This is a genomic window from Pseudomonas sp. MPC6 (assembly GCF_006094435.1).
GTDB lineage: Bacteria > Pseudomonadota > Gammaproteobacteria > Pseudomonadales > Pseudomonadaceae > Aquipseudomonas.
Window position 1 is genome coordinate 3,303,172 of record NZ_CP034783.1, and the last position, 230,686, is coordinate 3,533,857.

Here is a 230,686-nt window from a genome sequence, read left to right on the forward strand (position 1 = left end):
ACTCTCAGCTCCACCGATCCGTTGGGGCTGGGTGCCGGCCTGGGTCTGTTGCCTGTGCGTACGGCGCAGACCGGTATTGTCTATGACACCCCGAGCAAGGGCGACAGCATGAGCGCCACCGGTGACACGCTGCACTGGACGCTCAATGGCCTGTGGGCTTTTCCCAAGACACCGCTGTTCAATTCGGCAAGCCTGCTCACCGAGCTGTATTACAGCAATCTGCTCAAGCTCGATAGCAAGAACGCGGCGCTCTACAAGGGCAACGGCAGCTACCGTGGCATCGATGCGCCAACGCGGGACAACTGGGGTATCGCTGCCAACTTCACGCCGACCTGGACCCAGGTGCTCCCGGGTGTCGACCTCAACATGCCGATGTCCATCAACCTGGGCCTTGCCGGCGTATCACCCGTATCCGCCGGCGGTGCGAAAAACACCGGCAACTATTCGATCGGCGTCGGTGCCGCTGTGTACAACCAGTACTTTGTCGACCTGAAGTACGTGGACGCTTTCGGCAAGACCGAAAAGTGCAATACCAGCGGCACGAATAGTGGTGAAGACAATTCCGGCAGCGGCGACGGCTCCACGCCCAGCGTGTTCAGCGGCAACCAGAACTATGCGTGTTATGGCGGTGGCTATTCGAGCTTCTCCGGCGGTAGCGCGAGCATTCAAGACCGAGGGGCCGTGTACCTGACGCTGAAGACCTCTTTCTGATTCACGAGTTGCCTGGGCTACCAGGCAGGAGAATAACAAGATGAAATTCGTGAAAAGTCCACTGGCTGTGTCGCTCATCATGGCGCTGGCCATTCATGCCCAGGCTTCCGTGTCGAGCCAGGAAGCCGCTCGGCTGGGCGCCAGCCTGACCCTGACAGGTGCCGAACAGGCCGGCAATGCCGATGGCTCCATCCCGGCTTATAACGGTGGCCTGACCACCGCTCCGGCCGGTTTCAAGGCGGGCGATAACATGCGCCCGGACCCCTATGCCGGTGAAAAACCGCTGCTGGTGATCGATGGTAGAAACGTCGACCGGTACAAGCACATGCTCACCGCCACCACCGCGCATTTGGCCAAGCGTTACCCTGGCTACCGTATCGACGTGTATCCGACCCATCGAACCGTGGCACTGCCACAAACAGTGCTGGGTAACAGCCAGATAAATGCCACCAGGGCCAAGTCCCTCCAGGGCGGGTTGGCCATCGACAACGTACTGCCCGGCGTACCCTTCCCGATTCCGCAATCGGGGGCCGAGGCAATGTGGAACTTCTTGCTGCGCTACCAAGGGGTCACCATCGACTCCAAGTACGATTCCTGGAGTGTTGACTCGGCAGGCGTGTCGAGCCTGATGGTCACCGGCCGGGCACTCGTCTCCTTCCCGATTTATGAAAATCTGTCCAGGCCCATCAACAACACCGACATTTACTACCAGATGAAGTTGTCCTATACCGGCCCTGCGGGCCGGGCCGGCGAGTCGATCATGCTTAAAAATGCCGCCAACCCGGTGCAGCAGGCGGGCCGCGCCTGGAAGTACCTGCCTGGCCAGCGTCGCGTCAAACCGTTATCGATCCTGGCCTTCGACACGCCTAACCCCGGTACCGCCCGCGCCATGGAGCTTTACGACTGGAATCTATTGGGCAAGCAAGAAATGATCGTGCCCTACAACACCTACAAATTGACCTACGCCCAGGATCCCAAGTTGTTGACCACGCCCAACTTCCTCGCGCCCGACTTCGTACGTTGGGAGAAACATCGCGTCTGGGTGGTGGAGGGCACTCTCAAGGCGGGGGCGCAGCACATCTTCCAGAAGCGCCGCTTCTATCTGGATGAAGACAGCTGGGCGGCTCTGGCCTCCGATCAGTACGGCGCGAGCGACAAGCTTTATCGGGGTTCCTTCGCCTTCCTCAGCCAGAGTTACGACCAGCTGGTTCCGGATGCTACCCCTTTCATGACCTACGACCTGGTGCGCGGTTCCTACAACATCAATGGCGTGGTAGGTCCTCACGGCGGCATCAAGTACATCGATCCTTTGTCGACGGCTCAGTGGTCGCCGGAGTCCATGGCGGGTACCGGTATTCGCTGAAGGGGTGCGCAAGACACCGCTGGCATGAGTAAAACCCATGCCGGCGGAGTAGGGGGACCCTGCCCCTCAGCGACCAGGTGGGGTGAGTCAGATACCGATGCACAGGTATTTGATTTCCAGGTAGTCCTCGATGCCGTACTTGGACCCTTCGCGGCCCAGGCCCGAGGCCTTGATGCCACCGAACGGCGCCACTTCGTTGGAGATGATCCCGGTGTTGACGCCGACGATGCCGTACTCCAGCGCTTCGCCCACCCGGAACACACGGCTCAGGTCACGGGCATAGAAGTAGGACGCCAGGCCGAATTCGGTGTCGTTGGCCATGGCGATCACATCGGCTTCGTCCTTGAAACGGAACAGCGGTGCCAGCGGGCCGAAGGTTTCCTCCTTGGCGACGGCGGCGTTGCGCGGAACATCGACCAGCACGGTCGGCTCGAAGAAGGTGCCGCCCAGGGCATGCGGCTTGCCGCCGGCCACCACGCGCGCGCCTTTGCTGACGGCGTCAGCGATGTGTTCCTGGACTTTGGCCATGGCCTTGGCATCGATCAGGGGACCTGTAGTGACGCCGTTTTCCAGGCCGTTGCCAATGTTCAACTTGGCCACGGCCGCGGTGAGTTTTTCGACGAAGGCGTCGTAGATGCCGTCCTGGATATACAGGCGGTTGGCGCAGACGCAGGTCTGGCCGTTGTTGCGATACTTGGAGATCAGCGCGCCTTCGACGGCGGCATCCAGGTCGGCGTCGTCGAACACGATGAACGGTGCGTTACCGCCCAGTTCCAGCGAGACCTTCTTGATGTCCTTGGCGCACTCGACCATCAGCTGACGGCCGATTTCGGTGGAGCCGGTGAAGGTCAGCTTGCGCACGATCGGGTTGCCGGTCAGCTCGGCGCCGACTTCGCCGGCACTGCCGGTGACCACGCTGAACACGCCTTTGGGAATACCGGCGCGCTCGGCCAGTTCCGCCAGGGCCAGGGCCGAGTAGGGCGTTTGCGAGGCAGGCTTGAGGACCATGGTGCAACCGGCGGCCAGGGCCGGGCCGGCCTTGCGGGTGATCATCGCCGACGGGAAGTTCCACGGCGTGATGGCGGCGGTGACACCGATCGGCTGCTTGAGCACCATCAGGCGCTTGTCGACCTGGTGACCGGGGATCATGTCGCCGTAGACGCGCTTGGCTTCTTCGCCGAACCACTCCAGGAAGGAGGCGGCGTAAGCGATTTCGCCACGGGATTCGGACAGTGGCTTGCCTTGTTCGAGGGTCATCAGGCGGGCCAGGTCTTCCTGGTTGGCCATCATCAGATCGAACCACTTGCGCAGCTTGTTGGCGCGGTCCTTGGCGGTCAGGGCGCGCCAGGCCGGCAGCGCCTTGTCGGCGGCTTCGATGGCGCGACGGGTCTCGGCCGCGCCCATCTTCGGCACGCTGCCGATGATGTCACCGGTGGCCGGGTTGTTGACCTTGAGGGTCTGGCCGTTGTCGGCATCGCCCCATGCACCATCGATATAGGCTTGCTGGCGGAACAGTTTCGGATCGTTGAGTTGCACGCAAAATTCCTCGCTGCTGGTTACAGTGGCTGCTGGTTACAGTGACTGGGTGGTTGCGACGGATGCCGCCAGAGGGGCGGGCCGAGCGGCGTTGACCGGTTTGACGAAACTGGCGCCGGTGCTGGCGAGCTGCTCGCGGACCTTGTCGACGATGTACGCGCCGATCGGAATGGCCGAGGTCGCAGCCGGCGACGGGGCGTTGCAGACGCTGACGCTGCGGGCGGTGTTGACGAACAGGAAGTCGTCGATCAGCTTGCCGTCCAGCGAGACCGCCTGGGCGCGGACACCGGCCGGGTAGGGGGTCAGGTCGCTCTTGACGATGCTCGGGCAATACTTCTGCACCTGCTTGAGGTAGCCGCCCTTGAACAGCGAGTTTTTCAGCTCGATCAGGCCGGGGCGCAGGTTCTTCTTCAGCACCTTGAGAACGCCCGGGGTGGTCAGGGTTTCGAACATGTCGGTCAGCGAAAAATCGGTCTTGCGATAGCCTTCGCGCTTCATCGCCAACACTGCGTTGGGGCCGACGGTGACGGTGCCGTCGATCATGCGGGTCAGGTGCACGCCGAGGAACGGCATGGCCGGATCCGGGATCGGGTAAATAAGGTGGTTGACGATCTGGTTGTGTTGCTTGGGCAGCAGGTAGTACTCGCCCCGGAACGGGCAAATGATGAAATTGGGCTCGATTCCGAGCATGCGCACCACGCGGTCGGCCATCAGGCCCGAGCAGGTGATCAGGAAGCGGCCATGGTGCTCCTGGTTGCCGGTGCGCAGCACCACTTCATCGGGACGCTCATCGATGGCGAGCACTTCACTGTTGTAGCGGATCTCGCCACCGGCGGCTTGGAATTCGCGGCCCATGGCGGCGGTGACCTGGGCGTAGTTCACGATGCCGCTCGAAGGCACGAAGATACCGCCCAGGCCGACGATGTTCGGCTCGCGCTCACGCAGTTCGGCGGCCGTCAGCCAGTCGCGCTTGATGCCATTGGCTGCAGTGCGCTCCCACAACGCACCCATACGCTCCATTTCCAGCGCGTTGGTGGCCACCAGCAGTTTGCCGCACTCGTCATAAGGGATGCCGTGCTTGTCGCAGAAAGCCTTGGTGGCCTTGTTGCCTTCCAGGCAGAAGCGCGCCTTCAGGCTGCCCGGGGTGTAGTAGACGCCGGCATGGATCACGCCGCTGTTGTGGCCGGTCTGGTGCATGGCCGGGCCGGACTCTTTCTCCAGCAGGAGGATTTTTGCGTCGGGGTAAACCTGGGTCAGTTGCATGGCCGTGGACATGCCCACAATGCCGCCGCCGATGATGATGAAGTCGTACACAGCCATTGGATTGCACCCACCTGGATTAGGTTTTCGTTGGAAGCACGACCAGGGCCACGGGGGGTGGCCCTGGTCAGTTCAGCTCAGCCTGGCAAACCTTACTGACCACGCTGGTACAGGGTTTTCTGGTAGCTGATGTAGCCACGCTGGCGCATCAGTTCACGACGCAGGCCCTGGTGGGCGGTGAAGCGGTCGCGGCCGTGCAGCCAGAACATGTTGTTGACCAGCACGAAACTGCCGATCGGCACCGGTACCGACAACTTCTGCGGGCAGCCTTCCAGGGATTCGCTCATGGCGTTCAGCCAGATACCTTCCTCGAAGTCCTTGGGCTGCACGAACTGGTCGATGTAGCGCATGGTCGGGCGACCTTCGGCATCGTTGTCGAACACCGCGTGGAACACGTCTTCACGCACGTTCTTGCTCGGCGGTGCGGTGAAGCGCATTTCACGGCGGGCCAACGGGTGAGTGTAGTAGTGCTGCAGATCTTCCCAGTCGTCCAGGTGCAGCAGCAGGGAGTTGCCGCCTTCCATGTTCTGCTCGTCGATCTTCATCATCATCACGTAGTCGGTACGCTCCTGGACGAAGGTGCCGTCGTTGTGCAGTTCCATCACCCGGTGTGGCTGGCGCAGGTAGCTGTCGGAGTTGTCGGTGTTGACCACCACGAAGCGCGCGTAGAACTGGCCGCTCATGGCATCGAAGTTGGAGCGGCCGATCAGGTGGGCGACGGCCGAGGAGAACTTGACCATGTCATCGGCCTGGGACACGTCGTCCAGACCTTCCGGCGTGATCAGCATGCCGCCGGTGGAGCGGTCCAGGATGGTATTGACCAGCACCGGGCGCAGGGTGCCTTCGCACAGCTCGTCAAGGATCTGCGCGACCCGAAAGCGCAGGAACGACTTGTACTCCAATGCCTGGACCGGCCATTCGGCCACCGCCTTGATGAACGCGTCGACGGTTTCCTTGTTGAACTTCAACTCCAGCAGCCGCGGCGACTGGCGGGAGGGGGCGAGGGTGAAGCCCTTGCTGTCGGATGGCAGCGGCATCACAAGGTCCCGAATCTGAGTAAAGGCGTTCATGGCGGCTCCTGGGCAAAACGTAGTGATTGGCGCCTTCCAGCAGGGGTCTGGATCAGGCTTGGAGCAAAAGTATCGTCATAAATTAAAAATGTCTACATTTTTATGTTTAGGCGACAAAACCGATTTTAGTCGAAAGTTTTTCGTCTGATAGATGTTTGGGTATGATTGGTTTTTGGCGATTTTAGGAGCAGCACCTTGGATAGCCTCACCCCCAGGCTTAACTCTGCATTCAGCGGGTATGAGCGGCTCAAGCTGGACATCATCCGTGGCGTGTTCAAACCCGGTGAGAAACTGCTCATGAGCGGGCTCAAGGAGCGCTATGACCTGGGTGTCGGCCCGCTGCGCGAAGCCCTTTCGCAACTGGTGGCCGAGCACCTGGTGGTGGTCATCAGCCAGAAAGGCTACCGGGTCGCGCCCATGTCGCTGCGAGAGATGCAGGATATCTATGATGCCCGCGCCAATCTGGAAGCCATGATCGTCGGCCTGGCCATCGAACGGGGGGATGACGCCTGGGAAGCCCAGATCCTGGCCCAGTCCCATACGTTGTCGAAAGTCATGGACGTGACGACCCGTGAGAGGGTGCTCGACGTCTGGGATGAACGGCACAAAGCCTTCCACAGCGCCATTGCCGCCGGTTGCGGCTCCAGGCATTTACTCCAGGCGCGCACCTACCTGTTCGATCAGGCCGAGCGCTATCGTCACTTGTGGCTGACGCAAACGGTGTTCTCCGAAGAAGCCCTGGAGTTGAAGCGCAGGGAGCATGCCGCGCTGGTCGAAGCCATCCTCGCCCGCGATACCGCGCGGGCGACGAGCCTGATGCGCACCCACCTGATGTCGCCCGTGCCGATCATCGTCGAGGTGATGCAGCGTGACGAGTGGGCGAAACTTGCCTGAACCCGCTCAGGGCTCCCCCCCGTAGCACGGTGTCATCAAAAGCCGCGCTGTCATCAAATGCATTGTGACTGTCGCTCAATGAGAAGCAGTCGACGCCTCCATGACGATACTGGTTTGCTCGCCGACATCGAACAGTCGAGCAAAAACCACTGACAGATGCCTCTCCGTGCTGACGGGAGACTGTCAGTTGCATCCGGTGAACAATCATGGAGAGCGTGCAGGATGAAGTTCAGTTTTGTGGATAACGCCGCGCCGAGCCGTCGACGCATTCTTCGCGATGCCTTGACCCTGGCTTTGGCGGCCTCGCCGTTGGCAAGCCTGGCCAAGGCCGCCGCCGAACCCGAGGCGGCCGACGAAAACGCCGAAGACGTGACCTTTGCGGCTGGCCCGCGACCGCTGGTGCAATATCCGCAAAAACGCCCGCTGACCCTGGTGACCACTCGCCCGCCACACCTGGAGACACCCTTCGCGGTCTTCAACGATGGGCCGATCACGCCCAACGATGCCTTTTTCGTGCGTTACCACCTGGCCAATTTCCCCACCAGTATCGATCCGGACAGCTACCGCCTGACGATCAAGGGCGCGGTCGACACGCCGCTGTCGCTGTCCCTTGCCGAACTCAAGGCCCTCGCCGAACCGATAGCAGTGGTGGCCGTCAACCAGTGTTCGGGGAACAGCCGGGGCTTCTCGATGCCGCGGGTGTTCGGTGCGCAGTTGGGAAACGGTTCAATGGGCAATGCCCGCTGGGTGGGGGTGTCGCTCAAGACGGTACTGGAAAAAGCCGGTGTGAAAAATGATGCCCGGCAAGTGACATTCCGCGGGCTCGACAAGCCGGTGCTGCCGAGCACGCCGGAGTTCATCAAGGCCCTGGACATCAGCCATGCCATGGACGGCGAGCCCATGATCGCCTGGTCAATGAACGGTACCGACCTGCCATTCCTCAACGGTTACCCGATACGCCTGGTGGTGCCCGGTTATTTCGGCACCTACTGGGTCAAGCACCTGAGTGAGATCGAAGTCGTCGACCACACCTACGAGGGTTTTTTCATGGCTAAAGGTTATCGCGTGCCGGACAACGACTGTTTTTGCATCGCCCCTGGCACCACGGCGGCGCAAACCCTGCCGATTGCCAAATTGCCGGTACGCAGTTTCATCACCAGCGTCAAACACGGCGCTGTGTTGCCGTTGAACAAAAGCGTGGAGCTCAAGGGCATTGCGTTCGACGGCGGTGCTGGCGTTAACAAAGTGGAGGTGTCGATCGACGGCGGAAAAAACTGGCGCGAAGCCAGGCTTGGGCAGGATCTGGGCCGTTTCTCCTTCCGCGAGTGGACGCTGCCGATCACCTTTCACCGCAAGGGCGCCACTGCGTTGATGGTGCGCGCCAGCAACCGTGCGGGCGAGACGCAACCGCTGCGAGCCGACTGGAACCCCGGTGGCTACCGCCGCCACGTCGTCGAAACCAGCCACGTCACCGTCGCCTGAGGAGGCCCGCATGAAACCCATGACCACCTTGCTGTGCGCGGCTCAGTTGTGTCTGGCTGGCATGGCCAGCGCCGCGCCCCTGTCGATCACCTTGCCGCCTGAAACGGCGGCGTTCAAGCCCAGTGCGCTGCCGGGCTATGCGTTGGCCCAGCAGAAATGTTCCACCTGCCATTCGGCCGATTACATCAGCTTCCAGCCACCCGGCTTGACCCTGGCGCAGTGGACGGGTGAAGCGGGCAAGATGCAGCACGTGTACGGGGCGCCGATCAGCGATCAGGAGGTGAAGATTATCGGCGCCTACCTGGCCGTGACCTACGGCAGTGCCCGGGCGAGCGATGCCGAGGTGCAGGCGGCGTCGAACCCGTCGGCGGGCCAGCCCCCGGCCGCGCCTGCAGCAACAGTCGACGCCATGGCCTTGCTCCAGGGCAACGGTTGCCTGTCCTGCCACGCGATCGATCACAAGGTTGTAGGCCCGGCCTATCACGATGTCGCGGCCAAGTACGGGAGCGATCCGCAGGCACTGGCCACGTTAACGTCCAGCATCCAGCACGGTAGTAGCGGTAAATGGGGGGAGATCCCCATGCCACCTTACGCGCAGTTAAGCCCGCAAGATCTGCAAACCCTGGCGACGTTCATTCTGCACCAGTAAGCCCGGTCCCGGCTCGGCCGGGTACCTTCTGCGGCCAATCGTCCCCGGGCGTGCGGCAATGACAACAACCGTGATCCTCGCAGGATGATCCATGGAATTGCACTCGCTCGTTATCATTCTGGTCGCGGTGGCCGTTGGCAGCTACCTGCAAGCGTTCACCGGGTTCGCACTGGGCATTGTCGTCCTGGCGATTGCCGTACTCACCCACGCCGCCCCGATTGCTACCGTCGCCACCACCATCACCATCGTCGCGTTTCCCAGCATCGTCATCGCCCTGTCTCGCCATTGGCGGCACATCGATCGGGCATCGTTCTTCCAGACGTTCATCGGCCTGGTACCGGGCACCCTGCTGGGCCTGTGGTCACTGGGGGTCATGGGCGAAGAGCACACCGCGCTGCTGCAACTGTTGCTGGGCGGGTTGATTGTGGCCGGCGGTATCGCCTTGTTCATGAAACCAAAACCGCATCCGTCCCGTTCCAGCTCTGCGAGCTTCGTCCTGATGGGCGTGCTCGGCGGCCTGTTGGGTGGCCTGTTCAGCGTACCGGGGCCGCCGATGATCTATCACTACTACCGTCAACCGGTGTCCATCCAGGCCATCCGCACCAGCTTGCTGGCGCTGTCCGGCGCGATGTCCCTGGTGCGCTTGATCATGCAGGGCCTGCAGGGGCAGTTGAACGCCGAGGTCATGTCGATGGGCATGCTGTCGATCCCGGTCGCCATGCTGGCCAGCTGGCTGTATGTGCGTTTTCCGCCGCAACTGTCTGACCTGAGCATGCGTCGCGGCGCCTTCGCCCTGTTTGTCGTGATGGGCGGTTTCATTCTGCTCACCGCGGTGCTGCCGAGCAGCCTGGCCGCACAGTGAAACACCTGTCAGCCGAGCAGGTCTTCGTTGTTGCCCAGGGGGGATGATTGACTGGCGCACTCGCGTAACCAGTTCATGAACACCAGCAATCGTTTGGGGAGGGAGTCGAGCGGCGGGTGAACCAGATAATAATCATAGTGGCCCGAGCGGCTGAAGCCGGCGAGGGGCAGCACCAGTTCGCCGCGATCGACGCGCTTCTGCACCAGCTGTTGACGGCCAATCGCGATACCGGCGTGGTTCATGGCGGCCGTCACGCTCAAATCGGAGCGATCGAAGGTCAAGGTACGTTTGGGCAATGCCGCGAGCAGGTTGTGCTGCTCTGCCCAGAGCGTCCACTCTGCGTCATAGGCCGCGTGATCCCAGGCCAGGGAGTCATGCAAGGTGGTGCAGTGCCGCAGGTTCTGCGGGTTTTCCGCCAGGCGGTGGCGTCGCGCATAGTCGGGACTGCACACGGGGGCGAGCTGTTCGCGCATCAATCGATGGCTCGTCAGCCCGGGGAATTCGCCGTTGGCGTAGTACAGGGCCAGGTCGATTTTGCGGGTGCGGAAATCGACATTGTCATTGCCTACCCGCAGGTCCAGTGACACCAGGGGGTAACGCTCGACAAAGTCCGCCAGCCGCGGAACCAGCCAGCATTGGGCGATGGAAGGCCTTACATAGAGCGCGATGGAGCCCGCCACTTCAGCTTGTGACGATTGCTCAAGGGCTTCGGACAATTCCCCCATCGCATTCTGCAGTATTTCAAAGATCCGTTCGCCTTCATCGGTCAGGCTGACCTGCCGGGTCAGGCGCTGGAACAGCTTCATCGCCAGCGCGGTTTCCAGCCGGCTTATGCGGTGGCTCACGGCGCTTGCGGTCAAGCACAGTTCCTCCGCCGCACGGGCGAAGCTCAGGTGACGCGCGGCGACCAGAAAGGTGTGAAGGTTCGCAAACTGGCTGCTGTTGAGCCTGGAACTGATACGAGGAGGAAGGTTGAGCACGACAGTTTTCCCTCGAGCACAAAAGCCGCCGGGTGCAGGATGCAGTTCCAGCGGTCAAACGGACCCGGATGTGGCAAGTCGTTCATCTTGCCACATCCGGTTTTGCGCTTGAATCAGCGAGCACCCGGGCGCATTCCTGCCGCGCGGGTCCCTAGCGCCCGATCAACCCTTGCCGAGCAATTCACGGCCCTTGGCCAGATACGCGTCCATCTCGTCGCCAGGCACCATGTTGCCGCCCGTTGCCCACACCAGATGGGTGGCTTGCACCATGGCCTGCTCGTCCAGGCCCGCGCGGGCCAGGTAGCCTTGCCGGTCGGCATGGACTCGGGCAATGCCGGGCACGCCGGCGAGCGCGGAGGGCTCAAGACGCACACCTTCGCTGCGCTCCAGCAGTGCCAGCAAGCTGTACATTTCCTCGTCGCTGACGGTGTAGAAACCATCCAGCAAACGCTGCATGGCCTTGCCGACAAAACCTGAAGCGCGGCCGACGGCCAGGCCGTCGGCAGCCGTCACGTTGTCAATGCCGAAGTCTTGCACGCTCACTTCGTCGTGCAGCCCGGTATAGACGCCCAGCATCATGCACGGCGAGTGAGTGGGCTCGGCGAAGATGCAGTGGACGGCATCCCCGAAGGCCAGCTTCAGGCCGAAGGCCACGCCGCCAGGCGCGCCACCCACGCCACAGGGCAGATAGACAAACAATGGGTGTTGCGCATCCACGGTGATATTGGCCTGCGCCAATTGCCGTTTCAGGCGCTCGGCGGCCACCGAGTAACCCAGGAACAGGTTGACCGAGTTTTCATCGTCCACAAAATGGCAGGCGGGATCGGACTCCGCTTGTTGGCGGCCTTGCGCGACGGCCACGCTGTAATCGGAGGCGTACTCGACAACCGTGACGCCGTGCGAGCGCAACTTGTCTTTCTTCCATTGGCGCGCATCCGCCGACATGTGCACGGTCACCTGGAAGCCCAGCGCAGCGCCCATGATGCCGATGGACATGCCGAGGTTACCGGTCGAGCCGACGGCAATTTTATACTGGCCGAAAAACGCCCGCGCCTTCTCGCTGTCCAGCACGGCGTAGTCGTCGTCAAGCGTCAGCAGCTTGCCGGCCAGCGCCAGGTCCTCGGCATGCTTGAGCACTTCATAGATACCGCCGCGCGCCTTGATGGAACCCGAAATGGGCAGATGGCTGTCCCGCTTCAGCCACAGCGCCCCGGCCAAGGCCAGGCCGTAGCGCTCGCTCAGCGCTTGCTGCAGGTGTGGCACCGGCACCACGTCCGACTCGATAATGCCGCCACTGGCTTGGGTTTCCGGGAACGCACGGCTGAGGTAAGCAGCAAAACGCGCGAGGCGAGCGCTGGCATCGGCGACATCGGCGGCGGTCAACCCTACATCGCTGATCGCTTCCGCGACCGGCGCCACGCCAGGATTGAACCAGGTGGTTTCTTGCAGCGCGACCAGATCGCGAATCAAAGGATGACTGGCTTGCCAGCTTTCAAGGGTTTTTCCCAAAATCATGACGTGGTCCTTTTAAACAGATAAGGCTGAAAATACGGGTTGATTCAAACGAAGTTCGACAGCAGCAGGGTCAGGCCCAGCGCGACCAGGGACGCCAGCACGGTGGCCAGGGTGAATTTCTTCAAGGCTTCGGCCAGCGAGACCCCCAGGTATTCCTTGACCACCCAGAAGGCGGAGTCCGTCACATGGGTCCAGCCAATGGCGCCGGCGCCGATGGCGATGCAGATGATTTCCTTGCTCACGCCGGGATGCGCGCCCAGCATCGGCAGGACCATGCCCGCCGCGCTGATCATGGCCACTGTTGCCGAACCGACGGCGAAGTGCATCAACCCGGCCACCAACCACGCCAGGACGATGGGATTCATGTTCAATTGCGTCAGCGAACCGGCCAGCGCGTTACCCACGCCGCTGTCGACCAGGATGCCGTTGAATGCCCCACCGGCACCGATGATCAACAGAATGCTGGCCAGTGGAGGAAAGCTCTTCTGAGTGTGCGCGAGCAAGTCAGGCATCGATAAGCCGCGACGCAGGCCCAGCGCCCAGTAGGCGAACACCACGGCAATGGACAGGGCAATCAGCGGCGTGCCGAGGAACGAAATGACACTGAATGCGCCCGAGTCATGGGGCAGGGCGGTCGCGAGGCTTTTCCCGACCATCAGCAGCAGTGGCAACAGGATGGTCAGCAGCGTCAAACCGAGGCCTGGCAAGTCCCGGGTGGTGCTGTCATCGCAATGTTCGTCGAGGAACGCGGCTTGAGTGTCAGGCGCTTCACTCTTGCAGACCAGCTTGATCCACAGCGGCCCGGCAATGATGGCGGTCGGCAGCGCGACAATCAGGCCGTACACGATAACCTTGCCGACATCGGCGCCCAGCATCCCGGTAATCGCCATGGCGGCGGGGTGCGGGGGCAACATGCAATGAACGGCCATCAGCGATACGGCCAAGGGCACGCCCAGGTACAGCAGGTTGATTCTGGTCTCTTTCGCGACCACATAGATCAGCGGAATGAGCAGGACGAATCCCACCTCGAAGAACACGGGGATGCCCGCAATGAATCCGACGAGCATCATGGCCCATGACGCACGCTCTTTACCCATGGCGCTCAGTAGCGTGCGGGCGATGCGTTCCGCGCCACCGGATTCTTCGAGCATCTTGCCGAGTATGGCGCCAAGGCCAATGACCGTTGCGAGGAACCCGAGTGTTCCACCGACACCTTTTTCATAGGAAGAGGCCATTTGCGCCAGTGGCATGCCTGAACCGATCCCCACCACGAAACTCGCTGCGGTCAAGGCCAGGAAGGCGTGGAGGCGGACTTTGACGATTAGGAAAACGATCAGAAAGATGGCGCAAAACAACACCAGCAAAAGAGTGGGACCGCTGTGCATGGTATCTCCTGGAAGAGCTTTTATTGTTGAAATCAGTGATAGGGATCACTGGCTTCGCGGCATTAGAGGCCACTCTTCAGGGACTGACAAAGGATGGATCATCAAGGTATGGATGACCTGGGATCATCTATAAGGGGGAGGGCAAGCCTGGCCCGGCCGTCCAGAATCGGTGCGACAGGGCCTGGCTTGTTGCTGCCTCAGACCAATTTGAAGCGGCTGACCATGGTTTGCAATTCGCCGCCCAGGCGCGCCAGATCACTGCTGGCGGCAGCAGAGTCTGTTGCGGCGGCAGCCGACTGTTCCGCGACATCGCGAATACTTGCAACGCTGCGATTGATCCCTTCGGCCACCGAACTCTGTTGCTCGGCGGCGGTAGCGATCTGCTGATTCATCTGCTGAATATTCGACACGGCAGCGTTGATCGTTGCCAGGACCGCACCGGCTTCCTTGGCCGACCCCACGGTATGGCCGGCTTCGACGCGGCTCATGCCCATCATCTCTACCGCTCCTTGCGCTCCGGTTTGCAAGGTGCCGATCAGGCCTTCAATCTGCGCCGTCGATTCCTGGGTGCGGCGGGCCAACGCGCGAACTTCGTCAGCCACCACGGCAAAACCTCGACCGGCATCACCCGCGCGCGCGGCTTCGATAGCCGCGTTGAGGGCGAGCAGGTTGGTCTGCTCGGCGATACTCTTGATCACATCCAATACCGTGCCGATGTTGGCGCTGTCATGGTTCAGGCGCTCGATGGACTGCGCGGAATGCTCCACGGTCAGGGCCAGTTTCTCGATGCGCACTATGGTCTGCTGAACCACCAGCGTGCCCTGATTCGCTTGCCGGTCGGCCTGATCGGCGGAGCTGGCTGCGGCTTCGGCGTTGCGTGCCACATCCTGCACGGTGGCGACCATTTCGTGCATGGCGGTGGCGACCTGTTCGGTTTCCAGCTTCTGCCGGGTAATGCCGGTGCTGCTCTGTTCCGTGACCGCGGACATTTCCTCGGCAGCGGTCGCCAGTTGTTCAATGCTGCCGCTCAGGCGAGTGAGCAGGTTGCGCAAGCTCAGGGTCATGGACTGCATGGCTTGCATCAGCATGCCCAGCTCGTCTTTACGGTCGCTGAGGATGTCTTGCGAAAGGTCGCCGTCAGCGACTTTGCGGGCCAGGCCCACCACGCGCTGCAGCGGCACGACGATCATCCGGGCAATCAGCAGGGCGGCCAGCAGGCCCACGATGAAACCCACCAGGGTCGCTACGCCTAACAGGGTCTTGGCTTGGCTGGCCTGGGATTCGAGGATTTTCAGCTGCAGGTTCACCGCGTCATTGGACGCGGTCGCGGCCTGTGTCGCGCGCTCATTCATTTCAGCCTGGGTCGTTTTCAGCGTGCGCAGGCTTTGCTGCAGTTCGCCAAAATCCGCCTGGTAGCGTGAGAGCTGGCGCAGTGCGGCGTCGATGTTGCCTTGGGTGGCAGGGTCGATCAGGCTATTGCGCAATTGCTTGCCGGACTTGTTCACTTTTTCGAAGTGGGCCAGCAACCGATCGGCATACTGCTGCTCGCCGCGCAGGATGAAGTCTTTTTCACTCCGGCGTGCATTCAGCACGTCCTTGGTCAGGTCGCTGGCCTGGCGAGCAAACTCCAGGGAGCGAAGGCTGTGCTCATCGGCGTTTTCGCGAATTTCACTGACCGCCGTCGCCGCGAGGCTGGCCTCCAGAGCGTCGAATTGTTTCACCGCCTCCCGCGCCGACACTTCCATGGCGGCCTGGGTTGCACGATTCTGGATCGACGCCTGGCTGAGCTCGAGCAATTTATCCTGGTAGTGGTCGACGTCCTGGCTGACCTGTTTCATCAGGGTGATGGTCTGCGGGACGAACATGACTTTGAGGCTGTCGGCAGCGATCCGCCGGATCTCGTCGAGGGTGACCACGGCGCTTTGGATGTCCCTGTCATCCCCGCTGATAATGAAGTTCTTCTCGTGTTGCCGCACCTGGTAGAGCCGGGTGTCGAGCTCCCTGACCTTGAGCACGGTGTCAAAGCGCTTGAGCGTGCGATCAAGGGCATCGAAACTGACCAGGGCCACCAACAGGTTGACCGACAACACCAGGCCGAAGCCGGTGAGCAGTTTTTTACGAACGCTCATGTCAAGGAAAAAGCTGGCGGAAGCAGAGGCCATGGTCAAATCCTGTATGGACACATTTATTATTCTGATGAAGGGGCCGATCGTGGCGGCCCCTTGTAGGAGCTGGCTTGCCAGCGAAGGCGTCGTCACTGCCAGCAAATATGCTGACTGACACGCCGCTTTCGCTGGCAAGCCAGCTCCTGCATCAGCATATTCAATGGCACAACGATGGCATCGTCCAAACAGCCCAGGACAGAAACGAAAACAGCGTTCAGGCACGCGGCGACCCAGCCGCCCCCATGCGACTGGCCACCACATGGATCAACGCACCGCTGACCGCCCCTATCAGCCAGCCCCAGTCGCCGATGTTGAACATCAGCCCGAATGCGCCCAGCAAAGCCAGGCTGATCGACAGGCTTCCCGAAACGATCAGCGCGAACAAGGCCTTGGTGTTCCAGCCGCCCTTGAAGTACAGCGAGCCTTCGGGAGACAGGGTGTACAGATCCTCCAGCTTGATGATCTGCCGCTTCACCAGGTAGTAGTCCGAGACCATGATGCCGAACATCGGCCCCAACACTGCGCCGAAGACGCTGACGAAAATCGTGATCGCCTGCGGACTCGACACGAACAGCCACGGGCAGACCAGCACCGACAGGATCGAGGCGATCAAGCCCCCCAGCCTGAAGTTGATTTTCTGCGGCGCCAGGTTGGCGATGTCATAGGCGGGGGAGACGAAGTTGGCCACGATGTTGATGCCCATCGTGGCGACGATGAACGTAATGGCGCCGATGATCGAGACGATCGGGTTATTGATTCTTTCAACGATCAACACGGGGTCCATGATGGCCTCGCCGAACACTTGTATCGAACCGCCAGTGACAATGACCGTGATTAACGCAAACAGGATGAAGTTGACCGGAAGGCCCCAGAAGTTGCCCTTCTTCATCACGGACTCGCTCTTGGCAAAGCGTGCAAAGTCACCAAAATTGAGGAGCAGGGCCGCAAAGTAGGCCACGATCAGCATTGCCGCGTTAGCCATCAGGCCAATGGACTCCCATCCGGTGAACTGTCGGTGGGCCAGCTGCATCGAGAAACTGTCCAGGCCGGTCTTCGAGATAATCCAGCCGGCCAGCACGAACATCACCAGATAAATGACCGGACCGCAAAAATCGATGAATTTGCGAATCGTCTCCATACCCGCCAGGAAGATCACCAGCTGAAAGAACCACATGAACGCAAAGCTCATCCAGCCCAGCGTGGACAGGCCCAGCAGACTGGTGTGGGTCAACTCCGCAGCCGAGGGCATCAAGGTGATGACCAGCACCTGCACCGCCTTGGAAGCGAAATACGTCTGCACCCCGTACCAGACGATGCCGACGATCCCGCGCACGGTCGCCGCCAGATTGGCGCCCATCACGCCGAAGGACAGGCGCGCGACCACTGGAAACGGAATGCCGTACTTTTGCGACGGCCTGCCGATCAGGTTCATCAGAAAGTAGACCAGCGTGATCCCGGCAGTCATTGACAGCAACACCTGCCAGCCCGCCAGCCCCAGAAAGAACAGACTGGCGGCAAAGGTATAACCCCCGACCGAGTGCACGTCGGACATCCACATCGCGAACAGGCTGAACGTGCCCCAGGTTCGCCCCTCCGGCTGAGTGGGGGCGAGGTCCAGGTTGTAGAGCTGGGTGAGCGTGCTCGGGATATCCACGGCCGGCGCGTAAGGGGGGTCGACGGGTACTGGCGTGATTGCCATGTTTTTCGCCCTCTGATGAGCGCCATTCGCGGGCAACGAAATTAGTGTGGCCGTATTTCCCGCAGGATGAGAACACGACTCCAAAACTGATAATAGCTACCTATACTGAAGCCATGAACGATTCTGGAACCAAAAGCATCGTCGATCGTGTCCTGCAGGTATTGGCCTGCGTGGCCAAGGCCGGACGGCCGATGGGTGCCAAGCGCATAGCCTCGCAAGTGGGGATGCCGTTAAGTACGGTTTACCGTCACCTTGCGGTCCTGAAGAAGTGGGGGCTGTTGCAGGAGCACATGACATCGGGCCTCTTTGCACCGGGGGCCACGGGTGTGCAACTGGCCTGGGGTTTTGATCAGAACTCGAACCTGATCAACCAGAGCCGCGACGAAATCAGCGCACTGGTGGAACGGACCGGCGAAAGTGTCGGCCTGCTGGTGTACAGCAACGAACAGATGGTCTGCATTGCGATGGAAGAGTGCAACCGGTCGCTGCGCTGCTCCTTTACCAAGGGCCGCGCGCATTCGTTGATGCATGGCGCATCGGCAAAGAGCCTGCTGGCATTTCTGCCCGAAGAGCTTCGCCAGCGCCTGATGCAGGAGCAGTTGGGCGACTCGCCGCAATGCCTGCAGGCATTGGAAAAGGAAATCATTGAAATCCGCAGGAACCGTTTCGCCACCAGCGACAGTGAAGTCGACCTGGGCGTCTGGGGGGTCAGTGTGCCACTGATTTCCCATGATGAAAGTCTCCAGGGCACCATCACGTTGATGGCGCCGTCGCTACGAGTTGGATCACGCGAAGCTGAGCTGATCAGCCTCACAAGAAAAGCAGGCAGCCGTATCAGCAATCGGTTCTAGCCTGTCGCTTGCCCACTGTTCTGACCCTTTTCAGAACTCACCCTCGCCGAGGACCCCTTGATGAATGCTTCCAAGTTGCTAAGCCCGATCGCTGCGGTATTTGCCCTGCTCACCATGATCTGTATGCCTGCCCAGGCGGCGGATGAGGTGATGCGAGTCGGCACCGATGCCACATTCCCGCCAATGGAATTTATCAAGGACGGTCAGCGCACAGGCTTCGATGTCGAATTGATCGAAGCCTTGGGCAAACAGATGGGCAAGAAAGTTGAATGGGTCGACATCGGTTTCAAAGGGCTGATTCCCGGCCTGATCTCCAACCGGTTCGATGTGGCGGCCTCGGCCATCTACATGACCGACGAACGCCGCCAGGTCGTCAACTTCACCGACTCCTACTACCGTGGCGGTCTGGCGGTGCTGGTCCTCAAGGACGACACCACGATCAATAAACCCGCCGACCTGGTGGCCGGCAAGAAAGTCACCGCGCAGGTAGGCACCAAATCGATCGAGTTCCTGAAAAACCATTACCCGGCGGTCCAGGTTGTCGAAGTCGAGAAGAACCAGGCCATGTTCGACCTGCTGACCATCGGCCGGGTCAACGCCGCCGTCACCGGACGGCCAGCCGCGGTGGAATATGCCAAGTCCGAGCCGCGGGTTCGGGTACTGGATGAAGGCCTGACCACCGAGTTGTATGGTTTTGCCATCCGCAAGAAAGACACCGAACTGGCTCAGCAAATGAACCAGGCGTTGCAAACCCTGCGCAACAACGGTGAATACGCAGCACTGACACTCAAGTGGTTTGGCACAACAAAAGAATAATGACCTGATCGCCGTCCTGCGTATTCGCGCCGGATGTCTTCCAGTGGCTTAACTTGCGGAGTACATATATGGACCTCGATTTTTCCCCGGTCTGGGCGGGCTGGCGCGCGCTTTTGGCGGGCACCGGCGTCACCCTCGAAATCACGGCTGCAGCGCTGGTGCTCAGTTGTATTCTGGGTTTGTTGATCGGGCTTGGTCGGCTGAACAAAGACCGCGCGATCATCTACGGTTTCTGCACCACCTACCTGACACTGGTACGCGGCACGCCGCTGCTGGTGCAACTGTTCATCCTGTTTTTCGGCTTGCCGCATTTTGGCATTCAGTTGCCTGCCTATGTGTGCGGCATTTTCGGCCTGGGTATCTACAGCGCGGCCTACGTGTCGGAAATCGTCCGCGGTTCGATTCAGTCGGTCGAAAAAGGCCAGATGGAAGCCGCGCGCTCGCTGGGCTTGCCGTACCGAATGGCGATGCGCAAGGTCATCCTGCCCCAGGCATTCGTCCGCATGATCCCGGCACTGGGCAACGAGTTCATCGCCTTGATCAAGAACTCTGCACTTGTGTCGTTGTTGACCATTGCCGACGTGATGCACGAAGGCGAGAAAATCATCAGCGTGTCCTACCGCTCGCTGGAAGTGTACCTGGCCATCGCAGTCATCTACTTGATACTCACCGGTACCACGACATTGATTCTGCGTAGAACCGAACAAATGCTGCGTGCGGACGGGAGAGTGTGATGAGTGCAACCATTATCGACATCAAGAACCTGAGCAAATCCTTCGGGACGCACCAGGTGCTGCATAACATCGATTTTTCCGTGCAGACCAGCCAGGTGGTCGTGGTGATCGGGCCCAGCGGCTCGGGCAAGAGCACCTTCCTGCGCTGCATGAACGGCCTGGAAACCGCGGAAGGCGGCACGCTGCACGTCTGCGGCCACACCGTGGTCGAGCAGGGCCAGATGATGTCCGAAGCGAAACTGGATGAAATGCGCAGCGAAGTGGGCATGGTCTTTCAGTCGTTCAATCTGTTCCCGCATCTGACGGTGCTGGAAAACGTCACGCTGGCGCCCCTGTCCCTGCACCGGAAGTCGCGCAAGGAAGCCCATGAGCAGGGCTTGCAGCTGCTCGACAAGGTTGGCCTGAAACACAAGGCCGATGTGTATCCCGGCACCCTGTCCGGCGGCCAGAAGCAGCGAGTGGCCATTGCCCGCGCCTTGGCCATGGACCCTAAAGTGATGTTGTTCGATGAGCCGACCTCGGCGCTCGACCCGGAACTGGTGGGTGAAGTGTTGCAGGTGATGCAGACCTTGGCCGCCGAAGGCATGACCATGATCATCGTCACCCACGAGATGGGATTTGCCCGTGAAGTGGCCGACGTGGTGGTGGTCATGGACCAGGGCGCGATCGTCGAGGCAGCGCCGCCAGCCGAGTTGTTCACCGCACCCAAGGAAGCGCGCACCCGCAGCTTCCTGCAAAGTGTCCTGGCCCGCGACGCTTCGCACGCCGGCTGATCGGCCCGTTCCTGTCTGTTTTTTGCGAGGTTACCGTGAAGCCCGATGTCGATGTAAATGCTCCCATGGATCGCGATTCAAATCCTGATTTGACCCATCGCAGCCTGTTTGCCGAACGTGCACTGCTGCCTGGTGGATGGCACGACAATGTGCTGTTGCGCTGGGACGAGGCCGGCGACCTGAGCGAAATCCGTGTCGATGCCACCCGCAGCCCGGACATGCCACTGGCGTCCGGGCCAGTGGTCAGCGGCATGCCGAATGTGCATTCCCATACGTTCCAGCGCGCCATGGCCGGCCTGACCGAAACCATGGGCGACCCGGCCGATTCGTTCTGGAGCTGGCGCACCTTGATGTACCGGTTCGCCCAGCGTCTGCAGCCAGAACATTTGCACGCCATCGGGCGCCAGCTCTACATCGAGATGCTCAAGGCCGGTTACACGTCGGTGTGCGAGTTTCACTATGTGCACCACGGCGCCGACGGGCAGCCTTATGCCAATCCGGCAGAGCTTGCGCAGCGCATCGTCAGCGCGGCGCAGGAGGTCGGAATCGGCATGACGTTGTTGCCGGTTCTCTATCAGTACAGCGGCTTCGGGCAGACCGAGCCCCTGGCGCACCAACGACGCTTCATCTCCTCGCCGGAGTGGATTCTGGCGCTGCGCCAGCGGATGAAGGCCTCCATGCCCGAGAACGCCAATCTGCGTTATGGCGTGGCCCCGCATTCGTTGCGCGCGGTGTCCGAGACGTCGCTGTCGACGCTGCTCGAGGGCCTGGATGCCGATGACGACCAGGCGCCGATCCACGTTCATATCGCCGAGCAGACCAAGGAAGTCGACGACTGCATCGCCGCCCTCGGCCAGCGTCCGGTGGCATGGCTGCTGGCGCGCCAGCCCGTGGACAGCCGCTGGTGCCTGGTGCATGCCACGCACATGAACGACAGCGAATACGCCGACCTCGCGCGCAGTGGCGCCACGGCGGGCCTGTGCCTGACGACCGAGGCCAACCTGGGCGACGGTGTGTTCGATGCGCAGCGGTACCTGGCGGCCAACGGTCGCTGGGGGATTGGCTCCGACAGCAATATCACCGTCAACCCCTGGTCCGAACTGCGCTTGCTCGAGTACGGCCAGCGCCTGCTGCACCGCCGCCGCAACGTACTGGCCGACGTCAACGCGCCGGTGATCGCCGACCGGTTGTTCGGCCAGGCGGTGATCGGCGGCGCCGCCGCAACCGGTCGGCGAGTCGCGGGGTTGTCCGTGGGGCAGCGCGCCGACTTCGTCGTGATCGACCGGGATGCGCCCAATGTCGACCCCGACAATCCGCGCCAACTGCTCTCTGCGCTGGTGTTCTGCGAGCACGGCGGTAATCCGGTGCGCGACGTGTTCGTCGGCGGGAACAAAGTCATCGATAACGGCCAACATGCGCTGCAGGTCAACGCTCTGCACGACTACCGCGCCACCCTTGCCCAATTGTTGAAGGAAGCCGTATGAATCACGACGCCGTATTTACCCTGCAGCAGGGCCAGGGGCCGCTGCTGATCTCCATGCCGCATGTGGGGACCCATCTGCCCGACGACCTTCGTCCCCGGTTCAGCCCGACCGGGCTTGCCGTGGACGACACGGACTGGCATATCGAATCGCTGTACGACTTTGCCGGCGCTCTGGGCGCATCCGTCCTGCGGCCGCTGTGCTCGCGGTATGTGATCGACCTGAATCGCCCGACCGACGGCGAAAACCTGTACCCCGGCCAGAACACCACCGGCCTGTGTCCGCTCACCACCTTCGACGGCGTGCCCCTGTACCTCGATGGGCAGGCGCCAGACGAAGCGGAAACGGCGCGGCGCCTCGAGCTTTATTGGCAGCCGTACCACCGCGCCCTGCAGGCGGAACTCGAGCGAATCAAAGCCGTCCATGGCTATGCCTTGCTCTGGGATGCCCATTCGATTCGATCGGTCATTCCCCATCTGTTCGATGGCGAACTGCCGGTGTTCAACTTCGGGACGGCCAACGCAACGTCCTGCGCCGCCGGCATCGCCGAGACCCTGCTGGCCTCGGCCAAAGACGCTGTGCCAGACTTGCCGGCGGTGTTGAACGGCCGCTTCAAGGGCGGTCACATCACCCGCACCTATGGCAACCCTGCACAACGGGTGCATGCGATCCAGCTCGAGTTGGCACAGCGCAGCTACATGCAGGAAGTCGCCCCCTATGCGCTGGACGAGGCGCTGGTGGCCCGGTTGAAGCCGGTGCTGGCGACGCTGGTGCAGCAGTTCATGGGGTTCAAACCCAGCTGAGTCTCACCACAAAAGCGCCTCATCTGTAGGAGCGAGCTTGCTCGCGATGGACTCCGGAACACCGCGGTTATCCAGCAAACACGCGTTATCGTTGGCGACCATCGCGAGCAAGCTCGCTCCTACACATCCAGTGCGACCACCAGGCGCCCTCGTACCTGGCCAGCCAACAGTTTCTGCGCCATCGGGATTATGTCTTTGAGCGCGACCGTCTGGGTGATCCGCTCGAGCAGAGTGCGGTCCAGATCGCGATCCAGCCGATTCCAGGCGTCGATCCGGTCCTGTCGAGGGCGCATCACGCTATCGATCCCGGCCAGGGTGATCCCGCGCAGAATGAACGGTGCCACGCTGGCAGGGAAGTCCATCCCCTGGGCCAGTCCGCACGCGGCCACCACACCACCGTAACGGGTCGCGGCACAGGCATTGGCCAGGGTGTGGCTGCCCACGGAGTCGATCACGCCCGCCCAACGTTCCTTGACCATGGGCTTGCCCGGCTCGCTCAAGCTGGCGCGGTCGATGATGTCGCTGGCGCCCAGCGCCTTGAGGTAGTCCGATTCCTCTGGTCGGCCTGTGGACGCGACGACCTGATAACCCAGGCCGCTCAACAGTGCGATGGCGAAACTGCCGACCCCGCCATTGGCGCCGGTCACCAGGATCTCGCCGCTTTCGGGCGTGACGCCGTGGCGTTCCAGGGCCATCACGCAGAGCATGGCGGTGTAGCCGGCGGTACCGATGGCCATGGCCTGTGCCGCAGTGAATCCGGCGGGGAGGGGGATCAGCCAGTCGCCGTTGAGTCGTGCCTTTTGCGCCAGGCCACCCCAATGGTTTTCACCCACGCCCCAGCCATTGAGCAGGACCTGGTCGCCGGCTTTGTAGGCCGGGTTGTCGCTGTGCTCGACGGTGCCCGCCAGGTCGATGCCCGGGACCATCGGAAACTTGCGCACTACCGGGCCTTTGCCGGTGATGGCCAGGGCATCCTTGTAGTTCAGCGTGCTGTAGTGCACGCGCACCGTGACGTCACCCTCGGGCAACTGAGTCTCTTGCAGGCTCTGCAGGGTGGCGCGATAACCCGCGTCGTCTTTCTCAATCAGAATGGCGTCAAACATCGTTCTGCTCCTTTTAGACTGATCGTCTATAAATAGTGCAAAAAAAGTCAGGCTTTAAGTCCTGACAAGAAACCGCGCAAGAAAATATCCAACGGATGCGTGTTGCCAGTCAGCCGCGCACGCAGTACCGCACCCTCCCAACCGATCCAGAAAAACGCCGCCTGGTCCTCGCAATCCACCGCCGGGTTCAGTTCACCGCAGGCCTTGGCCGTTTGCAGGCAACTGCTCAAGCGCGCTTGCCAGGAATTGATCACGGCGTCCAGGCGTTGTTTGAAGCTGGCCGGCAGCAAGGTCACTTCCTGGCCCAGGTTGCCCACCAGGCAGCCACGCTTGAATTCATACTTGGTCATGCCGCGTTTGGCGTCTTCGACGAAGGCGGTTATGCGTTGCAGCGGCGGCAGGTCTTCGTTGAGGAAATGCCGATCGAGGCGCCGTGCGAAATAGTCGGCGTAGTTGTCCAGCACGGCATGCCCGAAGGCCTCCTTGCTTTCGAAATAATAGTAGAACGAGCCTTTGGGCACGCCGACCTGGGTCAACAGCAAATCGATGCCGGTACTCATGAAGCCCTGTTCGGTCAGCAGCGCGGTACCGCTGCGAATCAACGCATTGCGGGTGTCGGGATTGGTGCGGGGGCTTTTCGGCGGACGCCCGCGGCGTTTAGGCAAGTCGGTCATGGCATGAATATAGACCGATCGTTTATTAATGCAAGTTGAAAAAATGACTTGCGCCTGATGGCGTTCAAGAGTGTCCGGCTAGAGGTCCGGACGCAATGAGCGTGGTGACCACCCGGCGAATCACTTGGCGACTTCGGCACTGGCCCGGCGCGATCATGGAGCTGGCTTGCCAGCGAAGGCTACCTCAAGCCTTGCAGTGACCATGCAGACGCCTTCGCCAGCAAGCCGGCTCCTACAGGGTTTGGCATTGACCACCATTCATATATACGCCGGTGATCCCTTGTAGGAGCTGGCTTGCCAGCGAAGGCTACCTCAAGCCTTGCAGTGACCATGCAGACGCCTTCGCCAGCAAGCCGGCTCCTACAGGGCTCAGTGTTTTCCATAGTCCACCCCGCCGGGACCGGCCGCAGTGGTGTGACACACTGCGGCCGTTGAAGCATTGTCAGGCGATTACGGGTCGGGCAATTGCATTGCCCGGGCCTGTCAGAAGGGCAGGGCCAGCGCTCTCATTGCTTGAGCGCCTTGATCGTTGCGGCAAAGAAGTCGTTATCCTGGACGGTGGCCATGCGTTGCGGCTTGGGCAGGGCGCTCCAGACCACTATCACCACGTTCTCCTTCGGGTTCACGTAGACGTGCTGGCCGAAGATACCGCGTGCTTCGAACGCGCCTTCGTTGGGTGTACCTTCGGCATCGGGGATCGGCCACAGCATGTAGCCATATTTCACCTTCTTGCCATCCACGATCTTCGGCGACCCGGCTTCTTTCACCCAGTCCTTGGGCAGAATCTGCTCGCCATCGGCGACGCCGCCATTCATCAGGAACAGGCCGAAACGCCCGTAGTCGCGCAGGCGGGCGGACAGGCCGCTGCCGCCGACTTCCAGGCCATTGGGCGATTCCAGCCACCAGGTTGCGTCAGACTCCATGCCGACCTTGCTCCAGATGCGCTGGGACAGGTAGTCGCTGACGGGCATGCCGACCGCTGCGCGCACCAGTGCACCGGCGACGTGGGTCTCACCCGTGCTGTAGTTCCACAGCGTACCCGGTTCGGCGACCCGAGGCAGCGAGGCCATCAATTTCAGGACGCCACCGGGAGTATGCGCATTCTGCACCTCCAGCATGCGCCGACGATCGGACTTGGGATCGGTGTAAGCCTCGTTCCAGCCCACCCCGGAAGTCATCTGCACCAGGTTGCGTACCGTCACGCCATCGTAGGCACTGCCCTTGAGTTCAGGCAGGTAGCTGACGATCTGGTCATCGATGCTCTTGATGTGCCCGTCCTGGATAGCGGCGCCGATCAGCGTGGCCGTGATGGACTTGACCACCGACATCGACATCCATCGTGTCTTCTCGGTGTTGCCCAACTGGTAGGTTTCATAAGCGATCCGGCCGTCCTTGATCACCAGCAAACCACTGACCCGATTCAGCGACACGTAGTCGTACAGGTCATAGTCCTTGCCATTGGATTGGAACTTGAAATTCGCCAGCGGTTTTCCGGCCGGCAGCGCCAGGACCTTGCCGTCATGCTTGATGGTCCGGGTCGGGAACAGGCGATCGATGTTGCGGAACGTATTGGCCTGGACGTCGGGCATCAAGGCGCCGTCATAGACTTGCTGCACCGTGCCGATGGTCTCGGCGGCATGCGGGTTGACCACATTGCCGGCCAGAGCCAGGGAGGTGGACATGGCAATGGCAGAGGCCAGTACGATTTTTTTCAGAGGTAACGAAGCTGGAAGTACGCGCATTTTGTATTCACCAGGATTGGGCGGATTCAACCGGTCGCCGCAACACCTCAATCAAAGGTGTTGCGACGACCGGATGCCGCCGTGTTTTCGTCAGTCAGGTATAGCAGGCAGCAGCCTGCCAATTCCGGGTCAGTTGGGCGCCTGGTAGACAGATTGCCCTTCTACGATCGTTTCGAGCACCTTGATGTCCTTGATGGCCATCGGATCGACTGTCGCGATGTTGTCCGACAGCACCACCAGGTCCGCAGACTTGCCGACCTCGATCGACCCACGGTCCTTTTCTTCAAAGTTCTGGTAGGCCGCGTTGATCGTCGTCGCGCGAAGGGCATCGGCCACCGGAATACGCTGGGCGGCGCCGAGGACCTGGCCGCTGGTGGTCACCCGGTTCACTGCGGCCCAGATCAGGCGCATCGGTTCCATCGGAACGATGGGGGTATCGGTGTGGATGGTGTAGATCAAGCCCCGATCCTTGGCCGATCGGGTCGGGCTGATACGTTCCGCGCGGTTTTTGCCAAGGAACAGGTCGCGGTGCCGGTCACCCCAGTAATAGGTGTGCAGCACAAAGAAAGAGGGGATGGCGTTCAGTCGCTTGACCTCGTCCAGCTGGTCCTCGCGCATCATCTGCGAATGGATCACCACTTGCCGGGCATCTTTGCGCGGGAACACTTCTTGCGCTTTGCGGTAGGCATACAGCACATCGTCGATCGCCGCATCGCCATTGGCGTGAATCATGATCTGGCGGCCGGACTTGTGGACCTGCAATACCCGACTGGCCAGATCCTCACGGGTGAAGCGTGGGAATCCGCGGTAAGCCTCGTCGCCATGGAACGGCGTGTGGTAGTGCTCGCCGAGAAATCCGGTATAGCCTTGAATCGACCCGTCCGAGAATTCCTTGACCCCGCCGACCTTGATCTTGCCGCTGGTTAGCGCCACCTTGTCGACCGCGTCCATGGTGTCGAAACTGCTCCAGGTCACCACACGGATCGGCAGTTTTCCAGCCTGCGCCGAGTCGTCGAGCATTTTCAACAGCACTGGCGTGGTCCCGGCCCCGTGATTGGCCGTGGTGACACCGTGCGCCGCATACCACTGCCCGGCCAGGCGGATGCCTTCCAGCTGTTGCGCTTCGGTCAGGGCAGGCCTGAGCTTGCCCACCAGGGGCAATGCAGTCTCCTCCAGCACGCCATTGGGTTCACCGTTGGCATCCCTGCGGATGACCCCGCCAGGCGGGTTGGGAGTGTCGGCCGTGATGCCGGCCAGTTTCAGTGCCGCGCTGTTGGCGACCGTGAGATGACCGGATACATGGGTGATGTAAATCGGCTGGGTGCTGGACACCTTGTCGAGGTCGGCGCGGGTGGGATGGCGCTTCTCGGCAAGCAGCGTGTCGTCGTACCCCGAACCGCTGATCCACTCCTGCGGGCCGACCTTGGCCTGTTGCGCCTTGAGTAACCCGACGAGGTCGTCGATGTTGCGAACGGTACCTATGGGCGGGCTGTTCAGGTCGGCGACGAAGGTCCCGGTGATTCTGGAAATCGCGAAATGGCTGTGGGCATCGTAGATCCCGGGGATCATGGTTTTCCCCTTCAGGTCCACCACCCGGGTGTTCGCCCCGATGTATCCGGCAAGGGCCTTGGATGCTCCCACCGCGAGGATTCTGCCGTCTCGGACCGCCACCGCTTCAGCGGCACTGTTGTCCTTGTCGACCGTCAGCACGTTGCCGTTGGTATAAACCACCTGGGCTTCCAGCTTGGACGGGTCTTGAGCGGCGTAGGCGTTGGCCGTCAGTGTGGCAAGCAGCGCAAAGGCAAATGTGTGGTGCATTGAAAATCTCCTTGGGTATCTGTTGCAGGGGGGCTGCAACAGAACGGAAAGTCATTCAGCTCATGGAAAGAGGATGGCGTTGTCGACCACGGCCTCAGTCAATCCGGACGTTGGCCATGGTCAAGCGCAGTGCGAAGCGTCGGATCAGGGCGTCACGAAGGCGGCTGAACCCTGCTTGCGGTCGGTCCCGTTCTTGGGGGATGGGCCGCTGTCTTCAAGCGCGCGCTCATCGGCGTCCGCCTGTTCCGCGGTCGAGAGATCCGAGGCCGTATGGCCGATACGCTTGAGCAGCAGGAGCATGCACACCAGGGAAACCAGGGCATAGGACGCGGAAGCGATCGCCACGCCGATGATGCTGCCGGTCGAGTTGAGAATGCCTTGGGCCAATACCGGTGTCGCGCCGCCGACCAGCAGCGAACAGAGCTGGTAGGAAATCGACAGGCCGCTGTAGCGCACCTTGGTCGGGAAAGCGCGCGCCAGGATGCCGCCCACGGCACCGTAGAACATTGAGTGTGGAATGGTGGCCAGGCACATGCCGAGCGCCGCGATCCAGTAGATCTTGGTTTCCACGGCGAAGAACATCGCCGGCATGAGGATCAGTTCCGGAATGATCATCAGGGCGACGGCCTTGCGCATGTCGATCTTCGACACCAGCAGCGCACCGAACGGCTGGACAATGAACTGCACGACCAGGGACATGATGATGACGCTGAGGAACGTGCTTTGGGCGTACCCCAATTCCTTGGTGGCCCAGGACAGGGCGAAGGTACTCTTGAAGTAAGTGACATGGATGATCGGCAATACGCCGGCACCCAGCAGCACGATCTGCCAATGGTTGCGCAGCACTTCAAGGATCGGCAGCTTGACGGTTTTCTTCTGCTTCATGAGACGCTTCATGTCATCCGACTCTTCCAGCTTGAGGCGAATGACCATGCCGACGATCACCAGGGCAGCGGACAGCAGGAACGGAATGCGCCAGCCCCAGAGCATGAAGTCCGATACCGGCAGGGCACTGAGCCCGAAGAACACCAGGGTCGCCAGCAGGTTGCCCGCGGGGGAGCCTTGCTGGGCGAAGGCGGCATACATGATGCCCTTGCCCTTGGGCGCGTTTTCGCTGGCGATGAGAATGGCGCCACCCCATTCACCACCCACCGCGATACCCTGGATGATGCGCAGGACCACCAGGGCAATCGGGGCCCAGATGCCTATCTGCAGATAAGTGGGCAGCAGGCCGATGCAGGTGGTGGCCACCCCCATCATGACCAGCGTGATCACCAGGGTAGTCTTGCGGCCGATTTTATCGCCCAGGTGCCCAAAGATGATCCCGCCTATCGGCCGCGCGACAAACCCGGCCCACAGTGTGAGGAAGGACAACAAGGTGGCGGTGCCCGGCGCAAGGTCGGCAGGAAAGAACACCTTGCCGAAGACCAGGGCGGCGGCAATGCCATAGGCATAGAAGTCATACCACTCGATGGTTGTTCCGATGAACGAAGCCACTCCCGCCTTGCGGGCTCTCTTATGCTGCGCGGCAACTTCCTGGACGGCATTCATATTAAGTTCCTGCTTGTTATTATTTTCATATGACCCCTCGAAAACGGTTAAGAGGTTTGTTGATGTATCGGCGCCCCCGGCGCTGGCAAGGTCCGATAGGTTGGAGCCTATACAGACGCAACGATAAAAAATAATGATTAAATTTTATTGTGTGATACGGGATTTCATATGGTCGAGCCGACTTGCACGCCAGGCGTACCCGGCAGTTGCAGGGCCTTGAATACTTCCAGGAAGCTCTGCGCAGCGGCGGACGGCAACACGGCCAGACGAATGGCGTGGATCTCGGAAAGTGCGCCGGTGCCGTTGATTTCGCAGTAACGGACTCCGTCCTTCCAGGTCGTGGCTAATGTCTGGGGCACCAGGGCTACGCCCATGTCGTAAGCGACCATGGTCACCACGGTTTGCCAAAGGCGGGTCTCATGGCGGATGCGCGGGCTGAAACCGGCCGCCACGCAGCGGGCGATGATCAGGTCGTGATAGTGCGGGGAGACCGTGCGGGGAAACAGGATGAAGTCGTCGTCCGCGAGGGACGCCAGGTCGATTCGCGATTGATCCGCCAGCCGATGAGAGGAGGGCAGGCAGCAGAGAAATGGCTCGCGCAGAATCAGCTCGCAGCTAATGCTTTCGGGAAATATGCTCCAGTGCACGAAACCGATATCGATCTGGCCGCGCTGCAACGCCTGCGCCTGTTCGGCACTGTTCATCTCCGTCAGGACGATCTCGGTATCCGGGTGGTCCCGCTCGAACGCTTTGACCGCCTGAGGCAGGCCGCGGTACAGGATCGAGTTGACGAAGCCGACACTCAGGCGCCCGGCGAAACCCTGGGCTGAACGCAAGGTCAGGCGCTTGGCCTGCTCGGCGCGCAGCAGCAGGTAACGCGCCTCGTCGAGCAGCACCTGGCCGGCGTTGGTCAAGCTCACCGACTTGTTGTTGCGATTGAGCAACTGGATGTCCAGTTGGCTTTCGAGCTTCTTGATGTCGAAGCTCAAGGCCGGTTGGGAGATGAACAATCGCGCGGCCGCTCGTCCAAAGTGCAGCTCTTCGGCGACGGCGACAAAGTAACGAAGTTGCTTGAGATCCATGCTGATCTGCCTCGTTCTACGATAAGTTTTGATTATCGTAGTTGATTTACTTTGTATTAGATAGTTATCGGCGGCGCCCCTACTCTTGGCTCACAAGAATCAGGAGAGCCACTATGAATGCCCCGTCAGTACGCGACCACGACCCACTGAATATCCCCGATAGCCGGGGGCTGAACCTGTTTGAATGCGATACCGGTCTGGCCGCCTTGCTCAAGGTTTATCTGCCGTCCGAACGCTATGCCCAATGGCTGCCGACCTGGCAGCAACTCGGCGCCCGCGCCGGTGGCGAGCTCGATGTGCTGGCGCTGTCGGCCGACAAGAACCCGCCGAAACTGTTGCCGCGCACCCGTCGGGGTGAAGACATCCAGAGCATTCAGAAGCACCCGGATTTCGTCGAACTGGAGCGGGTGGCTTATGCCGAGCTCGGCCTGGCTGCGATGAGCCACCGCGACGACGGCACGTTGCCGCTGACCAAGTATGCCTTGACCTATCTGTTCGTACAGGCCGAGTTCGGCCTGTGCTGTCCGGTGAGCATGACCGACTCCCTGACCCGCACCCTGCGCAAGTTCGGTTCCCCCGAGTTGGTGGCGCGGTACTTGCCGTCGCTGGTCTCGCAGGATTTCGACACTCTGTTCCAGGGCGCCATGTTCATGACCGAGCAAGCGGCGGGCTCCGATGTCTCGCGCACTCAAACCCGGGCCAGGCTGACGGACGGCGAGTGGCAGCTGTTTGGCGAAAAGTGGTTCTGCTCCAATCCCGATGCCGACCTGGCCATGGTCCTGGCGCGCCCGGAAGATGCGCCGGAGGGTATGTCGGGCGTGAGCCTGTTCCTGTTGCCCAAGCTGCGCCCGGACGGTTCGCGCAACGCCTACCGGATTCAGCGTTTGAAAGACAAACTCGGCACGCGCTCGATGGCCAGCGGCGAGATCACCCTGGAAGGCGCCACCGCCTACCTGATTGGCGAAGTCGGTCGCGGCTTCCAGCAAATGGCCGACATGGTCAATATGTCGCGCTTGTCCAACGGCGTGCGTGCGGCCGGCTTGATGCGCCGGGGCGTCAACGAAGCGATGTACATCGCGCGTCATCGTCAGGCCTTCGGCAAGCACTTGATCGACATGCCGCTGATGCAGCGCCAACTGCTGAAAATGATGTTGCCCACCGAGCAGGCACGCTCGATGTTCATGCAAATCGCTACGCTGCTGCCCAAGGCCGATGCCGGCGATGAGGCCGCGCGCAAATGCGTGCGCATCCTCACCCCGCTGATCAAGTTCCGCGCCTGCCGCGATGCGCGCCGGGTCACCGGCGACGCCATGGAAGTGCGTGGCGGGATCGGCTACATCGAAGAATGGAGCGACGCGCGACTGGTGCGCGATGCCCACCTGGGTTCGATCTGGGAAGGCACCAGCAATATCGTGGCGCTGGATATCGGCCGCGCCGTGACCCGGGAGAATGCTCTCGAACCTTTGCATCAGCATCTGGCCAACGTGCTGGCCGAGGCCGCCTTGCCGGCTGCGAGCCATCGCTTGTTCGAGTCCGTGCTGCAACGGACCGTGGCGCGACTGGCCGAGGTCGCCCATGAGCGCCGCGACGAGCAGATACGCCAGGCCGGCAGTTCGCTCTATCACATCGCCACCGCGATTTTCATGGCCTGGGAAGCCAGCCGTCAGCCCGATGATGCCCGGCGCCTGGCCTTGGCCCACCTGCTGCTGCAACACAAACTCTTGCCCCGCGATCCGCTGAATCCAGAGCCTGCGATCGACGCCGGACTGCTGTCGCGCCTGGCCAACGAAAGCCCGCTTCTGCAAGCCGAAGCCATGCAGTTGTTGCCGGCCTGAACGGCCCTCACCCAATTGAGCAGAGTGTACTTATGAATCCTTCCAAAGGGGCCCTCGAGGGCCTGAAAGTGATCGACCTCAGCCGGGTGCTGGGCGGGCCTTACTGTTCCCAGGCACTGGCGGACCATGGCGCCGAAGTGATCAAGCTCGAACCCTTGAGCGGCGATGAGACGCGCGGTTGGGGCCCACCCTTCGAGGGCGCGGACGCTTCGTATTTTCGCGGCGTCAACCGTAACAAGCAGGGGATCGCCGTGGACCTGTCCCGGCCTGAAGGCATCGAGCTGCTGATGTGCCTGCTGGAAGGCGCCGATGTGCTGATCGAGAACTTCAAGCCCGGTACCTTGAAGCGCTGGGGCATCGATTACAGCGAAGTCCTGAGCCAGCGTTTTCCCAGGCTGATCCACTGTGCGATCTCCGGCTTCGGTGGCGATGGCCCCTTGGGTGGCCTGCCGGGTTACGACGCGGCGATCCAGGCGATGGCCGGGTTGATGAGCGTCAACGGCGAAGCCGACAGCGGTCCGCTGCGCATTGGCCTGCCGATCGTCGACATGGTGACTGGCCTGAATGCCCTGGCAGGGGTTCTGCTGGCACTCAACGAGCGGCATCGCAGCGGCCTGGGGCAGTCTCTGGACATCACCCTGTACGACTGCGGCGTGTCGTTGCTGCATCCGCATGTGCCGAACTACCTGGCGTCCGGCAAGACCCCGCAGCTGACCGGCAATGCCCATCCCAATATTGCCCCCTATGACAGTTATTGCACGGGCACCGAGCGGATTTTCCTGGCGGTGGGCAACGATGGCCAGTTCGCCAAATTGTGCAAGCAGCTGGGCGCCGACGACGTGCTGGAGGATCCGCGCTTCGTCAACAACGGTACGCGCCTGGGCAACCGCGATGCGCTGAAACAGGCGCTGGAAACACACCTGGCCCGGCATGACGGCGCGGCGTTGGCGCAACAGCTGATCCGGGCCGGGGTGCCTTGCGGGGCCATCGCGACGGTCGACACCGTGGTTGCCCACCCGCATACCGCGCACCGCGGCATGTTGGTGGATATCGGTGACGACTATCGGGGCATCGGTTCCCCGGTGAAGCTTTCGCGCACCCCGGCCACCTACCGCAGTGCGCCCCCGACGTTGGGGCAAAACACCCGTGAAGTCCTCGAAGGCCTGGGGCTGGATGAGCAGGTGATCGAAAAGCTGTACGCGACGGGCATCGTTCGCGGTTGATCCGGGCCTGGATAACGCCAGCTGCACAGCGCACTGGCACCCAGCCTGACCCTTACACCCTATGGCAGGAGAAATCATGAGCCACCAGACCGATAGTCCTGAACCCTTGGTCCTGCTGGAGCAGCCCGCGCCGGGCGTGGCGCTGCTGCGGATCAATCGGCCCAAGGCGCGCAATGCGCTGAACATGGCGTTGCGTGAGGAACTGGCCGGACACTTTCGGCGCCTCGATGAGTGTGACGCTACCCGCGTCATCATTCTCACCGGCAGCGACACGGTCTTCGCCGCTGGCGCGGACCTCGGCGAGCTGGTCGACGCCACGGTGATGGACGTGTATGCCCGGCACGCCGAGCGTCATTGGCAAGCCATTTCCGCGTGCAGCAAACCGGTGATCGCCGCGGTCAATGGCTTCGCCCTGGGCGGTGGCTGCGAGCTGGCGATGCATTGCGACCTGATCATCGCCGGCAGGTCGGCGCGTTTCGCCCAACCGGAAGTCAAGGTCGGGGTCATGCCGGGTGCCGGTGGCACTCAGCGGCTGGTGCGTGCCGTCGGCAAGTTCCAGGCGCTGCGCATGTTGTTCACCGGCTGCCAGGTAACGGCCGAAGAGGCGCTGCGCATGGGCCTGGTCAGCGAGGTGGTGGCGGACGCCGAGACCCTGGCGTCGGCCCTGGCGATCGCGGTCAGCATCGCCGCCATGCCGCAGATCGCCGTGGCGCAGATCAAGGAAGTGGTGCTCGCCGGCATGGATCTGCCGCTGGAGTCGGCGCTGGTGCTGGAGCGCAAGGCCTTCCAGTTGCTGTTTGCTTCCAGCGATCAAAAAGAGGGCATGCAGGCCTTTCTGCAAAAACGCCAACCGGAGTACATCGGTCGATGAACCCACACGCATTGCAGCGCATCGGTGTCGTCGGGACGGGCGCCATGGGGCAGGGCATCGCCCAGATCATGGCCCAGGCCGGGTTGGACGTCTTGCTGTTCGATGCTCGCGAAGGTGCGGCGAGCGCGGCGCGAGAGCAACTGGCGGCGACCTTCGCCAAGTTGCAGGAGAAGGCGCGGATCACCCCGCAAGCGGCCGCCGAGGCGCTGGAGCATTTGCAGGTGGTCGATAGCCTGCAAGCCCTGGTGGATTGCCAATTGGTAGTCGAGGCGATCGTCGAGAACCTTTCGGTCAAGCAGGGTCTGTTCCGGCAACTGGATGAGTTGCTCGACGCGACGACCGTGCTGGCGAGCAATACCTCGTCACTGTCGATCACCGCGATCGCCTCCGTCTGCAAGCACCCCGAGCGTGTGGCCGGGCTGCATTTTTTCAATCCGGTACCGCAGATGCGCCTAGTCGAAGTGATCGGCGGTATCGCAACCCGGCCGGACGTCATCGAGCAACTGCAGGCGCTGGTCAAGCGCATCGGTCATTACCCGGCCATTTCCAAAGACTCCCCGGGGTTCATCGTCAACCACGCCGGTCGAGCCTTCGGCACCGAGGCGTTGCGCATGCTCAGTGAGGGCGTCGCGCCGGTGGCGCTGATCGACGCGGTACTGCGCGACGGTGCCGGCTTTCGCATGGGGCCGTTTGAATTGCTGGACCTGATCGGCCTGGATGTCAGCCTGCCGGTGATGGAGTCGGTGTATCGACAGTTCTATGAAGAGCCTCGTTACCGGCCCCATCCGCTGCTGAGCCTGATGCAAGCGGGCGGGCACCTGGGGCGCAAGAGCGGCCAGGGGTTTTACCAGTACGAAGGGCAGGGCGCCGCGCCGCGCCGGGTTCAGCCCGTGCCGCAGTGTCCACAGCTGCCGCCGGTGTGGGTGGCGGGCGATGATGAAGTTGGCAAGACGCGCTTGCTGGCCTTGCTTGAACACCTGGGCGCCGAGATCGAGCGCGGCCCGCGGCCGTCCGCCGAGGCCTTGTGCGTGCTGGCCTCGCTGGGTGACGACACCGCCGAATCCGCCCTGCGTCACGGCACGGACCCCGCGCGCACCGTGGCGATCGATACCTTGCTGGAACTCGACAGCCTGCGTTGCCTGATGGTCAGCCCGGCGACCCGGCTGGACATGCAGAACGCCGCCCATGCGCTGTTCAGCGCCGACGGCGGCACGGTGGCGATGATCCGTGACAGCTGCGGTTTCATCCTCCAGCGCACCCTGGCCTCGATCGTCAACCTGGCCTGCGATATCGCTCAGCAGGGCATCGCTTCGGTCGCCGACATCGATATGGCGGTGCGCCTGGGACTGGGTTATCCGCAGGGGCCACTGGCGTGGGGCGACCAGTTGGGTGCTGCGCGCCTGCTGCAGATCCTGCAACGCATGCATGACCTCACCGGTGACCCGCGTTACCGCCCCAGCGGCTGGCTACGCCGACGGGCGCGCCTGGGCATGTCCCTGTGCCAGCCGGAAAACCTGATGCCGGCCTGATTTGTCTCAACCCATTTTTAGCGGAAACATTGCCATGCTTGATGCCTATGTTTACAGCGGTTTGCGTACACCTTTCGGTCGCCATGCCGGCAGCCTGTCCGGGGTGCGCCCGGATGATCTGGTCGGGGGCCTGTTGGCCCGGATTATGGAAGCGTCGAATTTCCCTGCCGAAGCGCTGGAAGATGTGATTCTCGGCTGCACCAATCAGGCCGGTGAAGACAGCCGCAATGTGGCGCGCAATGCTTTGCTCAGTGCCGGTTTGCCGTTCAGCGTGCCTGGGCAGACAGTCAACCGCTTGTGCGCCAGTGGCCTGTCGGCAGTGATCGATGCGGCGCGGGCAATCACCTGCGGTGAAGGTCGGCTGTACCTGGCCGGCGGCGTCGAGAGCATGTCGCGGGCGCCCCTGGTGATCGCCAAGGCCGAGAGCGCTTTCAGCCGGACCCAAGAGCTGGCGGACAGTACCATCGGCGCACGTTTTTCCAACCCGAAGCTGGTGCAGCGTTACGGCAACGACAGCATGCCGCAGACCGGCGACAACGTTGCCCTGGCGTATTCCATCAGTCGCGAGGACGCTGATCGTTTCGCCGCCGCGTCTCAAGCGCGTTACCAGGTCGCCTTGCAGGCTGGCGTACTGGACGACGAAATCCTGGCCATCGACGTGCCGACCGGGCGCAAAGGACAGACCCAGCGCGTCAGCCACGACGAGCACCCGCGACCACAGTCCGACTTGGCGGCATTGTCGCGGTTGCAGCCGCTGTTCCCGAACGGCGTCGTCACCGCGGGCAACGCCTCGGGAATCAACGATGGTGCCGCCGCCGTGTTGCTGGGCAACCGCGAGATCGGCATTGCGCATGGGGTGCAACCCATGGCACGGATTCTCTCCTCGGCAGTGGTCGGGGTAGAGCCCCGGATCATGGGCATTGGCCCGCACCGGGCGATTGAAGTGGCCTTGCAGCGCGCCGGTATCAGCCTCGCCGAAGTCGATCTGATCGAGATCAACGAGGCGTTCGCCCCACAGGTGTTGTCCTGCCTCAAGGCGCTGGAGCTGAGTTTCGACGACCCGCGGGTCAATCCCAACGGCGGCGCCATCGCCATCGGCCATCCACTGGGCGCCTCCGGAGCCCGGCTGGTGCTGAGTGCCTGTCGCACCTTGCAGCGCAACAACCTGCGCTACGCCGTCGTCAGCCTCTGCGTCGGGGTGGGCCAGGGCGTGGCCATGGTCATCGAGCGCGCCTGAGCCTGGAGCTCGGCGCAACCCCCTATATCAACAATAAAAAAGGGCGCTCAAGCGCCCATGGGATAGCTTTGTCATGAATCAGACTTCAACCCTGAAACGCCTGGCACTGGGCGTCTTCACCTGTTCCGTCGGCCCGCTCGCCCATGCCGACTTCATCAAGGACAGCCATGCCACCCTGGCCTTGCGCAACATGTACCTCAACCATGACTACCGCGATCAGCCGGGCCCTGCCGGACAGAGCAAAACCGAGGAGTGGGGCCAGGGGTTCATGCTCAATTACACCTCGGGCTTCACGGCCGGGAGCCTGGGTTTCGGCGTGGATGCCATGGTGCTGCAGGGCGTAACCCTGGACAGCGGCGCGGGTGATCATCGCGGCAGCTCGATGATTCCAAGCGACGGCGATGGCGCCGCCGCTGCATGGAGCCGTCTGGGCGTGACCGGCAAATCGCGCCTGGGCAAGACCGAGGCGCGGCTGGGCACACTGACGCCCAAACTGCCGATCCTGCAGGCGAACGACGGTCGCCTGCTGCCGCAGACGTTCGAAGGGGCACAACTCACCAGCCAGGACATCGACAACCTGACCGTCACTGCGGGCCGCCTGGACCAGGCCACGTCACGGGCGTCCAGCGACCGTACCGGCCTGGCGGTGGGTGGCGGCACCCGGGAAAGCGATGAATTCCTGTTCGCCGGGGCCGACTACAAACTCAGTAAAAACCTGACCGCACAATATTATGTGGCCAACCTCGAGGACTATTACACCCAGCAGTTTTTCGGCTTGCAGCATACGCTCGCGCTGGGCGAAGGCCAGTCGATCAAGACCGACCTGCGTTACTTCGATACCGGCTCCAGCGGCGCCAACGGCTCAGCCCGCGGCCGCGCCGACGGTTACCGCGTCGGGGGCTATACCCCGGACAATTCCGGCGAAATCGATAACCGAACCTGGAGCGCGATGTTCACCTACTCCGTGGGTGGCCATGCGCTGACGGGGGGCTACCAGCAGGTTTCCGATGGCAGCAACTTTGTCCAGCTCAACCAGGGCACGCTGCCCGGCAAAGGCGCCCAGGGCGCGAGCCTCTATCTGTTTACCGATCGCCTGCTCGCCAGCTTCAACCGCGCCGGCGAACGCACCTGGATCGGTCAGTATGCCTATGACTTCGCTCCGCTGGGCGTGCCCGGCCTGCGTGGTTCAGTGAGCTATTTCAAGGGCGATCACATCAAGAGCGCCACCCACGTCGACCAGCAGGAATGGGAGCGCGACCTGGCGCTGGACTACGTCATCCAGAGCGGCCCGTTCAGCGGAGTGGCCCTGGGCTGGCGACACAGCACACTGCGCTCGCAGCTGGCTCCCGCCCAAGACCTGAATCGTCTGGTCGTCAGCTATACCCTGGCGCTATTCTGATTGCCGGGGCACCGTTTGTAGAAGGGGCCAGGCCGCAAGTTCGGTTTATCATTGAGCTCGGCAGTTTGCCGAGCTTGACCCAGGCTTGCCGGTCGTTCTTATAGTTAGTGTTCCATCAGGGAGTGGTTCAGGCCTATCAGGCCGATTGATAAGGAAGCGTCATGACTCAACGGCTACTTCAACTTGATCAAGTGTCGTTCACGCTGCCCGACGGGCGCATGCTGTTCGATCGCTTGAACCACACCTTCAGTACCAGGGCCACAGGAATCGTGGGCGCCAATGGCTGTGGCAAGTCCTTGCTTGGCCAGCTCCTGACGGGGGAGCAACTGCCCACCAACGGCATCGTCCGCCGCGAAGGGCAGGTTTATGCCGTGGCGCAGTTACTGGAACCCGAGCGCTATCCCAGCGTTGCCGCGCTGACCGGGGTCGAGCCTATTCTGGCGGCACTGGAGCGCATAGCCCAAGGCAGCGTCGACGATGACGACCATTTGCTGGCGGTCGACCAATGGGATTGCGCCATGCGCCTTGAGGTGCAACTGCAGCAGGTCGGCCTGGGTCATTTGAACGCCGACTCGCGCACCGACGCACTCAGTGGTGGCGAACGGCAACGGGTGGCGCTAATGGGGGCGTGGTTATCCAGGGCCGACTGGCTCATTCTGGATGAGCCCAGCAACCACCTGGATATTGATCAGCAACACAAGCTGGCGCAGCAGATCGATCGCTGGCCCAACGGCCTGGTGTTGATCAGCCACGACCGCGGACTTCTGGAGCACGTGAGCGAAATTGTCGAGCTTTCGCCATTGGGGCTGGCGGCCTATGGCGGCAACTACAGTCAGTATGCGGCGGCGCGCGAGCAAGAACAGCAGGCATTCCAGTCGGCATTGCAAGGTGAGCGGATGCAGGCCAAGCGTGAGCAACGTGAGATGCTCGTGCAGATGGAGCGCCAGCAACGGCGCAATGCCCGCGGCGACCGTCAGGCCCGCGATGGCAATCAAACCAAACTGATCACCAATGCCCAGAAAGAGCGCAGTGAAAACAGCCAGGGAAAATTGCGCCTCAATCAACAGGTGGCCCGGGAGCAGCAGCAACAGCGGATCGCCGAGGCCCGGGCGCGGTGCGCACCGGAGATTCAACGCATGATGCTGTCTCCGGAAAGCGTAGTGCCCAATGGCAAGCTGATATTGCAGCTCAACGATGTCGTGCTGCCGTTCGGTCATACGGCGCCGATCAATCTGACGCTGACGGGGCCTAGGCGCATGGTGATCCTGGGCGCCAACGGCAGCGGCAAGTCGACCCTGTTGCGAGTAATCGCTGGCCAACTGCCGGTGCGCGGAGGCGAACTCATCTGCAGTTGCCACGTCGGCTGGCTGGATCAACACGCCGGATTGCAGTATCCCGAACGCACGGCGGTGCAGTGGCTCCATGAGAGTAATCCGGAGTTGCCCGAAGCCGAGGCACGAACCCGGCTGGCGCAGATGGGGATCGATGCGGATCGTGCGATGCTCGAGACCTGTCAGTTGAGTGGCGGCGAACGCCTGAAAATAGCCCTGGCGGCGCAGCTGTATGCACAGCGACCCCCGCAATTGCTGTTGCTGGACGAGCCGGATAACCATTTGGATCTGCCCAGTCGAATCGCGCTGGAGCAGATGCTTGATCAGTATCAAGGGGCCTTGATCGTCGTCTCTCACGACAGTGCTTTCCTGCAGGCCCTTCATCTGGATGCTGAGCTCCAGCTCAACAGCTAGAGGTTGTTGCCCAACCTCTTACAGTTTATGGATAGAGTTCATCGAGCACCTGCATCAGCGCTCGCTTGCGTGGGTTTTCCAGGCCGGTCCAGGCTACGCCGATGCCGATGCCGATGCCGATGCCGATGCCGATGCCGATGCCGATGCCGGCGCCGCTCATGGCCAGTGTCAGGGGGCGGGTCACGACTCCGATGGGCAGCGCCGATGCGGCACCGCTGGGCAAGATGCCGAGGCCCAGGCCGGCGGCCACCAAGGCCAACAGGGTGGTGAACTCGCCCATCTCCCGGGCGATCGTCAGGGTGACCTTGCGTCGGTGAAAACCCGCCAGCATCTGGTCATACAAGCCGGGCGCGAACTTGCGCGCCAGCACCAGCATCGGGCATCCGGCCAGATCCTGAGGCTTGATACGACGCTGGGTGCACAGCGGGTGGTCTTGCGGCAGCGCCACCACCAGCGACTCCTCGAAGAGCATGCGCGTGTGCACGCCAGCCACATTCAACGGCAGGCGTACCAGGCCAAAATCCAGGGCGTTGTCCAGCAAGGCCCGGGCCTGCGGCAGCGTGGTGGCGACATCATTGCCATCTCCATCCCGAATCCAGACAGTCAAGCTTGCTCTCAACACATGCACGATGCCGGCGTCGTGCTCACCGCCACCAATACGCTTATGGCAGAGTTCGGACAGGATTGGTCTACACCTATCGGACAGCAGATGATTGGCTTGTTGTTCAGCGATGTATTACCGGCCTTGGGTGCTGGCATCCAGTAAAACGGCGAACCTGTCGTGCTGCCCAAAGCGCGTGGTACTTTGGCAGTGCGACGGTTCTCTGGGCTACTTGGCACGCTGCGTACTGAGAGTGCCGTGCTCCAGTATCGTTGCTATACGTGAACATCACTTCTTGTCCAGGGAGGACAAATGAAAAAACCCTACATCTCGCTTGCTGCATTGGTGATTTTTTCGTTGTATACGGCGGGTACCATGCTCTTTGCCGAGCAATCGCTCATCGACTTTGGCCTTGGGTTACTGTCCAGCCCAGACACTGCCCAGGTAGTCATTGATCTCTACCTGCTGGGCGTCCTCGCTTGCGTCTGGATGTATCGGGATGCTCGTTCCAAAGGCCGATCTATGGCCTCTCTTGTGCCTTATTTCCTGATAACAGCCGTATTTGTATCGATCGGCCCATTGCTCTACATCGTCATCAACGGGTTTGGCAGGAAAGCACCGCGGTAGGCATGTTTGATACGGATATCCTCACGCACCCAATTACGGTGTCTTGAGTATGAACGGGGGGAGGCATCACACGTTTGGAGTCTTGATCCTGTGCATCAGCAGCAGTCGGCAGGATCCCAAGGTCCCGCCAGGCTGCTGCTGATTGCCGCTTCTACTGTTTTTGCGGATCGAATTGCTTGTCCTTGATAAACAGCGCGGGAATCACGCCGCAGATGAAGTAGGCCGCGCCCATGACGAGGAAGCCCACGCCGATCGAGCCATGCGAGGCGAGGAAGCCGATAGCGGCCGGCGCAATCGCCGCGCCCAGACGCCCGATATTGTAGGCACCGCCTACGGCGGACCCGCGGAATTTGGCCTCGAAGCTTTCGGTCATGTACGTGGCGTTCACACCATAAGGAATGCCGTACAAGAAGCCGAACACCACCAGCATCCACAGGATGTTGTCCTGGCTTTGGAACAGCACGATCACCGGCAGGAATATCGCGGTCCCCAGGGCGCCAAAGGCGAACACGGTACGCCGCCCGATACGGTCAGCCGCCAGGCCCGCCAGGATTTTGCCGAGGATCATCGCGGTGTAGGTGCCGACCATGTAGCCGGTCATGGACTTGAGGTTCATGCCCAGTTCGCTTTCCAGGTACGTCGGCATCCAGTTGTTCACACCGTAGTAACCGAACTGCAGAAAGCCGGCAGTCAGGGCCCAGAAGATAAACATCCGGCTGGCCTGCGGATCACTGAAGATCAGCTTGTACATGCTCTCGCGCTTTGCGGGGATTGACTGTTGGGCGCCGCTGATTTTTTTCCGGGCGCGCTCGGCCTGGGCGTTGATCCAGGTTTGTGGCTCCGGCACGAATCGTTGCATCACCACGGCCAGGATCACCGGGATAATGGCGATGTAGAACAGCCAGCGCCAGCCATGCACTGGCAGTATCCAGCCCGCCAGCAGGGTCGCCACGATATACCCCACCGACCAGCCTGCCTGCAGGGTGCCGAGGACGGTGGTGCGGTAGCGGGTGGGCACGTATTCGGACATCAATGTGTTGCAGGCCACGTACAGTGCGCCGATCCCCAGCGAGGCCACGAACCGGGTGATCGCGAATTGCCAATAGCTGTGCGTCAGGCCCAGGACAGCGGTGCCGACGGAAAACAGGACGATACTCCAGACCACGGTTTTCACCCGGCCGAAACGATCGCAGGCCCAGCCGCCGTAGATGCCACCGATGGCCATCCCGGCCAGGGTAAAGCTACCCAGGCTGCCGGCCTCGACGTTGCTCAGGCCGAACTCGGCCTTCAGGCTACTGAGGCTGTAGGACAGCAGCATCAGATCGGCACCGTCGATCAACAATCCAAGAAAGCAGAAGATGAAGACCAGTACCCAGGTACTGGTTTTGGCGTGCGTCGTCGCACTCGCCTGAGCAGCAGCGTCCATAGCGTAACCCTATTGTATTTATGGGAAGGGGATTTGAGCCGGAAATTGAAAGCCCGTGGCCTTAGCCTTGCGCGTCGCGGATCATGTTGCGGGCAATGACCAGCTGTTGGATCTGGGTGGTGCCTTCATAAATGCGGAACAGGCGAACATCGCGATAGAAGCGTTCAATGGCGTATTCGCTGACATAGCCGGCGCCACCATGAATCTGTACGCAGCGGTCGGCGACCCGTCCGCACATTTCAGTGGCGAACATCTTGGCGCAGGAGGCTTCCGTGCTGACGTTACGTCCGTCGTCACGCTTGCGCGCGGCATCGAGGACCATGCAGCGGGCTGCATAGATTTCCGCCTTGCTGTCGGCAAGCATCGCCTGGATCAGTTGGAACTCGGCAATCGGCTTGCCGAATTGCTTGCGCTCAATCGCATATTGCAGCGAATCGGCCAGCATGCGCTCGGCGGCGCCGACGCTCAGGGCGGCAATATGCAGGCGACCTTTATCCAGGACTTTCATAGCGGTTTTAAAACCCACGCCTTCAACGCCACCGATCAGTTGGCTGGCGGGAACGCGGGCATTTTCGAAGATCACGTCGCAGGTGTGAGCGCCTTTGTGGCCCATCTTGTGATCGGTTTTACCCAGGGAGATACCGGCCGTATCACGCTCGACGATGAACGCACTGATGCCGCCGGAACCCTTGATGGCCGGATTGGTGCGCGCCATCACGGTGAAGATGTTGGCGTGGGGCGCATTGGTGATGAAGCGTTTGGTGCCGTTGAGGATATAGCTGTCGCCGTCACGCACGGCCGTGGTTTTGAGCGAGGCCGCATCAGACCCCGAATCGGGTTCGGTCAGGCAGAAGGCACTGAGCAGCTCGCCACTGGCCAGCTTTGGCAGGTACCTGGCTTTCTGCTCCGGGCTGCCATCGAGCAGAATGCCGATAGAGCCGATGCCGTTGTTGGTGCCGATGTAAGAACGAAAGGCCGGGGAGGTGCGGCCCAGTTCGAAGGCGATGTTGACCTCTTCTTCCATGGTCACGCCCATGCCGCCGAACTCTTCCGGCAGGGTCAGGCCGAACAGCCCCATCTCTTGCAATTGCACGACGATGTCGGCCGGGATGTTGTCGGTCTCGGCCACCTCGTTCTCACGGGGAATCAGCACTTCGCTGACGAACTGACGAAGGGAATCCAGCAGTATCTGCAGGGTTTCGGTATCACGGATCATGTGCGCTCCCAAGGCTCGCGAGCGAGCCGGTTGTTTAGGGCGCCGTTACTCCGTTGCGTCAGCGAGCAGCGGCGCCAATGTTATTGACCATGTTGATCAGGCGAGGCCCGATATCGTCCACGAGCTGCTCACGGGGTAGCTGAAAGCTCGGTCCACCGCAGTTGAAGGTCAGCAACCCGTACTGCGGGTGCAGCAACGGCACTGCAACGGAGTTGACGTCGCGGTGCCACTCACCCACCGACAGGCAGAAGCCGTAGTCGGCGTAATCCCTGAAGGCTCTGTCCAGGCCCTTGCGGATGGCTGGCCATTGCTCCGTTTCACGCTGGCGAATGTGGTCGAGCAGAAATTCCCGCTCGGTTTCCGGCATCGCCGCCAGGCACGCCCGGCCCACCGAGCTCTGTGCCAGCGGCAAGTAGCTGCCGATCTGCCGACGCATGGTCATGTTGCCCTGACCCTGGACCACATCCAGGTACACCATCTGCAGTCGATCGCGGGCGGCCATGGCGACGGCCGCCTGGGCGTGATTGGCCAAACCCTCCATCAGGGGATGCGCCACCGTGCGAATCGCCAGGTTCGACAACATGGCGTAACCGAAACCCAATACGCCGACGTCCAGCTGATACTTGCCTGAATGCACTTCACGCTTGAGGCAGCCCAGGCGCATCAGCGTATTGGTCAGCCGCGTCACGGTCGGTTTGGGCAGCCCGGTCATCCGCGCCAGGTCCTGATTGCCGAGCACGTTGTCCCGCGGCGTGAAACACCGCATCAACTCAAGCCCGCGGGCCAACGCCGTCACGAACTGGCCAGTGCTTTCGTCATCGCTCAGCGCGCTGGCGGGATCGAGCATCCCCATCTTCAGCAAGCCGATTTCATCCGTTCCTTTCGCCTGGTCCACGGCCTGGTGATCTGCCTTGTTGCGACCCATGGTAGAACCTCGCTTTCGAGAAATGCAAGAAAATAAAATACAGTTTCGCCTGACGAAATTGTATTCGCTGCTTCAAAAAAAACCAACCAATTTATGGATTGCTTATAAAGCATTGTATTTAAAGGCTTAAATAAGATTTATCAGTTTACCTGTTTACAGCGATTTATCAGCGTCTCTATGATTGAATGTAATTACGGTATTCGGTTTCGTCTAGCGAAACAAAAATAAGAGGTAAGTATGGACTCCCAGCCCAACGCTGTAGTGGCTCTGCACATTCGCGATGACGCCGTCGCTGTCGTACGGATCCAGCGGCCCGAGGTCAAGAACGCGCTCAACAGCGCAGTGCGCGAACAGTTGGCTGAAATCTTTCGCGCCCTGGCCGGCAATGAACGGGTGCGTGCGATCGTTCTCACCGGTGGTGAGCAGTGCTTTGTCGCCGGTGCCGACATCCGCGAGTTCGCCGAGGCCAGCCCGATCGAGATGTATCGCCGCCACACGGAGTACTTGTGGGAGGCCATCTCTCGTTGCCCTAAACCGGTGATCGCCGCGGTGAACGGTTTTGCCTTGGGCGGCGGCTGTGAACTGGCGATGCACTGCGACATCATCGTTGCAGGGCAGTCGGCACGCTTCGGCCAGCCGGAGGTCAAGCTTGGCCTGATGCCGGGCGCCGGTGGCACCCAACGGCTGATTCGCGCCGTCGGCAAATTCCAGGCGATGCGTATCGCACTCACGGGCTGCCTGGTCGCGGCCCCCGAAGCACTGGCCATGGGCATGGTCAGCGAGGTGGTGAGTGACGAGCGCACAGTGCCGCGCGCCCTTGAGCTGGCCGCTGAAATAGCCGCCTTGCCGCCGCTGGCTGTGGCGCAGATCAAAGAGGTGCTGCTGCTCGGCGCCGACTTGCCCCTGGACAGCGCCCTGGCGTTGGAGCGCAAGGCGTTTCAGTTACTGTTCGATTCCAGGGACCAGAAGGAGGGCGCTACTGCCTTCCTGGAAAAACGCCAAGCCAACTTCTCGGGAGAGTGAAGCATGACACGCGAGATCAACCGTATGGCGGTGGTGGGGGCTGGCATCATGGGCACCGGCATTGCCCAGATTGCAGCCCAGGCCGGTATCCAGGTCCTGTTGTTCGATAACCGCGAAGGCGCCGCCCAGGCCGCTCGCGATAACCTTGAACAGACGCTGGACAAGCTGGCGAGCAAGGGCAAGATCCTCGGCGCAGACGCACAGGCCACACTCGATCGCCTGCAGGTAGCGACCGCGCTGACCGAGCTCAAGGAGGTCGAGCTGGTCGTCGAAGCCATTATTGAGCGCCTCGATGCCAAGCAGTCGTTGCTCGCCCAGCTTGAAGCGGTCGTCGCTGACGATTGCATTCTGGCCACCAATACCTCGTCGCTGTCCGTGACCAGCATCGCCCGGGAATGTCGGCGTCCTGAGCGTGTCGCGGGGTTCCATTTCTTTAACCCGGTGCCGCTGATGAAAGTCGTCGAAGTCATCGACGGCCTGGCCAGTGATCCGCTAGTCGGTGATCGCCTGCAGGCGTTGGCGGCGCGCATGGGCCACCGGGGTATCCGGGCCAAGGACACGCCAGGTTTCATCATCAACCATGCGGGGCGTGCCTACAGCACCGAAGCCCTGCAAATACTCAAGGAAGGCGTGGCCGAGCCCGCCGAAATCGACCGCATCCTGCGCGAAGGCCTGGGTTTTCGCATGGGGCCGCTGGAGCTGTTCGACCTGACAGCCCTGGATGTCTCGCACCCGGTGATCGAGTCGATCTACAACCAGTTTTACCAGGAGCCTCGTTATCGTCCGGCAGCGCTGACCCGGCAAATGCTTGAGGCCGGGTTCGTCGGGCGCAAGGTCGGGCGGGGTTTTTACCGCTACGCCAACGGTCAAAGGGTCGATGCGCCCCCGGCGCAGGCAGTGCCGGTCGTGGAGACGCTACCGCCGGTGTGGCTGGGGACCGAGAACGCGGCTGATCGTGTCGGCCTGATGGCGTTGCTGGAGCAGCTGGGCGCGCAGGTAGAGCAGGGCGCCACGCCGTCCAGCGCAGCACTCTGCCTGCTGGCGCCCTATGGCCTGGATGCCACCAGCGCTGCGGTACGCTTTGCCACCGACCCGACTCGCACGGTCTGCATCGACCCGCTGCTCGACAGCACGCGCTACCGCACGCTGATGCCGACCCCGGCCACCCGCGTCGACATGCGCGATGCCGCGCATGCCTTGTTGGCGCGCGACGGCGTCGGGGTCAGCATGATCAACGACAGCGTCGGCTTCGTCGCCCAGCGTGTGCTGGCGATGATCGTCAACCTGGCCGGCGATATCGTCCAGCAGCGCATCGCCAGCGTCGAAGACCTGGAGGAGGGCGTGCGCCGGGGGCTGGGTTACCCGCAGGGGCCGTTGGCCTGGGGCGACAGTGTCGGCAGCAAACGCTTGCTGACCATCCTGGAACGCATGAGCGAATTGACCGGCGATCCGCGTTACCGGCCGGGCCCTTGGCTGCGCCGACGCGCGACCCTCGGCCTGTCGCTGTGCCACGCCGAATGCACGCAAACAAAGGTGAAATGACATGGGTGCTTTGACTGGATACCGCGTACTCGACTTGAGCCGTGTGCTGGCCGGCCCCTGGTGTGGCCAGACCCTGGCCGACCTGGGCGCCGAAGTCATCAAGGTGGAACGACCGGGGGTGGGTGACGACACCCGCGGTTGGGGGCCGCCATGGATGAAGGGCCAGCACGATGAGGCGACCCACGAAGCCTCCTATTACCAATCGACCAACCGCGGCAAGTTATCGGTGGCGCTGAACCTGGCAAGTGCCGAAGGCCAGGAACTGGTGCGTGCGCTGGCCACCGACTGCGATGTGCTGATTGAAAACTACAAGGCCGGCTCGTTGGCTAAATACGGGCTGGATTATGCCTCTTTGTCCCGGCTCAACCCGCGGCTGGTGTATTGCTCGGTGACCGGCTTCGGGCAGACCGGGCCACGGGCTGCGGAGCCGGGTTATGACTTCATCATCCAGGGCATCGGCGGGCTGATGAGCATCACCGGCGAGCGCGATGACCTGCCGGGTGGCGGGCCGCAGAAAGTGGGGGTGGCATTCTCCGACCTGATGACCGGGCTCTACTCCACGGTCGCCATTCAGGCGGCATTGCTCAGCCGCGAGAAAACCGGAGTGGGTCAACACATCGACATGGCGCTGTTGGACGTGCAGGTCGCCACCCTGTGCAACCAGAGCCAGAACTACCTGGCGTCCGGCAAACCCCCGGGCCGCTACGGCAACGCCCACGCCAACATCGTGCCGTATCAGGTATTCCGTGCCAGTGATCAGGACTTCGTGATCGCCTGCGGCAACGACTCCCAGTTCGTTGCGCTGTGCGAGGCGATCGGTCTGACGGACCTGCCTGAAGACCCGCGCTTTGCGCGCAATGCGGACCGAGTGACCCATCGGGAGGCGATCATCGAAATTCTTACCCGGCATTTCCTCAGTGCTACGGCCGATGAATGGGTGCGACGCATTCACCCGCAGGGCGTGCCGATTGGGGTGATCAACAGCATTGCCCAGGCGCTGGATGAGCCACAGGTGAAGGCGCGCAATATGGTGGTGAACATCCCCCATCCGCTGAAGGCCGATTTCGTGACCGTGGGCAGTCCCATCAAGATGTCCGGCACGCCAGTCGAGTACCTGCGCCCGGCGCCGATGCTGGGTGAACATACGGACGAGGTGCTCAAGCGTCAGTTGGGGCTGGACGATGAACGCCTGGCGGAGTTGAAGGCACGGGGCGTCATCGAGCAGCTAGGGGAGCGCTGACAGGTATCGCCTGGCACGCCGCCTGAGTTCATCAGGGGGCGTGTGCCCGGCGTACTGCATCACCGAGGCTGAAATGCTGGCGTGAAGGTGGTAGAGGCGGTTGGGAGGGAAAGTTTGATGATGTCGAATATTCAGGCCGTCGAGCATCTTGAATGGGCTCCATTCAATCGGAGAACAACTCAAACATCAGCTGACGCAACCAACGATTGGCCGGATCCTTGTTGTATCGCGTGTGCCAGAACAGATTGATCTCGATGTTCGGCAACTCCAGGGGCGGCGCAAGTACTGTGAGTCCGAAGGGTTGTTCGCAACTGAGGGCGAAGCGTTCGGGCACTGTCGCCAGCAGATCCGTGCGTTGAAGTATGTGGCCTATCGCGACGAAATGCGGCACCTCCAACCGAATGTTTCGCTCGATGCCTTCACGGGCGAGGAAGGTATCAACGACGCCGTGCCCGGTGTTCGCTGCTACTACGCGAACGTGGTCATAGCTGCAAAAGCGCTCGAGCGTCAACGGCTCCCGGGTGGCTGGATGGCCCTTGCGGCACAGGCAGACGTAGCGATGATGGAACAGGCGTTGTTGAAAAAAACCCGCTTGCAGGTGAGGAAGCAAACCGACCGCAAGGTCGATCGCACCGTTCTGCAGACCTTCCGCCAGGGTATCGGTGTTGTTGCGCAGCGTACTGATCGAGCAACCCGGAGCGCGTTCCGCCAGGGCATCCATCAGCCGTGGCATGAAGTAGATTTCACCGATGTCCGTCATTGCCATGGTGAATCTGCGATTGCAAGTGAGTGGATCAAACGTGTCCTGGCGACTGAGTGCATCGCGTAGCGTCTGAATGGCCAGAGCGACCGGCTCGGCCAGTTGCCGGGCATAGGGGGTGGGTTCCATTCCCTGGTAGGTGCGCACGAAAAGTTCGTCGTTCAAGGTGGTACGCAACCGCTTGAGCGCGTTGCTCACCGCCGGCTGGGTCAATTCAAGATTATCCGCCGCAGTCGAGACCCTGCGGTCGATCAGCAGTTGGTTGAACACCAACAGAAGATTGAGATCCAGCTCCCGTAATTCCATAACGCCTCGTGCAGGTTGGCTCATGCCAGGGCAATCAACCCGTTGCCCGACCGTGGGTCTGCACCGCTCGGAAATGGCCGCTGCAAGAGCCGCAAGCCTATCAATTGCGGTAGCGTCGCGTCCATCGCATTGGTTGCGCGGCTGTTACTCGTCCCTGAGCTGTATTCACACTCGAAATAACAGGTATGTGGATCACTGCATTTATCACGCTAGACGCCTTGGCCATGATCGCTGCATTGCCCAAATAACCTCCGCGGGTCTATGAACCTGCGGCTCTATAACAATGACAAAAAAGAGCGATGCCATGCGTACGATCGATGTATCAGCCCTGATTGACGGGGCACGTTTCAATGCCTTCCACGCGCGCGTACTGTTCTGGTGCGCGCTGATCATCATCTTCGACGGCTATGACCTGGTCATCTATGGCGTGGTGTTGCCCTCACTGATGGCCGAGTGGGGCCTGAGCGCATTGCAAGCTGGAGCCTTGGGGAGCTGTGCGCTGGTGGGCATGATGTTGGGGGCACTGTTTTTCGGATCATTGTCCGACCGGATAGGCCGGCGTAAAACCATCATGATCTGCGTCACCCTGTTCAGCGGGGTGACCGCGCTCAACGGCCTGGTTCAGAGCCCGGAGGCGTTTGCCCTGTGCCGGTTTGTGGCCGGTCTGGGGATTGGCGGGGTCATGCCGAACGTCGTCGCGTTGATGAACGAGTATGCGCCCAAGCAATCGCGCAGTACCTTGGTCGCCCTCATGTTCAGTGGCTACTCGTTGGGCGGAATGTTGTCTGCCGGCCTGGGCATGGTGCTGATTCCCCTGTGGGGATGGCAGGCTGTGTTTTATGTGGCTTTGATTCCACTGTTGGCATTGCCATTGCTGATACGACAGCTGCCCGAGTCGATGGATTTTCTGCTGCGCACCGGGCAGACGATCAAGGCCCAGGCGCTATTGGCGCAGGCTGTGCCGAGTTATGTGCCAAGCGCAGCCGACCAGTTAAGCCGCATCGCCGCCAAAGGCTCGAACGTGTCGATTTCCGAGCTATTCCGTGATGGGCGCAAGTTAAGCACCTTCATGCTCTGGCTGGCGTTTTTCTGCTGCCTGCTGATGGTCTATGCATTGAGCTCCTGGTTGCCAAAACTGATGAGCGCCGCCGGGTATGGATTGAACTCGAGCCTGGCGTTTCTGGTGGTGCTGAACCTGGGTGCGATCATCGGCGCGGTCGCCGGCGGTTGGCTGGGCGATCGAATCGGCATTGCCAAGGTCTTGTTCGTCTTCTTCTGCTGCGGGGCGGCGGCCCTGAGTCTGCTGGCGCTCAAAGCGCCATTACCGGTGCTCTATTTGCTGATTGCCGTCGCCGGTGCGTGCACCATCGGCACGCAAATCCTGGCCAACGCCTGCACCGTCCAATATTACCCACCGCAGATACGGGCCACCGGCCTCGGTTGGGCGATGGGTGTGGGTCGCACCGGTGCAATCATTGGTCCGCTGCTGGGCGGCGCCTTGCATGCCTCTTCGCTGCCGTTACAGGCGAGCTTCCTCATCTTCGCCATTCCGGGATTGGTCGGGGCCATTGCCATCCTGGTCTTCCTGATCCAAAACGCATCGAGCCGCCAGCGCTCAGCGTCCAGCCAATATTCACATTGATGATGCTGTGTATTGGAGTTGCTGTATTTATCAATAGCACACAGTTGGCGATGATTCAGCGACTCAAATAACAAACAGCCACACGGGTATCTTGCTATGCATTCTTCTCACTCGACCTTGCACATCGGTATTGTCGGCGGTGGTATCGCCGGCGTGGCACTGGCCCTGGATCTGTGCCGCCACTCCCATCTCAGCGTGCAGTTGTTCGAAGCGGCATCGGCCTTTGGCGAGGTCGGTGCAGGTGTCTCCTTCGGCGCCAATGCCGTGCGCGCCATCGCCGGCCTGGGCATTGCCGAACCCTATCGGCAGATCGCCGACCGCGCGCTTGAGCCATGGCAGGATATCTGGTTCGAATGGCGCCGTGGCGAGGATGCCGGCTACCTCGGCGCCAGCCTGGCCGAAGGGGTAGGGCAGTCTTCGGTGCACCGTGCGGATTTTCTCGACGCGTTGGCCAGCCAGTTGCCAGAGGGCATCGCCCAATTCGGCAAGCGCGCGGTTAGCGTAGAGCAGGATGAGCAACAGGCCCGCGTGTTGTTCACCGATGGCAGCGAACATCGTTGCGATCTGTTGATCGCCGCTGACGGCATCAAGTCTTCGATTCGTGATCATGTGCTTCAAGGCCTGGGCCACCCCCTTGCGGCACCCCGCTTCAGCGGCACCTGTGCCTACCGCGGGATGATCGACAGTCAGCAGTTGCGCGCGGCCTACCGGGCCCGGGGTGTCGATGAGCACTTGGTCGACGTCCCGCAGATGTACCTGGGACGTGATGCCCACATCCTCACCTTCCCGGTCAAACAAGGCCGACTGATCAACGTCGTGGCCTTCACTTCCGACCGCAGCCGGCCTGACCCGGCCTGGCCGAGCAATTCCCCATGGGTTCGCAATGCCACCCAGGAAGAAATGCTGGCTGCGTTCACCGACTGGGGTGATGCCGCGCGCGTGCTGCTCGAATGCATTCCGGCACCCACCCTATGGGCGCTGCATGAACTCGAAGAGCTGCCAGGTTACGTACACGGCCGCGTTGGGCTGATCGGCGATGCGGCGCACGCGATGTTGCCGCATCAGGGGGCCGGCGCAGGGCAGGGCCTGGAAGACGCCTGGCTCCTGGCCCGCTTGCTGGCGGACCCGCAAGTGCTGGCGAGCCGGCCCCAGGCTGTGCTGGAGGCCTATGACGCCATCCGCCGCCCACGCGCCTGCCGTGTGCAGCGCACCTCCTGGGAAGCCGGCGAACTGTATGAACTGCGCGATCCTGTTGTCGCCGACAACGAGCAGATGCTGGGTAAAACCCTCGCGGAGCGTTTCGAATGGCTGTGGGAACACGACATGCAGTCCGACCTGCAACAGGCTCGCAATCAACTGGGCTGGAAAGTACAGGCCTAGGGCTTGAACCGGCATGCGCGAGGCAGGGTGGAACCCAACGTACTCTTCACAACTTCATAGGGTGAGCTGTGCGACCACCTCGAGTGGGCTGAGTGTGCTGCAACGAACCTTTACCAGCAACTGGATGAAGTGCTTCCCGGCAGAGTGCGATTCGGGTTTCCTTCAAAAATGCCCACCGTGGAAAACCTTGATGGAAGGTATTCGGTAACGGCCTTTGATCAAGTGATCCCATCGCTCCCCACGCGCAACGCCGGAACCTGCACCGCCGCCTCCTCAGTCCAATAGTACAAGCGGGCCTGTTTCGCGATGATCCAGGCGAATGACAACTCCTCCCGCGCATCCGCCTCGAACTCCTCCGGTGTGAACACATGGACGTCAAGCGGGTGCATCACGCCGAACAGATGCCGACAGATCGATCGGCGTCGCGCTGACTTTGCCAGTGGTGTGCGCAGGATGACGAACAGGTCGAGGTCGCTGTCCTCGCGTGCGAGCCCGACCGCGTACGAGCCAAAGGTACCGGCCGCGATGGGCTGGCACCCCTGGACGATGCGCGTGACGATGCGCTGAATGTCGGCGTCGCTGAGCATCAGGCGATCCCGTAGCTGACAATCAGCAGGATGTCGTTGAACTGCGAGGCGTCCAGGCGTGCATGCCCATTGAGCGTGCTGGCGATCGCCGGCGCAATGCCGGACTCGGGCACGGTCAGCGAGTAGGAACCCGGTTGTCCTGACTGGCCCGTGACGACGCCAAGCGCCGCGACGGGGTCGCCGCCAGACGGAGGCGGCACCTGGTTGATCGACATGGCAACCGCGCTGCCGCCGGTTGGCCCGAACGTGGCGTTGGTGATCTGGGTGCCGGCGGGCGGCACCTCGGTCAGCATCAGGTTGATCGAAATATCGGTGATGGAAGCCGCGCCCAGATTGGAGAACGGGAAGACATTGGCCAACAGCGGCAACGTGAGCACCTGCTGCGTGGCCTCTGGGTCGGCGGGGTTGAAGAAGGCGTAGTAGGCGTCGCTGAAACTGCTGCGCACGCTCAGGAGAAACTGCCGCGGGCCCAACGGCTTGAGCGCCTGGCGTACCGCCTGGGGGTCTCCACCGGCCGCGCGCGCCGAATAGCGCAAGTGCAGGACGACGTCGGTAATGGTGGAGACATCGAAGCCGTTGTCGCGGGGATCGAGCTCCAGGGTCCATGTACTGATTGCACCTTGCCCTTCAAAGGGCAACCAGCGCTCGTCGTGCAGGTTGACCTCGAACAGGCCCGCATCGTCCTGGCCATGACTGGTGCTGATGCTGGCGGAGGCCGCCGGCAGGCTGGCCGCGAACGCCGGGGCCGCGGCCACATCCCGCGCCAGTGCCGGTGAGTACGGCGCAGTGGGCGGCTGCACGCGAACCTTGGCCTGGGCGAGCGTCAAGTTGGCGTTCACGCCACTGTAGGGCCCGGTGACGCAGGGTACAGTGAGTGCCACCGAACGCAGCCGACGGAAATACTGCCCGGGGTGATCGCGATCGAACAGCGCTTCGTCCAGTGCGATATCGCAGATGCCCGTCTGCAGCAATTGCACCAGGGCCAGGGGTTGCACCATCGCCAGCGAGACATGCTTGACCAGCTCGATCTCGCGGGTATTGGCTTGCAGGTACCGGGCCTGCATCCGGCGCAAATCGAAGAGCAGGCTTTCCCCGGCCGTGAGCCCTTTGAGTTGGGTGTCCCAGTAACCGAACTGGACGAAGGCGTCCTGGCTGCCGAGTTCGTACTGATAGGCGGCCTGGGCCTGCCGGGCGAGGGCGAAGGCCAGCTGGTAGGCCTGGGTGTGCACCGTCGTGAGTTGCGTCAGCATCCAGCCGTACAACTGCTCGTTGGTATATTTTTCGTTGAGGAAGTCGCCAACGGCGCGGGCGTTGGCGATCTGCCGCGCCTGCAGGTTGACTTCGCTGTTGGCCATCGCCAGTCGATCGTTGGCCATGGCGATCTGGGTCTCGAGCTGGATCAGCTCCGCGGCGGCGAGCTCCTTTTGCAGGTTCCATTCGTTCATGCGTCGCTGGTAGCTGCCCAGGGTCGCCGTCATGCCCGCGACCTCACTGAGGACCCCGGCAGTGCCGCGCTGGGCGCTGGCCGAGGACGCGAGCGAGGCCGCCACCTGGTCGCCGCTGACTTTGACCAGCGAGGTCGGACTGCCGGCCCAACCCGTCGCGCCGAAGGTCATTTCCGGAATCAGGTGGGCGCCGCTGGCGGTGAGGTCCAGGGGCACCGCCAGGCCATTGATGATCGCGGCCTGGATCTGCAGCGCACTCGCCGCGACTTCCCACGGGTTCATGAAATCGATGTCGGCATAAAAGTCGTGGCGGATCTGCACCGTGGTTTTCTGGTTCTGCAGGGCCGTGACCTGGCCCTCGGCTTCCGCAACGGCCCGGGTCTTGATGTCCAGCAGCCGGGTCTGGATGTCGAAGTCCTGATTGGCGCGCAACACGCCGAGCGCCTCGGCATCCTTTTTCTCCAGAGCCGCCAGCACGGCGGCGCCGTAGCCGCGCACATCGTTGGTCAACTCCAGGGCGCGCTCCAGGTAGACAGGGAAGCGGTACACCGGGGTGAATGGCGCCGCGGCACCGATCGCTCCGGCGCCATAGGCGGCTTGTCCGCCCATCAGTTGCAACGGATTGATCGGCGGGGCGTACAGCGGCAATGGCTGGGCAACGCCCTGCAGGTTGAGGCAATGACGGATCTTGTACAGGCGGTCGGCGACCGTGTCCCAATAGGCCAGCAGCTGATCGTTGGGCGGTATGCAGAAAAACAGCGTGGACAGCTGCGGCAGGTCCGGCGCTTCGCTCACGGCGTCTTGGGCGTCCAGCGCCGGGGTCGGCGCCGCGATCACATTTTCGATGGCGACCAGCACATCGGAGAATGCGTCCAGCCCGTCCTGGATGGCGGCGTAGGTGGTGGCGTCCGGCCGGGTGGCGAAATCGGCGTCGCGCAGGCGCACCTGTTCGGGCCGGGGACCGAGGATCAGGTTCGCGAGCACATAGAGCTGCTCGGCCTGTGCGACCTTTTCCATGGTGTACTGGGCGTACAGCGAGTCACCCCAGGCAATCAGGTTGTCGAGGAACTTCATGACAGTCGCCTTGGCGTACGCGCCGATGCGCAACCGGGCGATGCGGTGCGGATCGAAAGGATGCGCCAGCCAGTCCTGGAGCGCGGCGGCGGTGTCCGGGTCCGCGGTGCCTTGCTGTGCGTTGGCCGCCAGTGTCGCCAGGATGTGCTGGATCTGCTGGGCCAACCACGTGTCGGCATTCATTTCGTAGAACGGCCGGGTGCGCCAGAAGTGCCCAGGTACCGGCGCGGGGTTCGGGTCGGTCGGATCGAACACGTATTTGAGCCATTGCATCGCAGGCTCGTGTTGCTGGTTGCGCATCAGCTGCGTCGCCACCAACATCGGCGCGTGATAGAAAAGCTCCCAGTTGTAGAGGGCGTAGGCACCCGATACGCTGAAATCGACGTCCTCCCGGGGATAGGGTGTCATGACCGGGGGTTGCGGCTGGTACGTTGTCGCGAAGTCGAAGTTGCCCTGGCCGCGTACCGATTGCGGATCGGTCTGCAGCTGGCGCGACATCAGGCGGTCGGTACCGCCCATCTCCAGTTCGCGCAGGAAGGTGCGCGCGTAGGGGTGATAGAACGGGGTAAAGGCATAGCTCGTGGTCCACTGCGGGATGTAGGCGAGATCGTCGAGCTCCTGCGGCGAGCTGGATACGGTGTAGTAATGCGGGCAGACAAAGAAGGTGCGCAACGAATCGGCGGCGAAGAACGGATCCGCGGAATCGAACACCCGGTCCTGCATCGGCACCACCACACGCTGGTTGTCGATGGTGCCCAGCAGGGTCAATGCCGCCGGGGCGCTGTGGCTGCCGGCCAGGGCCAGTACCGTCAGCGGGTTGGCCGGCCCCGGATGGGGGCCGTAGCTGCACAGATCCTGGCCGCGGAACCTGTAGTTGGCGGCCGTCACCAAGGTGTTGGGGAACTGGTACTTCAGCGTGATCAGCGCGTAGCTGGGTTCCTGCGACTGATCGACGGCAGAGGCGGCGGGCAGCGAGTTCTGCGAATAAATGGCCAGCGCTGAATCCGGCATGGGCAACTGGCCGGTGCCTACCAGGACACTGGACCAGGTGCCGTAATTGAGCCAATGCACACTCAGGTAGATCTCCAGCTGCAACGTCGACTGGGCGTCCGCGAACGCGCGGAAGGTGAAGTCGAGCGCCGGGTTATCGGTCTGGACATAGCTTTTTTCGGCGTAGGTGCGCTTGGCCTGCCATTGCCCCGCACTCAACTCGCTCATCGCGAATTCGATGGACCAGAATTTCCTCGCGGCCGCTGCGGTATTGGGTGTCGGCGCGCCGTTATTGGAGGTCGGTATGCTTTGGGTGCCGGCCTTCTCCGAAATCTGCTTGAAGATCGGCCAGACCAGATGCAGTCGCTGGTCCCACACCAGCGGCACGAGCTGATCCGAGGCGATATCCAGGTTCAGCGCCTGCCATGGACTCCAGACGCCGCTGCTCAGCGAACCCTCGGACCGGCTGCGGTAGTACCATTTCGGCGGCGCGCCACGGGTGCGCGCGAACACGTGCAAGACCCGGGATCCGTCGGCGCGAGTCTCGCGGTAGTGCGCGGCGACGGTCAGGTGCCTGACTTCCACCAGTTTGCGCACATAGTTCTTCAACGCCGCCGTGGTTGCGTCGGTGTCGCAGTTGCTTTGCTTGAGTTCGTTCTCGAGGTCGGAAAAGAACGGCGAGCGGTCGCTGCGCAACTCCGGAAGCAGATAGTTCTCGGGGTACAGGAAGACCTGGCGGTTGGCCTGCCAGAGCCTGAACTGGCTCATCCACGCCCATTGGTTCCAGCCTGGGTCGACGGTCGAATCCACCGGGACGCCAGGGACCAGGCCGAGGAAACATTGCTGCACGAATTGCTGAACCGCCAAGGATGCCTCCAGCAGTCGCGTGGTGATGCCGCACGCGCACATGCCGGGGTCGATGAGAAAGCCATTGAAAATATCGTCGCTGCTGAGCAACGGCGGCGTCAGCGCGACGGCCGGGCCTGGACCGAGGAGGTAGGCCACCAAGGCATCGCGGCGCATTTCGCGCAATTTGTCTTCCACCGGCTGCACGGCACCCAGCCAGGCCGAAGGGGCGTAGCGGGACTGGAAGGTGCCCATGGCGGCAGAGGCGGATTCGACGGTCGGCGGTGCGGCCGCCAGTTGCAGCAGCGCAGCCGCCCCGATGTGATATTGCGCCATGGCGTCGAGCGCCGTGCCGAGCGCCGTGAGCATGCCCATGTCGGCGAGCGTGCCGGTCTGGGTGCCCGCATCCAGGGTGGGCGTCGTCGCCGCCAGTGCGTTGGCCAGCACGGTCAGGTCAGTGACACCGGTATTCAGGGCGGTGGCCAGGGCGCCGGACTCATTGCCGATGGCGCCGGCCAGGTCTGCGGGCAACACCTGTACCCAACGGCCCAACACATCGAACAATCTGGGCGCGCTCGCCGTCTGGCGGCGGTTGAGTTGCAGCGCCTGCAGCAGGCGTTCGAAGGGCAGATAGACAGTGCCCGCAGGCGGGGACAGCGGCAGCGCGGCCGGATTCAACCAGTTGAACGAGGCCGCGTGCTGGATCAGGAAGGTAAAGCTCGACACGGTCGGTCTTAGTGCATTGAACAACGCGGCGGCCTTCGCCACGCGGGTGATCCCGTCCACCAGCGGCTGGAAGGGTGTCGGGTCCACGCCATTGGTTTGCCCGAGCAATTGCGTGATGGTGGTGGCAGGCAGTGGCAGGATGCCCGTGCTGGTAAGCGCGGGCGCCACGACGTTTGCGCTGACGCCAGTCGCCGCGGCCAAGGCGCTGACAAACAAGGTTTGCACAGCAGTGGGGTCAGCCAGTGCCAGCTTGGCGAGCGCATCGCGAATCGCCTGCAACACGGCCGTCGCCTCTGCCGTGGTAAACGTCATTTCGCTGCGGGTGGCCGATCCGTTGCGCAGCAGGTAGTCCAGGTCGGCGAGTTTGATGCCGGTTCCTTGCAGGAGCGCCAGTCTGCGCAGGAACTCGGCCGTGTCGGCCGGCGTGCCGCCGAACGCGGCAGCGGACCCGGAAGGCAACGCATCGCAGAGTGTCATCCACAGCAACAGGTCGGGGACGGTGAGGGATAAAGCGGCGGCGAGCCTGGCGTGCCGGAGCAACAGGTTGAGGCCGTCGAGCGACAACTCGAGGGTGACGCCTGTTGCGGCGCCAATCGCTGCAAGGTCGTCGGCGCTCAAGCCCAGTGCCGCCTTGATCGCATTGGGATCGATCGGCCCTCCCGGCAAGGCACCGGCAGCGACAAAGACCCCGGACCAGGACGCCAGCAACGTCGGACTGCGGAACACCCGCTCGTATGTCGATGCAACGAGGGTATCCACCTCGCCCAAGTGGCTGTTCACGTCATGGGTTGGCATCGGGCCCCAAAAACTCAGCAGCTCCTGCAGCGGCAGCCTGAGTCGCTCGCGCAAGGCCAGCGCATCGGCCATGAACACCAGGAACCCGTCGTCCAGGTTGCCGTTCGCCGATTCAAGCGCCCAATCCAGCTCCCACATTTGCAGCCCGGTGGCCGTCCATAGTCGCAGGAAGCGATTGGCCCGATCCAGCACGGCGGCATCGAGCCCCTCAAAGGTCATGAGCGCCGTGTCGCAGCTCGCGATGTTGAGGGTGTCCTGGACGGTGAAACCCAGCTTGAGGGTCACGTTGCCGCCCGTCACCCAGGCCACTTCCAGCAACTGGCACAACTGGGCGAAGTCCAGATGTGCCCGCCCCAGCAGCACGGGCACCCTGGATAAGGCGGCGACCCAGTCGGCGGGTGCCGGGCTCAGCGGCTGCCTCGTCTTGGGGTCATATACGTTCGCCGGGTTGGCCTGGGCCTCGAATCCCCAGCGCTCCCAGGGCGGGTGCGGGTCGGTCCCATTGATTAACGCCTGCAAGGCGGGATTGAGGCCCAGTTGCGCGGCAGCACGCGCCGCCGCACTGCCGCTGCCGCACAGGCGCATCACCTGGTCGAGTCGAGTGCCCATCGCCTGCAGAAACGCCGAAGTCCGGGCGAAGGACAGATCGAAGGGCAGCGTCAACGGGAAGACCGCCACTGCGGTTTTATCGTACGCCGCCTGCGACACGTGCTGGGGCAACGCACGCCGCTCCGCGGAGGAGCCCGTGGTCGCGAACAGCGTGAGCGGTGCAGCGGGCGGTGCTATCGCCGACTCCAGCAATTCATTGACCAGGTCGATGTAGGGCAACGTGACGTCGGTGTTGTCGCAGCCCAGGGCGATGAAGGGCAGATCGGGCCGACGGGAGAGCAGGGCATCGAGGGCGCCGCGTTGTTTGAGAAATTGCAGCAAGTCGACGAAGTAGGCCGCGGGGCTGAGCACCGAGCGGCATTCGCTGCATTCACAGTAGTCGAGCGAACCAAACAGGGCCTGCAGGTCCGGCAGGTTGGCCAGCGAGTCCGCAGCAGGCACGGGGGAGGCCATCAACGCCACGGTGGTGCCATTGAGCGCGAGGTTGTAGCGGCCGAAAGCGGACAACGCGCTGGCGTAGCGCGCTTGCGCACGCAACCAGGCCGCCTCGGCTCGCGGTTGACTGCCGAGCAGCGGCGCCATTTGCGCGACGAAGGGCGCGCGCCCGCTGAAATAGACGGCTTGCGCCGAGTGGTAACCCGCGCCTGCAAGGGCTTCTACCGTCGCGTAGCGCGTCGACAGAAAGGACAGCCGTTGCAGGGTCTTCAGTGAACCCAGGGCCTCGGTCGACAGCTCGAGGTTGTTCCTGGCGACGTAGCGGTCGATGTTGGTGCGGCGCAGATTGAGTCGCGGGTTCGCGGCCAGCACCGACACCAATTCCTCCCTGGCGGCGAAGGCGGATCCCGCAGCTTTGCTCAGGCTGCCAAGAAAGGTCGTTGTCAGGTAGCGCGACTGGAACCGTTCGGCCAAGGCCTTGGCAAAACGGGCGATGCGCTGTGCCGGCGTGTCGTCGGGCAACACCTGGGGAATCGTCGAGGCCTGCGGATCGAGTCGCTCGATCCTTGCGACCCAGTCGGCTTCATCGAGCAGGGCGAGATTCTGCACGCTTGCCAGGTCCCCTCGGGCCAGGCGCTGCAGGGTGTCTTTGACGAGTACCAGGTTGCCGCCGAGCAGTTCGCTGGCGTTCAGTGCGGTGTTGAGCGTCGCCAGCTGTTCCTTGGTCAACGCAGGGTCGGCACGCAGCAGCTTCCATGTGGTGCGCAGACGTTTACCCGACGCGGCGTAGGCCTGGGTGAAGGCAGCACTCACCGCAGCCTCGACGCCAGCGGCACTCAACACGTCGTTGAGCGGTGTCTTGCCGCGGATGTAAGGCGTCGCGCCGACTCGCTGCGTGCGCAATGCGCGCAGCTGCGCCAATTCATCTTTCTGTTTTACCGCATAGGTGGCGGGCAGCACATTGGCCGCGACTGCGGCGTCGAGCGTTTGCGCGAGCGAGGCGTCCGAATGGGCCAGCACCCCCGTCAGCACCTGCGCCACGAACGCGTCGTCGATGCCGGCATCGGGCAATTGCCCCAGCGCCGTGTCGAGGGGCGCCGGAATGCCCTGGCTGAACAGGCCGTACAGCGTGCGTTCATCCAGCTTGCCCGGCACTGCCAGGCGTCGCGCGATGTACAAGCGGGCCACGTCGGCAAACGGCACGCCGCCGGCTTTGGCGACAAAATCCAGTTCGCGATGATCCTTGTTCTGTTTCAGCTTCACCAAGGGCGTCTTCAGCAATTGACTCGCGACCGTGCTGCTCAGCAGCGTGTGGGCCGACGGCGCAGGCACCCGGCCGACGCCTGCCGTTGTCAGGTCGATGTCGACATGCGCATCGGCCGCGAACAGGATCTCGGATTCGGCGATGACCTTGCCGTCGGCGTCGAGGGCTTGCACGATCAGGTTGACGGCTTTGGTGCGCCGATAGGTCAACAGGAACCCGCCCGACTCATCCGTGGCCGCCGAGGCGAGTTCCGATCGATCGCGTACCCGCTGCGCCAACAAGGAGATGCGCGCACCGGCGATGGGGGCGCCGTCAGCGTCGACGAAGGTTCCCTGGACGCTGCCCTGGCCGTCGCCGGCAGCGCCTGGTGTGAGTTCGATAGGCATGGAGCATCCTCCGTGAATCAAACTGTCTATTGCGAGAGTCGATCAAAAGCACGACTGAGTTGGGCACAAACACCGCTGTGGCACCACGCTGCATACACGTCATCGCCAGAGGTCAGGACGGTCTTGAGCTGCATGTCCGACAACAGCTCGGCATTGAGCACGCGCACGCCGGGCGCATGTCCGTTGCGGCCGATGACATTGATGTCCGCGTTCAGGAAATGCCGCTGTCCTCCAATATTGGGATCAAGATCATCGGCGGTCTGCGTCAACATTCGCCCTGTCTCGTCGCCATGGGGGCCCGACAGAATCGTCAGCCTTCGCCCCGTGCGGCCGAAACGGCGTATCGCATTCAACAGGCCGCCCTGGGTCACTGGGCCTCGGCTCAGGATGAGTTGAGTCCCCCCGCGTATCCACCTCGAGTACCAGCGATTGTTGGTCAGGTTCGCCAGGACGCCTTCGGAGTCCGCCAGATAAAGCGGGCCGTTTTTGACCGCAAGGTAATTGTGCGGTCCCCTGACATCATTCGCGCCGGGCACGGGGGCCTTGGGTTTGGCGGGCATGGCCGACATCGTCAGGAAACCCATGGCAATACCCTGGAAAACCTGCACGTCGGTGCTCATGCTTTCGGTCATGATCGCACCGGTCATCATGTTCAAGGCGTTGGGCTTGACCGCCCATTCCGGGTGGTCGAGTTTCATGCCCCAGTAACGTTTATTCGCGTCCGAGAGGGCATTCCATTGTTTTTCTCCCAACTTCATCTCCAGAAGCATGTCGGCGATCATGTGCACGATGATGGAGGCGTCGAGGGAGTCGCCGGCGTCGTTCAGCTTGGGTATGAGGGTGCGCAGCATGTCGATCCGACCCTGGATCTTCCCCCTCTGCGTCGGCGTTATCGGCGGGCCCTCGGAGTTCCAGCGAGGCAGGTCCGGGGTCAGCATGTCTCGGATTTCTTTTGCACGAGCCTCGATCTTTGCGATGTCCTCGTCACTTGGGCGGCCATCAGTCCCGGCCGGATCGGTCAGGCCAGTGGGGCAGGACATGACGTATTCGTACAAGTTGAGGCCGCCTTGCAATCCGGTGGGATCGCAGCTCGTCCATCGACCCAGCCAGGCCGCGTAGTACCTGGCCCCGTGGTAGCTCAGCCCGCTTTCCTCATCGCGCTCCATGCGGGTGAAGCGATAGCGCTTGCGGCTGACTTCCACCGCGCTGCGTCCGGCCTGGTACGAAGTGTTGCCATAGGGACAAAATTCTTCGTAGGAGATCACCTGGGCCGCATCGTCCAGTTCCAGCACCGCCGAACCCAGGTGATTGCTGAACTGATAACGCACCAACCGCGCGGGAGAGCCATCGTTGCCCTGGGTCCGCGTCTCTACCTGCGCGATGCGTTGCCGGTCATCGGCCACGTGCAGCGTTTCGCGTTGCAGGGTGAGGGCGCCCGCGTTGTCGTACTCCACATACACTTCGAAGCCGTCCAGGTAGAACCGCTCCTTGCGCTTGATGCCAGCCGGCGACTCGGTAATCTTGCGGGCCCGTTGGCCTGTCCCGTCGTACACGTAGTACGTGCGCTCGCCTTGGTGCAGCGCGCCATCGGCATCGTCGGCATTCACCGCCTGGCGCTGCGACATGGACAACTCGTCATGGAAATTCCACTGCATCGCCTGCAATTGCGGCATCGACGTCATGTTGCCGTGAAGGTCGTACCCGTACCCCTCGGTCAGGCCCTGGGTTCCGGTGACAAGCGTGGAGGACAGGCGATTGCCGACCTTTCCCGGTTCCAGCGCACTGGCTTCGTTGTAGAGATAAGTACGCGTCCATCCCGCATGGATCGGCTGGCTGCCCTGATGGATCAACTTGAGGAAGTTGCCGGCGGGGTCATAGTCGTAGTGTTCGGTGTATGTCCCCATGGCTTTGCCGTTATGGGGGCTGGGCAAGCGAACGCGAGACGCGTCGTTGTATGAACTCGCGGCCGGTGCCAGCGGGATGTCGTTGGCGCCCAGTCCAAGGAGCTCGCGGCCGCTGGCTTGCGTTAAGCGATAGAGGGCATCGTAGGCATAGTCATTACTCGGTTCCACGCGCTGGTTGCGGAAGAAAATGGTCTGCTGCGCGGTGTCGCGAACGGCGGTGACGTTGCCCACCGGATCGTAGGTGTAGAGGAGGTTCTGGATCTGGCATCCGGGCCAGTCCGTGTCCTGTGGCGCCGGACAATCGTCGGGAAAGCCGGCCGGGTTGCGTCGGGTGAGCACCCGCGTCAAACGGGCGGTGTAGGGGTCGTAGTCGTACCGAATCCTGGCGCCGTTGCCATAGTCGATCAGCGTGCGACGGCCTTGGGCGTCGTAATCGATGTTGGTGATAAAGGGCGTTTGCGCCGCCGCGCCCGCCAGATTGATGCTGACGGTCTCCAACATATTGGCAGTGTTGTAGGTGGTACGCGTGGTGCTTCCATCGGGCGTGGTGGCCGCGGTCGGACGGTTGAGCGCATCGTATTGAGTAGTGCCGATGAAGGTGCTGCCAAGCACTGGCGCTGCAGACCAGTTCGGTAATAGCTGATGGTCCTCGATGAATTGCCGCTGGACCCCCAGCGCATTGCCCTTGAAGTCGTAGGCTTGTGGCAGCCCGGTAACCGGGTCGAGCGCCAGGTGGGTGACGACACCGGCCGTGTCGCTGGTCGAATAGGCACGGGTGCGAAGATTGAGCATCGCATCGTCTGGCTGTCCTTCACCGTAAACGATCTGGTGGTACTGCACCTCGGTCAGGGTCCGGGGATCGGAATTCACGTTGTCGGTGCCCTGCACGAACAAGCCGGTCAGCCTGCGCAGTGCATCGTATTCGTTGCGGTGATTGTGGCCTCTGGAATCCCAGGCGCGGATGGTTTTCCCGGTGACATCGTCCAGGTTCCAGCGTTGCCCGGCTTCCATGCCGGACTTATGAATGCTGCCGCCCAGCATGTGGTAGTCGTACACCATGACCTTGCGGTCGAGCGCATCGCTGACGGCGCGCTGCAGGCCCTGGATGTCGAGTTCGACGCGGGTTGCATAGCGACCGGCGGCGCCGTTGTCGGCGATGGTCAGGAACGGGCGCCCCAGCGCATCCAGGTGGGTTACACCGGGCGTGTTGGCGTGGGCGGCTGCTTTGACCGCGGCATCCTGCTCTTGCGGGCCGAGATTGGCGTTGATGCGTTGTGCATACCAGGTCGGTGACAGATCACTGGCGGGCAGCAAACCGAGGTAGCCGCCCACGTCCACATCGGCAGCAGGATCGTTCACCAGCACGGTGTCGTTTGCGTCCCAGGAGTGCTGATGCCACGCATCGAACACGAGCTTCTCGTAGGTCTGATTGGGATGGTGCGTGGCGACTACACGGCCTAACGGGTCATAGATCAGAATCGCGCTGACGCCCGCCTGTACGCCGAATTCGAACTGGTGCCCCTTCGCGGGCAACTGGCTGAAGAACGGCTCGTATTGCCGCACAGGCTTGCCCTTGTTGTTGCAGATGGTCCAGCCGCTGCCGACCCAACGCGGATCGATGACCGGGCCGTCCGCGACGGCCGGCCCCGGTTCGGCCTGGACTTTCTTCTGCACGGTTCGGCCGAAGCCGTCGCAGTACCCGAAAGCAAGGTGCGTCTTGCTCGTCTGACCCTGTGCAAGGTCGCTGACATGCGTCTCGCGCACGATAGTGGCGGCAAAGGCCGGTAACCACTGCGCTGGATCGCCCGGGGAGGCCTGACGCGAATTGAAGAAGCGCAGCGGGTCGTAGACGATGCGCATCGTCGCCGTGCCCAGCAGCGCGCCGGCCAGGTCGTGGGGATCATCGGCCGTGAAAAAACCATCGATCTCGGCAGGTGTCAGGCCGGCGGCAAAACCGCTGAGTGAATCCCCCAGGCTTTCGGTGGCCTTACCCATGATGGCGGTCCCCGCCACAAAGCCGAGCGCGTCGAAGGCAGCCGCGCTGCGATTGCCGTTGGGATCGGTGACGAGTACCGGCAACAGCACGCGGTAGTCGTGGCGGGCCGTCGTCGAGTTGCCGAGCGCATCGGTGGTCTGCACCGGGACCAGATCGTGCACGTCGAAGGTGGCCGTCGCGCCATTGCCGTAGGGATCCACGGCGCGGCGCGGCAGATAGAAATGCTCGAGCGCCGCGGATTTTTCGGCGGCAGGCGTGGTGGCGCTGGGCGAGTAAAAAACCCGGCTGGAGGGCTGCCACCAATGGCCGTCGCCATTCAAGTCGACATAACCACCGCCATCCGCGGCGATGCTGGCAAGCACGTCGGCAGGCACGGGCAGCAGCGCAGCGCCGTCCCGCCGATAGACCTGTGAAACCAGGCCCGGGGTGAATACGAGTTGATACTGGACGCCTGGCAGCGCCAGCGCCTCCAGCGTGCCAGGCGGGAGGAGGGCGTTGGCGTCGGCGGCCGCAGCGCCCATATCGTCGGGCCGATAGCAGGTGCTCGCCCGCGCAATCAATCGCCGATACGTTTGCCCTGCCTGGAGACCCGAGGGATTCAGGTCTTCGAAGGCAATGTCGTGGGCGCCGTCCGCCGCGGTTTGAATGGCACTGGCCAATTGCGTGAACCCCAGCAGCGGTGTAATGCCGGGCGGCGCACTCGATGGCGGGAGCTGGATAAATTCGTAGCTGCTCGATTGCGCTGGTAACGGCGCTCGGTACGCGTCTTCGGCGAGGACCGCGTTGGTGTAGGAAGCCTGCGCATAGGTGCAGAGCGGGGCTGTTTGTTTGCGTTGATCGTCCGGCGTCAGGGTGGGATCAAGATAACGGCGCCCGTAGGCGACCGCCGCCGATTGCAGCACGTTGCCGAAGGGATCGATCTTGAGCGTCAGTGCGTGAGACACCCGCGGGTCGGCGGCATCCTTGGCGCCGGGCGGCGGTGCAGCCTGATCCACCAGCTGGTTGCCGAGGACTTTGTACAGCTTGCGCTCGTAATGGAAGTCAATCGCCTCGCAGGTGAACGCGAAAAACACCGAGTAGGGGTTTGCGCCCCGTGGTTGCAGGACTTCGATCCTGTAGTTGCGTTCGCTGACGCTGTAAGGGCGGTCGGCGGCGTCAGAGCCGTCGAGCGCGTAGACTTCCTGGCGCAGAATCGAACCGCGCAATGCGCGACAGGCCTCGCGCATTTCATCGGCTGAGCCGTTCCATGACAGGTGACTGCCATCGGCAAGCAGCACGGTGTCGGGCAACAGCGTGTCGTCGAGCAGCAGGCTTTGCTGTTCTGCGTCGCTTAACCCCGCGATCAAACTGCTGTCGTCGCCTTCGTCGTAATACTCCTGCGCGAACTGCCTGGAGACGCTCGACTCGCCGAAATAGCCCCCCGTGTGGAACCACGTCCTGGTGTGCACCGGCGGCACCGAATAGGCCGGATCCTGGTTGTTCGCCCCTGGAAACGCGCCGCCTTGGGAGACGGCGCTGATCTCTTCGGTGTCCCACTGATCGACGCGGCCGAAACCGCGAAATTCGCGCTCCACTCCGTCGAAATAGCCGTGGTGGTAGGCGTAGCGGGTGACGAAGCGATTGCGGCTGATGTAGTCATAGGTTTCCACGCGTTCGATCACATGCACCGGAAACGGCAGCCGGGTCAGCCAGGGGGTGCCCGCCAGTTTGTCGGCCACGTAGAACCGGGTCGAGGGCGCGTACCGGACGGCAGTTTCGGCGCCCAGGTTGTTGCGCGAGCGCACCAACAGGTGGGGTTTCTGGCCGCCCATCAAGTCGATGTAGCGCATCGGGCGCGATGCGCTCGTGGTCAAGGGGGAAGACCAGAGCAGACAGGCCGTGCCGTTGCCGAGCAGGTCCAGCACCGTGGCCGACGATACCGATTCGACAGCCGGGAAATGTGCGAGGCGGCGGCGACTCCCCCAGGCATTGCCGGATTGATTGAAATAAACATCGATCGCGTGACTCGTGAAATAAAGGATGTCCGTGGTGCCGGACCCATCGATGTCGGCGAGGCGCAGGCGGTTGCCGTCGAACAGGTCGGCGTGATCGAAGCGGGGCGACTGCGCCATGGTGACCTTGGCGCCGAAGCGGCCATAACCAAGGTTGGGCCAGTAGCAGACCGCGCCGTTGCGAATGCGCACGAGGTCGGTCAGGCCATCCCCGGACATATCGGCGAGAAAGATCGACTCGCTGCCATCAGCGAACACCAGTTGCGGTCCTGCTTCCTGATCCAGTGACTGGGGCCGGTGCTGCGCGGTCGCGAAACCATCGACCGACAAGGAGGCATGCCAGCAGAACGCGTGGTCCTCGCTGATGAGCAGATCGGGGAATCCGTCGCCGGTCAGATCGATGAACCTGAGGTTCGGGTTTCCCCAGTCGAGGACAGGGATCGACCGGAACCGCTTGAAGCGGTGCCAGTCCTGCTCCTCGGTGCGCTCGAAAAAGCCGGGGGAGGGGCCGTCGAATGCCACCACAGCGAGATCGCCGGCACCCGACAGATTCAGCAGATGCACGCGGTCGCTGTGCAAGGAAGCCGGCGAGGGTTGCCGCGCTACGCGCTGCATCGGCCCGAAACGCGGCACGGAAACCTCGGTGCCGGCGACGACCTGCCGGTTGGCCGGGCTCAGGTTCGACTTGTAATACCAGCTGCCGCCCTGTTCGGTCAGGATGCCGGGAACGCCTTCGCTCTCCAGATCCACCCAGCGATAGCGGGCGTCGCTGAGCCCGCTCGGCAGGTTGCGCACACTGACAGCGTCGAGGTCGCGCACGGACTCGTCGATGTCAGCCTGGGTATAGTCGAACTCGAGCGGCGGCAGCGAACTCGCGCGGTAGCCGGCGCCATCGCGAACGTAGCCCGTCTGGGTGACGGCGCGCAAAAAAGCGTAAAAAGGCTGCGTGGTATCGACGGGTGGGGCGGATGCGTGTTCCAGGTGGGTGGCGCGCACCAGGCAATCGAGGCCGACGTTCGATTCCCCGGCGAAATGATGAAACATCAGCACTCGCCGGCACAGGCGATAGGTGCGGATCTCGAAGCATGCACGATAGTTCGAGAATGGATCGGGCCGGCAGGCCCATGCCTGTGAGGTTTCCTGGGGGACCGGGGCCAGCAGGTCGTGCTCGCCATAGTCGAATACCACCTCGAAGCACCAGTCGACGGGTGGCGGCGGCGGTGCGGTGGCAGTCAGGTCCGGCAAGTAAGGCACGCGATTGCCGTAACGGATGCGCTTGACGTAACGCTGGGCCGATCGCGTCAAGTCACTGCGATTGCGCTCCGAGACCTGGGACAGGTCGACGCCCGCCGAGTCCTCCGGCTTGTAGTCGTAGAACACGGCGTTGCCCTTGTCGTCATGGCTTTCGCAAATCAACCAGCTGAAAATCCGCCGGGGGTCCAGGGGATCCGCAATCCGACTCTGCGCAGTCCGGCCATACCAGGTCGTGACATTGTCTTTGGAGATCGACCGCCAGAACGTGTCCGCCGCGTCGGCGGTGTTCACCCAGCGTTCGATGCGCGCGAACAACCCTTCGACGCGCGGTCGATACCGCTGGATGCTGTACGGCTGTCCATACACGGTGCGCGGCGGCAGGACTTCGCGGACCCAGTCGTTGTCGACGCGCAGCAGCACCGGCACCAGGTCTTCGGCACCCGAGAGCACGAAGATGTCGGGCTCTTGCGCCGCCCCATACAGCGGCAAGCCCTTTTCCGTTTTAAGCGAGACAACGGGAAGCGACAGGTTCCAGCCGAAACCGAAGGGCCCGTTTGCTGCGCCGGAGTTGTAGTTGATGGACAGCTGGGGACCGAATCCGCTGCGCCCGGGAGACGTAGCAATAGGCACCGACATCGAGCCCGTCCCGGTGACGGGGTCCGCGGCAAACTTCTCGCCCATCCCGCTGAGGGCACCGCCGCCTTTGGGCGCGACGATCTCGGGCGTCAAGCCGCGATTGGGGGGGCGGCCCGTGCTATCGGACGGGTGTTCAGCAGGCTCCATCGGTCCCTCCAGTCAAGCGGATAGGACCTTGAACCGTATCGAGGGTCGTGGAAACGGCTCAGGCCGAGAGTGCAAAGGCTAGTCACTTCTCCCGGGCTTGTAGAAACGAATTTTTCTAACTCAATAGCCAATCGATTTAAGGGCTGCGTGTTCAATGCACCTTCATACGAGATTGATCTGATCCCTCGCGCCTCAAATGAATGAGAGGCCGCCTCAATCCCTAGCGGATTCGCAAAATCCTGGTTTCCTTGGCTTCTTGCGATGATTGAATCACTCGATACTCACCGGGCGTCATGCCGAACCAGCGCAGGCAAGCCTTGTGGAAACTGCTGTGGTCATGAAAGCCGAGCAGGTGAGTCACATGCTGCACATTGAAATGGGAATGACGCAGGTAGAAGTCGGCTAACTGCTGACGCACATGGTTCAGGATATCCGTGAACTGCGTGCCTGCCTTCTCCAGTGCCCGTTGCAGTGTTCGCTTGCTGATGCTCAGCGCGGCCGCAATTGATTCCATATCGCAGGGTACCTGGCTTTGCGCCTGACTCAGGCGTTTGGTGATCAGCGCACGAATCCTGCAGACCATGGTGGAGTCATTCAACAGGTCAAGCTGAGCATTGGCATAGCTGTAATGGAGCTTGGCCAACCCTTCGTTGGCTGTGCTCAACGGACGCAGCAGCTCCTCACCATCCAACAGGATGCTGTCGTAGGCCGCCCCGAACTGCAGCTCACAGCCAAACAGCTGTTGATGCTCGTGGATGTCTTCCGGTTGGGGATAGCTGAATTCCACACTCAGCGGTCTCAGCGATGTGCCACCGCTCAGCCAGCGATAGGCACCCAGCAGCGTTCCAAGGCTGGCATCGGAGTACTGTCGGGGCTTGAACGAGCCGCGCTGATGGTGATCGAGCGTAACCAGGCGGTAATGCTGTTGTTCCTGGACAACAAACAGGGTGAAACCCGTACCGATCAATGGGTTGAAATGAACCAGTCGTTCGAATGCCTGTTTCAGGTGCGAACTGGACATCATGGTGTAGCCGACGACCTGAAAAACGTCCGGATGAAAGTTTTTGGCGGACTTCAAACCAATGTTGGGATCGCCGGAGGCCTGAGCTGCCAGATCCCATAGGCGGTAGAGAGTGCTTCGCTCGCAGAAGGATCCCGGTATGGCTGTGAGCTTTAGATCAAACCCAGCCTCTTGGCACAGGCGGTCGACATCCAATCCTTGCTCCGACAGTGTGTTCACCAGCACGCGGGCATAGCCTGTAGTAATTTTATACATAACGATCCAATCCTCTGTTCAATCAGACGCCCATGACCGCTCAAGCAAAATCGATGCCCGGACGTTATTGGAGGGTTTGAGATCCAGGTTGAGACTGGTTATGCGTTGAGGGGACTTTCCCGTGTCATTCATTGCAGCACCCTTTGGCTTGATCTTTTTTATTCTTCAGGGCCTCATTTCGACCACCAGAAAAAGGTAGTTAAAATGCGCTATTAGCAGGCATCAAATGTCGAAACGCACCGTACTGGTGATCGACCCTGGCCATGATGCCCTGGCAATGTGAATTATTTGTGTATCGAAGAAGCTGGCAGGGAGGGCAGCTTCAGATCAAGCATGACGCGGGTTATGGATTACCGAATTGCCACTGCGAAGCTGTGCCGCAATGCGCAGAGTTGATCATCCAGTTTTTTTGAGGCTGCTTGTATGGAGTCAGCGGCGCTTGAAAGTTCCAACCAGATTTCGCCGGTGAAGAGGCACTTGTCCGAACGGGATTTGCTACGGCGAATGGCGTGTTTCTGTCTTCTCGGACGACCTGCAGTCCTCGCCGTCGTCATTTCCTGGAGCTCGATACTCCAGGTACATCCATGTTGATCTTGCGCCAAGCAGCTTCGGAAAAGCTGTAGACCGAAAAGGCGATCATCCCCAGGGCCATCACCATCAAGATCAAACCTCCCGCCGGCAGGTTCTGGAGAGCATCGAGCGCCTCCTTCATGCCCGGCGGATCCATGGCTTTGTATTTCGAGCCGCTGATCATCAGCAGCAGAGCAATTTCGATGAAGACGACGCCACGGGCGATCAGGCCGAATTGAGACACCGGTCGGACGTACCGCATAACGTCTTCGTCAGCTTCGAAATATTGCTCGAATGTCGCCTTCCAGCCCTTGATGATGTGAGCGATGCCTACGCCAAGTGGTACGAGTGCGACCAGGTACACCAGTAAATTCGAGTGTTCCCAGGACAACAGAAACGCGAGTAAATCCTTGGTTTGCCCACCTCCGGAATTGCCCGAGCTTCTGATGCCGCTAATGAGCAGGCCCAAGGCAAAAAACGCCAGCGCGCCGTTGACTACACCACCCGCCAACAAACCTGCACGGATGACCAACCCCTTCATTTCGTTACCGTGATGATCAACGTCGCGTGTTGCCTGCAACACTCGCCAAGCGGCGAAGGCGAGCAGACCAGCCACCACCAGTCCGACCAGAACGTAGCCGAACGGCTGGCTGAGCAACGCTTCCAGGCTCCTGTGACTATCCTTTGGTTTGGTCGAGTCGATAGCCGCCAGCAGAGCGAAAATACCTATGATCAGATAAAGAGCGCCTCGAGCGGCATAACCACCTCGTGCGACTACGACAAGGCTCTGTTGCACAGACATAGGGTCTAATTCCAAAGAAGGTATACAGGAACAGACCTATCTGGTCGGGAGGGGTTCGATTGAAGGTCAGGACAGCGTAGCGGCCAATCGGGTTGTCCCGCCCATTCATTATCGATCAGCGACGGTTGCTCGGCGGTTGATTGCGAGCCGTTCAAGGCCTGCGGATGCGAGCATTTCGGCCAATGCCAGCAGGGTATCGCGATGAAAGTTGCATCGGATCGAGAAGTCGCTCAGGCCACCAGGTTAAAAAGAGCGGGACATGTGTATCGCTGTGTATCTGAACCCCCTGTACGGATGCTGGCGTACAAATGCCCCTCGATCCGGATACATCCGGGATACATGGCGGCAGTCAAATAGCCTGGCCTCAGCGAGAAAGCAAACGCACCTCGCACCACGGCTTATCGCCCTGGCGGCATGACCCTGAGCGGCCTCACCGCACACAGTATCCGGAGAAATATCCATGTCCTCTATCTCGAACAAATCCCGTATCGGCCTGATCGCTGTCGCACTGGTCGGCAGCATGAACCTCGCATCGTCCGTCTTCGCCGCTGACGCACTGCCCCAAGGCTACCAACTCGCCGTGGCGGAAAAGACCAGTGAAGGCAAGTGTGGCGAAGGCAAGTGCGGCGCCAGCGAAACCGGGGCCAAGGTCACCAAGGCCGGCGAAGGCAAGTGCGGTGAAGGCAAATGTGGCGACGCGTCCTTCGCCCGTACCGACACCGACGACGACGGCCGCGTGTCCCTGAAAGAGTTGCTGACCGTGGCCCCCCAGGGCGCCGGGGAATTCAAGGCGATGGACACCAACAACGACGGTTTCCTCTCCGAAGGCGAGGTCTACAAATTCCGCACCAACCAGTTCACCAGCAACGGCAAGAAAGTGCCGACCGAACTGTTCACCAAAATGAGCAAAGCCCAGGGCTGATAGTGGGTGGCGCCGACACCCGTGTGGCGAGATAGGGTTTTCTCTATCTCGCACACAATCATTTCAGGCTCCTTGTTCGCGATTTTTGCGCACGCCGTCTGCACGGCGCGCAACTATTGCTGGAAGTGATAGTGACCATTACGAAACACAAGTTCTGCTTTGTCGGTAATAGTTGGAGAATCGCGGCCATCGAATGATGCAGTTCCGTTGCGGGATGAACCGAACCTTTTTTTTCAGGATGAGACCGATGCGCCCTTTAATCGTACCTGCCATGGCGTTTGCCTCTGTGTTGCTTGCCGGTTGTGCCTCCGCGCCGAACGATCCGACACTGACCTTGCAGACCAGCAAGACGCCCGCCCAATACGCCGACTGCGTCGTACCGAAATTGCAGGGCAGTGCGTTGAACCCGACTGTCTCGCAGACCCCGCGCAGCTACCGGATCGTGGTGCCGAGCAAAATTTCCGCGGACAACGTGCTGGAAGCCTACAAAGCCGGGAACGGCGGCAAGGTGTTCATCTACGAGCGGCATTTGCTGGCCACGAACTTCCTGCCTTCAAGTTTCGAGCGTGCCGCCCAGGATTGCATCTGACCCCGCAACGTAAAGGCTTTGCATAGAGCTCCTTTGGTTGGCCGCAACCAACCCATCCTTGCCCCGCACCGCATTCGGTTGCGGGGCTTTTTTTTGTCTGCCCTTCAGGAGGCGGGCAGCACGCCTTTCTGTTTGGCGACATGAGTCGCCAGAGCATCCATCAAGTCCGGCGACAGGCAGTCATAGGGCTCCAGGCCGATCGAGCGCAGGCGTTCACGGATCGCCTTCATTTGCGCTGGCGGCGTGCCGGTCTCGATGATGGAGGACACGAACGCCGCGAAGCCCGGCGCCGCCCATCCGCTTTGGGGAGAGAGCTCGGTGTGGACGAAGTCCAGGCCATAAAACGCATGGTTCTTGTTCTCGATGCGCCCGAAGAGATGGGCATGGCACTGCTTGCAGGCGTGGCGCTGGATGGTGGCGGCTTCGTCGACGATTTGCAGTTTTTCACCATGGGCCGTGACGCTGACCTTATCCCGAGGGACGACGGCAACGACGGAGAATATCGCGTTTTGCGGTTTCCAGCATTTACTGCAGCCGCACGCATGGTTATGCAGGGTTTGTGCGTCGATCCTGACCTCGACCTTGTCGGTCGCACACAGGCATTGGAGGGTGCCACCGGTGAAGTTCGCGGCAGCGGGTTGGAGACCATTGTCCAGTGCAGGGTGAAGTTTCAAGGTGCTCACGTTGGCTTCTCCTTTCTTCAAATCGTTTTTATATGAACATTTAGCGGAGCGGTTCGACACGTCCTCTGAGTCAGGAGCGAAATGGGCTCGGTTCATCCACCGCTGACTTTCCAATGTTTGACATCATCTGCAAACATCATCTGCTTCATCTCATGAGCAATGCCATAAGCCAGAGACTCATGTGCTGCGATGACTTTTTCCTCCGCTGAAAGGCAATGAAAAATATCGAGCTTGGTCTCTGCGTCAGCTGTTTCGAGTGTGAAAATCTGCACGTAACGCGCGAGGTCGTTGTCCAGGCTCGACAGGTATTCACGCAGGCGCTGATGGTCGACTGATTTTTGGCTGAAGTACCAATTCATCGGGTGAATCAGGAAGCGTGAGTGGGGCGAGGTGATACGTCGGCCTGCCGCCAAAAACATGATGATGCCCATGGACTCGATGTTGCCCGCGTTGATCGCGCATAGCGGTACCGGCAATGACTTCAGGAACGTGTAGAGGGTGAAGCCAAAGTTAGTGCTACCCCCGCTTGTAGAAAGATTGAGGAGCAAGGAGGTGGCGCCTTGATCGATGGCTTCCAGGCAACAGTCCCGGAAGCGCTCGGTCGTTCCCTGATCGATCTGGCAATGGAAATGCACGATGTGTTCAGTCATCGATTGACCTCCTGGGTGTGATGCATGGAGGACTCTACGAGTTATTCAGTGTAGTAAAACATCGATCATTTGATCCGAAATCCGACGTAAGCAGCCTCTCCATGACGCTCCCGCCGTCCATCGAATGCGCGCATTTGCAATGGAACCAAATGCCCGAATCCACTCGTCGCGAGTCCAATATTTCCGTTCAAACTTTCTGTTTTGTGCGTCCTCCGAACTAGACGAGCCCATGCTCGTGCCAACGATGTAGAGGTGAACGAAAATGGCCAATACAGGAAACAAAAATCCAGGCAATTTTTCCAATGACCCAGACAAGGCTTCCGAAGCCGGTAAGAAAGGTGGAGAAGCCTCTGGCGGAAATTTTGCCAACGATCCACAACGCGCGTCTGAAGCAGGCCAGAAAGGTGGTCAGGCTTCCGGCGGACAACAATCGCGCGATAGCGATCGCATGTCTGGAGGCGGGCAGGGTACGAATCGCGGAGGGGAATTTGCCGACGATAAAGAAAACATGTCCAAACCAGGCCAAAAAGGTGGCCAGGCTTCCGGCGGACAACAGTCCAACAAGGCTGACCAATCGTCCAGCGGTGGGAAAGGAAGCGGGAGCGGCGGCAATCTCGCCGATGACCGCGATAATTCCTCTGAAATGGGACGCAAGGATGGTGGGATGAGCGACGGTGGAGGACGCAAGTCCTGATGCCGTCTGACCCTATCAAGCCCCGAATCTTTCGGGGCTTGATTTCGATATTGCCGGCCAATATTGAGATCCGGGTGTCGAGCCCTTCCGATGATGGGCATTCAGGTACGTGCTAACCGCCATTCATAGGGTCGTCAAGGCAAGCCGGGTACAAGAACAGCTATTTACGCATCTGTGTTTTTCATGTGCCGTCGAGGCCATATGCGCAAGCTCGAGCTATTCATCGGATCAGCAGGGACATTACTTGCTGTAGTTGCCCGTAGCCGCTAATAGTTATTAGTTAGTAGTTAGAGTAACTCGACGGTGAGTTCGAAGAGGACGTGAAGATGGCCTTGAGATTCGGTGTTGTTCCTGCATTGCCCACGGATACGGAATCCATGCGAAACGGAACGCGCTCTTACTGTAAAAACGCGAGCGTAGGTTTTAACCTCTACGACAATGAGAAAAAGCTGCGGCTGCAGACCACCTATCAGACCCGAGCAGAGGCGGAGTATGAGTGCCAGCGGCGCAACATGGAACGACTGCAAATCGTCCATTGCGAACCGGAGGTGCAACTCGATCGATAGGCGCTCATTGCCATGAGTAGCCTTCCAGCGCCCAATTCAGGGCCACTTCACCATCCGAGATCGAATGGATGAAGGCGACCTATGCGTTGCCTGCATCGTCCACGCCATCAAGCTATGTCTCGTCGCATTAGTGATGAGCCGGGCTACGATAGTCGGCGCCGTCTTATCTGCGCACGAGCCGCCGAGGCCCGGCTCGGCGTGACGCCGGACACTCCGCGGATTCCCGAAACGCTACTGCAGCTACTTACAGTTGCCCGCTTTCCGATACCCCGCCGCCTGGGCTGCAGGTTCAGAATCAAAAGCTATCTGGTTTTTCGCCGACACCTGAGCATAACCAGGGCACCCCATTGAAAGGTGATAGATCTGGCTTTTCCGATTGCCAATGATCGAACCTGCTCCGCTCGCGCTCGCCAGGGATGGCTGGGCCGCTGCTCGCGGGGGCTTGACAGGAATGGCGCTAACCATTCCATCACCCACCGTCTTGTATCCTTGCGTCCATCGACGGTCACCGGTTACGAACGGGTTGGAATACCCCATGATTGCCGCAATGCGCCGGTCACGCTCTTTCTCCCAAGCCGAAACGGGGTGCTGTTTGTCCCAGGCCATCAGGAGCTGTTGCTGCTGACGAGACATGTTCAGATCGTATCGGTCGAACATGTAAAAGGTTGTCCTGGCGACCAGCCCCTTGACCTCGTCACGCGGTTCCGCCGATCGTTGGTCGAAATCGACTCGTGTTTTGCACTGCCCATACTGCGGCGCCACGCCGGAAGCCATACCGTAGTTGAAATTGCTCCGGTCGCCGTTCACCTCGCCAACGGATGGATAGAGGTTGAACAGGTCGGCCTCCATTGCCCGAAAAACCGGATCATCGTCTACGCAGTGCTCTCGACCACCGTTCTGCCAGCATTGGCGTTGATGACCGAATGTCCAGGCAGGAACGATGTGTTCCCACTCAGTGCGTTCAGCACGGCTCTGTTGTTTCCTGGTTTGATAGCCGCAGGATTCAGCGTCAATCCGGCCACCCGACTTACCTACCCATGTCCACTTGCAGCCACAATACAACTCGCCAAAGGCACTGTTCGCCTGGTCGAGGTAGATCTTTTGCTTTGCGACGACCTTGGCTTCGGAAAAGGTCGATGGAGGGCTTGAAAAAGCGGGGGTGATGATCGAGAGGGTCAGTGCTAATACGGCAAGCAGTTTTTTCATTGGACAGCTTAAGCGATTGAAAGGAAACGCATTATACGCACGAGTTGACGGCTGCCGATGGAGAACGGGGGAGCTGGGATGGCATGTCGCATCCAGCAATCGCTGGAAGGGCGTGCCTTCAGGTTAGAATGTTCATCATCGTCTGTTCATAAGAGCCCTCCCTCCTGGTTAAGGAAACAAGATGCTATCGAACGAATCGAGTCTTGGTAAAACCCTATGCCAATCGTTGTTTGAAGAATGAATCGCCCGCTGTTTGTTTCCCTGGATGGGCCCAAGGGAACCGGCAAAACCACACTGTTGGAGGCCGTTACCAAAGTTCTGAGGGCAGACAACAACAAGGTGATCCGCCTTTGCGAGAGTAAAAGCGATCCCTTTAGGGGTGAAACAATGGCCCTCGTCAACACACTCGTCAGAAATCCCACCCGGGCGTTGGAGTTGAGAGTTTGTGAGCGCTTTGCTGATAGCCGTGCCTGGATTTCCCAGCGCGTGTTGGTTAAACAGCCAACGGACAGCATCATCCTGATCGATCGCTGGTACCCGTCTGATGCCGCGTTTCGCCGGATAGTCCCGTTCGCAGAGATCCTGCAGTTGAACATCGATCGAAACGTGCGAGTGCCAGACCTGCATGTCGGGGTTGTCACCGCCCCTGAAATATCATGGGCGAGGGCCACGGCACGCTCTCGTGGGTTGGGCAGTACGGTGATCCATAACCTGGAAGAACAGGTCGCTTGTACCGAGGCGTTCGAGCGAGCGATTGCAGATCACGGCTGGGTTTTATGCCGTAATGAGGGCACGATCGAAGACGCAACGATGCAGGTGGTTTCCGAGATCTATAAAGTGCTTCGCTGCCCTGTAGGCGAAGTTCGCTGCGCCGGCCTTGATGCGGTTGAGATAGCCGTAGATATAGACCGTTAGCAGGATCGAAGGGGTGATTTGTCGCCGTAGCGTCGCCGACATCCCGTTCAAGCGCCTGCAGCACTTCGTCCGGAATGCCTCCGGGGCAGGGTGGAGAGGCGCCCAACCACGGCTGGGCGCCAATTGACTCAGCCAGTGTGGTGACTCTCGGCAAGGCCGTAGACGGATGTGTCGATGCCTTCGAAGCGTGCCTTTAACTGCAGCGCCAGATACAGCGAATAATGCCGTGACTGATGCAGGTTGCCACCGTGGAACCAGAGGTTTTCCTGCTGTGTCGGCTTCCACATGTTCCGCAGTTCGCCCTCGTAGGGGCCAGGGTCATTCGTGGTTCCAGAGCCCAAGCCCCAGCAGCGGCCGACCTTGTCAGCCACTTCCTGGGAGATCAGCTTCGCCGCCCAACCATTCATTGAGCCATAGCCCGTGGCGTAGACGATCAAATCTGCCGGCAGTCGGCTGCCATCGTTGAGTACGACGGCATCGGCTTCGATGCGTTCGACTCCCAGGCCAGGCGCGCTCTTGAGCTTGATCGTGCCGTTGGCGATCAGTTCCGAGGCCCCGACGTCGATGTAGTACCCAGAGCCACGGCGTACGTATTTCATGAAAAGACCCGAGTCGTCGTCACCGAAGTCGAGCATGAAGCCGGCCTCGGACAAGCGGCCGTAGAAGTCCTTGTCACGCTCCTTGATCGCTTCAAAGACTGGTTGATGAAAGCTCGGCAATACCTTGTAGGGGATTGAGGCGAACAGCATGTCGGCCTTGTCCGTGGTCAAACCCGTCTCCAGGGCGTCTTCCGAGTAGAGCCCGCCGAAGACCAGATCCATCAAACTGTCGGAACGCACGATGTGGGTGCTCGAGCGTTGCACCATGGTCACCTCGGCGCCGTTCTCCACCAGGTCGGCGCAGATATCGTGAGCCGAATTGTTCGCACCGATGACCACCGCGCGCTTGCCACTCCAGGCGTCTCCGCCGGGATGGCGACTGGAATGATGCTGCTGGCCATTGAATACCTCGGCACCCGGATAAGCGGGAACATTGGGTACACCGGACATGCCGGTGGCGAGAATCAACTGGGTCGGCCGTAAAGTCACACGCTCGCCATCGCGCTGCACTTCAACCTTCCAGGTGCCGCTTTGATTGTCAAAGCTGGCGCTCACGCATTCGGTACGCGGCCAATAATTGAGCTCCATGACTTTCGTGTACATTTCCAGCCAGTCGCCAATCTGGTCCTTTGGGGTGAAGACAGGCCAGTGATCGGGGAAGGGCAGGTAAGGCATATGGTCATACCAGACAGGGTCGTGCAGACACAGCGACTTGTAGCGACCGCGCCACTGATCGCCCGGACGCTCGGCCTTGTCGACGATCAGGGTTGGCACGCCCATTCGCTTGAGTCGCGCAGCGAGCCCCAACCCCCCTTGGCCGCCGCCCACGATCAGGCAGTAAGGTTGGGTGGTGATGCCCAGCGAAGCTTCTTCGTCGCGTCGACGCTCCAGCCAGTTGCGTTTGTCGGCGTGGGCGTGACCATGACTGGCACCCATCGGCCTGCGGCGGCCACTAGGTTCTTCAAAACCTTTGAGTTCACGCATGGTCGTCAGCAGCGTCCAGCACAGGCCTTCCTTCAGGCGCACGTAGCCTTTACCTCGCGCCGCTTCGGTTTCCAGGCTGATCCAACCTTCGAGCACACCGTTATTCAGCGTCGCCTCGCCTTCCACCTTCCACTGCTCGGGACGAGTCTGGTCCAGGCGTGTTTCGAGCATGTCCCGGATGGCAGGCTTGCCTTCCAAGGTCACCAGGTTCCAGCTGAAAAGTAGCAGGTCGCGCCAGTAACACTCTTCGGCAAATAGTTCGAGTGCGCCGTCCAGATCACGTTGGGCGAGACACGCGTTGAGGTTTTCGACCCAAGCCGAGAGCTGATCAGTTGGCGTTTGCAGAGGAGTTTCGATAGCGATGTTCATGGGGCTTCTCCGTTCTTGTTGTTTTTGTCACAACTTGCCCTAGAGCAAAGCCCGGGCCATGTTCGTGAAAGCCCTGTTGCAGAGCGGCTGCGGCAGTACTGCTCAGGCTATGACTCGGATCTGTGTCACGATTCCGAGAACGGCGGGTGACAGAGTGTCACGCAGCGCAAAGAGCGCTCCTTGCAGGTTTTTCATATAAGCTGCGAACAGCCCCGTGTCCTGACCGTAGCGGAGAACAAGAACCATGAAGCCGGCCTTGATCAACGCCCATGCACAACAAGTGCTGCAAGCCGTGCAGGGCACTCTCGCCAGCCATGGCCATACGACCGATCTGGCCATCACACGGTCCTGGCGCCGTTGCCTGGATCAGCATCAGCTCGATCCCGCCAGCCGCCGCGCGCCTAATGTAGTTGAGCACCCACGCTTACAGGATCACCGCGCGCCACTGGAACACATCATCTCCGTGGCGCACTGGCAGATGAGCAGTTTGCACCAGCAACTCGGGCGTGACGGCCACGTGGTGCTACTCACCGATGCCCGCGGTGTGGCGATCGACAGTGTGTTCAACGAATCCGAACGCGCCGAGTTCCAGCGTTCCGGACTGTGGCTTGGTTCGGTATGGAGCGAGGATTGCGAGGGTACCAACGGTGTCGGCACCTGCCTGGTCGAGCGACAGCATGTAACCATCCGACGTGATCAACATTTCCGTGGCAAGCACGTCGGCTTGACGTGTTCGGCCAGCCCGATATTTGATGCGAGCGGAGAGTTGCTTGCGGTACTCAACCTCTCTTCTGTGCGAGAGGAGCAAAGTCTGCAGCAGCACTTCAAAGCCATGGCGTTGACCAACCTGACAGCCAATTTGATCGAGAGCTGTTATTTCCTGGGGCATGATCCGCAGCGGTACTTGCTGCGCTTCCACCCGGAGGCCGGCTTCGTCGGGCTGTTGGGCGAAGGTCTGCTCAGTTTTGACGAGAGCGCCCGTATCTGTTCAGTCAATCATGCTGCGCTGAGTCTGCTGGGCCTCAGCCGTGACCAGTTGGTTGGGCAATCTCTGACGATGCTGCTGGAAACACCTATCGATCAAGTGATCAGTCAGGCCAGCGCTCAGCCGAGTGTCTGTTGGCCAATGCGGCTGGTGGACGGACGCCTGCTCTACGGCCAGTTGCGAGAACCCTTGCGCCAGGTGCCTTCAGTCGCGCCCGCAATCCCCAAAATCAACGACGTGCACGTGTGCCTGGAAGACCCGCGCCTGCAACGCGGCTTTGCTCGCGCATTGCGCGTCCTGGAGCGTGACGTCCCGGTGTTTTTACAGGGCGAAACCGGTACCGGCAAAGAAGCTTTCGCTGCGGCGCTGCATCGCGCCAGCTCCCGAGCGAGCCAGCCGTTTGTGGCGATCAATTGCGCGGCCATTCCAGAAACGCTGATCGAGAGCGAGCTGTTCGGCTATCGCGGCGGCAGCTTCACCGGCGCACGCAAGGACGGGATGATCGGCAAGCTGGAGCAGGCCCATGGCGGCATTTTATTTCTCGATGAGATCGCCGATATGCCACTGGCGTTACAGACTCGCCTGCTGCGTGTGCTGGAGGAACGTGAGGTGGTGCCGTTAGGCGGCGCGACGGCCCGTCCGCTCGACGTACGCCTGATCAGTGCCAGCCACCAGGATCTGCACGCCTGTGTGGCCGAAGGGCGCTTTCGCGAAGATCTGTTCTATCGCATTGCCGGGTTCGCCGTGCAACTCCCGCCGCTGCGTGAGCGTTCAGACAAGGGCCGTTTGCTCGACCTGTTGCTGCGCGAGGAGGCAGCAGGGACCAGGGTTCGGCTGGAGGCGGGCGTCAGAGAGCGCTTGCTGGCGCAGCCTTGGCCAGGCAATGTCCGGCAGCTGCGGACGTGTCTGCGCACACTGGTAGCGTTGGCGTTGGAGGGGCGTGTCACGCTGGATGACTTGGCAGAGTTGCTGCCGGCAGCGCCAGCGACAGCCGCGCAGGCCGAGAATCCGCTTGGCGTATCCGAGCGGCAGACGCTGCTGACGTTGATTGAGGCTGAGCATTGGCATATTGCCCGTGTTGCCGCTCGACTGGGGATCAGCCGCAATACGCTGTATCGCAAACTGCGGCATCACGGTATTTCACGGCCTGGTTGAATGCACAGCAGCGTTTCTCCGGTCGGGGTAGGGCGGCATCCAGGAAACCCAGGTATTGCGTGTTGGCGGTGAAGATTCTGAACTAATGTGTCACGTAACCCCGGTAGGTAACTTCAACAGCTAACATCCCCTCGTGAGGGAATTGCCAGCACGGTAAAGCGAGTAGAGCACTAGAGATCGGGGCAGGCGATCCATGACTCATTTCAAACTCAATAAATGTGAGGGAGTCGTGTTATGAACAAGCTGGCAGCGATCTTTCTTCTACTGGTAGCAGGTACTGTCCAATCTGCTGAACGCCTGACCACCGTCCAGGTTTCGGGGCTCTTTGTCCCCGGTACCCAAACTCTGGGGAAATCGCTAGGATTCACAGAGTGCGTTGATTTCTTTAACTACCTGTCCTGCACGCGCAGCAAGCCAATGGACATTTTTGGCGCAACGGCCAGTAGTGCGGAAATAACACTGGATGTCACAGATAACTTTTCCAGCGAAGCAGATCCTATGGGAGGCGGCAAGATCGCGGGTGTGGCACTGGAGAAACTGACCTACCGATCCATTCGCATGGAATTTGAACCTGAAGAGCGAGAGGCCCTGGAGAAAGCATTGCTCTCCGATGGATGGTTCGCAGTAGGTAATGAAAAACGCCTCGAGTTTTATAAGGTGGGCGTCCCCGCAACTTTCCGCGTCGGCAGCGCCTATACCACGTTGAGTCCTGTCGATATCAACGAGGTTAGAAAAATGGCTTCCAGACTGGAGGCCTCTAACCATTCTCTGCGTTAAAACATAATTAGGTTGTGTCGTGCGATGCTATTAAGTTTATCGTGATTTATTATAATGTCGGCCTATCGCCTGTCTAGTATCAAACCTGCATTCATATTGTTTTCACGATAAAAAAGGTGAAGGTTATGAATAAGCTGATCCTTTCCGCAGCGGTCATGCTATGTATGGTTGGTTGCTCATCTTCTGGTAACAAAGCTGCCATTGACGCCCATGCCGATGCGCCTGCAAACGCAAAACAACTAAGTGGCAGCGAAATAAGCTCAACGGTCATAGGTCGAAAACACTCCAGCGTAACGTCGACCGGGTATCCTTTTTCTGAAACATTAAGCGCCGACGGAACTGCAAAGATACAGATTTCCAGCGAGTCCATGCAATCAGGTAATTGGGTTATCACAGAGGACATAATCTGCATTACTTATCAAAAATACGGTAAGGAATGCAATAAAGTACTGAGTGACGGCAGCACAATTTGGTTTGTTGATAGTATGACAAATAAAACCAACAACAAATTTACCGCTAATTAAAGGTGCATCACTGTAGGGATTCCAGTGCTGGTGTGGTGAAAATATTTGGGATGGGACAGGCGGGCGAGCCATGCCAGCAATCTAGGCCAGAGATTGGTGATATGCATTCCAGGTTTGGGATGAGGTATGAGCGGTAAGCCGATGATCCAACTGAAGGCGGCTACTAACAGTGTAGGTACGCTTCTACATACACAATTTAACAAGTGGGCGATGTCATATGTTCATAAGTAGCTCATGACCTTAAAACTGCTGAGCATACGACCTTGATCTGGCTAGCCCTGAAGTGGTGGCTGCTCCAGGCACCCACGTCATGCGCTTCATCGGTGAGTATCCAAGCCAAATCTGGTATTAAACAGGAAGAAACAACGCCTCAGGCGCATGGCATTTGGGCGCGCCTCAAAAATTGATTCAGTGGTAACGGCAACAAGTGATCGGCTAGGCATGAGATCAAGAGCGACCATATATAGGTAATATAGCTCTCGCATATGTAGACTATATACAATGTCCATGAGAGCATAAAAGCCAACAAAAAAAAGTAAACATACCAATTATTGCCCAGCATGAGAGTACCAAAAGACATGAATAACGCCAGCAGAAAAAAAACTGCCCAACCACCTGACACACAGCCAAGCAACGTAAGGAAAGAGGATCAGGCCAGTAATGACGTCAAGCTGCAGCGCCATCACCATCATTGCTACAACCACCAGCCAAAGCAGCGTTAGGATCACCATAGCGGCGAAGAGGTGATGCGCGCCGAAAAACACGGGAGTCCACAGTGTATTAAGTGCAATCTGTGCCGCCCATAAAGCCAGCACCGCCTGACTTCCAGGTATCAGCGTTAACCGGTACCCGGCCCAAGCGAGCAGCAGATAAATCGTCGACCAAGCGATGGGGAAAACCCAATTGGGCGGAGTAAAGCCGGGCTTAACTAGAGATTCGTACCACTGGCCCGGTTTGAACAGGATGCCGGTGCTTGCGGCAGCAGCGCAAGCGAGAAGAAAAATGAGAAACGTCATACCCAGTCCTTGGCTGAGGTCAGCTGTCCAAGGTTGTGAAGCCACGTCGGCAGTCTTAAAGAAAAGACCCTCAATGAAACGAAAAATTTGGAATGAGGGATGACATTTCACTGAAAGCCGTTTTTGTGGCTTACATTGGCCGAAATACCAGTCGCCACCAGCAATGAAAATTTGTGTCGAAGATGGTGGAGGCGTTCTGCTAGAAGTCGTGTAATTTATGTTTAGATGCAGTTGGATTGACGAGAATCGAAACGATTGCAATGGACGCACCCAGATTTGTAATTAAGGGCTTTCTCTTTCGTCAAATTTTTATGTTTATTGGTGGTTTCGTGTGATGTTAATGCACTGATTACATCTAGATAATTCATGTCCATTCTCGCAGAATACCGCCAACTCGAAAAACACCTCGCCGAGCAACTCCAAGCGCTCGAAGCCCTGAAAGGTGATGCTGGCCTGAAGCAAGAAATTGAATTTGAATCGAAGTTGCGCGCATTGCTCGCTAAGTACGGTTATAGCCTGCCGAACGTGATCAACCTGCTTGATCCTCAGGCTGGCCGTCGCGCTCCTGTCGACTTGTCCAATGCCGGCACTCGTAAGCCTCGCGAAATGAAGGTCTACAAAAATCCAGAGACCGGAGAAGTCATTGAGACGAAGGGCGGCAACCACAAAATTCTGAAGGAATGGAAAGCGAAATACGGTTCCGACACCGTGGAGTCGTGGCTCGCCAAGTGATTTTGGTTTGAGTACAAGAAAAGGCCCATCAGGGCTTTTTTTTTGTTATCGGTTTTTTAGTCAGTCTGAGGGCGGCGGCTTTCCATTTACCATTTGAGATCCTTTAAAGCGGCGCCTCCGGATTACGCCCAAACACTCGACTGTATTCGGCCTCGCAATCTGTTCGGTAAACTCCCCCCAACCACTGCGCCCCACCACCGTCGCCACGCTGTCTCCGATGGTGTCGCAGGTGGCAATGGCCATGACCATGGACATAAAACTGTATACGCCAAACAGTAGGGCTAGGCCTTCCAATGGTAGTACACCAATTGCTGTCACTGTAGCGGCGAACACGACGAAGCTGCCGCCGGACACCGCTGTTGCGCCCTTGGACGTCACCAGCATGATGGCGCTGGTGCGTGCGGTGCTGAAACCGGCAAAACCCCCATACCCTCAATTAAAGCTAAAAGACTTCCTCTGAACCTATGCAGAATTTCTAGCCGTGTATAGGAATCGCGGTGGACTTGCCCCTACAAAACCGGACACCAACTCCCTGTTAAATTGATGCTACTGCCAAACGCCTGAATTCCCTCGGCGAGCGATAGTTTAAGGCGCTGTGCGGATGCTGCTCGTTGTAATGTTCAAAGGCAATTGCCAGGTTACGCAGCGCTGTTTTTCGATCCGGCTTGGGCATGTGCGCCACGTAATCACGTTTGATCGTCTTCACGAAGCTCTCTGCCATGCCGTTGCTCTGCGGGCTGCGTACTGGGGTGGTCACCGGCTGCAAGCCGATCTGACGAGCAAACAGGCGCGTCTGTTCAGCCGTGTATGCCGAGCCGTTATCGCTTAGCCACTGCACCGGCGTTGTCGGCAGTTGATCACCAAAACGCTTCTCCACGCTTTCCAGCATCAAGTCGCGGATATCATCGCCGCTGTACCCGGTCGGGCTCGCGACCCAGCCGATGGCTTCGCGGTCGCAGCAGTCCAGGGCGAAGGTCACGCTCAGTTTGGCACCGTCCTCACAACGGAACTCAAAGCCGTCCGAGCACCAACGTGTATCACTGGTCTTCACGGCAATACGGCCTTCGTGCCGACGCGGCACACCGGGCTGTTTGATCCGCCGCTCAAGCAGCAAGTTGTGATCACGCATGACCCGGTAAACCCGCTTCACGTTGATCGCTGGCAGCGACTGGGTTTCACGTTCGCGGCGCAGTAATCCCCAGACACGACGGTAGCCGTAGCTGGGCAACTCGCTGACCTGTTGCTGGATCTCAACCACCAACTCAGCGTCGTCCACAGGTCTGCTTCGCCGTACTTTGGGCGATACCGATTGTTTGATTCGAACCGTTAATTGCGAGCGCGCCACACCGAGACATTCGCTGACCAGCTTCACTGGTCGTCCCCCGGCAACAAGGGTGAGTGCGCAATCCATTTTCGCGACCGGGCGATCTCCACGGCCTCTTTGAGGATTTCCGCTTCCATCGTCTTTTTGCCCAGCATCCGTTGCAGTTCACGGATTTGCTTGAGCGCATCGCTCAACTCGGAAGCAGGCACCACCGCTTCACCGGCACTAACCGCCGACAAGCTGCCGTCCTGATACAGCTTGCGCCACAGGAACAGTTGGTTGGCATTGATGCCGTTGCGCCGAGCCACAACCGAAACACTTTGTCCTGGCTCAAGACTCTCGCGAACCATGGCCAGTTTTTGCTCTGGGCTCCAGCGGCGCCGCCGCTCTTGGCCCAAAAGCTCCCCACTCTTATCGTTGCTGTTAGTCATAAACATAACCGTTTGCCTATCCCTTATCGTAAGGGGGAAACGGTGTCCTGTCTTTCATGGGGCTCGTTCATCGACCTTGCTCGCGCTTTTCACTCTAACAGGAGTGATGTTGGCGCTTACGCATCCCGAATAATTGTTGGCGTGCCGTCTTGCTACACTCCTAGCCTCAGGGCCCAGAGCAAAAAAGGGCCCTCTCAGGGCCCTTTTTGTACTCAAACAAAGATCACTTGGTCAGCCAGGACTCAACGGTGTCAGAGCCGTATTTTGCTTTCCATTCCTTCAGAATCTTGTGGTTGCCGCCTTTGGTTTCGACCACTTCGCCGGTGTGCGGATTGTTGTAAATCGTCACCGGGCGAGGCTTAAGGTTGCGGTTATGGAATCAACAGCTGGAGCACGACGGCGGCCAATTCTGTGGATCGAGTAGGTTGATCACATACTTCATATGACGACCACCCCCAACCAAGCTGCAGATGTGGGTCTAGGCAACATGTCTTTCAGTAGGTTTGAGACCAATCGCGAGTCGCCTTGCACACCCCACGCCCCATGCTAAAGCACGAGTCATTGATTCACCTGGCCTGGAATCCAGCACCTCTTCATGCAAAGCCATGCCGCTCGCTGCATACACTCCAATGAACATCTGCGTGTTTCCAGAGGGCGACAGCCTCACTTGGACATCAATGACGGTTCCCTCGTCTAACGTTTCATCGTGTGTTCGATGGTGAAGCGCCGGATCAACCCATTGCCAAAACACATCCCCTCGAATACGCATGCCACGCCCTCCTACGACTTTAGTCTTATATGTCGGAAAACTCACCATAGCGCAGAGATATGCGGAGGCCACGGGTTGCTTCAAGTTTGAATGCTAAATCGGACGATTGGCCGCGTGAACGAGCCCCATGAAAGACAGGACACCGTTTCCCCCTTACGATAAGGGATAGGCAAACGGTTATGTTTATGACTAACAGCAACGATAAGAGTGGGGAGCTTTTGGGCCAAGAGCGGCGGCGCCGCTGGAGCCCAGAGCAAAAACTGGCCATGGTTCGCGAGAGTCTTGAGCCAGGACAAAGTGTTTCGGTTGTGGCTCGGCGCAACGGCATCAATGCCAACCAACTGTTCCTGTGGCGCAAGCTGTATCAGGACGGCAGCTTGTCGGCGGTTAGTGCCGGTGAAGCGGTGGTGCCTGCTTCCGAGTTGAGCGATGCGCTCAAGCAAATCCGTGAACTGCAACGGATGCTGGGCAAAAAGACGATGGAAGCGGAAATCCTCAAAGAGGCCGTGGAGATCGCCCGGTCGCGAAAATGGATTGCGCACTCACCCTTGTTGCCGGGGGACGACCAGTGAAGCTGGTCAGCGAATGTCTCGGTGTGGCGCGCTCGCAATTAACGGTTCGAATCAAACAATCGGTATCGCCCAAAGTACGGCGAAGCAGACCTGTGGACGACGCTGAGTTGGTGGTTGAGATCCAGCAACAGGTCAGCGAGTTGCCCAGCTACGGCTACCGTCGTGTCTGGGGATTACTGCGCCGCGAACGTGAAACCCAGTCGCTGCCAGCGATCAACGTGAAGCGGGTTTACCGGGTCATGCGTGATCACAACTTGCTGCTTGAGCGGCGGATCAAACAGCCCGGTGTGCCGCGTCGGCACGAAGGCCGTATTGCCGTGAAGACCAGTGATACACGTTGGTGCTCGGACGGCTTTGAGTTCCGTTGTGAGGACGGTGCCAAACTGAGCGTGACCTTCGCCCTGGACTGCTGCGACCGCGAAGCCATCGGCTGGGTCGCGAGCCCGACCGGGTACAGCGGCGATGATATCCGCGACTTGATGCTGGAAAGCGTGGAGAAGCGTTTTGGTGATCAACTGCCGACAACGCCGGTGCAGTGGCTAAGCGATAACGGCTCGGCATACACGGCTGAACAGACGCGCCTGTTTGCTCGTCAGATCGGCTTGCAGCCGGTGACCACCCCAGTACGCAGCCCGCAGAGCAACGGCATGGCAGAGAGCTTCGTGAAGACGATCAAACGTGATTACGTGGCGCACATGCCCAAGCCGGATCGAAAAACAGCGCTGCGTAACCTGGCAATTGCCTTTGAACATTACAACGAGCAGCATCCGCACAGCGCCTTAAACTATCGCTCGCCGAGGGAATTCAGGCGTTTGGCAGTAGCATCAATTTAACAGGGAGTTGGTGTCCGGTTTTGTAGGGGCAAGTCCAGTCGAGGCCGGCAACAACCAGCAAGGCACCCTTTATCAGTGGGTGGCAATTCTCACCAGCTCGAAGAACGCGCTCAAAGGCGTGGGTTTCTTCCTGGGCGGTGCGCTGCTGGCATTGCTGGGCTTTACGCTTGCCGTGCTGGCGATGGCCGCAACTCTGGCGCTCATATGGATAGCCAGCCTATTCCTGCTGAAGAAAGATCTGGGTAAAGCCAAGGCCAAACCGAAGTTTCGCAACATTCTCTCCAAGAGCCGGGCGATCAATATCCTCTCGGCGGCGCGGATGTTCCTCTTTGGTGCCCGAGACGTGTGGTTCGTGGTGGCGTTGCCGGTCTACCTGAGCACGGTGTTTGGTTGGGACTTCTGGTTGGTTGGCGGCTTCTTGGCGGCCTGGGTCATCGGCTATGGCATCGTGCAGTCGTTGGCCCCGAACATCACCGGAAAGAAGCGCGGCCACGTCCCCGATGGGCGAGCTGCCTTCGTTTGGGCGGCATTGCTGGCAGGTCTGCCTGCGGCAATCGCCCTCGGACTCTCGGTGGGTTAGTCGCCTCACGTTGTGCTGCTGGGTGGATTAATGGTGTTCGGCGTGCTGTTCGCGGTGAATTCCTCGCTGCACAGCTATCTCATCGTCTCGTATGCCAAAGAAGATGGGGTATCGCTGGATGCAGGGTTCTACTACACGTCCAACGCCTTGGGCCGACTGCTCGGCACCGTGCTGTCCGGCTGGATCTATCAGAGTTACGGATTGGAGGCCTGTTTGTGGGTTTCCACTGCCTTAGTGTTGCTGGCTGCCCTAATTTCTATCGCCTTACCCAGGCATACCGAGACGATATGAAGCAGTATGAAGGTGATGCTTACTGCATATTTAGTTATGGCATCATTGCCGGATAGTGATCAGTTGCAGGATATAGCTGAAGAATTACGCGAGCACTTCGAGATCACTCATTGCACTCTACAACTGGAGCGCGATCTAGGCAGTTCGTTTGATTGTAGCGGATTATAGGGGCTGAGCTGTTATTTACGCTCAGGTTTGAGTTTACCTGAATGATTGTCTGTCTATTCGTCAACCTGCTGTTTGTGGGCCTGGATACACAGGGGCGAAACCGCCGCCCAATGTGCGGAAATTGGTTGTCTGGCCTTGGTAAAGCCGGGCGGCCACCGACAGTACCTCCCCAGCATAGGCGTAGTTACGAACGTCGAATTTCAGTACTTGGGCCGTAGTTTCGGCTGATAGCGTTCGTTGACCAGGCAAGATCAAGGCTTGGGCAACATAATCACCGGCGATAATCTCCTTCCAGACCCGCTGAGTGAGCTTGTCACCACGGTAGGCAGCCCGGCTGCCAAATCCGGTGCAAGGTTTGAAGAACAGCCCCCGGCGCTCCCGCCACAGCCGTTCGGCATTTCCCGAAGTTACTATTTCGGTATGCGGAATGCTGCTCAGTAATAAATCTTGGATAGCTTGTGGCACCTTCCATGCCTCCAGTCGCTGGACATCGCAGAGTAGGGCCAGATTGCGCTTGTCTGCGTACAAGGCGTGAGCTTGCGGGTATGGCGTGAGTAACGTTGCTCGTTCAAGGTAGGCCTGGCGCAGCGTGGCGTTGCCAACGGCCTTAAGGGAAAAGTCGGTCAAACGGTTGTAGACCATGTCGATGGCCAACCGGTTATGCCAAAGCAGACCATCCCTCAGGCTGAGGGATCATGTCGTGCGATAGCGGGAGAGTGAGCCAGCACTTCCTCACGGTAATCAGGGAGTGAAACGACTGCTTCGACCGCGCGCACTACCTGCGCCATGCGATCCAAGTGGGCCGGTGCGATGAAGACCGGATGGGCTGCGAAGAGATGAGGGCAGCGTTGCTGCACAAGCTCAAACAAGCCTGGCTGACCGAGCGTCGACTCCAGAGTTTCGCGCAGGGCATCTTTATCCAGGCTGATGCAAAAGCACTGGCTGTTGAGGGTTTCTATAGGCACCCCTGCCAGAGCCGCCGCAGCGGCTGCCGTCGAAAGAAACGCCGCGTCATTGTCGGACAAGGGCATAACCAACTTAGGCATCGCTATTTCCCCTAGGGCTATGAGACTTGACGGGCAGAGTCCCGAGCCCGAAGCCTGTAATTGTTTGAGGCGGGCAGTTAGGCCTCTCACCACCGAGTCTGGTTGGGTGTGCAGGGGCCCTTGTCTCAAGCGCTAAGCCATTCTTCAACCTTTTCACGGCTCGGGATGCCCCCTGAGTGAACGACTTTTCCATCAATCACGACGCTGGGCGTGATCATACCCATCAAGAACACGATGCCGGTCAACAGCATCAGCACTTTGGGCGTGTCGTAGAAAAAAAACTGTAGGGCGCCTCCAAGGTGGCTATTACGATCCACAGGAAGCGCTGCGACCAAAGCCTCTGAAACAGGAATCAGGGCTTCATACAATCCGAACCAGACAAGCGTTGCTACCGCTAAAAACATGCGGGGATTGCGCTCAGGCCAGCGCACGATCATTTCGTTCATGTCCACTACTCCTATGCTGGCGGCGCATCAGGCCACGGACGGATCACCAAGAAAGGTTGCAATCTCATGGACTGTGCTGCGGGCTGTGCGTGTTACACCGATCAGCGTGGCGGAAGCCGAACCCGTCCACTCGCCATAGCCCACCAGCCATAGTCTTGGCTCTTGGATCGAGTGAGTGCCTTCGACCTCAACACGGCCTTCGGTGTTGATCACCCCCAACGTATCCAGATGCTGAAGTGCCGGCCTGAACCCGGTACACCAGATGACCGCGTCCACTGCGGATTCGGAACCATCGGCCCACATCACGCCATCGCGAGTGAAACATTCAAATGGGCGTACAGATTTGAGTGCATCACGCTCACGGGCTTCTACAACTGGTGGCACCATGACAATGTCTCCCTACCCGCCGACGGGCTGATCAATGACACGCCCCTCCTGCTGAGCTTTCAAGCGCTGAGTGGCACGCTCGAACAGCACCCGTCCATCCACTTCATCAGGCAAAAACACCGGCTCAGTAGGAGTTACCCAAGTGCTCTCAGCGACCTTGGATACCTCTGCCAAAATCTGCGCTCCTGAATTGCCCCCACCCACCACCAAAACCTTCTTGCCAGCAAACGCTTGTGCATCGACATAGTTCGCGGAGTGCAATTGCCGACCGGCGAATAACTCGGCATTAGGGTAGTGAGGGATATACGGATTGCTCCAGGTGCCGGTAGCGCTGATTACAACCTTGGCATCCCAACATTTGTCGTCAGAACGTACTCGTAAGCCAGACTCTAGACGTTCCACAGAAACGACCCGAACCGGGCGCTCAACCGGAAATTGGTAGCGCTGTTCATATTGGTTGAGGTAGTCGACCACATGATTTCGTGTGGGGTAACCCTCTTGCGCGGGTGGCATCATCCAGCCGGGGATCGAACTCCAGGTGGACGGCGAGAATAAACGCAGCGAGTTCCAGCTATGCCGCCAGGCACCACCGGGCTCTTCCTCTGCGTCGAGGATGACGAACGAGAGTTGAGTTCGACGCAGGAAATACGCTACCGCCAAGGCTGACTGACCCCCACCGATAATAACTACATCTAGTTGGTCACTGGCCGAATGAGTCATGGTGGAAGCCTTAGGTCGATGCAGGGCGGTATCCAGTATAGCGACCCAAGTCTGAATCCAACTGATCTAGCTCATATGTTGAGGATGCTGATCGTAGCTCGTCATCATGTTTTTGGCGCCCATGTAGCTGTAGGGCTGCAACATGACGCCGGAGCTTTCCTGGATGAAGCCCTTGTCACCTCCAGCGAAGGCATGAGCCATCGCCTCGGGCCTTGCGAGGAAAAGTGATGTGATGAATAGAAACAACAGCAGTAGCAGGCGACGGTAAGGCGCAGTAAATGCGTCGACGCCGCTCATCGAATGCGAATGCATAGGTCAATCCTACGTTGCAGGAATCAAAGACCGAAGCGCGGCCATGGTCAGGATGCAAACGAAGGACGGGGTGGCCGTTCGATCAAGAAAATTTGCGGACGAGGAACAGAGTATTGAGGGGCATCAACCCGCATGGAGCGCTTTGGTTGTGCAGCCAAACTTAACGCGGAGGTGAGTTGCGGCGTTTCGTGCTGATAGTCAGGGGGCAACGGGGAATGGTAGTAATCCGAGCAGCTCACGTTCGACATTTCTGCCTGTTCGTCATGCGCGAGCCACTCTGGAGTTTCCTGCTGATTGTCGCCGTGGCCAAGGGCGCGCATTACTCCTGCTGACCTCGTCACGCTTGGGTGGGCATGACGACTGCTCATACGGCCGAGCATTCTTCGTTCAAGAGTCCAGCCTGGATCTGATCAAGTGGCTGGCGATGCAGACCAAGGTCATCGACCACTTGCGTTTGGTGTGACCGAAGATGAGCAATCTATTCATTCTCGAATGGCTTTCTTTTCCGCTGTTTGATGTATCAATCTACAGCGACAACTACCCAAATACTGAGGCAAGGATCGCCCGAGTGACTAACCCGATCGCCACCATTATCAACACGACTGCGAAGCCTCGTTGTACATAGCACTCTGAAAGGCGGGACACCAGTTGTCGTCCAGTGGCCATGCCCATGGCTGTGGCTATTGCAAACAGAACCGTGGCCTGGATAGGCATCTCCGCGCCATGCGCCAGCGCGACCATAATGCCCCCAGTGCCGACCAGCGCGATCACCATCAAGGACGTGGCAACAACGCCATGCATTGAAACATTGGTAAACCTGCGGAGCATGGGGGCGATGACGAAACCTCCGCCCACCCCCAGCAATCCCGTAAGAAAACCCGTCAGCGCGCCAATGCTGCCCAACAGCAACCCTGTCCCCCAGCACCATTGAAATCGCCCGGTTTGCGGGTCGAGGCGAGCCATGGTGCGCATCTTCGTTTCAATGCTCATGGCGGTCGAGCCCTGATTCTGCAGCAGCAGGCGAACACCCACGATCAACATAATGACGCCGAACAGCCCCATCAACCAATGTTGTGGAATTGCCTGTGCAACGTGCAGCCCCACAAGGGTAAACGGCACGCCGGTGATTGCCATCAACATCGCCGCCCGATAACGCACCAATTTTTTGCGTAACCCTTCCAGTGCGCCCAGCACTGCGCTACCTGCGACCGCAACCAATGCCATCGGGGCAGCCTGCTGCATGGACAAGCCCATTCCAGCAACCAGAGCCGGTACCGCCAGTATGCCGCCACCGGCGCCTGTCAGGCCCAGTATGGCCCCCACCAATATGCCCAGGATGAGCGAGATAACCATGGTCGACTCCTTGGTTAGATTCAGGTGGGTTTATTCACGGAAGCGGGAGGCGATGCCCTACGGTGTTTTTGTCGCTCAAACCATTCAAACAGCGCCATGCCGGCCAGCATAGCCACGACAAACGCCGCGCCCTTGAGAATACCCGAGCCCAACAGCACCAGAGCTGGGCCAGGGCAAATCCCGGCCAATCCCCAACCGACCCCAAATAGCAGACTGCCGATGATCAGTCGCCGGTCGAGGTGTCGAGCTGTGGGTAGATTCATCGGCAAACCAAGTAGTGATCGTCTTCGGTTTTTTGCCACCCAAAAGCCCAGCGTAGCCACGGCAATGGCCCCGACCATGACTAATGCCAGCGAGGGATCCCACGTCCCGGCCAAGTCCAGGAACCCCAGCACTTTGGCGGGGTTTGTCATGCCAGAAACCAGTAAACCGACCCCAAATATGAGCCCGGCAATCCAGGCGAAGAAGAGCACCATGGTCAATTCCCTCCCAGCAGGTGGCGAACCACAAAGACGGTGATAAACCCAGCACTCATGAACACTACAGTCGCCACCCCAGAGCGCGCCGACAAGCGCGACAGGCCGCAGACACCGTGACCGCTGGTGCAGCCAGCGCCATAGCGCGTGCCGATGCCGACTAAAACCCCGGCGACAATCAATAGCGGATAACCGGCATCGATTTGCAGCTTAGGCAGAGGCGCAATCAGGCGGTAAAGCAGCGGAGCCATGAGCAGCCCCAACACAAATGCTATGCGCCAGGCGACATCACCGGCCAGCGGGCGCAGTACACCGCCGACAATGCCGCTGATGCCAGCGATGCGCCCATTGAACAGCACGAACAGGACAGCGGCAGTGCCTATCATTAGGCCGCCGACCACAGCGCTCAGCGGTGTGAAATGGTTCATATCGATCATGGCGAACACCTATTAGCCTTTGGGGCAGTACAGTTCATACAGGGTAGCGAGAAGGGTGAGTACCTTCGGATCGGCAACCGAATAATAGATACGCTTGCCATCACGTCGGGTCGTTACCATGCCCTCTGTTCTGAGCACCCCCAACTGCTGTGAAAGCGTCGGCTGGCGTATATCCAGCGAATTTTCCAGTTCGCCAACCGACATCTCGCCCTGACTCATCTGACAGAGCAGGAGCAGACGATCTTCGTTGGATAGAGCGCGCAAAACTGAGGTTGCCTCACCAGCAGCGATGCGCATCTGAGGAATCGATAGAGGTGATTCAGCTGTTTTCATGCTTGGCTCCAATACGTCAATACAATATATTGAATTATATTATATTGTGCAATATATTGATTGGACGTAATTGGAGATGGCCATGACGCCCTTTATCGAAGGTTTCTATGACGAGGTGACCGGCACGGTGACCTATGTGGTGTATGACGAAGTGGGAGGGCACGCTGCGATCATTGACCCCGTGCTGAATTTTGACCCGAAGGCCGGTCGTACACAGACACATTCAGTCGATCAGGTCATTGCGTTTGTAGGTGCTAAAAATCTGACGGTAGATTGGATTCTGGAGACCCATGCTCACGCAGATCATCTGTCCTCAGCGAGTCACCTGAAGGAGCAACTGGGTGGGCGGATAGGGATCGGCGAGCACATCAAACAGGTTCAGAGCGTGTTCAGCAAACTGTTCAATCTGGAGATGGGCTTCCAGCTGGATGGCTCGCAGTTCGATCATCTGTTTACCGAGAACGAAACATTTCAGGTCGGACGACTGGAGGGGCTGGCACTCTCGGTGCCCGGCCACACACCGGCTGACATGGCGTACCAATTTGGTGATGCAGTATTTGTCGGGGACACGTTGTTCATGCCCGATGTCGGCACCGCCCGCTGTGACTTCCCAGGTGGGGATGCCAATACCTTGTACCAGTCGATCCGTCGGCTTCTGGCGCTTACGGGGGAAACGCGGCTTTTCATGTGCCATGACTACCCTCCGGCCGGTCGCGCTCCCGCCTGGGAAACCACCGTCTCCCAGCAACGCAGCCAGAATATCCATGTTCACGATGGCATTAGCGAAGACGAATTTGTCCATATGCGGCATGCCCGAGATGCAGTCCTGGAAATGCCCGCGCTGATCATTCCAGCTATCCAGGTCAATATTCGGGCGGGCAATATGCCGCCACCCGAAGACAACGGAGTGCGCTACCTTAAGATTCCGCTGAATGTGCTTTGAGTGTTATCGATACATTTTATGGTGGGTATGCCAGCCAGTCGATGCGCAACAGTTGATCATTCAACCACTTAAAAAACGCCATGGAGCTTCTTTACTTATATTTGTGTCAGACCATACTCATACTGAGCGCAGCTGTTGTTGATCACATATCTGATCAATCCCCACGCATCAAGGCAATTTAGGACAGATTCCTAATCCGCGAAAAAAGCCAAATCAAAGGATGAGTCAATGAAAGCTCTCATCGCAAAAACTTCAATACTGTCTGCTGTGATCATGATCATGATCTTGGTGGGCCTGCCTCTGCTATCGAGTGCGGCTAACGACCAGCGGCAAGCTGAAGTCGTCGAGCGGGGTAAGGACATCATGCCTTTTAACCTCAAGGCGACGACTCATGTTTTCACTAAAACCCCTGAGGGCGGTATTCAGCGGGTCATGGTCAAAGACTTGTCCGACGTGAGTCAAACCAAGCTGGTGAGAGAGCATCTTCGAGCAATAAATCAACAGTTTCTCAACGGTGATTTTTCCGGCCCATCTCATATCCATGGCCAAGACATGCCAGGCTTGGCGGAGTTGGACTCAGCAAAGCCCGGTCAGATTGTCATTGACTACAGAGAAGTAGAGGGAGGGGGTGAGCTCGAGTACAAAACGGCTGACGCCACGATGGTGGTGGCGTTGCGTCAATGGTTCGACGCACAGCTTTCAGACCACAGTACAGACGCTATGGAAGGTCACCAGCATCATGATGGCGATATGAGCCAGTAATGTCGCCGAGTGACTGTTTTTAATCGCTTATGGTCTCAGAGAGACATCTGAATGATTGTTTCTGGCCGACCCTGTTGCAAAAGTCCGAGTGTGCAAACTCAACTCGCGCCGAGCATCGAAACATCCAGTTTGCACGTGGCTATACGCGAAATCTGATCCGGTTAGCGTCTGCACTATGTTCAGATTTCAATCGCAGGTGGAAATTTTGCAGTCGTCGGAACCATGGGTGACTTTTTGAACAGAATGGGCCGGTTTCTGCATGTTACAAATGGCAATTCATCGCGATTGCTGTGCTTAACGATTGGCAGAAGCCGACCCAAAGCTGTCAAGCGCTCCCAGGCAACGGCTGAAAGGTAAAGAACGACTTTTCGGCCACTTGACCTACATCAACTAAACATTATGGGGCTGACCTACATTGTGAAAAATGCATCTCCCACTGCATAAATTCTGCGCAAGCGATTACCGGAAGGATTTTTCGTCATGAAATCGACCCAGATAGCCGCAATCTTGATCACACTGTCTCTCGCGCCATTGTGGGTGCAAGCAGCCCAAAGCTCCGACTCAGGCAACACAACCCAAGCCCATCAGCCCACAGTCAATGTGAATGAGTTCGATAAGCAAATGGCTCAGGCTCAAGAAAATCTGAAGAAGATGCAGGAACAGATGATCAAAATTCATCAAACAACCGACCAGAAAGAACGCCAGAAACTCTTGCAAGAGCATCAGGTCATGATGCAGAGCGCTATGGGTATGATGAACAACATGTGGGGCGGCGGGATGATGGGGCACAACATGATGAAGGGTGGAATGATGGGTGGCGGCCACATGATGAGGTGGAAAGACATGGGTAGCACCTACTCGAACATGACGCCTGAGCAAATGAAGCAGCGCCAGTACATGATGGATCAGTACATGGGCATGCAGCAGATGATGATGGATCAGATGATGCAGCATCAGATGAGTATGCAGCCTCGCTGAACTACCAAGGTGAGGAAGGCATGCACCGAGCTTCAGGTCGTCCCATAAACACCTCGATCAAAGGTGTTGCGACGACCGGTTGAATTCGCCCTGGCTGCCTTGGTCGGAGTGAATCATCACCCCTGTTTCGGTTTCCGCCTCCAAACCGCCATCAATAATGCATTAATGGCAAAGTCACTGGTCATCTGCGATTTCATTGACCAGCCAACGACATGACGAGAAAATAGATCCAGCACCACTGCCAAATACAGCCAGCCCTGCGGCAGGGTCTGAAAGCAATGTATTTTCTACGAAGACCGAGCAAGCGGGTTTCCTGGATCACCTATTCTTACCGCGTTTGACTGATCGTGTCGAAATCAGAAATGCTTCACAACCAATCACGTTGTTGTTTGAGCGTCAGTTGCATTTAGGGGATGTTTTGACTGCGGAAAAAATGATAATCCTTGCGCTTCTGGCAGGGGTACTTGTGCTGATGCCAGTGGTATTGATTCGGCATTTCAAGGAGATTGAAAGGGCAGAGGTCGAACACGAACGCTCGACCTATCTCGCAACTCATGACGTGCTCACGCATCCCGAAGATTATCCTTCACCATCATCCATCGATCTCAGGGAGTGGCGAGCCTTGGCGGCGTCGCGGATCGATGGTCGTCCCCTGTTGGCTTTGATTGTTGGTCGTAAGGGATTACATCTGGAGTTTATGAGGGGAACGGAAAACGGTCATCGCTGAAGGTTTTGATGCCGAAAGTTAAGCGACAGTGCCGCCCTTTCGACTAGGGCGGCTTTCTTCACCTTCGGGCGGTATCCATTGGATATCGCTTAACTATCAATTTCCTCGGTATGTGGAGAAGCCGTAAGGGCTGAGAAGCAACGGGATGTGATAGTGAGGAACGGTACCGTCCACCTCAAAAATGACTGGTACCTCCGGAAAGAAGCTGGACGTTTGGTGCAACTTGAACCACTCACCGGTCTTGAAAGTGACACGGTAGGTACCTTTCTCCAGGCCCCGACCTTCTGGATACAGCCCGGTGATACGACCTTGCTCGTTGGTTGCCGCGCTGTTGAGCATGTCCCAGTTTTTCCCATCCTGTTTTTCCAACGTGACATTGACTCCAGGGGAAGGCAGGCCATCCTGCAAGTTGAGTACATGCACGCTCAATGGGTTTGCCGCCGCTGATGCAAGGGCTGAAAGGGCACTCAATACAGCGCCAGCGAAGAAACTTTTCAATACAGCCATGGTGATGTCCTTAATTTTTAACGGCAGGTAGAACTTTGTTGATAGCGACCTCTGCACAACCTTCATCGTGTGCAGCGCCGCCTGCACCGGCCACACCGATGGCGCCGATGACTTGGTCATCGAATTTCAATGGCACGCCTCCACCCAGCAGCAACAACTCATCAAGGGTGTTGAGGTTTTCAGCATCTGGATTAGCGCGAGCGCGTTCAGCTAACAACCGAGTCGAAGTCTTGGTAGACAAGGCGGTATAGGCTTTGCGTTGCGCGGCTAACGTGTTGTGCGGGCCGACATTGTCATCGCGTTGCACGGCAACCAGATTGCCGCCACGGTCGACAACTGCGGCAACGGCTGTGCGGCCATCGGCGTGACAGGCCGTCAGCGCGGCATTTAGCAAATCGTTGGCCATTGCAAGTGACAAGTCCTTGCGCTGCGCAACTTGATCCGGGGCTGCAATGGCGAATGCAGAGCTCATTGCGAGTGTGATCAGCAATGAAGTCGATAGGCTTGTACGCATGCTGTTTCCTTGGTTGGTTGGTTGAGTCTGTCTGAGTCATTGCCAGACATCATGACCCGCCCACCCCGTCAGAATGATTGCCTCCTGATTACCAATATGTAATGTGAGAAATCTGCGAAGCGGGCTAGCCTGTGCTCCAGTCCTGGAGGAAAAAATGCGTATCCTGGTGGTTGAAGATGAAACGAAAATGGCGGATTACCTGCGCAAAGCCCTGACTGAATCGGGCTATGCGGTAGAGATCGCCCTTGATGGGCTAGATGGCCAGCATTTGGCACAGGAGAGTGAGTTCGATCTGATCATTCTGGATGTTATGCTGCCGGGGTTGGACGGCTGGCAATTGCTGCAAATCATCCGGCGTAAATGGCAGACCCCAGTATTGTTTCTTACCGCACGTGATTCGGTTGATGATCGGGTCAAAGGGCTGGAGTTGGGGGCCGATGATTATCTGGTGAAACCCTTTTCCTATGCCGAGTTGTTGGCACGCGTACGCACTTTGTTACGCCGTGGCCCTCCTCGAGAGGTTGAGCATTTTGTGGCTGGCGACCTGAGCCTGGACTTGTTGCGACGCAAGGTAACGCGCAATGGAGAGCGCCTCACCCTGACCAACAAGGAGTTCGCGCTACTGCATCTGCTGCTCAGTCGTGAAGGGGAGGTGTTATCGCGCTCGCTGATTGCCTCCCAGATCTGGCAGATGAACTTCGACAGTGACACCAATGTGGTCGATGTTGCCATCCGTCGACTGCGGGCCAAGGTTGACGATCCTTACGCGGTGAAGTTGATACACACAGTGCGTGGAATCGGTTACATGCTTGAGGTGCAATCCTGAAACTGTTTCCGCGCACCCTGAGCCTGCGCCTGGCGATCATGTTCGCAATGGTCAGCACGCTGTTACTGGGCTCCATCGGTTTTTATCTTTATCAATCGTTGCAGCGAGAGATTGCCTGGCGTGATGACCAGGCGCTGCTGGGGCGCCTGGAGCGAATGCAAGTCTTGATCAGTGATAGCGACAGCATCGAGCAACTGCGAGGTCGGCCCAAGCTCTACGAAAACATGTTGGGCAATCGCGACAGTCTGCTATGGATCGTCGATAACACTGGCAAGGTGTTAATCGAAATCAACCCAGTGCGAATGACTTTGCCAAAGTTGCCAGCTGCCCCCCACGCGCGCCTCGTTGACGATCACTCTTCCGAGCCAGTGCGGCTTGCCTGGCAGGATGTAACACAGGGTGATCGCGGTTTGACCTTGATTGCTGGCAAGTTGTTGGGGGAGCGCGACCAGATGCTGGGGGCTTACCGGCTCAAGCTCTGGCTGGCCATGTCAGTCGGTGCACTGCTGGCTTTCGCATTCGGCTGGTGGGTCAGTCAACGAGGCTTGCACCCTGTGCGCTTGCTGGCCAAGCGCGCTGCCGGAATTGATGTGCAGAATCTGCATCTGCGGCTGGATGAGTTCAATGACCTGAATGAGCTGAAACTGCTCTGTAGTGCCCTCAACCAGATGCTTGCACGCCTTGAGGACGGATTCGCCCAGTTGTCACGCTTCTCGGAAGATCTCGCCCATGAGATGCGAACCCCGCTTGGCAACCTGATGGGACAAACCCAGCAAGCCCTTAGGCACAGTCGCTCTATCGAGGACTATCAGAACCTGCTGGTTTCCAATCAGGAAGAGTATGAAAGGCTGGCGCGAATGATCGACAGCATGCTTTTTCTCGCTCGCACCGAGCAGCCAAACGCTTGCGTAACATTCGAGCAAATCAGCCTGCATGATCTGATTGAGCAACTATGTGAGTATTTCGAAGGGGTGGCGCAAGAGCGAGATGTGCAACTGATAAACCAGGCCCAGGATCAGTTGCTGGGTGATTCAGGCATGATCCGTCGAGCATTGGCTAACTTGCTAGCCAATGCGCTGCGCTACGCAATTCCCGGTTCTGCAGTGACGGTCAGCAGCGAGATTTCTGAGGATAGGCTCGAAATCACGGTGCACAACCACGGCGATCCGATTGCTGCAGAACATCTACCGCGATTGTTTGAGCGCTTTTATCGGTGCGACCCATCACGTAATCAGCCCGACGACTCTGGTGGTCTGGGATTGGCCATTGTCCGCTCAATTATGCAACTGCATGGCGGTTGTGTAACCGTTGATAGCGCTGAAGCAGGTACGAGCTTTCATCTGGAGTTTCCCCTTTAAATCGCTTGAACGGATTTCTCTGGTATCGGCTTCGAATTGCCCAATGAATTGGGCGAGGTGTGCGAGGGCGTTCACTTTACTTGGTAGCACCCAACGAGGCACTCACGGGAAATTTGGACATGATGTAGCTGGAAAAACGTATTCAAGCTAGAGTGCCAAGCTGGTTTCATAAGGTTACAGGTCGTAAAGATTCTTCACGCGCTCTCGATCCTTCTGCCAAGTGCCAAACGCGTTCATTCAACTCCACGATATGCCTGGCCTGATCTTTGCTGGTAACTGATCATTCATAGGATAAGTAAATTTCAACCTGAAGGTATTGCACCCGACACAGCGAATGCTGGCAAATCGCCCTATAGTGAGTTTTGTTGAAGTGGTGACCGAAAACCTACTGCGCCATTTTTGGTGGGGTATAGCCTTGCCCAGCATCATTTTTTAATCACAAGTATGAGCGTGCAAGTGAGATTGATTATTACATCAGCGCCGCAGCCGCTTCGTTATTGGCGGCTACAGAGTCAAGTATTTAACGTGAGTTTTCTGCTGATCGGTTCACTTCAGCAGCCTTCATAAATAGGGGCTACGCGCTATTTCGGCTTGCGGTAGAAATTATTTACCTTGCACCACTTGAACATGTGCCTGGCTGATTGCTTTGTAGACGCGAATCGATCTTAAAATCGGCCACCAGTCATATAGAAAAATCTGTAGCGGTCGCCACATTGCCACCCAGCCAACGATCATCAGACTTTCGCGCGCTATGCCGACTACGGCGCTAGCACTAAGTTGGCCGATGACATCGGCTGCAACCAGGCAAAGGGTAACAAAGCCGATGCCGATCAACAGGCTAATGCGGCCTTCTCGAAGGAGGCGTTTCAACTCGCTGCGCGCGAGACCTGCTTTATGATCAAAGTAGTTGTGGATTGCCTCGACCATGATCGTACTTGGATCGCCTTCTGCTGGCAGGTGCTCAAGGTGAATTGTGATACGAAGCAGGCTATCTGACGGAAACTCTGCTGCCCAGGTCTCGATGAACGCTTCAGCTTCGCGATCAAGATCCTTGTTAAGAAAAGGTGTCGGATCCATCGAGTTAAACAACTGTCCAAGTTCGCTTACCCGGAGTTGAAGGTGATGCTCATGGTGATGTTTTTTTTTCATGGCACTGCTCGATTATCATGCATTGACAGTTTCGAGTCGCGCGACTCGTTTGCGCTGCGCCTCTGTTCTAGCACAGCGCACTGACCGCCGCTGGCATCACCCTCAAATTCCAACTCCAATTTACACTACAGCCTGCAGGTGAACGGCGAGCTAGAGAGAACGTGATGGGCGCGGGCGGATTATCGATGAGGACAAACATGAACGAGGAATTGAGGGGGATTGTACGAGTATTCAGTGGCTGGAAGCGTGGTGGTTGAAGGCCAATTGCTGCCTGTTAGGAAGGGCATCAATCGACCCTTTTCTGTCCTTCACTCGCAGTAGCTATCAGCATTTTGTTGCCAGTTTAGGAAGACTGCAATCGGGATAGGCGCGAAAGCCACCGGATGCTGTGATCCACCAGCTGTCGCTTGATAGCCGGTTCATTAACCAGGCTGCCATCCATCTCCATACGTCGTCCACGCTATAAACGGGCACGCGTAGAACCACGGTAAACGACGATCATTGAGGTACTGGTTTAGATCAGGTGGCGATTACAGCCCGCTACCAGTTGCTTAAGTCCCTCCATGTTCAAGATTTTGACGTCCCGTCCTGCCACAATCACCAAGTCCTGTTCCCGCAAGTGAGCAAGACCCCGGCAGACGGTTTCCAGGCGAAGACCCAGATAGGAGGCGATTTCTTCGCGACGCATTTTCAAGACGAACTCTCTGGGTGAATAACCACGCATACTCAATCGTTGCGACAGATTCAGCAGAAAGGCCGCCAGGCGCTCATTGGCGTTCATGTTGCCCAGCAGCATCAGCATGTCGTGATCGCGTACGATTTCTCGACTAAGTATCTTGTTCAGATTGTGCTGCAGTGATGGCAGCTCCCGGGCGAGTCTCTCCAGTTGAGCGAAGGGGATAGGGCAGACTTCGCTGTCCTCCAACGCAAACGCATTGCAGGAATGCACGTCTGTGCTGATGGCATCCAGGCCGAGTGTTTCCCCGGGCATCTGGAATCCGGTGACTTGCTCACGTCCATCGATCGAAAGAGCGTTGGTCTTGAATGAACCTATACGCACCGCATACAGCGAACGCAAAGGATCGCCTGTGCGGTATAGAGCGGCGCCTTTTTTGACCTTGAAGCGCTGGGCGATAAGCTTGTCCAATCGCTCGGCTTCCTCGTTAGTCAACCCAAGTGGTAGGCAGAGCTCCAGTACGGTGCATTTGGAGCATGACACGGTAAGACGATTAATTAGATACAACTGGTTGACTGACATATTAGGCCGCCTTCCGGTTGGGGGGATGTTGCTAAATCAGCCTCCTCAGTGTCAGGCGACCAACGCCACGTAAACGATGATTCGCGAATATCAATTCGATTGTATTGTAATTCGCCAGCCTGGTTAATGCGGCTTATTGTTCTGGGTTAAATGCTCCACTGGTCTTATAAATATTTAACATAAGAAAGACGAAAGTTGGATACTTCGAAGGAGTTCGGAGTTCGGAGTTTGAGCTTGTTGAAGTCATACTATACGTCTAATCATCTAAGTCACATACAAAAAACGATGCAGCAAAGTTAAATTTGTACAAGTCACGTAGAAGTTTGCTCGCGGATGCGCACCCCGGTCAGCTGGAATTCCGTGTGGCGTTTTCGCGGTTTTGCCTGCAACCACCGTCCGATTTTGGCTGATGGCTGCCTATCGAAATGGCGTGTACCCGCACGTTCTGGCCCATGGCGCCGCTGACAAAACTGCCCTCCAGTAAGATAAACAGCCCCTCAGCAACTACGTCAGGGTCACTTATACCGGCGCTCACGGCCAAGGCAGTAAGATTGTCGCGTATCCCTTGCTTATGCTTGCTCACTGCTAAATGCACAGGGTGGCTAAACTGGGGGAATTCGGCCGCACTGTTGACGAACAGGCACCCGCGCCCGCTATCTGCTGAAAATGCGCTGCCGGCAGGTCGTCCAACACTCATCGATGTCAAAACACGTTGTGTGGGCTATCGTCTGACCATGATGACCAATCTATGTGAATTTATTGTCACACCGCACACATAGGCTTCGTCCAGGCCCCAAACTCCCGCCTGTTTTTTAAGAGGCTGGCCAAGGGACTACGCACTCTGCGCACTGGAAAATCAGGATGATGTTGACTACGCGGCGCAGCTCCTTGATTGGATTCATTATTTTGGCCGTTGGCCTGGTTGGGTTTTCGGCCTTGTTACTCCTGAAGTCCGAGACTCAACGCAGAGAAACGCGTTTCTCTGAATACGTGCAGAATATTTCCGGCATTGTGCACAATCGGCTTGATACCAATGAAGCCGTGTTGGCGGGTTTTTCAGCGTTTCTACAGGCCGTCGATCAGAGCGATACGGATGCTGCAGCCCGTTATGCGGCAGCCGTTTTATCAGCTTATCCACATATTTACATGCTCGAGGCGGCGAGGGCAGTACCTCTTGCTGAGCAGGCTGCCTTTGAAAATCTGCTGCGCCGCACCTGGCGGCCAGACTTTGAACTCAAGGATTTTCCGAGCCTCACTCAACAATCTGCCCAACACCAGGCCTATCTCACCGAGACTTGGCCTGTGCTATTCATGTACCCGTTACTCCCGGAATCCAGTTCGATCTATGGCGTCAGGCTGGAAACCGTCGCCTATCTTTCCTATGCGCTGGCTCGAACCCAAAATAATCAGAAGCCCGTCGTATCACCTGTTTTCTCAATGTATGAGGGTGGCAACGCTTACATTTTGATGCAGTCAGTCATTCGGCCTGAACAGGCACGAGAGAACACCCGCCCCAATTTTTTTGGAAGCACAATGGTGTCTTTGCTATTGATCAAGACGGGCTCGCTATTGGAGGCAGTGAATAATGCGAACGTGGATCCCCTCGTACACATCAGCGCTGTCCTGAAAACCGCTGCAGGGACTGAAAGTAACGTGTTTTCAACGCAGGCCGCGCAAGCCGGTTTCCTGGATCGCTTATTCTTGCCATTACTGACTGACCGGGTTGAGATCAAGAGTGTTTCACAACCGATGACCTTATCGTTTGAGCGTCAGTTGCGCTTAGGCGACGTTTTGACTGGAGAAACGTTGATCATCCTTGCGGTTCTGGCAGGAGCGCTTGTGCTGATGCCGGTGGTACTGATTCGGCATTTCAAGGCGATAGAAAGAGCGGAGCTCGAACACGAACGTTCGGCCTATCTCGCAAGCCATGATGTGCTCACCCAGCTACCTAATCGCTACCTCTTTGCCGATCGTTTTGATCAGGCCTTATCCGATTGGAAAGAGAATGGTGTTTCGTTTGCCGTGATGTTGATCGACCTGGATCACTTCAAGAAAATCAATGACAAATACGGCCATGAGGTCGGCGATCAGGTTCTCTGGGCGGTCGCCAATCGCATGCTTCAGGCCACTCGTTCGTGTGACACCGTCGCACGCTACGGCGGGGATGAATTTGTCGTGTTGATCACGAATATCACCCAGAAAGAATGTGCTGAAATCAGAGCTGAGCGAATGCTGGCAGCTATCTCCCAGTCGGTCGAAACGACGGTGGGAGAGCTTACACTCTCGTGCAGTATCGGAGTTTCGCTATGTCCTATTCATGGCCAGAGTCTCGATACGTTGCTCAAGGCTGCGGATCAGGCCATGTATGGCGTCAAGGAACTGGGTCGAAAGGGCGTGGCGATAACTGAAACGCGTTAGATAGCGAGAGCGCTTCCAGTGCACTGCAGGCCTGGGATTTTCCCGCCGGATTATTTCGCCTGGCGTAAACCAAGATGAGCACCGAGGCGCTCACCTCACGGCAAAAAACCTCCCTTAATGGGCTAGAAGAATCTTGTTTTCCTTGGGCTCGAGCGATTGTTGACAGGCTCGATACTGACCGGGCGTCATGCCGAACCAACGCAGGCAAGCCTTGTGAAAACTGCTGTGATCGTGGAAGCCGAGCAGGTAGGTCACGTGCTGCATATTGAAATGGGAATGGCGCAAGTAGAAGTCGGCCAACTGCTGACGCATGTGGTTCAGGATATTCGTGAACTGCGTGCCTGCCTTCTCCAGTGCCCGTTGCAACGTTCGTTTGCTGATGCTCAGCGCGGCCGCAATCGATTCCATATTACATTGGCGCTGTGTTTGCGCTTGGCTTAGGCGTTCGGCAATCAGCGCACGAATCCTGCACACCACCGTGGAGTCATTTAGCAGGTCAAGCTGACCGTTGGCATAGCTTTCATGGAGCTTGGCCAATGATTCGTTGCCCATGCGCAGCGGACGCAGTAGCTCCTCTCCGTCGAACAGGATGCTGTCATTGGCTGCCCCGAAACGTAGCTCGCAGCCAAACAGCTGCTTATGCTCATGGATGTCTTTAGGTTGGGGATAGCTGAATTCCACACTCAGCGGTCTCAGCGATTTGCTATCACTCAGCCAGCGGTAGACACCTAGCAGGGCTCCGAGGTTGGCATCGGTGTACTGGCGGGGTTTGATCGAGCCGCGTTGATGGTGATCGAACGTGGCCAGGCGGTAATCCTGTTGTTCCTGGACAAACAACATGGTGAAACCTGTGCCGATCAATGGGCTGAAATGAGCCAATCGTTCGAATGCACTTTTCAGGTTGGAACTGGACATCATGGTATAGCCAACGATCTGAAACATGCCGGGATGGAAGTGCTCGGCCAATTTCAGACCGATGTCTGGATCGCCGGACGCCTGAGCCGCCAGATCCAACAGACGGTAGATAGTGCTTCGTTCGCAGAAGGATCCCGGTAGAGCTGCGAGCTTCCCATCAAGCCCAGACTCCTGGCACAGAAGGTCGACATCCAATCCTTGCGCCGACAGCATTTTCATCAGCACGCAGGCATAGCCTGCACTCATTTTATACATAACGATTCATCTCCCTGTTGAATCAGACATCCATGACTATTAAAGGCGTCCTTAATTTATCGGAAATGCTGGGTGTGCCGGGGAAGCTGGTGTTTCGTCATCAGCGATCGCAGGTGCTCGATGGCATCATCATATTTAAGATCGGCATGCCGTCGTTTTTCCTGGTACTGGCTGAAAGCGATCGTGTCCAGGTAGGGCCGATCAAGAATATCAAGCGCGGCGCAGCGCAAGCTTTGAGCTTCGCTGAAAAGCTGGTTGTTACGTTCAAGAGCCTGGTTGAGACAGGCTAGGGGTCGATGAGACTTTCGTGTGTCGTTCATTGCAAAACCCTTTTGATCGATCTGTTTTTATTTTTTTAGCTCAACCTGCTATGTCGCGTTCGCAGGCCAGCTCGGGTTAGTAACGTCACCGCATAATTACTTCAAGGCGATGCCATCCGGCAATTCTTCCCATGGCGATGTCCTTGGGCTGATCGGCTCCAACAAGACCCCAGATGGCAGAGATTCGTTAGCTCAGTGCACCGGTAGCTTCGCTCTTTGCAAGAGCACTGCGACAGGGCCTCATGTTCTTCCATCATCAATCGTAGCTGAAAATACGCTGCTGGCAGGCCGTCAAACGCACTCGTGGGTGATCGTCCTGACGATGATGACCCATCTATGTGAATTTTTTGTGTAACGACGAAGTGGGCAAGCGATGCTGCTCAGTGAATCACACCTCATAGGGATATGAATCAGATATGAGGCAGACGGCCAACTAAGCTGAGCAGGCCATTACCAAGCTCCACTGCGAGCGAAATCAGATGAGTTCAATGACGTCCCGATCTGTCCTGCTGGGCCTCTAGCTCCGCGCTTAGCATTTGAGTCCGGGTATGTTCGTGCTTCTGGACAAGGGAGAGATACTCGTCGACGTCTTCCTGCGTCCGATGCTCCTGCCCCAAGAGCGACTCGCTCAAACAGTTGAATCGCATAGATTCCTCGAGCGTCAGGCCAGCAAAGACTTCGTTGCCCTGTTGGTCTTCACTGAGGGCTCGTATTTTCCTGAGGTACGCGCGCTGCATGTCCGTGAGCACAAGCATTTGGATCTCCTGTCAATTGCCACTGCGGAGCTGTGCCGCAATGCGCAGAGTTGATCACCCGATCATTTTGAGGGCCTTTTGTATGGGGTCAGCCGCGCTTGAAAGTTCCACCCAGATTTCACCCGTGAAGAGGCACCTATCCGAACGGGATTTGCTTCGGCGAATGGCTTGTTTCTATCTGCCTCTGTCGGGCATCCACGCACAATCGTAGACAACTATTGGAAACTTCACTGAACGTAGGGGGGGAGGTGATGCGCAGGTACTAGATAGAAAAACGACGCATCTACCTTTTTAAGATGCTGCCTGCCTTTGAAGGGCGCTCGTGCTTCTCATTGGAAACCACGGAAGATTGCTTGCTGTGGTGGCCAATAGCCGCTAATAGTGATGGAGGCTTGGAGAGGGCGTCTCATTGATTGCGAGATTTGTTGTTGTTCCTGCGATCCCAACAGAAACTGGCTGGATGCGTAACGGGTCGCGTTACTACTGCCAGACAGCACCTATAGGCTTCAACCTCTATGACAATGACGGAAAGCTTCGGCTTAAGCCAACCTATCAGACCCGAGAGGAAGCTCAGCGTGAGTGCCAGCGGGTTAACCTGGAGCGGTTACAAAGCGTCCTGTCAGAGTGAGGATCCATTCCGATCCTCTAGACGTTGACCAATGCCAGGCGGTTACTCGACGTTAGGCATTCTGGCCCCCAGCAGATCAGCGGGGTCAAGCGGTGCCGTAACGTACGCTCCTCTCCCGTGGATGCTCGGCGTTCAATAGCGAGCAAACCGCCTCTGCATCAGCCCTGACTTCGAATACGCCATGCTTGCTAGCCGAGCCTCCTTCCACGAGATCTACGACCCTGTATTGCTTACTGCCATCGTCCAGTCTGGTGGTCTTGATGACCTTGAATCGTGGCTGCATGGAGGCGTTCCCTGCTAAAGAATGGTGCTCTACAAGTACCGGCATGACTCCATGATTTCAACCGCTGTGCAGGACTGAGCTGAGACAATTTATGACAGCGCATGATGCTTTGCCCTTGGGAGGGACGGTGCCTCATATACGTTCGTACGGATCAAGGCGGCTCGTCTTGATTTCTTTAAGTGCTAGATATGTTTCTTTGTCAAAGCCCAATATTCCTCGATTACAGATGCTTTGAAAGCCGTTACCGGCGCATATTTTTCCAGTGCATAGGCCACGAACGCTTTGGCGATGTGCATGAGATGAGGATTTAGGTGAAGCGCGGCCCAATCGATTTTCATAGCCTTTCCACCGTCGTACCACGTCCAGACGCTCAATCGGGTATCGACGTATCGTGGCTGGTCATTAGTTCGAGTTCGAATAGCAACCTGAGCCGGGCCCTCGAATACGTAAGCCGGTGAAGAGGAGGAGGGTGAAGCCTGTTCTTGATCGGCTGATTTGGTCACGATGAACCTCCTTAACTGTCAAGTCGGCTCCAGGCTGCCGAGGCGCGCTCGGCGTTATGGCGGTTGGCTGACTCGGCTAGATAACGACTTGCATAACGGCGTGGCATCGCCGAAGTATCAGACCAGCCGCAGACTCGTCGGAGTTCGTCCGTGGCGCGCTCGAGGTCATGTCCACGCTTCTCGACCAGGTAAGCCAAAAACCGGTCGGCAAAGGTGTGGCGAAAGTCATACGCGGAAAGTGTAGGCAACAAACCCGGGTGAGCCAGTTCAATGGTCAGAAACAGCCGATCAAGGACGTTAGACAATGCGCGAATCGACAGCGGGCGGCCTCGGTCAGAGATGAACAGATAGCGGTACAGCAATTTCATCGGTTTGCCGTCACGCAGAGGGCGCCGTTCGCCCTGGATATAGTGCTCGTAGACCTCATACAACTGTGCGGAGATACCTACTGTCCGTCCGTGGGTTTTCAGCGCAGGCTCTTCAGCGCGCGGGTCACCTGGATCATGTTCGCGATCATTGATGCTGACATAGGCATGCTGAGATCCCTGATTGATATCCGTGGTGTAGAGCTTCAGAAGCTCTCCGCGACGGATACCGGTCTCCAGCAGCAATTCAATCATTAGCCAATTGCGTAACTGCAATCGTTCCGGAAACGGATTCTCCGCAGCGCCCGGGCGAATCAGTGTGCGAATGATCGTATCTGTCAGACTGCGGTAACGAGCGTGGTCGGGACGTACATTGATGATATGACGCTCAAAGCGTCGTTAAAATGACGTCGGCGACATCTGCAAATACCCCCTCGATGTTAGCCAGGTTGGTTGAGTGTTGACGATCGCGCGGGGATCGCGCGCAGGTGCGCTGCGGCAGTGTCGTATGCGAGGTGTCTGAGTTTGAGTTGTTCGTAGATGAACGGAACGAGTATGGGCAACGTCTCAGCTGCACACGCAGACCTGAAGAGAAACGGCTCTGAATCAGTTTCATCGGCAGCCACATCATTGATTGACTTGCCATGAACTCGAAGGACATGGCCCGTTGAGAGAGTGGACGTCAGAAACGGATTTGTTGATTCAGTGGCTTAGGCAGCTTATGAGCGTCTATGACTAGTACATGATTTAACATAATATACATTACACGTAATGCTGTATTTCAGGATCAGCCCGGTTGCACGCACATTTCGAGGAGATGATTCACCCTCAACCCTCAACCCTCAACCCTCAACCCTCAACCTTCAACCTTCAATCACTCAATCACGTGCCAGCTTCTCGAACACCATCAAATGCTCCGGAAACTGTTCGCCAAGCTTGCGCCGACTACCCATCTCCATATCCGCATAATCAAACCCTGGTGAAACCGCTTCACTGATCAATCCGTATCCCGTCGGCCCATCCAGCAGCTGCGAAGCTTTCCAGATTCCGCCAGGCACGTGCAGCTGCAGACATTCGCCTGCGATAATGTCGCTGCCCATCACCACAGTTTTCAACGTGCCGTCCGGATAGATCAGGCTGTACTGAATCGCGTCGCCCAGATGGTAGAAATGCACGATGTCGGACCGGTTCAGATGAAAGTGTCCGATCGGCGCATCGCGGGTCAGCAGATAATAGATGGAGCTCATCAAATAACGTTGACCGGCAGCAGTCTCGAGTATCGAATGATCGGTCTGGAAGGTTCTGCGGTAGAATCCACCTTCCATGTGGAGCTCCAGGTTGAGTGCGGCGACCACGGCTTGAGCGTTGGGGTTTTGGTTGTCGCGTCTGTTTTGCGCCATGGGACAAGCCGCCTCTCAGTGATCAGAAATATAACCAGTAATTATAATTAAACTAAACATCTATTTAGTTGAGTTATATATCCACCCATTTATTCCCCTGTACCAGATTCAACTCCCCTACCCAATCCGAGCACTCGTTTCACGTTGAATGTAGTGCATCGACTGACTGATCCAGGCCCCGGAACTTCTACTTACGCATACGCGCACTACTCACCGCGGCGCGCGCCATCTGCAATTCTTCGCCTTGCAACCACTGGGCGTAATAGTCTTTCAGCTCCTCCTCCCAGCCAATCACTTCATCCAGCAAGTGCTCGGCGTGTTCGCGGGTCAGCGCAAAGTGGCTGTGATGACTGAGCATATTGCCCCGGCTGATTTGATTGCCATCCCGGCCCACTGCCATGGCCAGGGTCTGGGCCGGACCTTCATCGACAATCGGCAGCACGTCGTACATCGGCGACAGGCGCCACTGCCCTGCGAGCCAGATGATCGAGTGGTTGCGCGGGTGGTCGTCGCTGTTGCCCGCCAAGGCGTTGTAGCACATGCGTTTGAACAGCTCTTGCAGGTCCACGTCCGGCACTCCGCGCCGGCGCATCTCATCGGCGACCGCCGCGTAGCGCCAGTCACGGTGGTATTGCTCGTTCCATTCCGCATCGAGCAAGGTCAGTGCGCTGAGCATCGGGATGCGCCTGGCGCCTTCGGCCAAGGGTGTGCGGTCGAAGCGTTCGATCAATAACGTCGAGGGCGTTTCGGCATGCAAGGCGGTCTTGGCCACGTTCATCCCCTTGGAGGCGGCGAAGGTCATGCAGGCATATTCGATGGCCGGGAAATCATACTGGTCGAATCGGTCTCGGGGCTTGGCCAGAATCAGCATCCCGTGGTCCTGCAATGTTCGCTTTGGTCGCGCACCGCCTAGCGAAGAGCGTTGCTGGCGGATGTTCAGCATCGCGACAGACTGTTCATCCAGTTGGCCGTCATAGACCGCTTCGCAGGCTTCGATGAATTTGGCCAAACCTTTTAAAGTCGGGACCGAACTGTCTCCCAGGCCATGGGCAGGAGCAGTGGCAGTCCCTGCCATGAGATTGCCGACGCGGTCGTTGTTCGGCGACTTGAGCAAGAATTCGATGGGTGCCAGCACCTGGCCGAAGGCGCGTTGGAGCAGGCGCTCTCCCCAACCGTCCGGCATGGCGTCGTTGATAAAGCCCGGTATGCCTCGGTTCTTGGCAATGCCGGTATAGGCTTCTGCGCGTAACGGATAGTTGATCGGGTCGGGCACCCAGTTGCCACGCTCTACATAGTCAGGCGCATAAATGAATTCGCCGAACCGCCCCTGCAAGGTCAGTCTGCCAAGGGTCAGGATCTCTCCGCTGTCCGGGTGCTCCATGTAGATATAGGCACGGGACATCAGAAGTCCTCCGCTTTGGATTTGCGCAACCGCACCCGTTTGGAGGCAATGCTCTGGTGCGCGTCCTCATCAGTGACATACCGGGTGATCTGCGAGGTGGTTTCGATCCCGTCCAATGAGGCGAAAATCGACTCGTTGAGCCCAAGGCGCCACAGGACCAGCATAAAAGATCGCAGGTCGACGGATTCCGAGCCGTTCTCGATTTTGCGCAGCGTGTGCTCGGAGATGCCGAGCGTCGACTTGAAATCCGCTTGGCGCATGCCCGACGTCAAGCGCCTGGCTTTGACCAGAAGCCCGATTTTGCTGAGGGTGTCGGCACAGGCAACCGGGAAAAAGTCTTTCATAATACGCACCATGATGAGCGTTATCCTTCATAAGGTTCACCATAGCACGTATTAAGTTTGAGTCTTAGGTTTTAATAGCGACCGCGGTGAGTATTATTCTGGAAAAGGCTCACCTGGGTGAGCTTTATTTTAGCGGCAGCTTCGCTTGAGCGTCTCACTCGGCAACTCTTGAAACAACGCCCGATAGCTGCTGGAAAACCTGCCCAGATGCCAGAACGACCACTGCATCGCTACTTCGGCCACCGTGGTCTCCATGGGCGAGCGCTTGAGCAGTTCACGGTGTGCGCTGTTGAGCCGGCGCAAGCGTAGCCAATGGGTGGGCGTCATGCCGGTGTAGGCCTTGAACGCCTGTTGCAACTGACGCAGGGAAACCCCGGCCACCTGGGAAAGCTCCAGCAGGTTGAGGGTTTCTTCGGGAACGTCGGCGGCCCATTCACCGATACGCTTCATGACTGCGCGTTCTTCGGCGCGGCGCCGCAGGCCTCCGCGATCGAGGCAGACGCAGGCGTTGTCGAGGATGTACAGGCAGTCCTCCAGCAACTGCTGGGTCAATGCCTCCTTGCTCGGCGGATCGAGTGTCTGTGTCAGCCGGGTCAGGGTCCCGCTCAGCCAGCGGCTGAACAGCGCGTTCTGCCCCGAGTTCAGCGGCGCCATGAACAGCCCTTCGAGCCGGGCAACATTCAGGCCGTGACGCTGAACGAACGCCGGGCCGAACACCACGGCGATTTCCTGGTAGTTCTCCGGGGTGATCCAGATGTTGCGGCTCTCTTCATTCAACACATACAGCGCGTTGTCGCTGCGATCGAAACAGAATGCCAGCGAGCCCTCGGGCGCACTGAAATTCTGCTCGACCCGGGTGTTCATGTGTTCCTCGTAGATCTCCACGCCTTGCAGGTCCAGGTAGCGCACGCGCCCGGCGAAATGCCCCGGGGACATCTGCTGGTAGTGCTGGACCCAACCGGGTGTGGCGCGGATCTGTTCGGCCACGTCGGCGGTGTTGAAGGCTTGGACTTGTAACGGATTGCACGCTGTCATCGGTGACCTTACGCACTCGTTTGGTGCGTTTTGGTGCTGCTGAAAGTGGATAGATGGAACCGCAAGGCTCGCCCAAGATAGTCGTCAACGCGCCACAGGGGAAGTGTGTGGTGGATGAAACCACCCTCCCCGGCGTTTACAAAACCAATAACGAGGTCTTTATGAATGCCCCTTTCGATCAGCTGTTCACTTGGCTGAAAGATCACAAGATTACCGAAGTCGAGTGCGTCGTCAGCGACCTGACCGGCATTGCACGCGGCAAAATCGCACCGACCAACAAGTTCCTGCATGAGCGAGGCATGCGCCTGCCGGAAAGTGTGCTGCTGCAAACGGTAACCGGGGACTTTGTCGACGATGACATCTACTACGACCTGCTCGATCCGGCCGACATCGACATGGTGTGCAAGCCGGTTTCTGACGCGGTTTACGTGATCCCGTGGGCCATCGAGCCGACGGCGATCGTGATCCACGATACGTTCGACAAGTTCGGCAACCCCATCGAACTGTCGCCGCGCAACGTGTTGAAGAAAGTGTTGCAGCTGTACACCGACAAAGGCTGGAAGCCGATCGTCGCGCCGGAAATGGAGTTCTACCTGACCCAGCGCTGCGAAGACCCGGACTTGCCGCTCAAGGCGCCGCTGGGCCGTTCGGGGCGTGCGGAAAGTGGCCGGCAGTCGTTTTCCATCGACGCCGCCAACGAATTCGATCCGCTGTTCGAAGACGTCTACGACTGGTGCGAACTGCAGGGCCTGGACCTCGACACCTTGATCCACGAAGACGGCCCGGCGCAGATGGAAATCAACTTCCGTCATGGCGACGCACTGGATCTGGCGGATCAGATCACCGTGTTCAAACGCACAATGCGTGAGGCAGCGCTCAAGCACAATGTAGCGGCGACCTTCATGGCCAAGCCGATCGGCGACGAGCCCGGCAGCGCCATGCACATCCACCAGAGCGTGGTCGATATCGCCAGCGGGCAACCGATCTTTGCCAATGCCGACGGCAGCATGAGCGAGCTGTTCCTGCGCCATATCGGCGGTCTGCAGAAGTACATCCCTAAAGTGCTGCCGATGTTCGCGCCCAACGTGAACTCCTTCCGCCGGTTCCTGCCGGACACTTCGGCCCCGGTCAACGTCGAATGGGGCGAAGAAAACCGCACCGTCGGCCTGCGCGTACCGACCTCCACGCCGGATTCGATGCGGGTGGAGAACCGCTTGCCGGGCGCCGATGCCAACCCTTATCTGGCGATTGCGGCGAGTTTGTTGTGCGGGTACCTCGGCATGGTCGAAGGCATTGAACCCAGCGCTGCGGTCCAGGGCCGTGCCTACGAACGGCGCAATCTGCGCCTGCCGATCACCATCGAAGACGCCCTGACGCAGATGGAGGAATGCGCAACCATCGGGCGCTACCTGGGCAGCAAGTTTGTACGTGGGTATGTCGCGGTCAAGCGCGCCGAGCACGAGAACTTCAAGCGGGTGATCAGTTCCTGGGAACGGGAATTTCTGATGCTCAGCGTCTGAGACCTCGCTCCCTGGAACCATACCCCTCCCTGTGGGAGCGGGCTTGCTCGCGAAGGGGGCGTAACGTTCAACATCATCGTTGACGGTTATACCGCTTTCGCGAGCAAGCCCGCTCCCACAGGGGAATGCCAACGCCTGAAAAATCCAATAACTCCAAGAGGTGTCGATATATGCGTCTATTGAAATCCGTGGTCCCGGTCGCGCTGGCGATGATGTTCAGCGCGGTGGCTCATGCCCAGCCCAGCGTCAGCGTCTACAACTGGACCGATTACATCGGCGAGACCACCCTCGCCGACTTCCAGGCCAACACCGGGATCAAGGTGATCTACGACGTATTCGATTCCAACGAAACCCTGGAGGGCAAACTGCTCGCCGGTCGCACCGGGTATGACGTGGTGGTGCCGTCCAACCACTTCCTCGCCCGCCAGGTGAAGGCCGGTGCCTTCCTCAAGCTGGATCGCTCGCAGTTGCCCAACTTCAAGAATCTCGACCCGAAACTGTTGACGTTGCTGGAGCAGAACGACCCGGGCAACGAGCATTCGGTGCCCTATCTGTGGGGCACCAACGGGATCGGCTACAACGTCGACAAGGTCAAGCAGGTGCTGGGCATTGACCGTATCGACTCCTGGGCGGTGTTTTTCGAACCGGAAAACCTGAAGAAGCTCAGCCAGTGCGGCGTGTCGATGATGGACTCGGCGGATGAAGTATTCCCCGCGGTCCTCAATTACATGGGCATGGACCCACGTAGCGAAAAGCCTGAGGATTACAAAAAGGCTGAAGCCAAGCTGCTGACCATTCGCCCTTACATCACCTATTTCCATTCCTCCAAGTACGTGTCGGACCTGGCCAACGGCGATATTTGCGTGGCCTTCGGTTACTCGGGCGACGTGTTCCAGGCCGCCAACCGGGCCAAGGAAGCCAAGAACGGCGTGAACATCGCTTACGCGATCCCCAAGGAGGGCAGCAACCTGTGGTTCGACTTGCTGGCGATTCCGGCCGATGCCGGCAACCAGAAAGAAGCCCATGCGTTCATCAACAACCTGCTCGACCCAAAAGTGATCGCCAACGTCAGCGCTTCGGTCGGTTACGCCAACCCGAACCCGGCTTCCCAGCCGTACATGGACGCCGAACTGGTGAATAATCCAGAGGTGTATCCGCCTCAGGCCGTCCTCGACAAGCTCTACATCTCGACCACCCCGCCCCAGCCGATCATGCGCCTGATGACCCGCTCCTGGAGCAAAGTGAAGTCCAGCCAATGAACAACCAACACGCGCAGTCCTATTACGCGGCGACCGCGAACAGCCTGGCGCCCTACCCCACGCTGGACCAGGATCTGGTCGCCGATGTGTGCGTGATCGGCGGCGGGTTCACCGGGGTCAACACGGCCATCGAACTGGCGCAGCGCGGGCTCTCGGTGATTGTGCTGGAAGCCCGGCGGATCGGCTGGGGCGCCAGCGGGCGCAACGGCGGTCAGTTGATCCGCGGGGTCGGCCATGACGTCAGCGGGTTTGCCCGGCATGTCGGTGCAGAAGGCGTGCGTTACCTCGAGCGCGCCGGGATCGAGTCGGTGGAACTGGTGGGTAACCGCATCCGCGAACACAAGATTGACTGCGACTTGCGCTGGGGCTTCTGTGAACTGGCCAATACCAAGGCGCAGTTCGCCGCGTTCAAGGCAGAGCAACAAAGCCTGGCAGAGTCGGGATACGCCCATCAGACCCGCCTCGTGGGGCCGGAGCAGATCCGTCAGCAAGTGGTGGACTCCGGGGTGTACGCCGGCGGTCTGGTGGACATGGGCTCGGGGCACTTGCACCCGCTCAACCTGGTCCTCGGTGAAGCGCGACTGGCGCACAGCCTCGGCGTGCAGATCTTCGAGCAAAGCCCGGTGCTGGCGTTGATTCATGGCAGCACCGTGCAGGTGCGCTGTGCCGCTGGCACGGTACGCGCCGGCACGCTGGTGCTGGCGTGCAATGCGCACCTGGAAGAGCTGGAACCGAAACTCAGTGGCAAAGTGCTGCCGGCGGGCAGCTACATCATCGCCACCGAGCCTTTGGCTCCCGAGGTTGCAGCGCGGTTGATCCCGCAGAACCTGGCGCTGTGCGACCAGAAAGTCGGCCTGGATTATTACCGGCTCTCGGCGGACCGACGCCTGCTGTTTGGTGGGGCCTGCCATTATTCCGGGCGCGATCCGGTAGACATCGCGGCCTATATGCGTCCACAAATGCTCAAGGTGTTCCCGCAACTGTCGGACGTGCGCATCGACTATCAATGGGGCGGCAAGATTGGCATCACCGCCAACCGCTTCCCCCAGGTCGGGCGTTTGCGCCAGCATCCGAACGTGTTTTACGCCCAGGGTTACTCGGGCCATGGCCTGAACGTGACCCACTGGTGCGCCAGGCTGTTGGCCGAAGCGATCCATGCCGGACACAGCCAGGGGTTCGACGTGTTCAGCGCGGTGCCGCACATGACCTTCCCTGGCGGGCCGATGCTGCGCTCGCCGCTGCTGGCCCTCGGGATGTTCTGGTATCGCCTGCGCGAATTGCTTGGCTGACATTCGAATGAACACCGCATTCCTCCTGTAGGAGCCGGCTTGCTGGCGAAGGCGTTTTCAAGGGCGGTGCAGGGCCCCAGGCCGCCTTCGCTGGCAAGCCGGCTCCTACAGGGATTATCGGCGGCTTGATTATCTTCGTTACGGCATCACGCCCCCAACGCCTCGTTCAACCTTTCGATTTGCTCAATCGCAAGGCACTTCTATATTGAGGGGGTGCTCTGAATTTCCTGTCTCCTGGCGAGTGCGGCCTATGGCTACGACTGACCACCTGATCATCTGCGAGCACTGCGACTGCGTGTATGAAAAAGTCACGCTCGCCAAACATCAGAAAACCCTGTGCATGCGCTGCGGCGGCGTGCTTCAGCGCTATAACGGTCTGTCGGTGGAACAGCGCCTGGCGTTGACCTTCACGGCGGCTGTCCTGTGGACGTTCGCCAATTTCTATCCGGTCATGAGCATCAGTCTCAAAGGCCTGAAAAACAGCGCGACGCTCTGGGATTCGGTGCTGGCCCTCAGCCAGGGCCCGATCACCTTCATTGCGTTGGTGGCGGCGGTTTCGATGATCATCGCGCCGGTGTTCCAGCTGTTGTTGCTGATCTGGGTCCTGAGTTACGCCCTTGCGAACCAGCGCTCGCCCGGTTTCCGGTTCTGCATGCGCTGGCTGGAAACCCTGCGGCCCTGGAGCATGCTCGAAGTCTGCCTGTTGGGGGCCATGGTCGCGGTGTTCAAACTCGCCGGACTGCTCGATGTGTTGCCCGGTATCGGTCTGTTCGCCCTGGCGGTGCTCAGCTTGATGATGATCCGCATTGCCGGACGCGATATCCGCGAACTGTGGGACATCTTATGACTACGCCACCGCTCGCCAGCGAACTCGACCTGTGCCTGTGCCACAGCTGCGGCCTGGCCTGTGACATCACCCATGACCCCCATGAATGCGAACGCTGCGGCGCCCCGCTGCACCGGCGCAAGACCGACTCGCTGACCCGGACCTGGGCGTTCCTGCTGGCGTCGCTGATATTTTATGTGCCGGCCAACCTGCTGCCGGTGATGAACACCACCATGCTCGGTTCCGGTTCCGAGAGCACCATCATGGGCGGCGTGCTGGAGTTCTGGCAGCACGGCGCCTGGGACATCGCCCTGATTATCTTCATCGCCAGCATCGCGGTGCCCGGCGTCAAGTTCGTCGCCCTGACGATGCTGCTGGTGACGGTCCAGCGCGGGAGTTCCTGGGCGCTCAAGGAACGCTCGAAGCTGTACCGATTCGTCGAACTCATCGGCTACTGGTCGATGCTCGACGTGATTGTCGTCGCCCTCGTGGCGGCGCTGGTGAAGTTCCAGGCGCTGGGCGATATCGAGCCGCGCCAGGGCATTTTGTTCTTTGGCCTGGTGGTCGTGTTCACCATGCTGTCGGCGATGAGTTTCGACCCGCGCCTGATCTGGGACAAGCAGGATAAAGCACGCAACAACCCACCCAACGAGGAGGTCATGGATGAAGTCGCAAGCCACTGACGGGCCGCAAGCCCCCGGCCCGGCCCCGGTCAAGACCCGCCGATTCAGCATCTCGCTGGTGTGGATCGTGCCGATCGTCGCCGTGCTGGTGGGGATTTCGCTGGTGGTGCACTCGGTCATGCAGGAAGGGCCGACCATCACCGTTACGTTCAAGACCGGCAGCGGCCTGACGGCCAACAAGACCGAGGTCAAATACCGCAATGTGGTGATCGGCGTGGTGTCCGACGTCGAATTGAGTGCCGATCAGAAGAGTGTCAACGCCACCGTCAAACTGTCCAAGCAGGCAGAAAGTTTCACCCGCCAGGATTCGCAGTTCTGGGTGGTGCGTCCGCGTATCGGTGCCGGTGGGGTTTCGGGTATCGACACCTTGCTGTCCGGGGACTACATCGGCGCCGATATCGGCCAGTCCAACTCCCGTGCGAAGAATTTCACGGGGCTGGAAAACCCGCCGCCCATCACCTATGGCGAACCGGGCAAGCGCTTCATGCTCAATACCCAGGACCTCGGTTCGCTGGACATCGGCTCGCCGGTCTACTACCGCAAGATTCCGGTCGGCCAGGTGGTGGCCTATGCCCTGAACGCCGACGGCAAAGGGGTGAATATCGAAGTGTTCATCCACGCGCCCAACGATGCCTACGTCACCGAGAACACCCGGTTCTGGAATGCCAGCGGGATCGACGTCAGCGTTGGCGCCAACGGCGTTGCGGTGAAGACCGAGTCGCTATCGTCCTTGCTGGTAGGCGGCATTGCCTTCCGCGCCCCGGAATACAGCCCCAACGATCAGCCGGCCAGCGAGGATAAAGCCTTCGACCTGTTCGACGACCAGCAAACCGCCCTTGCCCCGCCCCACGGCAAGGCGCAGTACCTGAGTTTGCGTTTCGACCAGGCCTTGCGTGGGCTCAAAGTCGATGCGCCAGTGGAGTTTCTCGGCGTCGAGTTCGGTAAAGTGGTGTCGATCAACCTGGATTACGATGCGAAAAAGCGCAGTTTTCCGGTCAATGTCGGCATTCTCATCTACCCGCAACGCCTCGGCACGGCCCACTCCAAAATGCTCAAGGCCTTGAATCATGATCCCAATGATGAAGCCGCCGGCGTGCGGTTGATGGGCAGCTTTATCGAGAACGGTCTGCGGGCCCAGGCCCGCAGTGGCAATCTGTTGACCGGCCAGCTGTACATCGCGCTCGATTTTTACCCCAAGGCGGAGAAGGTCGTGTTCGATCCGAGTGCCCGTCCCGTCATCATTCCAACGATTCCCGGTAGCCTCGAGCAATTACAGGAAAAACTCGAAGGAATGGTCAACAAGATCAACCAGCTGCCGATCGAGCGCATCGCCGGCAACCTCGACAGCAACCTCGTCGAACTGCGCAAAGGCCTGGTCCAATTCAATGCCAGGACCCTGCCCGGCGTGCAAACCACCCTGGCGGACGTCAGCAAAACCCTGCAATCGGCGAGTTCGACCCTGGCCGAAGATTCACCGCAACGTGAACAACTGACCCAGACCCTGGACGAACTGGGACGCATGTCGCGCTCCTTGCGCGAGCTCTCGGATTACCTGGGCCGACATCCGGAATCGCTGCTGCGCGGGCGCCCCAACAATGCCGCGCCAATGGATCTGCAAGCGCCACCGCGCAATTGAGCACAGGAGCATTACCCATGGCTTTACCGCTGAAGATCACCCTGGTCGCCGCGCTGCTGCTGCTCACCGCTTGTCGCAGTGATCCTATTCAATTTCACACCCTGGTCCCGACCCAATCGGGCAACCACTCGAAGTCCGCCATGGCGGACATCCAGATCGAAGCGATCAGCGTACCGCCCCAAGTCGATCGCCCGCAGATCGTCATCCGCCAGGGCAACAGTGGCCTGGCGATCCTGGAAAGCCAGTGGTGGGCCGCGAGCCTGGTGGATGAGTTGAGCAGCGCGTTGAAGGATCAACTGGTCAACAGCAATTCCCAACGCAAGATGTCGGTACGCCTCGATGTGCAGCGCTTCGACTCGATTCCCGGGCAGTACGGGCTGATCGACGTCAAATGGCGCCTGCGCAGTCCGGGCGAAAGCGATAGCGCGCTGGTGACGTGCCGCAGCACCTTACAGACGCCTTCAGGGCCGAGCATCGATGATTTGGTGGCGGCCCATCAGAACAACGTCAAACGGCTGGCCGCGCTGATCACCCAGGCCGCGAATGGAACACCAAGAGGTTGCCCGCCCTCCCAGTGACTTGACGATTTTTCTCATCCGGCGCAGGACATTTTCCACGCTTAAACCTGCAAATGATTCGTATTGACCTACAATAATTGACGACCGCCCCGGTCACGTCTGCGTGCACGATTCTAAAAACAGGAGCTGCCCGGCATGACCCCCCCTATCCCGTCTTTTCTTAAACTCGCCGTGCTGACGGCCGCGCTGATGAGCGCCGGCCATGGGTATGCCGCCGATGCCGACGGCATCGTGGTCTACAACGCCCAGCACGAAAGCCTGACCAAAGCCTGGATTGCAGGCTTCACCAAGGAAACCGGGATCAAGGTCACCGTGCGCAATGGTGACGACACCGAGATGGGCAATCAGATCGTGCAGGAAGGCGCGTCCTCCCCGGCGGATGTGTTCCTGACCGAGAACTCCCCGGCCATGGTACTGGTCGACAACGCCGGGCTGTTCGCGCCCGTGGCACCGGCGACCCTTGAACAAGTCGACGCGGCCTACCGTCCGGCCCACGGCAAATGGGTGGCCATTGCCGCGCGCTCCACGGTCTTCGTCTACAACCCGGGCAAACTGCCGGAAGCCGAATTGCCCAAGTCACTGATGGACCTCGCCGGTCCGGACTGGAAGGGCCGCTGGGGCGCTTCGCCGGCCGGCGCCGACTTCCAGGCGATCGTCGCCGCCGTGTTGGCACTCAAGGGTGAAGCCGCGACCCTCGAGTGGTTGAAAGGGATGAAAAGCAACTTTACCGCGTACCGGGGCAACAGTGCCGTGCTCAAGGCGGTCAATGCCGGCCAGATCGACAGCGGCGTGATCTACCACTATTACCGCTTCGGCGACCAGGCCAAGACCGGTGAAAACAGCAAGAACACCGCCCTGCACTACTTCAAGCACCAGGATCCCGGTGCCTTTGTCAGCCTGTCCGGTGGCGGCGTCCTGGCGTCCAGCACACACAAGGATCAGGCTCAGGCCTTCCTCAAGTGGGTGACCGGCACAGACGGCCAGGCCATCCTCAAGACCGGCAATTCGTTCGAATACGCGGTGGGCAAAAACGCCGAATCCAACCCTAAACTGGTGCCTTTGCAGCAGCTTGACGCGCCGAAAGTCGACGCTTCAACACTCGACAGTAAAAAAGCCGTGGAGCTGATGACTCAGGCCGGACTGCTTTAATTGATGCCTGAAACACTACCGGCGGCTGTCGCAGAGGCGATCCCGCCCCATTTACACCGACGCTCCCGTGGTCTTTTTGCGGGACTCGGCGGTGCGTGGGTGATCGGCTTGTCGGTGCTGGTGTCGCTGCTGGCCCTGCTGCCGATCGCTTTTGTCATCGGAGTGTCCTTCGAGACTGGCTGGTCGAGCCTGGTGCCGCTGATCTTCCGGCCACGGGTCGGCGAGTTATTGATCAACACCCTGTTGCTGGTGGTGATCACGATTCCCTTGTGTGTAATGCTCGGCGTGGCCCTGGCCTGGCTCACCGAGCGTACCGATCTGCCGGGGCGGCGCTGCTGGTCGTTGTTGGCCACGGCGCCGCTGGCAGTCCCCGCCTTCGTCCACAGCTATGCCTGGGTCAGCCTGGTGCCACCGATTCACGGCCTGTTTGCCGCCGTTCTGGTGTCGGTGATCGCCTACTTCCCGTTCCTGTACCTGCCCATTGCGGCCTCCCTGCGGCGGATCGACCCGACCATCGAAGATGTCGCAGAGTCTCTGGGGCTCAAGCCCTGGGCGGTATTTTTCCGGGTGGTGCTGCCGCAATTGCGCCTGGCCATCTGCGGCGGCGCCTTGCTGGTGGGGCTGCACCTGCTGGCCGAATATGGCCTGTACGCGATGATCCGCTTCGACACCTTTACCACGGCGATCTTCGATCAGTTCAAGTCAACCTTCAACGGGCCCGCCGCCCATATGCTGGCCGGGGTGCTCGCCTTGTGTTGCCTGGCGATGCTGACCGTCGAATCGGCCGCGCGTGGCCACGCACGCTATGCCCGCGTCGGGTCGGGCAGCCCCCGCGAACAGCGGATCGTGCGCCTGTCTGCCGGGCCAACCGTACTGGCGCTGACCTTGCAGATCGTGACCTGCGCCCTGGCGCTGGGGGTGCCGTTGATCACCTTGGGCAAGTGGCTGATCGCTGGCGGCACGCAAGTCTGGCAATTGTCCGAGCTGCTGCCGGCGCTGCAACAGACCGTGCTCCTGGGCATCAGCGGCGCGCTATTGACCACTTTGGCGGCCATCCCGATTGCCTGGCTGTCGATTCGCTCGCCGGGCCGGCTGCAGCGCGTGCTGGAAAGCTGCAACTACATCACCAGCTCGTTGCCGGGGATTGTCGTGGCCCTGGCGCTGGTGACCCTCACGATTCAATTCGCCCGGCCGATTTACCAGACCACCATCACGGTGCTGCTGGCTTATCTGCTGATGTTCTTGCCCCGGGCGCTGGTGAGTTTGCGTGCCGGTATTGCCCAGGCACCGATCGAGTTGGAAAACATGGCCCGCAGCCTCGGTCGCTCGCCCGCCCGGGCGCTGTGGCTGATCACCTTGCGCCTGGCCGCACCGGGCGTTGCCGCGGGGGCCGCGCTGGTGTTCCTGGCGATTACCAATGAACTGACGGCCACCCTGCTGCTTGCGCCGAACGGTACGCGCACCCTGGCGACCGGGTTCTGGGCGTTGACCAGCGAAATCGATTATGCCGCCGCGGCGCCCTATGCCCTGCTGATGATCGTGCTGTCATTGCCGCTGACCGGCATTCTTTATCATCAATCCAAGCGAACGGCGGGCCGATGAACGCTCTCGATCTGCACTCGATCTGCAAATCCTATGGTGCCCAGACGGCCCTGGAAAACGTCAGCCTGTCGGTGCCCGCGGGCAGCCGCACAGTGATTGTCGGCCCTTCGGGCTCGGGCAAGACCACCTTGCTGCGCATGATCGCCGGCTTCGAATTCCCCGATTCGGGCCGCCTTCTGCTCAATGGCCGCACGCTGGTCGACAGCACCCATGAGGTGCCCGCCCACCAACGATTGATCGGCTATGTGCCTCAGGATGGTGCCCTGTTCCCGCACATGACCGTCGCCGCCAACATCGGCTTCGGGCTGTCGACCCGGGGCCTGGAAAAACAGGCGCGTATCGCCGAACTGATGGACAGCGTGGCGCTCGACGCCAGCATGGCCAAACGTTGGCCCCACGAGCTTTCCGGCGGCCAGCAGCAACGGGTGGCACTGGCGCGCGCCCTGGCCCAGCAGCCGCGGCTGATGCTGCTGGACGAACCGTTTTCGGCACTGGACACCGGCTTGCGCGCCGCCATGCGCAAATTGGTCGCGCGGCTGCTGGCCGATGCGGGCGTCACCACCATTCTGGTCACCCATGACCAGAGTGAAGCGTTGTCGTTTGCCGATCAGCTGGCGGTGATGCGTCAGGGCCGACTGGTGCAGTCGGGCCATCCGCTGGACCTGTACCGCTATCCCGACGATGAACAGACCGCCCTGTTTCTCGGCGATGCGGTGGTCATGCCGGCACGGATCGAAGCGGGCTGGGCCCATTGCGACCTGGGGCGGATTCCGGTCAACAATCACCGCAACAACCAATGCGCGCAGATCATGTTGCGGCCCGAGCAATTGCACCTGGTCAGCATCCAGACCCATTCGAAAGAGGCCCTCGGCTGCCGTGCCGTGGTGACCGAGCGCGATTTCAGCGGCAATACCTGCACCTTGACCGTGGAGTTGCAGTCGCACAAAAGCGCGCAACAGCCAGGCCGAACCTTGATGGTGCGCAGTTCCGGGTTGTATGCGCCCCCCATGGGCAGCGCCGTTCATGTCTCGATGATCGGCCACGCCCACGTGCTGAGCGAAGCCTGAACCCCTGCCCTCACAGATCGAAGCGATCAACCGCCCGACGCCGCTCGTTGTCATCGCGCACATCGTAGTTGGCGGTGGTTTGAATGTTGCTGTGATGCGCCAGCTTCTGGGCGATCGACAAGTCATGCTCCTCGATCACCCGGGTAATGAACGAGCGCCGAAAGTCATGGGGCATGATCTTCACCCCGACTTGCGCGCCGCGCTGGCGGGCAATGTAATAGATCGCGTGCTTGGTGATGCGTTCGCGGGTGATGTGACTGCCGCGGCGGATGCGATTGAACAGGAATGGATCGTCGGTTTCGCCTTCCTTGAGTTGCGAGCGGCGCAGCTCCAGCCAGGCATCCAGTTTGGCGAAGGCCCAGGCCGGTGCGTACTTGATTAACTGCTTGTTGCCCTTGGCGGTGACCCGCAGGCTGCGTTCGGCGAAGTCGACCTGATTGAGGTCCAGGTTCACCGATTCCGACTTGCGCATCCCCGAGCCGTACAGAATCCCGATGATCGCCGCGTCCCGCAGGCCTTGTGGCCGAGGATCGGCGGCGCAGACCGCCATCATCTCCTGGATCAGCGAGCGCCGCAGATTGCGTCCCTGGGACAGCCGGGTGCCGGAGATGCCCTTGACCGAGCGCATTTTCAGCAGGTGTTCCTGACTGATCAGGCTCATGCGCCACGCCTCGTTCATCACCCCGCGCACGGCGTTGACGTACAGCGACGAGGTGTTGGGCGCGTAGCCATCCGCGCGCAAGGTGGCCACCAGCGCGATGACATCTTCGGGCTGCAACTCATGCCAGGGGATCTCCTCGACATTCATGTCTTCGAAACCCAGGCGGTCGGCCGCGTCCTGCAAGACGTAGCGCATGGTCAACTGGCTGGACGGGGCCAGTCGCGCCAAGTACAGGGTCAGCGGATTGATTTTTGGCGTAGGGGCAACAACAGCGGGTAAGTCAGTCAAACGAAACGGCCTTGAATGAAAAGTCCAAAGGAAAAGCACAACGATAGATGAAAAACTGGCGGTTACGCTGCCGGGCGTGGCCGGGAATGTGAATTGTCGCGCCCGGCAGGTCAAGGTTAACGCGATAGATGAACTGAAACATGGCGCTGCTACTCCTGAATGGGTGTCGATCAGGACAGGAGAGCCTCCATGAAAATCAGTGTGTTCGGTAGCGGTTACGTGGGCCTGGTGCAAGCCGCCGTCCTGGCTGAAGTCGGCCACGACGTGGTGTGCATGGACATTGACCCGCAGAAAGTCGAGTTGTTGCAGCAAGGCCATGTGAGCATTTTCGAACCGGGACTGGCCGGCCTGGTGCGGGAAAACCTGGACGCCGGGCGGCTGCAGTTCACCACTGACGAGAAACGCGCGGTGCAACATGGCCAGGTGCTGTTCATTGCCGTCGGCACACCGTCCCGGGCCGATGGCTCGGCGGATTTGCGCCAGGTGATGGCAGTCGGTGAAGCCGTGGCGCGTCATCGCGAACTACCGGTGATCCTGGTGGAAAAGTCCACGGTCCCGGTGGGCACCGGCGATGCCTTGCGCGCGCATATCGACAAGTACCTGCTCAAGGTCGGCCGGCTGCTGCAGTTCGATATCGTCTCCAACCCGGAGTTTTTGAAGGAAGGCTCTGCGGTCGCCGATTGCCGGCGCCCGGACCGGATCATCATCGGCTGCGAACGCGATGACATACGCGAGGTGATGCGTGACCTCTATGGGCCGTTCAACCGCAATCACGACCGCATCATGTTCATGGACCTGCGCAGCGCGGAACTGACCAAGTACGCCGCCAACTGCATGCTGGCGACCAAGATCAGCTTCATCAACCAGATCGCCGAACTGGCCGAACACCTGGGCGCCGACATCGAATCGGTACGGCTGGGCATCGGTGCCGACTCGCGCATCGGTTACCACTTCATCTACCCCGGCTGCGGTTACGGCGGCTCGTGTTTCCCCAAGGACATGCGTGCCTTGATCCACAGCGCCGCACAAGCGCATTGCTCCAGCGACCTGCTGCAAGCGGTGGAGGCCATCAACCAGCGGCAGAAACACAAGCTGTTCGAGCGGATCAACGCGTTCTACCAGGGTAACTTGCGCGGCAGGACCTTTGCCCTGTGGGGCCTGGCGTTCAAGCCCAACACCGATGACATGCGCGATGCGCCGAGCCGGGTGCTGCTGGAAGCGCTGTGGGCCGCCGGGGCCAATGTGCGGGCGTTCGACCCGGAAGCCATGCCGGAAACACGGCGGTTGTATCCCGATCAATCGAAGTTGATGCTGATGGGTACCCCGGAAGCGGTTTTGGTCGGTGCCGACGCGTTGATCATCTGCACGGAATGGCAGCAGTTCAAGGCGCCGGATTTCAACCTGATCCAGCAGCGGCTCAACCGGCCTGTGATCTTCGATGGCCGCAACCTGTATGACGCCGAACGCCTGGCGCGGGCCGGTTTCATGTACTTCCCGATGGGGCGCGGTGAATCGCGCAAATTGCCGATTCCGCTGCAACAATGGCCCGTGGCGCACGTCGTCGCCCAATAACCAAACACGCCCCCCTTGTAGGCGCTGGCTTGCCAGCGAAGGCGGCCTCAAGCCCTGCATCGCCCATGCAGACGCCTTCGCCAGCAAGCCGGCTCCTACAGGGATTCGGCGTAGACCACCATTCATTTGTACACCGGTGATCCTTGTAGGAGCTGGCTTGCCAGCGAAGGCGGCCTCAAGCCTTGCAGCGCCCATGCAGACGCCTTCGCCGGCAAGCCGGCTCCTACAGGGTTTAGCGTTGACCATATCTATCGGTACACCGGTAATCCCTTGTAGGCGCTGGCTTGCCAGCGAAGGCGGCCTCAAGCCCTGCATCGCCCATGCAGACGCCTTCGCCGGCAAGCCGGCTCCTACAGGGTTTAGCGTTGACCATATCTATCGGTACACCGATGATCCCTTGTAGGAGCTGGCTTGCCAGCGAAGGCGGCCTCAAGCCATGCATCGCCCATGCAGACGCCTTCGCCAGCAAGCCGGCTCCTACACAGGGTTCGGCGTTTTTCACAAACCATCAGCAATCAAGCTGGCACTTTCAAATCGACGCCCAACGCCTGGGCAAACGCTTTCACCAGCGGACTGCGCACGGTGGTTCGCCACCTGCCGCGATGTCGCCCGCTGGTGGCTCAAGGAGCATCACCATGGCTGATTCCACCGTCTGGCCCAAGGGCTACCGCTGCGCCGTGGTGCTGACCGTCGATTACAACGATGTCCACGGCATCCTGACGCAAGCCCCTGAAGTCGCCGGACGCGACAATCTTCGTCGATACCCTGGCGCCAGAGGAACTGCGCGGCAGTTACTACGGCGCACAGAACCTCGCTGCCCTCGGCGGGGCCTTGAGTCCGGTAATCTGCGGTTACCTGCTGCTGCACTCCCCTGCGCCTACCATGTTCTATGCCTTGAGCGCGCTGACGGCCATGGGCGGGTTCCTGTGTTTCATGAGTGGGCGTCGGGTCGCCATACTTCAGAAATAATGAATTGAAGCTTCATTAATATGAATTTGTCAGCATCAGGATTGAACGGCACACTGTGCCGGTTCCTCCCCCAATAGTTGGAACACCTTCAAGGGCTTTCTGGGTATCCCAGCTAAGCCTTTTTTTTGCCTCGATTTTTTCTACGGATCCTGTGCCTCATGCTTGCTCGCTGGTTACCCGCTGCCATCAATACCCGTCCTTCCGAATGGAGCCGCGCCGCCATCGGCATGTCCCTGGGCACGATGTTCAGCGTCTGGGTCTGCAGCCAGGTATTCGGCATGCCAGTAGCGCAGCATCTGATCGGCCCGCTGGGTGCCTCGGCCGTGTTGCTGTTCGCCGTGTCCTCTGGCGCGCTGGCCCAGCCCTGGTCGATTCTGGGCGGGTATTTGAGCGCCGGGGTGGTTTCGTTGCTGGTCGCGCATGTGCTCGGACGGACCCTTGGCAGCGCATGCCTGGCAGCGGGCATGGCGCTGATTCTGATGTGCTGGCTGCGTTGCCTGCATCCGCCTGCCGGAGCGCTGGCGTTGCTGATGGTGCTGGCGGACCCGGCGACCATCGCCCTGGACTGGAAAGCCCTCGGCCCGGTGATGCTCAGCGGCTCGACCATGCTGCTCTGCGCCCTGGCCTATAACAACCTGACACGCATCCGTTACCCCAAGCGTGCCAGCGAACCGGTTGCCGTGGTGCCGGCCGATCACTCGCCGATTGACAACCAGGCCATCACTGCCCAAGACCTGAAACTGGCCCTGGCGGAGATGGAAGCGTTCTTCGACGTGACCCCCGAAGATCTGGAACAACTGATCCATATCAGTGAGTTGCACGCCAAACGTCGCAGTATTGGTGAAGTGTTTTCCAAGAAAGGTTGAAGTTCAAAAGATCGCAGCCTCTGCAGGAGCTGCCGCAGGCTGCGATCTTTGGATCTGGCGTTAAGGCAAAAACGCAAACTGACCCTGCACATATCCCGGTTGTAAATCACAAATTTGCACTGGTACGATCCAGCATCGCTCGCGTGCGAGCTTGTCTGTAAAGAACAATAAAAGCAGGGAGTTACTGATGACTGCTCAGGTTTATTCTCCGGGGACTACGTCCATGGATGCCACGCAAAACGAAGTGCTGGCCGAAGTTCGCAACCATATCGGTCACCTGACTCTCAATCGCCCCGCCGGCCTCAATGCCCTGACCCTGGACATGGTGCGCACGCTGCAGCGTCAGCTCGACGTCTGGGCGCAGGACTCGCAGGTGCATGCGGTGGTATTGCGCGGTGCGGGCGAGAAGGCTTTCTGTGCCGGCGGCGATATTCGCTCGCTGTACGACAGCTTCAAGAACGGCGACACCCTGCACGAGGACTTCTTCGTCGAGGAGTACGCCCTCGACCTCGCGATTCACCACTACCGCAAACCGGTCCTGGCGTTGATGGACGGTTTCGTCCTGGGCGGCGGCATGGGCCTGGTGCAAGGCGCCGACTTGCGGGTGGTCACCGAGAAAAGCCGTCTGGCGATGCCCGAAGTCGCGATCGGTTATTTCCCGGACGTCGGCGGCAGCCACTTCCTGTCGCGGATTCCTGGCGAACTGGGCATTTACCTCGGCGTCAGCGGCGTGCAGATCCGTGCGGCGGACGCGCTCTATTGCGGCTTGGCCGACTGGTATCTGGACAGCAGCAAGCTAGGCACCCTGGACGAGCAGCTCGATCGGCTGCAATGGCAAGACTCGCCGCTCAAGGACCTGCAAGGCTTGCTGGCGACGGTTGCGGTGCAACAACTGCCTGACGCGCCGTTGAGCGTATTGCGCCCGGCCATCGATCACTTCTTCGCCCTGCCCGATGTGCCGAGTATTGTTGAGCAACTGCGTGAAGTAACGGTCGCCGACAGCCATGAGTGGGCCGTGGCCACCGCCGACCTGCTGCAAAGCCGTTCGCCGCTGGCCATGGCTGTGACCCTGGAAATGTTGCGCCGCGGTCGGCACCTGAGCCTGGAAGACTGCTTCGCCCTTGAGCTGCACCTGGACCGGCAGTGGTTCGCGCGCGGCGACCTGATCGAAGGCGTGCGCGCCTTGCTGATCGACAAAGACAAGAGCCCGCGCTGGAACCCGCCGACCTTGCAGGCGCTGGACGCCGGGCACGTCGCGAGTTTTTTCAGCGGGTTCGACCCAAGCCGGAGCTGAGCCATGCACGATATCGAATTGAGCGAAGAACAAGTCATGATCCGCGACATGGCCCGGGACTTTGCCCGCGGCGAAATCGCGCCCCACGCCAAGGCCTGGGAAAAGGCCGGCTGGATCGACGATGGCCTGGTCGCGAAAATGGGCGAACTGGGCCTGCTGGGCATGGTGGTGCCCGAAGAATGGGGCGGCACCTATGTCGACTACGTCGCCTACGCCCTGGCCGTGGAAGAAATCTCTGCCGGCGACGGCGCCACCGGCGCGCTGATGAGCATCCACAACTCGGTGGGCTGCGGACCGGTGCTGAACTACGGCAGCGAAGAACAGAAACAGACCTGGCTGCCGGACCTGGCGAGCGGCCAGGCCATCGGCTGCTTCTGCCTGACCGAACCCCAGGCCGGTTCCGAAGCCCACAACCTGCGCACCCGCGCCGAATTGCTCGATGGCCAGTGGGTCATCAACGGCGCCAAGCAATTCGTCAGCAACGGCAAACGGGCGAAACTGGCGATTGTCTTTGCGGTGACCGATCCGGATCTGGGCAAACGCGGCATTTCGGCGTTCCTGGTGCCCACGGACACGGCAGGTTTCATCGTCGACCGCACCGAACACAAGATGGGCATCCGTGCTTCCGATACCTGCGCGGTGACCCTGAACAACTGCACGATCCCCGAAGCCAACCTGCTCGGCGAACGCGGCAAAGGCCTGGCCATCGCCCTGTCGAACCTCGAAGGGGGCCGCATCGGGATTGCCGCGCAGGCGTTGGGGATTGCGCGTGCGGCGTTTGAAGCGGCGCTGGCCTATTCGCGGGATCGGGTGCAGTTCGACAAACCGATCATCGAGCACCAGAGCATTGCCAATATGCTGGCCGATATGCACACGCGCCTGAACGCGGCGCGGTTGCTGATCCTGCATGCCGCGCGCCTGCGCAGTGCCGGCAAGCCTTGCCTGTCGGAGGCCTCACAGGCGAAGCTGTTTGCCTCGGAAATGGCCGAGAAGGTCTGTTCGTCGGCGATGCAGATTCACGGCGGGTATGGGTATCTGGAGGATTACCCGGTGGAGCGTTATTACCGGGATGCGCGGATCACGCAGATTTATGAAGGGTCGAGCGAGATACAGCGGATGGTGATTGCCCGCGAACTGAAAAATTATCTGGTGTGATGCCCTAAAGCTTCGCTGGCAAGCCAGCTCCTACAGGGGAATGCGTACCCCTGTAGGAGCTGGCTTGCCAGCGAAAGCGTCCGCAAGAACGCTACATCACTTCCCTTTGAATTCAGCCTCACGCTTGGCAATAAACGCCGCCATCCCTTCCTTCTGATCCTGCGTCGCAAACGCCGCATGGAACACCCGACGCTCAAAGCGCACGCCTTCCGACAGGCTCACTTCAAAGGCGCGGTTGACGCTCTCCTTGACCATCATCGCAATCGGCAGCGACTTCGCGGCAATCTTGGCCGCGACTTTCAGTGCTTCTTCCAGCAGTTCATCCGCCGGTACGATCCGCGCGACGATCCCGCAACGCTCGGCTTCCACCGCGTCGATCAGGCGGCCGCTGAGGCACATTTCCATGGCCTTGGCCTTGCCCACGGCGCGGGTCAGGCGCTGGGTGCCGCCCATGCCCGGGAGCACGCCAAGGTTGATTTCCGGTTGACCGAACTTCGCGTTGTCACCCGCCAGGATGAAATCGCACATCAACGCCAGCTCACAACCACCGCCCAAGGCAAAACCGTTGACCGCGGCGATGATCGGCTTGCGGCGGTTGGCCACGCGGTCGCTGTCGCTGAACAGATCGTCAAGGTAGATCTGCGGGTAGGTCAGCTCGGCCATTTCCTTGATGTCGGCGCCGGCGGCGAAGGCTTTTTTCGAGCCGGTCAGCACGATGCAGCCGATATTCGAGTCGGCCTCCAGGCCGTCGAGGGCCTGGTTCAGTTCGCTGACGATCTGCGCATTCAACGCGTTCAACGCCTGCGGACGGTTGAGGGTAATCAAGCCCACGCGACCCTGGGTTTCCAGCAAAATCGTTTCGTAACTCATGTATGACTCCGTTTATAGATTGCGCGAAATGACCATGCGCTGAATATCGCTGGTGCCTTCGTAGATCTGGCAGACACGCACGTCGCGATAGATCCGCTCCAAAGGGAAATCGTTCAAATAACCGTAACCGCCAAGGGTTTGCAAGGCCGATGAGCATACCTTCTCGGCCATTTCCGAGGCGAACAGTTTGGCCATCGATGCTTCGACCAAGGCCGGTTTGCCGCTGTCACGCAGCGCTGCAGCGTAATGCACCATCTGCCGGGCCACGGCGATCTGGGTGGCCATATCCGCCAGGCGGAACGCTACGGCCTGGTGTTCAATGATCGGCTTGCCGAAGCTCTCGCGCTCGCGGGCATAGTCGCGGGCCGCTTCGAACGCGGCACGGGCCATGCCCACCGATTGCGAGGCGATGCCGACACGGCCGCCTTCGAGGTTGGCCAGGGCGATCCGATACCCTTCGCCCTCCTCGCCCAGACGGTTGGCCAGCGGCACTTTCACGTCTTCGAACAGAATCTGGCAGGTGTCGGACGCGTGCTGACCCAGCTTGTCCTCGACCCGTGCGACTTTGTAGCCTGGCGAGTCGGTCGGCACGATGAACGCGCTGATGCCACGCTTGCCGGCAGCCGGATCAGTCACGGCGAAGACGATCACCACCCCGGCGTTTTGCCCCGACGTGATGAACTGCTTGCAGCCGTTGAGCACGTAATGGTCGCCGTTCAGCCTGGCGCGGGTTTTCAGGCCACTGGCATCGGAGCCAGCCTGGGGTTCGGTCAGGGCGAAGGCACCCAGCATCGCGCCGCTGGCCAGCGGTTTGAGGAAGCGCTCTTTCTGCTCGTCGTTGCCGTACTTGAGGATCGGCACGCAGCCCACCGAGTTGTGTACGCTCATGATGGTCGAGCAGGACCCGTCACCGGCGGCGATTTCCTCCAGGGCCATGGCGTAGGCCAGGTAACCGGTGTCGCAACCGCCCCACTCTTCCGGCACCAGCATGCCGAAGAAGCCCAGCTGTGCCATCTCGCCGATGGCTTCCTTGGGGAAGCGGTGTTCGCGGTCCCATTCTGCGGCGAACGGTTTCAGCCGTTCCTCGGCGAACTGCCGGGCCATATCGCGGATTTGTTGTTGGTCGTCATTGGGGATCATGGCCAGTCCTTAAAAAATAAGCCGAATGCGAAAATCTGTAGGAGCTGGCTTGCCAGCGAAGAGGCCGTGTCAGTCGACATTAATGTTGAATGACACACCGCATTCGCTGGCAAGCCAGCTCCTACAGGGATTGGTGTCAGCCTCAGTACAGGCATTCCACGGCCATGGCCGTCGCTTCACCGCCACCGATGCAGATCGCCGCAACACCACGCTTCAGGCCTTTCTGGCGCAGGGCCGAGAGCAGGGTCACGAGGATCCGCGCACCGGACGCACCGATCGGGTGACCCAGGGCGCAAGCGCCGCCGTGCACGTTGATCTTCTCGTGGGGGATTTCCAGTTTGGTCATGGTCACCAGGCTGACCACGGCGAAGGCTTCGTTGACTTCCACCAGATCGACTTCGTCCAGGGACCAGCCGGTTTTCTGCATCAGTTTCTTGATCGCGCCCACCGGAGCCACCGGGAACAAGCCCGGGGTATCGGCAAACGCGGCGTGGCCGTGAATCACCGCCAAGGGTTTCAGGCCGCGCTTCTCGGCTTCGGAACGGCGCATCAGCACCAGTGCCGCGGCGCCGTCGGAGATCGAACTGGAGTTTGCCGCAGTGACCGTGCCACCGTCGCGGAACGCCGGTTTCAGCGAGGCGATCTTGTCCAGCCTGGCTTTCGGCGGCTGCTCGTCGTGGCTGATCAGCACCTGCTCTTTGCCGACAGTCACGGTGAGCGGCACGATCTCGTCCTTGAAGCTGCCGTCCTTGATCGCCTGCTGTGCGCGGGTGGTCGAGGCAATGGCAAACGCGTCCTGGGCTTCACGGGTGAAACCGTGGGTTTCGGCGCAATCCTCGGCGAAGGTGCCCATCAAGCGGCCCTTGTCATAGGCGTCTTCCAGGCCGTCGAGGAACATGTGGTCGAGTACGCGACCGTGGCCCATGCGGTAACCGCTGCGCGCGCGGTCCAGCAGGTACGGCGCGTTGGACATGCTTTCCATGCCGCCGGCGACCACCACCTCGGCGCTGCCGGCCACCAGCATGTCATGCGCAAGAATGGCCGCTTCCATGCCCGAGCCGCACATCTTGTTCAGGGTGGTGCAGCGGGTCGATTTGTCCAGGCCGGCGCCGAGGGCGGCCTGCCGTGCAGGCGCCTGGCCGAGGCCGGCGGGCAGTACGCAGCCAAACAGCACTTCTTCAACCGCATCCGGCGCAATACCGGCGCGTTCAACCGCGGCCTTGATCGCTGCCGCACCGAGTTGCGGTGCGGTCAGGCTTTTCAGTTCGCCCTGGAACCCGCCCATCGGGGTGCGGACGGCGCTGACGATAACAATTGGATCGTTGGCAATAGTCATGACAAATCCTCTTTACTTGGCGGCCATGCGCAAGGCGCCGTCGAGACGGATCACCTCGCCATTGAGCATGCTGTTTTCAATGATATGCCTGACCAGGCCGGCATACTCGTCCGGTTTGCCCAGGCGCGGCGGAAACGGCACGCCGGCGGCCAGCGACGCGCGGACTTCCGGAGTCATGCCAGCCATCATCGGCGTTTCGAAAATCCCCGGGGCGATGGTCATCACGCGGATGCCGAAGCGCGCCAGTTCACGGGCGGCGGGCAAGGTCAGGCTGACGATCGCGCCTTTGGAGGCCGCATAGGCGGCCTGGCCGATCTGGCCATCGTATGCCGCTGCGGAGGCGGTGTTGATGATCACCCCGCGCTCGCCATCGGCATCCGCTTCGGTCTCGGCAATCGCCGCCGCCGCCAGGCGCAGCATGTTGAAGCTGCCGATCAGGTTGACGTTGATCACCTGGCTGAAATTGGCCAGCACATGCGGGCCGGTCTTGCCGAGGATTTTCTCGCCACGCACGATGCCGGCGCAGTTGACCAGGCCATTGAGCCCGCCGAACGCCTTGACCGTGGCCTGCACCGCGGCTTCGGCCGCCGCTTCGCTGCTGATATCGGCCACCACGCTGTGCGCGCCCAGACGTTGCGCCTGAGCGGCAACCGCCTCGGCGTTCATGTCCACCAGCATGACTTTTGCACCGGCCGCGACCAGCATTTCAGCGGTGGCGGCACCGAGACCGGACGCACCGCCGGTGACGAGAAAAACCTTGTTTGCGATCTGCATCATGGTGTCCTTGGATTCAAGCTGAAGGGTTCTTCGCCGCAGCCTCTTGAGCCTTGGCGATCTCCTGGTTGCGCAAGATAAAGCGCTGCAACTTGCCGCTTGGGGTTTTCGGCAACTCGCTGACAAATTCGATTTCACGGGGGTATGAGTGCGCGGCCAGGCGCTTGCGCACGTGTTGGCGCAGTTCTTCGGCCAACTCCGGCTCCGGGCGGTATTGCGCGCTGAGCACCACGAAGGCTTTGACCAGTTCGGTGCGCTCCGGGTCGGGTTTGCCGACCACCGCGGCTTCGACCACCGCCGGGTGTTCGATCAGCGCGCTTTCGACGTCGAACGGGCCGACCCGGTAGCCGGAGGTGGTGATCACATCGTCACTGCGGCCGACGAAGCTGATGCTGCCGTCCGGGTTCCACTCGACGGTGTCGCCGCTCAGGTAATAGTTGCCGACGAAAGCCTTGGTCGGCGCACCTTCGTAACCGCCGAACCAGCACATCGGCGACTGGGTGCGATCGATGGCCAGGATGCCTGGTTGGCCGACGCCGAGTTCCTTGTATTCCTCGTCCAGCACCACGACGCGATGGCCCGGCGAGGCGAATCCGGCGGCGCCCATGTGGATCGGATGCTCCAGGCCATGGTGATTGCACAGCACCATGCCCAGTTCGGTCTGGCCGTAATGATCGTGGATCACCACGCCGAGGTTGTCGGCGAACCAGCGGATCACTTCCGGGTTCAGCGGCTCGCCGGCACTGCTGACGATGCGCAGCTTGCCCTTGATCGAGCGGGCGAACTCGTTGCCACCGGCGATCAACAGGCGATAGGCGGTCGGCGAGCCGGTGAGGTTGGTGATCGCGTATTTGTTGATCACCCGGCAGGTGCTTTCGAGGGTGAACGGACCATCGTAGAAGGTGATCGGGTGGCCCATTGACATCGGCCCGGTGACACCGAAATAGATGCCATAGGCCCAGCCCGGATCGGCGACGTTCCAGAACGCATCTTCAGGGCGCAAGTCCACGGCGTCACGGGTGTAGCTCTGGAAGGCAACGATGGCCTTGAGCGGCACCGACAGCGCTTTGGACGGGCCGGTGGTGCCCGAGGTGAACATCAGCAGGAACGGGTCTTCGCCGGTCAGCAGCACCGGTTCGCACAGGGAGGAATAATTGGCCAGTTCGGCCCAGAGACTGTAATCGCCCCGGACGATGCCCTGGCCCTTGGGGCCGGCAACGGTGACGATGGTCGGACAGTCGGCCACTTCACTCAGTTTCGAGCGATTGACCGAGTCGGTGACCACCACTTTGGCGCCGGAGCTGCTCAGGCGGTGTTCGATGGCCTTGGGGCCGAACGCGGTGAACAACGGCTGATAGACCGCGCCGATGCGCCAGGTGGCGAACACGGTGATCAGCAACTCGATGTTACGCGGCAGCAGGCCGGCGACCTTGTCGCCCTTCTTCACGCCCTGGGCCAACAGAAAATTGGCGAATCGCGCCGCCTTGTCCTGCAAGTCGCTGAAGGTGTAAGTCGCGCTGGCGCCGTCGCGGCCTTCCCAGAACAGCGCGATGCGCCCCGGCAAGGCATGCCGGTCGCAACACTCGACACAGGCGTTGAGGGCCGTCAAATCGCCCGCGAGTGCGGCGTCGACGGTGTGCTGGTAATCGAACTGTGACGTGGCAGACAAGTAATCGCGCATTGCCAGAATCCCTGTGTCTTCTTATTAGGTTGGGGGGAACCGTAAGTAACAGGGAAATAGTCGCTCTGTGCGGGGAGCGGGACAATAGTCAAAGCTATCAAGTTGTGTGACTGGTTTGGCCAAGATCCAAAGGATGTGTTGCCTGGACTGACGCCTTCGCTGGCAAGCCAGCTCCTACAGTAATTGGCGTTGATCACACATTTCATGTACGCCGCAAAACCCTGTAGGAGCTGGCTTGCCAGCGAAGGCGTCAGGCCAGGCACCGCAAAGTCCGAATCAGCCAGCCTCGTTAAGAATCAAACTCCGGTAATGCCCCGGATTCGACCCCGACCACTTGCGAAACGCCTTGTAGAACGAGCTGGTATCGGCAAACCCCAGACGCGTGGCAATCTCGGCAAAGCTGATGGCCGGCTCGGCCAGCCACACGATCGCCAACTCCTTGCGCACGCTGTCCTTGAGGCCCTGATAGGTCTGCCCTTCTTCGGCCAGGCGCCGGCGCAAGGTCGAGGCCGACATGCACAGCTGCTGCGCCAGCGCCTCGGTCTCGGGCCAGCGTTCGGCCGGCAATTGCCGTAAATCGTGCTTGATCCGGCTGGCCAGGCTTTCCGGGTCGCGGTACTTGACCAGGATATTGGCCGGGGCGTGCGCCAGGAAACGCTTGAGTTCTTCAGGGCTGCGCTTGATCGGCAAATCCAGGCATTCGGCGGAGAAGATCATTCGCGTGCGCGGCCGATCAAAACGCAGGTTTTCCGAGAACATCACCTGGTAGTCATCGCAGAAGTCCGGTTGCGCGCAGCGCAGTTCGATGGCCAGGATCGGAATCCGCCGCCCCGCCAGCCAGCAGGCCACGCCGTGAACGATCATCCAGTAGGTAAAATAGGTGAAGGCCCGACGCGGGTCCTGGTCGTCCTCCAGCAGCACGATCTCCGCCAAGCTTTGCTGGCGCACCAATTGTGCGGGCAGGTGTTCCAGCATCAGCGACAGAAAACCCAGGCCCGAGGTCAGGCCGGCGGCCAGGCTCGGTTGGACCATGGAGCAACGACAGAGAAACTCCAGGCTGCCGGATTTGAGTTTGCGCGGGTCCATGCCAAAAAACTCGTCATCCCGGCGCCGGGCCAGCAATCGCCACAGGCGCGCATACGCAGTGGCCGGGACACGGGCGTCGGCGGTCTGCAGCAGTGCCGGATCGATGCCGACCTTGTCCAGCACCTCTTCGGTGGCAGCGCCCGGGGCGCAACTTTGCAGCAGCGCTTCACGCACCAGCTGCATGGAAATGGTGTCTTTTTCCGACATTTAGAGAATCCGGTAGAGCAACCGCTCGATCCGCACCCTGCTCACGCGCTTGAGAAACTTGGCCACCGCCGGCGGGTATTCCAGCAGTGTGTCCAGCGCCTGATAGCGCTCGATGCGGCGGGTGTGCTGGAAAATCTCGTCCAGTTCTTTTTGCCGCGGCTCAAGCAATTCACCGTTGGGGTCATCGATCAGCAGCGCGTTTTCCAGGTCCAGACGGAATGCCCGCGGGTTGAGATTGTTGCCGGTCAACAAGGTGTAACGCTGATCGATCCACATGCCTTTGAGGTGGTAGGTGTTGTCGCCGTCCTTCCACAGGTGCAGGTTCAACAGACCGCTGTCGATGCTGCGATGATGCCGCTTGGCGAAGCGCCGCAGGCTGATTTCGTACAGGTACGGCAGCGCCGCGATCACCTTGAACGGTTCGCTCGGCGGGATGTAGAAATCGTTGGCGGTCTTGTCCCCGACCACGATGTCGATTTTCACCCCTCGCGCCAGTGCCCGGTTGATTTCCCGGGTGACGGCCAGCGGCAGGTTGAAGTACGGCGTACAGATGGTCAGTTGATGCCGGGCACTGGCGATCAACTCGCAAATCACCCGGCTCAACGGATTGTTCTTGCCCACGCCGAGCAACGGGCTGACGGTCAAGCCGTCTTTGACGGTAGTGCCTGTGGTGGTGTCGTACGCCGCGTGCTTGAGGCGGCTGCGCAGGTCACCGATGTCGTTGCGCAGGCTGCGGGTGGTCGGCAGATTCGGCAGGTCCAGGCGATGCACCGCCTTGGAGGCCATCAGGCCATGCTGGATCAGATGCTGCATCGAATCGGCCAGCGCGCTGTTGTGCAGCAGGTGATAACGGTCGTAGCGGTATTTGTCGAACTTGTGCAGATAGACGTTGTTCAGACTGGCGCCGCTGTAGATTACGCAGTCGTCGATCACAAAACCCTTCAAATGCAGGACGCCGAACAGCTCTCGGGTCTGTACGGGAACGCCGTACACCGGAACCACGCTGTCGCGGGTACGGGTGGTTTCCTGATACCAGGCGGAGTTGCCCGGCTGCTTGCCGGCGCCTATCAAGCCACGCTGGGCACGCAGCCAGTCGACGACCACCACCACGTCCAGCTCCGGACGCGCCAGTTTGGCGGCGTGCAAGGCATCGAGGATTTCCTGGCCCGCTTCGTCCTGCTGCAGGTAGAGCGCGACGATATAGATGCGCCGGGTCGCCTGGGCGATTTTTTCCAGCAGGCAACGGCGGAATTCGGCAGCGCCTGAGAGGATAGTGACGGCATCGGCGGTCAGCGGAAAACTGCGCAGTTTGGGCAGCAGAGAGCGTTTGAAAAGCGACGGCATAGGGCTCGCAATGGGTCGAATCCGAAGAGGTTGAGAGCTTACACCATGGATGGGGTTGGGTCTTGCTTGAGCCTTGCTTGAGCCTTGCTTGAGCCTTGCTTGAGCCTTGTTTGGGTTTGTTTGGGTTTGTTTGGGTTTTGATGGTGTCTGTTCTGGCGCCTTCGCTGGCAAGCCAGCTCCTACAGGTGATCGCGTTCCCCTGTAGGAGCTGGCTTGCCAGCGAAGGCAATTTCATAGGCGACAACACTATCAGCTTGACCATGTAGAACGATCGTTCTACATGGGTGATCACAGTGCCGCTGATAATGCGCAATGTATGGCGCGAAAGTTATTGGACCTGTGACACTCTAAACAAGCCCTACACCTTGCTTGAACGTTAATTTGCCAGGGAGACTGTCAATGTCTAACGCCGAAGTTCGTCCGCCACTGCCGCCCTTCACCCGTGAATCGGCCATCGAGAAAGTTCGCCTGGCCGAAGACGGCTGGAACTCCCGCGACCCGCAACGGGTGTCGCTGGCCTATACCCTCGACACCCGGTGGCGCAATCGTGCCGAATTCGCCAACAACCGCGCAGAAGCCAAAGACTTTCTGACCCGTAAATGGGCCAGGGAACTGGATTACCGGCTGATCAAGGAGCTCTGGGCCTTCACTGACAACCGCATCGCCGTGCGTTACGCCTACGAATGGCACGACGACTCGGGCAACTGGTTCCGGTCCTACGGCAACGAGAACTGGGAGTTCAATCAAGACGGCTTGATGGCCAACCGGTACGCGAGCATCAACGACTTGCCGATCAAGGAAAGCGAGCGCAAGTTCCACTGGCCGCTGGGTCGGCGACCGGACGATCATCCAGGCCTGTCCGACCTCGGCCTCTAGATAACACCGCCCCCCTGTAGGAGCTGGCTTGCCAGCGAAGGCGTCCTCAAATTCAGCGCATGACTTAGCGGCCCCTTCGCTGGCAAGCCAGCTCCTACAAAAGCAATCGCGACTGCATGCATTACACCGGTAATCGTGACAATCCGCGTTACAAAACCAATCCCGGTCGCCCGCAACAATGGATCTAGGTAAGATACCCGCCCTTCCACGCAGCCTCCTGCGTCCTGCCGAATAAGCCGATTCCATGCCTTTCGAACTCAGCGTTGACCTCACCACCCTGGCCATCCTCGTCCTTGTCGCTTTTGTTGCCGGTTTCATCGACGCCATCGCCGGCGGGGGTGGCTTGTTGACCACCCCCGCACTGTTGACCGCCGGCCTGCCGCCGCACCTGGTGCTGGGCACCAACAAACTCAGTTCGACCTTCGGCTCGGCCACCGCCAGCTTCACCTTCTACCGCCGCAAGTTGTTCCACCCCAGGCAGTGGATGCATGCCATCGTCGGCACCCTGGTCGGTGCCTTGACCGGTGCCGTGGTCGCGCATTACCTGCCTGCGGAATGGTTGAACAAGATGCTTCCGGTGATTGTCTTTGCCTGCGGCCTCTATCTGTTGTTTGGCGGCACGCCGAAGGCGCCGCTGGACAGCGATGCACCGATCAGGAAAAAGTGGCAATCGAGCCAGGGTTTCAGCCTCGGTTTCTACGATGGCGTGGCCGGTCCCGGCACCGGGGCTTTCTGGACCGTCAGCAGCATGCTGATGTACCCCATCGACCTGGTGAAGGCCAGCGGCGTGGCGCGCAGCATGAACTTCGTCAGCAACATTGCGGCGCTGTCGGTGTTCGTGTTTTCCGGGCAAGTGGACTGGATCATCGGCCTGAGCATGGGCCTGTCGGTGATGGTCGGCGCGTTCTTCGGTGCTCGCACCGCCATCAGCGGCGGTGCGAAATTCATCCGTCCGGTGTTCATCACCGTGGTGTTGGGGCTGACCGTGCGGTTAGCCTGGCAGCACTGGTTCAGCGTGGCCTAGGCGCCGCGCCACATAGACGTCGATCAGGTAACGGGCAATCGAGCGTGACGCCGGCAACGGTGGCAGCACGTTAATGTTGAACCACTGGGCGTCTTCGATTTCGTCTTCCTGGCAGACGATCTCGCCTCCCGCGTATTCGGCATGGAAGCCGAGCATCATCGAATGCGGGAACGGCCAGCACTGGCTGCCCATGTACTGGATGTTCCGGACTTCGATCCGCACCTCTTCACGCACCTCGCGAATCAGGCAGTCCTCGGCCGACTCGCCCGGCTCGGCAAACCCCGCCAGCGTGCTATAGACCCCGGTGACAAAACGCGGTGAGCGTGCCAGCAGGATTTCGTCGCCCCGGGTGATCAGCACGATCATGCTCGGCGAGATGCGCGGGTAATAGCGCAAGTCGCAAGGCTCGCAATACATCGCCCGTTCGCGCACGACCTGCCGGGTCGCCTGCCCGCAATTGCCACAGAAGCGATGCTCGCGGGCCCAGGTGCCGATCTGCGCGGCGTAACCGAGCACCTTGAACACCCCGTGGTCGCCTTCGAGCATGAACGCGCGCAAGCCTTTCCAGTTGCAGCCCGGCACTTCGCTGTGACTGCGCAACTCCAGCAGATAGACCGGCTCACCATTCAGATGACCGATGCCGTGCTCGGCGAGGATCGACAGATCCTGGCGTTTGAGCCACTCCCGTGGAAACAGCGCGCCATTATCGTCGTACAAGAAGCCTTCGGGGCTGCGCGCCACGGCCCAGCCGCCGGGTTGATCGGTGTCCAGTACTGCAGTGGTCCAGCGTGAAGTCATGTCAATCAATCCAGAAATTCGGGTTTCTGTTTGCTCATATGGGCGGCCATGGCCACGCGCAGATCGGTGGATTGCAGCATGGCGGCGTTCCAGGTGGCGACGTATTCGAGGCCGTCGTCAATGCGATGGTCGCGCATGTAGCTGATCATCTCCTTGGTGCCGGTGATGGCGATCGGCGACTTGGCGGCGATCTCGCGGGCAATGCCCATCACGCCATCAAGCAGGCTGGCAGCGTCGCTGTAGATGCGATTGACCAGGCCCATGCCCCGCGCTTCCTCGGCGCCAAACGAACGACCAGTGTAAGCCAGTTCACGCAGCATGCCGTCACCAATGATCCGCGGCAAGCGTTGCAAGGTGCCGACGTCGGCGGCCATGCCGATGTCGATTTCCTTGATCGAGAATTGCGCGTCTTCGGCGGCGTATCGCATGTCGCAGGCGGCAATCAGGTCGATGGCGCCGCCCAGGCAATAACCCTGCACCGCCGCCAGCACCGGTTTGCGGCACTGGTCGACGGCATTGAACGACGCTTGCAGCGCCAGGATCTTGCGTCGCAGCAAGCGCGCGTTTCGTCCGACATCCTTGCCCAGTTCATTGGCCACGCCGGCCAGCATCATCAGGTCGATGCCCGAGGAAAAATGCTTGCCGGCACCACTGAGCACCACCACCCGGACTTCGTCGGTGTCGTCGACCCACTGGAAAATCTCGATGATTTCACTCCAGAACGCTGCGTTCATCGAATTGATCTTCTCAGGGCGATTGATCTGCACGTGTGCGACCTTATCTGCCAATTCGACGGTGAATGCGGTGTATTGAGCCATGCGAGTGATCCTTTACCGGGCAAAAACGAGAGTCGAACTATACCAAGGCCGCAAGGTGCCCCGTAAGGCAGCGGTTCGGCCAAAAGCGGGACGCATGCGCGCACCGTAATAGTGCGCAAGCCTTGCCGTCTGGCGCACGACAATGTGTCGTTACTCAGATTTTTTGACGCCAAATCATTGAAAAGGCAGCCCTTCGTCGGTGAATTTCGCCTTCTAAACGGGACGACCGTACCTCTTTGCACCGATTGTCGAACAATTTTGCCATTCCGCCTCGCGCGCTCTAAGTTCTGGCCTAGACTCATTTCCGCGAGGCAAAACCGATCAGTCATAAAGTACAAAAAAACTCGAAACTTTTACCCGTCGCGACGGGTCACCTGAAAGGGAGGAGTGTTGCGGCTGGTGCAATCCTTGCAATGTCCATTTCAAGCGTTACTGCTTCAGCGCATGGGCAGCCTTTGCTGAACGATGCGTAGCGCGTTTGCGCCGGCCACATGAATTGGCCACGGAACATCGTCTGCCAGACCTAAGAATTAGATCAACAATACGGGAGATTCATATGATCAGTGCGGCTTTAGATATTCAGGGAGAACGTGCTCATCAGCAGGTCGGCGAGTCGAGCGTCGTGAGTACAGGCAGTGCCCAAACGATCAGCGTCACGGGCACCAAGGCGCTGGCACCGGTTGCCAGGCACAATCCCAATAGAAAGAAAGTCTTGTTCGTCACTTCCGAAATTGCCGACCTGGTGAAGACCGGCGGGCTGGGTGACGTTTCCGCGGCGCTGCCCCGGGCCATGGCGCTACTGCACGATGTTCGTGTGCTGATTCCCGGTTACCCGCAGGTGCTGCACAGCGAAAACCCGATTCACATCATTGGCGAGCTGGGTGGCCACGCAGCCCTGCCCCCTTGCAAGATCGGGCGCATGGACATGCCCGACGGCCTGGTCATTTACGTGTTGATCTGCCCTGAACTCTACGAGCGCGAAGGCTCGCCCTACGGCGCCAACAACGGTCGCGACTGGCCGGACAACCATATCCGCTTCGCCCGACTCGGCCTGGCAGCCGCCGATATCGCCGCCAACCTCGCACAAATCCACTGGTGCCCGGACCTGGTGCACGCCCATGACTGGCCCGCCGGTCTGGCGCCTGCATATATGCACTGGCGTGGGCAGCGCACCCCGACCCTGTTCACCATCCACAACCTGGCTTATCAGGGTGTGACCAGCCTGGGATCATGCCCGGAACTGGGAATTCCCACCCATGCCCTGCAGCAGGACGGCATGGAGTTCTACGGCAAGATGTCGTTCCTCAAGGCCGGCATGGCCTATTCGAGTCACATCACCACGGTCAGCGCGACCTACGCCCAGGAAATCACCACCCCGGCCTTCGGCTGCGGCCTCGACGGCTTTCTCGCCGCCAAGACCCAGCAAGGTCTGCTCAGCGGTATCCCCAACGGTATCGATGAAAGCTGGGATGCGGCCACCGATCCCCACCTGTTCTGCCCGTTCAGCATCGGCGATTGGGAGGGCAAGGCCGTCAACGCCGCACACGTTCGTGAGTTGTTCGGCCTGGACGATAGCGAAGGTCCGCTGTTCGCCGTGGTCTCGCGCCTGGTGTATCAAAAAGGCCTGGACCTGACCGAAGCCGTCTCCGAATACATCGTCGAATCCGGCGGCCAGATCGCGATCATCGGGCGGGGCGAGCCGGAAGAAGAACAAGCCATGCGTGAGCTGGCCCTGCGTTTCCCGGGGCAAATCGGGGTGCGCATCGGCTTCAATGAAACCGATGCCCGGCGCATGTTCGCCGGCAGCGACTTCCTGCTGATGCCGTCGCGCTACGAGCCCTGCGGCCTGAGCCAGATGTACGCCCAACGCTTCGGTTCATTGCCGGTGGCACGCAATACCGGTGGCTTGGCCGACACCATCGAAAATGGCGTGACCGGGTTCCTGTTCGATGAATCCACGGTTGAAAGTTACCAGGAAGCCCTGAGCCGCGCGTTCAAGGTATTCGCCTACCCCGACCTGCTCAATGCCATGCGCTGCCGCGCGATGGCCGCGCCATTCAACTGGTGCAAGGCGGTCGAACCCTACGCCGAACTTTACGAACAGCTGGTGGCTAAAGCACTGGGTAAATCGCACAGACAGTAAGAGGTTTTCAATAGATGCCGTTACGGACCCTTGAGACCTGGCCCCACGGCGCAATCATGCTGGACGCAGAACACACGCGTTTTGCCTTGTGGGCGCCAGATGCGTTGTTTGTCAGTGTCGAACTGGAAAATGGACAATCCTTGCCACTATTGCCTCAGGCCGATGGCTGGTTCGTGATCAATACCCGTTGCCCTGCCGGCACGCGTTACCGCTACAACATCGACGGGGAGCTGGAGGTGCCCGACCCGGCTTCCCGCGCCCAGGCCGGTGACATCCACTTGCACAGCGTGGTGGTCGATCCCCTCGCCTATCAGTGGCAACACGGCAACTGGTTGGGGCGGCCATGGAACGAGGCGGTGATCTACGAATTGCACGTCGGTGCCCTCGGCGGTTTCAGTGAAGTCGAGAAGCACCTGGCGCGCCTGGTCGAACTGGGGGTGACCGCGATCGAACTGATGCCCCTGGCGCAGTTCCCCGGTGACCGCAATTGGGGTTATGACGGCGTCCTGCCCTATGCGCCCCAATCCTCCTATGGCACTCCCGAACAACTCAAGCACCTGATCGACACCGCCCATGGCCACGGCCTGGCGGTGATTCTCGACGTGGTCTACAACCACTTCGGCCCGGACGGCAATTACCTGCATCGCTACGCCAAGGGCTTTTTCCGCGAAGACAAGCACACGCCCTGGGGGGCCGCCATTGATTTCCGGCGGCGCGAGGTGCGGGACTTCTTCATCGAAAACGCGCTGATGTGGCTGTTCGAATACCGCTTCGACGGTCTGCGCCTGGACGCGGTCCACGCCATTGAAAGCCCCAACTTCCTGCAGGAACTGGCGCAACGGGTGCGCCAGCGCACAGATCCGGCGCGGCATGTGTGGCTGACGGTGGAGAACGAGCACAACCAGGCCAGCCTGTTGCAGGAAGGCTTTGACGCGCAGTGGAACGATGACGGCCATAATGCCCTGCATGTGTTGTTGACCGGCGAAACCGACGCTTACTACGCCGACTATGCCGACAACCCCACCGAGCAACTGGCGCGCTGCCTGAGCCAGGGTTTCGTATTCCAGGGCCACGTCACCCGCCATGGCACACCTCGCGGAGAACCCAGCGGTCACTTGCCGCCCAGTGCCTTTGTGTTGTTTCTGCAAAACCATGACCAGATCGGTAATCGCGCGTTTGGCGAGCGGTTGCATCAGTTGACCCATAACGACGCCTTGCAAGCGGCGACAGCGCTGCTGCTGCTGTCACCGATGATCCCGCTGATGTTCATGGGCGACGAATTCGCCGCCGAAGAGCCCTTCCTGTTTTTCACCAGTCACCACGGTGAACTGGCGGAACTGGTGCGTGAAGGACGACGTAATGAATTTGCCGCCTTCAGCGCCTTTACCGATCCGCATAAACGCGAACGGATTCCCGATCCAAACGCACGCCAGACCTTCGAGGCGTCCCGGCCCAAACTGACCGCCACCCGGCAATCGGCGATGCAGGGCCTGTATCGCCAGTTGTTGCGGCTTCGGCACACACACATCATTCCCAATCTGCCCGGGACTTTTGCCTTGGGGGCCGAGGTGCTGGCCGAGGGCGCGGTGACTGCACGCTGGCAACTGGGCAATGGCATTCAGCTGCGTATTGACCTGAACCTCAGCGACAAGCCCGTGGTCCATTCACCACAGGCCGACGCTTCGCTACTGTTCGAACACCCGCCACAGTCGGCCGGCCTGTTGGATCAGGGCACACTTGCCCCGTATTGCGCGCTAGTCAGCCTCACGGCCGCAGCCCCTATGCTACCCCCGGATGGAGAGCGCCAATGAGTGACGCGCAACTGGAAATACTGGCCAGCCAAGCGGGTTTGGCAGTCGATTGGATCGACGCCAACGGCCGCCCGCAAAAAGTCGCCCCGGCGGTTTTACGTAACGTCCTGACCGGACTCGGCCACCCCGCCGGCTCCGCACAGGAAATCGACGCCAGCCTGCTGCAATTGCAGCAAGTGCAACAGACCCGCCACCTGCCGCCGCTGATGACCGCCGATGTCGGTGTCGGTCTCAATCTGGCGCATTACTTCGAGCCGCAGACGTCCTGCGCGGTCCATCTCGAAGATGGCTCGCAACTCAACCTGACACTGGACGCCGAGGCGATTCTGCCCGGCCAGATTCCGGTCGGTTATCAGCGCGTCAGCATCGACGGACAATCCTTTACCCTGGCCGTCGCACCGGCTCGCTGCTACAGCGTCGGCGATGCCGTCGACAATCCGATCCCCCGTGCCTGGGGCCTGAGCGTCCAGCTGTATGCCTTGCGCCGTCCCGGCGACGGTGGATTCGGCGACACCCAGGCCCTGGAAGATCTGGTCCGGGTGGCTGGCGAGCGTGGCGCCGAAGCGTTGGCGATCAGCCCGCTGCATGCGATGTTTGCCAACGACACCCATCGCTACAGCCCTTATTCGCCGTCCAGCCGTCTGTTCCTCAACAGCCTCTACGCCGCCCCGGGCCTGATTCTCGGTGAGCGCGCCGTGCGCACGGCAATTGACGCCACGGGGCTCGCCGCCGAACTCAAGCACCTTGAAGAGTTGCCGCTGATCGATTGGCCAGTGGCCGCCGAGGCCAAGCATCGTCTGTTGCAGGCGCTCTACGACGGCTTTGTCCAGGGCGAACATCCGTTGCATGCCGATTTCAACAGCTTCCGCCACGCCGGCGGCGAAGCCCTGGAAAACCACTGCCGCTTCGAAGCCATTCAGCAAGACCGCGCCGCCAACGGTGAAGGCCTCGACTGGCGCGAGTGGCCCGAACAATGGCGCGACCCGCGCAGCGCCGCCCTCGCCGCGTTTGCTGAAGAGAACGCCGGACGCATCGGCTTCTTTGCCTTCTGCCAATGGCTGATCACCCGCTGCCTGGAGCGCGCACAAACCGCCGCCCGCGCCAGCGGCATGAGCATCGGGTTGATTGCCGATCTGGCGGTGGGCGCCGACGGCGGCGGCAGCCAGGCCTGGAGTCGCCAGGACGAATTGCTCGCCTCCCTGACCGTGGGCGCACCACCGGACATTCTCAACCGTACCGGCCAGGGCTGGGGCATTTCCGCGTTCTCCCCCGAAGGCCTGGTACGCAACGGTTTTCGCGCGTTCATTGAGATGCTCCGGGACAACTTCGCCCATGCCGGTGGCCTGCGCATCGATCACGTCATGGGCCTGCAACGGCTGTGGGTGATTCCCAATGGCGCGCCCCCTGCGGACGGCGCCTACCTGTATTACCCGGTGGACGACCTGCTGCGCTTGCTGGCCCTCGAATCCCATCGCCATCAGGCCATCGTGCTCGGTGAAGACCTGGGGACGGTGCCGGATGGCCTGCGGGAAAAACTCATCGCCCGCTCGATCCTCGGCATGCGGGTATTGCTGTTCGAACAGGACAACGCCCACTTCAAGCCCATGCTCGACTGGCCGGACAACGCGCTGGCCACCACCAGCACCCATGACCTGCCGACCCTCAATGGTTGGTGGCATGGCCGCGATATCGACTGGAATGCCCGTCTCGGCCTGGTCGACGCCTCGGGTGAAATCGAATGGCGCCAGCACCGCGAACGCGAGCGCGAAGGCTTGCGCCGGGTGTTGAGCGAGGATCCGCAGAACTTTCGCGAGGAGTCCCATGAAACCGATCAGGTGCTGGATGCCGCGATCCGTTTCCTCGGGCACACCCCGGCGCCGCTGGTGTTGCTGCCGCTGGAAGATGCCCTGGGCATCGAACAGCAGGCCAACCTGCCTGGCACGACCGACGCGCATCCCAACTGGTCCCGTCGCCTGCCCGGTGACAGCGAAACCCTGCTCGATGACCCGGACGCCGCCCGGCGCCTGGAACTGCTCGCCTGCGCGCGACTTCAGGCGGCCGAGCGTGACCAATGAATCAAGCGCTCATCCAACCGTTGGGGGCCACCCTGCGACTGCAGTTTCATAAAGGCTTCACCCTGGACCAGGCGGTGCCGCTGGTCCCCTACTTCGCCAGCCTGGGCATCAGCCATATCTATGCTTCGCCACTGCTGAGCGCGCGTCCGGGCTCCATGCATGGCTACGACGTGGTGGACCCGACCACGGTCAACCCGGAGCTGGGCGGCGAAGCGGCATTGCGGCGCCTGGTCAGCGCCTTGCGCGAGCAACGGATGGGGCTGATCCTCGACATCGTGTCCAACCACATGGCGGTGGGCGGCGGCGACAATCCCTGGTGGCTGGATTTGCTGGAATGGGGGCGCCTGAGTCCCTACGGCGAGTTCTTCGATATCCAGTGGCATTCTCCCGATCCGTTGATGGCAGGTCAGTTGCTGCTGCCCTTCCTCGGCAGCGATTACGGGGTCGCCCTGCAGGACGGCACCCTGCCCTTGCGTTTCGATGCAGGGCACGGCGCATTTCATGTCGAGCACTATGAGCATCACTTCCCGATCTGCCCGACGAGCTACGGCGAGCTGCTCAAGGCCGATGACGCGCTGAATGCCGATCAGGCCGCGCAACTCAAATCCCTGGCAGACCGCTTCAGTGCCTTGAGTTACCAGATGGACGCGCACAGCCTGGCGATCCCGCTCAAGGCCGAGCTGCGCGAACTCGCCGCTGACCCGGCCATTGCGCAAGCGATCCAGCGCAACCTGGACGCTTATGATTCACTGACGCGCGAGGGGTTCGAGCGTCTGCACGACTTGCTCGAGCGCCAAAGCTATCGCCTGGCCAGCTGGCGCACCGCGGCGGACGATATCAATTGGCGGCGCTTTTTCGATGTCAACGAACTCGGCGGCCTGCGGGTCGAGCGGCCGGCCGTGTTCGAAGAAACCCACGCCAAGATCTTCGAGCTGGTGGCCGAGGGCCTGGTCGACGGTCTGCGCATCGATCACATCGATGGCCTGGCCGACCCCCGTGGTTATTGCCGCAAATTGCGGCGCCGGGTCGACAGCCTGTCTCCGCAGCGGCACCTGCCGATTTTCGTCGAGAAGATCCTCGGCGAAGGTGAAACCCTGCACCGCGACTGGTCCGTCGACGGCACCACCGGTTATGAATTCATGAACCAGTTGTCGCTGTTGCAACACGACCCGGAAGGCGCCCAGACCCTGGGCAAGCTCTGGAGCCGATACAGCGAACGGCCCGCCGATTTTCGCCAGGAGGCGCAACTGGCCCGCCAGCAAATCCTCAACGGCTCCCTCGCCGGCGATTTCGAGAGTGTCGCCCAGGCGTTGCTGCAAGTCGCCCGTGACGACCTGATGACCCGCGACCTGACCCTCGGCGCAATCCGGCGAGCGTTGCAGGAACTGATCGTGCACTTCCCCGTGTATCGCACCTATATCAGCCCCCGCGGCCGCAGCGCCGAAGACGATGTGTTTTTCCAGCAGGCCATGGACGGCGCCCGGCAATCGCTCAGCGAGGCCGATTGGCCGGTGCTCGATTGCCTGGCCCGCTGGCTCGGCGGTGAACCGTGGCGCAAACGCCCGGCGGGTCGCCAGCGCAAGATGCTCAAGCACGCCTGCGTGCGCTTCCAGCAGCTGACCTCGCCGGCCGCGGCCAAAGCCGTGGAAGACACCGCGTTTTATCGCTCGGCGGTGTTGCTGTCGCGTAATGACGTGGGGTTCAGCACCGAACAGTTCAGTGCGCCGGTCGCCGATTTCCACGCGGTGTGTGCCAGCCGACTCGAAGCGTTTCCCGATAACCTGCTGGCCACCGCCACCCACGACCACAAACGCGGCGAAGACACCCGGGCGCGGTTGGCGGTGCTGAGTGAACGCAGTGCCTGGTACGCCGAGCAAGTGCCGCTCTGGCAAGCCCTGGCCCGACCGCTGCGCGATGACGACCAGATGCCATCGACCGGCGACGAGTTGATTCTGTATCAGGCGATCCTCGGCAGCTGGCCGCTCGACCTGCGCAGCGAAGATCCAATCGCGATCGAGGCGTACACTCAACGCCTCTGGCAATGGCAACAGAAAGCCTTGCGCGAAGCAAAGTTGCAAAGCAGCTGGAGCGCACCCAACGACGCTTACGAACAGGCGATGCAGCAATTCCTGCAACGACTGATGCTCAGTCCTGAAGGTGAACTGTTGCGCGCCGCACTGGGCAAGGCGGTCAATACCCTCGCCGCCCCCGGCGCCCTCAACGGATTGGCGCAAACCTTGCTACGCATGACCGTGCCGGGCATACCGGATCTTTATCAGGGCAACGAGTACTGGGATTTCACCCTGGTGGACCCGGATAACCGGCGGCCGGTGGATTACGCTGATCGGCAACAGGCCTTGCACGCAGAACCGGGTTTACCCGAGCTGCTGACCACCTGGCGTGACGGGCGCATCAAGCAAAGCCTTATCGCCCAGGCGTTGAACCTGCGGGCCGAGCACGCCGAGCTGTTTCGGCGCGGGGCGTATCAAGCCCTGGAAGTGGTCGGCAGCCAGGCGCACCGGGTGCTGGCGTTTGCCCGCTCCGGGGAAGGAAAACGGGCGCTCGTGATTGTGCCGATACGCTGCGCCGAACTGCTGAAAAACACCGCCGAACCGCGGATCGATGCGCGGCTGTGGGGCGATACCCGGGTCAAATTACCGTTCGCCTCCTCTGACATACATTTGAAGGGACTTTTTTCAGCCACCGCAGTCACAACCCAAGGGGAGCTGATGATCAGCGCTGCGCTGGGGGACTTCCCGGTCAATCTCTTTATCCAAACTACCGACACTTGAGTGCAGTTCAGGAGCATAGCGATGAGTACCGAAGATAAACGCATCCGCGAGTTCGCCTATCAGATCTGGGAATCTGAAGGCAAGCCCGAAGGCCAGGAAGCCCGTCACTGGGAAATGGCCCGCAAACTGGCAGAAGCTGAAGCCCTGTCCCCGAACAAGTCGTCAAAAGGGGCCGGCAGTAAAGTGGCCGCGACCAAGACCGCGCCGAAAAAGCCCGACGGCAAGCTGATCAATGACAAGTCGCTCGACGGCAAGGGCGCCGAACCGAAAACCAAGGCCAAGGCCAAGCCGGCCGCGGCATCATCGGTGGTCCCGCCTGGCGAAAAAGCCGCCGTGAAGAAGCCTCGAACCGCGCGTAAACCGCCCGCGGTCTAACGCTCCTTACTGGTCCTGAATGATTGAATGCGTGGCGAGCCCCCTCGCCACCGAGGGTTCGCTCGCCCTCGAAAAACGCCTGAGCCAAGAATTGTCCCCCCTTTGCAGGAGCATGTATGAGCAGTCCAAAGAAATCCGCGCCAGAACCGCACGTCGAGACGCCATCGCGAATCCGTGAAGGTTTGCCCTTCCCGCTGGGCGCGACCTGGGATGGCCTGGGGGTCAATTTCGCCTTGTTTTCCGCCAACGCCACCAAGGTTGAGCTGTGCATCTTCGATGATGCCGGCGAAGTCGAGCTGGAACGCATCGAGTTGCCGGAATACACCGACGAGATCTACCACGGCTACCTGCCCGACGCGCATCCGGGGCTGATCTACGGCTACCGTGTCTACGGCGCCTATGACCCGGCCAACGGTCATCGCTTCAACCACAACAAATTGCTGATCGACCCCTATGCCAAACAGCTGGTCGGCGAGTTGAAATGGTCCGAAGCCTTGTTCGGCTATACCATCGGCCACCCCGATGCCGACCTCAGCTTCGATGAGCGTGACAGCGCGCCCTTCGTGCCCAAATGCAAGGTGATCGACCCGGCCCACACCTGGGGGCACGACCATCGTGTCAGCGTGCCGTGGGACAAGACGATCATTTATGAGACGCACGTGCGTGGCATCAGCATGCGTCACCCCTCCGTCCCCGAGAGCCAGCGTGGCACCTTCGCCGGGTTGATGGTCGATGACGTGCTCGAACACATCCGCAAGCTCGGCGTGTCGACCGTGGAGCTGCTGCCGATCCATGCCTTCGTCAATGACCAGCACCTGCTGCACAAAGGCATGACCAATTACTGGGGCTACAACAGCATCGCGTTTTTCGCCCCCGACCCGCGCTACCTGGCCAGCGGCAAGATCGCCGAATTCAAGGAGATGGTCGCGCACCTGCACGAAGCCAATCTCGAAGTGATCCTCGACGTGGTCTACAACCACACCGCCGAGGGCAATGAACAGGGCCCGACCCTGTCCATGCGCGGCATCGACAACGCCTCTTACTACCGCTTGATGCCCGACGACAAGCGCTACTACATCAACGATTCCGGCACCGGCAACACCCTGGACCTGAGTCACCCCTGTGTGCTGCAGATGGTCACCGACTCCCTGCGTTACTGGGCCACGGAAATGCACGTGGACGGTTTCCGTTTCGACCTGGCGACCATTCTCGGCCGTTACCACGAGGGCTTCGACGAACGTCACAGCTTCCTGGTCGCCTGTCGCCAAGACCCTGTGCTGCGTCAGGTAAAAATGATTGCCGAGCCGTGGGATTGCGGCCCGGGCGGTTATCAGGTCGGTGGTTTTCCGCCGGGTTGGGTCGAGTGGAACGACAAGTTCCGCGACACCGTGCGCGCGTTCTGGAAAGGCGATGACGGCCAGCTCGCGGACTTCGCCAGCCGCATGACCGCTTCCGGCGAAATGTTCAACCAGCGGGGCCGGCGGCCATACGCTTCGTTGAACTTCATCACCGCCCACGACGGTTTCACCCTCAACGACCTGGTCTCGTACAACGACAAGCACAACGAAGCCAACGACGAGGACAACCAGGACGGCAGCAACAACAACCTGTCCTGGAACCACGGCGTCGAAGGTCCGACCGACGATCCCGAGATCAATGAACTGCGTCAGCGCCAGATGCGCAACTTCTTCGCCACGTTGCTGCTGTCCCAGGGCACGCCGATGCTGGTGGCCGGCGACGAATTCGCCCGCACCCAGGAAGGCAACAACAATGCCTATTGCCAGGACAGCGAGATCGGTTGGGTCAACTGGGACCTGAGCGAAGACGGCAAGGCCCTGCTCAAGTTCGTCAAACGCCTGATCAAGCTGCGCCTGGCCTACCCGATCCTGCGTCGCGGGCGCTTCCTGGTGGGCAATTACAACGAAGACATCGGGGTCAAGGACGTCACCTGGCTGGCGCCGGATGGCAGCGAGATGACCATCGAACAGTGGGAAGAAGCCCATGGCCGCTGCCTGGGCATGCTGCTCGACGGCCGCGCGCAGGAAACCGGGATCCGCCGCAAGGGTGGCGATGCAACCCTGCTGCTGGTGGTCAACGCCCATCATGACGTGGTCAATTTCCTGCTCCCGGAAGTGCCCGATGGCAGTTACTGGACCTGCATGATCGACACCAACCAACCTTCCATTCGCGGTCAGGAACGCTTCGAGTTCGGTCACGAGTACTCGGTCACCGGGCGATCGCTGCTGCTGTTCGAATTGCAGCGTGAGGAAGACGAGTGAAATGGACCTCCAGGGGTTTCTGCATCGCCAGTCACCGGACTACGCTGACACTCAAGCGCTAGGCCGGTGCCTGCGTGCGCTGGTGGAGGCGGGTCTCGATCAGCTGCCGCTGCCCGGCAGTGGCCGGACCCTGGAGCGTTTCCAGGCGCTGGCCGAGGTCGGCGGGCATGACCTGGGGTTGTGCAAGTTGTACGAGGGCCATACTGATGCGCTGGCGATCATCCAGCAACTCGGGGGTTCGCCAGCACCGGGCGGTACGTGGGGCATGTGGGCCGCCGAACCGCCCCAGGCGCGGGTACACGTCAGCTCGCACGGCCGAGCGGTTGCACTGAACGGACGCAAGGCCTGGTGTTCGGGGGCGGCGGTGTTGAGCCACGGTTTGCTGACGGCCTGGGACGAGCAGGATCGCCAGCAACTGGTGGCGGTGGCGCTGGATCAACCCGGTGTGAGCATCACCGATCAAGGCTGGCACGCCGTCGGCATGGGCGCGAGCGGCAGCGTGGACGTGCTGTTCGACGGCGTTCGGGCGCATGTCATCGGCGATCCCGGCGACTATCTGCAACGTCCCGGCTTCTGGCAAGGCGGGATCGGCATTGCCGCCTGTTGGTACGGCGCCGCCCAAAGCATTGCCGAACGTCTGCGCAGTCACTGCGCCCACCGCGAAGAACCCCATGCCCTCGCCCACCTCGGCGCCGTCGACAGCGCATTACAGGCCGCTGCCGACGTGCTGCGCAGCAGTGCCCGGAGCATCGATGTCGCACCACTGGACAACGCCGAGCTGCTGGCCCGTCGCGTGCGCGCTGTGGTCGAACATAGCGCCGAGCAGGTCATCCTTCATGTCGGCCACGCCCTGGGCGCAGGTCCCTATTGCAAGGATCGACAATTCGCCCGGCTGATCGCCGACCTGCCGGTGTTCCTGCGGCAAAGCCACGCCGAACGAGACCTTGCCGCGTTGGGTCGACAGGTCATCAACGGAACATGGAGCCTATGAAAACCAATCCAATCGTCGGCCAGGGTACGCCGCTGCACCTGTGGCAAACGTCCAGCCAGCTGGCGCAGCTACCGGTGATCGACATCCTGACGCTGGTGCCGCAAGGGTCCCGGGCCGTCATTATCGCACCCCATCCCGACGATGAAGTGCTGGGTTGCGGCGGCTTCCTGCAACTGCTCGCCGCGGCGAACCGTGCACTGCAGTTGATCTCGGTCACCGATGGCAGCGCCAGCCACCCGGGGTCCCGGCGCTGGCCGGTGGAACGGCTGAGTGCGGTCCGCCCGCAGGAGTCCGCCGAAGCCCTGCGCCGCCTCGGCCTGCCGCTGCACAGTCTGAAATGGTTGCGCGGCGGGTTCGCCGACAGTCGGGTAGCGGCGCGGGAAACCGAGTTGAGCGAGTTCATCGAACGCCACCTGTGCGCCAACGATGTGGTGTTCACCACCTGGCGTGAAGACGGTCATTGCGACCACGAGGCCGTGGGTCGTGCCAGCGTTGACGCGGCCCGGCGCGTGGGGGCAACCGTGCACGAACTGCCCGTCTGGACCTGGCATTGGGCAACCCCCGATGACAGTGGCGTGCCGTGGCACCGGGCGCGAAAAGTCTTGCTCACGCCGCATCAGGTGGCGCGCAAGCGGCATGCCGTGCACGCTTTCGCCAGCCAGTTGGAAGGCGACCCGCGCATCGGCTTGCCGCCGGTCCTGGCGCCCTATGTGCTGGATCGTTTGCTGCAACCCTTCGAAGTGGTGTTTCTATGAGCGTCGAGGATCGCTACTTCGACGGCTTGTTCGCGGGTAATGACGATCCCTGGGCGTTCCGTGATCGTTGGTACGAGCAGCGCAAACGCGCCATCACCCTGGCCGCGCTGCCCCGCCCACGTTATCGCGCCATCTTCGAGCCGGGGTGCGCCAATGGCGAACTGAGCGCAGACCTGGCCACCCGCTGCGACCGCCTGTTGTGTTGCGACACCGCCGCCGCCGCGGTGACACTGGCGCGCACGCGCCTGAGCCTGTTCGATCATGCCGAAGTCCGTCAGAGCCGCCTGCCGGGCGACTGGCCGAACGAACAGTTCGACCTGATCGTGCTCAGCGAAGTCGGCTACTACCTCGACGCCCCGGACCTCAAGCAACTGATTGAACGAGCCGCACAATCGCTGACCGCCGACGGCCAACTCCTGGCCTGTCACTGGCGCCCGCCGATCGATGGCTGTCCGCTCAATGCCCGACTCGTCCATGACCTGCTCCACGCGCATTTGCATTTGCCGCGTCTGGTCCTGCATCAGGAGGCCGATTTCCTGTTGGAGCTGTGGAGCCGCGAACCCCGTTCAGTGGCGGCCCTGGAAGGCTTGCGCTGATGGGCGATTTTCCCATTCCATAGGACATCGACGCGACGAATGGCCGGACATGAGCAATACTCAGCTCTCGGCAATCCAAGGTTTGGAGCGCTGCACATTGCAACCAGACAAGGACGTAGCCCCGATGAAACCTGTTTCCATCGATGAAAGCAGCCAGCCCGCACAGATCTGGAACAGCGCCCCTCAGCTGGACACCATCCCTGTCATCAACACCGAAACCCTGGTTCCCCCCGGCGCGCGTGCCGTGGTGATCGCAGCGCATCCCGGCGATGAAGTCGTGACCTGCGGCGGCTTGTTGCAGCTGCTCAGCAACTTGGGGCATCCCCTGCAGTTGATTTCGATGAGCGGCGGCAGCGCCAGCCATCCGGGGTCGCTGCAGTGGTCGGAGAAACGCCTGAGTGTGTTTCGCCGCCAGGAAAGCGTCGAAGCCTTGCGCCGGCTGGGGTTACCGATGCACAGCCTGAAGTGGATTCGCGGCGGCTTTACCGACAACGCCCTGGCCGGGCGCGAGCTTCAATTGACTCAATTCATTGCCCGTTACTTGCGGCCCGGTGATGTGGTGTTCAGCATCTGGGGCGAGGACGGCAATGATGACCATGGGGCGGTTGGCCGGGCCAGCGCCAAGGCTGCCGCCATGATCGGCGCGACGTTTCATGAAGTACCGCTGCGGGCCTGGCACTGGCCGACCCGCGATCGCGCAATGATTCCCTGGCACCGCGCGCGCAAGATCCGGCTCGACACCTGGACCGTCGCGCGCAAAAGCCACGCCACCCATGCTTACGCCAGCCAGCTCGACGGTGAACCCGCCATCGGCCTCGCCCCGCTGCTACCCCGGGCACTGCTGGAGCGGATTCGCCTGCCCTATGAAATCGTCTTTGTCTGAACCACCCCAATCCAGATGTAGGAGCTGGCTTGCCAGCGAAGACGGCCTCGAGCCTTGCAGTACCCATGAGGACGCCTTCGCCAGCAAGCCGGCTCCTACAGGATTCGGCGTTGACCACAATCCACCTGTACACCGGTGATCCCTTGTAGGAGCTGGCTTGCCAGCGAAGACGGCCTCGAGCCTTGCAGTGCCCATGAAGACGCCTTCGCCAGCAAGCCGGCTCCTACAGGATTCGGCGTTGACCACAATCCACCTGTACACCGGTGATCCCTTGTAGGAGCTGGCTTGCCAGCGAAGACGGCCTCGAGCCTTGCAGTGCCCATGAAGACGCCTTCGCCAGCAAGCCGGCTCCTACAGGATTCGGCGTTGACCACAATCCACCTGTACACCGGTGATCCCTTGTAGGAGCTGGCTTGCCAGCGAAGGCAGCCTCGAGCCTTGCAGTACCCATGAAGACGCCTTCGCCAGCAAGCTGGCTCCTACAGGATTCGGCGTTGACCACAATCCACCTGTACACCGGTGATCCCTTGTAGGAGCTGGCTTGCCAGCGAAGACGGCCTCGAGCCTTGCAGTACCCATGAAGACGCCTTCGCCAGCAAGCTGGCTCCTACAGGATTCGGCGTTGACCACAATCCACCTGTACACCGGTGATCCCTTGTAGGAGCTGGCTTGCCAGCGAAGACGGCCTCGAGCCTTGCAGTGCCCATGAAGACGCCTTCGCCAGCAAGCCGGCTCCTACAGGATTCGGCGTTGACCACAATCCACCTGTACACCGGTGATCCCTTGTAGGAGCTGGCTTGCCAGCGAAGACGGCCTCGAGCCTTGCAGTGCCCATGAAGACGCCTTCGCCAGCAAGCCGGCTCCTACAGGATTCGGCGTTGACCACAATCCACCTGTACACCGGTGATCCCTTGTAGGAGCTGGCTTGCCAGCGAAGGCAGCCTCGAGCCTTGCAGTACCCATGAAGACGCCTTCGCCAGCAAGCTGGCTCCTACAGGATTCGGCGTTGACCACAATCCACCTGTACACCGGTGATCCCTTGTAGGAGCTGGCTTGCCAGCGAAGACGGCCTCGAGCCTTGCAGTACCCATGAAGACGCCTTCGCCAGCAAGCTGGCTCCTACAGGATTCGGCGTTGACCACAATCCACCTGTACACCGGTGATCCCTTGTAGGAGCTGGCTTGCCAGCGAAGACGGCCTCGAGCCTTGCAGTGCCCATGAAGACGCCTTCGCCAGCAAGCCGGCTCCTACAGGATTCGGCGTTGACCACAATCCACCTGTACACCGGTGATCCCTTGTAGGAGCTGGCTTGCCAGCGAAGACGGCCTCGAGCCTTGCAGTGCCCATGAAGACGCCTTCGCCAGCAAGCCGGCTCCTACAGGATTCGGCGTTGACCACAATCCACCTGTACACCGGTGATCCCTTGTAGGAGCTGGCTTGCCAGCGAAGGCAGCCTCGAGCCTTGCAGTGCCCATGAAGACGCCTTCGCCAGCAAGCCGGCTCCTACGGGGTTCGGATTTTAGCCATGAAACCAACGTCACGGCGAATTCCGCTGAACTGCCCGCCCCCGCATCAGTCGCATGCATAAGCAGCCCGAAATCAGAGGAGTGACCGTGAGCAGCGATGTCAAGCCGCAGGCCATCGAATCCACGCCGTTGGACACGCCACCGGTGGTTCATCGGCTGAGAATTCTCACGGTCAACACCCACAAAGGTTTTACCGCGCTCAACCGACGCTTCATTCTCCCGGAACTGCGCGAAGCGGTGCGCAGCACCTCGGCGGACCTGGTATTCCTGCAGGAAGTCGTCGGCGAACACGGGCGGCATTCCTCTCGGTTCAACAATTGGCCGCAAACCTCGCAATACGAGTTCCTGGCCGACAGCATGTGGAGCGACTTCGCCTACGGCCGTAATGCGGTCTACCCCGATGGTCACCACGGCAATGCCCTGCTGTCGAAATACCCGATCCGCGAATACCGCAACCTCGACGTCTCGATCACCGGCCCCGAACGCCGCGGCCTGCTGCATTGTGTGCTGGATGTGCCGGGGCACGCCGAGGTCCACGCGATTTGCGTGCACCTGAGCCTGCTGGAAAGTCATCGCCAGTTGCAGCTTCAACTATTGTGTCAGCTGCTCGAATCCCTGCCTGACGCAGCACCCGTCATCATCGCCGGCGACTTCAACGACTGGCAGCTGCAGGGCAATGCCGCCCTCGTGCGCCGCGACTACCTGCATGAAGCCTTCGAACGCCACCATGGCCGGCCTGCGAAAACCTATCCGGCGCGGTTCCCGCTGCTGCGCCTGGACCGGATTTACCTGCGCAACGCCAGCAGTCATGACCCGCGGATCCTGGGCACCAGACCGTGGACACACCTGTCGGATCACTTGCCGTTGGCGGTCGAAGTCCACCTCTGAAAATCCGCACTTATATGAGCTCCCTGTTGCGACATCCTGACGGTTCAGGGTAATTACGCCGGTAACGGTGGTCAGCTTTTTTACAAAGTGCGCTGGGAGACGACAATTCCGCCAGCGACAAACTGGTGGTCAGCGACGGGACATTGACGGGGCGTTCAACGGCTTTCAGGTCGGCAATGACCTGTTCGGTGCGCAACTGGCGGGCGGGCAAACCTGGCGCACGGGTTTCTTCGTTGGCCACAACCGCCTGAAGGGCGATGTCGACGGCTTCAACCAGGGCTTCGAGGGCAAGCGCGCCGGCAAGGTAGAGCTGGAGGGAGACAGCCTCGGCCTATACGGGACGCTGACCGATCCCGCGGGTGGTTACCTCGACACCGTCGCGATGTACAGCTGGCTCGACGGCGACAATCATTCCGAGCGCGGCCTCACGCTGGACAACGAGGGCGAAGTCCTGACCCTCTCGGCGGAGGCCGGTTACCCGTTCCCGGTTGCGGCAAACTGGGTGGTGGAACCCCAGGCACAGGTGATCTACCAGAAAGTCGCCCTCGACAGCCAGGATGACGGAATTTCACACGTGTCGTTCGACTACGACAGCGCCTGGACCGGTCGCCTCGGGGTCAGCTGGTAGCGTTGCGCTGGCTTTACAGCTCGCGCTTTTTTGACGATCTGACGAACAAACAAGAGGTTAGAGAAGCGCCATAATTCAGTCACTTATAGCCCCTAAAAATACCAGTACCACTCATCGGCCAATTTCTTGACGCAATGTCAAGGGTCTTCTTAGCTACACGTTACTACCCCCGGAACCATACCAGGGGCAAGCCTTCAGGCACCCGCGAGAACGGGCGGCCAGAGGTTTGCCCAACCCATTCGGTCGCCCCTCATTCGGGGTAGGAGAGAGACGCCAAAGCGAGATAAGGCATGCTATTGCAAGGAAGACCGCCATGAAAAAGTCACTCAGCCCACAAGAGATCAAATTTACGTTTTGCACGGTCTCGAGTTCTCTCCTGCTGTGCTCGGCCATGGGGGTCCACGCCTCGCCCGAGGATGAAAAAACCGCCTGGTATGACCAGGAGGTTCAGCGGCTGAGCTTGCCCGCCCTCGCTGCAACCGATCCTGGCCGCTTCAATGCCCACCCTGACTTGCGCAGTTCCCAGCTCACCGTTGAAGATGCCGCGCCGTTGGCCTGGGATCAGCTTTACGGGCAGGCATCGCGGCAGGCACAAACCGACTATCTGGCGCAGGGCGCTTCCATCCCGGAGGCCAACACCCTCAAAGGCCCGGCGATCCTCACCCTGCAAAATGGCAGTGGCCATACCCAGCGGGTCGGACTGATCGGTGGCCCGAGTCAGTTCCAGGGCAATGGCAACGGCTTGCTGACCAGTCGCGCCCTTGCTGACCCTCACACCGAAACCCTCAACCTGCAAGGCGAGAGCCTCGGCGCCTATTGGAGCCTGACCGGCCCCCAAGGCTGGCACGTGGACTTGAGCGCCAGTGGTGGCCGGGTCAACGGTTACAGCCGTGACGGCCAGGGCGCCCGGCAAGCGGCCGAAGGCAGTGCGGTGACGCTGTCGGTGGAAGGTGGTTTCCCGATCGGCGTGAGCGAAAACTGGGTGGTTGAACCCCAGGCGCAGTTGATCAATCAACGAATCACCCTGGACACCCCGAACCGGGACTCGAGAGATCCGTCGTCCAGCGACCTGACGTCGTGGAGCGGTCGGGTCGGTGCAAAGTTGAAAGGCAGTTACGACATCAATGGCCTGCCCATCGAACCTTACGTGCGGACCAACTTGTGGCACACGGTGTACACAGGCAATACGCTGACCCTTGATCAAGTCGACAAGATCAGCAGCAGCCGCTATTCATCGTCCGTCGAAGTGGGGTTGGGCCTGGTGGCCAGAGTGACGCCCGCGGTGAGCCTGTACGTCAGTGCCGATTACAGCAGTGATGTGGATGACAATGATCTGAATGGGTTGATCGGGAGTATGGGGGTGCGGATGCGGTGGTGAGTGTTTGACCTGAGGGAATGCATTGTTTGAGCCGACGCCTTCGCGAGCAAGCTCGTTCCCACATTGGTTTTAGGTACGACATCAATCCAATGTGGGAGCGACGGTGCGGCGATCCGACTTGCTCGCGAAGGGCGCGCCGCGATGTTAGATCAACCCTCCGGGCGCAGCATCAACACCGCCAACGGCGGCAGATTCAACACCAGCGACAACGCCTGCCCATGGCTTGGCTCATCGTCGGTAAACGCCCCGCCGCTATTGCCATAGTTGGAACCGGCATACGTCGCCGAATCGCTGTTGATCACCTCGGTCCAGCGCCCGGCAAACGGCACGCCAATGCGATAAGCCTCGCGCGGCACCGGCGTGAAGTTTGCCACCACCAGCACCGGCCGGCCGTCCTTGCTCCAGCGCAGGAAGGCATAGACGCTGTTGACCGCGTCATCACCGATCAACCACTGGAAACCCTGCGGCGCGTCGTCCTGCTCGTGCAGTGCCGGCTCTTCGCGGTACAGCCGATTGAGATCGCCGACCAGTTTCTGCACGCCCTTGTGTTCCGAATACTGCAATAGGTACCAATCGAGTTGCTGGTCGTGGTTCCACTCGCGCCACTGGCCGAACTCGCAGCCCATGAACAGCAGCTTCTTGCCCGGATGCCCCCACATGAAACTCAGGTACGCCCGCAAGTTGGCGAATTTCTGCCAGCGATCGCCGGGCATCTTGTCGATCAGCGAATGCTTGCCGTGCACCACTTCATCGTGGGAGATCGGCAGGATGAAGCGCTCGGACCACGCATACACCAGGCCGAAACTCAGTTCGTTGTGGTGATGGGCGCGGTACACCGGATCCTGCTGGATGTAATGCAGCGAATCGTGCATCCAGCCCATGTTCCACTTGTAGTCAAAGCCCAGGCCACCCTGTTGCGTGGTCTGGCTGACACCTGGCCACGCGGTGGACTCTTCGGCAATCACCAGCGCGCCGGGGGCTTCGAGGTTCACCACATCATTGAGATGACGCAGGAAGTCGATGGCTTCAAGGTTCTCCCGGCCGCCATGCCGGTTCGGTACCCACTCGCCGGCCTTGCGCGAGTAGTCGCGATACAGCATCGAGGCCACGGCATCGACCCGCAGGCCATCGACGTGGAAATGCTTGAGCCAGTGCAGCGCCGACGCCAACATATAGCCGTGCACTTCGGTGCGGCCCAGGTTGTAGATCAGCGTGTCCCAATCCTGGTGAAAGCCTTCCTGCGGATTGCCGTATTCGTACAGCGCGGTGCCGTCGAACTGTGCCAGGCCATGGGTATCGGTCGGAAAATGCGCCGGCACCCAATCGAGGATTACGCCGATTTCCGCCTGGTGACAGGCATTGACGAAGGCCGCGAAGTCATCAGGCGAACCATAGCGGGCACTCGGGGCGAATTGCGACAGCAGTTGATAACCCCATGAACCGCCGAACGGATGTTCCATGATCGGCATCAATTCGATGTGGGTAAAGCCCAGTTCCTTGACGTACGGAATCAGGCGCTCGGCCAATTCATGCCAGGTGTACTGCCGGGCTACCTCGCCCAGGTCATCCAGTTCGCACTGCCAGGACCCGGCATGCAGTTCGTAGATCGACAGCGGCGCGTTGGAACGATGACGGTCGCCACGCGACAGCATCCAGTCCTGATCCTGCCAGTCGACGCTCAGCGGCGAAGCGACTTTCGACGCGGTGTCCGGCGGCAACGAGGTGGCCAGGGCCATCGGGTCGGCCTTGAGTGGCAGGATGCCGTGGCTGCCGAGGATTTCGTATTTATAGGCCTCCCCTGCCTGCATGCGCGGGATGAAGACTTCCCAGACGCCGGTGGGATGGCGCAGACGCATGGGGTGGCGGCGACCGTCCCAGTTGTTGAAGTCACCGACCACCGACACCCGCCGGGCGTTCGGGGCCCATACGGCAAAGCGCACGCCGTCGACACCGTCGACTGTCTTCAGTTGCGCACCGAGGCACGCACTGAGGTCGCGATGGTTGCCCTCGGCGAACAGGTACAAGTCCATCTCGCCGAGCAACGGGCCAAAGCTGTAAGGGTCTTCGGACAGTTGTTCGCCACCCGCCCAGCGGGTGCGCAGCAGATACGGCTGGGCCCGATCGAAGTGCCCGACAAACAACCCGGGTGTCTGGGTGGCCTCGAGGGTGCCGAGTTCCTCCCCGGAGTCCCTGGCCACTACCTGCACGCTCAAGGCGTCCGGCAGATAGGCCCGAATGAATTGCCCGCCGGCGCCATCGCCGTGGGGGCCGAGAATTGCAAAAGGGTCATGATGCTCGGCACGTACCAGAGCATCGATATCCCGTGCATTGGGCAGCAGCGCTTCTTTAGCGTGACCCTGATCCCTGTTCGAGAAACTCATGACTACTCTCCATCAAAATCGGAAAAGGGTTTAAGCCCACTCAATAGCCCATATAAACCGTGCAGTGGCACGGGCAACCATGTGGGGCGATTTTCAGCCTCGTACGCCACCTCATAAGCCGCCTTCTCCAGACCGAACAACGCCAGCGCGGCGTCCTCGCCTTCCGGATCTTGCCACGCATGAGCAAGACTAGCTGCAGCCAGCCGATAAGCGTCGATAAATGCTTGTCGTGCTTCATTTAAATAGCGTTCGGCGACGCGCTGGCGAGCGGCTTGGGCCAGGTCGGTGTTGTCGACGTTGTGCACGTTGATCGTCATCGCCGCGGCGTAGTCGAAGGAACGCAACACGCCACTCACATCTTTATAAGGACTGTGTTTGCCCCGACGCTCGTGCAGCGGCCGCGCCGGCTCGCCTTCGAAGTCGATCAGGTACGCATCGCCCTTGATCACCAGGACCTGACCGAGGTGCAAGTCGCCGTGGACCCGGATCCGCAGGCCGCCGGCGGCCTTTTTGCCCAACTCCTGGACGTGGCTGAGCACGGCTTTTTTGTTGTCCAGTAAACGACTGACCAGGGTTTTGTCCGCCGGGTTCAGTTCGCTTTGATGCTGCTTGAGCAATTTCAGGGCGTTTTCCAGCTGTGCCGCCACATCCTTGGCCGAGGCCAGTGCCTCCTTCTGCGTGGTGACGTGCGGCGCGAAGTCCGGGTTGTCGGTCGGTGCCGCCAGCACCTGGTGCATTTCCCCCAGGCGCTGGCCGAGCATGCCGGCGAAATCCTTCAGCTCGCCGAGGGCGTTGTAGTGCTGTTCCTGCTCGGACATGGCGTCGGCCAATTCATCACGCAACGCCCGTTCCAGGTTGTTCTGCGTCCATTCCCAGGCATCCCCCTGATTGCTCAGGTAACCCTGGGCGATCATCAACAGATTGTCCTCGCCCGCCGCATCGCGGCGAATCACCGAGCCCAGCAGCGGCGAAATATTGGCGAAACCGGCTTCGGTCAGGTACGCGCTCATTTCCAGTTCCGGGTGCACACCCGAGGCGACTTTACGGATCAGCTTGAGCACCATGCTGCTGCCGACCACCACCGAACTGTTGGACTGTTCGGCGGACAGGTAACGCACTTCCGGCTCAGCCGTGAGCCCCAGCTTGTCCAGTTCGTCGGTGGCTTCGAAACGGATCTCGCCGCCATCCGACGGCAACAGGGTGTTGTGCTGCATGCCCTGCACCACCGTGCGGATGAAGTTTTCCAGGGCGAACGCATCGGTGATCAAGCCGACCTGCGGCCCGCGTCGCACCCGCGACAGTGCCAGTTGCTGCGGCAAGGCGGGGCCGACCTGATCATCGACAATGAAGCCGAACGGCAATTGGTAACGGCTGGTCTGGCCGCCGCTGGTGACTTCGATTTCACTGAGCAGCACCGGATGCTGCGCATCGCCGAAGCGCACGCCATAGGCCAGGTGGACCTTGTCGATGGCCGCGTCCTTGCCCGCGAACCAGCGGCGGTTTTGCAACCAGTTGGGCAAGATGCCCTGCTCCATCGTGGCGCGTGATGGCGCTTCGAGCAGTTCTTCCATGCGTTTCTTCAATACCAGCGTCGTGAAGTCCGGAAGGCTTTGCGCCGGTTCTACGTGCCAACTGGGCATTTGATTCTCCGCTGCGAGTCCAAACCAGTAAAAACCGTAAGGCGCCAGGGTCAGCAGGAAATTCAACTGGCCGATCGGCGGGAAGGCGTTACCGCCCAGCATCTCCACCGGCACCATGCCGGCGTAGGCGGACAGGTCCAGTTCCGCCGCCTGCGCACTGCGCGAGACGTTGGCGACGCACAGGATGATTTCGTACTTGCCGTCCGGCCCGCTGTATTCACGGGTATACGCGAGGATCCGGCGGTTGCTCGGCGAGAGCATTTTCAGGGTGCCGCGCCCGAAGGCCTTGGACTGCTTGCGCACGGCGAGCATGCGCCGCGTCCAGTTCAACAGCGAGTGCGGGTCGCCGGCCTGGGTTTCGACGTTGACCGACAGGTAGCCATATTGCGGGTCCATGATCGGTGGCAGCACCAGGCTCGCCGGGTCGGCGCGGGAGAAACCGCCGTTACGGTCGATCGACCATTGCATCGGAGTGCGCACACCGTCGCGGTCGCCGAGGTAGATGTTGTCGCCCATGCCGATTTCATCGCCGTAATACAGGGTCGGCGTGCCGGGCATCGACAGCAGCAGGCTGTTGAGCAGCTCCACGCGGCGGCGGTCGCGCTCCATCAACGGCGCCAGGCGGCGGCGGATGCCCAGGTTGATCCGCGCCCGACGGTCGGCCGCGTAGTAATTCCACAGGTAGTCACGCTCCTTGTCGGTGACCATTTCCAGCGTCAGCTCATCATGGTTGCGCAGGAAAATCGCCCACTGACAGTTGGCCGGAATTTCCGGGGTCTGGCGCAGGATGTCGGTGATCGGGAAACGGTCTTCCTGGGCCAGCGCCATGTACATGCGCGGCATCAGCGGGAAGTGGAACGCCATGTGGCACTCATCGCCATTCAGGCCTTTGGCGTCGGTGTCGCCAAAGTACAGCTGGGTATCTTCCGGCCATTGGTTGGCCTCGGCCAGGAGCATGCGGTCCGGGTAGTTGGCGTCGATTTCGGCACGGATCTGCTTGAGGACGTCGTGGGTCTCGGGCAGGTTTTCGTTGTTGGTGCCGTCACGTTCGATCAGGTACGGAATCGCATCCAGGCGCAAGCCATCGATACCCATGTCCAGCCAGTAGCGCATGACCGACAGCACGGCTTTCATGACTTGCGGGTTGTCGAAGTTAAGGTCCGGCTGGTGCGAATAGAAGCGGTGCCAGAAATACTGGCCGGCCACCGGATCCCAGGTCCAGTTGGACTTCTCGGTGTCGAGAAAGATGATGCGGGTGCCGTCGTATTTGTGATCGTCATCGGACCAGACGTAGAAATCCCGCGCCGCCGAACCTTTCTTGGCCTTGCGTGCGCGCTGGAACCAGGCGTGCTGATCCGAGGTATGGTTGATGACCAGCTCGGTAATCACCCGCAGGCCTCGTTTGTGGGCCTCGGAAATGAAACGCTTGGCATCGGCCATGGTGCCGTAATCGGAATGCACGCCACGGTATTCGGCGATGTCGTAGCCGTCGTCGCGCCGTGGCGAGGGGTAGAAGGGCAACAGCCAGACGGTATTGACGCCGAGGTCGGCAATGTAATCGAGTTTGGCGATAAGACCGGGAAAGTCGCCGATCCCGTCATTGTTGGAGTCGAAAAACGATTTGACGTGAACCTGGTAGATCACTGCATCCTTGTACCAGAGCGGATCCTTGATAAAGGTGGCTGCCTTGGGTTTCTTCGCCATTTGAAACTCCTGTTGAATTCAAATTTACTGCGGAGCCGAGTGCAAACCCAATGACACCGCTGTCCTGTGGGAGCGGGCTTGCTCGCGAAGAGGGAGTGTCAGTCGGCATTGATGCTGCCTGACCCACCGCCTTCGCGAGCAAGCCCGCTCCCACATTTGAAGCGCATGTCTTTATACGGTGAAGCGCCAGATCCCGAACGGCAGATGCGCCGGATCGATTCGCATGAACTGGTCCTTGCCGTGCCACGTCCAGCGATGCCCGCTCATCAGGTCCTCGCCCTGGCTGCTGGCGTCGTCGGGTAATCCCATTTCCCACAACGGTAATTCGAAATTCGCTTCCTGGACGTTATGCGGATCCAGGCTCACCGCCACCAGAATGAAATTGCTGCCGTCGGCACTGCGCTTGCCGAAATACAGGATGTTGTCGTTCCAGGCGTTGTAGACCTTCAGCCCCAGGTGCGTCTGCAGGGCCGGGTTCTGCCGGCGAATCCGGTTGAGCTGGGCGATTTCGGCAATGATATTGCCCGGTGCGGTGAAGTCCCGCGGGCGGATTTCATACTTCTCGGAGTTGAGGTATTCCTCCTTGCCCGGCACGGGGGCCGCTTCACAGAGTTCGAACCCTGAATACATGCCCCACAGGCCGGAGCCCATGGTCGCCAGTGCCGCGCGAATCAGAAACCCGGCACGCCCGCTTTCATGCAGGAACGCCGGGTTGATATCGGGCGTATTGACGAAGAAGTTCGGCCGATAGCACTCGCGCCACGGCGACTCGTTCAGTTCGGTGAGATAGGTCGCCAGCTCGGCCTTGGTGTTACGCCAGGTGAAGTAGGTGTAGCTCTGGGTGTAACCGACCTTGCCCAGCCGCGCCATCATCGCCGGGGTGGTAAAGGCTTCGGCGAGGAACATCACTTCCGGGTGCAACGCGCGCACATCGGCGATCAGCCATTGCCAGAACGGCAGCGGCTTGGTGTGCGGGTTGTCGACGCGAAAGATCTTCACGCCCTCCTCGACCCAACCGACCACGATGTCGCGCAACTCAACCCAGAGACTGGGAATCGCATCGGTGGCATAGAAGTCGACGTTGACAATGTCCTGGTATTTCTTCGGCGGGTTTTCGGCATACTTGATCGTGCCGTCCGGCCGCCAGTTGAACCAGCCCGGGTGCTGTTTGAGCCACGGATGGTCCTGGGAACACTGGATGGCGAAATCGAGGGCGATTTCCAACCCGTGGTCAGCGGCAGCAGCGACCAGGCGGCGGAAGTCTTCGCGCGTGCCCAGCTCCGAGTGAATAGCCTCGTGCCCGCCCTCTTCGCTGCCAATGGCATAGGGGCTACCGGGATCGTTCGGCCCGGCGGTGAGGGAGTTGTTGGGGCCTTTGCGGTAACTGCGACCGATCGGGTGGATCGGCGGGAAATACAGCACGTCGAAGCCCATGTCCTGGATCATCGGCAGCCGCGAGTGCACATCGTTAAAGGTGCCGTGGCGGGCCGGGTCATCGGTGATCGAGCGTGGAAACAATTCATACCAACTGGCGAACTGCGCCAATCCGCGCTCGACGTCCAGCGGATATTCGGGGCTGAGACTCAAATAGGCGCGGTGATCGGCCTGGGCCATCAACTCGGCACTGCGCTGGTGCATGAACAGCGCGACCTGCTCGGTTTCGAGCAGCCCGGACAATTCATGGTGCAGCGCCGCCAGGTCCTCGCTCAACTGGCCTTCCGCACGCTCCGCCGCTTGCTGGACCTGGTTGCGGCCTTCCTGCAACTCGAGGCTGATGGGCACGCCCGCCAGGTGCTTCTTCTCCAGCTCGTAGCGGAAGCTGGCAAACTGATCGATCCAGGCCTGGATACAAAAGACGTAACGGCCCTGCTCCACCACATGGAACTGGCCCCGCCAGCCATTATTGCCCAGGCTGGTCATGACCTCGGTTTGCCAGGTCTCGTCGCCATCGGCACGCCAGCGCACCCTTACGGCCAGTTGATCGTGGCCATCGGCGAACACCTTGCTGGTCACCACCACGTCCTGCCCCGCCACGGCTTTGACGGCAAACTGCCCGCCATCGAGGGTCGGCATGGTGTTTTCGATCGCGATGCGCGGCAGCAGCAAAGCCTGCGACAGCGGCATATGCGGGTTGTAGTTGAGCTCTGTCGGTTTTTCAGCAGTCATCGAGCATCTCTCCTTTACGCCCCATGGACGCTCTTGTGCTTGGTCGCCATTCGCGCAAGGCCGTCGGCCCCGGAATGAACTCACTTAGGTTCCGAGCGACGGGCGCGGGTAAAGTTCACGGGGATTTGCTTGAGTCTTCGCGGGAATCAATTCCTTTGTGCGGTGGTCAATCCACTTAAGCACGTCTTACGCCATGTGCCACAAGGAGGCTTCAACGATGGTTATTCCCGTCCCCGCTAAAACACCCGATCCGAACATTGACAGTCCAACGATTCCACCGACCGAACCGGAACCGGTGCCTGAGCAGGAGCCGCCGGGCACCACCCCGCCACCGCGGGAAGATCCGCCGGAGACGATGCCGCCGGTGATCGTCAAACCCTGAACACAATCTCCCTGACCGATGAAGATCCAAGGTAGGAGCTGGCTTGCCAGCGAAGGGGCCGTCAGATCATGCGACGCACTTGAGGACGCCTTCGCTGGCAAGCCAGCTCCTACACAAGCCAGCTCCTACAGACGATCGTTGTCCTTCTCGAAGATCTTCACGATCTTGGGCATCACCCCCAGGATCAGCAGCGCCAGCAACGTACTGAGCACCGCTGTCGCCTCGCGCCCCAACCCGGCTGAAACGCCGATGGCCGCGGTCATCCACAAGCCGGCGGCGGTGGTCAGGCCTTTGACGTGGCCTTCATCGCCCTCCTGGTTTTTCAGGATGGTTCCGGCGCCAAGAAAGCCGATCCCGGCGATCACGCCCTGCACGACCCGGCTCATGGCGTCGGCCTGGGAGCCGGACATTTGCGGCACCAGCACAAACAGCGCCGCCCCCAGCGCCACCAGCATGTGGGTGCGCACCCCGGCGGCCTTGCCCTTCTGCTCGCGTTCGAAACCGAGAATCCCGCCCAGCACCGCAGCCGTCAACAAGCGCACGGTGATGCGGGTCAGCTGTGACGCATCCGTGATGTCGGCGAACTCCTCTTGCAGGGTCACCCAAACCTCATGCCACCAGGCGTTCATGGTGCAATCCTTGTAATGAATGGCTCGATAGGGGGTGGACCGCGCGACCATTAATCGGTTGCACAGAACGATGTCTGTCAATTACGTCCTAACAGTTTAGAACCCGCCGAATAAAGGACTCCTCCCATGACGGTACGCATCGAAAACCAGACCTGCTTCTTTACCACCGAGAACGGCGAAGAAATTCGTCTGTGTCCCGACGTCACCATCATTACTGACCCTGAAAAGGCCATGTCGGCGGTGGACATCAATGGTCAGCACATCTACATCACCGAAACGGAAGCCGATGCATTGACCGTAGCAGGTGCCGTGGACGGTCGCCGGCATTTGAAGGCCACCGACAGTGATTCGGTGATTTGACCGAATCACCTCGACAACGCCTCCCGGCGCCTGATGCAGGCGTCGGCATCGCGCTGTACTGGATGCTTCAAGTTGTCGCAGCCAGTGGGTTCCAGGCCATCTGATCCGCTTTTTATTGCAATAGCTGAGTCTGTTATGCAAACAGATCGCCGCGCATAGTGCTCACGCCTGATGGAGGCTGATGAGCGACAGACCATGAGCGATAGAATCCCCGTCCGAACCCTGGAAAGTGTCCCGCCCGTACAAAGCTTCGAGTCTTCGCGTCCACAGATGAAGGCCAAGTCCAGCGATAACCTGATCCACACCCGCAGTTTCACCGGCCTGTTCCGTACACTGCGCATGAGCGGCGCCGGGTTTCTGTTCCTGCTGTTCTTCGGCACCGTGTGGTTGAACTGGGGCGGCCGCCAGGCGGTGCTCTGGGACTTGTCCGAAAGCAAATTCCACATCTTTGGCGCGACCTTCTGGCCGCAGGATTTCATCCTGCTCTCGGCGTTGCTGATCATCGCCGCTTTCGGCTTGTTTGCAATCACCGTGTTCGCCGGGCGGGTCTGGTGCGGCTACACCTGCCCCCAGAGCTCCTGGACCTGGATCTTCATGTGGTGCGAGAAGATCACCGAGGGCGAACGCAACCAGCGCATCAAGCTGCAAGCCGCGCCCTGGGGCCTGAACAAACTGATCCGGCGCTCGATCAAGCACACCCTGTGGCTGGCCATCAGCCTGTTGACCGGCCTGACCTTTGTCGGTTACTTCACGCCAATCCGGCCGCTGGCCGAAGAATTGCTGACTTTGCAAATGGGCGGCGTCAGCCTGTTCTGGGTGGTGTTTTTCACCGGTGCCACTTACATCAACGCCGGCTGGCTGCGCGAGGCGGTGTGCATGCACATGTGCCCGTATGCCCGGTTCCAGAGCGTGATGTTCGACAAAGACACCCTGACCATTTCCTATGACGTCGCCCGTGGCGAACACCGGGGCCCGCGCAAACGCGAGGTGGTACCGGCTACAGTCGGACTCGGCGATTGCATCGACTGCCAGCTCTGCGTGCAGGTCTGCCCCACCGGCATCGACATCCGCGACGGTTTACAGATGGAGTGCATCGGTTGCGCCGCGTGCATCGACGCCTGCGATTCGATCATGGAAAAGATGGGCTATGCCCGTGGGCTGATCAGCTATACCTCGGAGCATGAGTTGCAGGGTGGCAAGACCCGGCTGCTGCGGCCACGGCTGATCGGTTATACCGCGGTGCTGCTGGTGATGATCGGCGCCCTCGCCCTGGCGCTGGTGGAACGGCCGATGGTCTCGCTGGACGTGAGCAAGGACCGCGGCCTGTTTCGCGAGAACAGTCAGGGCCAGATTGAAAACATCTATAGCCTGAAGGTCATCAACAAGACCCAGCAACGGCAGGACTACCGGGTGACCCTGGTCGATGGCGACGGCTTCCAGCTCCAGGGCAAGACCGAGCTGAGCCTGGCGCCTGGCGAGATAGTCGATGTGCCGGTGTCGGTGGCGATGATGAGCGAACGGCCGAGCAGCGGGTCGCAGAGCATCAGCTTCAAGATTGTCGATCGTGACGAGCCCGATATTTATAGCGTGGCCAAGAGCCGGTTTGTTGCGCCGATGAACCGTTGATCCCTTAGACTGCGATGCTGCCATTCGCTGTAGGAGCGAGGCTTGCCCGCGAACAAATCACCTCGATATTTCTGAATGACACCCATCCAGGCACCCGATGAAACGCTACGAAAAATTCGCCGATGACATCGCTGAACTGATCCGCTCCGGCGTTCTCGGCCCCGGCCAGCGTGTGCCTTCGGTGCGCTACGCCAGCCAGACCTACGGCGTCAGCCCGTCCACGGTGTTCCAGGCCTATTACCTGCTCGAGCGCCGCGGGTTGATCCGCGCCCGGCCGCGTTCCGGCTACTTCGTCAACGCCCATGCACCGAGCCCGTTTTCCGAGCCGGTGATCAGCAGTCAGGTCAACGAATCCACCGAAGTCGACGTCAGCGAACTGGTGTTCTCGGTCCTCGACTCGATCAAGGACCCGAACACCGTGCCCTTCGGCTCGGCCTTCCCCAGCCCTGCCCTGTTCCCGTTGCAACGGCTGTCGCGCTCCCTGGCCAGTGCCGCCCGGGACATGGACCCGCGCATGGTGGTCACCGACATGTCGCCGGGCAACCCGCAACTGCGTCGACAAATCGCCCTGCGCTACATGGTCGGCGGGCTGATGCTGCCCATCGAAGAGCTGCTGATCACCAACGGCGCGCTGGAAGCCCTGAACCTGTGCCTGCAAGCCGTCACCGAACCTGGCGACCTGGTGGCCATTGAAGCGCCAGCGTTCTACGCCTGCCTGCAAGTGCTGGAACGCTTGAAGCTCAAAGCCGTGGAAATCCCCGTGCACCCGCGCGACGGCATCGACCTTGGCGTGCTCGCGCAAACCCTGGAGCGCCACCCGATCAAGGCTTGCTGGTGCATGACCAGTTTTCAGAACCCCATGGGCGCGACCATGCCCGAAGCCAAAAAACGCGAACTGGTGGAGTTGTTGCGCAGCCATCAGGTGCCGCTGATCGAAGACGACGTCTATGCCGAGCTCTATTACGGTCAACAGGCGCCGAAACCGGCCAAGGCCTTCGACACCGAGGGGCTGGTGATGCACTGCGGTTCATTCGCCAAGAGCCTGGCCCCCGGCTACCGCATCGGCTGGGTCGCTGCCGGGCGTTTTGCGCAAAAGATCGAACGGCTGAAACTCATGACCTCGCTCTGCGCCTCGATGCCGGCCCAGGCGGCCATTGCCGACTACCTGCAGCATGGCGGTTACGACCGGCATTTGCGCAAATTGCGTTACGCACTGGAAGAGCAGCAGAGCGCGATGCTGGCGGCCATCGCTCGCTATTTCCCGGCGCAGACACGGGTCAGCCAGCCGGCGGGCGGGTACTTTTTGTGGCTGGAGTTGCCGGCGCAGATGGATTCGTTGAAGTTGTTTCAGATGGCCTTGGCGCAGGGGATCAGCATTGCGCCGGGACCGATCTTTTCACCGACCCAACGTTTCAGGAATTGTATCCGGTTGAATTATGGCAGCCCGTGGGATGAGGCTGCGGAGCAGGCGATGGAGACGTTGGGCAGGATTGTCAGGTCCTTTTAAAAGCAAAAGATCGCAGCCTTCGGCAGCTCCTACAGGTGGACGCAAAACCCCTGTAGGAGCTGGCTTGCCAGCGAAAGCGTCCGTTCATGCGATAAAGGTATCGACTGATCCACCGCCTTCGCTGGCAAGCCAGCTCCTACAGAGTTTTGCGTTCCCCTGTGAGCTGCCGAAGGCTGCGATCTTTTGATCTTCAGCTGTTACCGGCCACCACCCAGATCAACGAAAGTCCCCGTCGCATACGACGCCTTATCCGACAACAACCAGACAATCGCCTCCGCCACTTCATCCGGCCGCCCGCCCCGCGCCATGGGGATCGCCGATTCCAGCTTGCTGACCCGGTCCGGATCGCCGCTCAGCGCATGAAAGTCGGTATAGATGAACCCCGGTCGCACGGCGTTGACACGAATACCTTCGCCCGCCACTTCCTTCGACAGGCCGATGGTGAAGCTGTCCAGCGCGCCTTTCGACGCCGCGTAGTCCACGTACTCGTTGGGTGATCCCAGGCGCGAGGCGACCGAGGACACGTTGACGATACTGCCGCCCTGCCCGCCGTGCCTGGGCGACATGCGCAGGAGCGCATGCTTGGCGCAGAGGATCGGCGCCAGGACGTTGGTCTTGAGGGTTTTGAGGATGCGAAATTCCGACATTTCCTCGACCCGGGACTTGTGCCCGACGGTGCCTGCGTTGTTGACCAGGGCCGTGACCCTGCCCAGTTCGCTGTCCACCCGCTGGAACAGGGCGATCACCTCGTCTTCGATACTGACGTCGGCGCGAACCGCGATGGCTTGCGCGCCCAGGGCGCGGACTTGCTCGAGCACCGTCTGGGCGGCTTCTTCGTCGGCCTGATAGTTGATGCAGATCCGATAGCCCTGTTCGGCGGCCAACAAGGCGGTGGCGGCACCGATGCCGCGGCTGCCGCCGGTGATGACGATGACTTTATCCATGCTGGCGTTCCCCCGTTTCAAGCGTAAGCAGTCGGAGCAAAGAATAACCGTCATCGCCGGGTTTTGCATCGGCGTGTTTCCAAACCCTGCGGCTGGCTGAGGATGCTTGTGTGGCGAGGGAGCCACACAAGCAACCTCTTCAGAAAAGCACTCTGTTCTCTTGGGGGTGGATCAACCGACTGCCAATTGTTCGCCACGCACAATATCCGCCAGGAAGCGCGCCGCCGGCAGCGGATGGCCGAGCAGATAGCCTTGCAACGAGTCGCAGCCGAGTTTCGTCAGGAAGTCCTGTTGCACCCCGGTTTCCACGCCTTCGGCGACGATCCGCAGACCCAATGCCTGGCCCAGGGCGACGATGGCGGAAACGATGGCGGCGTCGTCGCTGTCGTGCTCCAGATCGCGGACGAATCCCCGGTCGATCTTCAGCTCATTGGCGGGCAGGCGCTTGAGGTACATCAAGCTCGAATAGCCGGTGCCAAAGTCATCGATGGACAGGTCGACGCCCATTTCCGACAACTCCTGAAGCACCGTCATGCTGACATCGGCGTCGTTCATGGCGGTGGTCTCGGTGATTTCGAGGGTCAGGCTGTTGGCCGGCAAATGGTGCGTGGCCAAGGCTTTGGCCACGCTCTGCACCAGCCCGACGTGGCAGAACTGCAAGGCCGAGAGATTCACCGCGATGCGCCAATCGGTGTAACCGAGCAGGTACCACTCGCGCATCTGCCGGCACGCTTCATTGAGCACCCAGTCGCCGATCGGAATGATCAACCCGGTTTTCTCCGCCAGATCGATGAACTTGTCCGGCAGCAGCATGCCCTGGGTCGGGTGCTCCCAGCGCAGCAGCGCTTCGGCGCCGACCGGATGGCCATTGGCGGCGTCGAACTTGGGCTGGTAATGGAGACTGAATTGCTGCTGCTCCAGGGCGTTGCGCAAGTCTTGCAGCAGTTGCAGTTGTTTGCGGGCGTTGCTGTTCATCGATATATCGAAAAAACTGTAGCCGTTTTTCCCGGTGCCCTTGGCGTGATACATCGCCGCGTCGGCGTTCATCAGCAGCTCTTCAGCAGTGCAGCCGTTACCCGGGTAAACCGCGATACCGACACTGGCGGAGATCTGCAGGTCGTGTTCGGCGACCTGGAACGAGCGCGCAATCAATCCGACCTGGCGGGCCGCCAGGTTCAAGACATCATTCTCCTCGCCCAGTTGCACCAGCAGCACGAACTCATCGCCACCGATCCGCGCCAGGGTGTCCTGACTGCGCAACTCCTCGCGCAACCGCAGGCCGACCGCTCGCAGCAACTGATCGCCCATGTGATGACCGAAGGCATCGTTGACCGGTTTGAACCCGTCCAGGTCGATGAACATCAACGCAAAACAACCGCCCTGCTCCTGGACCTTCGACATCGCCTGATCGATGCGGTCGGCCAGCAACACCCGATTCGGCAGGCCGGTCAGGGTGTCATGCAGGGCCAATTGAGTCAGTTCGCGATTGGCTTCGGTCAACGAGTGGGCAAGGCTGGCGGTGCGCACCTCCATGCGCGCATCGAGCACCGACGTCAGCAAGGCGATGGTCAAAATGGCCAGGGTGGTGATCAGCACCAGGTTGTCCAGGCCCTTGCCGTTCAAGCCGTCGATGGCCGCGCCACAGAAACTGCCGTCGGCGAAGCGCGCCGCGGCCATGGCGGTGTAGTGCATGCCGACGATGGCGAGCCCCATGATCACCGCGGCACCGCCACGGATCAGGATCACATAAGGACTGTGCTGGCGCAGGCGAAACGCGATCCATAACGCGGCGCCCGACGCGCCCACCGCAATGAGCAGCGATGCGCTGAACAGTGTCGGGTCGTAATCGATGCCCGGCTGCATGAGCATGGCGGCCATGCCGGTGTAATGCATGGCACTGATGCCGGCGCCCATGATCAGCGCGCCGAACGCCAGTTGCCAGGCGGGCAACTGCGGCTGACTGACCAGCCACAAGGCAAAGCCGCTGGACAGGATCCCGATCAGCAGTGACAGCAAGGTCAGGGTGACGTCGTAACCGAGGTCGATCGGCAGTTTGAACGCGAGCATGCCGATGAAATGCATCGACCACACCCCGATGCCCATGGCAAAGGCGCCGCCCGCGGTCCATAAATGCACGGCGCGACCTTTGGCCGTGGCGATGCGTTCGGTGAGGTCGAGCGCGGTATAGGAAGCGAGAATCGCTACACAGAGCGAGATGATAACCAGTGTGGGGGAATAGCTGCCGAGCATAGGCCTTCTCGCGACCGCCCCGTCGTACTGCTTCCGTTCTCGAGGGGGCAAATCCGGCGATTGTACTCAATGCGCAACAGAACGCACTGACAAAATTAGCAAAAGGCCATCAAGTTGATGAAACGCTTGTTTGAAGTGAAAACAGGGTCATGGCCGATACCCTGTTTTGGGATAACACGGGTCACTGTAGGAGCTGGCTTGCCAGCGAAAGCGGTGGGTCAGTCGAAACATTCATTGCCTGAACGGACGCCTTCGCTGGCAAGCCAGCTCCTACAGGTTGTCGCTCACCTGCAGTGCGCCATCCCATCCGCCACCCAGGGCAGCGATCAGTTGCACGCTGGCAATCAACCGACTCTGTAACAAATTCAGCACGTTACGTTCGTTACTTAATGCAGTGGCTTGCACCACCACCACGTCCAGATAAGCAATCACCCCGGCCTTGTACTGATTCCGGATCAGACGCAGCGATTCACGCGCCGCGTCCAGTGCTTCCTGGCGTACACCCGCCTCGTTTTCCAGGACCTTGAGTTGCACCAGGTAGTTTTCCACCTCACGAAAACCATCGAGCACGGTCTGGCGGTAGTTGGCCACGGTTTCGTCGTAGGCGGCCTCGCTGCGGTCGACTTCCGCCGAACGCTGGCCCCCGTCGAACAGGGTCATCGCCAGTTGCGGTCCGACCGACCAGAAGCGGTTAGGCACGCTGAACCAGTTGTTCGAGGTGCTGCTGCTGTAACCGCCGTTCAGGCTCAACGTCAGGTCCGGATAATAAGCCGCCTTGGCCACGCCGATGTTGGCGTTGGCCGCCATCACCGAACGCTCCGCGGAGGCAATGTCCGGGCGGCGTTCCAGCAATTGCGACGGCAGGGCTAGCGGCACCTGCGGCAAGGCCGGGATGTCCTGGGTCTCGGCCAGGCTGAACTGCGCCGGCGCCAACCCGATCAGTACGGCAATGGCGTTCTCGAACTGGGCGCGCTGCCAGATCAGATCGACCATCTCGGCTTCGGTGCTCTTGAGCTGAGTGGTGGCCTGGGCCACCGCGTCCTTGCCGGAAACCCCGGCACGGTATTGATTTTCGGTCATTGTCAGCGAGCGCCGATAGGCTTCGACCGTCGCTTCAAGCAGGCGCTTCTGCTCATCGATCACCCGCAATTGCAGGTAGTTCTGCACCAGTTCCGATTGCTGGCTCAGGCGCATCGCCGCCAGATCGGCAAAACTCGCCTCGGCGTTGGCCGTGTCGGCTTCAAGGCCCCGGCGCAATTTGCCCCAGACGTCAGCCTCCCAACTGACCCCGGCCTGGGCGGTGTACGTGTCACGGATACCACTGGAGGTACTGGTCAGGCTTGAGCTGCTGCTGCCGGTGCCCTGGCTCGAACGATCCTTGCCGACAGTCAGGTCCACGGTGGGGAAAAACGCTCCACGGGCACTGCGTACCAAGGCCTGGGCCTGACGGTATTGGGCTTCGGACTGGGCGACGGTCTGGTTGGCGCTGTTGAGTTTCACGATCAGGTCATTGAGCTGTCGATCGCCATACAGTTCCCACCAGGCACCGCGGGCCAGGGAATCGCTCGGATTGGCTTGGCGCCAGCCGGCCGCTTCCTTGTATTGCACCGGCGCAGCGGCTGCCGGGCGCTGGTAATCCGGGCCGATGGCGCAGGCACTGAGCAGCGCCACGCACAGCGACAGGCTGAGTAAACGCGAACCTCGGGCCGTGACCGCGGGTGCAGCCAGGTTGAACAGCGAACGGTCAGTCATAGCGGAGTTTCCAGAGCAGCATCGGTACGCACTCCACGCCAGTGATTGAAGCGATGGCGCAGTTTGTCGAGATAGAGGTAGACCACCGGGGTGGTATAGAGGGTCAGCACCTGGCTGAAGATCAACCCGCCGATGATGGTCAGGCCCAGGGGCTGACGCATTTCCGCCCCTTCGGCGCGGCTCAGCAGCAACGGCAACGCACCGAGGATGGCGGCCAGCGTGGTCATCAGAATCGGCCGCAACCGTTGCAGGCAGGCACTGCGAATCGATTCCAGCGGTTCCAGGCCCTGATGCCGTTCGAGCTGCAGGGCCAGGTCGATCATCAGAATGGCGTTTTTCTTCACCACGCCAATCAGCAAAAACAGGCCGAGCAACGAGATCAGGCTGAACTCGCCGCCCAGCGCATAGATGGACAGCAGTGCGCCCACCCCGGCCGACGGCAAGGTCGAGAGAATGGTCAGCGGATGGATGTAGCTTTCATACAGCACGCCCAACACCAGGTAGACCGCCACCAACGCCCCGAGAATCATCCACGGCTGGCTCTTCTGGGTGGCGGCAAACGCATCGGCGGTGCCGGACATTTTCGCGATCACGGCTTCAGGCAAGCCGACCTTGGCAATCGCCCGCTCGATGGCGGCCGTGCCCTGCTCCACCGTTACGCCTTCAGCCATGTCGAAGGCAACGCTCTCGGAGGCGAACTGGCCTTCGTGGCTGACCCGATCGTCTTCCAGGCTGTTTTCATAATGAGCGATGGTCGACAACGGAATGCGCGCGCCGTCGGCGGTGATCACCTGGACCTGATTGAGGGTGATCGGGTCCTGGGCGTATTTGGGGTTGACCTCCATCACCACCTGATACTGGTTGAGGCTGTCGTATATCGTCGATATTTGCCGCTGGCTGTAGGCGTTGTTGAGCACCGAGGTGACCATATTCATGTCGACGCCCAGGCGTTTGGCCTGATCGCGATCGACAATCAGCGTGACCTGTTGGGCGCCACGACCTTCACGGGCGTCAATCGCCGTCAGTTCCGGCAATGCCTTGAGCGCGGCCACGACTTTGGGGTACCACTCGCGCAACTCTCCCAGATCGCCGCTTTGCAGGATGTAGGAATATTGCGAGCTGGTCTGTTCACGGCCTCCGCCGAACTGCAGGTCCTGGTCGGCCATCAGCATCAGCTGCGCACCGGGGACCTTGGGCATTTCCTTGCGCAGGCGTTCAATGACTTTCTGCGCGGACAGGTTACGTTCCTTGATCGGTTTCAGGCGTACCAGCATGAAGGCGTTGTTGGTGCCGTTGTTGCCGCCGATGAAGCCGGCGACGCTTTCCACCGCCGGATCCTTGAGCACTGCGCGCCGGAAGATTTCCATTTTCGGCTGCATCACGCTGAACGACAGGCCGTCGTCACCGCGCACGAAACCGATCAGCTGACCAGTGTCCTGCTGAGGCATAAACGTTTTAGGAACAACGACATACAGCGCGATGTTAACGCCAACTGTCACAAACAGACTGAGCAGCGTCAGGAGGCGGTGACGCAGCACCCAGTCGAGGCTGGTGGCGTATTTGCCCACCATCCAGGCGTTGGCCCGCTGGCTGTAGCGCTGCAGACGGTTTTCCTGGCCCGGGATGTGCGGCTTGAGCCAGCGGGCGCAGAGCATCGGCGTCAGCGTCAGCGAGACCAGCAGCGACACCACGATGGACGCCGCCAGGGTGATGGAAAATTCGCGAAACAGGCTTTCGACGATCCCGCCCATGAACAGGATCGACAGAAACACCGCCACCAGCGAGACGTTCATCGACAGCAAGGTGAAACCGACTTCCTGGGCCCCCAGATACGCCGCTTTCATTGGCGGCACGCCTTTGTCGATGTGCCGGGATATGTTCTCCAGCACCACGATGGCGTCGTCTACCACCAGCCCGGTGGCCAGGATCAGCGCCATCAGCGACAGGTTGTTCAGTGAGAAGCCATAGAGGTACATCACCGCGAACGTGCCAACCAGCGACACCGGTACGGCCAGGGTCGGAATCAATGACGCGCGGAAGTTACCCAGAAACAGGAACACCACCAGGATCACCAGCGCCACGGCAATCAACAGGGTCATCTCCGCTTCGTGCAGGGTCGCCTTGATCACCGGCGAACGGTCCATCGCCAGGTTCAGCTTGACGCTGGCCGGCAGCACCGCCTGCAACGCCGGCAACTGGGCCTTGATCTCGTTGACCGTCTCGATGATGTTGGCGCCGGCCTGGCGGTTGATCACCAGCAAGACCGCCGCGTCGTCGTTGAAGAAACCGCTGTTGTAGCGGTCCTCGACGCCATCGCTGACCTTGGCCACATCCTTCAGGCGCAGGGCCGCGCCATCCGCGTAGTGGATGATCAGCGACTCGTAGTCCTTGGCTTTCTCCAGTTGATCGTTGGCCTGCACCTGCCATAACCGCTCACCGTCCTCGACTGAACCCTTGGGGCGGCGCACGTTGGCATTGGCGATGGTGTTGCGCACATCGTCCAGGGCCACGCCGTACTGGTTCAGCGCCTGGGGCTCGAGTTCGATGCGCACCGCCGGCAAGGAGCTGCCGCCGATCTGCACTTCGCCAACGCCCTGCACCTGGGACAGGCTCTGGGACAGGATGGTCGAGGCCAAGTCGTAGAGCTGGCCTTTTTCCAGCACGTCCGAGGTCAACGACAACACCATGATCGGCGCCTGGGACGGGTTGACCTTCTTATAGGTCGGCATGCTGCGCATCCCGCTGGGCAGCAGGTTGCGTGAGGCGTTGATCGCCGCCTGCACTTCCCGCGCCGCGCCGTTGATATCGCGGTCGAGGTCAAATTGCAGGATCACCCGGGTCGAGCCCTGGCTGGAACGGCTGCTCATGGTGTTCACCCCGGCAATCGCCCCGAAGGAACGCTCCAGCGGCGTAGCCACGGTCGAGGCCATCACTTCCGGGCTCGCGCCGGGCAGGCTGGCCTGGACCACGATCACCGGGAAGTCCATTTGCGGCAGCGGCGACACCGGCAAGAGGCCGAAGCTCACCCCGCCCAGCAGCATGATCGCCAGGCTCAGCAACATGGTCGCGACCGGGCGCTTGATGAAAGGTCCGGAGAGGTTCATGGCTGCTCAACCACTTCCACGGACTCGGACTTGCGCCCCCAACGACGGCCCAGGCGGTCGAAGTACAGGTAGATCACCGGGGTGGTGAACAGCGTCAGCACCTGACTCACCAGCAAACCGCCGACCATCACCAGGCCCAACGGCTGGCGCAATTCAGCCCCGGAACCGGTGGCCAGCATCAACGGCACCGCGCCAAACAACGCGGCCAGGGTGGTCATCAGGATCGGCCGGAAGCGCAGCAGCGCCGCCTGATAGATCGCCGTCTCCGGGTCCAGGCCCTGATTGCGTTCAGCGTCGAGGGCGAAGTCGATCATCATGATCGCGTTCTTTTTCACGATACCGATCAGCAAGATGATGCCGATGATCGCGATCATCCCCAGGTCGTTGCCGCTCAACAGCAGCGCCAGCAAGGCGCCGACCGCCGCCGAGGGCAAGGTCGAGAGAATGGTGATCGGGTGGATATAGCTTTCGTACAGCACGCCGAGCACGATGTACATGGTCACCACCGCCGCCAGGACCAACAGCAAGGTGCTCGACAACGAGGCCTGGAACGCCTCGGCCGCACCCTGGAACTGGGTCTGCACGCCGATCGGCATGCCGATGTCCTGCTGCACCTGTTCGATGATCTCCACCGCATGCCCCAGCGCCACGCCCGGTGCCAGGTTGAACGACATCATCACCGCCGGGAACTGGCCGATGTGGGTGATCGCCAGTTGCGCCTGGCGCTCTTCGATGCGCGCCAGGCTGGACAGGCGCACTTGCCCGCCATCGGTGGTCTTGACGTGAATCTGGTTCAGCGCGTCCGGGCCGATCTTCTCGCCGGCCTGGGATTGCAGGACCACGCGGTACTGGCTGGCCTGGGTGTAAATGGTGGAAATCTGCCGCTGGCCAAAGGCGTCGTACAGCGCGTCGGTGATATTCGACACGGATACCCCGACCCGCGACGCCGCGTCACGATCGATCACCAGGTAGACCTGCAAGCCCTTGTCCTGCAAGTCGCTGGCGACGTCGGTCAGCTCCGGCCGTTGGGCCAGGGCGTCCACCAGGCGGCCACTCCACAGGCTCAGCAACTCCGAGTCTGGCGATGACATGCTGAATTGGTACTGGGTGCGGCTGACCCGGTCTTCGATGGTCAAATCCTGCACTGGCTGCATGTACAGGCGAATGCCGGTCAGCTTGTCCAGCTCGGGTTGCAGGCGCGTTATCACTTCGGTCGCGCTCAGGTCACGGTTGCTGTGGGACTTGAGGTTGATCAGCAGCCGGCCGCTGTTGAGCGTCGAGTTATCGCCGTCGACCCCGATGTAGGACGACAGGCTCTCTACCGCCGGATCGGCGAGAATCACCTTGGCCAGTTCCTGTTGCCGCTCGCTCATGGCCGCAAAGGAAATCGACTGCGGCGCCTCGGAAATACCCTGGATCACCCCGGTGTCTTGCACCGGGAAGAAGCCCTTGGGCACCACCATGTACAGGAACACGGTCAGCGCCAAGGTGCCGATGGCCACCAGCAACGTCAATGGTTGATGCTTGAGAACCCACTTTAACTTGCGCCCGTAAGCCGCGATCATCCAATCAATTGTTGCGCCGCTGGCACGGTAGAAACGGCCCTGCTCTTCCTCCTTGGGTTCACGCTTGAGTAGCCGCGCGCACATCATTGGGGTCAAGGTCAGGGACACCACCAGCGAGATCAGGATGGCCACCGCCAGGGTGATCGCAAATTCGCGGAACAGGCGTCCCACCACGTCGGCCATGAACAGCAATGGGATCAATACCGCGATCAGCGACAGGGTTAGGGACACCAGGGTGAAACCGATCTGTTTGGCGCCCTTGAGCGCCGCATTCATCGGGCTCTCGCCCTCTTCGATGTAGCGGGAAATGTTCTCCAGCATCACGATCGCATCGTCCACCACAAAACCGGTGGCGATGGTCAGGGCCATCAGGGTCAGGTTGTTGACCGAGAAACCGGCGAGGTACATCACGCCGAAGGTCCCGATCAGCGACAGCGGCACGGCCACCGACGGAATGATCGTGGCGCTGGCGCGGCGCAGGAACAGGAAGGTCACCATCACCACCAGGGCAATGGCGATCAGCAATTCGTGCTGCACGTCGGTGACGGAGGCGCGGATGGTCTGGGTGCGGTCGGTGAGCACCGTCACATCGAGACCCGCCGGCAAGTTGTCGGTGATGCTCGGCAGCAAGGCCTTGATCCGGTCGACCACTTCGATGACGTTGGCACCGGGCTGGCGCTGGATGTTCAGCAACACCGCCTGGTTTTCATTGGCCCAGGCCGCCAATCGTTCGTTCTCGGCGCCGTCGACGATCTCTGCCACGTCCTTGAGCCGCAGCGGTGCGCCGTTGGCGTAAGCCAGGATCAGGTTGGCGTAATCCTCGGGCGAGGTCAGCTGGTCGTTGGCATCGAGCATCGACACCCGGGTCGCGCCGTCGAAGTTGCCCTTGGGCTGGTTGACGTTGGAGGCGCCGATCAGGGTCCGCACGTCGGACAGGTTCAGGCCGTTGGCCGCGAGGGCCTCGGGGTTGACCTTGATCCGTACCGCCTGGCGTTGGCCGCCGGCGATGCTGACCATGCCGACGCCGCTGATCTGGGCGATTTTCTGCGCCATGCGGGTGTCGACCAGATCGTTGAGCTTGGGCAACAGCATGGTCTTGGAAGTGATGGCCAGGGTCAGCACCGGGGTGTCCGCCGGGTTGACCTTGTTGTACACCGGCGGCGCCGGCAGGTCCGTGGGCAGCAGATTGGTCGCGGCGTTGATCGCCGCCTGCACTTGCTGCTCGGCGACATCCATGTTGATGTCGAGACTGAACCGCAGGGTCAGCACCGAAGCGCCGCCGGAACTGGTCGAGGCCATCTGGGTCAGGCCGGGCATCTGCCCGAACTGACGCTCCAGTGGCGCGGTCACGGCGCTGGTCATGACATCCGGGCTGGCGCCGGGGTACAGCGTCATGACGCGAATGGTCGGGTAATCGACCTGGGGCAAGGCCGACACCGGCAGCAGCCGATAGGCAATCACACCGGCCAGAATAATGGCCAGCATGCTCAGGGTCGTGGCGACCGGGCGAAGGATGAACAGCCGCGAAATGTTCATGCGCCGCCCTTTTTCGCCTTGTCGGTGGTCGCGGGCTCAGCCGAGGTCGCCGCCGATTTGCCTTGCAGGTGCTCGGTCGGGGTGGTCGGTACATCCTTGCTGTCGTTGACCACTTCCACTTCGCTGCCTTCCTTCAGGCGGTCGGTGCCTTCCAGCACCACCCGATCACCGGCGGCCAGGCCCTCGGTGATAACGGTATTGTCACCGTTACTGGCGCCGACTTTCAGCTGGCGGATCGTGACCTTCTTGTCGCCGTCCATCGCGTAGACGAAGGTGCCGTTGGTGCCGAACTGAATGGCTGCCGAGGGTGCGAGCACCACGTCTTTCAGCGTGTCGGCCAGCAGGTGGACGTTGACGAACTGATTGGGGAATAGCGCCTGATCGCGGTTCTCGTAGCGAGCCTTGAATTTCAGGGTGCCAGTGGTGACGTCGATCTGGTTATCGAGGCTCTGCAACACACCGGTGGCCTGCAGTTTGGTGTCGCTGCGGTCCCAGGCTTCGGCAGGCAGCTTGGCACCGGTGCGGTAGCGAGCCAGCACCACGTCGAGGCTGTTTTCCGGCAAGGTGAATGCCACGCTGATCGGCTGGGTCTGGGTGATGATCGCCAGCGCCGTGGTGTCATTGGCGGCGACCAGGTTGCCGACGTCCAGCTGACGCAGGCCCACGCGGCCGGTGATCGGTGCGCGGATCCGGGTGAATTCGAGATTGAGCTTGGCGTCGTTGACCGCCGCCTGGTTGGTCTTGACCGTGCCCTGATACTGACCCACCAGCGCTTCGGCGGTGTCCAGGGTCTGCTTGGCGATACTGTCTTCGCGATACAGGCCGCGGTAGCGTTCAACGTCGACCTGGGCATTCTTCAATTGCGCCTGATTCTGCAACAAGGTGCCTTCGGCCTGCAGCAGGGCGTTCTGGTAGGGCCGCGGGTCGATCTCGGCCAGCAGATCGCCCGCCTTGACCATCTGCCCTTCTTCGAACGCTATCTTGATCAGTTCGCCGCCGACCCGGCTGCGTACATTGATGGTGTTCTGCGCCGTCACGGTGCCCAACGCCTTGTAGTACAGCGGGAAGTCGCCCTTCACCGCCGGTGCCACCCGCACCGGTACCGGGCCGGCCGCGCCACCGAAACCCGGACGCATCCCCCCGGACCGACCGGTGTGCCCGGCCACGGCTTTTTGCCCCGCGCCTTCTTTTGGCGCAGCCCCGCCGGGCCAGAATTTCCAGCACAGGACGGCGATGACCAACAGCACGAGCAGGCCGAACAGCCAGCGACGGGGATTACGGGAAGCAGAGGATTGCATTGATTGATCAACCATTGGGCGCGTGGGCTTTTTCTACGGGAGGCTGAACGATAAGCACTGGAGGGCGTTTAGCAAAGCGCCTTTACCGGCAATTTACCTTTCGCTTACGTATCAGGAGGTTTGTCTAAGGCACTGAAGCACAAATGAAAACGGCCTGGACAGGGCCAGGCCGTTAACAATTGTAAGGGAATACTTATTTCAGAACGGCAAGTGCTGCGTCGTAGTTCGGTTCGTCAGCGATTTCCTTGACCAGTTCGCTGTGCAGCACGTTGTCGTTTTCGTCCAGCACCACGACGGCACGGGCGGTCAGGCCCTTGAGCGGACCATCGGCAATCGCCACGCCGTAGTTCTGAATGAACTCGGCACCGCGCAGGGTCGACAGGTTCTGCACGTTGTCCAGGCCTTCGGCGCCGCAGAAACGGGCCTGGGCGAATGGCAGGTCAGCGGAGATGCACAGCACCACGGTGTTGGCGATGTCGCTGGCCTGGGCGTTGAACTTGCGCACGGAGGTAGCGCAGGTCGGGGTGTCGACGCTTGGGAAGATGTTCAACACTTTACGCTTGCCGGCGAAGTCTGCCAGGGTCTTGTCGGACAGATTGCCCGCCACCAGGGAAAAGGCTGGCGCCTTGGAACCGGCTTGTGGCAATTCGCCGTTGACTTGTACCGGGTTGCCTTTAAGAGTGACTTGAGCCATGAACGTAGTCCTTCTGATCGTTGATGTGGAGATTTGTGACGAGGCCGAAGTTAACCATGAAATGGTCTGGCGACCTATGCCCAGATACAAATTGTCATTCAGTTAGCCGCAAAACTGGATACAAAAATCCGCGGCTCATCCGGCGCCTACAGGAAGCCTGGGTCTCAGGACAATTTGCAGTGATCTTTCGTTTGCAGTGTTGTCGATTCAGGACAGGGTCATTCGACTAGAACCGAGTCACTCAACTCCAGCGGAGACAAAACCATGCGATTCATGATTTTTGTGAAAGCCAGCCCGGATTCCGAAGCCGGTATCCTGCCCAGCGAAGAACTGATGACCGCGATGGGCAATTTCAACGAGGAACTGGCCAAGGCTGGCATCCTCATCGATTGCGACGGCCTGCAGCCCAGCAGCAAGGGCGCCCGCGTGCGCTTCTCGGGCGACCAGCGCACGGTGATCGACGGCCCGTTCGCCGAAACCAGAGAGCTGATCGCCGGCTATTGGTTGTGGCAGGTGAAGTCGAAACAGGAAGCGATCGACTGGGTCAAGCGCTGCCCCAACCCTATGCCAGGCACCGACGCCGAGATCGAGATCCGCCAGGTGTACGAGGCCGAGGATTTCGGTGACGAATTCACCTCGAAACTGCGCGAGCAGGAAGAACGACTGCGCGAGCAGATGAAGAAGCCCTGACTCAGTGAGCCTGAATGGGTGCTAAACGGTAGCGCGATCACGCCCGGACCTTTGCAGTTGGCGATGGACGTGATCGAACGCTTCCCACTGCACCGGTTGAACCGGATGCTCACCGTCGACTTGTGAATATGACGTACAGCGGGTCAAGCTCTGATTCGGAGGGAAAGACGACGATATAATCGTCGATCCGCAGGTCTTTCCCTTCGCCCGCAAGAGGCTCTAGGGTGGGCACTGGCGAGGATTGAACAAACCCCAGGCGAGGCGATACCGTTGGTGCTGCGGGAACACTTCTTTCGAGGGTGGCCGGATCAGACCAGAACTCCGCCCGTTCCTGATAGCGCAATTCGAACTCACGGTGTTCACCGACCCACGTGCTTTTCGGTGCGTAGGGTGCGAAGCCTTGTTCGATGCGTTTTTTGTTCACCTCATCGAATGCAGAGGCAAGCAGGTGATGCTATCCGAGCGTTTACCACATGGCTTTGTCGAAGGCTTCGAACGACTTGAAATCCCGACCTCGAAACTGATCGCCGATCTGAGCGGGAATGGCTGCCCCCTGCGTCGGGGAGACCGAACGCCACCAGTCAGTAGTTGCCGGTTGTCCGATGCCGGTGACGACGCCCGCCCCCATCGGCGGCAAACTGAAGGACAGATAGGTCGGCGGCAGGCCGGGCACGCAAACGATGCAGTCCTGGATGCGTAAATCGACACCTGACGGGATGTCCAGAACCTCGGACGGTGTAACAGCCAAACCTTGCAGGACGTGGGCATCGTTTCAGCCGCGGCGTTACTGGCGACCTGGGTCACCGATCGTGCCGGCCTTGAGCGCTTTGCCGCTGACGCGCCCGCGGTCACCGACGACCAGCCGCGGATCGAATATGCGCCGTGGGTCCGTTCCAAGGAGATTACCCGGGTGTTGCCGACGCTTCTGGACCTGCGTCAGCCACCAGTGCTGGCGAATGCGGACACGGGCTTCAATGAGCGCATGAACGCTCACCAGCAGCGGTTGATGCAGTTTTATCGGGCGAGCCTGCATGCCTATGACGGCGACCGGGATGCCTGGGCCAGGGATATTCGCGAGGTGATGCGCGGGGATGGGGGGAATCCGTATTTCCGGTGATTTGTCGGGGAGTGATGCGGCGCCTGCAATTTCGCTCCCACAGGGTGTTGTGTAGTGTCCAACTGCTAGGTACGACACCAATCCCTGTGGGAGCGGGCTTGCTCGCGAAGAGGCCCTCAGCCCCACTACATCACTTGGACTTGAGCTTCAGATAAGACTGATGCAAATCCGCGGCCCAACCATCGATCACACCTTTCACATCATCGGCCTTCATCACCTGCGACTCGTTTTCCAGCGGCTTGCCGGTGCCTTTGCGCACGACCTGGGCCAGGACTTTGTTGTTGCCGCCGTCAAGGAACACCGCTTCCGTGGCCAGGTCGGTTTCCTGATCGCGGATACCGCTTGCCGTACTCACCGCCGCAGCCACCAGGGCAATCGGGATCACTTCATAAGGCTTCAGGCCCTCGGTCTTGCTGCTGACAGCGGTAATCGCTGCACGCACCACGAGCACACCGGGGCCGGGGCCCGCCGCCAGCGGCAGGGATTTACCCACTTCACGCTTGAGCGCCTGATCGTAATAACTGGTGATGCCGCTCAGGGTGCCCTGGGGGATCTTCGCGGTCGGTTGGGGCTTGGGGTAGAGCTGGGTCGGCTCAATGTAGACACTGCGGTACTTGTTGATGTCGAGCTTGGGATCGACCCAGCGCATCACGGTAGCACCCGAGGGTGACTGGGCTTCCTTGAGCTGACTGTAATCCTTGAGGAACCCCGAATACTGGTCCGGCTCCACGACTTTACTGGAGCAGCCCACCATTGCGATCGAGGAAATGCACAGAGTGCTCATCATTAATGCAAACTTCATGCTGTAACTCCTGTAAGCGGTTCGACAAGGGTACAAACAAGGGTCTTACAGGTATAGCCAATGCAGCGCCTTTTGCAGTGAAAATCACACTATTGCGCCATTACCGCCACCGGATCACAGCCGACATTTGACAGACGGCGGCCATCCGGCAAAGCTGCATCCAGCTCTAACGCGCGCCTGACGGTAAATGCACCCGGACTATGGAAGTCGCAATGCCGAAACATAAAAATAAAGCGCCTGCACCGACCCCCGATTCAGCTCCGCCCCTGATTGCCCGTTATCTGTTTCCCGTCACCATAGGTTTATTGCTGATGGCCGTCGCGGGCATCGGCTGGTTTTTGTTCAGCAGCCAACAGGCTCCCACGGCCGTGGTCACTGCGCCCGTCACCGTACCGGTGAAGCCGCAACCGGTTGCCCCGGCACCGGCGAAAATGGTCGATGAGCAACAGTGCCAAGGCTGCCACAGCGAGCAAGTCAAGGATTGGCAAGGCTCCCATCACCAATTGGCGATGCAGCCCGCCACTGCCAAAACGATGCTGGGTGACTTCAATAACGTCACCTTCAAGGCCGAAAATGAAACCACCCGTTTCTTGCGCAACAACGACGAATTCTGGGTCAACACCCCTGGCATCGATGGCAAGAACGCCGATTTCAAGGTGGCCTACACCTTCGGCATAGCGCCGTTGCAGCAGTACCTGATCGAGGTCGGCGAAGGTCGGTTGCAAGCGTTTGGCGTGGCCTGGGATAGCGAAAAACAGCGCTGGTTTCACCTCTATCCGGGCCAAGGCGTGAACTTCAAAGACCCGCTGCACTGGAGCAAGCCCAGCCAGAACGCCAATTTCATGTGTGTCGAATGCCACACCACCGGCTATAAACGCAATTTCGATCCGGTCAAAAACACCTTCGACAGTCACTGGAACAGCCTCGGTGTCGGCTGCCAGGCCTGTCACGGCCCGGCGTCCGGTCACCTGGCGTGGACCGCCAGCAAAGGCGACCTGAGCCACGCCGGTTTTGCCATCGACCTCAAGGACAAGGACGCCACCGTCGAGCTCGAGACCTGTGCCCGCTGCCACGCCCGCCGCGCCCCCTTGGGCGATGGCTTCACCGTCGGCAAGCGCTTGATGGACGATTACCTGCCAAGTACCCTGACCCGCGAGTTGTACGCCCTGGATGGCAAGATCAAGGACGAGGTGTTCGAACACGGGTCGTTCACCCAGAGCAAAATGTTCGACAAGGGCGTGCGTTGCAGCAACTGCCACAACCCCCACAGCACCCAACTCAAGGCCCCCGGCAATGGCGTGTGCCTGCAATGCCACAACAGCGCCGGCAACACCTCGGTGGCAGGCGTCGATGGCAAGGGCCTGCAGGCAAAGAACTACGATTCAATCGACCACACCCGCCACCCCGTGGGCCAGCCCGGCTCGCAGTGCGTGGATTGCCACATGCCCGGCAAGTTCTACATGGGCAATGACTTTCGCCATGACCACAGTTTCAGCATTCCCGACCCTGTGCGCGCGAAAACACTCGGCACCCCGGACGCCTGCCTGACCTGTCACCAGGGCAAGGCCGGCGACAAGGTCACCGAACAGTTCAAGCTCTGGAACAGTGCCACCACCGCCCTGGCTCCACGCTACGACGAGAGCCTGTGGCTGATCCGCAACGGCCGGCCCGGCGCGGCGCAAGCCTTGTACGAGCAGCTGCAACGCAGCGATCTGCCGGCGATCCAGCGTGCGACCTTGTTGGCCGAATTGCCGCTGTATCCCAGTGAGCAGGCGTTGAACCTCGCCACCCGGGACTTGAGCAACCCGGCGCCGCAAGTGCGCGAAAGCGCTGTGCGGGCAATCAGCGCGTTCCTGCCACCGGCGGAGCGTGCGTCGCGGCTGACGCCATTGCTGGGGGATCCGGTGAAGGCCGTGCGCATCGTCGCGGCCCGGGACTTGCTCAGTGTGGCCCGCACGGGTTTGGGCAACGCCCAGGCCAACTGGAACGCGGCCATCTCCGAGTATGAAACCGTGCAGAAAAGCCTGGCCGAACGCGCCGAAGCCAACCTCAACCTGGCCATGCTCTATCAGGCCAGCGGGCGCGGCGGCGAAGTAGAAGCGCTGCTGCGCACAGCCCTCAAGCGCGATCCGGACTTCCACCCGGCGCTGGTGACGCTGGTGCAATGGCTGGAAGCCGGCGGGCGCGCTCAGGAAGCCCAGGCGCTGCTGCAACAGAGCCTGAAAGAGCATCCGGACGCCGCCCTGCTGCAACATACCCAAGGCTTGGCGCTGATTCGTGCCGGCCAGGCGGACCAGGCCATGCCGGCCCTGCGTAAAGCCGCTCGACTGGAGCCGCAGAACGCCCAATACGGCTATGTCCTCGCGGTGGCGTTGCACGACAGTGGCAAGGTCGATGACGCCTGCCATGAGCTGGAAAGACTGTTGAAAGAGCAGCCGGCGAATCGCAATGCGCGGTTGGCGCTGATCCAGTATTACCTGGAGAACGGGCAGGAACCGAAGGCGCAGGTGTTGTTGCAGGGCTGGAAGAAGATGAACATGGGTGATCCGGCGTTGAAGTGATTTTCGGTACAGGGACAATCAAAAGATCGCAGCCTGCGAACTTTTGATCTTGAAGCCTCACCGTCGTCTGAACAACGGCCGCGGCTCGATCACCGAGCGGCCATACAACACGCTCATCCCGGCCAACCCCTTGAGCGCATCCTCGGCGGATTTGTCCTCGCGCACGGCAAAGCTGTCAAAACCACACTGACGCATATGGCTGAGCTGGTCACGCAATACATCACCCACCGCGCGTAACTCACCTGCCCAGCCCAATCGCGTGCGCAGCAGGTACGCCTGGCTATATCCGCGACCGTCCCTGAAGCTAGGAAAATCCAGGGCAATCAGCGGCAGGTGTCCAAACCATGGCTTGAGGCTTTCCACTTCATCATCCGGTCCCAGCCACACTGCATGCTTCTGCGGATCGTCAAGCCAGCGGGTCAACGGCAGAATCACCGGGCCCGTCGGTAAATCCCCATCGGGATTCCTGAGCAGCGTCCACGGATCGTCAGCGACAATCCGCGCCACAGCGTCTTCCAGTCGCAGCAGATTGTTCATGCCAGGACCTCCAGGAGCTTGGGGTAAACCTCTTCCTTGAACGGCTCCAGGCCGATGCGCTGCAAGGTGTCGACAAACAACTCGTCGCTCTCGCGGTAACGCACGAAGGTGGCGATGATCCGATCGATCACCTCGGGCACTTCGGCGGCGCTGAAGGACGGGCCGATGACCTTGCCCAACGCGCTGTGCTTGCCCTGTGAGCCGCCAAGGGTGATCTGGTACCACTCGCTGCCGTTTTTATCGACCCCGAGAATGCCGATGTTGCCGATGTGGTGGTGGCCGCAGGCATTCATGCAGCCGGAGATATTGAGGCTGATATCACCCAGGTCGTGCAGATAGTCCAGGTCTTCGAAACGTCCCTGAATCGCCTGGGCGATGGGGATGGACTTGGCATTGGCCAGCGCGCAGAAGTCGCCGCCAGGGCAGGCAATGATATCGGTCAGCAAACCGATATTGGCGCTGCCCAGGCCTTGTTCGCAGGCGAGGCGCCAGAGGGCGAACAGCTCGGTTTTCGCCACGTCGGGCAGGACAATGTTCTGCTCATGGGCGATGCGGATTTCAGCAAAACCGAAATGCTCGGACCACGCTGCAACCGCGTCCATCTGCTCGGAGGTGACATCACCGGGCGGGGCCGCGATGCCCGGTTTGGTCGACAACACGACGCTGGCATAACCCGACACCTTATGCGGCTGGACATTGCGCGCCACCCAACGGGCAAACGCCGGGTTCTCTGCCAGACGCGTGCCGAATTCAAGGTCGGTATCGGACAGTGAGCGATAATCGGGGGCCACGAAGGCACTGGCGACACGCTCATATTCGACTTCGGTCAATTGCGCCGGACCGTCCTTGAGGTACTGCCACTCCTCCTCGACTTCCCTGGCAAAGGCCTCGATACCCAGCGCCTTGACCAGAATCTTGATCCGCGCCTTGTACTTGTTGTCGCGCCGGCCGTGGCGGTTGTAGACGCGCAGCACGGCCTCGACGTAGGACAGCAGGTGCTGCCACGGCAACCCTTCGCGAATCTGCAGCCCAAGGATCGGCGTACGCCCCAAACCGCCGCCGACAATCACCCGCAGCAGCATTTGCCCGTCGGCACCGGGATAAAGATACAGGCCGATGTCGTGCATCATGATCGCGGCGCGGTCCTGCTGCGCCGAGCAGATAGCGATCTTGAACTTGCGCGGCAGAAACAGGAATTCCGGGTTGATGGTCGACCATTGCCGCAGGATTTCCGCCAGGGGCCGAGGGTCGATCAACTCGTCGGCGGCGACCCCGGCAAACGCTTCGGTGGTGATGTTGCGTACGCAATTGCCCGAGGTCTGGATCGCGTGCATTTCTACCTGGGCCAGGCGTTCGAGGATATCCGGGACCTGGGCCAGTTCGATCCAGTTGAATTGCAGGTTCTGGCGCGTGGTGAAGTGACCATACCCACGATCGTAATCCCGGGCGATGCTCGCCAGCGTGCGCATCTGCTGCGCGCTCAAGGTGCCGTAGGGAATGGCCACGCGCAGCATGTAGGCGTGCTTTTGCAGGTACAGGCCGTTCTGCAGGCGCAACGGCAAAAACTCCTCTTCGCTCAATTCGCCCGCCATGAAGCGTTCGACCTGGTCGCGAAATTGCGCAACCCGCTCGAAGACCAGCGCCCGGTCATAGTCGTCGTACTGATACATGTGGCTACCTCATCAGGGGTGATCGGGCTCTGCGGCTCGTTTTCGAGGCGTCGACTATGAACCTGCGGTGCAGTGGGTAATAGATTCACCTGAACGCCAAAAAACCGCATCAGGCCGTTGAGGATCACCACTGGCCAAGTCCTTCATCTGATCCGCATAAATGCCGTTTTCCTGAGCCTGTTTTGTTTCCGGCAGGGTTTCTACAGTGCATACCTGCCAGACCGGGCGGCCTGGCACTACTCTGCAACCGTGGAAGCATTGACCATGAGCACAGCAACAATCGGACAGGCCTATAACTACAAGGTCGTCCGCCAATTCGTCGTGGCGACCATCGTCTGGGGTGTCGTGGGGATGGCGATGGGGGTGTGGATCGCCTCGCAACTGGTATGGCCCGAAATGAACCTCGACCTGCCATGGACCACCTTCGGCCGTTTGCGCCCGCTGCACACCAGCCTGGTGATTTTCGGCTTTGCCGGCAGCGCGCAGTTCGCTGCCAGTTACTACGCGGTGCAACGTACCTGCCAGGTACGCTTGTATTCGGACAAGCTCGCCGCGTTCACCTTCTGGGGCTGGCAATCGGTGATCCTGGTGATGCTGGTCACCCTGCCGTTGGGCTACACGACGACCAAGGAATACGCCGAGATCGAGTTCTCCGGCGCGGTATGGATGACGGTGGTGTGGGTCGCTTACGCCGTCGTGTTCTTCACCACCGTGGTGCAGCGCAAGACCCGACATATCTACGTCGGCAACTGGTTCTTCGGTGCGTTCATCGTGGTGATCGCGATGCTGCACGTGGTCAATCACCTGGCGATTCCGGTGGACTGGTTCAAGTCCTATCCGCTGTATTCCGGGGCAACCGACGCCATGGTCCAATGGTGGTACGGCCACAACGCCGTGGGCTTTTTCCTGACCACGGGCTTCCTCGGGATGATGTATTACTTCGTGCCGAAGCAGGTCGGGCGGCCGGTGTATTCCTATCGGTTGTCGATCGTGCATTTCTGGGCGTTGATCACCCTGTACATCTGGGCCGGCCCGCATCATTTGCACTACACAGCGCTGCCGGACTGGGCCCAGTCACTGGGCATGGCGATGTCGCTGATCCTGCTGGCACCGAGCTGGGGCGGGATGATCAACGGCATGATGACGCTATCGGGGGCCTGGCATAAGTTGCGCACCGACCCGATTCTGCGCTTTCTGGTGTTGTCCCTGGCCTTCTACGGCATGTCGACCTTCGAAGGGCCGATGATGGCGATCAAGACCGTCAACGCCCTCTCCCACTACACCGACTGGACCATCGGCCACGTCCATGCCGGCGCCCTCGGATGGGTGGCGATGATCACCTTCGGCTCGATGTATCACATGATCCCCAAGGTTTTCGGCCGCGAGCAGATGTACAGCACGCCGCTGATCAATCTTCACTTCTGGCTGGCGACCATCGGCACGGTGCTGTACATCGCGTCGATGTGGGTCAACGGCATCACCCAGGGTCTGATGTGGCGCGCGATCAACGACGACGGCACGCTGACCTACTCCTTCGTCGAAGCCCTGCAGGCCAGCCATCCGGGGTTCGTGGTGCGATTCGCGGGCGGGGTGTTCTTCCTCGGCGGGATGTTGCTGATGGCGTACAACACCTGGCGCACGGTGCGGGTGTCGGACATGGCGATGGCCGAGCGTGAAGCGCAGATTGCCTGAGGCGAGGAGCTTGAGATGATCCTGATCGTGCTGGATACAGTCGGCGTGATAGTGCTTTGGTTGGCGGTCGAATGTTGCCTGAAGCACCAGACCGCCCAGAGTCTGGAGGATGCGAGCCTGATCCCGTTTGCCGATGATCCGGAGGTGGCGCGGCGGGTGGAATTGGCGACGGGGAAGACGGTTAAAGCGGTGGCGCCGCAAGCGCTGAAACCAGGTTGGGGCAACCTCGATGTGTGATGTCCCCCCCATCCATTGAGGGAGCGAGCAGGCTCGCTCCCACAGGGATAAGGTGTCGAGTCAGAGACTCACCCGCGATCGCGCGGGATCAGGCTCTGCAACTGCTGCGCCAGGAAGTTTGCATCGAAGGCAAAGGTGTCCGGGTCTTTCAGGCCGTTGGTCTTGCGCCACTGCCAGCTGTTCGACGGCGGCAGGCACACCAGCGAAATGCTGCCATAGCGCGCGGCGGTCAGGCCCATCACCGCCAGGGAAATCTGGCCACCGGCGCCCATCACATCCGGCACGAACTCCACCGGTTTGCCGGCAATCACGATGCTCAGTTTTTCGGTCTTGAAGGTCGAGGTCTCGAGCGCAACGCTGGGGCCCGATGCGACATAGGCCTCGCGGCTCACTTCCAGCAGGTTCGGCGCCTTGACCGGTTCCAGCCACTGCTGAATCTGATCGAACAGCTCACTAATGCGCGTCGCCCACACGGCCGATTGCGACTCAAACAGTTGTTTCTTGTGCGCTTCGCTTTCTGCGTAGTGGCGAAGCATCTCACCCAGTTGCTGTACGTCGTCCATTGCGGTGTTCCTTTGAATGAAGCAGTGCTGCGGACTTAAAGAATGGCAGATGCGCGCTGACGGCGTACGACTAAAAGCGTGAGCGGTACTGGCTGGGGTATGGCGAGCGCCTGCTCGACACCGCCGAACTGCATGCGCAGGCGGCGGTGACGTGCGCTTCAGGGAGTGACTCAGCCGGCCTTGGGCGAGCGACGCAGGCGCGCCATGCTCAAGGTATCCACCCAGACGCCGTCACGCACGGCGTAGTCGCGAAACAGGCCTTCGGTTTCGAAGCCGAACTTGCGATACAGCCCGATGGCGGATTCGTTATCGGCATACACCGAAAGCTCGAGCCGGTGCAGGTTCATCCAATTGTCGGCGGTGTCCAGCGCCGCCGCCAGCAAGGTCGAACCGACGCCCTTGCCCTGCCACGCCACGGCAACGGCCATGCCGAGGTTGCCGGCATGGCTGCGACGGATCCGTGAAAACTGCTCCAGGCCAATGTTGCCGATGACCATTCCCTGATGCAGCGCCACCAGCTGCAAATGCCGTTCGTTGCCCGGAACCAGGCGTTGGCGCCAGACCTCGGTGGACTGAAACGGCATTTGCAGCACCTGGCGGGTAATGGCCGGGTCGTTGTAGAGCGCGGTAATGCCGTCGATGTGGGATTCGTTGAAGCGTTCGAGGGTAATGACAGAGTCGCTGGCGCTCATGGGTGATTCATCCTTGATACAGACATGGCCGCCTACTCTATAACGCATTCTTCCGCCATGGCGAGCCCCCCCTGTAGGAGCTGGCTTGCCAGCGAAGGCGGCCCCAAGCCTTGCACTGCCCATGCAGACGCCTTCGCCAGCAAGCCAGCGCCTACGGTTTCAAGCGCGTTCAGCTGTCGAACCACTCCCGCCGCTCTTCGAAGGTGTTGTGGATCAACTCGACGATCATCTGCACGCCGGCCTCATCCCGGGAATCGGCATTGACTGCCATCCACACCTGGCGCTGCATCGGTTGCCCGAACAATCCCGGCAATGCCACCAGTCCCCGGTCGAACCGGCTCATGTAGTGCGGCAGCAGGCCAATGCATGCGCTGCAGCGGATCATCTCCAGCATCAGTTCGTAGGAATGCAACTGCACCACCCCCGCCAGTCGCTGATCCACCACGCTGTTCCATGGCCGAAAATGCTCGACCTGACGATCATGTTGCCACTGCACCAGCATGAAATCGGCCAGGTCATCCAGGCTGTCCGGCCGAGCCGCAACCCGCGAGTAGCGCTTGGCAATGTGTGGCAGGTAATCGAGCCGCGCCAGCCCTTGGGGTTCGCGGGTGACAAAACTCGGACCTGGCAGCGGCGAATCGGTGCCGGCCAGCCACACCACTACGTCGGCACTGATGGCCTGCAGGGACAATTCGCTGTCCAGGGAAATGATGTCCAGACGTACGCTGGCGTTGCGGCGCAACAGCGAGACCAGGTCGCGGCCGAGAATGTCGTGCAGGATGGTTTCGGCCACTGCCAGGCGTATCACGGGCTGTTCGATCACCGGCAACTTGCGTTCGTGGGCCAAGGCCATCAATTGCGCCTGCAGTTGCTGCCCATCACTGCTTAAGGTCAGGGCACTGCCCTGGAATTTGAACAGCGTACGCTGCAGTTGAGCCTCTAGCTGCGCCAAGTGCTTGCGCAGCTGGGTCGACTTGACGTTGAGGGTGCGTGCGGCCTGCATGAAACAACCACAACGGGCGCTGACCATGAAATATTGCGCCACCTCGGGATCGATTCCGGCCGCCAGTTCCAGCCAGGATCGGGGTTTCGCGGTGAAGGTTCGGTATTCGGTAACGCTCTGGCGTCCTGTGGATTCTATGAATGACATCGATGACTCCCTGTCGATCTTATTGGTTTAATTCCGGTGTCATGAAATGCTTCGATCTCCTGTGGGAGCGAGCCGGCTCCCACAGGGCGAATGTGCCAAGGCTTATTGCTGGTCCTCCAGCACCTTGTTCAACACCGCACCATCGATGCTCAGCGTAGCGGTTTTGAGCATACCTTCCAGGTAGGCCTTGGCAATTTGTTCCTGATGCTGGGCACGCAAGGCCTGGGTCAGGCGTTCGCGCAGTTCGTCCAGGGTCGCGACACGTGCCGGTTGCTGCTCGGTGAGTTTGATCACATGAAAACCCGCTGCGCTCTGTACCGGTTCCGACACGCCACCGACCTTGAGTCGCGAGACGGCGCCGCGCACTTCCGGCACCAGTTGCTGCAAAGGTTGCAGGCCGGTATCACCGCCCTTTTCGGCACTGGCGCGATCCTGGGAATACTGACTTGCCAGCGCGGCGAACTCGGCCGGTGTGGCTTGGGCCTTTTTGCTCAACTCCAGCGCCTGCTTGCGCGCGGCTTCAAGGCTTTGCGGATCGGCGACGCCGAGAAAAATCTGGCTGACCCGATACATCGGCGGCGTCATCCAGCCGGACTTGCCTGCGTCATAGGCCTGCTGCAATTGGGCTGCACTGGGGTAATCGGTCGGCACTTGACTGACCGACTGCAAGTAGTCGCGAAAGATGATTTGCTCGGTGGCCGCACGGGTTTGCTGCTCGACCTGCGGGCGGTGACGCCAACCTTGGGCATCGGCCTGTTCCAGCACCGCTTTTTCGGCCAGGCGTGAGCGAAGCCAACCTTCCAAAGCGCCGCGATCGGCCCGCAGTTGCTCCCGCGACTCGGGCGCTAACGTCGCCAGCAACGTTTTGAGCTCTTCGGGTGCGACGTGCTGATTGCCCAGTCGCGCCACCGCCGGTTCACTCGCCGCGAGCACCGATGATGGCGCCGGCTGTTGCGCCGCGACCGGATCGTTGCCCGTACGCAATCCCAGCGTGACGGCAACCACCAGCAAGGCCAGCGCACCTGCGCCGACCACTACCGTAGGTTTTTTCACAGGGCGGTCACCTCTTCGTCGGCGGTTTCATGCCGGGCCGGCAGTTGCGCTGCGTTCTGGCTGTATTCACGCAGATAGACGATGAACTCCTGAAGCAGGCGATCCCAGAGTTCAAGGTTGCCGCGCAGGTAATCGTCACTCACCCCGGCAGCCACCACCACATCCATTTCCATCAACAGAAATTTGCCCTGCACCGACAACCGGGCAAAACGTCGCGAGGCGTTCCACAGTTCCGCCAACCCGGCCGGCAATGCCCCCTGCACCCGCAAGGCGCAACTGAACGTGAAATCGACGTAGCTGCCCTGTTCCACGGCCGGGTTGCCGAAACGCACTGCGTAACCGATGCCCTGGCTGGCACTGAGCAACTGCACGATGCCGTTCTGTTCGGTCTGGTTGACCCGATACCCCGCGGTTTGCAGGACTTCGGTGAGCGATTGTGGCGAGACGTGGCTGATCAATTGAGTCATGTGCGGTTTTTCCCTGATAGTCAGTGAGCGATCGCGGCCTGGGGCGCGTCGAATCGGGTCTTGTAGAGTGCGTCGCCAAAACCCTGGGCCAGTTCTTCGAACTTGACCCGGGCAGCCCCGGCGAACGGTTGGCGAATCTTCATCACCTCGGCGACGTCGATTTTTTCGTAGGCGGTGACAATGTCTTTGGCGATGCCATACATCTGTTGATTCTTGAGCGAACATTGCTGAATTTGTGCGTCACTTTCGGCCAATTGCGCCGCCAGTTTCGAACGCTCGGCTTCTTTGCCGCGGGCCATCACCAACAATTCCTCGTAGGCCTTCTTGAACTTGCCGAGCTGTTCGCTGCTGGTCGACGCTTGCGCCTGGGCCTGGCTTTGCAGGCTGTCGTGCTGACCGGCCAACTGTTCGGCGACGCCTCGGGCCTTGGCCAATTCGGCGGTCAGTTGCCTGATTTGCGCCTGGGCCGCCTTGGCCTGGCTTTCGGCCGCCATTTGCGCGGCACTGGCCTGAGCCTGCTGGCTTTGCAAGGCCTGCAGCTGCTGGGCAGTGCTGCGCAATTGAGTGCGCAGACGTTCTTCCATGCCTTCGGCATTCGCCCCTTGCGTCACCAGCACGCCCAAGGCAAACAGCATGATTTTTCTGTTCATGAAGCTCTCCCGGCGCCTTAGAAGCGCGTGTTGATTTCAAGCTGCAAGACATCGATGTCGAACGGCGCGCCGTACACCGCTTCGGAGTTCAGCCAGCGACCGCTGGCGACGACGTTCTTGGCCAGACCGTAATTGCCGCCCAGGAAATAGCCCTTGGCGTTGGTCCCGCCCAGATGGAACGACGAGTCGTTGAAGCCGTCGGGCAAGGCGTCTGGCTGGATGTACTTGTAGCCAGCGAACAGGTTCCAGTCGCCCTGCTTCTTCAGGTCCAGTTCGTTGCCCAGGGTGAATTGGACCATCCAGGCGTTGGCGCCACTTTCGATATTGCCGTCGCTGTCGAGGTTGTTGACGATCTGCCCGGCCGAGCGCTTGCGCATGTCACCCTCGTCGTACCCCAGGTTGTGCAGGTAGTTGGCCTGGCTGCGCAGTTTGAAGTTTTCTGGCAGGTCGGCATCCCACACCAGGTTCAGGTCCAGCAGGTTGAACTCCGAGGCCAGGCCGACGAACTGCGGTTGTGGGGTGGTGGCCGGGTTGAGCGGGTTGGGCGTGATGTCGCGCAGCAGGAATACGCTGTTGCCCTTTTGCATGAACGCCGAGCGGCTGCCATCGGTATCGCAGCCCGGTGCGCCGGCCCAGGGTTCGCAAGGGCTGGAGCGCTGGCCTTCGATATCGTCGAACCGGTAATAGGCCAACGCCCCCTTCACGCGGTTGCCGGGGTTGATCGCCCAATTGGCGCCGATCTGTGCGCCGTACAACCATTTGTTGTCGCTGTCTTCCTTGTCGAAGCCGTTGCTGGTGCTGGTGTCGTTGGTGTACTCCACCGGGAACGCGCCGACGGTGCCGAACAGACCCCAGTCGCGGCTGAGCTTGTGGTCGAAAATCGCCGCCACGCCATCGAAATTCAGGTCGTTGGAATAAAGCATGTCGGTGGACATGAACGGGTTGGCAATCCGGCCGCCGGTGAGGGTCAGCGCCTTGGACGGTTTCCAGGTCAGGTAACCCTGATCGAGCCAGATGTCTTTCTTGCCGAAACCTCCGCCGAGCGTCTGGGTGGTACTGACCGGGTTGTTGTCCGAACCGGTGCCGATGCGGATGCCGGCCGTCCACTCTGGTGAAATCAGCGCTTTCATGCCCAGCCGCGCCCGCAGGCGCAACAGGTTTTCGCGGTCTTCACGGGTGTTGAGCAACGGCGGCAGGTTGGTGCTGCTGTTGGGGTTCACGTCGTACGGGCCGTTGTTGTTGAGCTTGGCGAAGTCGACGATTTCGTTGCTGTTGGTGTCCGAGTAGAAACGCGACTCGTCACGCAGGCGGATATCGCCGTCGAAGCTGATGCGCGAGACCCAGTCCGGAAAGGTGTTGGGCTGGGCCCAGTTTTCCTGCTTGGCGGTGGACATGACTTCTGCCTTGACCTGGTCACGGATCTGATCGCGCACCGCCACCGGTACATATTGCACCCGCACATCACCGGGCGCGGCAGCCGGGCCGGCCGCCACCGCGTTGCCGGCACTGGCCGCCTGCTGCGCCTGCACGGCTTCGTGCTGGGCCTGGGCAATCAATGCTTCGGCCTTGTCCTGTTTCAGTACACCTTGCTCTACCAGCAAGCGGATCAGATTGATCGTGGCGTTTTCCGAGGGCGCAGGGGCTGCCCCTGCTTGTCCGACCAGGGTCGCAATGACCATGCCGACCGCCAGGGACAATCGATTCACGTTGGAAATCATCTGCACACAACTCCTTTTGGCAATACTTTAAATATTCGGTTAACCCGGACGCCGCCCTTGCAGGGACAGGCGCACAGGCAACGTCATGGAGGCCGGTGGCCGTTCGCTCAGGTGCGGGGCATTACGCAGCGCGGCGAGCACCTGGGTATCGACTTCGGGGTTACCGCTGGACTTGACCAGCTCAACCCGGGTGATCTCGCCGACGCTGCTCAGCCAGACATCGGCCTGCAGCACAAAGGCCAGGTTGCGCAGGTCGGGGTTCTCCCGCAGCAGGCGCTGGAAGGTGAACGCCAGGAACTGGCCGTAGGTGCCGTTACCCACACGCCCGCCCCCGGCACCGGCCATGCCACCGCCCTTGCCGGCACCGATGTTGAAGGCGTCGTTGCCGGACTGCGCGTCGCCGTCCATTTGCATCGGGTTGGCCAGGTCGTCCGCCGGACTGGGTGGTGCCTCTTCCTCGGGCTTGACCTCCTCCGGCTCCGGAGTCGGCTCGGGCTCGACCATTTTTTCTTCCACGGGGGGTTCCGGTTCCGGTGGTTTTTCCGGCGGCGGAGGTGGCGGTGGCGGCAACGGAATAATCGTCGGCACCTTGGGCGCTTCGCGGCGCACGCCGCTCATGTCGTTGGCCCACTGCCAGAGAAACCACGTGGCCACGCCGGCGATCAGCACCCCGGCGCCCCACTTCACAAAGCGCAGGGGTGAAGGCTTCATCGGCAACGGCTTGAAGGGTTGTTGTGCGGTCATGGTCAGCCCTGGCTCGGTTTGCCGGTGACGAGACCGACCTGGGACAGCTCGAGCCGACGCAGCAGGTCCAACACCTCGATGACTTTCTGGTACTGCACCAGGGCGTCGCCGCGCACGATCACCGGGAAGTCGGGGTTCTGGGCTTTCTCGATGCGCAAGCGATCTTCAAGCTCGGCCAGGGTCACCGGATAGGCATCGAGGAACACCTGGCCGCCGTCGTTGACCGATATCGCCTTGGTCTTGGCTTCGGACAGCGACACCGAGGCACTGGCCTTGGGCAGGTTGATCTGGATGCCGGAGACCTGAGCGGTAGCCGTGAGGATGAACATCACCAGCACCACCATCAGCACGTCCACCAGGGGCGTGATGTTGATGCTGTCCACCGCGGCGTCTTCATCATCGTCGTGGGAGGCATTTACGGAAGCCATTGTCGGTGCTCCTCAGGCCGGTACGGACGGATGGGTGTGATTGCCACGGCGATGGGCCGCTTCACTGAACTGGCTCTCGCCGTGCGTCTCCGCCAGGCGGGTGATGAACTCATCGACGAACACGCGCATGTCGGCGCTGACTTCCTTGTTGCGGGTGATCAGCCGGTTGTAGCCAAACAGCGCCGGGATCGCGACGAACAGGCCCATGGCGGTGGCGAGCAACGCGGCGGCCATACCGGGGGCGATGGCGTTGATGTTGACGTCACCGGCCATGGCCGTGCCGAGGAACACCACCATGATCCCCAGCACCGTACCGAGCAGGCCGATGTACGGGCCGCCGGCGATGGCGTTGGAGAGGGTCGAGAGTTTGGCGCCGAGCGCCTGGTTTTCCCGGGTTCGCACACCGTCCATGGAGCAGCGGATGGCTTCGATGGTGGCGGCCGAGACCGACGTGGTGTCGGCGCCCTGCTCCCGGCGGGTGCGGATTTCCTTCACCGCCACCTGGTACAGGCGCCACAGGGACGAGTGCTGCAAGCGCTGGGCGAGGTCCCGATCGTCGGCAAACATCTCCAGACGGGTGCCGACCTTGGCGAACTGCTCGCGGAAGACTTCGTTGGCGGCACTGACGCGGCTGACCATGCGGTTTTTGCGGATCATGATGACCCACGACTGGAACATCATCAGCACCAGCACGGCGATGATCACCCAGGCATCCATCGGCACCGCATTGAGCAGAAAACCAAGGCTGCCGAAGCCGTAGCCCGACTGCTCTTCATCGACACCGTAGGCCACCAGCTTCGTCTCGGCACCCTGGGCGCTGGCATCGGCCAGCAGTTGCGCGGCAGGTCGGGCGACCTTGGACAGGCGCAACTCATCCATCGCGCCGCTGAAAGGCAGATAAACGCTGGCAGTTTCGCTCGGCAGATCGGCGCCGATGGCCATGATCGAATTGAAGGCCGGCATGCCCACGGCGAGGCTCGAGGTTTCGCGACCGTTGACGTATAGCGCGGCCTTGCTGCCTTCGGCGGTCAGGGCCAGGTGCTGCCATTGGCCAGGGTTCAACGGTTGGGTAGACACGGCGCGCTGGCCGTCGATTTCCACGAACGGCACGCCTTGGTTCAAGCCCAGCAACAGGCTGTTTGCACCTTCGCGGCGGCTGAGCACCAACTGTTCGCCATTGGCCTGGTCCAGACGCAACCAGGCACTGAAGGTGAACGCACTGCCGGCGTTATGTTGCAGCGACGGGCTGGCGGGCAGCAGCAAGGGTTGACCGGTCCATTGCAACGCTCGACCGATCACGCCGTCGATGCTCGTGCCGGTGGCGCTTTGCGCGGTGTTGCCGTAGGCCGTGGTGTCCCTGGGCGGCGTGCCGTTGGCACCGTCGAAATGGTAGAGCGCGGTGTAGTTCGGGTCGAAGGTCAACTGGCCGTTGCCGGTGGCCGGAGCTTTCTGGTGGCCGTAGTACATCCAGAAGTCCTGACGTTGGCCACCCTCGACTGTCGGTACATCGACCCAGATCAGTGCCATGCCCATCAGCGGGTCGAAGCTTTCGATCTGGTGGTTGAACACGGTCTTGTCATCGGCGGACACAAAGCGCAGGTCCGAGCCGTCGTCCTTGACCCCGTCGAAGGTGAAGTTGCCGGTGTGCAGGCGCACCAGTAGCGCCGTGCGACCCAGCGCCTCGTTGATGGCCGCGCCCTGAGGCGTGGTGTCGACCGACATCTGTTTACGGTAATGCCAATCGTCCTGCCACCAGGCATGGGCGGTGGCCGGGAGCAGGAAGCCCAGGCAGATCAGGAAAGCGGTGAATAAGCGTTGCATGAAAATTACTCCGTAGGTTCAGAACGTCGCTTGCAGGTTGAAATGCAGGCGCGATTCCTGTTTCGAGGTGTTCGGCCCTTCGAGCAGCGGGTAGCCCCAATCCAGGCTGCCGGAAAGCCATTTGCTCAAGCTCGCGCGGGTGCCCAGGCCAACACTGGCCAGGGCGTAGTCCGCGTCCTGATCGGGGAGCTCGTCACGCAGGTACAACTGGGCGCCTTCGGCGAAGGCATAGAAGCGCCATTCCTGGACGTAGCTGCCCAGGTACTTGGCGAGGGATGGCGTGCGCAATTCTTGAGAGAGCAAGTAACCGTCGTCACCGGTGCGCTCGGCCGCCAGGTAGCCGCGCACCGAGGTTGCACCGCCGGCGGAAAATTGCTCGTTGGAGACCAGCGGCCCGGACGCCAGCTGGAACGCGGCTTTGGTCGCGGTCTGCCAGTCACTGTCGAAGGAGTAGGTAAAATTGGTGTCGCCCTTGAGCACGGCAAAACTGGGGCTGGCGCGATAGCGTTTGTAGTCGAAGTCTTCGTCGGAGCTGCCGTATCCCAGGAAACTGCGCGTGCCGGCCACCAGGCTCAGGCCCAAGCCCAACTGCGAGCTTTCGGTGTAGCGAAAGCCGTTGTAGGCGAAGGTGAACGGCGCGTACTTGAGCGGCACCTTGTCGCTGTCGCCGCCGAGTTCGAGTTGCTCGTCGAAGTCCTTGAAGTCGATCCCTGCCGACAGCGAATTCGACCAGTTGCCACTGGATGGCAGCGTGTAGATCGCCGATACGCCGTAGGAGTGGCCCTTGCCCAGGACATTGCTGCCGCCGATGGTCGCCACGTTGCTGTCGGACTGATAACCAGAGAACTGCGCACTCCAGCGCTCGCTGAGCGGCGCGATGTAGGAACCGGACCAGACCTTGGCATTGGACGTGTCTTGCGGCGCGGTGAAGAAGGTCAGCGAAACGCTGTGCCCCAATTGCCACAAGTTGTTGTAGCCGAGGCTGGCGACGCTGCGCAGCTTCTCGGTGTCGGCGCTGTAGTCGTTGTTCAGGCCGAGGCTGGCCTGCCAGGGATTCTGGTCTTCGACCTGCAAGTCCACGTCCATCGTGCCGGGTCGCTGGCCTTCGCGTACCAAGGGCATCACCTGCCGGCCCGGGGTCTTGTTGAGGTGCGCCAGTTCGGTCTGGACCTTGGCAAAGTCCGGCACTTCGCCTTCCTTCAGCGCCGGCACGTCTTCACGGATTGCTACCGGTGAATAATGCTTGGCGCCGACCACGCGCACCCGGCCGACCCTGGTTTCACTGACTTGCAGATAGACGATGCCTTCCTCGACTTTCTGCTCCGGCAACTCGACGAACACCGATTGATAACCGTGGGCTTGATAGACTTTCTGCAAGGCATCCCGGGCGCCTTCGATATCGCCCAATGTTTTTTGCGGACCGAGAAACGGGTACACCGCTTCTTCGATCGCACGGGCATCGAGCACGGTATTGCCGCGCACGAAGTACTCGTTGACGTCCACCAGCCTGGCCGGTGCGGCCGATTCAGCGCTCTCCGCTGCCCACGCCGGCTGTACGCCCGCCGTCACCAGCAGCCAACCCCACAGCGCCAGCCGTGACTTGAAAAAATAGTCCACACCACCCCCTGAATTCGAAATACCGGTAACTGTCTGCGCTGCGGCAGGCTGGCTTGATTGCCCTGCTCCCGGCGTCCCGCCATCGGCTGGAAAAGTGGCCTTTTCGACCGCCTCAAGCACGTCACATAGGCATGACCGGGCTGGCGATGTGCTACCGAACTTTTGTCATGAAAGCTTCATTCAACGCGCGGGGGTGAGGGTTGAAATGACACTGGTCGGGACAATGGAAAACCTGTGGGAGCGAGCTTGCTCGCGATGAGGCCCTCAGATTCAAGATTAATGTCGACTGATCTGCCGCCATCGCGAGCAAGCTCGCTCCCACAGGGTCTTGTGTGAATTTCAGGGAAAAAAAAGGCGGCCCGAAGGCCGCCCTCATCGCTCTACACAGGTTTTACAACGTCAGGTTGCCCCGCTCCTCTTGCGTCAACTGCCCACGCGCACGCTCATCCAGAGTACCGGCGCCCAACACCTGCACCGGGCTGTTCGGGTTGTATACCGGCGTCGGCGCTCGACTTGCGCCATCACGGGTCGGCGCCAGTTGTTCAGCGCCGAAACCCAACACCTGCACGGTGAACACCGAGGCCTGGTTATGTCGCGCCGCGGCCTGCTGTTGACGCGACATATCCTCGGCCGCCTGGGTAGCGGACGTCGCGGCCGAACTGGCCGAAGTGATCGCACCGGTGTTCACCGACGCCGTCACCGGTATCCCAGACGACTTGCCCTGCACCTGGATGTTCGCCGCGTTGACCACCCGCAAGGCGATGATGTTGATGTTGCCCGACACCCGAATCCCCGCCTCGCCCGCATCGATCGTACCCAGCGGCGCGATCAGATCGATATCCCCCGGTGGCACCTCGGCAATCGGATTGAGGGTGGCGATACCGGCGCCGGTGCTTGGCACCGTCGGCGACAATGTCACGTTGCCCCAGGTGTCGTAGACACGCTTGGGCGGCGTGAACACCACGGTGGTTTTCGAACCCCGGCCGGCGTTGATGTCGCCTTCGGCCGACCAGCCGAGAATGCCGCCGCCGAACGTGGTCATCACCCGGCTCTGCCCCAACAGAATACTGCCCTGGGAATACAGCTGGATATTGCCCTCGCCCTGAGTGACGACGCCGGAGGTGGACGGCGGCGCCGCACCTTCGACGCCGAACACCTGTCCCCCACCGGGGGTGAGCATCTGGATGTCGCCACCAAACAGCGTCTTGACACCCGCGCCACCGTACAACGTGATGTCGCCGTCGTAGCGCAGGGTATTGCCCGCCACATCGGTAGTCGGGAACAGCGCGGCAATCGCGTTGCGGCCACGCAGATAACTGCCCTGACGCGGACCGCCCTCGTCGGCGTATTCCAGGCCCCCGGCACGCAACTCGGCGAAGTACACCTGGCGCGCGAATACCGCTTGCTCAGCACTCGGCAGTGCGGCATAGAACGCCCGGGCCTGCTCTTCGTTGCCGTTGAGGCCGTAACCCAGGGTCAGCCAGGCGCGCAGTTCTTCATCGTAGGTCTTGACCACCTTGCCCGGTTGCGCTGCCAGTGGCGTGCCGCTGACGGCTTGATTTTTCGGGTCCAGGTAACGGGCGATGAAGTGCGAATAATCCAGACCTTCGGCCCCTACGCCCGCCTGCAACACCAGGCTTGCACCCGGACGATTATCACCCGCGCGAACCGGCCCGATGCTGGTGATGCTGGCGCGGTTTTCCATCTGGATGTTGCGTCCGGCGGTGATCTCCAGGGTGCCGGGGCCAGCGACGTCGAAGCTGCTGTAGATGATGTCGCGGCCGGCGGAGACGCGGGATACGTCGTTTGCGTTGTTGTGGATGAACAGGTTGCCGGTGGCGGTGATGGTGCCATTACCCATAGCATTTCCGAATACTTGCACTGGCTTGCCCAGGTACGTTCCCGAGGCAACGATATCGCGACCCGCTGACATCCATACCGGCCCGGCCCCTTCGTACCAGGTGCGTTGCGAAAGCGCGAAACTCAAGGTCTCGCCGGTACGAACACCGACCAGGTCGCCCGTTAGTGCGTAGAAACGCGCCGGCCCCTGCGTACCCATCAATCCTGAATAGCTGTCAGGGCCGAAGGCAAACAGTGGATAACGCTTGTTGTCCTCGGCCACCATCCCGTCGGCACCGCTGTTGGACATCAAATTTATGATCCTTGTGCCCGAGTAGGTGTAGCCATTGAAAGCTGGAGCGAATGGCGTGGTGATAGAAAGCGGACTCGCACCCGACTGATTGATGGAATAGCCACCCGCGTAGATGGAATCACCTGCCAGCAATTCAAGCTGCCCGGCATTCGACGGTGCCAACAGCAACGAATAAGACGTACCCGGGAAGTTGTCCCCACCACCGTAATATCCAGCGGATGAACCGACGTAGATAGAACCTTGTCCGGCTACCGCGCGCAGGATTGACGGCATTACGAATCGGTTATCCGTCGGCGAGGTATTACTGCCTCCCGGGATAACCGTGTTGACGTTCTCTGCCATCAACGTACTCGGAGTGAGGTTACCGCCCGCCGAAAACAGATCGATTGCCGTGTGATCCGTCCATAACGAGAACCCTGTCATACCACCCCCCGCATGCACCACACCATCAGGCGTCGTGAATGGCGTGGAGTTCTGCAACACCACCCGGCCAGGGTCCGCGGCGCCGCCCAGCACCAGATCACCGCGGGTATTGAGGCGCATGCCCGAATCTCCAGGGATCAACACCAGACCACCGCTGGCACTACTGGTGGTGGCAGTGAACGGATCGTAGCCTCGGGTTTCACGCTGGTCCTGAAATCCGGAGAAGTAGCCATACTGCAACTTGACCCCGCCCGCCGCGGACGCCGTCAGTTGTGCATCCCCCCGCAGGTTAATCAGCGCTCCCTGCAAATCGTGTTGTGGTGTGCCGTACCCCGACGTGCCCGCCCTGGCCGCCAGTGAGGGGTTGAGTGTGCCGCCTACGCGGATGTCGATGTCGCCACCGCCGGTCAATTGCACGCTACCGTCGCTGCCCACACGCCCGGTACTGCCAACGGCTACGATCAGGCCCTGGCTTCGCGGGTATTGATTCCTGGTGAAACCGTCTCCCATCGGCCTGAGCATGCCACCGTCCCCTCCTGCACGCAGGCTGATGTTACCGCCCCCCAACGTGCCGAACCCGGTGAACCCCACCAGAAAAGGTGCGGGATCTTTATCCGCTGCAAGAAAGGGTTGGCTGGCGTAGCTACCAAAATTGATCCACCACGCCGTCGGTACGTCGTTGTTGCCAGTACCCTGACGCCATAGCCAGTTACCCACGGCAACGCTGGGAACTTGCTCGCGTGTCATCCCCAGGGTTGTGGTGTTGCGTCCAACAGCATCACCGGAAACAGAACCGCCCGCGTTGATCGTCAGGTTACCGCCCATCTGCGGGAACCAGGCTTGATACAGGCTATCGCTGCCGCCATCGACCCATTTTTCATAGTCGCTGCCGGCACTGCCCAGTACCGAGCCATCGTCCGACACTCGCCCGCGAGCCTGGTTATAACGAGGATCGATATTGCTGGACTGAGTGCCGGCGGTGTACACGCCGAAAGGTGAATCCATGCTCAGGTTGCCGGCGGCCATCAGGTCCAGATCGCCGGTGCCGCTTCGCAGTACGCTGAACATTTGGGTGTGGGCGTTGACGGTGGTGCCCGGTTTGTTCTCAACGCAAAGTGCCGGATCAATGATGATGCACCAGAGCTCTACGTCATCGACAGGTGAGTAGTCAGGCATGCCCATGTAATTGCCAGGCGCCCAAGTCCATTGAGCCATCGGTGCACACGCTGTAGCGTCAATGTCGCAAATAACCAGATACTCATCAGGGACAGGCTCGTACGGAGCAAACCCATAAACGTTGTCCACACTCCATACCAGCTTCGCGGCCGTTTCGATCACTTTGAGACCGTAGTGAGTATCGGCCAGTCGCAAGTTACCCTCAGTGGTGACGGGCTTCACCGCTCGATTGTCAGCCGCATCCAGATCCGCCCCCGCTACCACTCGCATCGACCAGGACGCACTGCCCGATGGCAACATGCTCGCCACCGCCCAATTGCGCCCTTGCTGGGTGCCGCTCAGTGGGCGCAAGTCGATATACGCCGTACCATCCGCCAGCTTCACATCCGTCATGGATGGAATCAGCGAACCACGCAAAAGTGCCAGCGAACCGCTGAGCTTCACGCCCACCGTTGCGTTGTCGAAAAACGTACCCGGCAGTGGCACGCCTTTGGGCCACAGCATGCCTTGCATCGCGGTGGTCTTGTTCAGCCGCGTACCCGCGCCAAGAAGGCTGCCCGCTGGCAAGGTGACGTCGGCCCCCAGCAATGTGCCGGCGGCGTACAACAGATTACCCGTCGCGTCATGCACCGCCCCCGCCAATACCGTACCGGCGCTGAACGTGTACGTCTCGGCCAGCACGCCCTGAGTTGGCAACAGCGTGCCACTGGCCAGCGTCGCGGCCTGGATCGGCAAGTCGTAGTTCAAGGTGGCACCGATCGGGTATTGGGTACCGTCAGCGAGGGTCACACCCGCGCCCGGCACAACCAGGTCGCCGCCAAACGGCTGCACACCCGACACCAGTTTCCAGCCGGTGTCGTCCACGGTTTCCGGTGGTGGTGCAAAACCGTCGTTGATGCTGCCGTAGATATCCAGATTGCCGCCGGCACGGATCACCAGGCTGCCGGACTCGCCGGAACCGTAGACCGAAGTCTTCTGGGTGTGCGGGTTGAGACTGGCGTAGCGGTAGCCGGACAAGTCCAGATCGCCTTGCACGACCAGATCGCCGTCAGCGGTTTTGCTGGCAATTTCCACACCGGGGCGCAGGTGGAAGACGTCGGCGTAGGTGGCGTTGTTCAGACCGGCCAGTTTGCGTTGCAGCAAATCGGTGTTGGCCAGGGCCGCATTGATGAAGGCGTTGCTGTCGAGGTGAATGCCGTCCAGATAAGCCTGATCGATGACCTGATACGGACGACCGCTGGCCGCCGGGTCGGTGCCGTCGGCGGCATCGATGTAGTGTCGCGTGGCGTTGAGCCCAATGGAGCGTGCGCCCTGAATGTCCAGCGCGCCACTGGCATCGATGGCGATGTCACCGGTGCCAATGCGCGGGGCATTCAGTTCCAGCGTGCCGCGCAACTGACCGTCATGCTGACCCGGCAAACTGCCAGCGTCGACGTCCGTGCCATGCCGCAAATCGATCCGCGTACCGGAAGCCAGCGTCAGCATGCCATCGCCGGAATTGAGTTCGACCATGGCGCGGTTTGGTGCGTCGATGATCTTGCCGTAACTGTCGAGCCGCAGCATGCGGCCATGGGCATCGAGCGCCGCGCTGCCGGCCACGGTCAGGCCGTTTTTGCCCGACAGGCGAATGCTGCCGACCCGCTCGCCGCTGGCGTCGATCAGGCCAACGACGGTGAGGCTGCCGTTGTCCACCGAGACATTGACTTCACCGGCCTTGAGCCCTTCGCCGATCACCAGGTTGCCCTGCTTGAGCTGGAAGCTGCGACTGCCGAACACCTGCCCGGCGTTCAAACGCTGGTTGAGCGCGGCGAATTCCCCGTTCAGATCACCGCTGCCGCCCAGATGCTGCGCACGGATGTCCACACCGCCCGCCTTGTACGGCACCCAGGTGCCGCCGGCGTCGTAATAGCCGCTGCTACTGCCGAGGATTTCCCCCTGCAGGTCTACCACCCCGGCGCCCGCCGCCAATGCCACGGCACTCAGGTTACCGGCCTGGTTGTTGACTGCCGACAGGTCGATGCGCGAGCCGGCGGCCTGGCGGATATTGCCGTTGCTGCTGTACAGGGCCACGTCGCCGCCCCAGCTATATTTCTTCACATCGTTGAACGGCAGCGTGCGCCCGGCCACGTCCAGATAAGCGCCACTGGTCAGGGTCACATCATCTTCGGCCTTGACCGCCAGTTTGCCGCTGGCCAGCGCGATGCGACCGTCCAGCACCACGTTGCGTGCTTCGAGATTCAATTCCGCGCCCAGTGCATCGGCTACGGCAGTGCGATCGCCGGTTGGCGACGTCAGGGTCAGGGTGTTGCCCGCTTTGAGCAGGTTGACCGAACCGCCTTCGCCGCTGAGCAACGGCGTGCGCAGGTTGAGGTTGCCACCGCTGTAGGCATACCCCTTGACCGGGTCGTAAGCGCCCTGCTGTTCGTAAACCGCCAGGCTGCCCTTGTGGTTAGCGGTGATGCGTTCACTGGCATTGAGGTTGACGTTGGCAAAACCCAGGGCCAAACGGTTGTTCTGATCCAGGCCATTGGGTTGTGGATTCGGACCGTAACCGAACTCGATGCGTTGCGCCTGAATATCCAGCGTTCCATGGCCAGTGCCTGCGCCGCCGTTGACGACTGCGCCCGGGTTCTGGGTTGCGCCGTTCCAGATCAGGTTCTTAGTGCGAATGGTCGCCACATCATTGCTATCGCCCAAGCCATAGATGGCGGGCGACACCAGGACCAGGTTTTCCAGACGGCTCTTGCCGGTCTGTGGATCCAGGGTGTCTAGGGTAACGCTGCCGATGAAGTTGAATGAATCACGGGTGGTCAGGCTCAGGGTTTCCAGCGCTGGCGCGCCGAACTGTGTGTCGCCTCGCAGAAGTCGGTCGAGGACGTTCTGGTTCAGAATCAGGCCCGCTCGCAAACGACTGCCCGCCGCGGCAAGTGCCTCGGCGCTACCGGCATTCACCGAGCCAACGGCCAGTGTCAGGTGCCTGGTGCCGAAGCGCACCGCTTCACCGAGCTCAAACTGGTTGTCGGTGGCCGCGCTAATGCTGCCGTTGGAATAGAGCAATGAAGGGTTGATGCAACCCCGGTCCGGACAGGTACCGATCCGAATGCTACCGGCGCCCTCCATACCTGAGGGGGCCTCCGGCGCCAGCGTATTGGTCCAGCCGTTGGATACCATCAACAGGCTGGCTTTCCCAGGCTGATAGATGAAACCCGCCGTGGAGTCGTATGCCACATTACCGCGACCGAGGGTGTTGATGCCCGCCCCCGCCTCGACGGTGATGCCCTCAGCGATGCCGGAGGTCCACAGGGCAACTTCAGGTGCCGAGAGCATCGCCCCCTCACGCAGGGTAATGCGCTTGGCATCGCCTCTGAATTGAATGAAGTTGCCGCCCATGTCGTATTGCACATAGGGCGTTGCACCGATGGTCAAGCGACCGGCGCCTAGATTATTGAGGTCGTCGGCATGCAATGAAATGCCACCAAACCCCTGAGTACTGGAGGCCCCGGCCCCGAGAATCTCAATAGTCGTCGAGCCCTTCACCACGGCGGTACCCAGCACACCGCCCTCGGCGGCTGCGAACAACGCCTTACCGTCGAAATCCAGGGCAATATCGCGCTCGCTTGGCTTCAACCAGAGCGTCAGCGATTTACCGTCCAGGGACGTCTGCCCCCGTGGCACGCTGCGACGCGCCGCGTCACTTTGGACGAATTGGTTGTAACTGGTTTCGTTGTACTGAGAATAGCGGCGCAGCACATCCGCCGAGGTCAGGATGACCTGACTGGCGAGGCTGTCCCGCAGCCCGGTATTGGCAATCGACATCTGCCCGGCACTGGTCCAGGAGCCATTGCGCATTTTCAGCGCGCCATTGGCTGCGCTGGCCGTTGACTGACCATTGACTTCAACCCGGAAGGCGCCGGGCAGCAGAGCAAAAGTCGAAGGCAACAGCGTGTAAGTACCGGCCGCCAGACCCGGCACACCGGCGCCGATGGTGATCTGCTGACCAATGCGTGGGTCGCTGGCCCCCACCTCGCCGAGCATCGGTGCATAGTTGCTTTGGTTGCCCGGGACGATGGCGTACACCGGATTGGTAGCCAGGCCCGGCAGGCTGAATGTGCCATCGGCGGCATTGCGCACCAGTGGATTGAGACGCGCATCGGTTGAACCGCCACGCCCGGAGACAAAGCCGACACCGCGCAAGTCACCCCCGCCTGACAGGTCGATCAGCGAGCCCGCTTGCGCGTTGACGTACTGCCCCATCAGCACCACACCGGTCATTTCGTTGGCAATCCCTTGCAAAATCACGGACTGACCGTTGTAGCGATAGTCTGTGCCATCGGTTGTGCCGCCATAAGGCATGACCAGGCCCGCACCACTGACCGACGTCACGCTACCCGGCAACAAATTGACTGCCCGGGTGCTGCCATAAAAATCAGAGCCCAAGCTGATCAAGCCCAATGGCGCACGGACGACCCCGCCCTGCTCGATGTTGCCTCCTGTAAATGCCAGCCTGCCAAACACCGAATAAGGCAGCGCTGCCGGCACCGATCCGTTGCTGCTGATCTTTAACGTACGATCGAGGTCCATGGAACCCTGGCCCTGATAACCGAAGCGCACTTCCGACCAGACCCTCGTGCCCGGATAGATCTGGGCTGCGCGCAGGTGCAGGTCGCCCGCAGTCCACACAGAGGAACCTGCTTGCAGGTCCTGCTTACCCAGGAATCGCATGTCACCGCGGCTGTCGAGGGTCACCCGATCAAAACTACGGCGACTGACTGGCAAGTCCGGCCCGGAGAGTTGCTTGATCACTCCCGCCGTGCCAAACGACAGGTTGTTACCCAGGTCCAGCAGATCGGCACTGGCGTTGAATTGTGCGGCCGCCACCCGGTCCGTCGGATTGTTCAGCACTCTTGGACGAATGCCGACTTGTTCGTCGTAGAAACCCGGGCCGGACAGGCGCATATAGGATGCCGCCAGATTGATGCGCGCGGCGTCTTTGGAACTTTCGGCCAACGACAACGAACCGGCGTAGAGGCTCAAGCTCTGGTTCATGTGCAGGTCGATATCACCGTCGAACGTGATGAAACCATTGCTGAACAGGCTCAGGCTGTCAAAACTGCCGCTCATCAGCTTGTCCGCGCTCAATCGGGCGGCACCATAGCGAAGGGCTCCGGCAGACTCGCCCGGCTGCAGTTCAGCGGGTAAAAGTTCACCGGCAGGCCCTTGGCCAATGATCATTTCCCTGGGCGAACGTACGTCGTTGCCTATCTGGTCCCCGCGATAGGCCGGCGTATCAAGGACAATTTCCAGACGTCCACCGGCTGCGCCGCTACCCCCCGCTGCGGCGTGCAGGTCGCCTTCGATAAACAAGCCGCTGTACGAACTCAAGGTAATTCGTCCGCCATCCCTGGCGACGCGAGTCTGCCCGGTTCCGGGAATATCCAGCACGGCTTCGGCGCCTGAAGCCTCCAGGCGTGCTCCGGGCCGTACGATCACAAAGGCATCGGCCGACGTCGCAGTGGCCGCCTTGGCGTCGATTTCGCCGCCAATGATGATGCTGCCGCCCTTGCCCACCTGACCGTAGACCCGGCCCTGGGCATCGACCGCTGTGTTGGCACGCCCGGCGACATCCAGCACCGCGTGATCACCGATCCAGATCGAACGTGCGTGGGCCTTGGGATCGGCAAGCTGCGAAGCGTCGGCAGCAGCGTACTGTTGCTGACGAATGTCGATGGTACCGCCCCAGGCGTTGAGTTCACCGTCAACGGTGATCTGGCCGGCACTGCGCAGGTTAATGCGTTGACCGGGGTCGACACTGATGCGCGAGCCCTGGCCGATGGTCAAGGAACTGTTGGCCGGGTCTACCTGGTTGACTTGGCTGGTGCCCGCTTGCAGTGACAGGCTCGCGGCTGCGCGTTGGGTCAACACGCCCTTGACCGGGTCCTCCTGGAACAGGGTGGGTGTCCACAGCTGCAGCGCGTTCACCGGGTCGACGCCGCCGGGTTGGTCCGCTGCCGAGTCGGCGAAGCGGTAAACCGGCATCGACACGTCGACAACCGCATCTTTTGCCACTTGCAGCGTCGTCAAGCCAATGACGTTGTAGGCGGAGAAACCCTTGTTGAACGTGTCCGCTGCCAGTTGCAGGGTGTGATCGGCAACAGGACCGTCGGCCGCGCCGATCAGCGCCTTGTTGGCCTGGATCTTCAGCGTGCCGCCGCCCGTGACGCCATAACCGCGCACTTGGCCGTCCATCACCAGTTGCGATTGACCCGGCACGCGCTCCGCGCTGGACTCGAGGGTAACGTCGCCGCCCTTGCCGCCACGGGTCTTGCCATTGGCCAGCACAGCGCCGCCGGACGACACGTCGATAACACTGCCACTGGCCAGGGTGATATCGCCGGTACTGCGGATCGACACCACGCCACCGTTTAGCCAGGCCGGGCTGTTGACGTCGGTCGGGTCGTTACGCAAGTTGGCCCAGACGCCACGGGTATCCAGGTGCACGCCTTGGTCTACGGTCACCCGCGACGGCGGCAGGCTGGCTACCGCCAGACCAGTACCCAGATTCAGGCTACCGGCGCGCGCGACAAGGTCGGCCTTGACTTGCACATCCTGGCCGAACAGGGAGATGTCGCCACCCGTATCGACGGTCACGGTTTCATTGACTTCAACCTGGTCCCTGGCCGCCACTTTCAACGCGCCAAGTCGGAAACCATTGAGCATATCGGTATCAAGAAACAGCTTGCCCTTGCGGGTATCGGACACCGCGCCGACCAGTCCCAGGTCATTGCCATCGGCGGGACGCTCGCCACCGATCTGCACCTGATCAAGCATGGCGAGGTGCTGATACACCAGGCCGTTGGTAGCGGCCGACCAGCTTGGTTCATAACTGCCGACGATCAACTGCGCCCGACGCGCCCTGGCAGTCTGCGCCTGGTCATAACCATCGAGCCCCGCGCGAGGTGCCTGGATCTGGCGTTCGCCCTGGAACACTTCGCCCACCAACTGGCCATCGAGCACCGCGTTATGGGTAGCGATCACCAGTTGCCCGGCATCGCGGCCGATGGTGTAGCCGGACTCGGCACGCCTGCTCGGAGCGATCAATGGGTTGAAGAAGTAGTTGGTCTGGCCCCAGCGTTCGCTGTGGTCCTCAAAACCCTGGTAGAGGCCCGTGTAGAGAATGTCCCCCGGCGCCCGCGACACGTCATACAAGCGCCCATCCGCGCCACGCAACCAGCTCTGGCGGATGAAACCGCTCTGTACATCCAGGGTGCCGCCGGACAGGTTGATCAACGAGCCCTTCTCGGTGACCACATCGTTGCCGCTGAAATTCACCGCGCCGCCCTGGGCCATCCACTCGCCGATGCTGTGACCCTGAGTGCCGAGGTAGCCGCCCACTTCCAACAGGCCACCCGCGGTGTACCAGCGATCGGTGGCATAGCCATGGGTGCCGGCGGGCACGAAGATCAACTCGCGCACATCGACCCACATGTCATTGTTGTTGAGCGCGCCGCTCTCGCGGTTGCCCGATGAATCGCGCTGCTCGTTGCCCTGCACGTTGATCTTGATGTTGTTGGCTTCCATCGCCACTTTGACGCCGAGTGCCCCCGACACATCGATCAGCGCGCCGTTGCGCACCAGGCTGCGCTGCCCCGCCGCCACCGCGACCTGCCCCCCGGTGGCGAGGGTGACCGAACCGCTCTGAAACTCGACGGTGCCGCCGCTGCCGATGTCGATGCGCGACTGATCACTGCGGATACGGTTGTTGCCATTCACCCCGGTCAGCGCGGCAGTGTGCTGGCTGTCCAGCGCGGTAAGGTCGCTGCTGTCGAGCAGGATCGCGCTGACGCCGTTCTGCCCGAGGGTGACGCTGCCCGTGGTGTCCGTGGCCGGGTTGAGCAAATGGAGGGTGCCACGGGTCGATACCGAGGTACTGGCCAGCAACACGCCGTTTTGCAGCACCTCATGGCCGGTCATCGTGATGTCGCCGGTGGAGGACTGGATCAAGCCTGTGTTGCTGACCTTGCCGGAACCCTCGGCCTTGAACCCCGGAATCACTTCGCTACCAAAGGTGGTGGAAAAACCGTTGCCTTCGGTGCCAGAACCCTTGCGAATGTAGAAACGGTCACCGGCGCCGAGCACGGTCTGGCCCTTGGCGGTGCTGATGGAACCGGCGTTTTCCACTTCGTTGCCGAGCAGCAGAACGTAGCCACCGGAGTCGGTCGAAAGCGTCGGTTGATGGGTTTCGATCCGCGCACCGCGCTCCACCAGCACGTCGCCGACGGCATCGGTAAAGGTCGGCTGGCTGCCGGTGCTGTCGTAGTACAGGCCACGTTCGCGGAACTGGGTATCGCTGATATTCGTCGCAGCCGCCACCAGGTTGCGCACGTTGACCTGGCTGGTGCCGCTGAACACGATGCCGTTGCGGTTGATCAGCATCACCGTGCCGTCGCCCTTGATCTGGCCCTGGATCTGGCTTGGCCGCGCGCTCGGGTCGTTGACGCGGTTGAGTGCCGCCCAGTTCGATTGCTGGGCGAACTCCACGGTGGTGTTGCGCCCGACGTTGAAGGTTTCCCAGTTGAGAATAGCCTTGTCGGCGGTCTGCTCGATCTTCACCGTGGTCTTGCCATCGGCCTGGGACTGTTGCGGCCCCTTGGCGTTCTGCCAGCCCTGGGTCAGGCCGGTATCGACCTTCAAGCCACCCTCGCCCATGCCGTCCGGCACGAACTGCACGGTGGCAAACGCCGCTGCCCGCCCGGCCGCCTGTGCGGCCTGTTGCGCGGCGATGGCGGCCACGGTGTTGTTCAGCGTCTGCACCGAGCGCTCCAGTTGCTGCCGGGCGCGCTGCTGCTGCTGCGCCAGCGGCGGTGTCATGCCCGGCAAGCCGCCACCCGGTCGCGCCGCCGCGGCCTGTTGCGCCGCACCCTTGGCGGCAAACCAGCTCGAACTGAACGCCGTCGTCGCCTCGGCACTGCCGGCCACCAGGCACAACGCAATCGCCTGCGCCAGCGGCTTGAGCCGCCACAGCGTCGGCTCCACCGAACGAGCGGCGTCACGGCGTACAAACACGGATTGGGTATTGCGACGAACTTGGCGAACGAGCATCACTACTAGGTCCTTTTTCCATTGGCGCAAGAGGCCGCAGGCCGAGTAGAACCTGCTGTCACGACATAGGCGGTTGACAAGGGGCGAGACCGAACGGATGTCACACAAATTTCATGATCGGGGAATCGCCAAAAAAAATGGCAGCCCCAAGGGGCTGCCATTTGTTGGTGAATCAAATGGACCGCGTCATCGTTCATCGCGAGCAAGCTCCCACAGGGGAACGCATTGCAAATGCGGGAGCCAGGTCTTAGCTGAGCACCACCACCCCACCCGGCAATTCGGTGCACTTGACCCTATAGGCATCGCGAATCAACAACGCGACCCCCGCCAGTTGATCCAGGCTGAACCGCGCCTGCACCTTACGCTTGCCCAACTCGCTGTTGAGCAGCAGCAACATGCCGGGTCGATAACGGTTGATCTCGTCGATCACCGTCGCCAGCGTGGCATCGTTGAACACCAGCACCTGCTGGCGCCAGGCAATGACCGTCGAGGTATCGACCATTTGCGGCGTGCCGATATGCCGGGTGTCGTAGGTCACCTGCTGACCGGATTCCAGGCGAATGCTGTGGCCCCGCGCGTCCAGTTGCAGCGCCCCATCCAGGCATGTGACGCACACACTCCGATCGGTATTGCGCAAGTTGAACCGGGCTTGACTGGCGCTCAGCCAACCGCCGCCTGCCTGCACCTTGAGCGGTGTCCGAGCGTGTGTCAGGACTTCGACTTCGCCGCTGAGCAGCTCGAAGGTCCGGGTGCCGTCGACATTGGCACGCTGGTTGATACGAGTCTGGGTATTGAGCTCCAGGCTCACGCCATCGGCCACATCGAACCTGCGCTGCTCACCGACTTCGGTGATGTAATCCGCACCCAATCCGGAGAGCCCGCCCGGCACGGTCCCGCGAATCAGCAAAAACGCCGCAGAGGCCGCAATGGCACCACCGAGAAACGCCCGTCGCCCCAGATGCCGCGGTGCCTGCAGGTGCTCTGCCGCCGGGCGCAATTGCTGCCACAGTCGCTTGGCCTGCGCAAACGCCCGGGCATGTTCAGGGCTTTGCGCACACCATTCGCGCAAGGCGCGGGCATCGGCAACGGTCGCCCGGCCGGAGGTCAACAGGACCAACCAACCCTGGGCTTCGAGAGTGAGCCGGTCCTGAGGCTGGACCTCAGGTGGCGAAATTCGAAAGATGTTCAAAGCGCGGGGATACTCACGGATTATTCGGGACTCTACTATCAAGACGGTTTTCCCGCGCCGGGACCGAACCGCTGAATCAATTTTCTTTCCAGGCGTGCGGCGCAATGGCCCAAAGCGGCTTTGATTTCCTTCTCGACCATCCGTGTCGAAATGCCGAAACGCTGGGAAATTTCCAAGTGTGGCGCCTCTTCAAGGCGGGCGGCGATAAAGATTTTGCGCCGACGCGCCGGCAACTCATACAGCGCGCTGAGCAATAACTGGATTTCCTTCTGCCCGCCCACGACCCGTGCAGGGTCCAGCGCCTCATCGGATACCTGCAACAGCTCTTCCACTTCGCTGCCCGTCAGTAAGCGAGCATCAGACTGACGGCGGTCCGCCGCGATGTTCAGCGCCATGCGATACAAATAGGCGTTGGGCTGGGCGATATCCGGCGAGTCTTCCATGCGGTCAACCCGCAGGTAAGTTTCATGCAGCACATCGTTGGCCAGATCTTCAGACCCCAGACGCCGGCGCAAACGCACCTTGAAGTCGTCATAGGACGTCAGGAACAGTCCGACCATCGATTTTTTTCCGGTGTCTTTCATCCCCCGGAAACTCCTTTCCCTTGTAAGCATTCCATGCGCTTTCCTAACGATTCCGGTAACAAAAGCAGCGTGATCGGCTGGCTCAGAGAGCTGGGTGCCGGGTGTTCGATATCCAGGTTACGCAAACTATCCACCAGCGCCGCATCGCGCTGGACATCTCCCGTCGAGCTGACCAGACGGCTGTGCTGAACCACCCCGTCGCGGCCGATCCACAGTTGCAACAACGCGCGAAAACTACCCGGCCTGATCAATGACGAGCGGCACAGGCTGCGTTCAATCGCGATCTGAATCGATGCCGCGTAACTGCCAGCGGCCTGCGGCGAGCCACTCGCCACCGCCCCCGGTATGTCTGGCACCGGCCTAACCGTTGCCTTTTGCAAGGTGAAGGCGTCAGCCCGGGCATACCGGGCCATCAGTCCACTGCCGCTGAGCATCCGGCTCAAGGCATCCGTGGCGCTCAAGCGGCCCGTGACCGCAAGCGAGCGTCGACCGCGGGTCAGTTGACGATCCACCAGCACCGCCATGCCGGTGGAACGACTGAACTGCTCAAGTGCGCTGGCCAGTTCCTGGGCCGGAATATCCAGCACTTGGGGTGTCGCGGCATCAAGCGGACCGGCCTCGGCTACCGACGAGATCAACCCGATCAATAACGCCAGGCTCACCTGACGAATATGAGTCAACGAAATCTGGCGCGCGTCCCTGACTCTGCCTCGCTGCACGGCTGTCCTGCCCCTGAAAACCGTCATCCTGATGGCTGTTTATGAATCTGGTGTGACGGGCAGTGCAAAAAAACCATCACGAGATGTCAAATCGCTATGTATTAGACTCAAACGCATGCACGGCCCGTTCGGGCTGGACAGGAGGTCGTCAATGAACACGTTATCGAACGTCGCATCGGGCGCATTACTGATGAGCGCATTGTCACTGGCGCAGGCCGCAGAGCCCTTGGGCTGTGTAGAGGTATCGGTGGGAGGCTACAAGGCGCCGGACTACAACTGTCTGAGCCAGCAAATGGGCAACAACCCCGGAGGAGCCGCCGCTGCACAAAAGAACCAACAAGCGATGAACGTACCGGTGAACAAACGGCCTCCTAATCAGATCGGCCTGGCAACACCGGCAACGACCAGCACTCGCATGGGCAATACCTTTGGCACCTCGGTGAAACCGCAGCGCCCTGCTCCAGTCACGGGTACATCACCACTGCTCAACCCGAAATGATCAGGATTGGGGTCCCTCCTGCAGGAGCGAGCTTGCTCGCGAAAAACCTGAGAGCACCGCGGGTTGTCAGGTAGCCAGCGTTATCGTTAACAACCATCGCGAGCAAGCTCGCTCCTACAGGGTTGGGGTTGGGGTTGCTGCTGAGATGGGATCAGGTGCTCGGGATCTGCCGAAAGCTCACCGCCAGGCGATTCCAGCTGTTGATGGTGGTGACGGCGATCGTCAGGTCGACCATCTCGCCTTCGCTGAACTGCTCCCGGGCCAACGCAAAAACATCGTCCGGAACGTGACTTTCAGAGAGCAATGTGACCGCTTCGGTCCACGCCAGCGCCGCGCGTTCCCGAGGGTTGAAGAAGCCGCTGTCGCGCCAGACCACGATCGAGTACAGCCGGCGATCGGTTTCGCCCAGGCGTCGGGCATCCACCGAGTGCATGTCGGTGCAGAAGGCGCAGCCATTGAGTTGCGAGGCGCGGATCTTGATCAGATGCAGCAAGGCCGGTTCGATGCTGAGGTTGCTGGTCAAGGCCTCCATGGCAATCATCGCTTTCATCGCCTTGGGGGAGGCACTGTAGTAATCCAGGCGGGGGCTCATGGGGCAACCTGATTGATCGGACGTGTACATCCAAGGTAGACGCTGATGCGCGGGCGTTACAGATCCAATTCAGCGAAAAACCGCTGCACCACTCAGGCAGCAGACCAATCCGCGGATTTTCGCCCACGCAACTTCTGCGCAGCCGCCCATGCGGGTAATCTGGCGCGACGCACACGCGCCTCAACCGCTGCAGGAGCCTCGCCGGTATGGAACTTCATGTTGTCATCAACGGCCGCAAGGACCTGGCAGGCCAGCTGTACCAGCAACTGCGCAGTGCCATCGAATCCGGCCGCCTGGCAGCCGGGACGCAGCTTCCGCCCAGCCGATTGCTGGCGCAACAGCTGGGCATTTCGCGCAAGACCATTTCCGACACCTACGCCCAGCTGACCTACGACAACTTTCTGACCGGGGTGATCGGCAAAGGCACCTACGTCAATGCCCGGGCGGCGAAAATCACCCATAAACAGAGCCATTCGGAACTGGCCGGTTTTGATGTCATCGAGAGCTGGCGCAAGCTGCCGGTATTTCTGCGCCATCCGACCCTGGAAGGCTCGTTGCGCTACGACTTCATCGGTGGCGCCACCAGCAAGGGCCAGTTCCCCCAGGACGATTGGCGGCGCTGCACCTCGCACGCCTTGCGTCAGATCGCCGGTTCCAAGGGCCTTTACAGCTTGCCCGAGGGCCTGCCGGCGCTGCGCAATGCGATTGCGCGGCACATTGCGTTTTCTCGCGGGGTCAACTGCCAGGATGAGGATGTGGTGGTGTGCAACGGCGCGCAACAGGCATTGGACCTGATTTCCCGGGTGCTGACGAGTCCAGGCAGTGTGGTGGCCATGGAAGACCCCGGGTACCCGCCGGCGCGCCTGCTGTTCGGCTCCCACGGCGCCAGCGTAATCGGGGTGCCGGTGGACGCCGAAGGCCTGCAGGTCGACAAGATTCCCGATGGCACCCGGCTGATTTACGTCACCCCCTCCCATCAGTTCCCCCTGGGCATGCCCATGAGCCAGGACCGTCGGGTCGCGCTGCTGGAACGGGCCTACGCCCTGGGCGCGATCATCATCGAAGACGATTACGACAGCGAGTTTCGCTACGAAGGCCGTCCCACCGACTCCTTGCAAAGCATGGATGAGCGCGGAATCGTCGCTTATGTCGGGACCTTTTCCAAAACCCTGTTGCCGGAGTTGCGACTGGGTTATGCGATTCTGCCGCCGGCCATTCTTGAAGCGGTGATTCGCGCCAAGCAACTCACCGATCTGCACACCTCCACCCTGCCCCAATGGGCACTGGCCAAGTTCATCGCCGAAGGCTGCCTGCTCAAGCACATCCGGCGCTGCCATACGATCTATGCCGGGCGCCGCGAACGAATCCTCGCGCGCATGGCCGGCGACCTGGCACCCTGGCTTGAGGCCGTGCCGACCACGGCCGGCTTCCACATGGTGGTTATGTGCAAAGTGCCTATCGATATTCCATTAGTGATCGAGTTGGCGAAAAAGGTTGAAGTCGGCCTTTATGCCATCGACAGCTTTTTCTACCAGCAAGCGCCACGGGCCGGTTTTTTCCTGGGTTTTGGCGCCATCGAAACCCTGGACATCGACATCGCCCTGGATCGTTTTCGGGACATTTTGCAGCAGGTCGCCTGACGGATTGGTCTGGGTTTTTATCCGGCGATTGGGTATTGGTGGTCCGGGGGGCCAGGCCTATCCTGAATGGGCGTTATCCCCCGATGAGCAGGACTCGTCCGGCCCGATTCAGGAGTGTGAGCAATGTCCAACGAAGTGATCAATACCGTAAAGGTGCAGGCTGCAGCCGGCCGTTCGGAAGAACTCGGCAGGCAACTGCAAAAGATAGTCGAAACCCTGCGTGAACAACCGGGCTGCGACTCCTATATGGTCGACCGCTGCCCCGAGGACGACACCCGCTGGACAGTCAGCGCCCGCTGGCAATCGGAAGCCGCCATGCAGATGCATTTCAACTGCCCTGAAGTACAAGGCTTCATCGGCCTGATCGACAGCCGACTGGCCAACGCTGTCGACTTCAACAGTTTCCCTATCGTTTAACCAGTTAGATCGCAGTCTTCGGCCACTCCCGCAGGGCAATGGGTACCCCGGTAGGAGCTGCCGAAGGCTGCGATCTTTTGATTTGAACGTTGCCGATTGGTCCCCTCACCTTCCCGGAAATTGGCTGTTTGATTGCCCCGGCTGGCGGATTAC

At 60.5% G+C, this 230,686-nt stretch carries 174 protein-coding genes and 13 pseudogenes (1 of these 187 cut by a window edge); 89 read left to right on the plus strand and 98 right to left on the minus strand.

Annotated elements, in window-relative coordinates:
- Together ELQ88_RS17375 and ELQ88_RS17380 are read left to right on the plus strand one after the other, a co-directional pair.
- Positions 1–711, plus strand: partial view of a DUF1302 domain-containing protein gene (locus ELQ88_RS17375; protein WP_138966582.1) — the final stretch only. It extends 1,302 nt beyond the left edge of the window; only the last 711 of its 2,013 coding nucleotides appear in the window; its start codon lies beyond the left edge, outside the window; its stop codon occupies positions 709–711.
- A 40-nt stretch (positions 712–751) separates the two neighbouring features.
- Positions 752–2,074, plus strand: a complete 1,323-nt coding sequence (locus ELQ88_RS17380; protein ID WP_128869809.1) for a DUF1329 domain-containing protein — start codon at positions 752–754, stop codon at positions 2,072–2,074.
- A gap of 87 nt (positions 2,075–2,161) precedes the next feature.
- Here ELQ88_RS17380 and gabD read toward each other — a convergent pair whose 3' ends face one another.
- The 3 genes from gabD to glaH form a co-directional block, all read right to left on the minus strand.
- On the minus strand, positions 2,162–3,610 hold the full coding sequence (gene gabD / locus ELQ88_RS17385; protein ID WP_138966584.1) for an NADP-dependent succinate-semialdehyde dehydrogenase: 1,449 nt from the start codon (positions 3,608–3,610) through the stop codon (positions 2,162–2,164).
- A 36-nt stretch (positions 3,611–3,646) separates the two neighbouring features.
- Positions 3,647–4,924 carry an L-2-hydroxyglutarate oxidase gene (gene lhgO, locus ELQ88_RS17390; RefSeq protein WP_128869813.1) on the minus strand — a complete coding sequence of 426 codons (1,278 nt, stop codon included), beginning with the start codon at positions 4,922–4,924 and terminating at the stop codon, positions 3,647–3,649.
- A gap of 98 nt (positions 4,925–5,022) precedes the next feature.
- Positions 5,023–6,000: a glutarate dioxygenase GlaH gene (gene glaH, locus ELQ88_RS17395; protein WP_138966586.1), complete on the minus strand. Its 978-nt coding sequence runs from the start codon at positions 5,998–6,000 to the stop codon at positions 5,023–5,025.
- 195 nt (positions 6,001–6,195) lie between these two features.
- Between glaH and csiR the strand changes: the two genes are divergently transcribed.
- The 4 genes from csiR (at position 6,196) to ELQ88_RS17415 (ending at position 9,887) form a co-directional block, all read left to right on the plus strand.
- Entirely contained in the window at positions 6,196–6,894 is a 699-nt protein-coding gene (csiR, locus tag ELQ88_RS17400) for a DNA-binding transcriptional regulator CsiR (RefSeq protein WP_138966588.1), read from the plus strand.
- 222 nt (positions 6,895–7,116) lie between these two features.
- Positions 7,117–8,376 (plus strand): molybdopterin-dependent oxidoreductase, encoded by a 1,260-nt coding sequence (locus tag ELQ88_RS17405; protein WP_138966590.1) that lies wholly within the window; start codon positions 7,117–7,119, stop codon positions 8,374–8,376.
- A 10-nt stretch (positions 8,377–8,386) separates the two neighbouring features.
- Positions 8,387–9,025 carry a c-type cytochrome gene (locus ELQ88_RS17410; protein ID WP_138966592.1) on the plus strand — a complete coding sequence of 213 codons (639 nt, stop codon included), beginning with the start codon at positions 8,387–8,389 and terminating at the stop codon, positions 9,023–9,025.
- Positions 9,026–9,116: 91 nt separating this feature from the next.
- Positions 9,117–9,887: a TSUP family transporter gene (locus ELQ88_RS17415; RefSeq protein ID WP_138966594.1), complete on the plus strand. Its 771-nt coding sequence runs from the start codon at positions 9,117–9,119 to the stop codon at positions 9,885–9,887.
- 8 nt (positions 9,888–9,895) lie between these two features.
- On the opposite strand, the gene dsdC is transcribed toward ELQ88_RS17415, so the two are convergent.
- The 5 genes from dsdC to ELQ88_RS17440 all read right to left on the minus strand — a co-directional run bounded on the left by dsdC (position 9,896) and on the right by ELQ88_RS17440 (position 17,631).
- A complete protein-coding gene (dsdC, locus tag ELQ88_RS17420; protein ID WP_138966596.1) occupies positions 9,896–10,867 on the minus strand; it encodes a DNA-binding transcriptional regulator DsdC in 972 nt (323 codons plus the stop codon).
- Positions 10,868–11,029: 162 nt separating this feature from the next.
- Positions 11,030–12,382, minus strand: a complete 1,353-nt coding sequence (gene dsdA, locus ELQ88_RS17425; RefSeq protein WP_138966598.1) for a D-serine ammonia-lyase — start codon at positions 12,380–12,382, stop codon at positions 11,030–11,032.
- Positions 12,383–12,426: 44 nt separating this feature from the next.
- Positions 12,427–13,767 (minus strand): gluconate:H+ symporter, encoded by a 1,341-nt coding sequence (locus ELQ88_RS17430; protein ID WP_128871415.1) that lies wholly within the window; start codon positions 13,765–13,767, stop codon positions 12,427–12,429.
- Between the two features lie 197 nt (positions 13,768–13,964).
- Positions 13,965–15,929, minus strand: a complete 1,965-nt coding sequence (locus tag ELQ88_RS17435; protein WP_138966600.1) for a methyl-accepting chemotaxis protein — start codon at positions 15,927–15,929, stop codon at positions 13,965–13,967.
- A gap of 217 nt (positions 15,930–16,146) precedes the next feature.
- Complete coding sequence (locus ELQ88_RS17440) at positions 16,147–17,631, minus strand: NCS1 family nucleobase:cation symporter-1 (protein ID WP_138966602.1); 1,485 nt, start codon at positions 17,629–17,631, stop codon at positions 16,147–16,149.
- A gap of 44 nt (positions 17,632–17,675) precedes the next feature.
- On the opposite strand from ELQ88_RS17440, the gene ELQ88_RS17445 reads away from it, so the two are divergent.
- The 6 genes from ELQ88_RS17445 (at position 17,676) to hutG (ending at position 23,089) form a co-directional block, all read left to right on the plus strand.
- A complete protein-coding gene (locus ELQ88_RS17445) occupies positions 17,676–18,482 on the plus strand; it encodes an IclR family transcriptional regulator (RefSeq protein WP_218190517.1) in 807 nt (268 codons plus the stop codon).
- Positions 18,483–18,542: 60 nt separating this feature from the next.
- Entirely contained in the window at positions 18,543–19,298 is a 756-nt protein-coding gene (locus ELQ88_RS17450) for a transporter substrate-binding domain-containing protein (protein ID WP_138966604.1), read from the plus strand.
- A 68-nt stretch (positions 19,299–19,366) separates the two neighbouring features.
- Positions 19,367–20,032: an amino acid ABC transporter permease gene (locus ELQ88_RS17455; protein WP_138966606.1), complete on the plus strand. Its 666-nt coding sequence runs from the start codon at positions 19,367–19,369 to the stop codon at positions 20,030–20,032.
- Positions 20,032–20,805, plus strand: a complete 774-nt coding sequence (locus ELQ88_RS17460) for an amino acid ABC transporter ATP-binding protein (protein ID WP_128871411.1) — start codon at positions 20,032–20,034, stop codon at positions 20,803–20,805. The genes ELQ88_RS17455 and ELQ88_RS17460 overlap by 1 nt, the downstream gene beginning before the upstream one ends.
- Positions 20,806–20,870: 65 nt before the next feature.
- Positions 20,871–22,289, plus strand: a complete 1,419-nt coding sequence (locus tag ELQ88_RS17465) for a formimidoylglutamate deiminase (protein ID WP_138966608.1) — start codon at positions 20,871–20,873, stop codon at positions 22,287–22,289.
- On the plus strand, positions 22,286–23,089 hold the full coding sequence (hutG, locus tag ELQ88_RS17470; protein WP_138966610.1) for an N-formylglutamate deformylase: 804 nt from the start codon (positions 22,286–22,288) through the stop codon (positions 23,087–23,089). The genes ELQ88_RS17465 and hutG overlap by 4 nt, the downstream gene beginning before the upstream one ends.
- A 119-nt stretch (positions 23,090–23,208) precedes the next feature.
- Here hutG and ELQ88_RS17475 read toward each other — a convergent pair whose 3' ends face one another.
- From ELQ88_RS17475 to ELQ88_RS17500, 6 genes are all read right to left on the minus strand, one after another.
- Positions 23,209–24,192 (minus strand): MDR family oxidoreductase, encoded by a 984-nt coding sequence (locus tag ELQ88_RS17475; protein ID WP_138966612.1) that lies wholly within the window; start codon positions 24,190–24,192, stop codon positions 23,209–23,211.
- Between the two features lie 47 nt (positions 24,193–24,239).
- Positions 24,240–24,866 (minus strand): TetR/AcrR family transcriptional regulator, encoded by a 627-nt coding sequence (locus tag ELQ88_RS17480; protein ID WP_128871409.1) that lies wholly within the window; start codon positions 24,864–24,866, stop codon positions 24,240–24,242.
- Positions 24,867–25,372: 506 nt separating this feature from the next.
- A complete protein-coding gene (locus tag ELQ88_RS17485; RefSeq protein WP_138966613.1) occupies positions 25,373–26,608 on the minus strand; it encodes a serine hydrolase in 1,236 nt (411 codons plus the stop codon).
- A gap of 129 nt (positions 26,609–26,737) precedes the next feature.
- The gene (locus ELQ88_RS17490; protein WP_138966615.1) at positions 26,738–28,426 is read right to left on the minus strand and encodes an amidohydrolase; all 1,689 of its coding nucleotides are present in this window, start codon (positions 28,424–28,426) and stop codon (positions 26,738–26,740) included.
- A 144-nt stretch (positions 28,427–28,570) separates the two neighbouring features.
- Entirely contained in the window at positions 28,571–29,977 is a 1,407-nt protein-coding gene (locus ELQ88_RS17495; protein WP_128871407.1) for an MFS transporter, read from the minus strand.
- Positions 29,978–30,141: 164 nt separating this feature from the next.
- Positions 30,142–31,059, minus strand: coding sequence for a LysR substrate-binding domain-containing protein (locus ELQ88_RS17500; RefSeq protein WP_138966617.1), 918 nt, complete (start codon positions 31,057–31,059; stop codon positions 30,142–30,144).
- Positions 31,060–31,172: 113 nt separating this feature from the next.
- Between ELQ88_RS17500 and ELQ88_RS17505 the strand changes: the two genes are divergently transcribed.
- The 7 genes from ELQ88_RS17505 (at position 31,173) to ELQ88_RS17535 (ending at position 40,898) form a co-directional block, all read left to right on the plus strand.
- A complete protein-coding gene (locus tag ELQ88_RS17505) occupies positions 31,173–32,894 on the plus strand; it encodes an acyl-CoA dehydrogenase family protein (RefSeq protein WP_138966619.1) in 1,722 nt (573 codons plus the stop codon).
- Positions 32,895–32,926: 32 nt separating this feature from the next.
- The gene (locus tag ELQ88_RS17510; RefSeq protein WP_138966620.1) at positions 32,927–34,117 is read left to right on the plus strand and encodes a CaiB/BaiF CoA-transferase family protein; all 1,191 of its coding nucleotides are present in this window, start codon (positions 32,927–32,929) and stop codon (positions 34,115–34,117) included.
- Positions 34,118–34,193: 76 nt separating this feature from the next.
- Entirely contained in the window at positions 34,194–34,988 is a 795-nt protein-coding gene (locus tag ELQ88_RS17515) for an enoyl-CoA hydratase (RefSeq protein ID WP_138966622.1), read from the plus strand.
- Positions 34,985–36,517 carry a 3-hydroxyacyl-CoA dehydrogenase gene (locus ELQ88_RS17520; protein WP_138966624.1) on the plus strand — a complete coding sequence of 511 codons (1,533 nt, stop codon included), beginning with the start codon at positions 34,985–34,987 and terminating at the stop codon, positions 36,515–36,517. The genes ELQ88_RS17515 and ELQ88_RS17520 overlap by 4 nt, the downstream gene beginning before the upstream one ends.
- A 34-nt stretch (positions 36,518–36,551) precedes the next feature.
- Entirely contained in the window at positions 36,552–37,754 is a 1,203-nt protein-coding gene (locus tag ELQ88_RS17525) for a 3-oxoadipyl-CoA thiolase (protein WP_138966626.1), read from the plus strand.
- A 73-nt stretch (positions 37,755–37,827) separates the two neighbouring features.
- The gene (locus tag ELQ88_RS17530; protein ID WP_138966628.1) at positions 37,828–39,153 is read left to right on the plus strand and encodes an OprD family porin; all 1,326 of its coding nucleotides are present in this window, start codon (positions 37,828–37,830) and stop codon (positions 39,151–39,153) included.
- Between the two features lie 161 nt (positions 39,154–39,314).
- Positions 39,315–40,898, plus strand: a complete 1,584-nt coding sequence (locus tag ELQ88_RS17535; protein ID WP_138966630.1) for an ATP-binding cassette domain-containing protein — start codon at positions 39,315–39,317, stop codon at positions 40,896–40,898.
- A 25-nt stretch (positions 40,899–40,923) separates the two neighbouring features.
- On the opposite strand, the gene ELQ88_RS17540 is transcribed toward ELQ88_RS17535, so the two are convergent.
- Positions 40,924–41,505 (minus strand): LysR family substrate-binding domain-containing protein, encoded by a 582-nt coding sequence (locus tag ELQ88_RS17540; RefSeq protein ID WP_228761626.1) that lies wholly within the window; start codon positions 41,503–41,505, stop codon positions 40,924–40,926.
- 306 nt (positions 41,506–41,811) lie between these two features.
- On the opposite strand from ELQ88_RS17540, the gene ELQ88_RS17550 reads away from it, so the two are divergent.
- Entirely contained in the window at positions 41,812–42,126 is a 315-nt protein-coding gene (locus ELQ88_RS17550) for a DUF2834 domain-containing protein (RefSeq protein WP_138966632.1), read from the plus strand.
- Positions 42,127–42,277: 151 nt separating this feature from the next.
- On the opposite strand, the gene ELQ88_RS17555 is transcribed toward ELQ88_RS17550, so the two are convergent.
- The 3 genes from ELQ88_RS17555 to ELQ88_RS17565 all read right to left on the minus strand — a co-directional run bounded on the left by ELQ88_RS17555 (position 42,278) and on the right by ELQ88_RS17565 (position 45,693).
- Positions 42,278–43,552 (minus strand): MFS transporter, encoded by a 1,275-nt coding sequence (locus tag ELQ88_RS17555; protein WP_128871398.1) that lies wholly within the window; start codon positions 43,550–43,552, stop codon positions 42,278–42,280.
- A 61-nt stretch (positions 43,553–43,613) separates the two neighbouring features.
- Positions 43,614–44,768, minus strand: coding sequence for an acyl-CoA dehydrogenase family protein (locus ELQ88_RS17560; RefSeq protein ID WP_128871397.1), 1,155 nt, complete (start codon positions 44,766–44,768; stop codon positions 43,614–43,616).
- Positions 44,769–44,826: 58 nt separating this feature from the next.
- On the minus strand, positions 44,827–45,693 hold the full coding sequence (locus ELQ88_RS17565; protein WP_138966633.1) for an IclR family transcriptional regulator: 867 nt from the start codon (positions 45,691–45,693) through the stop codon (positions 44,827–44,829).
- A gap of 237 nt (positions 45,694–45,930) precedes the next feature.
- Here ELQ88_RS17565 and ELQ88_RS17570 point away from each other — a divergent pair, with 237 nt between their 5' ends.
- From ELQ88_RS17570 to ELQ88_RS17580, 3 genes are read left to right on the plus strand one after another with little or no spacing between them, the layout of a single operon-like run.
- Positions 45,931–46,716 carry an enoyl-CoA hydratase gene (locus ELQ88_RS17570; RefSeq protein WP_138966635.1) on the plus strand — a complete coding sequence of 262 codons (786 nt, stop codon included), beginning with the start codon at positions 45,931–45,933 and terminating at the stop codon, positions 46,714–46,716.
- 3 nt (positions 46,717–46,719) lie between these two features.
- On the plus strand, positions 46,720–48,258 hold the full coding sequence (locus ELQ88_RS17575) for a 3-hydroxyacyl-CoA dehydrogenase (RefSeq protein WP_138966637.1): 1,539 nt from the start codon (positions 46,720–46,722) through the stop codon (positions 48,256–48,258).
- A gap of 1 nt (position 48,259) precedes the next feature.
- Positions 48,260–49,498, plus strand: coding sequence for a CaiB/BaiF CoA-transferase family protein (locus ELQ88_RS17580; protein ID WP_138966639.1), 1,239 nt, complete (start codon positions 48,260–48,262; stop codon positions 49,496–49,498).
- A gap of 163 nt (positions 49,499–49,661) precedes the next feature.
- Here ELQ88_RS17580 and ELQ88_RS17585 read toward each other — a convergent pair whose 3' ends face one another.
- Positions 49,662–50,564 carry a LysR family transcriptional regulator gene (locus ELQ88_RS17585; RefSeq protein WP_138966641.1) on the minus strand — a complete coding sequence of 301 codons (903 nt, stop codon included), beginning with the start codon at positions 50,562–50,564 and terminating at the stop codon, positions 49,662–49,664.
- Positions 50,565–50,868: 304 nt separating this feature from the next.
- Between ELQ88_RS17585 and ELQ88_RS17590 the strand changes: the two genes are divergently transcribed.
- Both ELQ88_RS17590 and salA read left to right on the plus strand, forming a co-directional pair.
- Positions 50,869–52,206 carry an aromatic acid/H+ symport family MFS transporter gene (locus ELQ88_RS17590; protein ID WP_138966643.1) on the plus strand — a complete coding sequence of 446 codons (1,338 nt, stop codon included), beginning with the start codon at positions 50,869–50,871 and terminating at the stop codon, positions 52,204–52,206.
- A 96-nt stretch (positions 52,207–52,302) separates the two neighbouring features.
- Complete coding sequence (gene salA, locus ELQ88_RS17595; RefSeq protein WP_138966645.1) at positions 52,303–53,586, plus strand: salicylate 1-monooxygenase; 1,284 nt, start codon at positions 52,303–52,305, stop codon at positions 53,584–53,586.
- 218 nt (positions 53,587–53,804) lie between these two features.
- On the opposite strand, the gene ELQ88_RS34145 is transcribed toward salA, so the two are convergent.
- The 5 genes from ELQ88_RS34145 to ELQ88_RS17620 all read right to left on the minus strand — a co-directional run bounded on the left by ELQ88_RS34145 (position 53,805) and on the right by ELQ88_RS17620 (position 73,319).
- Positions 53,805–54,173 (minus strand): nucleotidyltransferase domain-containing protein, encoded by a 369-nt coding sequence (locus ELQ88_RS34145; RefSeq protein WP_161599973.1) that lies wholly within the window; start codon positions 54,171–54,173, stop codon positions 53,805–53,807.
- Positions 54,173–62,743: a neuraminidase-like domain-containing protein gene (locus tag ELQ88_RS17605; protein WP_138966647.1), complete on the minus strand. Its 8,571-nt coding sequence runs from the start codon at positions 62,741–62,743 to the stop codon at positions 54,173–54,175. The genes ELQ88_RS34145 and ELQ88_RS17605 overlap by 1 nt, the downstream gene beginning before the upstream one ends.
- Positions 62,744–62,769: 26 nt before the next feature.
- On the minus strand, positions 62,770–70,671 hold the full coding sequence (locus tag ELQ88_RS17610; RefSeq protein WP_138966649.1) for a SpvB/TcaC N-terminal domain-containing protein: 7,902 nt from the start codon (positions 70,669–70,671) through the stop codon (positions 62,770–62,772).
- A gap of 220 nt (positions 70,672–70,891) precedes the next feature.
- On the minus strand, positions 70,892–71,947 hold the full coding sequence (locus ELQ88_RS17615; protein ID WP_138966651.1) for an AraC family transcriptional regulator: 1,056 nt from the start codon (positions 71,945–71,947) through the stop codon (positions 70,892–70,894).
- Between the two features lie 550 nt (positions 71,948–72,497).
- Positions 72,498–73,319 carry a DUF1206 domain-containing protein gene (locus ELQ88_RS17620; protein ID WP_138966653.1) on the minus strand — a complete coding sequence of 274 codons (822 nt, stop codon included), beginning with the start codon at positions 73,317–73,319 and terminating at the stop codon, positions 72,498–72,500.
- A gap of 460 nt (positions 73,320–73,779) precedes the next feature.
- Between ELQ88_RS17620 and ELQ88_RS17625 the strand changes: the two genes are divergently transcribed.
- Together ELQ88_RS17625 and ELQ88_RS17630 are read left to right on the plus strand one after the other, a co-directional pair.
- Positions 73,780–74,241: a hypothetical protein gene (locus tag ELQ88_RS17625; protein WP_138966655.1), complete on the plus strand. Its 462-nt coding sequence runs from the start codon at positions 73,780–73,782 to the stop codon at positions 74,239–74,241.
- 247 nt (positions 74,242–74,488) lie between these two features.
- Positions 74,489–74,830 carry a hypothetical protein gene (locus tag ELQ88_RS17630; RefSeq protein ID WP_128872329.1) on the plus strand — a complete coding sequence of 114 codons (342 nt, stop codon included), beginning with the start codon at positions 74,489–74,491 and terminating at the stop codon, positions 74,828–74,830.
- A gap of 104 nt (positions 74,831–74,934) precedes the next feature.
- Here the strand turns inward: ELQ88_RS17630 and gfa are convergent, their stop codons facing one another.
- Together gfa and ELQ88_RS17640 are read right to left on the minus strand one after the other, a co-directional pair.
- Positions 74,935–75,513, minus strand: a complete 579-nt coding sequence (gene gfa, locus ELQ88_RS17635; protein ID WP_138966657.1) for an S-(hydroxymethyl)glutathione synthase — start codon at positions 75,511–75,513, stop codon at positions 74,935–74,937.
- Between the two features lie 92 nt (positions 75,514–75,605).
- On the minus strand, positions 75,606–76,163 hold the full coding sequence (locus tag ELQ88_RS17640) for an ATP-dependent Clp protease proteolytic subunit (RefSeq protein ID WP_046817303.1): 558 nt from the start codon (positions 76,161–76,163) through the stop codon (positions 75,606–75,608).
- A gap of 262 nt (positions 76,164–76,425) precedes the next feature.
- Here ELQ88_RS17640 and ELQ88_RS34685 point away from each other — a divergent pair.
- Both ELQ88_RS34685 and ELQ88_RS17650 read left to right on the plus strand, forming a co-directional pair.
- Positions 76,426–76,587, plus strand: a pseudogene (locus ELQ88_RS34685) (general stress protein); the annotation flags it as partial.
- A 596-nt stretch (positions 76,588–77,183) separates the two neighbouring features.
- Positions 77,184–77,423, plus strand: coding sequence for a hypothetical protein (locus tag ELQ88_RS17650; RefSeq protein ID WP_128872332.1), 240 nt, complete (start codon positions 77,184–77,186; stop codon positions 77,421–77,423).
- Between the two features lie 240 nt (positions 77,424–77,663).
- On the opposite strand, the gene ELQ88_RS17655 is transcribed toward ELQ88_RS17650, so the two are convergent.
- On the minus strand, positions 77,664–78,629 hold the full coding sequence (locus tag ELQ88_RS17655; protein ID WP_138966659.1) for an endonuclease: 966 nt from the start codon (positions 78,627–78,629) through the stop codon (positions 77,664–77,666).
- Positions 78,630–78,866: 237 nt separating this feature from the next.
- On the opposite strand from ELQ88_RS17655, the gene ELQ88_RS17660 reads away from it, so the two are divergent.
- Positions 78,867–79,544, plus strand: a complete 678-nt coding sequence (locus tag ELQ88_RS17660) for a dTMP kinase (RefSeq protein ID WP_138966661.1) — start codon at positions 78,867–78,869, stop codon at positions 79,542–79,544.
- Positions 79,545–79,672: 128 nt separating this feature from the next.
- On the opposite strand, the gene ELQ88_RS17665 is transcribed toward ELQ88_RS17660, so the two are convergent.
- Positions 79,673–81,496 carry an NAD(P)/FAD-dependent oxidoreductase gene (locus ELQ88_RS17665; protein ID WP_138966663.1) on the minus strand — a complete coding sequence of 608 codons (1,824 nt, stop codon included), beginning with the start codon at positions 81,494–81,496 and terminating at the stop codon, positions 79,673–79,675.
- A 244-nt stretch (positions 81,497–81,740) separates the two neighbouring features.
- On the opposite strand from ELQ88_RS17665, the gene ELQ88_RS17670 reads away from it, so the two are divergent.
- The 3 genes from ELQ88_RS17670 (at position 81,741) to ELQ88_RS17680 (ending at position 84,937) form a co-directional block, all read left to right on the plus strand.
- Positions 81,741–83,636 carry a sigma-54-dependent Fis family transcriptional regulator gene (locus ELQ88_RS17670; protein ID WP_138966665.1) on the plus strand — a complete coding sequence of 632 codons (1,896 nt, stop codon included), beginning with the start codon at positions 81,741–81,743 and terminating at the stop codon, positions 83,634–83,636.
- A 234-nt stretch (positions 83,637–83,870) separates the two neighbouring features.
- Positions 83,871–84,413: a hypothetical protein gene (locus ELQ88_RS17675; RefSeq protein ID WP_138966667.1), complete on the plus strand. Its 543-nt coding sequence runs from the start codon at positions 83,871–83,873 to the stop codon at positions 84,411–84,413.
- Between the two features lie 125 nt (positions 84,414–84,538).
- A complete protein-coding gene (locus tag ELQ88_RS17680; RefSeq protein ID WP_138966669.1) occupies positions 84,539–84,937 on the plus strand; it encodes a hypothetical protein in 399 nt (132 codons plus the stop codon).
- Between the two features lie 548 nt (positions 84,938–85,485).
- On the opposite strand, the gene ELQ88_RS17690 is transcribed toward ELQ88_RS17680, so the two are convergent.
- Positions 85,486–85,953 carry a TspO/MBR family protein gene (locus ELQ88_RS17690; protein ID WP_138966671.1) on the minus strand — a complete coding sequence of 156 codons (468 nt, stop codon included), beginning with the start codon at positions 85,951–85,953 and terminating at the stop codon, positions 85,486–85,488.
- 366 nt (positions 85,954–86,319) lie between these two features.
- On the opposite strand from ELQ88_RS17690, the gene ELQ88_RS17695 reads away from it, so the two are divergent.
- Positions 86,320–86,685, plus strand: coding sequence for a histone-like nucleoid-structuring protein, MvaT/MvaU family (locus tag ELQ88_RS17695; protein ID WP_138966673.1), 366 nt, complete (start codon positions 86,320–86,322; stop codon positions 86,683–86,685).
- A gap of 103 nt (positions 86,686–86,788) precedes the next feature.
- Here the strand turns inward: ELQ88_RS17695 and ELQ88_RS17700 are convergent.
- The 4 genes and pseudogenes from ELQ88_RS17700 to ELQ88_RS34690 all read right to left on the minus strand — a co-directional run.
- Positions 86,789–87,075, minus strand: a pseudogene (locus tag ELQ88_RS17700) (cation:dicarboxylase symporter family transporter); the annotation flags it as partial.
- A 145-nt stretch (positions 87,076–87,220) separates the two neighbouring features.
- Positions 87,221–88,446 (minus strand): IS3 family transposase gene (locus tag ELQ88_RS17705; RefSeq protein WP_138966675.1). Its coding sequence is split into 2 segments (ribosomal slippage): positions 87,221–88,095 and positions 88,095–88,446, totalling 1,227 coding nucleotides; the frame shifts between segments, so codons are not numbered across the junction.
- A 217-nt stretch (positions 88,447–88,663) separates the two neighbouring features.
- Positions 88,664–88,807: pseudogene (locus ELQ88_RS17710) on the minus strand (histone-like nucleoid-structuring protein, MvaT/MvaU family); the annotation flags it as partial.
- A gap of 111 nt (positions 88,808–88,918) precedes the next feature.
- Positions 88,919–89,209: a hypothetical protein gene (locus ELQ88_RS34690; protein WP_138966677.1), complete on the minus strand. Its 291-nt coding sequence runs from the start codon at positions 89,207–89,209 to the stop codon at positions 88,919–88,921.
- Positions 89,210–89,388: 179 nt separating this feature from the next.
- Between ELQ88_RS34690 and ELQ88_RS17720 the strand changes: the two genes are divergently transcribed.
- Positions 89,389–90,614 (plus strand): IS3 family transposase gene (locus tag ELQ88_RS17720; RefSeq protein ID WP_138966675.1). Its coding sequence is split into 2 segments (ribosomal slippage): positions 89,389–89,740 and positions 89,740–90,614, totalling 1,227 coding nucleotides; the frame shifts between segments, so codons are not numbered across the junction.
- Between the two features lie 49 nt (positions 90,615–90,663).
- Positions 90,664–91,485: pseudogene (locus tag ELQ88_RS17725) on the plus strand (MFS transporter); the annotation flags it as partial.
- A 228-nt stretch (positions 91,486–91,713) separates the two neighbouring features.
- Here ELQ88_RS17725 and ELQ88_RS34695 read toward each other — a convergent pair.
- The 9 genes and pseudogenes from ELQ88_RS34695 to ELQ88_RS17770 form a co-directional block, all read right to left on the minus strand.
- Positions 91,714–92,307, minus strand: coding sequence for a hypothetical protein (locus ELQ88_RS34695; protein ID WP_228761628.1), 594 nt, complete (start codon positions 92,305–92,307; stop codon positions 91,714–91,716).
- Between the two features lie 26 nt (positions 92,308–92,333).
- Positions 92,334–92,699, minus strand: a complete 366-nt coding sequence (locus ELQ88_RS34700; protein WP_228761629.1) for a hypothetical protein — start codon at positions 92,697–92,699, stop codon at positions 92,334–92,336.
- A gap of 125 nt (positions 92,700–92,824) precedes the next feature.
- Positions 92,825–93,145: a thioredoxin family protein gene (locus ELQ88_RS17735; protein WP_138966679.1), complete on the minus strand. Its 321-nt coding sequence runs from the start codon at positions 93,143–93,145 to the stop codon at positions 92,825–92,827.
- Positions 93,146–93,172: 27 nt separating this feature from the next.
- A pseudogene (locus ELQ88_RS17740) lies at positions 93,173–94,252 on the minus strand (ArsO family NAD(P)H-dependent flavin-containing monooxygenase).
- Positions 94,253–94,342: 90 nt separating this feature from the next.
- Positions 94,343–94,564, minus strand: a pseudogene (locus tag ELQ88_RS17745) (HupE/UreJ family protein); the annotation flags it as partial.
- A gap of 537 nt (positions 94,565–95,101) precedes the next feature.
- On the minus strand, positions 95,102–95,917 hold the full coding sequence (locus ELQ88_RS17755; protein ID WP_138966680.1) for a sulfite exporter TauE/SafE family protein: 816 nt from the start codon (positions 95,915–95,917) through the stop codon (positions 95,102–95,104).
- A gap of 20 nt (positions 95,918–95,937) precedes the next feature.
- Complete coding sequence (locus ELQ88_RS17760; protein WP_138966682.1) at positions 95,938–96,393, minus strand: YeeE/YedE family protein; 456 nt, start codon at positions 96,391–96,393, stop codon at positions 95,938–95,940.
- Between the two features lie 2 nt (positions 96,394–96,395).
- A complete protein-coding gene (locus ELQ88_RS17765; RefSeq protein ID WP_138966684.1) occupies positions 96,396–96,830 on the minus strand; it encodes a YeeE/YedE family protein in 435 nt (144 codons plus the stop codon).
- Between the two features lie 12 nt (positions 96,831–96,842).
- Complete coding sequence (locus tag ELQ88_RS17770; protein ID WP_228761630.1) at positions 96,843–97,163, minus strand: metalloregulator ArsR/SmtB family transcription factor; 321 nt, start codon at positions 97,161–97,163, stop codon at positions 96,843–96,845.
- A gap of 82 nt (positions 97,164–97,245) precedes the next feature.
- On the opposite strand from ELQ88_RS17770, the gene ELQ88_RS17775 reads away from it, so the two are divergent.
- The 3 genes from ELQ88_RS17775 (at position 97,246) to ELQ88_RS17785 (ending at position 99,846) form a co-directional block, all read left to right on the plus strand.
- Complete coding sequence (locus tag ELQ88_RS17775) at positions 97,246–98,106, plus strand: MBL fold metallo-hydrolase (RefSeq protein WP_138966686.1); 861 nt, start codon at positions 97,246–97,248, stop codon at positions 98,104–98,106.
- A gap of 228 nt (positions 98,107–98,334) precedes the next feature.
- Positions 98,335–98,868: an aspartate carbamoyltransferase gene (locus tag ELQ88_RS17780; protein WP_138966688.1), complete on the plus strand. Its 534-nt coding sequence runs from the start codon at positions 98,335–98,337 to the stop codon at positions 98,866–98,868.
- Positions 98,869–99,348: 480 nt separating this feature from the next.
- Positions 99,349–99,846, plus strand: coding sequence for a hypothetical protein (locus ELQ88_RS17785; protein WP_138966690.1), 498 nt, complete (start codon positions 99,349–99,351; stop codon positions 99,844–99,846).
- 90 nt (positions 99,847–99,936) lie between these two features.
- Here the strand turns inward: ELQ88_RS17785 and ELQ88_RS17790 are convergent.
- Positions 99,937–100,106: pseudogene (locus ELQ88_RS17790) on the minus strand (DDE-type integrase/transposase/recombinase); the annotation flags it as partial.
- On the opposite strand from ELQ88_RS17790, the gene ELQ88_RS34705 reads away from it, so the two are divergent.
- Positions 100,043–100,573: a hypothetical protein gene (locus tag ELQ88_RS34705; RefSeq protein ID WP_228761631.1), complete on the plus strand. Its 531-nt coding sequence runs from the start codon at positions 100,043–100,045 to the stop codon at positions 100,571–100,573. The pseudogene ELQ88_RS17790 and the gene ELQ88_RS34705 sit on opposite strands and share 64 nt — an antisense overlap.
- Before the next feature lie 96 nt (positions 100,574–100,669).
- Here the strand turns inward: ELQ88_RS34705 and uraH are convergent, their stop codons facing one another.
- Positions 100,670–101,080, minus strand: a complete 411-nt coding sequence (gene uraH, locus ELQ88_RS17800; RefSeq protein ID WP_138966692.1) for a hydroxyisourate hydrolase — start codon at positions 101,078–101,080, stop codon at positions 100,670–100,672.
- A gap of 10 nt (positions 101,081–101,090) precedes the next feature.
- A complete protein-coding gene (locus ELQ88_RS17805; RefSeq protein ID WP_138966694.1) occupies positions 101,091–101,594 on the minus strand; it encodes a heme-binding protein in 504 nt (167 codons plus the stop codon).
- A 154-nt stretch (positions 101,595–101,748) separates the two neighbouring features.
- On the opposite strand from ELQ88_RS17805, the gene ELQ88_RS17810 reads away from it, so the two are divergent.
- Complete coding sequence (locus ELQ88_RS17810; protein WP_090468709.1) at positions 101,749–102,420, plus strand: heavy metal response regulator transcription factor; 672 nt, start codon at positions 101,749–101,751, stop codon at positions 102,418–102,420.
- Positions 102,417–103,778, plus strand: a complete 1,362-nt coding sequence (locus ELQ88_RS17815; RefSeq protein WP_138966696.1) for a heavy metal sensor histidine kinase — start codon at positions 102,417–102,419, stop codon at positions 103,776–103,778. Before ELQ88_RS17810 ends, ELQ88_RS17815 begins: the two co-directional genes overlap by 4 nt.
- A 603-nt stretch (positions 103,779–104,381) precedes the next feature.
- On the opposite strand, the gene ELQ88_RS17820 is transcribed toward ELQ88_RS17815, so the two are convergent.
- Entirely contained in the window at positions 104,382–104,927 is a 546-nt protein-coding gene (locus ELQ88_RS17820; protein ID WP_138966698.1) for a hypothetical protein, read from the minus strand.
- Positions 104,928–105,441: 514 nt separating this feature from the next.
- Complete coding sequence (gene fnr / locus ELQ88_RS17825) at positions 105,442–106,185, minus strand: fumarate/nitrate reduction transcriptional regulator Fnr (protein WP_138966700.1); 744 nt, start codon at positions 106,183–106,185, stop codon at positions 105,442–105,444.
- A gap of 864 nt (positions 106,186–107,049) precedes the next feature.
- Between fnr and ELQ88_RS17835 the strand changes: the two genes are divergently transcribed.
- Positions 107,050–108,603: a GGDEF domain-containing protein gene (locus tag ELQ88_RS17835; protein WP_138969541.1), complete on the plus strand. Its 1,554-nt coding sequence runs from the start codon at positions 107,050–107,052 to the stop codon at positions 108,601–108,603.
- Positions 108,604–108,717: 114 nt separating this feature from the next.
- Here the strand turns inward: ELQ88_RS17835 and ELQ88_RS17840 are convergent, their stop codons facing one another.
- Positions 108,718–109,773 (minus strand): AraC family transcriptional regulator, encoded by a 1,056-nt coding sequence (locus tag ELQ88_RS17840; protein WP_138966702.1) that lies wholly within the window; start codon positions 109,771–109,773, stop codon positions 108,718–108,720.
- Positions 109,774–109,805: 32 nt separating this feature from the next.
- Between ELQ88_RS17840 and ELQ88_RS17845 the strand changes: the two genes are divergently transcribed.
- Entirely contained in the window at positions 109,806–110,063 is a 258-nt protein-coding gene (locus ELQ88_RS17845; protein ID WP_138966704.1) for a hypothetical protein, read from the plus strand.
- A gap of 578 nt (positions 110,064–110,641) precedes the next feature.
- Entirely contained in the window at positions 110,642–110,902 is a 261-nt protein-coding gene (locus tag ELQ88_RS17850; protein WP_138966706.1) for a hypothetical protein, read from the plus strand.
- Between the two features lie 1,039 nt (positions 110,903–111,941).
- On the opposite strand, the gene ELQ88_RS17865 is transcribed toward ELQ88_RS17850, so the two are convergent.
- From ELQ88_RS17865 to ELQ88_RS17890, 6 genes are all read right to left on the minus strand, one after another.
- Positions 111,942–112,262 carry a hypothetical protein gene (locus ELQ88_RS17865; protein ID WP_178084699.1) on the minus strand — a complete coding sequence of 107 codons (321 nt, stop codon included), beginning with the start codon at positions 112,260–112,262 and terminating at the stop codon, positions 111,942–111,944.
- 11 nt (positions 112,263–112,273) lie between these two features.
- Positions 112,274–112,882, minus strand: coding sequence for a site-specific integrase (locus ELQ88_RS34710; protein ID WP_228761632.1), 609 nt, complete (start codon positions 112,880–112,882; stop codon positions 112,274–112,276).
- Between the two features lie 623 nt (positions 112,883–113,505).
- Entirely contained in the window at positions 113,506–114,027 is a 522-nt protein-coding gene (locus ELQ88_RS17875; RefSeq protein WP_138966711.1) for a cupin domain-containing protein, read from the minus strand.
- A 187-nt stretch (positions 114,028–114,214) separates the two neighbouring features.
- Entirely contained in the window at positions 114,215–115,429 is a 1,215-nt protein-coding gene (locus ELQ88_RS17880; RefSeq protein WP_138966713.1) for a type II toxin-antitoxin system HipA family toxin, read from the minus strand.
- Complete coding sequence (locus tag ELQ88_RS17885) at positions 115,429–115,785, minus strand: transcriptional regulator (protein WP_224790929.1); 357 nt, start codon at positions 115,783–115,785, stop codon at positions 115,429–115,431. Before ELQ88_RS17885 ends, ELQ88_RS17880 begins: the two co-directional genes overlap by 1 nt.
- A gap of 117 nt (positions 115,786–115,902) precedes the next feature.
- The gene (locus ELQ88_RS17890; RefSeq protein WP_138966715.1) at positions 115,903–116,808 is read right to left on the minus strand and encodes a helix-turn-helix domain-containing protein; all 906 of its coding nucleotides are present in this window, start codon (positions 116,806–116,808) and stop codon (positions 115,903–115,905) included.
- 161 nt (positions 116,809–116,969) lie between these two features.
- On the opposite strand from ELQ88_RS17890, the gene ELQ88_RS17895 reads away from it, so the two are divergent.
- From ELQ88_RS17895 to ELQ88_RS17940, 10 genes are all read left to right on the plus strand, one after another.
- Complete coding sequence (locus ELQ88_RS17895) at positions 116,970–118,328, plus strand: glutamine synthetase family protein (RefSeq protein WP_128872360.1); 1,359 nt, start codon at positions 116,970–116,972, stop codon at positions 118,326–118,328.
- A 170-nt stretch (positions 118,329–118,498) separates the two neighbouring features.
- Positions 118,499–119,587, plus strand: coding sequence for a polyamine ABC transporter substrate-binding protein (locus ELQ88_RS17900; RefSeq protein ID WP_128872361.1), 1,089 nt, complete (start codon positions 118,499–118,501; stop codon positions 119,585–119,587).
- Positions 119,584–120,876, plus strand: coding sequence for an FAD-binding oxidoreductase (locus ELQ88_RS17905; RefSeq protein ID WP_138966717.1), 1,293 nt, complete (start codon positions 119,584–119,586; stop codon positions 120,874–120,876). The genes ELQ88_RS17900 and ELQ88_RS17905 overlap by 4 nt, the downstream gene beginning before the upstream one ends.
- 250 nt (positions 120,877–121,126) lie before the next feature.
- Positions 121,127–121,723, plus strand: coding sequence for a paraquat-inducible protein A (locus ELQ88_RS17910; protein WP_128872362.1), 597 nt, complete (start codon positions 121,127–121,129; stop codon positions 121,721–121,723).
- Complete coding sequence (locus ELQ88_RS17915) at positions 121,720–122,385, plus strand: paraquat-inducible protein A (RefSeq protein WP_128872363.1); 666 nt, start codon at positions 121,720–121,722, stop codon at positions 122,383–122,385. Before ELQ88_RS17910 ends, ELQ88_RS17915 begins: the two co-directional genes overlap by 4 nt.
- Entirely contained in the window at positions 122,366–124,021 is a 1,656-nt protein-coding gene (locus ELQ88_RS17920) for an MlaD family protein (RefSeq protein WP_138966719.1), read from the plus strand. The genes ELQ88_RS17915 and ELQ88_RS17920 overlap by 20 nt, the downstream gene beginning before the upstream one ends.
- 17 nt (positions 124,022–124,038) lie before the next feature.
- Positions 124,039–124,599 (plus strand): PqiC family protein, encoded by a 561-nt coding sequence (locus tag ELQ88_RS17925; protein WP_138966720.1) that lies wholly within the window; start codon positions 124,039–124,041, stop codon positions 124,597–124,599.
- 135 nt (positions 124,600–124,734) lie between these two features.
- The gene (locus tag ELQ88_RS17930; protein WP_128872366.1) at positions 124,735–125,748 is read left to right on the plus strand and encodes an iron ABC transporter substrate-binding protein; all 1,014 of its coding nucleotides are present in this window, start codon (positions 124,735–124,737) and stop codon (positions 125,746–125,748) included.
- Between the two features lie 3 nt (positions 125,749–125,751).
- On the plus strand, positions 125,752–127,350 hold the full coding sequence (locus ELQ88_RS17935) for an iron ABC transporter permease (RefSeq protein WP_138966722.1): 1,599 nt from the start codon (positions 125,752–125,754) through the stop codon (positions 127,348–127,350).
- Complete coding sequence (locus ELQ88_RS17940; protein ID WP_138966724.1) at positions 127,347–128,417, plus strand: ABC transporter ATP-binding protein; 1,071 nt, start codon at positions 127,347–127,349, stop codon at positions 128,415–128,417. The genes ELQ88_RS17935 and ELQ88_RS17940 overlap by 4 nt, the downstream gene beginning before the upstream one ends.
- Positions 128,418–128,427: 10 nt before the next feature.
- Here ELQ88_RS17940 and ELQ88_RS17945 read toward each other — a convergent pair whose 3' ends face one another.
- The gene (locus ELQ88_RS17945) at positions 128,428–129,366 is read right to left on the minus strand and encodes a tyrosine-type recombinase/integrase (protein ID WP_346342779.1); all 939 of its coding nucleotides are present in this window, start codon (positions 129,364–129,366) and stop codon (positions 128,428–128,430) included.
- On the minus strand, positions 129,359–129,508 hold the full coding sequence (locus ELQ88_RS34150; protein ID WP_161599974.1) for a hypothetical protein: 150 nt from the start codon (positions 129,506–129,508) through the stop codon (positions 129,359–129,361). The genes ELQ88_RS17945 and ELQ88_RS34150 overlap by 8 nt, the downstream gene beginning before the upstream one ends.
- Positions 129,509–129,555: 47 nt before the next feature.
- Between ELQ88_RS34150 and ELQ88_RS17950 the strand changes: the two genes are divergently transcribed.
- The 6 genes and pseudogenes from ELQ88_RS17950 to ELQ88_RS17980 all read left to right on the plus strand — a co-directional run bounded on the left by ELQ88_RS17950 (position 129,556) and on the right by ELQ88_RS17980 (position 135,222).
- Entirely contained in the window at positions 129,556–130,938 is a 1,383-nt protein-coding gene (locus ELQ88_RS17950; RefSeq protein WP_138966726.1) for a UDP-glucose/GDP-mannose dehydrogenase family protein, read from the plus strand.
- Positions 130,939–131,573: 635 nt separating this feature from the next.
- Positions 131,574–131,687: pseudogene (locus tag ELQ88_RS34715) on the plus strand (polysaccharide deacetylase); the annotation flags it as partial.
- A gap of 1 nt (position 131,688) precedes the next feature.
- Positions 131,689–131,907 (plus strand): annotated as a pseudogene (locus ELQ88_RS34720) (MFS transporter); the annotation flags it as partial.
- Between the two features lie 158 nt (positions 131,908–132,065).
- A complete protein-coding gene (locus tag ELQ88_RS17970; RefSeq protein WP_138966728.1) occupies positions 132,066–132,773 on the plus strand; it encodes an HPP family protein in 708 nt (235 codons plus the stop codon).
- Positions 132,774–132,960: 187 nt separating this feature from the next.
- The gene (locus ELQ88_RS17975) at positions 132,961–134,067 is read left to right on the plus strand and encodes an enoyl-CoA hydratase/isomerase family protein (RefSeq protein ID WP_128872377.1); all 1,107 of its coding nucleotides are present in this window, start codon (positions 132,961–132,963) and stop codon (positions 134,065–134,067) included.
- Between the two features lie 3 nt (positions 134,068–134,070).
- Positions 134,071–135,222 carry an acyl-CoA dehydrogenase family protein gene (locus ELQ88_RS17980; RefSeq protein WP_138966730.1) on the plus strand — a complete coding sequence of 384 codons (1,152 nt, stop codon included), beginning with the start codon at positions 134,071–134,073 and terminating at the stop codon, positions 135,220–135,222.
- Positions 135,223–135,318: 96 nt separating this feature from the next.
- On the opposite strand, the gene ELQ88_RS17985 is transcribed toward ELQ88_RS17980, so the two are convergent.
- From ELQ88_RS17985 to pssA, 7 genes are all read right to left on the minus strand, one after another.
- A complete protein-coding gene (locus ELQ88_RS17985; RefSeq protein ID WP_138966732.1) occupies positions 135,319–136,092 on the minus strand; it encodes an enoyl-CoA hydratase in 774 nt (257 codons plus the stop codon).
- A gap of 12 nt (positions 136,093–136,104) precedes the next feature.
- Positions 136,105–137,232: an acyl-CoA dehydrogenase gene (locus ELQ88_RS17990; RefSeq protein WP_138966734.1), complete on the minus strand. Its 1,128-nt coding sequence runs from the start codon at positions 137,230–137,232 to the stop codon at positions 136,105–136,107.
- Between the two features lie 142 nt (positions 137,233–137,374).
- Positions 137,375–138,568 carry an acetyl-CoA C-acyltransferase gene (locus ELQ88_RS17995; RefSeq protein WP_128872379.1) on the minus strand — a complete coding sequence of 398 codons (1,194 nt, stop codon included), beginning with the start codon at positions 138,566–138,568 and terminating at the stop codon, positions 137,375–137,377.
- A 12-nt stretch (positions 138,569–138,580) separates the two neighbouring features.
- Positions 138,581–139,342, minus strand: a complete 762-nt coding sequence (locus tag ELQ88_RS18000; RefSeq protein ID WP_128872380.1) for an SDR family NAD(P)-dependent oxidoreductase — start codon at positions 139,340–139,342, stop codon at positions 138,581–138,583.
- Between the two features lie 16 nt (positions 139,343–139,358).
- Complete coding sequence (locus ELQ88_RS18005; protein ID WP_138966736.1) at positions 139,359–141,023, minus strand: AMP-binding protein; 1,665 nt, start codon at positions 141,021–141,023, stop codon at positions 139,359–139,361.
- A gap of 276 nt (positions 141,024–141,299) precedes the next feature.
- On the minus strand, positions 141,300–142,316 hold the full coding sequence (locus ELQ88_RS18010) for an AraC family transcriptional regulator (RefSeq protein WP_138966738.1): 1,017 nt from the start codon (positions 142,314–142,316) through the stop codon (positions 141,300–141,302).
- Positions 142,317–143,660 carry a CDP-diacylglycerol--serine O-phosphatidyltransferase gene (pssA, locus tag ELQ88_RS18015; protein ID WP_128872383.1) on the minus strand — a complete coding sequence of 448 codons (1,344 nt, stop codon included), beginning with the start codon at positions 143,658–143,660 and terminating at the stop codon, positions 142,317–142,319.
- Between the two features lie 280 nt (positions 143,661–143,940).
- Between pssA and ELQ88_RS18020 the strand changes: the two are divergent.
- The 3 genes and pseudogenes from ELQ88_RS18020 to ELQ88_RS18035 form a co-directional block, all read left to right on the plus strand.
- Positions 143,941–144,003 (plus strand): annotated as a pseudogene (locus ELQ88_RS18020) (TetR family transcriptional regulator); the annotation flags it as partial.
- A gap of 56 nt (positions 144,004–144,059) precedes the next feature.
- Positions 144,060–144,536: a nuclear transport factor 2 family protein gene (locus tag ELQ88_RS18025; protein ID WP_138966740.1), complete on the plus strand. Its 477-nt coding sequence runs from the start codon at positions 144,060–144,062 to the stop codon at positions 144,534–144,536.
- Positions 144,537–144,780: 244 nt separating this feature from the next.
- On the plus strand, positions 144,781–145,560 hold the full coding sequence (locus ELQ88_RS18035) for a TSUP family transporter (protein WP_128869479.1): 780 nt from the start codon (positions 144,781–144,783) through the stop codon (positions 145,558–145,560).
- Here ELQ88_RS18035 and nudC read toward each other — a convergent pair.
- Both nudC and ELQ88_RS18045 read right to left on the minus strand, forming a co-directional pair.
- On the minus strand, positions 145,528–146,358 hold the full coding sequence (gene nudC / locus ELQ88_RS18040; protein WP_138966744.1) for an NAD(+) diphosphatase: 831 nt from the start codon (positions 146,356–146,358) through the stop codon (positions 145,528–145,530). The two genes, ELQ88_RS18035 and nudC, sit on opposite strands and share 33 nt — an antisense overlap.
- A 5-nt stretch (positions 146,359–146,363) precedes the next feature.
- Positions 146,364–147,176, minus strand: a complete 813-nt coding sequence (locus ELQ88_RS18045; protein WP_128869477.1) for a crotonase/enoyl-CoA hydratase family protein — start codon at positions 147,174–147,176, stop codon at positions 146,364–146,366.
- Positions 147,177–147,732: 556 nt separating this feature from the next.
- Between ELQ88_RS18045 and glgA the strand changes: the two genes are divergently transcribed.
- The 13 genes and pseudogenes from glgA to ELQ88_RS18115 all read left to right on the plus strand — a co-directional run bounded on the left by glgA (position 147,733) and on the right by ELQ88_RS18115 (position 166,296).
- Positions 147,733–149,319 (plus strand): glycogen synthase GlgA, encoded by a 1,587-nt coding sequence (gene glgA, locus ELQ88_RS18050; RefSeq protein WP_138966746.1) that lies wholly within the window; start codon positions 147,733–147,735, stop codon positions 149,317–149,319.
- A gap of 14 nt (positions 149,320–149,333) precedes the next feature.
- On the plus strand, positions 149,334–151,130 hold the full coding sequence (treZ, locus tag ELQ88_RS18055) for a malto-oligosyltrehalose trehalohydrolase (RefSeq protein WP_138966748.1): 1,797 nt from the start codon (positions 149,334–149,336) through the stop codon (positions 151,128–151,130).
- Positions 151,127–153,205 carry a 4-alpha-glucanotransferase gene (gene malQ, locus ELQ88_RS18060; protein WP_138966750.1) on the plus strand — a complete coding sequence of 693 codons (2,079 nt, stop codon included), beginning with the start codon at positions 151,127–151,129 and terminating at the stop codon, positions 153,203–153,205. Before treZ ends, malQ begins: the two co-directional genes overlap by 4 nt.
- Entirely contained in the window at positions 153,202–155,997 is a 2,796-nt protein-coding gene (locus ELQ88_RS18065) for a malto-oligosyltrehalose synthase (RefSeq protein WP_138966752.1), read from the plus strand. The genes malQ and ELQ88_RS18065 overlap by 4 nt, the downstream gene beginning before the upstream one ends.
- A gap of 21 nt (positions 155,998–156,018) precedes the next feature.
- Positions 156,019–156,372, plus strand: coding sequence for a DUF2934 domain-containing protein (locus ELQ88_RS18070; protein ID WP_138966754.1), 354 nt, complete (start codon positions 156,019–156,021; stop codon positions 156,370–156,372).
- A 116-nt stretch (positions 156,373–156,488) separates the two neighbouring features.
- Positions 156,489–158,651 (plus strand): glycogen debranching protein GlgX, encoded by a 2,163-nt coding sequence (glgX, locus tag ELQ88_RS18075; RefSeq protein WP_128869380.1) that lies wholly within the window; start codon positions 156,489–156,491, stop codon positions 158,649–158,651.
- 1 nt (position 158,652) lies between these two features.
- Positions 158,653–159,642, plus strand: a complete 990-nt coding sequence (locus ELQ88_RS18080; RefSeq protein WP_138966756.1) for an acyl-CoA dehydrogenase family protein — start codon at positions 158,653–158,655, stop codon at positions 159,640–159,642.
- Entirely contained in the window at positions 159,639–160,397 is a 759-nt protein-coding gene (locus ELQ88_RS18085; RefSeq protein ID WP_138966758.1) for a PIG-L family deacetylase, read from the plus strand. The genes ELQ88_RS18080 and ELQ88_RS18085 overlap by 4 nt, the downstream gene beginning before the upstream one ends.
- The gene (locus ELQ88_RS18090) at positions 160,394–160,993 is read left to right on the plus strand and encodes an SAM-dependent methyltransferase (RefSeq protein ID WP_138966760.1); all 600 of its coding nucleotides are present in this window, start codon (positions 160,394–160,396) and stop codon (positions 160,991–160,993) included. The genes ELQ88_RS18085 and ELQ88_RS18090 overlap by 4 nt, the downstream gene beginning before the upstream one ends.
- A gap of 124 nt (positions 160,994–161,117) precedes the next feature.
- Positions 161,118–161,876: a PIG-L family deacetylase gene (locus tag ELQ88_RS18095; RefSeq protein WP_138966762.1), complete on the plus strand. Its 759-nt coding sequence runs from the start codon at positions 161,118–161,120 to the stop codon at positions 161,874–161,876.
- A 1,613-nt stretch (positions 161,877–163,489) separates the two neighbouring features.
- A complete protein-coding gene (locus tag ELQ88_RS18105; protein ID WP_138966764.1) occupies positions 163,490–164,290 on the plus strand; it encodes an endonuclease/exonuclease/phosphatase family protein in 801 nt (266 codons plus the stop codon).
- A 67-nt stretch (positions 164,291–164,357) separates the two neighbouring features.
- A pseudogene (locus ELQ88_RS18110) lies at positions 164,358–164,906 on the plus strand (autotransporter outer membrane beta-barrel domain-containing protein); the annotation flags it as partial.
- Between the two features lie 325 nt (positions 164,907–165,231).
- Positions 165,232–166,296 (plus strand): autotransporter outer membrane beta-barrel domain-containing protein, encoded by a 1,065-nt coding sequence (locus ELQ88_RS18115; protein ID WP_138966768.1) that lies wholly within the window; start codon positions 165,232–165,234, stop codon positions 166,294–166,296.
- A gap of 149 nt (positions 166,297–166,445) precedes the next feature.
- Here ELQ88_RS18115 and glgB read toward each other — a convergent pair whose 3' ends face one another.
- The 3 genes from glgB to ELQ88_RS18135 all read right to left on the minus strand — a co-directional run bounded on the left by glgB (position 166,446) and on the right by ELQ88_RS18135 (position 174,187).
- Positions 166,446–168,677 (minus strand): 1,4-alpha-glucan branching protein GlgB, encoded by a 2,232-nt coding sequence (gene glgB, locus ELQ88_RS18120; protein ID WP_138966769.1) that lies wholly within the window; start codon positions 168,675–168,677, stop codon positions 166,446–166,448.
- A 2-nt stretch (positions 168,678–168,679) separates the two neighbouring features.
- Positions 168,680–172,021: a maltose alpha-D-glucosyltransferase gene (treS, locus tag ELQ88_RS18125; RefSeq protein WP_138966771.1), complete on the minus strand. Its 3,342-nt coding sequence runs from the start codon at positions 172,019–172,021 to the stop codon at positions 168,680–168,682.
- Positions 172,022–172,192: 171 nt separating this feature from the next.
- A complete protein-coding gene (locus tag ELQ88_RS18135; protein ID WP_138966775.1) occupies positions 172,193–174,187 on the minus strand; it encodes an alpha-1,4-glucan--maltose-1-phosphate maltosyltransferase in 1,995 nt (664 codons plus the stop codon).
- 217 nt (positions 174,188–174,404) lie between these two features.
- On the opposite strand from ELQ88_RS18135, the gene ELQ88_RS34335 reads away from it, so the two are divergent.
- Positions 174,405–174,569 carry a hypothetical protein gene (locus tag ELQ88_RS34335; protein ID WP_178084700.1) on the plus strand — a complete coding sequence of 55 codons (165 nt, stop codon included), beginning with the start codon at positions 174,405–174,407 and terminating at the stop codon, positions 174,567–174,569.
- A gap of 125 nt (positions 174,570–174,694) precedes the next feature.
- On the opposite strand, the gene ELQ88_RS18140 is transcribed toward ELQ88_RS34335, so the two are convergent.
- On the minus strand, positions 174,695–175,198 hold the full coding sequence (locus ELQ88_RS18140; protein WP_138966777.1) for an MgtC/SapB family protein: 504 nt from the start codon (positions 175,196–175,198) through the stop codon (positions 174,695–174,697).
- Between the two features lie 126 nt (positions 175,199–175,324).
- Between ELQ88_RS18140 and ELQ88_RS18145 the strand changes: the two genes are divergently transcribed.
- From ELQ88_RS18145 to mapR, 3 genes are all read left to right on the plus strand, one after another.
- Positions 175,325–175,558, plus strand: coding sequence for a DUF3203 family protein (locus ELQ88_RS18145; protein ID WP_138966779.1), 234 nt, complete (start codon positions 175,325–175,327; stop codon positions 175,556–175,558).
- Positions 175,559–175,753: 195 nt separating this feature from the next.
- Entirely contained in the window at positions 175,754–177,184 is a 1,431-nt protein-coding gene (gene ccoG, locus ELQ88_RS18150) for a cytochrome c oxidase accessory protein CcoG (protein ID WP_138966781.1), read from the plus strand.
- 97 nt (positions 177,185–177,281) lie between these two features.
- Positions 177,282–178,691 carry a GntR family transcriptional regulator MpaR gene (mapR, locus tag ELQ88_RS18155; RefSeq protein ID WP_138966783.1) on the plus strand — a complete coding sequence of 470 codons (1,410 nt, stop codon included), beginning with the start codon at positions 177,282–177,284 and terminating at the stop codon, positions 178,689–178,691.
- A gap of 197 nt (positions 178,692–178,888) precedes the next feature.
- On the opposite strand, the gene ELQ88_RS18160 is transcribed toward mapR, so the two are convergent.
- From ELQ88_RS18160 to tpx, 7 genes are all read right to left on the minus strand, one after another.
- Positions 178,889–179,635 (minus strand): SDR family oxidoreductase, encoded by a 747-nt coding sequence (locus tag ELQ88_RS18160; protein WP_128870762.1) that lies wholly within the window; start codon positions 179,633–179,635, stop codon positions 178,889–178,891.
- Between the two features lie 171 nt (positions 179,636–179,806).
- Positions 179,807–181,885 (minus strand): EAL domain-containing protein, encoded by a 2,079-nt coding sequence (locus tag ELQ88_RS18165; protein WP_138966784.1) that lies wholly within the window; start codon positions 181,883–181,885, stop codon positions 179,807–179,809.
- 270 nt (positions 181,886–182,155) lie between these two features.
- Positions 182,156–183,637: an efflux transporter outer membrane subunit gene (locus ELQ88_RS18170; protein ID WP_138966786.1), complete on the minus strand. Its 1,482-nt coding sequence runs from the start codon at positions 183,635–183,637 to the stop codon at positions 182,156–182,158.
- On the minus strand, positions 183,634–186,741 hold the full coding sequence (locus tag ELQ88_RS18175) for an efflux RND transporter permease subunit (protein WP_138966788.1): 3,108 nt from the start codon (positions 186,739–186,741) through the stop codon (positions 183,634–183,636). The genes ELQ88_RS18170 and ELQ88_RS18175 overlap by 4 nt, the downstream gene beginning before the upstream one ends.
- Entirely contained in the window at positions 186,738–189,842 is a 3,105-nt protein-coding gene (locus tag ELQ88_RS18180) for an MdtB/MuxB family multidrug efflux RND transporter permease subunit (protein ID WP_138966790.1), read from the minus strand. The genes ELQ88_RS18175 and ELQ88_RS18180 overlap by 4 nt, the downstream gene beginning before the upstream one ends.
- On the minus strand, positions 189,839–191,155 hold the full coding sequence (locus ELQ88_RS18185) for an MdtA/MuxA family multidrug efflux RND transporter periplasmic adaptor subunit (protein ID WP_128870766.1): 1,317 nt from the start codon (positions 191,153–191,155) through the stop codon (positions 189,839–189,841). The genes ELQ88_RS18180 and ELQ88_RS18185 overlap by 4 nt, the downstream gene beginning before the upstream one ends.
- A gap of 178 nt (positions 191,156–191,333) precedes the next feature.
- Positions 191,334–191,834, minus strand: a complete 501-nt coding sequence (tpx, locus tag ELQ88_RS18190; protein ID WP_128870767.1) for a thiol peroxidase — start codon at positions 191,832–191,834, stop codon at positions 191,334–191,336.
- A 264-nt stretch (positions 191,835–192,098) separates the two neighbouring features.
- Here tpx and ELQ88_RS18195 point away from each other — a divergent pair, with 264 nt between their 5' ends.
- Positions 192,099–192,524 carry a YciI family protein gene (locus tag ELQ88_RS18195; protein ID WP_138966791.1) on the plus strand — a complete coding sequence of 142 codons (426 nt, stop codon included), beginning with the start codon at positions 192,099–192,101 and terminating at the stop codon, positions 192,522–192,524.
- Positions 192,525–192,633: 109 nt separating this feature from the next.
- Here ELQ88_RS18195 and ELQ88_RS34340 read toward each other — a convergent pair whose 3' ends face one another.
- Entirely contained in the window at positions 192,634–192,948 is a 315-nt protein-coding gene (locus ELQ88_RS34340; protein WP_228761534.1) for an S-type pyocin domain-containing protein, read from the minus strand.
- A gap of 42 nt (positions 192,949–192,990) precedes the next feature.
- Positions 192,991–193,272: a hypothetical protein gene (locus tag ELQ88_RS34345; protein WP_178084701.1), complete on the minus strand. Its 282-nt coding sequence runs from the start codon at positions 193,270–193,272 to the stop codon at positions 192,991–192,993.
- On the opposite strand from ELQ88_RS34345, the pseudogene ELQ88_RS18205 reads away from it, so the two are divergent.
- Positions 193,273–193,641: pseudogene (locus tag ELQ88_RS18205) on the plus strand (spermidine synthase); the annotation flags it as partial.
- A gap of 130 nt (positions 193,642–193,771) precedes the next feature.
- On the opposite strand, the gene ELQ88_RS18210 reads toward ELQ88_RS18205, so the two are convergent.
- Entirely contained in the window at positions 193,772–194,443 is a 672-nt protein-coding gene (locus tag ELQ88_RS18210; protein WP_138966793.1) for a DUF3313 domain-containing protein, read from the minus strand.
- A 212-nt stretch (positions 194,444–194,655) separates the two neighbouring features.
- Here ELQ88_RS18210 and ELQ88_RS18215 point away from each other — a divergent pair, with 212 nt between their 5' ends.
- Positions 194,656–197,004, plus strand: a complete 2,349-nt coding sequence (locus ELQ88_RS18215; protein WP_138966795.1) for a tetratricopeptide repeat protein — start codon at positions 194,656–194,658, stop codon at positions 197,002–197,004.
- A 57-nt stretch (positions 197,005–197,061) separates the two neighbouring features.
- Here ELQ88_RS18215 and ELQ88_RS18220 read toward each other — a convergent pair whose 3' ends face one another.
- Positions 197,062–197,541 carry a DUF934 domain-containing protein gene (locus ELQ88_RS18220; RefSeq protein ID WP_138966797.1) on the minus strand — a complete coding sequence of 160 codons (480 nt, stop codon included), beginning with the start codon at positions 197,539–197,541 and terminating at the stop codon, positions 197,062–197,064.
- On the minus strand, positions 197,538–199,211 hold the full coding sequence (locus ELQ88_RS18225) for a nitrite/sulfite reductase (RefSeq protein ID WP_138966800.1): 1,674 nt from the start codon (positions 199,209–199,211) through the stop codon (positions 197,538–197,540). The genes ELQ88_RS18220 and ELQ88_RS18225 overlap by 4 nt, the downstream gene beginning before the upstream one ends.
- Positions 199,212–199,475: 264 nt before the next feature.
- Between ELQ88_RS18225 and ccoN the strand changes: the two genes are divergently transcribed.
- Complete coding sequence (ccoN, locus tag ELQ88_RS18235) at positions 199,476–200,903, plus strand: cytochrome-c oxidase, cbb3-type subunit I (RefSeq protein WP_128870278.1); 1,428 nt, start codon at positions 199,476–199,478, stop codon at positions 200,901–200,903.
- A 15-nt stretch (positions 200,904–200,918) separates the two neighbouring features.
- Positions 200,919–201,140: a cbb3-type cytochrome c oxidase subunit 3 gene (locus ELQ88_RS18240; RefSeq protein ID WP_128870277.1), complete on the plus strand. Its 222-nt coding sequence runs from the start codon at positions 200,919–200,921 to the stop codon at positions 201,138–201,140.
- A 68-nt stretch (positions 201,141–201,208) separates the two neighbouring features.
- On the opposite strand, the gene ELQ88_RS18245 is transcribed toward ELQ88_RS18240, so the two are convergent.
- The 15 genes from ELQ88_RS18245 to ELQ88_RS18320 all read right to left on the minus strand — a co-directional run bounded on the left by ELQ88_RS18245 (position 201,209) and on the right by ELQ88_RS18320 (position 227,346).
- Positions 201,209–201,703 carry a hypothetical protein gene (locus ELQ88_RS18245; protein ID WP_128870276.1) on the minus strand — a complete coding sequence of 165 codons (495 nt, stop codon included), beginning with the start codon at positions 201,701–201,703 and terminating at the stop codon, positions 201,209–201,211.
- A gap of 170 nt (positions 201,704–201,873) precedes the next feature.
- Entirely contained in the window at positions 201,874–202,395 is a 522-nt protein-coding gene (locus ELQ88_RS18250; protein WP_128870275.1) for a GNAT family N-acetyltransferase, read from the minus strand.
- 169 nt (positions 202,396–202,564) lie between these two features.
- Positions 202,565–203,545, minus strand: a complete 981-nt coding sequence (locus ELQ88_RS18255; RefSeq protein ID WP_128870274.1) for a LysR family transcriptional regulator — start codon at positions 203,543–203,545, stop codon at positions 202,565–202,567.
- A gap of 102 nt (positions 203,546–203,647) precedes the next feature.
- Positions 203,648–204,598: a peptidylprolyl isomerase gene (locus tag ELQ88_RS18260; RefSeq protein ID WP_138966802.1), complete on the minus strand. Its 951-nt coding sequence runs from the start codon at positions 204,596–204,598 to the stop codon at positions 203,648–203,650.
- Positions 204,595–205,065, minus strand: a complete 471-nt coding sequence (locus ELQ88_RS18265) for a YbjN domain-containing protein (RefSeq protein ID WP_138966804.1) — start codon at positions 205,063–205,065, stop codon at positions 204,595–204,597. Before ELQ88_RS18265 ends, ELQ88_RS18260 begins: the two co-directional genes overlap by 4 nt.
- 20 nt (positions 205,066–205,085) lie before the next feature.
- Positions 205,086–205,715, minus strand: coding sequence for a DNA repair protein (locus ELQ88_RS18270; RefSeq protein ID WP_138966806.1), 630 nt, complete (start codon positions 205,713–205,715; stop codon positions 205,086–205,088).
- Between the two features lie 17 nt (positions 205,716–205,732).
- Positions 205,733–207,433, minus strand: coding sequence for a putative porin (locus ELQ88_RS18275; protein ID WP_138966808.1), 1,701 nt, complete (start codon positions 207,431–207,433; stop codon positions 205,733–205,735).
- Positions 207,434–207,472: 39 nt separating this feature from the next.
- On the minus strand, positions 207,473–208,177 hold the full coding sequence (locus ELQ88_RS18280; RefSeq protein WP_138966810.1) for an energy transducer TonB: 705 nt from the start codon (positions 208,175–208,177) through the stop codon (positions 207,473–207,475).
- 2 nt (positions 208,178–208,179) lie between these two features.
- Positions 208,180–208,605 carry a biopolymer transporter ExbD gene (locus tag ELQ88_RS18285; RefSeq protein ID WP_128870269.1) on the minus strand — a complete coding sequence of 142 codons (426 nt, stop codon included), beginning with the start codon at positions 208,603–208,605 and terminating at the stop codon, positions 208,180–208,182.
- A 12-nt stretch (positions 208,606–208,617) separates the two neighbouring features.
- Positions 208,618–210,426: a MotA/TolQ/ExbB proton channel family protein gene (locus ELQ88_RS18290; protein WP_138966812.1), complete on the minus strand. Its 1,809-nt coding sequence runs from the start codon at positions 210,424–210,426 to the stop codon at positions 208,618–208,620.
- 18 nt (positions 210,427–210,444) lie between these two features.
- Entirely contained in the window at positions 210,445–212,043 is a 1,599-nt protein-coding gene (locus ELQ88_RS18295; protein ID WP_138966814.1) for a ShlB/FhaC/HecB family hemolysin secretion/activation protein, read from the minus strand.
- 391 nt (positions 212,044–212,434) lie between these two features.
- Positions 212,435–224,893: a filamentous haemagglutinin family protein gene (locus tag ELQ88_RS18305; RefSeq protein ID WP_138966818.1), complete on the minus strand. Its 12,459-nt coding sequence runs from the start codon at positions 224,891–224,893 to the stop codon at positions 212,435–212,437.
- Between the two features lie 247 nt (positions 224,894–225,140).
- Positions 225,141–226,082 carry a FecR family protein gene (locus ELQ88_RS18310; RefSeq protein ID WP_138966820.1) on the minus strand — a complete coding sequence of 314 codons (942 nt, stop codon included), beginning with the start codon at positions 226,080–226,082 and terminating at the stop codon, positions 225,141–225,143.
- 38 nt (positions 226,083–226,120) lie between these two features.
- A complete protein-coding gene (locus tag ELQ88_RS18315) occupies positions 226,121–226,666 on the minus strand; it encodes a sigma-70 family RNA polymerase sigma factor (RefSeq protein ID WP_138966822.1) in 546 nt (181 codons plus the stop codon).
- Positions 226,663–227,346 carry an STN domain-containing protein gene (locus ELQ88_RS18320; protein WP_128869862.1) on the minus strand — a complete coding sequence of 228 codons (684 nt, stop codon included), beginning with the start codon at positions 227,344–227,346 and terminating at the stop codon, positions 226,663–226,665. The genes ELQ88_RS18315 and ELQ88_RS18320 overlap by 4 nt, the downstream gene beginning before the upstream one ends.
- Before the next feature lie 190 nt (positions 227,347–227,536).
- Here ELQ88_RS18320 and ELQ88_RS18325 point away from each other — a divergent pair, with 190 nt between their 5' ends.
- A complete protein-coding gene (locus ELQ88_RS18325) occupies positions 227,537–227,884 on the plus strand; it encodes a hypothetical protein (protein WP_128869853.1) in 348 nt (115 codons plus the stop codon).
- A gap of 22 nt (positions 227,885–227,906) precedes the next feature.
- Here ELQ88_RS18325 and ELQ88_RS34725 read toward each other — a convergent pair.
- Both ELQ88_RS34725 and ELQ88_RS18330 read right to left on the minus strand, forming a co-directional pair.
- Positions 227,907–227,981: pseudogene (locus tag ELQ88_RS34725) on the minus strand (outer membrane lipoprotein carrier protein LolA); the annotation flags it as partial.
- A 54-nt stretch (positions 227,982–228,035) separates the two neighbouring features.
- On the minus strand, positions 228,036–228,476 hold the full coding sequence (locus tag ELQ88_RS18330; RefSeq protein ID WP_128869854.1) for a carboxymuconolactone decarboxylase family protein: 441 nt from the start codon (positions 228,474–228,476) through the stop codon (positions 228,036–228,038).
- 206 nt (positions 228,477–228,682) lie between these two features.
- Here ELQ88_RS18330 and ELQ88_RS18335 point away from each other — a divergent pair, with 206 nt between their 5' ends.
- Positions 228,683–230,116, plus strand: coding sequence for a PLP-dependent aminotransferase family protein (locus ELQ88_RS18335; protein WP_138966824.1), 1,434 nt, complete (start codon positions 228,683–228,685; stop codon positions 230,114–230,116).
- Between the two features lie 123 nt (positions 230,117–230,239).
- Positions 230,240–230,533, plus strand: coding sequence for an antibiotic biosynthesis monooxygenase family protein (locus ELQ88_RS18340; protein WP_128869855.1), 294 nt, complete (start codon positions 230,240–230,242; stop codon positions 230,531–230,533).
- Positions 230,534–230,686: the final 153 nt, after the last annotated feature.

Bases quoted from the DNA above. Each gene is read 5' to 3' on its own strand.
- ELQ88_RS17770 (WP_228761630.1), bottom strand. From the start codon at position 97,163: ATGAAAACAGCTGAATCACCTCTATCGATTCCTCAGATGCGCATCGCT.
- ELQ88_RS17875 (WP_138966711.1), bottom strand. From the start codon at position 114,027: ATGGCGCAAAACAGACGCGACAACCAAAACCCCAACGCTCAAGCCGTG.
- ELQ88_RS17415 (WP_138966594.1), top strand. From the start codon at position 9,117: ATGGAATTGCACTCGCTCGTTATCATTCTGGTCGCGGTGGCCGTTGGC.
- ELQ88_RS17835 (WP_138969541.1), top strand. From the start codon at position 107,050: ATGTTGACTACGCGGCGCAGCTCCTTGATTGGATTCATTATTTTGGCC.
- ELQ88_RS17430 (WP_128871415.1), bottom strand. From the start codon at position 13,767: ATGCACAGCGGTCCCACTCTTTTGCTGGTGTTGTTTTGCGCCATCTTT.
- ELQ88_RS17975 (WP_128872377.1), top strand. From the start codon at position 132,961: ATGACTGCTCAGGTTTATTCTCCGGGGACTACGTCCATGGATGCCACG.
- ELQ88_RS17495 (WP_128871407.1), bottom strand. From the start codon at position 29,977: ATGAATGCCGTCCAGGAAGTTGCCGCGCAGCATAAGAGAGCCCGCAAG.
- ELQ88_RS17940 (WP_138966724.1), top strand. From the start codon at position 127,347: ATGAACGCTCTCGATCTGCACTCGATCTGCAAATCCTATGGTGCCCAG.
- ELQ88_RS17455 (WP_138966606.1), top strand. From the start codon at position 19,367: ATGGACCTCGATTTTTCCCCGGTCTGGGCGGGCTGGCGCGCGCTTTTG.
- ELQ88_RS18340 (WP_128869855.1), top strand. From the start codon at position 230,240: ATGTCCAACGAAGTGATCAATACCGTAAAGGTGCAGGCTGCAGCCGGC.
- ELQ88_RS17840 (WP_138966702.1), bottom strand. From the start codon at position 109,773: ATGTATAAAATGAGTGCAGGCTATGCCTGCGTGCTGATGAAAATGCTG.
- ELQ88_RS17590 (WP_138966643.1), top strand. From the start codon at position 50,869: ATGCGTACGATCGATGTATCAGCCCTGATTGACGGGGCACGTTTCAAT.
- ELQ88_RS17490 (WP_138966615.1), bottom strand. From the start codon at position 28,426: ATGCACCACACATTTGCCTTTGCGCTGCTTGCCACACTGACGGCCAAC.
- mapR (WP_138966783.1), top strand. From the start codon at position 177,282: ATGAAACGCTACGAAAAATTCGCCGATGACATCGCTGAACTGATCCGC.
- ELQ88_RS17920 (WP_138966719.1), top strand. From the start codon at position 122,366: ATGAAGTCGCAAGCCACTGACGGGCCGCAAGCCCCCGGCCCGGCCCCG.
- ELQ88_RS18285 (WP_128870269.1), bottom strand. From the start codon at position 208,605: ATGGCTTCCGTAAATGCCTCCCACGACGATGATGAAGACGCCGCGGTG.
- ELQ88_RS34700 (WP_228761629.1), bottom strand. From the start codon at position 92,699: ATGCCTAAGTTGGTTATGCCCTTGTCCGACAATGACGCGGCGTTTCTT.
- ELQ88_RS18215 (WP_138966795.1), top strand. From the start codon at position 194,656: ATGCCGAAACATAAAAATAAAGCGCCTGCACCGACCCCCGATTCAGCT.
- ELQ88_RS17520 (WP_138966624.1), top strand. From the start codon at position 34,985: ATGAACCCACACGCATTGCAGCGCATCGGTGTCGTCGGGACGGGCGCC.
- ELQ88_RS17915 (WP_128872363.1), top strand. From the start codon at position 121,720: ATGACTACGCCACCGCTCGCCAGCGAACTCGACCTGTGCCTGTGCCAC.
- treS (WP_138966771.1), bottom strand. From the start codon at position 172,021: ATGGCGAAGAAACCCAAGGCAGCCACCTTTATCAAGGATCCGCTCTGG.
- ELQ88_RS17695 (WP_138966673.1), top strand. From the start codon at position 86,320: ATGTCCATTCTCGCAGAATACCGCCAACTCGAAAAACACCTCGCCGAG.
- ELQ88_RS18025 (WP_138966740.1), top strand. From the start codon at position 144,060: ATGTCTAACGCCGAAGTTCGTCCGCCACTGCCGCCCTTCACCCGTGAA.
- ELQ88_RS18305 (WP_138966818.1), bottom strand. From the start codon at position 224,893: ATGCTCGTTCGCCAAGTTCGTCGCAATACCCAATCCGTGTTTGTACGC.
- ELQ88_RS17500 (WP_138966617.1), bottom strand. From the start codon at position 31,059: ATGGATCTCAAGCAACTTCGTTACTTTGTCGCCGTCGCCGAAGAGCTG.
- ELQ88_RS18035 (WP_128869479.1), top strand. From the start codon at position 144,781: ATGCCTTTCGAACTCAGCGTTGACCTCACCACCCTGGCCATCCTCGTC.
- ELQ88_RS17405 (WP_138966590.1), top strand. From the start codon at position 7,117: ATGAAGTTCAGTTTTGTGGATAACGCCGCGCCGAGCCGTCGACGCATT.
- ELQ88_RS17475 (WP_138966612.1), bottom strand. From the start codon at position 24,192: ATGTTTGACGCCATTCTGATTGAGAAAGACGACGCGGGTTATCGCGCC.
- ELQ88_RS18280 (WP_138966810.1), bottom strand. From the start codon at position 208,177: ATGACCGCACAACAACCCTTCAAGCCGTTGCCGATGAAGCCTTCACCC.
- ELQ88_RS18330 (WP_128869854.1), bottom strand. From the start codon at position 228,476: ATGAGCCCCCGCCTGGATTACTACAGTGCCTCCCCCAAGGCGATGAAA.
- ELQ88_RS17990 (WP_138966734.1), bottom strand. From the start codon at position 137,232: ATGATCCCCAATGACGACCAACAACAAATCCGCGATATGGCCCGGCAG.
- glaH (WP_138966586.1), bottom strand. From the start codon at position 6,000: ATGAACGCCTTTACTCAGATTCGGGACCTTGTGATGCCGCTGCCATCC.
- ELQ88_RS17560 (WP_128871397.1), bottom strand. From the start codon at position 44,768: ATGATCCGTGATACCGAAACCCTGCAGATACTGCTGGATTCCCTTCGT.
- ELQ88_RS18335 (WP_138966824.1), top strand. From the start codon at position 228,683: ATGGAACTTCATGTTGTCATCAACGGCCGCAAGGACCTGGCAGGCCAG.
- ELQ88_RS17580 (WP_138966639.1), top strand. From the start codon at position 48,260: ATGGGTGCTTTGACTGGATACCGCGTACTCGACTTGAGCCGTGTGCTG.
- ELQ88_RS18175 (WP_138966788.1), bottom strand. From the start codon at position 186,741: ATGAACCTCTCCGGACCTTTCATCAAGCGCCCGGTCGCGACCATGTTG.
- ELQ88_RS17565 (WP_138966633.1), bottom strand. From the start codon at position 45,693: ATGGGTCGCAACAAGGCAGATCACCAGGCCGTGGACCAGGCGAAAGGA.
- ELQ88_RS18245 (WP_128870276.1), bottom strand. From the start codon at position 201,703: ATGGACGACGTACAGCAACTGGGTGAGATGCTTCGCCACTACGCAGAA.
- ELQ88_RS18070 (WP_138966754.1), top strand. From the start codon at position 156,019: ATGAGTACCGAAGATAAACGCATCCGCGAGTTCGCCTATCAGATCTGG.
- ELQ88_RS17675 (WP_138966667.1), top strand. From the start codon at position 83,871: ATGAACAAGCTGGCAGCGATCTTTCTTCTACTGGTAGCAGGTACTGTC.
- ELQ88_RS17680 (WP_138966669.1), top strand. From the start codon at position 84,539: ATGAATAAGCTGATCCTTTCCGCAGCGGTCATGCTATGTATGGTTGGT.
- ELQ88_RS17525 (WP_138966626.1), top strand. From the start codon at position 36,552: ATGCTTGATGCCTATGTTTACAGCGGTTTGCGTACACCTTTCGGTCGC.
- ELQ88_RS17380 (WP_128869809.1), top strand. From the start codon at position 752: ATGAAATTCGTGAAAAGTCCACTGGCTGTGTCGCTCATCATGGCGCTG.
- ELQ88_RS18140 (WP_138966777.1), bottom strand. From the start codon at position 175,198: ATGAACGCCTGGTGGCATGAGGTTTGGGTGACCCTGCAAGAGGAGTTC.
- ELQ88_RS17930 (WP_128872366.1), top strand. From the start codon at position 124,735: ATGACCCCCCCTATCCCGTCTTTTCTTAAACTCGCCGTGCTGACGGCC.
- ELQ88_RS17820 (WP_138966698.1), bottom strand. From the start codon at position 104,927: ATGAAAAAAAAACATCACCATGAGCATCACCTTCAACTCCGGGTAAGC.
- ELQ88_RS17530 (WP_138966628.1), top strand. From the start codon at position 37,828: ATGAATCAGACTTCAACCCTGAAACGCCTGGCACTGGGCGTCTTCACC.
- tpx (WP_128870767.1), bottom strand. From the start codon at position 191,834: ATGGCTCAAGTCACTCTTAAAGGCAACCCGGTACAAGTCAACGGCGAA.
- ccoN (WP_128870278.1), top strand. From the start codon at position 199,476: ATGAGCACAGCAACAATCGGACAGGCCTATAACTACAAGGTCGTCCGC.
- glgB (WP_138966769.1), bottom strand. From the start codon at position 168,677: ATGAGTTTCTCGAACAGGGATCAGGGTCACGCTAAAGAAGCGCTGCTG.
- ELQ88_RS17805 (WP_138966694.1), bottom strand. From the start codon at position 101,594: ATGCGTACAAGCCTATCGACTTCATTGCTGATCACACTCGCAATGAGC.
- treZ (WP_138966748.1), top strand. From the start codon at position 149,334: ATGCCGTTACGGACCCTTGAGACCTGGCCCCACGGCGCAATCATGCTG.
- ELQ88_RS18080 (WP_138966756.1), top strand. From the start codon at position 158,653: ATGGACCTCCAGGGGTTTCTGCATCGCCAGTCACCGGACTACGCTGAC.
- ELQ88_RS18270 (WP_138966806.1), bottom strand. From the start codon at position 205,715: ATGAACAGAAAAATCATGCTGTTTGCCTTGGGCGTGCTGGTGACGCAA.
- ELQ88_RS18180 (WP_138966790.1), bottom strand. From the start codon at position 189,842: ATGAACATTTCGCGGCTGTTCATCCTTCGCCCGGTCGCCACGACCCTG.
- ELQ88_RS17895 (WP_128872360.1), top strand. From the start codon at position 116,970: ATGAATGCCCCTTTCGATCAGCTGTTCACTTGGCTGAAAGATCACAAG.
- ccoG (WP_138966781.1), top strand. From the start codon at position 175,754: ATGAGCGATAGAATCCCCGTCCGAACCCTGGAAAGTGTCCCGCCCGTA.
- ELQ88_RS17435 (WP_138966600.1), bottom strand. From the start codon at position 15,929: ATGGCCTCTGCTTCCGCCAGCTTTTTCCTTGACATGAGCGTTCGTAAA.
- dsdA (WP_138966598.1), bottom strand. From the start codon at position 12,382: ATGATTTTGGGAAAAACCCTTGAAAGCTGGCAAGCCAGTCATCCTTTG.
- ELQ88_RS17925 (WP_138966720.1), top strand. From the start codon at position 124,039: ATGGCTTTACCGCTGAAGATCACCCTGGTCGCCGCGCTGCTGCTGCTC.
- nudC (WP_138966744.1), bottom strand. From the start codon at position 146,358: ATGACTTCACGCTGGACCACTGCAGTACTGGACACCGATCAACCCGGC.
- ELQ88_RS17440 (WP_138966602.1), bottom strand. From the start codon at position 17,631: ATGGCAATCACGCCAGTACCCGTCGACCCCCCTTACGCGCCGGCCGTG.
- ELQ88_RS17625 (WP_138966655.1), top strand. From the start codon at position 73,780: ATGTCCTCTATCTCGAACAAATCCCGTATCGGCCTGATCGCTGTCGCA.
- ELQ88_RS17650 (WP_128872332.1), top strand. From the start codon at position 77,184: ATGGCCTTGAGATTCGGTGTTGTTCCTGCATTGCCCACGGATACGGAA.
- glgX (WP_128869380.1), top strand. From the start codon at position 156,489: ATGAGCAGTCCAAAGAAATCCGCGCCAGAACCGCACGTCGAGACGCCA.
- ELQ88_RS17660 (WP_138966661.1), top strand. From the start codon at position 78,867: ATGAATCGCCCGCTGTTTGTTTCCCTGGATGGGCCCAAGGGAACCGGC.
- glgA (WP_138966746.1), top strand. From the start codon at position 147,733: ATGATCAGTGCGGCTTTAGATATTCAGGGAGAACGTGCTCATCAGCAG.
- ELQ88_RS17670 (WP_138966665.1), top strand. From the start codon at position 81,741: ATGAAGCCGGCCTTGATCAACGCCCATGCACAACAAGTGCTGCAAGCC.
- ELQ88_RS17765 (WP_138966684.1), bottom strand. From the start codon at position 96,830: ATGATCGATATGAACCATTTCACACCGCTGAGCGCTGTGGTCGGCGGC.
- ELQ88_RS34150 (WP_161599974.1), bottom strand. From the start codon at position 129,508: ATGTTTCAGTTCATCTATCGCGTTAACCTTGACCTGCCGGGCGCGACA.
- ELQ88_RS18115 (WP_138966768.1), top strand. From the start codon at position 165,232: ATGAAAAAGTCACTCAGCCCACAAGAGATCAAATTTACGTTTTGCACG.
- ELQ88_RS18085 (WP_138966758.1), top strand. From the start codon at position 159,639: ATGAAAACCAATCCAATCGTCGGCCAGGGTACGCCGCTGCACCTGTGG.
- ELQ88_RS17885 (WP_224790929.1), bottom strand. From the start codon at position 115,785: ATGGTGCGTATTATGAAAGACTTTTTCCCGGTTGCCTGTGCCGACACC.
- ELQ88_RS17690 (WP_138966671.1), bottom strand. From the start codon at position 85,953: ATGACGTTTCTCATTTTTCTTCTCGCTTGCGCTGCTGCCGCAAGCACC.
- uraH (WP_138966692.1), bottom strand. From the start codon at position 101,080: ATGGCTGTATTGAAAAGTTTCTTCGCTGGCGCTGTATTGAGTGCCCTT.
- ELQ88_RS34710 (WP_228761632.1), bottom strand. From the start codon at position 112,882: ATGATTGAATTGCTGCTGGAGACCGGTATCCGTCGCGGAGAGCTTCTG.
- ELQ88_RS17610 (WP_138966649.1), bottom strand. From the start codon at position 70,671: ATGGAGCCTGCTGAACACCCGTCCGATAGCACGGGCCGCCCCCCCAAT.
- ELQ88_RS17900 (WP_128872361.1), top strand. From the start codon at position 118,499: ATGCGTCTATTGAAATCCGTGGTCCCGGTCGCGCTGGCGATGATGTTC.
- ELQ88_RS17910 (WP_128872362.1), top strand. From the start codon at position 121,127: ATGGCTACGACTGACCACCTGATCATCTGCGAGCACTGCGACTGCGTG.
- ELQ88_RS17505 (WP_138966619.1), top strand. From the start codon at position 31,173: ATGAATGCCCCGTCAGTACGCGACCACGACCCACTGAATATCCCCGAT.
- ELQ88_RS18170 (WP_138966786.1), bottom strand. From the start codon at position 183,637: ATGACTGACCGTTCGCTGTTCAACCTGGCTGCACCCGCGGTCACGGCC.
- ELQ88_RS17880 (WP_138966713.1), bottom strand. From the start codon at position 115,429: ATGTCCCGTGCCTATATCTACATGGAGCACCCGGACAGCGGAGAGATC.
- ELQ88_RS17810 (WP_090468709.1), top strand. From the start codon at position 101,749: ATGCGTATCCTGGTGGTTGAAGATGAAACGAAAATGGCGGATTACCTG.
- ELQ88_RS17510 (WP_138966620.1), top strand. From the start codon at position 32,927: ATGAATCCTTCCAAAGGGGCCCTCGAGGGCCTGAAAGTGATCGACCTC.
- ELQ88_RS18000 (WP_128872380.1), bottom strand. From the start codon at position 139,342: ATGCAGATCGCAAACAAGGTTTTTCTCGTCACCGGCGGTGCGTCCGGT.
- salA (WP_138966645.1), top strand. From the start codon at position 52,303: ATGCATTCTTCTCACTCGACCTTGCACATCGGTATTGTCGGCGGTGGT.
- ELQ88_RS17620 (WP_138966653.1), bottom strand. From the start codon at position 73,319: ATGTCTGTGCAACAGAGCCTTGTCGTAGTCGCACGAGGTGGTTATGCC.
- ELQ88_RS17905 (WP_138966717.1), top strand. From the start codon at position 119,584: ATGAACAACCAACACGCGCAGTCCTATTACGCGGCGACCGCGAACAGC.
- ELQ88_RS17550 (WP_138966632.1), top strand. From the start codon at position 41,812: ATGAAAAAACCCTACATCTCGCTTGCTGCATTGGTGATTTTTTCGTTG.
- ELQ88_RS18240 (WP_128870277.1), top strand. From the start codon at position 200,919: ATGATCCTGATCGTGCTGGATACAGTCGGCGTGATAGTGCTTTGGTTG.
- malQ (WP_138966750.1), top strand. From the start codon at position 151,127: ATGAGTGACGCGCAACTGGAAATACTGGCCAGCCAAGCGGGTTTGGCA.
- ELQ88_RS17935 (WP_138966722.1), top strand. From the start codon at position 125,752: ATGCCTGAAACACTACCGGCGGCTGTCGCAGAGGCGATCCCGCCCCAT.
- ELQ88_RS18185 (WP_128870766.1), bottom strand. From the start codon at position 191,155: ATGGTTGATCAATCAATGCAATCCTCTGCTTCCCGTAATCCCCGTCGC.
- ELQ88_RS18220 (WP_138966797.1), bottom strand. From the start codon at position 197,541: ATGAACAATCTGCTGCGACTGGAAGACGCTGTGGCGCGGATTGTCGCT.
- ELQ88_RS18315 (WP_138966822.1), bottom strand. From the start codon at position 226,666: ATGAAAGACACCGGAAAAAAATCGATGGTCGGACTGTTCCTGACGTCC.
- ELQ88_RS18325 (WP_128869853.1), top strand. From the start codon at position 227,537: ATGAACACGTTATCGAACGTCGCATCGGGCGCATTACTGATGAGCGCA.
- ELQ88_RS17970 (WP_138966728.1), top strand. From the start codon at position 132,066: ATGCTTGCTCGCTGGTTACCCGCTGCCATCAATACCCGTCCTTCCGAA.
- ELQ88_RS18045 (WP_128869477.1), bottom strand. From the start codon at position 147,176: ATGGCTCAATACACCGCATTCACCGTCGAATTGGCAGATAAGGTCGCA.
- ELQ88_RS17980 (WP_138966730.1), top strand. From the start codon at position 134,071: ATGCACGATATCGAATTGAGCGAAGAACAAGTCATGATCCGCGACATG.
- ELQ88_RS17585 (WP_138966641.1), bottom strand. From the start codon at position 50,564: ATGGAATTACGGGAGCTGGATCTCAATCTTCTGTTGGTGTTCAACCAA.
- ELQ88_RS17665 (WP_138966663.1), bottom strand. From the start codon at position 81,496: ATGAACATCGCTATCGAAACTCCTCTGCAAACGCCAACTGATCAGCTC.
- fnr (WP_138966700.1), bottom strand. From the start codon at position 106,185: ATGTCAGTCAACCAGTTGTATCTAATTAATCGTCTTACCGTGTCATGC.
- ELQ88_RS18005 (WP_138966736.1), bottom strand. From the start codon at position 141,023: ATGCGCGATTACTTGTCTGCCACGTCACAGTTCGATTACCAGCACACC.
- ELQ88_RS17555 (WP_128871398.1), bottom strand. From the start codon at position 43,552: ATGGACGCTGCTGCTCAGGCGAGTGCGACGACGCACGCCAAAACCAGT.
- ELQ88_RS17735 (WP_138966679.1), bottom strand. From the start codon at position 93,145: ATGAACGAAATGATCGTGCGCTGGCCTGAGCGCAATCCCCGCATGTTT.
- ELQ88_RS17570 (WP_138966635.1), top strand. From the start codon at position 45,931: ATGGACTCCCAGCCCAACGCTGTAGTGGCTCTGCACATTCGCGATGAC.
- ELQ88_RS18090 (WP_138966760.1), top strand. From the start codon at position 160,394: ATGAGCGTCGAGGATCGCTACTTCGACGGCTTGTTCGCGGGTAATGAC.
- ELQ88_RS17465 (WP_138966608.1), top strand. From the start codon at position 20,871: ATGGATCGCGATTCAAATCCTGATTTGACCCATCGCAGCCTGTTTGCC.
- ELQ88_RS17480 (WP_128871409.1), bottom strand. From the start codon at position 24,866: ATGACCGACTTGCCTAAACGCCGCGGGCGTCCGCCGAAAAGCCCCCGC.
- ELQ88_RS17410 (WP_138966592.1), top strand. From the start codon at position 8,387: ATGAAACCCATGACCACCTTGCTGTGCGCGGCTCAGTTGTGTCTGGCT.
- ELQ88_RS17640 (WP_046817303.1), bottom strand. From the start codon at position 76,163: ATGACTGAACACATCGTGCATTTCCATTGCCAGATCGATCAGGGAACG.
- ELQ88_RS17655 (WP_138966659.1), bottom strand. From the start codon at position 78,629: ATGAAAAAACTGCTTGCCGTATTAGCACTGACCCTCTCGATCATCACC.
- ELQ88_RS18160 (WP_128870762.1), bottom strand. From the start codon at position 179,635: ATGGATAAAGTCATCGTCATCACCGGCGGCAGCCGCGGCATCGGTGCC.
- ELQ88_RS17780 (WP_138966688.1), top strand. From the start codon at position 98,335: ATGAAAGCTCTCATCGCAAAAACTTCAATACTGTCTGCTGTGATCATG.
- ELQ88_RS17785 (WP_138966690.1), top strand. From the start codon at position 99,349: ATGAAATCGACCCAGATAGCCGCAATCTTGATCACACTGTCTCTCGCG.
- ELQ88_RS18275 (WP_138966808.1), bottom strand. From the start codon at position 207,433: ATGATTTCCAACGTGAATCGATTGTCCCTGGCGGTCGGCATGGTCATT.
- ELQ88_RS18225 (WP_138966800.1), bottom strand. From the start codon at position 199,211: ATGTATCAGTACGACGACTATGACCGGGCGCTGGTCTTCGAGCGGGTT.
- ELQ88_RS17890 (WP_138966715.1), bottom strand. From the start codon at position 116,808: ATGACAGCGTGCAATCCGTTACAAGTCCAAGCCTTCAACACCGCCGAC.
- ELQ88_RS17845 (WP_138966704.1), top strand. From the start codon at position 109,806: ATGACTATTAAAGGCGTCCTTAATTTATCGGAAATGCTGGGTGTGCCG.
- ELQ88_RS17615 (WP_138966651.1), bottom strand. From the start codon at position 71,947: ATGTATAAAATTACTACAGGCTATGCCCGCGTGCTGGTGAACACACTG.
- ELQ88_RS17760 (WP_138966682.1), bottom strand. From the start codon at position 96,393: ATGGTGCTCTTCTTCGCCTGGATTGCCGGGCTCATATTTGGGGTCGGT.
- ELQ88_RS17460 (WP_128871411.1), top strand. From the start codon at position 20,032: ATGAGTGCAACCATTATCGACATCAAGAACCTGAGCAAATCCTTCGGG.
- ELQ88_RS17535 (WP_138966630.1), top strand. From the start codon at position 39,315: ATGACTCAACGGCTACTTCAACTTGATCAAGTGTCGTTCACGCTGCCC.
- hutG (WP_138966610.1), top strand. From the start codon at position 22,286: ATGAATCACGACGCCGTATTTACCCTGCAGCAGGGCCAGGGGCCGCTG.
- ELQ88_RS18195 (WP_138966791.1), top strand. From the start codon at position 192,099: ATGCGATTCATGATTTTTGTGAAAGCCAGCCCGGATTCCGAAGCCGGT.
- ELQ88_RS18165 (WP_138966784.1), bottom strand. From the start codon at position 181,885: ATGCTCGGCAGCTATTCCCCCACACTGGTTATCATCTCGCTCTGTGTA.
- ELQ88_RS17755 (WP_138966680.1), bottom strand. From the start codon at position 95,917: ATGGTTATCTCGCTCATCCTGGGCATATTGGTGGGGGCCATACTGGGC.
- ELQ88_RS17950 (WP_138966726.1), top strand. From the start codon at position 129,556: ATGAAAATCAGTGTGTTCGGTAGCGGTTACGTGGGCCTGGTGCAAGCC.
- ELQ88_RS17775 (WP_138966686.1), top strand. From the start codon at position 97,246: ATGACGCCCTTTATCGAAGGTTTCTATGACGAGGTGACCGGCACGGTG.
- ELQ88_RS34145 (WP_161599973.1), bottom strand. From the start codon at position 54,173: ATGCTCAGCGACGCCGACATTCAGCGCATCGTCACGCGCATCGTCCAG.
- pssA (WP_128872383.1), bottom strand. From the start codon at position 143,660: ATGCCGTCGCTTTTCAAACGCTCTCTGCTGCCCAAACTGCGCAGTTTT.
- ELQ88_RS34690 (WP_138966677.1), bottom strand. From the start codon at position 89,209: ATGCGTATTCGAGGGGATGTGTTTTGGCAATGGGTTGATCCGGCGCTT.
- ELQ88_RS17850 (WP_138966706.1), top strand. From the start codon at position 110,642: ATGTTCGTGCTTCTGGACAAGGGAGAGATACTCGTCGACGTCTTCCTG.
- ELQ88_RS17485 (WP_138966613.1), bottom strand. From the start codon at position 26,608: ATGCGCGTACTTCCAGCTTCGTTACCTCTGAAAAAAATCGTACTGGCC.
- ELQ88_RS18065 (WP_138966752.1), top strand. From the start codon at position 153,202: ATGAATCAAGCGCTCATCCAACCGTTGGGGGCCACCCTGCGACTGCAG.
- ELQ88_RS17575 (WP_138966637.1), top strand. From the start codon at position 46,720: ATGACACGCGAGATCAACCGTATGGCGGTGGTGGGGGCTGGCATCATG.
- ELQ88_RS17515 (WP_138966622.1), top strand. From the start codon at position 34,194: ATGAGCCACCAGACCGATAGTCCTGAACCCTTGGTCCTGCTGGAGCAG.
- ELQ88_RS18290 (WP_138966812.1), bottom strand. From the start codon at position 210,426: ATGCAACGCTTATTCACCGCTTTCCTGATCTGCCTGGGCTTCCTGCTC.
- ELQ88_RS17995 (WP_128872379.1), bottom strand. From the start codon at position 138,568: ATGACTATTGCCAACGATCCAATTGTTATCGTCAGCGCCGTCCGCACC.
- ELQ88_RS17450 (WP_138966604.1), top strand. From the start codon at position 18,543: ATGAATGCTTCCAAGTTGCTAAGCCCGATCGCTGCGGTATTTGCCCTG.
- ELQ88_RS17985 (WP_138966732.1), bottom strand. From the start codon at position 136,092: ATGAGTTACGAAACGATTTTGCTGGAAACCCAGGGTCGCGTGGGCTTG.
- ELQ88_RS18095 (WP_138966762.1), top strand. From the start codon at position 161,118: ATGAAACCTGTTTCCATCGATGAAAGCAGCCAGCCCGCACAGATCTGG.
- ELQ88_RS18010 (WP_138966738.1), bottom strand. From the start codon at position 142,316: ATGTCGGAAAAAGACACCATTTCCATGCAGCTGGTGCGTGAAGCGCTG.
- ELQ88_RS17630 (WP_128872329.1), top strand. From the start codon at position 74,489: ATGCGCCCTTTAATCGTACCTGCCATGGCGTTTGCCTCTGTGTTGCTT.
- ELQ88_RS18250 (WP_128870275.1), bottom strand. From the start codon at position 202,395: ATGAGCGCCAGCGACTCTGTCATTACCCTCGAACGCTTCAACGAATCC.
- ELQ88_RS17605 (WP_138966647.1), bottom strand. From the start codon at position 62,743: ATGCCTATCGAACTCACACCAGGCGCTGCCGGCGACGGCCAGGGCAGC.
- ELQ88_RS18255 (WP_128870274.1), bottom strand. From the start codon at position 203,545: ATGTCATTCATAGAATCCACAGGACGCCAGAGCGTTACCGAATACCGA.
- ELQ88_RS18265 (WP_138966804.1), bottom strand. From the start codon at position 205,065: ATGACTCAATTGATCAGCCACGTCTCGCCACAATCGCTCACCGAAGTC.
- ELQ88_RS34335 (WP_178084700.1), top strand. From the start codon at position 174,405: ATGGTTATTCCCGTCCCCGCTAAAACACCCGATCCGAACATTGACAGT.
- ELQ88_RS18145 (WP_138966779.1), top strand. From the start codon at position 175,325: ATGACGGTACGCATCGAAAACCAGACCTGCTTCTTTACCACCGAGAAC.
- ELQ88_RS18135 (WP_138966775.1), bottom strand. From the start codon at position 174,187: ATGACTGCTGAAAAACCGACAGAGCTCAACTACAACCCGCATATGCCG.
- ELQ88_RS18210 (WP_138966793.1), bottom strand. From the start codon at position 194,443: ATGAAGTTTGCATTAATGATGAGCACTCTGTGCATTTCCTCGATCGCA.